We start from the raw sequence: 184,292 nt of genomic DNA, 5'->3' as shown, positions 1-184,292 counted from the left end.
AAAAAGATTAGTTGTTTTTGTAGCATAAAAACAAGAGGTTCTTGGTTCATCAAGTACCACTTTTCATGTCTAACAAAACAATTGAGATGTTTACAATACGCCAGATTCTACGGCTGTATACCTCCGGTAAAGGAACCAAATTCATCAGCCAGTCAACGGGTATAGCACCTGCACGTAAATAACATCAAAAAATTTTATCCCTTCATTGGTTCTTGCAATTATGCAAGTATGCCCGACAGGCGACAGGGCATAAAAGTGAATGGAAGAATGCAAGTATTAGAGCTAGTGATGATCTTCTTCAGGTGCCTTGCCGCTTATCATTTTCGAAGGTGAAATTAACATAGGATAATTTTCTGATCAGAAGACAGACTTATTTTCGGATTGAAATAGGCAGATGCAACTGTATGATCAGGTTGCTGAACATTTGGGTAAACTTTTTACATAACAACATTTTTAAAGTAAAAGAAAACGATATCTATGAAAAAAAAAGTAATGTCTCTTTTCTTTGTAGTGTCTTCTTTTTTATGTTTCTCACAATCAAATGATACCATACGGGTTGACGCATCAAAAGTTAATACCTCTGTTTTGATTACCGGCACGCATCGGTATCTGGTATATTTCAGAATGAGCAAGAATGCTGCCCGGACCATGACGCAATTCTGGACAAGAACGATCGAGAAGACCGTGGAGAACGGGAAGCAGGTGCTTGTCATTAAGCAAGAATGGGAAGACAAGGATACGATTGTTCATAACACTACATCAGTTTGTGATGCTCTTACCATGCAACCCCTGTCGCATAAAAGCTGGTGGAAAGGGAGGGGAACTACAGAAGTTAATTTTACAGCGAATGTATTCATGTTTAATGGTACAGCTGTGACTGCAGCTGATACTTTAAAAAACCTGAAAACGATGTATAAAGCTTTTCAGTCAGCGCAGGGCAGGTATTCCTTAAACTGGAATTTAGACCTTGAAGTTTTTCCAGCACTTCTTTACAGAAAAGGTGTAACCTTTTTAATCCCTTTTTATGATCCGGGAATCAGCACCCCGCTTATGGAAGTAGCCTATACTGTAACCGGATCCGCTGTGCTGTCGGGGTATGATAATCGAAAAGTTGATTGCTGGTTGCTGACCCATGAATCAAAAGGCAACAAAGAAGTTTTTTGGATCAGTAAAAAAACAAAAGAGGTATTGAAACTGGAACAGGAGTTTGGAAAGGAGAGTGCAAGGTATAAGATTAAGTTACCCTTTAGTAATTAGATTATTAAATTACATCTCACTAAAAATTATATGAAATCATTTTTCTATTTTATTTTATTGACACTCTGTTCGCTGTCGGTTGCCGGGCAGAAAAGAATAATACTCGCAGACCTTGGAAAACTAGGAGAACAGCCCGTACATAATCGGACTATTTCAATTAAAAAGACAGATGGTGATCCATACATCAGCCTGTCGCAGGGAAAAGGGGAAGGTATTTTTTGGCTGCCTTTGAAAAACTTTCGGAACGGCACGATTATAGTCGAAATGCGGGGTAAAAATGTACCGCAACAAAGTTTTATCGGGCTTGCATTTGGCGGAAAAAATGATTCCACTTTCGAAGCTGTGTATTGCCGGCCCTTTAATTTTCTTTCGACCGATTCAGTGAAACGGGTTCATTCCATTCAATACATCGCACATCCCCGTTATACCTGGATGCTGTTGCGGGAGCAATACAACGGTCAGTTTGAAAATGAAATCCTGAGTCCCCCCAACCCTGATGATTGGTTTCGGATGCGGATCAAAATCAATGATACCAGCGTAACTGCTTTTATTAATAATGAGAGCCGTCCTTCCTTACAGATAAAACGTTTAACATCAAGTCAGAATGGTAAAATCGGTCTTTTTGTTGGCAACAACAGTGGAGGCGATTTCAGGTTTATCGATATAGTCAATAACAGAACCCGTTGATGCATTCAATGAAAGACTGTATGAAAATTTAAGATTACAATTAACGGCTATGTATAAGAAAAAACAGTTTCCCTATTTGGTTGATACGTTCAAATATTGCTATTTACTAATTTTCCTGCTGCATAATGCAGTTGGGTTTGCACAGGTAAAAAATAATCTGTCTGTAAAGCCAGCAATAAAAACGACGCAACTGGTCACTGGCTTTGCACATGGTTTTGAAGATAGCACCTGGCTTTACCTGTATGAGTGGGTTACAGGAAATACCATTGATTCGTCTAGGATCCTGAACGGTCAGTTTCAGCTAAATGTTCCCAAATCATTCAAAGAGAAATCCCGACTATTTACCATCGCCACTGGTTCATATGATAACTACAAGAGTTTCTGGATGGACGATACAAATGTCATCTTTAGTGCAGTGAAAGGAAATTTTAAAAACGCTTTGCTCAGCGGATCAAAATCGCAACAGGTACATGAAGCATACTTGCGAAGTACAGATTCATTGGTTATTGAAATTGATAGTCTGCGTCGCCACTTTGGAGATACGGATTCTTTGATGTTGCTCAAAACCAATCGTCTGGTTGAGGAATTAAAACAAATAAACATCAGGTTTATCGAACAGAACCGCCGGTCCGCAATTAGTGCTTATATTTTACGGATGAATTGTATTGAGTGGGGGGTGCCTCTTTCCAGAACTTTGTATTCGAAACTGTCGCCTGAAAATCAAAAAACGAAGTATGGGGATTTTGTAAAAAAATACATTACCTATCATAAAGATATTGCTGTTGGAAAAAACTATGTTGATTTTGTACAGATGAATGTGGAAGGAAAGCCTGTAAAACTATCTTCGTTTCAAGGTAAATACATACTTCTTGAATTCTGGGCATCCTGGTGTGGCCCTTGCCGAAAAGAGAATCCGGCGCTGGTTCAACTATACGAGCAATACAAACAAAAAGGGTTTGAAATTGTAGCTGTTTCTCTGGATGTTAATAAACAGCAATGGATCAATGCCATCGCTAAAGATTCTCTGAAATGGCCAAACCTCAGTGATTTAAAAGGGTCTGATAACATCCCCGCTTTAATGTACGGGGTGTATGGTATACCCGATAATTTTCTGATTGATCCGGAAGGGAAAATTATTGCGAAAAACCTGCGGGGTAACTCGCTTGAACGAAAACTAAAAAAGTTATTTGATCAGAAATTAACAGAATGAAACGATTGAAAAATATACGAAGCCTTTTCATGATTCAGCTAATGGTCATTTATACCCGTTATTTACTCGGGGCAGCTTTCGTTTTTGCCAGTATTATTAAAATGAAAGGGCTAAGGTTTACAAGTAGTAGTGGAGAATTAGCTCCAATTAATACATCGTTACATTATTTCGAAACAATGTACCAGTCAGATCTGTATTGGAAGTTTCTTGGTTTGTGCCAATTCCTGGCTGGTGCATTGTTAATGACACAGGTGTTTTCGTTGTTAGGTGCAGTGGTTTACTTTGCGGTAATAGTAAATATTTTTATGATCACTTTGTCTTACGATTTTGGTTTTACGCCGGTTATTACCGGTGCGATGTTACTGGCTAACCTTCTATTGCTAGCATGGGATTGGAATAAACTAAAGCTGTTCTTTAATATACAACCAAACGTTGAAAATATTGATGCTTCAACTGTTCTGCAAAACCGCATTTGGGCATTTACAGGAACCGTCCTACTGTTGTTTACTGCTTTGTATCGTGTACTGAATAATTCATATGATTTTCTGTTCTGGTTCCTTGGTTCTGTATTCATTACAATAACTGGCTTCTTTGTTTACATCATTAACAGGTCTTTAGCGAAAAAGTAATTCAGAGGTTGTAAACTGCAGTTACTTCTTTCTTAATTTGATATGAATATTTGATGCCCAACGTTTGAATATTCTAAAAAACTCATGAGTAATTTGCGTTCTGACAATACAAGGGTGAGGTTTGGTACCTATGCTCATTCATTGTTATAACAGTAGATTTCTCGTTTGCTGGATTGAGAAGTGGATCAAATCGGTAATTTTAATTTATGTACTTTGAATATAGGATTGAAACAAATAAAGCTGATTCGTAAATGAAATTATTTCAGTTTTCAAAAAATAAATACGGGGCAGAACTGCTAATGGACATCGGTACAAACACAAGTATCCCTAACTACTTTTTTGAAAGCGAGTTGCATAATACAGATTTTTTTGAAATCGTTTTTTTTACAACTGGTAATGGAATACTGGAGCTTGATCAGCAAAAAATTGAGATTTCCGACAATACAGTAGTTTTTATTTCTCCATTTCAACGACGGAAATGGTTTGTCAATAAATCTGAGATAAACTGCCATTTTTTATTTTTTCAGGACGGCTTTCTTTCAAAGTTTTTTTCAGATAAACTTTTTTCCTACAGGCTACAATTCTTTTTTAACAAAACCAAACCTTTGTTTATTAAGGTAGATAATGTTTTTTGGTTACAACTACGTGTCATATTTGAAGAACTGATTGCTGAAATAAAAGAATTAAGATCTGACAGCGAGCATATCATCCGGTCATTATTGTATTTCATCCTTATAAAATTAAACCGGGAATATTCCGACAACTATCAGCTTTCTGCAGAAACCGAAACTAACTTTATTGCGTTTAAGTTCAAACAGCTTTTACAAAACGAAATAACCAAAAGTAGAAACGTTGACTATTATGCCCGACGTCTGCAAGTAAGCAGAGTAACACTGAATCGTTGTGTTAAAGCTCAATTTGGAATAGCAGTTTCTGAGATGATAAATGAGTTTTTGATTTTTGAGATAAAATCTCATTTGCTCTACAGTAATTTTTCGATAAAGGAAATAGCCGGATTACTTGATTTTTCGGAGGCACATCATTTAACCAGGTACTTCAAGAGAAGTGCTGGTCTTTCGCCAACGGATTTTAGAGTGGCTTATCAAAATGGTAGTTCTGTTTTCTGATTGGTATGTATTGTGTTTCTCACACTTATTAGTTTTGAATCAAATACTAATTAGGTAAAGAAACTATGATTTTTCTGTCCATTAAGCCGCAATCCTGTTGTTTTCTGTTTTCCATGTATATGTTTTTTTATCGATGTTTTTTTCGTTCTGCACCTGCATTGGTCCTGCTTTGCAACGGTTATTCAAATGCGCAATCAACACAGCCGAAAGTGGTAATGATTTCCATTGACGGGGCCCCTGATTATTTGATTGATAAATTTTTAAGCAATGGAGTATTGCCATCAAACGGTGCGTTTGCCAGAATGAAAAAAAATGGCGCATATGCGGAGACGCTTTTGCCGGTAAATGTTGCTTCAACCGGACCTTCTCATGTGTCCGTATTTACCGGTGCTTCACCTGGTACAACAGGAATGGTGGGCAATACATTCCGTAAGTCGGATCAAAGCTGGGGTAGTCCTGCTTTATCTTCTTTTCGTCATCCCATTGAAGCCGAAACGATCTTTGAGTCAGCAATGAAGCAAGGGAAAAAAGTTATGGCAATCGGAGGGGTTGGCCTTGATAATACAAGCGAAAATAGAAGGACAGATTATCTGCACATGTATCCTGTTGTATCCGGCCCTTCCCTGGTTTTGGATATGATTCGAACTGATACAGTAAAGACCGATATTAACGGCAAAGTATACACAAAACTTACAACGTCGGGTTCAATTACATTACCGGCAGTTTTTCAAATCAATCAAAGTTTTCAACTGCCACTATTTATCTATGTAACAGACTCAATGCATAATAATGCAAACATATTAGAGCCGCTTACTCAGATTATTATTGATACAGATAGCGATTTGCAAAACGGTTATGCAGCATCGGTTGTGCCCGAGACCTGGACAGGTATGGCAGTTGAAAAAAATGGAAAGCAATACAATACTTCGTTCCGGATTTTTAAAGCTGATGCAGTTTCAGGTAGCTATCTTCTTTTTATGACAGCTCCCGCTGAAGTATTTGGGTATCCATCTGGTTTTCTTCAAAAATTGCAGTCAGCTTGTGGCTTGTGGCCGGGTGAACCCGAAAACAGAAAGCAAACAACTGGGTTGATATCGGAAGAAATCTGGTTTGAACAGGTTGACAGGCTGGCAAAATATTCGAGAGATTTAATTATTACCGGCATGAAAGAAGGGAATTGGGATTTATTGTTTGGATACTTTTCTACGGTGGATGACGTACAGCATCGGTATACACTGATCAATCCACATCAGTTAGATTATAACGCAGAAAATGGCAACCGAATAGCCCGATATGCCGGATACATTGAGAAACGGTTTCAGATGATAGATGCGTATTTGCTTGACATAATGAATACAGCACCAGCAGTAACCAACTTTGTTATTTTTTCTGACCATGGTATGATACCTGTTCACAGTTGCTTACTCTTACAGAATTATTTTGAACAGATGGGATTTGCCGTATCTAAACAGGAATTGACAAGTGTTTCGAGCGGAACATCTGCCCATATCTACATTAACAGAGAAAAAATTAAGACAGATAGTTATCTTGAATACTTACAACGGCTCAAGCAAAACTTACTATCGTTTAAAGATTCACTTACAGGAGAACGAGTCTTTGAATTGGTTGCAGACCAAATGCAACAAAAAAACTATGGCTTGTATCATAAAGATCATTCAGGAGATTTGTTTGTGAGCTGCAGACCTGGTTATTCAATTTCTGACAGGTATCTTACAGGTGTCAACTTTCTTGTTCAGAATTCATTTGATACTGCAATGTTTGCCAATCAAAATCATGCAACAAAAAACTTCCTTTTAAACGGAACAATGAACGAAACAGGAAGAGGGGTTCATGGTTGTTTAGCAACCGTGCGTGAAGGGCAATCCATTTTTTATGCAATAGGACCGGATGTCCCCAGGAAAAAGATAAAAAAAATGTTTTCACTGCAAATTGCAGCCACTGTTTCTACTTTGTTGGGAATTAATCCTCCAAAGAATGCTGAAGCAAAAAGTGTTTTTTAAAAACATTTGAATTGTTTAAAACTAAATCATGTACCCTTTAAACAAGTCTAAATTTGTTCTGTAGTATTATTTTGGGCAAATAAATTAAGTTTCTGGGGCTTTTTTCTTTAGAATTTGCTGCTTTTTCTATCCTTTCATTGATGTAATACTGACTTTAGTAGATGTTTCCTTTTTAGATGACACAATAATCATTTGAAATATAAGATTTTAATAACTTTCAGGTTTAACTTCAAAATAATGAAGAAGTTTTTAAGAAATGATTTTGTGGAAAGCATTTGCATCGGTTTGTCACTGATAGTAATCTGGGCACCTGCAGTTTTTGCTTTTTTTGATTTGAATGCTGAAAAGTTTTTAACATCCTATATTAACAGGACCTGGATGAACTTATTCGGGGTGTTTGTTAGTATGTTTACTTTTCATATTTTTTTTGATTTTATTCCTAAAAGAAAACAAAAATATATTTGGATTTTCTGTACGATTGTATTTATTATCTTATTGCTTTCTATTGGTTATATTAATTGGCTTAAGCTTGGGATGCGTCTTAATACATATCCTAAAGAGGATGGGGCAAGAATTGATATTAGCTATCGGATGAGGGCTGCCGTTTATCAGTTTTATAATATATTTTATTTTGTTGCAATTAAGCTGCTGCTCCGATACCTGAAATTAAAAAATAAAAATCAGCAATTGCTGTTGGAGAAAAAAATATCTGAGCTTAATTTCCTCAAGTCACAAACTAATCCTCATTTTTTATTTAATACACTTAACAGTATCTATGCTTTGGCTAGGGAAAAGTCTAATATAACTGCAGATACAGTTTTAAGGCTATCAGATATTCTCAGGTATATGCTGTATGAAACGCAAGTTGAAATTATTTCAATTGATAAAGAAATTGAAATAATTGAAGACTATATTGAACTTGAAAAAATGCGATACGATGAAACATTAAAAGTTAGTTTTGAAAAATCGATTGATAATCAACAGCAGAAAATTCCGCCGTTACTATTAATACATTTAATTGAAAACGCATTTAAACATGGCGCTTCAGAGTCAATTTCTAACCCATTTATTCTGATAGTTCTTAAAGTTAAAAATGAACTCCTTACATTTACTGTCAACAACTCCATAGCTAATAATTATGGCTCAGAACGAGTGAAAGAAAATATTGGTTTAACAAACCTTCGGCGACAGTTATCTCTTTTATTTACAGACTATCATATTAATGTAAACAGAAATACTGATTCCTTTGTTGTATCCATTGCTATTAATCTTGCTAGCTATGCAAAAAATTAAGTGTATAATAGTTGAAGATGAACCGCTCGCGGTTAGAATTTTAAAAGATTATATTTCGCAAGAACCAATTCTTGAATTAGTGGAAGTATTTAAAGATGCGATTTCTGCAAAATCTTTTTTACAAGCAGAGAATGTCAGTTTAATGTTTCTTGATATTCATTTGCCGAAAGTAAAGGGAGTTGACTTTTTAAAATCACTTTTAAATCCTCCGGTTGTAATTATTACTACCGCTTATCATCAATATGCTCTTGAGAGTTTTGAGCTGAATGTTGCTGACTATTTAATGAAGCCAATTTCAAATAAACGTTTTTCTTCGGCAGTTAATAAAGCGATTAAGCTTATTAGCGCAAACGATAGTTTTAAAAAAAATCAGGATCAGGCCATTTACCTTAATGTTAACAGGCGAAAAGTAAAAATATTACTGAATGATATTTTGTATGTGGAAAGTAAAAGAGAATATGTAATGATAGTTACACATAAAGATGAATACTTATCGAAAATAGGCACAGCCGAACTTGAAGAACTGTTGCCGCCTGAAAGATTCAGACGCATACACCGCTCATTTATTATTGCTGTAGATAAAGTAAATTCTTTTTCAAAAGAAAATGTTGAAATCAATGGAATAAAAATACCGATTGGGAAAAATTACAAAAAGGAATTTATAATGTAATTTTTGTAAACTTCTAGTTCAGGTACATTTTTGATTCGAAAATCATAATCTACTGATAATTTATCTTCCAAACTAATGCGTTTGGAAGCATCTGTCTGTACAGTTTCGGTATTATATTATTAATCGATACACTACAAGGTTAATTTGTGATCTTAAAAATTGTGGCTACCAAATAACGATTATGGTCAATAAAAGAATGAACCTTGCCAACAAAATGTACACACAAACTCTTATATACATAGTTAATCCAGAACTTTGTTTTGAGATAAGGGCAGAGCAAAAGTGAAGTTTGACTGAAAGAATTTAGAGTTCTTAAAAAATTAGTAAATAAGAAAAGTAGTCATACCTTTTTTCAGGTACTAATTACTTTATATGCCTGCAAATATTCTTAAATTTTCTATCTTTTAAAGTGATTAGCGGATTTCAAATATACTTCTCAATCTTCTAATTAATTATTGAAAAAAGCTTGAATAAGTTTATATAAAAATAAATAAGTATGATAAAAATTTTCACAATAGTGGCTTTGGCCATTTCTGTTATTGGTTGCAATGGTACAAGTAGAAATACGGAGGTGTTGAGAACCAGAGTTGAAAATATAGTATCCAGTAAGAAGGCAATTGTTGGTGTTTCAATTATTGATAGTAAAGGCAAGGATACAATTTCTATAAACGGGAACCGACGCTTTCCCATGCAAAGTGTTTTTAAATTCCATATAGCGTTAGCAGTGCTGTCGGAAATTGATAAAGGTAAGCTTTCAATAGACCAAAAAATTGAGATTAGTAAAGATCAACTTTTGCCCGAGGATTTTTGGAGTCCACTTCGGGACGACAATCCTGATGGCGGAAGCTTTACTATTGGGCAATTAATTCAATATTCTGTTTCCCACAGCGATAATACAGCCTGCGATATTTTGATTCGGCTAATCGGAACACCAAAAACCGTTGAAGAGTATATCAAAAAGTCTGGCATCAATGAGATACAAATTACGTTCGATGAAAAGGAAATGCAGGCCAAGTGGGAGAACATGTTTCAAAATTGGACTACTCCAATAGCTGCAACTGAAACCCTTAAGTTATTCTATGAGAATAAAAATAATTTACTCTCAAAAAGCAGTTATGATTTTTTCTGGAAGGTCAACAAAGAAACATCCACCGGAAAAAATAGAATTAAAGGGCAGTTGCCAGCGGAAACCATTGTTGCTCACAAGACTGGATGGTCAGGGACAAACAAGGAGACAGGAATTACTGCTGCTGTTAATAATATAGGAATTGTTTTTCTGCCAAATGGCGAATACTTTATTATCAGTGTATTTGTGACAGACTCAAAAGAGGATTTTGATACAAACGAAAAAATTATTGCGGACATCGCCAAGGCCACATATGATTTTTATACATCAACCGGTAATTAGAATGGCTTTTAATAAGGAGTTGTAATCTAATTTATCTAGAAAAAATAATTGATCCCTGCTATTAACATGGGTGATATTCAATTGTTTTCTTATGATTTGTCAGTATAAGATTGGCTAAATGTTTGAATATGCAAATCGAAGAAATAGTAAAACGAGCTTTTGATCCATACGTAAATGTTCCCATCGAAGAGTGGAAATTATTTACCAATCTCGGTGATATTGTCTTCACAAAAAAAGACGAAACTGTTAAAACAACCAATACTACAGAAAAGTATTTATATCTGATTTTAAAGGGAAGTGGTGCTGTTTTGCTTTGGGATAACAACAAGTTTGTGTGTACTGACCTTTGTTACGAAGGAGAGTTGTTTGGTGATTTTATGTCTTTCTTCTTGCAAAAACCAACATTACTTGAGGTGCTGACTTTTGAATCAACTGAACTATTCAGGATTTCAAAATCTAATTTCAACAATCTGATCCTCCATTCTAGTTATGGAGATAAAATCTGCCGTTTTACACTGGAAACACTTTTTGTTCAAAAACAAATTCAGCAAATTGAAATGATTACAAAAACAGCTACAGAAAGATACATTGAGCTGTTAGCAAAAAAACCCGATATTATCAGTCGTACTCCGCAAAAATACATTGCCTCTTATCTTGGTATTCAGACGCAAAGCCTGAGTAGAATAAGAAAACAAATACTTACAAATCATTAATTAGTGATATAAAATCATAATTAAGAATTTTTTATTCAATTGAATCTAATCTCAAAAAATGGATAACATTTCAACTCTGGATAAAGCTCAATCAGATATGTACAATGGCTATGCTTTTGGCTCTTTAGGTGTAGTAACCTCTGGAAGTATTTGGTTAATATCAACTATAATTTCGTATAGTTATTCATCCTCACAAGCTATTTGGACGCTTTTAATTGGCGGAGTACTAATAAATCCTGTTTCGAAACTTCTGGGAATAGCAATAGGGTTAAAAGGGCCTGCCGTTAACAATCCTTTGAAGAATTTAGCATTAGAAGGTACAATCTGGATGATCATGTGTATCCCAATGGCATATGGACTGTCCTTTCAAAATACTGAGTGGTTTTTCCAGGCTATGCTTTTAATAATTGGTGGTAGGTATTTGACATTTGCAACCGTTTTTGGCAATAAATTATTTTGGATTTTAGGAGCTACATTAGGCTTTTCAGCTTATCTGTTGTTTCGGTTTAAAGTACAATCATCCGGTTCATTATTAACGGGTGCACTTATCGAAATTGTTTTTGGTGTTATTATGTATTTTATCTATCGAAAATCGCAATTAAAAGCTGAAATCAATGAATACTAAAATTAGCCGTACGCATATTTTCTGCCAAACCAGTAAAGCTCGCTATTTGCAAGTTACAGTTTAAATATTTGCAACTTTAAAAAGAAAAAATGTTGGTATGAAATATTGCCGAAACTCCAGAAATAATTAAACCAATAAGTAATTAAACAAATGAAAAAAACTTTCTTAATTGTATCCCTTTTATTTTTCAACTATATAGTTTTCGCTCAGTCTTATAGCTCAAAAATTGATAGCTTAATAAAGGCATATATTAGTTTGAATAAATTTAATGGAACTGTTTTAGTTACAAAAAATGGAAAGGTTGTTTTTAATAAAAGTTATGGATACGGCGACGTAACCAATAAAAGATTAATTACTTCGAAAAGTATATTTCAGATTGGATCTCTTACCAAGCCATTTACGGCATTATTGATTCTTAAAATATTTGATGAAAAGAAAATTTCCATCAATGAGCCTCTGAGCAAATTTATTATCAATTATCCGAAAGGAAGTGAAATAACAATTAAACATTTGCTGACACACACGTCAGGAATTTATGAAGCATTACAAGATCCTAATTATTTTGAACTATTAACTGCAAGTAAACAGCTTACAAATGAAGAAAGAATTAGTTTTTTTTGCAATAAGCCATTGAGCTTCACACCCGGAAGTAAGTTTAGTTATTCGAATTCAGGTTATGATTTATTGGGTGCTGTTATTGAAAAACTTTCAGGATTAACATATCAAGAGTGTCTTAAAAAATACATTTTTGAGCCTCTAAAAATGCAAAATTCTGGGTTTGATTATAGAGCATTAAATGATAAAAAGAGAAAAGTAACTGGTTATTCATATTTATCTAAGACAAGGCAAATAGAGTCTAAATTATGGAATCCATATGCCATATTCTCTTCTGGTGCGTTATACAGTACAACAGGAGATCTATTGAAATTCTATAGTGGTTTGAAATCTTATAGAATTGTGTCAAGAGAAGTTTATGAGAGCGCTGTTACTCCGTTTTTGAATGGATATGGTTTGGGCTGGTATATTGATTCAATTGGCAAAGACTTAGTTATCAATCATGGGGGTAATATTGATGGATTCACAAGCTACTATTTGATGAATCATCAAAATGACATTTGTATAATCCTGCTAAATAATATTACTTCAACTTCTTTAGAACGTATTGGTAATTCTATTTATAAGATTTTAACAAACATGCCATATATTCTGCCCAAACCAAAGCTGGAAGTGCCAGTAAAGCAAGAAATACTATCATCATATGTTGGCAGGTATGAAATATCGGAAAATTATATAGCAACTATTAGTCTTGAAAATAGTCTTTTGTTTCTGCAAATTAATAACGAAACAAAAATGAAGCTTTCCGCAGAAAAGGAAACAGTCTTTTTTATTAAAGATGAAGATATGGAAATTGAATTCGTTCCTCAAAAAAATACTTCATTTCAACTTAAAATCAGACAGGGTTTATCAACAAAAATTGGCGACAAAATTAAATAAAACTCTCTGCTAACAAAGTATTACCAAAGGCGGAGATTAAAAGCGGGGTTTAGAAATTTGTCAAGCTTTAAGTAAGCTTTTTTATCAAACTTCTGTTAACGGTAAATGTTTTGGTGAAATTAAAAGGTTAATACGCAAAATGAAAAATAGATTATACGGACTTGATCAAAACTGTTCTAGGAAAAACTCTTCCAAGATGGATGGTTCGGTGGAAGCGTTCACATAGACCATTGCTTTGCGGATGTTTTGCTTTAATCTTACTCTGATCAATGGGTCAATGGGTAGATTAAGTCTTGACTAATTCATTTTTTAAATTCCTCCCAAAGTTTTCTTACATGATAGTCAAGCAAACTCATTGTTAGTTTTTCCAGGGTGATTTCTTTTGCTTATTATTTCAATTCAAGGCGTCATTTTTTCTTTTTAATAGCTCCAGCTAGAATAAGTGTTAAGAAAGTAATTCCAACCCCTAATAGAATCCACCAAGTCATATTTTATTTTTATAGTTTATTGTTTGTTTTTATCTGCTCCGTGACATTTGCCAATAAAGGTATATTTATTACGGATGATGGAGAATTTTATATTAGTTCGCCCGGAACCGGATCATAGCTGAGTTACAGCCGTTGATTGCACCAATGTCAAGCCCCGCTATTGGTAGTGCCAAAGTTGCGGACTGTTATTCATGTCATGCTGTCTGGCTGTTGAAATAACTGATTATCTTTTTTTTATATTCTGCTCTGTGTTCTGACTTCATCATTGTGGCATGCTTTGCATTTTTAACTGTCCATAATTCAGTCGGAACCGGACTATTTTCTTTAAATGTTTTCCCCATACTTATAGGTGTCCAATCGTCATTGTCTGAATAAATTAGAAGTAAAGATTTTAAACGTCGAGCTTCTTTTATTCGTTCTTTCATTTTGATTTTCTTTTTATATTTCGGTAGAAAGAAATTTAATATTTTCAATGTTTTATACGCTAATGGAAAATTAATCCAAAATTCATCTAAACTTGTCGCAGCACTTTCAATAATTGTAAAGTCGTATTTATGTTCTTTGTCTGCAAAAGCAATTGTAGCCCATTGTCCGCCGAGTGAAATGCCAAAATAACCAATGGGAATTTTCGGTGTCAATTTTGAAGCCTCAATACCAATAGCAACAATATCTTCAAAGTATGAAAAGTTTCCGTGTGTACTTTCTCCAAAACCGTTGATGTCAAAAACCAAAGTATTGTAGCCGTTTTCTCGCAACAGGTCGGTATAACCATTTTTAAGAAAATAACCTTTTGCTTCTTTTCCCATTGGATGTCCTAGTACAATAGTGGCTTTTGCCTTATCCGTCAATGCCTTTGCAAAAAGGGCATGGATAATAGCACCTGATTTACTTTTCGTTTGTACAGGACTCCATTCCTTTTGTTGTTCAGGTGTCAAAGGGTTCACCCATTTGACCATAAAGCGTCCAAAAAATGGTTTTTTAATAAGTTTATACATCGAACCTTTTGATTAGGAATATTTATTAATCATGTAACTATTTATTAAAATTGCAATTGGAATAAATAGTTGAGGTATTGAAAATGTTTTGTTCTATTTCAATACTATTTCAACTTCTTCTTTTTCATTTTTTATTTCTACAAATTTTTCCAGCCGATGCGTTTTTGATTCATACTGCCTTTGCTTTTCGTAAAAACGTGTGCCGTAGGAATTTGATCCCACTTCAACATCCTGTGTGTAGTAATTGGTAGTGGTCATTATCGCCTGAAGAAAATATTTGCCAGGCTTTATTTTATCAAATGTAAACCGGCCGTATTCATCCGTCTTTACTTCTATCCGATACCTGTAAGCTTCATCAGATATATAAACTTTTGTCCTTTTGCTCTCTTTTTCCTGTCGTAAGTTATAGTATTCCATAAAGTATGGCGTAGCAGGATACAATGTTACCGTTACTTTATATCCATATCTTTTTGCATTTACAATGGCAAGTTTATTTGTCTTTTTATAAACAACACCTTTAATTGTTGCTTTTCCGTACGCCAGCATCTTTTTGGCTGCGAGCGAATCGAAAGACTGTGTAGGGAAAATTGATTTGATTTCATTTCTCGAAGCTTTTCTGTCTGCATTTTTTACAGGGTTACAGGCATATATAAACAGCATCAGGGTTACAACGTAAAATATAAATTGGTTTGGATGGGGAACTTTATTAAATACCTCGTGAATTCGATTTGCTGCCTGTTGGTTAATTCGGAAAACATTGATTTTTTCTTTCATAGTGTTATTTGTGAAACGTGTGATAAAAAAGTTTCAGCAATATTAGTCTCACTGCTGCATGATTAATTTAACATAGGGTAATTTATTTTATATGCCTTTGCTCTATTCTTGCATTCTTCAATTAGTCAATTGCGAATTATGAAAAATGTAACTTTATCATCACGTTTTGAGAAGCTTATTTTATTGCCGGTAGTTGTATGTCTGATTTGTTTCAATAGTATATATTCCCAAACCATTCGATATGTAGATGCATCCCGGACAGATAATTCAGGTGCCGGGACAAGTTGGGCTACTGCCAAAAAGGATTTACAAGCGGCCATCATTGAAGCGTCTACCGGTGATCAGGTTTGGGTAAAAGCAGGTACCTATTTACCTACACATGATCCGTTCAATAATACAAGTCCTGCAGATAATCGTGATAAATCATTCACATTAAAAGAAGGGGTAAAGTTATACGGTGGTTTTGCAGGTACTGAAACGCAGTTAAGTCAACGAAACTGGAAATTGAATATCACTACACTCAGCGGTGATTTGGGTGTCCTCAATACACTTACCGATAATGCATATCATGTTGTCTTAAGTGTAAATCTTACAAGTGCTTCCTTGTTGGACGGCTTTATCATTACAAAGGGATATGCAACCGCACCGTCATTGTCAAGAATTACAGTAGGTACAAGAGTGATTGAGCGGTTTAAGGGTGGGGGTATTTATAATTCAAATGCATCAACGGGGTTTAACAATCTTACAATAAAACAAAATAGTTCAGATTGTACAAACCAGGATGATGACACATGGGGTGCAGGTATGGTAAATGAAATTTGTAATTCCTCCTTTACTGATTGTTTAATTGATGGTAATTCTTTTCTGGTAGGTGGTAACAGCTTTGGTGGCTTTGGCGCAGGAATGATTCTAGTTGGAGGTAATTGTACATTTACAAGATGCATTTTTGCGAACAATACCAGCGGCTTCGGTTTCATAGATGGTTCACGTGGAGGCGCTTTAAATGTGACCAGTGGTACGCACACATTAACCAATTGTATTTTTTATAATAACAGCGCCATGAATGGAGCTGCAGTTGCATTTGGAGGGGCTGAGTTCAATACATCGTCATTTATTAATTGCACGTTTGCCAATAATACTTCCAGTTTTGCCGGCACTGCTTTTTCAGGTTTTGCAGATGCATTATACAGAAACTGTATTTTCTGGAATAATAATCCCACTAACAGTAGTGTTGCAGGACGTAATGAAATTTTCAGCCAGGATAACAGATCGCAGTATTGGCCAACTTTTACTAATTGTATCATACGGGATGCGTCCGGTTCGCCCTTAAGTGTTACAAATACAGTTACAAGTAATGTTTTAAACGGAAATCCTTTGTTTGTAAATTATAATGATGGTGATGGTGCCGATAATATCTGGGGCACGGCTGATGATGGACTACGTTTGCAATGCAGTTCACCGGCTACAGGAACTGGAACTGGGGCCACTCCACTTACTGACTTCCTTGGATTGTCAAGAACTTCTGTACTTGACATAGGGGCTTATGAAGGTGGTCATGAAAACGGAATTGGTATAACGAATGTACTTTCAGTTTCACAAACGACTGTACAATTAGCTATTACCAATACTGGTCTTAATAATTTCTCTAATTGTATCAACCTGATCGCTTCTTTACGGGCAGGAGCTCCGTACACTGTTGCAGGTACAGTAACAACGAAGGTGTGGATCGAAAGCACACAGCCTTCTACATATGTCAAACGTCATTACGAAATGACGCCGGCAAATAATGCTTCAACAGCCACCGGAAAAGTTACCCTTTATTTTACGCAACAAGATTTTAATGATTTTAATGCTGTGAGTGCAATCGATTTACCTACAGGACCATCTGATGCTGCCGGTAAAGCCAATCTGATCATTGAAAAAAGATCGGGTAGCAGCAATGATGGAACAGGTCTTCCTGCCAGTTATTCAGGATCAGTAACAACAATTAATCCGATTGATACAGAAATCATATGGAATGGGCCGGCACAACGATGGGAAGTTAGTTTTGATGTAAATGGCTTCAGTGGTTTCTTTATAACCTCTACATCATCAACGCTCCCGCTAACGCTGGTGGATCTGAACGTAAAAAAGACAGGGGATTGCAATAGACTGGAGTGGATAACCAAAGATGAAATCAATACTGACTATTTTGAAGTGGAGAGTTCTGTTGATGGCAACAGGTTTACTGCTAGGGCAGTGATTTCAGCTGCGGGCTCAGGCAGTAGTAACTATAATTATTCAGACTGCAATATGCTGCCAGGCACAAAGTATTACAGGCTTAAAATGGTAGATAAAGACGGAACATGGCGTTACAGTAAGATTGTGACATCACCCACTTCAACTGTTTCCCGGGTAAGTTCAATTTATCCTACCGTAGCAAAACGTCAGCTCACGATACAGATTTATGAACCGTCATTAATCAATACATGGGTCAGTCTAATTGATCTGTCAGGCAAAATTCATCAAAAAATACTGCTTAAAGACCGTAATACAGTTGTTGCTATTGATGTTTTGAGGCCGGGTATCTATTTCATTCGTTTCCAAAACGGTGAATCAAAAAGATTTATTAAGCAATAATGTATTACCACGTTGGCCCAAAGTATTTTATCGTAAACAAAAATGATAAGATAGCATAACAAAGGCGGTGTGTGTTAGATGAGGCGAAATATTATTTTTGGCAATTTGGCTAAACTGCATACCTAGTTGTTTGGCGATTGTAATTGGGAGATATTTAAGCTTTATACATATACCGGGATACATAACTTCCTTCACTAGACATGTATACTTTGTCGTGCAGAATTGTAATTCAAGTGTAGAGCTAATAAATATCAGTTTAAGGGTAACAATGCATCCATAAAATCAGAGTATTATATGAAAGTATTAACTGCTTCATTTTTCAGTTTTTTTACGATTTGTAGTTTTGGACAAAATTTTACTCAATTAGAAAATCCAAAAGTAGATGAACGAATAGAGCTTTTAAGTATTGTATTTCGACTTGCAGAAAGCACGGAATATAGTTCCGAAAAGTTCAAATTTTATACAGATAAAATTCAGGCTTATTATAAGCCATACAAAAACCACGAGTTAATTGCTTTTGTCAAAAAGTTACGTAAAGATAATGGTGTTGGTTATGATGCTGTAATGAGTATGGCAATTCATCTTGATTACAAGTTTAATCCCTTAATTGAATTTACTGACAAAATACCTGATGCAAGATGGGGAAAAGAAAATGCATATCAATTTGTGAAACTCCTTAATAAATTCTATAAAGAAAGTAAGAGTGAAATATTTTTCAAGCAAAACCAAAGCCTATACAAAGAGGTCGGGGATAATTTTCAGACTGTATACAAGCACTTAGATATAAGCTGGTATACATCTTTTTATGGTAAAGAGCCAACAGAAAAATTTATTATAATAAACGCACTTGGAAACGGTGATGGGAATTTTGGACCGTCAATTAATTTACCAAATGGTAAAAGAGAAGTTTATGCTATTATGGGAACTTGGGAAACCGATAGTTTGGGGATGGCTAAATATACACTTGGCAATTATTTCCCTTTTCTGCTTCACGAGTTTAATCACTCTTTCATTAATTATTTATTGGAAAAAAATCCAGATCCTTTCACTAAGAGTGGTAGAAGAATCTATCAATCCGTAGAAAATGAAATGCGTAATCAAGCCTACGGAAATTGGGAAACAATGCTAAACGAAGCATTAGTGAGAGCTGCGGTTATTAAATACATGAAAGATCATCAGTTTACTGCCGAAGAAATTAAAAATGAAACGGATATACAGTTAAATCGAGCCTTTTTTTGGATTGAAGAATTGGTGGCAGAACTCGAAAAATACGACAAGCAGAGAAACCTTTATTCAACGTTAGAAAGTTATATGCCTAATATCATAAAAGCTTATGATAGTTATGCAAAAAATCTAGATTTTTATTTAATTGAATTTGAAAAAAGACGGCCAAAAATAATTTCTATATCGGAATTTACTAATGGTAGCCAGGAAGTAAGCTCTGAAATAAGTACCATTACAATTCATTTTGACAGAGAAATGAGGGACGGATATTCTTTTGACAAAGGACCGAAAGGTGAAAATTTCTTGCCAGAAGTCATAAATGTTGAATTTTCCGAAGATAAGAGATGTATTAAACTTAAAGTGAAGCTCCAGCCAAATAAAGTGTATCAATTTGTGGCAACAAACTACGGATTTAAATCTGCAAATGGTGTGCCTATAAAAACTTATGAAATCAATTTTAAAACAAAATAGAAAAACCGAACATAAAAATAGGATTTGAACACGCAAGGTTGATAGAATAGCTATAATTTATCGAGTAGTATGAAGTTTTTTTATCGGCTTATGTAAAGCAATCAAAATTGTAATTAACTGCTAATTACTCTTTTTTCAATTGTATTATACAATCCATAGGTACACATGATAAAGATAAATGCTACAGCCGCTTTTATACAATCTGCATAACTCTGTATCACATACCCTGAAATAAACGCAAAAATCACGTCAATTGTAAATGCGGCAAATATCCATTCTCTTAACCTGCGTAATGCCGGAATTACAAACAAGATTGCTCCTGTTATTTTGGCTATCCCGAGCGTTGTAATAAAATAGGGAGGATAACCCATGCTTAGTGTTTTAGGGTAAGTTGCCGGATGTTTGGTAATTTCAAGATAGCCACTCAAGATGAAAAAAGCACTGATTAAAACAGTAAGTGTCCTGAAAAGACTTTGTTTGTTTTTCAGACTGATCTTTGGAAGAAGCATAGTTGATAAACGATTAATTAATAAGTTGTAAAAGTCATTTTAATGTCTCACAAAAAGATTATCCTATGGTAACTAATTCTACTAGTCTCCTTTCATTTTGTTAAATTATATTTCGGTAATTCTGGTTTTGTCACCAATTTATTTTAGCCATGCTTCAGATGAGGGCCATCTCAAAAAGCAGCTTATGTGAAGTAAGTTCCGAACTACAATTGGCTAATTTTTTTGGACAGTAATTTGTTCACGGAGAGAATTTAATGATTAAAATCGGATACAATCCGTACTGGCTTGTAATAGGAAGGCATGTGTTAATTTTTTGCAATTTTTGTAATTCAAAAGTTTCGTAAATCTCTCAATAACTTTTTGTTTACAATTGCTGATTATTGGTAATATTGTTTCTGATTCTGCTCAGGCTTTGCTTTAAACTCCGATTTTTTGCCTCATGAAAAATAGAAGTGCAAGAATAATTATAGAAAATATAGAGCCGAAGGGTAAATACCAAAGTGTTAAAATACTTATGGTTATGCCATAAACGTAAGCCCATTCCTTATTAGTGCCCAATCCAAAGAGCCAGGTAAACCAAAGCAAACCAAAAAGAAGAAATAGCCAACCGAGTTTAAAAACATCAATATTCAGTTTGTAGAATATTTCTGCCCATGGTCCAGGCTTTTGGGGGCCAATATATTTGCCTTTCAGATATACATGAATGCCATCGATGAACATGTAAATGCCATTAAGAAGTCCAAGTATTGTAATGAGTATCTTCATAATCTTGTTGATTTCAGATGATTATTAGTAACCAAGACAATAGAAATTAAATAATTAGAATAAAAAGGCATTCTCATATGGAAAAGATCCAACTGAATTCAAAATGTAAATGCCCATTATGTTCTTCGGTCAATACGAATTATCCGTAGTCAGTTTCTATTTTTTGTCAACTCTTCTAATTTCTTCTTCGCATTGCTGTTGGTAGGCGAGAGTTGAAGAATTATTTTATAGCACCCTTTTGCTTTTTCAATATCACCTTTCGCAATATAGGCATCTGCCAGGCTGTCCCACACATTCAGAGATTCCGGATAGTTTTTTGTATTGACTTGAAATATTGAAATGGCAACATCTGGTAATTGTCTCTCATGCAGTGCCACATAGCCGATCGTATTTATAAACCGTTCGTCTGGCTTTTCATCCAGAAACAATTCTTTTTTGAGTTTTTCACTGTATCCTGACAATATAGCCGGATCCATCGTTGCATCATTGATGTTTATTTCATAGGGCTGAAAGATAGAGCGTAAGCCAAAGTAGGTAGCTGGAATTGTTACTGTCAAATGTTTTTCATCTTCAAAGTATCTGAAATCTGTTTTCAGATCAGGTGATTTATTTTCCTTTAGCAGGTTGTAAAACTCAAGTCCCCATTGATAATGCCTTTTGTCATCCTGTAGATTGTTGGCTAATCCAATGAAAATACGGGCTTTCAGGTCTGTTTTTTTACTTAAAATTTCTTTACCTCGTTTCCCGATATAATTATGATCCCAAAACCAGGAAGGATCTATCAGTAAATAATAGGTAAACAGATTCGGATTTTCCAAAAAGCAATGTAAAGCAAATAAACCGCCCAGAGAATGTCCGATAATCATATTTTGCGGTACTGTTCTGAAAGTAAGATTGATTTGCGGCATCAATTCTTTTTCAATGAAATGCATGAAATTATTTGCTTTTCCACTGTTTTTAAAGACTGCCATGTCTTCACGATCCAGATAGTTTAAGGAGTTAGTTGGTGAAAAATCTCTTGTTCGGTCTGTGTTTTCGATCGTAACGATAATCAATTCCGGAATTTGTAATTTGAGATGAAAAGCTGAATGCATGGACTGTGCAATACCAGATACTTCAAAAAGCTTTGTTCTGTCACCATCCAGCACATAAGCTACGATATATTTCTTTGAAGGATTACTCTTGTATGATGTTGGCAGATAGACAGAATACTTCCTGTTTTCATTCAGAATCTTTGAGTGTATTTGGTATTGATGACCAATCATTAGTAAGCTGTCACTACCACCCGCAATGGAAGCCTCAATTTTACAACAGAAGAACATCAGGAGAAAAAAGGTGAATACGTTGTGCATTGTTTTACTCAATTTCATTTGTTTAATAGTTGGATTATTTAATTTCACTTTTTAGTTCTTAAATTTTTCAATTACAGCGGTGCTAAGTAGCTTTTCTGCAATCTTTTCTTGTAGCTTTGGAATACTCATGTTTATTTAAAGTCATTGTGATTCAAATTCCATATAGAAGTAAATCCGGCTTTTTTTTCAAATGAGAAATCATATTCCTTGTCCTGGCATGATCTGATATTGATATCTGAAAAACAAGGGATATAGCCCTGGAATAGTTTGCCCTTTAAATTGTGAATCATAACAGGTCTGTCATTATTTCCTTTCACAATGCTCATGTCAACTTTTATATTCGGTGCCGAGAAATGGATTCTGTCGTTTTTATCTTCAAAGTCTATTTTGGTATGTTTGCTTGCAAGGATGGTGTCAAATCCTCCCGGATTAACAATTGCTAGAATTTGTTCCATGGAGCGCTTTTGTTCATTGGTTGTTTCTTCAGCGAAATAGTATGCACCCCATTTCCCGGCTGATCCGCTCATGATCAGTTTTGTCCCCTTCAAATCTGTATTATTAAATGATCCTTTATGAATCACAATATAGGCATTCAGTTTACAGTAGGAATTTGTCATTGGCAACCCAAAAGGGCAGGGGCATGGTGCATTACAGCTGCAGCTTTCATAATAGGAGGCCTTGATTGTCCATTTTGGTTTTGCTGTATTAAGCTGAAATGCACTAACAATAAAAAAAAGCGTTAAGCAGCTTATTGCAGATACGATTGCGAAGAATAATCTAGATGTTTTCATTTGTTACTATGCTGTGATGTTATTTTAATTTTATGTTTAGAGCTTTGACTGATCTGTTTATGGACGATCTCTGTGTGCTGATAGTTTCAATGTGTTTTTAGAATTCTTTGTAATTGTCTTGCCGATTTAAAACCGCATTCAGAGGCGATACGGTCAACAGTATATTCCGGGTTGTTTTTTAGTGTATTCGCTTTCTCTAAGCGGATTTTGGTTTGATATTCTTTGATCGTTAATTCTGTAGCGTCTTTAAAAATTCTGCTTAGGTTTCGGGGGCTTGTATTTACTAATTCAGCTAGTTTTTTAATCGATAGATCGCTGGCAATATTTTCGATAATGAAATCCTGCACCTGATGAATCTTCGGATTTACATGGTTGCGGTAATCGAGGTAAATGTGTTGTTGAGCATGTTTATGACTCCTTCGGTGATACACTACAAGGCCACGGGCTATTTTATTTACAAAATAGGGGCTTGTCCATTCTTCCAGTATGGCCAGTGCTAGATCGATGCCTGCACTGATGCCTGCACTGGTGTAAATGTTATCACTTTTTACAAAAAGTACATCTTCTAAAACCTTTGCATCCGGGAAGCGTTTTTGTAAAGCTTCTGCCCTCCGCCAGTGGGTGGTGCATTCTTTGTTTTTCAATAACCCAGCTTCCCCCAACATAAATGCTGCATTACATACGGAACAAATGGTTACTTCCTTTTCAGCATAATCTGCCAGCCATTTGAAAAAATGTTTCTCCTTTTCCAGTTGTTTATTTAAGCTTTCGAAATTTGCACCGGGGATCAGGATCAAATCCCCTGATTGTAATTTTACTTTTTTGTAATGATAAATTTCTCCAAAAGGCAATCCTGCAGAGCTTTTGATCTTTTGTCCGAAAGAGTAGAACTCAAGATGAACATTGAACCCGTAAAATTTAGCTTCGGTAAAAACCTGCATGGGGCCCGCAAGGTCTAATAGCTCAACTGAAGGAGGGATGATAAAGGCTATTTTTTTCATATTGCTGTAGCAAAAATAACGATACTTTTTTTCAACTTGAAAGGACAATAAGGCGTCACAAACGGACAAGGTTAAAAAGGGACATACTACGTTTTATTTGGTAGGCGGTTCTGAACGAAATAGTTCCAATATCATTCAGTAAAACAGTTTTAAAGTAATGCTAAAATCTTATCTTTTATTTTACGGATTAAAACTATTGTAAAAAAGAATAGATTAAACGAGCAGTAAGTATTTCTTAACATATGTTAATTTTTGAGCTAGTCTTTGCTGGTATTTTTAATATTGTTGTCAATTTGGATTCAGGCCTCTGTGAATACATCTATTTATTAGAGGTTCAGGCAGAGAATGGGCAGATAATTAGTACAATTGATAAAAATATTGATACTGCATTCTTCCGTTTTTTGATGCCATTGTTGATGGAGATGTTATCCGATACGAAATAGCTGGATCACTCGGTAAGGGCGAAAAGTTTTTTTCAAAAGTACAAAAGGATGGCATCCTTAACCAATGGTCGAGGGTTAGTTCAACAGATACCGAAATACAGCAATTTGATTCAACTTGGAATTGTTCCTAATAAAAAAGTATTACAGAATATTCAGAAAGTAGAATTGGATGAATTAAGTTCCTGTTTTAAAAACATCTGTCAGGATGTATATGCATATAATATGAGTAACCCTTCGCAACAACTGGAATTAACAAAAGGAACAGCGTTTTTTGCTTACAATGCAATCACAGGTTGTTTTCAAAATGTTCGTACTTACAAAGATGGGAAGCAAAACTCAAGACCTTTTTGCATGGCGGTACAGCATATTTACGAGCGAAGAAAACATTTTAGTTGTATACAGATTTTGCAAAAGGAGAGAGGATCAGTTTGTTGAACTGATGGGTCGAATAGGGGGATAGAGACATGCCCCTATCCTTTTTAGAAACTGTCCCTTAATATATCGGATGATGTTGTTAACTGTAATACCTTTTTTGATAACTCTAAATTTCTGTAATTTGGGATAATGAAGCCGGATATTAAAATTCTATTTAACAGGGGTAAGTTGTTAATATATACATTTGGCGCACTTGCATTTGTGTGTGCTGGAGTTTTTTTTATTTACATTGGTTTAATGGCAAAGAATCAGTTTTTTTTACGACTATTTTTATTGTTTCTAGGTGTTGTAAGTACCTCGTTTTTTGGACTTCTCCTCCTAATCCTTTTACCAAAAGCAATAAAAAATAAAGCTGGACTTGTCATTACTGACAAAGGATTATACGATTACTCATCTGCTATTTCTGCAGGGTTTATAACCTGGACTGAAATAAAGAAGATAAGTCGTTCCTATTCAGGTGCAAATTTTTTTTCCTTATTATGGTAAAAAAGCCTGACCAGTTTATTGACAGGCAAAAATTGCTCATCAAAAGAATAGCCATGCGGTTGAATTATAAAAGATCAGGTACTCCGGTTCACATACTGGTAAGTTTACTAGATACCGATATTAATACTTTGTACAGCATAATAATGGAAAAGCGTTATCAAAAAATAGAGAACAAAGAACAAGAGTATTAATGCGATGCAAATAATTTATAAATAGTACAGCATTTAACATGAAATCTGTATGGAAAGCAAAGGCGAAAGATTAAAGCTGCTAAAATCGTTAACCAAAATCATTTTGAATCATCGCATGTACTTTTTCATTAGCTTCCTGGTTTGTGAATTGTATTATTTTTTATAATACAAGTTGCAAAAAATCGGTTATGCTCTATAATTTATCAAATGGTCTTTTGTGAAACCTTGCAGCACGCCCGTTTTATTTCTTGCTGCTTCCTGCAACTAGACTGGGCGAGCTCCTATGGACAATGATACTTGTGATTGCCGATGACTGGGTTCCTTGTCAACAGCAATCAAAGATTTTTATATACTGAATTTTAAATAGCGCTCTTCATTCAATCAACCCTTCCGCAAATTTATTGGCCTGCTCTGTGCGGAACAAGGTCTGTTTCCACTATCATTTATTTAACTCAATCGCCTGCGGTTTTCAAAAAAATCTCCACCTGTTTTCTTTCATGACGCTCCTTTAATGTGGTCGTATTTTATTTGAAAAACCTTGTTCCTCCTACGCAGTCCTAATGCCTGGTCGCTATGGGTACATGAATGAGGCGAAGCCGAATTCATTTAACAATCATTTTTTAACTCCCGATAACTAACGGGATAAAATTTCATGTTATGGAAATTATCGGAAGGATGACCGCAGACGCAACAGTTAATGAAACAAAGGCAGGGAAAAAAGTGGTGAACTTTTCCATTGCAATTAATGACACTTACAAAGCAAAAGGAACGGATGAAGTGAAACGGTTTGTGACCTACATCAACTGCTCTTACTGGATCAATCCGGGAGTAGCTGCCTATCTCACCAAAGGAACATTGGTGGAATGCTACGGACGCATCGGCGCAGACGCATACGCTGGCAAAGATGGCGAAGCAAAAGCCAGATTAAACTTTCATGTCAATGTCCTGAAACTTCACGGAAGTTCATCTCGTACAGAAACCTCAGCAGCAGATGCAGCTGTGAAAGAAACAACAGATGATTTACCATTTTAGAAATAGGGCAGCATGATGCTTTGTGTTGTGCTGCCTTTCTTTTTTACATCTTAAACAATTATAACAATGGCACACAATATTCATCTTAACGAACAGACGGGAAAGCACAGTTTTTTCAGCGTAAAAGAAAAAGCATGGCATGGATTGGGGCAAATTGTGCAGGACTATCCCAACAGCACAGAAGCATTGCAGTTTGCAGGACTTGATTTTGAAGTTTGTAAACGACCAAATACACACAGGTTAGATGATGGTTCTGAGGTAGTTTCTAAAACATCCTTTTACACCTATCGCCCCGATACAGCTGCAATACTTGGTGATCGTTTAGGTAAGGATTATGAAGTAGTACAGAATACAGATGCGTTTCGTTTTTTTGATGCAATTGTAGAGGGGGATGGTATTCAATACGAAACAGCAGGCGCACTTGGTAAAGGTGAAAAGATTTTTATAACAGCGAAGCTGCCCGGCTATATCAAAGTAGGTAGCGATGACTTAATTGAAAAGTATTTATTTCTCACTACTTCGCATGACGGGTTCGGCAGTATCATGGCAGCATTTACACCCATTCGTATCGTTTGCAATAATACGTTGAACGCAGCACTCAGAAACTGTAGTAATTCCATTAAAATCCGCCATACAGCCAATGCAAAAGAAAGGTTGGAAGAAGCACATAAAGTGATGGGTATTTCGAACCAGCTTTCTGTACAACTGGAAGGAATATTCAACCAGTGGGCAAAGGTTCGTATCACGGATAAAGAAGTGCAACAATTGATACAACTCGCAATGGTTCCCAACAAGGAAGTCTTGCAGAACATTCAGAAGGGCGAACTCGATGAATTAAGTACAAGTTTCAAAAATATCTGTGATGATGTGTACCAATAAAATATGTGCAGCCCGTCGCAACAACTCGATACTGCAAAAGGTACCGTATTTGGTGCGTACAATGCTATCACAGGTTATTTTCAAAACGTCAGGAATTACAAAGACAATGAAGCAAAAATGAAATCCTTGTTGTATGGTGGCACAGCACAACTAAGAGCACAGAAAACTTTTCAGTTGTGTACTGATTTTGCAAAAGGAGCATCTGTTAATCTGCTGAATTAATCAAATCAGGGGCACGCAAAGTGCCCCTTTTTCTTTTAAAAAAGCTGTCCCGCATTATTCCATACGAGTTTGCAAAATGGCGGTGCAGCTTGGCGTTTATTGTCGTATAAAGTTAAAATCAGTACAGTTGTTTTTCTTCATTCATGCCTGCACAAAGTTCGCCTTTTAGCTCCGTGGCGACCATGAAATTCCGGCATAAACAAAGCTGCGCTGTTATTCTTTGAGAATTGATTTATTCCGTTGCTTCATGGTCTTTGTCGCTAAAAGACGGAGCTGGTTCCATCATTAATTTTTTCAATTCTAAAATGAATGTCATGGAACAAACATTGCAATTACCGGACTGGACAAAAGTGGCCGAAGTGGAGCTTGTGTACAAAACAAAAATAAAGGCTTCCGAACGACCCAAAATAAATTCTTCAAAGGATATTTATGAGATCATGCGTCAGTTATGGGATGCAAATAAAATGGATATGCTCGAAGAATTTAAAGTGCTTTTATTAAACAGGGGAAACAGAATTATTGGTGTGTATGAAGTATCATCAGGAGGTATTACCGGTACAGTTGCCGACCCGAGATTGATATTGGCAGCAGCGCTTAAATCCTTGTCCGTTGCAATCGTTTTATGTCATAACCATCCAAGCGGAAACCTTACTCCAAGCCGTGCGGATGAGCAACTGACACGCAAAATAAAAGAAGCGGCTGCTTATCATGATATCTCCGTGCTGGATCATATTATTCTAACCAGCGAAGCATATTACAGCTTTGCAGATGAGGGGCTTTTATAGTCCCTTTTTTTATTCAGAAACCTCGTTGACCTGGGCGTCAATCGCTCTTTTTAACCGCTGCAAAATAATTTGCTCAGGAGGGTTATTTTGCACATCAAGATCGTACCAGTTTCCCTCTTTTGTTTTGTATGATTTATAAGAACTACCATCCTCACTGGTAATTAAATATTCTTTCAAAACTGCTGCTACTGCACCCAATGCATTCATAACTTCAACCATGTAGATTACATACTGGAATTTCCTTCCGTCATCCAGTACGACTTGTTTGCCAAGAGCAGTCTTCAATTGATCCCTCATTGGACAATAATAATTCTTTTATGCAGATGACCAAATATCAGTCCGGCAAAACTTATAAACAGCATCGGATTTGCGGTCATGAAGCTGTTGATGGTGAGTGTGCAGATGCCTTTTTTAATTGAAGGATCAGCATTCAAAAATCTAAGATTACCGAAGGAAGTAATGTGCCCGGTCTTGCACATGGCAAGATGTACAAACGTTATACGTTTGGGTCATCTTGCCCTTCGCTCCGGAGTCGCTTCGGGGAATTGAAACAGAAAACTTAAAACCATGAAGAAACGTGAAGAAGAGGTGAGAAGAAAAATGGTGGTGGTCAGAATGAATGAGCAGGAGTACAAACTGCTGGAAAAATGCAGAAAGCAAACCACAGAAAAAAACACCGGCAGTTACCTGCGGAAAGTTGCATTGCAAAAACCTGTTACTGTCAAGTACCGTAATGAAAGTGCGGATGATTTTCTGATGGATATGCTGAACCTGAAAAAAGAACTCAACGCAATCGGCAACAATTTTAACCAGGCAGTGCACAAACTACATATCCTTGACAGGATACCTGAGTTCAGGGATTGGATACAGCAGTATGATGGTCTGCAAAAACGATTAATCTACAAAGTAGATGAAATCAAAAATCGGATGAATCAACTCTACGAACAATGGTTGCAAAAATAACCATACCACGAAGTATAGAAGCTGCACTGAACTACAATGAAAAAAAAGTGCAGAAGGGTAGTGCTGTTTGTTTGCAGGCTGTGAATTATTTACAGGAATCCGGTGAAATAAATTTCTATCAGAAGCTCGCAGGTTTTGAACAACGGAACAGTTTGAATGAAAGGGCAATGACTAAGACACTGCATGTTTCACTCAACTTCGATCCATCGGAAAATCACCATGAAAATAAACTATTGCAGATCGCTGCAGATTATATGCACAAGATCGGTTTTGGCGGGCAACCTTATCTGGTATACAAACACGAAGATGCAGGCCATCCGCATATTCATATTGTGAGTACAACGATCAAAGCAGATGGCAGTAGAATTAACACGCACAATATCGGCAGGAATCAATCCGAAAAGGCAAGAAAGGAAATTGAAGCAACTTATGGACTGGTGCGGGCAGAACGTCAGCAACATTTAAGAAGTCTTCCAATCAAACCTCTTGATGCAGTTAAAGTGATCTACGGAAAATCAGAAATCCATCGTGGTATCGCAAACGTTGTCGCAGCAGTATTCAACAATTATAAATTTTGTTCTCTTCCGGAATTTAATGCAGCACTCAAACAATTTAATGTTGTTGCTGACCGTGGAAAAGAGGAGGGAAGGATCTACAAAAACCGGGGGCTTATTTACCGTGTATTGGATGCAAGCGGAAATAAAACAGGTGTGCCCATCAAAGCAAGTTCAATTGGGTGTAAACCAACACTGGATAACCTGGGAAAAAAAATCAAGGCAAATGAAGCAGCAAAGGAATCCTTAAAACCATTTGTAAAAGCAAAGCTGGTGGAATGTCTTGCACAGTCTCCGTCAACAGTCCATCAATTAACGGAATTATTAAGACAAAAAAACATCTACACCTTACTTCGTCAGAATGCGGAAGGCAGGTTGTATGGAATTACGTTCGTCGATAACCAGAATAAATGTGTGTTTAATGGTAGTGAATTGGGAAAAGGATATAGTGTTGCAGCTATTCAATCGAAACTTGCAACCCCATCAGTTAAAAATGCAGAAAAAACGATTGATGTTGATAACAGTAAAACATCAGGCGAAGAAATACGAATGGGCAAAAGCCAGGAAAAGTCAGTCACAATATTTCCATCAAAGGACAATTTGCTTAACATCCTAATTACGCCTGACCAACAATCTGGGAACACGCCATACTCACTGCTGAAAAAGAAGCGAAAGAAAAAACGGAAGAACCCGGATGCATAACCTATAAAAAATAATCTATGTCAGTTACGGGAGAAAACGAACAGGGATTGCGCAAAATAATCGACCTCACAAGGTTTGCAGGCATCTTTATTTTGCTGCTGCATTTTTATTATTTCTGTTACCAGGCATTTGTGCAATGGGAAATCACCAGTACCATCACAGATAGGCTACTGAAAAACATCAGCGGGACGGGTTTGTTTGATGGCTTGTTGAAATCAAAATTGATTGCACTTGGATTGCTGCTGATTTCTTTGTTGGGATCACAAGGCAAAAAAGAGGAGAAGATTAACAAACGAACCATCGCTGCTTATTTGCTGATCGGGTTGATGTTGTTTTTCGGAAGCAGTTGGTTATTAAAACTAAATGATGAAATTGAAACAATTGCAGTCGTGTATATGCTGGTTACCGGTATTGGATTTTTATTGATCCTTGCGGGTGGTAATTTACTCAGCCGTTTGATCAAACTGAACCTAACCGATGATGTGTTCAACTCCCTCAATGAAACCTTCCCGCAGGAAGAACGCTTACTGACCAACGAGTTTTCCATTAACCTGCCTGCTGTTTATAATCTCAAAGGAAAGCTGCGGAAGAGCTGGGTCAATATTATTAATCCATTTCGGGGGCTGCTTGTGATCGGCAGCCCCGGTGCAGGTAAGAGCTGGTTTGTGATCCAGCATGTGATCAAACAGCATATTGAAAAGGGCTTTGCCATGTTTGTCTATGATTTTAAGTACGATGACCTGAGTAGAATTGTTTACAACTGGCTGCTTCAAAACAAACATCGTTATGCGATAGAGCCTTGGTTCTATGTGATCAATTTTGATAATCTCTCCGTATCACATCGTTGTAATCCGCTTGATCCTTCCACCATGAATGATATTACCGATGCCACCGAAAGTGCACGTACAATTTTGTTGGGACTCAATCGTGAATGGATCAATAAGCAAGGAGACTTCTTTGTAGAGTCACCAATCAATTTTGTCACAGCCATCATCTGGTTCCTTCGAAAATATGCCAATGGAAAATACTGTACACTGCCACACGTGATTGAACTGATGCAGTCGGAATACGATGAATTATTCCCTGTGCTGAACACACAACCGGAGATTGAAGTATTAGTTAACCCCTTCATTACTGCTTATCAGAACGATGCAATGGAACAACTCGAAGGGCAGGTGGCTTCTGCTAAAATTGGTATGGCAAGACTCGCATCACCACAGTTATATTGGGTATTAAGTGGGAATGATTTTACACTCGACATCAACAATCCCATGAATCCGAAAATTGTTTGTGTTGGTAATAATCCTGAGAAACAACAGATCTATGGTGCAGTTTTATCGTTGTATGTTTCAAGACTTGTGCGACAGGTTAACAAAAAAGGAATGCATAAATGCAGTCTGGTGTTTGATGAGTTTCCGACGATCTATTTTAATAACATTGACAGTCTCATTGCAACAGCACGAAGTAACAAAGTGGCAACCACACTGGCCATGCAGGATTTCAGTCAGCTCAAAAAAGATTATGGACGTGAACAGGCAGATGTGATTGTCAACATTACAGGTAATATCATCAGCGGACAGGTGATGGGAGAGACCTCAAAACTGTTAAGTGAACGCTTTGGAAAAATTATGCAGGACAGGCAAAGTGTTTCAATCAATCGTACAGATACATCCATCAGTCATTCAAAACAGTTGGAAGCAGCAATACCCGCATCCAAGATCGCTGCATTGTCTTCTGGAGAGTTTGTAGGGTTAGTTGCTGATAACCCTGATGAGAAAATTAAGCTGAAAATGTTTCATGCAGAGATTATCAACGATGCAGGAAAGTTAAATGCGGAGGCAACTGCTTACAAAAACATACCTGTTATTTATAACGTGACACAGCAGCAGGTAATGGATAATTTTTATCAAGTGAAGATGGAAGTCAAAAAGATGATTGGAGAGGAGGTGGAAAAACTGAAAAATGTGCATGTGAAAACTTAAACTGATCTGATGCAAAGTGGGTTGGCCGTTTGCAATTGAGCAGGTTGTGCCATATTTAGCAATTTTGAATTGAAAATGGAGGCAATTAGAATTTTAATATAAATGTAAAGATTAGTTATTTATACAGATCGAATGACATCAAATTAAATAGTGAGGATAAACCATTGTCAACGTATTTTCTGGCAAGCTTCCAAAAGACGTTCTATTCGGTGTTTCAGACGAAAGATTTCCAATGGAGTTTCTAAATATTCTTTGGTAAGCAGCTCCTGCTAAAGCTTTTTTATCGAAATCTTCTTTTTTCAATAATTGATCAAAATAAAATTTATTGAATTCCTCTTTTGATAAATTACTTGCGGGCTGAAGTATTGATTTTATTAATGCCCCGATATAAACATAATGAGTCTGAATTTCATTTTCAACCTTGCTATCAAACTTGGGTATGGTAATGACCCAGCTATTTATACTGGGATTCTCTTTTTGAAAATGGCCTTCCTTTACTGAAATCTTAATGGTTTGATCCGCAACCAAAAGTTTATTGTTGATTCGGGCAATTTCGCAGAGTGCAACCTGAAGGAAACTTACAAATTCTTCCCCGATTGCAGTCATTGTTTCATCGTTATTAAACTCAATATTCCAATCAAGGTTCAACGAATTAAAATTAATTATTCGTTTTGCGCCAACGTCATTCAATGGGACATCTCGAATATCTCTTGCCAATATCTTTTTGAAACTATCAGTTCCCTTAATTTGCTCATTCATATGTTGAACTGCTGGTTCAATCTGTTCTTCCCAAATGACGCCCCATTTCTTTTTTAATAAATCCAGGTACGGCAGCAATTCAGGATGAATAATGGGTATTGCGTGAAATATTTTTACAATATTAAATATTGATCGTTGATACATTTCATCGTTTCCCATATCGAAACCTTTCTCGTCAAACTCTCTTTTGGTCATCAGGTATTGGTTGAAGTCCTCTAGTGCGTTCATCCACGCTCCATGCGAATAATCACAGTCACAAATTAGCACTAAAGACTGCGGTAACCGTTTGTATAATGCAGGATCCGAAAAATGCCAGGTACTCCACAACGCCACTAGTGCATAGTACTTTGAAGCGTAGCTCATGCCAAGTGAATTGTAAACCTGCGCGATATTAAGAAGTGAAAGTATATAACCCTCTTTGGTATATTCCAGCCGCCATAACTCTTTTGCCCGGTGAAAGAGTTCAAGCGCCCTCAAATAATTGGACACATCCAGATGTTCCAGATGAATCGCACCTCTTTCAACCAGGTCATGGGCGGCCCTATGTCTTTGACCAGTCCTTTCAGCATAATCCTGAATTTCTTTCATAAACTGATCCACCATCTCAATCAAGCCATCATCTATGCCGTATAAAGTAAGCATTTTGATCATCGCTTTCATTTGACCGTATAATTTTCCAAGGGAATAGAACCTTGCTTCTCCTAATAGAGGAATAATTTTTCTGTAGAAATCAAAAGAAGCTTTGAAACTCTCGACTGGATTGTGAATGTTACTTTGATGTGCTAAATGTCCACGAAGCTCCAGTAACTCACACTTTATGTCAACATTTGTTTCTTTTTGAATTTGTTCATCCAAAAACTTTTCTATCGTATTTTGCCATTCGGCTACATCAATGTCAGGCAGCGCAAGTGAAAACCCTAAAACCTGGGCTTGCAATAATTGAAGTAATGTAATGTCATCTTCGATATCGTGCAAATTGTTTCGATGTTCCCATTGGTCGATATAAAATTTGACCAAATCAATATCACCGGCAATGGCACTTTCTTCTCTTTCCTCCAAAGGGTTATGACCTATTTTTAAAAAGAGAAATTCATAAATGGCTTTTCTCTTGTATGGGAGTGGTATATCAGGTAGCCCGATATAATGTTTTAACAAATCCAGCCAAAAGGTTTCATGTCCGTCATCTTCCATGTTCCAACGGCAGTACCTGGCACCATTAATCGCAGCTTGAAATTCACCCAGGAAAAAGAATTCGACAATATTCCCTGATTTAAATTGCTGGAGGGTTTCTGCATACCATTGTTCTTCCGTTCCTCCTGCATTTAACAGAACTGAATCCAACAAATCGCTGCTCAGCTTCCGATCTTCGGGATTATCTTGTATAGATCTTTCATAAACTTCTTTTACAAGAAGGGCAATATGTATTTGGTTACGGCTTTCATCAAGCGGAAGTGGGATATTAGAGATCAGGCCTTCGATCCTTGAGACAATTTGCTGCACCGCAATATTAGTTTCTAAGCCATCGAATTGCCACTTGATGCAATGGATGAAGGCATCAAAATCACCATCTTTAAGTTCATTATATACAATCCTTGCCTGTTGAATATCACTCTTTGCCTCCTGTTTGTCTTTGAGTTCCTCAAACATTTCATCAATATACTCATCAAGAATCTTTTTTACTCTTGTACGTATGTTCCCTAACAACTCCTCGCTAATTTTCCCTTGGTTGTCACTCCATTCCTGAAGGAGATCAGCATCATTATCTTTAACGACTCTTTTAACAATTGATGCATTGGTCTCAAAATTAAATTCCATTTTATCAAACGCATAGTCACCTTTTACATACAGCATGAAAAAATGACCGATGGCTTTTTTGATACTATCGGAAAGAAATGAAAAATCGGTGCTATAAAGCTTAACCTGTGTAAATTTAGATGTGCCCTGCTTTAAATCTCTTGCGAAAATATCATCTTCGTAGTCACAGTAGATGACATCGTCACTATTTGCAATTCTGTTTTGAATCCAGTCTTCTATTGTTTTTAATTGCTGGAAAGCGTAGCCTTTTTGAGTTGCGATAGCATCTCTGTTCTTGGCAAATATGTGTAGTTTATGAATGCTCATCATTTCGAATTGAAATCAAATCTTCTATTATAAGTAATATTGTATCTAATTCCAGCAAAAATAAACATAAGTAGCCAGTAGATTTGTGCCGGGGCAACTATTGATATAACAATGATTTAAAAAGGAATCCCCAAATTTTATAATCGGATAAAAAATATGAAGAAGCAAGTAGCCATAGAAGACCTGAATGCAGTACAGTGTTATGACATATCCATTCAAACTTTACCCACAGGACAAGACTTTTTGATATTGATCTGTAAGGAGAAAGAAGGAAGTAATAACTTATTAGAAATACTTCAGAAAAATGCTTTTGATATAAAAATTTATGTCGATGAAACAACGCAACAGTATTATCTCCAACTTGAATTTATTGATACTGATATAGCAATGAAACTGGAGACCGGTAGAACTGAAACTGATTACCCTCCACTAAAGAAAATAAAAGATAATCAAATCAAGTTCATAACAACAGGAGTTTGGACAGGACAATCGGCAGCGGGAAGAAATTACGAATATAATGTGCAATTGATGCGTCTTGGTGAATTTGATTTAAGTAAATCATTTGAACAGGCAAAAGGAGTTCAGTTTGCTGCTGGTAGAAATGAAAAGGAACCATCTGTCGTGGTTCTGATCTTCGAGAACTATGATCATATTTTCCGGAGCGAAGCAGATGAGGCTTATAATAAGTTGGCTATAATGGCGATCAGTAAGCCCTTATTAGAAATTACTCCGGTCGATTCGAAGACAGTTAATTTACGAATCTGGGATATACTGGTGGATTTAGATGTAAAATTTGAAGGGCTAAAGTATTCAGATGATGAATTAGCGGAATTTATCGGAAAGACCGGAGAAAATCAGTCATTTGCTTTTGCAATAGGGTTTCTTCCCTCAGGGAAGCAAATGGCTGCTATCGCTTCAACAAAAAATGAAGGATTCGAAATCATCACTCTTTGTGGTTATACTTATATAGAAAACAAATAAAAGTTAGTTGTGATGAAGGAGGTGATCTGATAGAAAGAAGTATGAGGATTGCAGACCAAACATCATGGATGGGAAATGCCCTACACAATTAACGGAGCGTATTCTAAGCCCCAAAAATAGTTAAACAGAAAAAAGTGAGGTGGTGTAAAAGGAAAAGATGTAGGAATAAAAAACCTGAAGACTTCGAAGATCTTCAGGCTCGATGAAGCAAATTATGTAGTAGCGGTGTTAGTTAGTCAATTTCCAAATCCCTATGCATTTGTTCCCACTGCTTCCCAAATTCGATACTTTCTAATGCGGCTTTTCGTTTTTCTTCAGGTAAACATTGAATGCAGGTTGGATACTGAATTCCTTTGTAATATTCATTACAATTAGGACATAAATCCATTTTTTTTATATCAAATTTATAGGCACATCTTCTGCAAGCTGTTATCGTATCTTCAAAGGAAAGATATTTGATGTCATCGTTTAGATAAAGTAAAAATGCTTCTTTCTCAATGGCCGAAGTGTCCTTTGTGGTTGCCCGCTCTCTTTGCAACCAATACCTAACACTTGACAGGTTATGGGCATTTCTCCACTGCTTTGATATAAAGCATTTATCCCGGACTTCCAATGCATCTTCATTCTCATAAAAGATTGAAATTAGCGCATCCAATGGTATGTAAATAGGGACGTCAAATTCCTGCTTACAACCTGGGCAACGATATTTTGGAACTTTTCTCACTCTCTCGTTAGGATTGCTCCATTTACAATTTGGACAGAAAGGAACAGGCACGTACTCATATTTTTCCTGTATGTGGCTGGTAAATTCGGTTTTATCAATTTGGGGATTAGCGTCTATATAATTTTTAGCATTTTTCCTTCTTATTTCTGTCAGATATTCTGAGTACTTCCTGGGGTGAGAAAGATGCTGTAGCGTTAAGGTCTCTTTGCTAGTGCATATTTGACATTTGTCTTTAATGAACTTAGCCCTTCTTTCTTTCCAGTCCTTTGTATGCCAAGATTTTTGTCCTTCTTTGAAATCATTCCAATATTGTGTTTGTGCGAGTTCTATTCCAATTTCGCCATTTGCCAGCTTGTCCCTTAATTCTATGCGTTCGTTATATGTCAACATTTTGATTCCTGGCTTATTCTCTTTTAGACGTAATACCATTTATACTTGCAGCTAAATTAGCTTTATTTTAGAAACTCTTTGTTTAACATCATCACTGATTGCAAAATAGGTTGCTGCTCCGTGAGATGGACGATGAACGGATTGGGACGCAACGAAGATGCCCAAGTACCCTGAAGCTGGTAGAACAATTATATATTTTTAAGAAACGATCATTTCCGAAAAACTAGAATCAAAAAGCTCAGAATTTAGTTTTGCAGCAAGAGCACTATAGGGATAATGTTCTTTATCAATGTTGATAGCAATTAATAATGCTCCTTTTGTTCCGTCAGGCATGTCATGCGTAAGGATATCTTGCATGATAGCGTTTCGCTCTGCTGTATCGATCTTAGCGTAAGGATATGCATAAAGCATAAATCTATGATTAGGGTTTACAGAAGAAAAAATTACCCAATTGTGCTTATGAGTAGTCTTACCGGCTTTTATCTGTGCTACCAGTTCTTTAAACATACTTTCAAATTTCTTCTGTTCTTCATGATGAAAGTTTAGTAGCACATAAGATGAGTTTAGCCAGGTTTGAGGTTTACGAAGATCAATAAAAGATAAAATATCTTTCCACCATTTAGTCATCAACAATTCAGGTTTTTTACTCTCAATACCTACTTCTTTATTCAATACATACGGGTCAATTTCCTTTGATTTCATTACCAAATTATAAAACCATTTTTCTTCATATTCCCGTTTGCCAAGATTAAATCCTGTGTCCAAATAGAAAGCAAGTAAATCCATTTCATCCCCGCTAAATTGATTATTTACCTCAAACTCTCTTCGCTTCTGCAAATAATGTATTTTTTGGGCTTGCGAATCAAGAACGTCAAAAATAATCTGAAGATCAGGAAGATTAATGGAGGTTATAAGTTCTGTTACTTTTTTATCGGTAACGCCTGCCTCCACCAATAATTTCAAATTAGTTCCGATTATCCCAAGCTGAGAAAACGTCACGCCAAGAGGAATAAAATATCTGATTCCAGATTTATCCAACGAAAATTTTCGTCCGTTTTTATCGGTCAAACTAACGTCTTGATCATTTCTTTTCAAAAACTGAATAAACCGAAGGGCCTGTTCAGAAGGTTCCTCAATCAGACCCCTCAATGTCTTAAATAATCTATCCGGCGCACCACGTTTTGCAGCTTGTGTCACTATTCCTGATTTACATTCAACGATAATAGCAAAGCCATCCTGCACAATCAAGAGATCATTTTCGTACTGTTTATTACTTATAGGATCAGTCCATAAACTTCCGGAATAGATTTGGGCTCCGGGAAAATTTGCTTGGAAAAGTTTTTCTGTTTCTTTCTCCAGATAGTCCGCTTTCGCCTCGTTGTATTTTGAATTGAGATTTTTATCCTCATTTACCAGTGCCTCCAATATTCGAATGCTAACATGGGGAAGATGACTCCATAGAGAACTAAAATAACTATCTCCATCCACTTTAATAAAGGGTTTCTTATGTACCGGATTATCTAAAACAAAATGCTCGGTATTGAAATCTTTCAGTTCACCAAACTGATAAGACAGTTTATCAAAAATGAGAATGACTTGCTCTATGGACAACTCGTTTTCGGAGTAAGCTGCTATTTCATCAGCAGTAAAGGTGAAAATCTTATCCAGACATAAATCAGCATGTGTTACCATGGCCACCTGCATATACTCTAAATTTTCACCAAAATGCTTCCACATTTTGTCCCGCCCTTTTGGGTCTATTTTATCAACATGAGAAAATTCTTTTTCGTAAGCATCAAATATCTCATTATATGTTTTAGGCGTAAGTGCTTTGTGAAGTTTGTCCTCGTGTGCATTTAGTTTGTCAGTGACTTTATCTATTAATGTATAAAACAATTTAAACACAGGAATGGGTGGCATGCCAAATACTCTATTGAAATCTTCATTAATTAAAGAACATAAATCCTGAACTACTCTTTTTATTTGATGATCGTAGGCCCATCCTCTAACCGCCAGCGTATGGGTCATCATTTCGGTTCTTAAATGAAAAGCGCTGGCATCCTTCTGCGTGGTAATATCTTCTGGTATGTCGAACATTTTCCAGAGCATAGCATCACCTACTTCTCTCATATCCTTTTTAAATTTTGTAGCCTGATCCAGTAGGGGTCTTGCTGTAATAGACTGATCAGACGAAAGGGCAAATGCCTGGAGAATTTCCTGAAAATGCGGCGGAAATTCGAGATGGCCTTTTTCTACCTCTTCGTCACGGCCATCTTCATAGGCCATAAAGTATTTTAAACAAAAGGAAAGCAAATAAAGTGCATTGTATTCCTTGAACCAAGTAGCTAATCGAGCATATTTTTCCTGAAAATCACTTTTTGCCTTTTTTCCGATTTGACGAAGTACATTTATTCTTTCTTCCAGCGATGTCGGAATTTCCTTTTGATCGAACTCAAAGGCAAAGTGCTTCATTTTCACTTCCTGGCGGGGTTGCTTCATTTTCTAAACTTTTTGCAATCTGGGCCTGAATTTACTAACTATCTTAGTATATTTCCGTTGCTTTAAGAGTTATTTTTGAAAATAAAGACGAAAAATTATCTATGGCACTTGCAAAGGCACATGAAGGATACGAATACCAAGACTTACTAACGGCCTACTTTATACTGAATGAGATTCTGGCGGAAAATGAGAGTGAATTTCATATTGACAAAAAGGAGTTTGGCGGTGACCGAATTGATGATCTGAAAATAAAGAATAAGGCAGGGCAAAAGAAAATCCAGATCAAGTATAGTGGTGAATCCGATCATACTTTTCAAAAAGGTGATATAGCCAGTGATGCAGCTTATGGGATCGCTCTCGATAAGCTGTATGAAAACTGGAATGCTACTCCGGGGAAAAATTTAACTGAATTCAGACTTTGTCTTGCGTGGAATGCACCAAAAGATAAGCTTGTAGATTTTATCGAGCCTGTTGCTGGCGCAGGGTCTTTTGCAAACGCTACTACCAAAGTATTTAGAATAAATGGAGAAGCCATCTGGCCTGCGGGACAGCCGCTGCCGATTGGTTCATGGAAACGGTTCAGAAAAGAGGCGGCTAAAATAGACAGAAATCAATTCCTTGAATTTTCCCAACAATTGAAAATCGAAACCGAATTACCCAAATTTAATTTGAGCCTGAATAATCCTGGGCAACTGGAAAGACTTGTGATCGAACAGACAAAAAAATTAGGTATAGGTATTTTCCCCAACGACCATATAAGACCAGATCATTTAATATTATCACTGACTGCATTGATTAAAAGTGCAAGAAGCAAAGGAACTGTTCTTGATATGCAAAGTATTTTACATGAATTAAATATCAGAACGGATTACGGGACTATTGAACAAAATTTTCCAATCATCAGAAGTGAAAACCTGGAAAGAAAAGGGATGTTGGAAAGGCTTGTAAACGATATTGAAAATTTCGGAAAAATAGTTCTGGTAGGTGAGCCTGGAAGCGGAAAGTCATGGTTGATAGAAAACTTACAGGCGTATCTTAAGAAAAAAGGAATTCGTTCAGTGAAGCATTATTGCTATACTGGATTGGATGATCTATTGCAAAAAGAGCGTATTAAACTGAATGTGTTTTACGGAAACCTGATCCATGACATTCTTACTGCCTTCCCCGAGCTCAAACAATTTAAGGAAAACAACTATGCCAGTTCACTCAGCGAGTTGAATAACCTTCTGAAAAACATCAACGAACCCACTTATGTGATTGTGGATGGCTTAGACCATATTGAACGGGTATTCAATTTCCGGTCTGCAAGGGATATCTCCTTACAGGATGTTGCTATTATAGAAAGCCTGGAAAAATTGATTGTATCTCCTCATGTTAAAGTGATCATTACGTCACAGAATATACCGCAGTTAGATAACGTTGCCTCCTTTCACAGAGTTTCTATGCCTTCCTGGGATGAAGAGGATGTTAAGGCGCTGTTGCGAAAGATAAAAATCAAAAATCGGGTAGTCCGCAATAGCAGTTTCCTGTCCGCTATGCTTTTTGCAAAATGTGAAGGCAATCCGTTATATCTGAAATACCTGGCGGATGAAGTTAGAAAGAGTGCTGAAAATGCTGGTGTATTACTTGAAAAACTACCACCATATTCCTTTAACCTTGCTGAATATTATGGATACTTGCTCAACCGATTGAATATGCGGGAGGATGTTCCACAAGTGCTTTCAGGTGTAAATTTCAGTCTTACGAAATTGGAGTTGGAAGAAATCACCGGGAGCGGAAATCATGTCGGGGAATCATTGGAGATATTGTCCCCTGTACTTAAAGGCAACTATTCTCAAAGTGGATATATCATCTACCATGAAAGTTTCAGAAGGTTTATCATTGAGCAGTTAAAATCGGCGGCGGTGTCAGTTGAAAGAAAAGTGTTTCGGCCTGTCATTACCTGGTTTGAATCAAAAGACTTCTTTGCGTATCGGAAAGCATATAGATATTACCTGTCATTTTTGTATGAAAGCGGTGAGTTCGCAAAGATTCTGCAAAAATTAACTTACACGTTTGTTACTGATAGCGTGATACATGGTCAACCATGGAGTTTTATAGAAATGAATTACAGGTATTTTGTTAAAGCGGCCAGTATTGAAAAAGATTTACCAAAACTTATTTTGCTCAATGAGATTGATAAAGTGATTGCAACTGCCGGTGATAATTTGTCGAACGATTTTGCATTATACTTTGAAGCACTTGGACATATATACGGCTTTAGTTACGTTAGTGATTATTTACTTTTTGAAGGCAAGCCATCGCTTGGTGTCAGCGATGGTCTAAAAGCCTGCTATATCTGCGATAAGAACGGTATTGTTGCGCCGTGGGAACAGTATATCACCGTTTACAAAAAAGGCGATACTATTGAAGATGAGGATTTGACCTATTATATGCGAGGCGCACTCATCCTTCAGCAAACCAAAAGAGTGGTCTCAATGGTGGAACAGGCAGAGAAATCCGGGCATCAGAAGCTCCTGGATGTTTTTTATAATGAAATGGTACACTATAGAAATAAAGAGTACCTGGAAAATCTAGCCCAAAAAAGCTCCTCCATCAAAAGACTTATACATACAGAGCACACTGAACCATCCTATTCAAAGAAAGAACTTTTGGAATTAACAGATAAGATTCTAGCTATCGATCACTCACCAAGTCGGGAAACAGAAATATTGGAGATTTTTTTTTCCGGCTTCAGAAAATATAGCGGAGATGGGAAATTTCTGACGGAGTTAATAAATAAGTTTAAGGCAAAAAACTGGTTTTATAACTGGATTATTTACTGGCTGAAGATTATCAATGTAAAATCATCCTCCAAGATCTCCTTCTATGCAGTCAAGGAAGCATTTGATTATCTGCAATATTCGACTGATCCTTTTTTAGGTAAACCACGGGTGTCAGATCTCTACTCAGTTAATTACCTGGTATATCAATCCTTACAGGAAGGTCTTGAATTGCTGAAAGCAGAAGATGAATGGAAAGAAATTATTGATATGCTGATAGAAGTAGGGAATGAAACTACGGTCTCTGTGCAACGAAGTTCATGGGGTCCTCTTGAGACGGCTACATTATTTAAGCTATTGGGAGAGTTTATTAACGATGTCAACCGTAACTATATAAACAAAGTGTTCGAAGAACTCACACAGGAAAAAGAGGGATACCGCCTGCATTCCGACATTGCTGAATATAACTTAAGACTTGCTGTTTTGTTCAGTCTTGCAGGTGACATAGAAAAGGCTGATCGTTTTTTCAAGAAGGGTATTGAATGTTTGCTTGCTTACACCATGCGAAAAGATCTTACATTGTATGATGCGATTGAAGGTGTAGAATGGATCGCTCAGATTGATCCGGATAATTCTTTAAACTATCTTAAAACGATAAAAATACTGGCTGATTCTGCTGTCAATCACACTGACGGAAAAGAAACACAATATTTCCCAGCATTATGGTTTGAGCGATTCCTCAGAATTGATTTTCATAAGTCGAGTCTTTATTTGCTTAACGATCTGGCAACATCAAGATACTACTGGATAGCGGAACGTTCACTGGTGGATCTATTAAGTCAAGCCGACGGGCAGGTTAATTCTATGATTGAGTTTTACCTTGCTTTTACTTTCCCGTTGAACGATTCACAAAAATTTATTTCATACTGCCTGTCACTGCATGATAAACTTGTCATTGATCATCCTGATCTTGCTGAAAAATTGATAGCTAGGATAAGTTCTTCAGTGCAACCCCGTCAACATCGTGAATTTTCTTCGAAACTTGCTGACCGAATTAATAATGTTATAAAGCAATATAACAAGAGCTATGTGATCCCGATAGAGGAAAAAAATCAGTCAGCTACCAAGGACAAGCAGCCCCTTGTTTCAAGAGATGAGTTTTCGAAAATGAGCATTGATGAGTTAAATGATTATGTTGAAACAAACGGGGTGAGTACTGATGAAATTACTCCACTACGTTATTATTTTGAACGGTTCAAGGAGCTTACCCATTCAATAAAAGAGGTCATACAAACTATTGTCAATAAGAATAACCGGCAGTATTCCGATGCATTGGACATAGACATTATATTTCAGACGGATAATGAAATTGAATGTTATTACTGGTCTTGCCGTTTTTTTTATGATGTAGGCGGATGGTTTGAACGTTTTGTTAATCAAAAAGCGTTTCGGGAGGCTATAAAAATTGACCGCAATAAGACAATGGATTTTTTATTTGAACTCATGCCGTCCGGATTGGACATCGGATTCAACCAGGTATTTTCTTCCAATCTTATAAAAGCACTTTCGGAGAATGATTTCGATAAAGAAGTAGTCATGGAAATGTGGAACCAGCTACTGACAATGTCAAGTTACAGGCTGCCGTTCAAAGAAACCATTGAGTGGGAAATAGTACTACGAGATGAATTGGAGATGGACCAGGAAGAAATCTTTATCTGCATGTTGATCTGCCGTTTCAATGCCGCAACGACAGAGCGTTACAGGCTTGTGACGATGGCCTTGAAACATATTCTGGATTACTCACCTGAAAAACTTGAAAAGCCGTTCAAATGGTTCTTTTCTCATCGAACCAATTTCCTCAAACCAGTGTTGGTTATTATTCTGCAGCTTCTTCTGGAACATAAGAATAAAGACAATTCCTATCATTTAAAATTTGAAAAGGAGATTCGCCCGATCTTTCCCGAACATTATTTCCTGATTGATTTTATTATATCGCAGTTATTCAATCTTCCGTTATCCGAAGTCCACCTGCCTCCTGGGATTGTGTATCCTCCGCTTAGTTCGGAACAATATGATTCTCTTATAGGCATAAATAAAAGGTTTCAACCTATAGCAGAAACAGGTATTGAACTTGAGCCGGTATTTAGTAAACACATGGCGGGTTTCCGTAGGAAGTACGGCCACCTTTTTGAATCGTATTGGAGCCGGGTACACCGAATGAGCGTACCCAATATATTCATAGCAGAATATTTCCTTGAGCTAATGAATACCGATCTGTATAATCATTTCAAAAGCTGGCAGCGAATTGAACATAAAGCAGTGTTTAAGTATGCTACGTTCATTGATATAGAAGCTATGGTTGCCTTTGGAAGCAGTTTTACTTTTCGTCCTGTGGATCTTCCCAAACCTTTTGAATTTAAAGATGACTATACAATAGTTGAAGCGATGAGAGAATATGGCTGGGTCAGGCTTGCACATTTTGAAAAATCGCTAAAAGAGGAAAGCGTGTTTCGATACCAGCCTGTAAACAGTTACGGCGCAATAATTTTTTCTGAAACAGCCGAAGAAGTAATGCCATACAGCACTTACAGGACCTTTCCCTTTTATATCTGGGATGATATGGTTCCTGATTTTGATTATGAAGATGCCATCGTATTTTCTTTTTCGCAGGAAGACCAACTTGAATATTATAAACTGCTTTGGCTTAATCCTACCATCGTCAAATCACTTGGATTGACGGTCAAAAACAACGAGGCGGGTCTGTTTGCCATCAACGATTCCAATGAAGTGATCTTGAGAATGCGAACCTGGATGATGTCTTATCTTGGCAGCAGTTATGGAAGCCGTTTATCTGAGGAGATACCGAAATTAGCCGGGACAGATTTAATCATAAGAGAAGATTATTTTAATAAGATCGCTGATAAATTTCAGCAGAAACCCTCTTACCGCATCGTGAAAATTAAAGGCATTTCCAGTGAAGAAAGTGACAGAGATTAACACATATATTATTAACCCACCTATTATTCAAGAACGCTCACCGATTTTTGAAGAACATGCACCCAATTTCCACTGTTTGGATAAAAGAAAGAAGTTGTCTTTGTGTATCCTTTAGCCAAAAATAGCCTTAAGCTTGATTCATTATTTGATCTAATCGTGCATTGGAGAATTTTCGCACCTCCCTCAATAGCTTTTTTTTCAGCCAGCTTTAATATTTTACTGCCCAATCCCTTGCCTTCGTAAGTTTTATCCACTGAAACATGGCAAATTTCCCATTGATACCATTGCACTTTTTTGGACTCGGCACAGGCGACAATAATTGACCTCTCATCCGAATAAACATAGTTCTGCTCTTTTGCCAATACATCTTCAGGCGCATACTCCTTAACCAATTTGTTTCTTTCATTCAGGAGTGCTGCGATTTGTTTTGCTTGTTCTTTGGTCATACAAAATCAGTTTGAGGGTGAAGTAATTCAACCAGGCGAATAGGTGTGTCGTAAGGTTCAGTGTCCTTATAAGTCTCCGCAGTTTTTATAAACGAAATACTTTCCGTGAATTTTGCTACTAATTCCTTTCGTGTTGATGTATCAATCCATGCAAGAAACAAATCAATCGGATTCATCCGGTCATTTATTCGATACCAATTCTGATCAATACGAATGAATGGAACGATGGTTTTACCTGTCAGCAGGAAGCCCGTGCCAGTAGTGCTTGAAAATTGCTTGGGAAATCGGTTTAGATTATCAAGTAAAAGATTTCGCATTTTAGCAGTTAAAAACATTGATTTCAGTACAGTTTCGGTCGGAGAATTGATCTTTAGTCTCGTCCTTCGTTTAACAGCAGAGATTTTTTTAAATTCATTAGTTATTTTGACTTCTATATCTACTTTTCTACTATCCTGTTCTAAATCAGCAAAAGACAAATAATATAAGCGCCTGCCGTATTTACTACGCAAAAATTTAATATCCAGCGGAAGAAGCAATTTACCAAGAATTGTTTCGGCTATGGGTATCTGAAGTTTATTAAGCAACTCTTTATTGATACAGGCAATAGCAATCTTTGGTTTGTTTTCATTAGTAGGCACATTTCTTGTCAGGTGAAAATTAATATCCTCACTCCGGCTGTCATAAGAAATCGTAAAATGCACATCGGGTGGAAGGCCATGGTGTCCGAATGAAATCAGTTGCGTTTTGAAATGAACCCAACCTAAATCTTCTACAGAGAGATAATCAATTGACTGATCCATAAAGACTACTTATTAAGTGGTGTCGAGTTAAATTCGAGGTTAAACAGATTTTGTTTATATAGATTAAAGTAGGCAGGCTCACCGGTATTATATCGAAGATGATAGTCGCAGGTATAACATTTTACCCAATCAATATTCAGTTGCTCTCCATTGTTGAAAATATCATTGATTTGCTGACGATAAATAACCAGCGAATGATTGCCGCAACACGGACATGATGTAACCTCCATAGCGAGATCATTTTTTTCTTTTTCTATGTTGGCAAATCTTTTCCCCCTGCCAAGCGGGTCTTGATAGTTATATTCAAAAGTAGCCCTCAAATTACGCTGCATTAGCCAGTTCATATTAAGATTCGCACGGCCCAGTTCTTTCAGATGGCCGATATAAAGTAGGTTCATTACCGAAGAATCTATTTGTTTTTTGGACTTTGTGTTCCTGTGTAAAATAGTAGCGGATAACAGAGATTGAAGTATGTCAATCTTTGTCATTGTCTCTAAGAAATACCACCAATCGCCATATTCGGTTTTCGTCTGTGCCCTGATGGCGTCCACGATGGGAACAATTCGTTTGGCAATAATATAATCTAAGAGCCGCATAGAAGGCAAGCTGTTTCCATTATGCAATATCCTGTCCCGGTACCAATTGATAAATTCCAGCGTCGATTTATGTTCCTGCTCTTCGAGAAATTGATAGTCAATTAAAATCTTACTGAATTTTCTGATTATCGGATGGGATTTCTTGTCCTGGAGCTTTGTATAACGGATCAGTTCATAAAACCTTTTTAATGTTTCACGAAAAGGGATTGTGTATGATTTTCTCCCGGCTTTGCGTGTAGTAAAAGTATGTGATTGAATTTTGTTAATGACCTGCCAGGTATTCTTCGACCTTGTTTTTCGATCTTCTTCATAAACAAGTTTGGAATTTGTTTGCCTCAGAATATTCTTTATATAAAGTTCAAAAAAACGTTCACAGCTAATTATTGACAACACCGTATTCTCAGCATCTAAGAATTGGCTTTCGAGTATTCTTCTGTTCATCTTGTTAACTGTGGAACTGGCAACAGCATACTGTTCGTAAGAACTGTTGCTTGATCGAAATGTGTGGAAATAGAAAACGAATGTATCCCGCAATGAATCAAAATAGTATGGCGGTGTACGGTTTCGGTCCTTTCCATTATCTATTCGAACTTCATTTCCTTCTGCGATATTTTTCAAGTCAGTGAATGTCATTACCTAATTTATTTGTCTTTCGGCGAATATTGTTACAGTATGAGAAATTTAAGTAAAAAAATCATGTCATGTTAATATATCATACCTGCCTGAAATCAATAGCAATAAAAAAAGGATTATTTATCTTTACATAGCTATTCATAATAAACCAGTGAGCAATTCGGTGAGCACTTTTTGAAACGCTTTATAGGGAATTGATTATCATCATATTTTGGGAGCAGTTCGAATCTAGTCGTCCCGACTAACTAAAAAGCTTCACTGAAAAGTGAAGCTTTTTCTTTTACAACGAATCCCTCAACGTCAACGAAAACGGCACCTCCACGTGTTTACGTTCATTACTCAACACCGCCTGCGCTGCCATTTCACCCATCTTTTTAAAATCAGTTGAAATAGTGGTGATGCCATTGAGAATAAAACGTTTCCAGGGAGTTTCGTTGTAAGAAATAATGCCAATATCTTTTCCCACTTTCAGTTTGGTGTCCTGTATTTTCTCCAACAATACCACGAGATCATCTTCCATCAAATTGATATATGCTTCACCTTTGCGGATAGGCTCCGCAGCAATTTCATGTACAACACGATAAGCAAATGCATACTCCGTACAAAAACGTTCAAAGCCTTCCAATATCTCGTTCGGGAAATAAGTGTAGGAGGGAAATACTATTTTCAACGTTTGGTAATTACTCAACTGAGGCAGCGCTGCTTTTAGTGCATCGAAAATATCTTTTTCAAAATTTTCATACACAGCACCGTATTCACCTTTAATGCCGGGGATAATTTTATCAAGCAGAATTAATGAGCCTTCATCAATTTCATTGATCACTTCATGGGCTGTTTCACCACCTTCCAGGAAATGGGGGATGATGACATAATGCGTATAACCTTTCTTACGGCTTTGCATCAGCTTTTTAAATAAACCGTAATCATTGTTATAAATATAGAAGTCAATAGCTGCATGATCGCCCAGAGTTGCCACAAACGAATCGTAAATAATCTTTTTGTGTGCACTCAGTTTATTAAAAAGTAGAAACACCCTGATGTCTTGCCTGATGTCGGTCTTTGAAATAAAATAACCTTTGCCCGGTACTGAACCAACTACACCTAACTGCTTCAACTGGCGGTAAGCCTTCTCAGCCGTATCACGTGCAATACTCAATTCAAAACTCAGATCATTGATAGAAGGCAGAAGGTAATCTTTGCCGATATTACCCATTTCAACAGCCTTGAGAATAGAGTTCACGATCTGTACGTATTTGGGTGTTATCGACTGTTCATCAATAAGAATATGGCGGTAAATATTATCAGACATAATTAGTTTTTACAGGTGGGTTGAAAGCATGATCGTGCTCTAAAATTAATGGTTCTGCTGCTATTAAACGGTAGTTAAACCTATTCATTGATGCTCAGGATAGTACATGACGGGATTTCTCGCAAGCCGCTTTACTTTTATCTTCAGATGTTTGCTATATAAACTATTACAATGCAGGTATTACTCGGCGTTATTTTTCATTTCATAGGCGGTTTCGCATCAGGCAGTTTTTATATTCCTTATAAAAAGGTAAAAGGTTGGCATTGGGAGAGCTACTGGATTGTTGGTGGTTTATTCTCATGGCTCATTGTTCCACCTGTGGCTGCGTATTTAACCATTCCCGGTTTTGCAGAAATTATTCAAGGTGCGGCACTGCCAGCCTTATTCGCCACATTCATTTTTGGCGTGTTGTGGGGTATTGGTGGTTTAACCTATGGACTAGGTGTTCGTTATCTTGGCGTGTCGCTGGGTAGCAGCATTATTCTTGGGTTGTGTATGGTTTTTGGTGCCATCATCCCCGCTATTTATTACGATTTCAGCCCGTTTCCGGGAAAAGATACATTCAGTGCCATGGTAGGATCAACATGGGGACTCACCATCCTTGCCGGTTTGATCGTTTGCGTAATTGGTATCATCATCAGCGGCAAGGCCGGTATGATGAAGGAAAAAGAATTGAAAACTGCCGCCACCGATCCACATGGTGCAGAGACTTCTGTTGAATACAAGTTTGGCCTGGGTATGTTTGTAGCCATCGTTTCAGGTGTGTTAAGTGCCTGTTTCAATTTTGGTTTAGAAGCAGGGCAGGAAATGGCAACTGTTGCCAACGAAACATGGAAAGCAGCAAATCCCGGTGAAGGTGAATTCCTCTATCGCAACAATGTGATCTATGTTGTATTACTTTGGGGTGGTTTAACAACCAACTTCATCTGGTGTATGATCTTAAATGCACGCAATAAAACATTTGGTGATTATACAAACAAGAAAGCTCCGTTATTGAAGAACTATCTGTTCTCTGCTCTTGCAGGCACAACATGGTTCCTGCAATTCTTCTTTTATGGCATGGGTGAAAGTAAATTAGGAAATGGCCCAAGCTCATGGATCTTACACATGGCCTTTATTATTCTGGTTGCCAATATGTGGGGGCTTATTTTAAAAGAGTGGAAAGGCGTAAGCAAAAAAACAATTTCGACAATTATTATAGGCATCATTATCATTATCCTCTCCGTATTACTGGTAGGGTATGGTAACAGCCTTCATGTTTAATATTAACTGAAAAGAAAGCATATGTCAGTAGCAACAAAAGATTTCAAACACGTAAGTTATTTGTGGGATGATGCAAAAGCAGCAGAGCTGGCCGGTGATGAAGTGGCATTACTCGTGTATCGTTCTAATTTATTGGGAGCCGATCTGCGATTAACCAATTATGGTGGTGGTAACACTTCGTGCAAGGCAATGGCCAAAGATCCTCTTACAGGAAAAGAAGTGGAAGTGATGTGGGTGAAGGGTAGTGGTGGCGATCTTGGCACCATGAAGAGTAGTGGACTTGCTGCGTTATATGTTGATCGTTTACGTAGTTTAAAAAATATCTATCGTGGTATTGAGCATGAAGATGAAATGGTTGAACTCTTCAATCATTGTATTTATGATCTTGCTTCAAAAGCTCCATCAATCGATACGCCATTGCATGGTTTTCTTCCATTCAAACATATTGATCACTTACATCCTGATGCAGCCATTGCAATTGCAGCTGCAAAAGATGGAGAAAAGATCACGAAAGAATTATTCAACGGAACAATTGGTTGGGTAAAATGGCAGAAGCCTGGTTTTGAATTGGGGTTGATGTTAAAGCAATGTCTGGATGAAAATCCCGGCATTCGTGGTATCATGCTCGGCTCACATGGTTTATTTACCTGGGGCGATACTGCTTACGAATCATACATCAACACACTTGAAGTAATTGAACGTTGTGCAGAATATTTACAGGATAACATCAGCAAACAAAAAGCAGTTTTTGGAAGTGCAAAGATCAACTCGCTGCCCGATGCTGATCGTAAAACTCAAGCCGCTGCATTAGCACCGGTGTTGAGAGGTTTCTGTTCATCACAACAAAAAATGATCGGTCATTTTACGGATGATGCACGTGTATTGGAATTTATCAACTCAAATGATCTTGACCGGTTGGCTCCATTGGGAACAAGTTGCCCCGATCACTTTTTGCGCACAAAAATATCTCCGCTTGTATTAAATCTTGAACCGGGTGAAGATCTGAGTGATGTAAAAAAGATCAAAGAAAAAATAAAGCCGTTGTTTGAAGCATACCGTGCAATGTATGCTGAATATTATAACACTTGCAAGCATCCAAACAGTCCTGCCATGCGTGATCCCAATCCTGTGGTGATCCTCTATCCGGGTGTTGGTATGTTTACGTTTGCAAAAGACAAACAAACTGCAAGGGTAGCAGCAGAATTTTATATCAATGCGATCAATGTAATGAAAGGTGCTGAAGCTATTTCTTCTTACACTTCATTACCACGCCAGGAAGCTTTCAATATTGAATACTGGTTATTGGAAGAAGCAAAGCTTCAACGTATGCCTAAGCCCAAAGCATTGAGTGGAAAAATTGCACTCATTACCGGAAGCGGTGGTGGTATTGGTAAAGCAATTGCAAAACGTTTTGCTGAAGAAGGTGCATGCGTTATTCTCAATGATATGAATCCTGAACGCTTAAGCGAAGCAAAAGAAGAATTCGTTAAGCAGTTTGGTAAAGATGTGGTGGCTGCGGATATTCTTGATGTAACTGATACCGCAACTATTGCATCTACACTTGCAACATCAGCACTTGCGTTTGGCGGTGTTGATATTATTGTAAACAATGCCGGCCTTTCAATATCAAAATCAATTGAAGATCATACCGACAAAGACTGGGATCTTTTATATGATGTATTAGTAAAAGGTCAGTTCCAGGTAACGCAAAAAGCAGTTGAAGTAATGCGTAAACAGGAGCTTGGCGGCGATGTGTTGAATATTGTAAGTAAGAATGCACTGGTAAGTGGCCCCAATAACGCTGGTTATGGTTCAGCCAAAGCAGCGCAATTGCATTTATCAAGATTGAACGCAGCAGAATTAGGAAAAGATAAGATCAGAGTGAATGTGGTGAATCCTGATGCTGTTATTGCCGGTAGTAATATCTGGAGTGGTGGCTGGGCCGAAGGTCGTGCCAAAGCCTATGGTATTACAGTTGAAGAATTACCTGCTTACTATGCCGGACGTACATTATTAAACGAAATAATTTTACCGGAAGATATTGCAAATGCCTGCTTTGCATTTGCAGGAGGCTTATTGAACAAATCAACCGGTAATGTATTGAATGTGGATGGCGGTGTTGCCAATGCATTTGTACGTTAAAAATTTTCTCATAATCAATAGTAGTTAAAGGGTTGATAGTTCTCTATCGACCCAATTTTTAAATTTGAGTAACTTGTTATATAAACTTGCTTTATGTTGTTAGAAAAAAACAGGATCGCTGAGTTTAACGGATTACACGCAGCAGATCACAAACGCAAATTCGATTTCGTTTCTTCAGAGATAAATAATGTGGAAGAAGTGCTGCAAAAGCTCATCGATTTCCAGGTGGCAATTCCCAGTTGGGCATTAGGCACAGGCGGTACACGCTTTGGCCGTTTTGCAGGTGCCGGCGAACCCGGTAATCTTGAACAAAAATTAGAAGATGTTGGTTTACTGCATGCACTCAACCAATCGAGTGGTGCAATTTCATTGCACATTCCCTGGGATATTCCTGAGAACTATGCGTCCATTAAAGCCACAGCTGCACAGTTGGGTTTAAAGTTCGATGCGGTGAACTCTAACACCTTCCAGGATCAGAAAGACCAGGAACTGAGTTATAAATTCGGTTCATTACAACATGTAAACAAGGCTGTACGCAAACAAGCAGTTGATCATAACATCGAAGTAATTAAACACGGTGTTGAACTTGGTTCAACTGCATTAACAGTATGGTTGAGCGATGGCAGTTGCTTCCCCGGTCAATTGAATTTCAGAAAAGCATTTCAGAATACTTTGGAAAGTCTGCAGGAAATCTATGCGGCTTTACCTGCCGATTGGAAAGTGTTTGTTGAATACAAAGCATTTGAACCAAACTTCTACTCAATGACTGTAGGCGATTGGGGACAATCATTATTGTATGCAAACAAACTTGGTCCAAAAGCATATACATTGGTTGATCTTGGCCATCATTTACCAAATGCAAACATTGAACAGATTGTTGCACTGTTGTTGATGGAAGGCAAGCTGGCCGGTTTCCATTTCAACGATAGTAAATATGGTGATGATGATCTGACTGTAGGCAGCATCAAACCTTATCAACTGTTTTTAATTTTTAATGAACTGGTTGAAGGCATGGATGCACGAGGTATGGACCACACAACTGATCTCGGCTGGATGATCGATGCAAGCCACAATGTAAAAGATCCGTTAGAAGATCTGTTACAATCTGTAGAAGCCATCATGATCGCTTATGCACAGGCATTGACTGTTGATCGCAAAAAATTAAATGCAGCACAGGAAGCAAATGATGTGGTAGCTGCACAGGAAGTTTTGCAGCATACATTCAGAACAGATTTACGTGCATTGGTTGCAGAAGCAAGATTGAGAAGTGGAGCAGCATTGTATCCGTTGCAATTCTTCCGTGAACAGAAGCTGAGGGAGCAATTGATTAAAGAAAGAGGCAGTAAGACTGTTGCAACAGGATTGTAATGAGTAAGATTCCCGTTATAGCAATTTTCGACATTGGCAAAACCAACAAAAAACTGTTGTTGTTTGATGAACATTACAAAGTTGTTCATGAAGAAAGCAGGCAGTTGAATGAAGCTAAAGATGAAGATGGTTTTGCATGTGAAGATGTGGAACTGCTTACACAATGGGTAACTGATTCATTTGAAACTTTGCTGAAAGATGATCGCTTTCAAATTAAAGCGGTTAACTTTTCTGCCTATGGCGCAAGCTTTGTATATCTCAATAAAGACTTAAAGGTTATTCCGCCTCTATACAATTACCTGAAGCCTTACGATCCTGCATTACAAAAAAAGTTTTATAAAGACTATGGTGGTGAAAGTCGTGTTTCGAAAGAAACCGCATCACCTGTTTTAGGTAATCTTAATTCAGGCATGCAGTTATACCGGTTGAAATATGAAAAGCCGGAAGTGTTTGCAGAAATCAAATACGCACTGCATTTGCCACAGTATTTATGTTTTATTCTTTCCGGGAAGTTGCATACTGATATTACAAGTATCGGCTGTCATACAAATCTCTGGGACTTCCAAGAAAAGCAGTATCATGATTGGGTTATGAAGGAAGGAGTTGCTGAAAAATTTGCACCTGTTTTAAAAAGCAATGCTATAGCAGGTTATACAAACAAAAAGATCCCGGTGGGAGGAGGTTTGCACGATAGCTCTTCTGCTTTGATCCCTTACCTCGCATCGTTTCATGAGCCGTTCATTCTGTTATCAACAGGAACATGGTGCATCACATTAAATCCATTCAATCATTCACAGTTAAGTGATCTTGAATTACACCAGGATTGTCTCTGTTATCTATCCTACGAAGGTAATCCGGTGAAAGCATCCCGTTTGTTTGCAGGTTACGAACATGAGCAACAAACAAAACGGTTGGCCGCATTTTTTAAACTACCGGAAGATCATTATAAAACAGTTGAGTGTGATCAGGCAATCATTGATCAACTGGAGTTGGGTAAAGCATTCACAAAAAAAGGTGCTGATGAGGTGATGATACAGCAATCAGTTTTTGCAAAACGTGATCTGAAGAAGTTCAAAAATTACGAGCGGGCTTATCATCAATTGATCGCCGATATTATTACACAACAATTATACAGTACCAATCTTGTGTTGAAAGGAACTCAGGTGAAACGCATTTTTGTTGATGGTGGTTTTGGAAAAAATCCCATCTTTATGCATATGATGGCGGATGTGTTTACCGGAATTGAAGTATATGCAGCATCAGTAGCACAGGCTTCGGCATTGGGAGCAGCATTGGTGATGCACGAACATTGGAATAAAAAAGTATTACCAACCGATATCATTAAATTAAAATATTACTCCGAACAACAGACACGATGAAGTGGAAAAGCGTATGAAATAACCATTAAAAATTATCGAGCAATTTTCCATTAACCGGCGATGATAATTTTTAATGCGTTATAATATGTGGCCAATTGGCAATAAAAATGTACACATGAAAGTTGGATTATTTATTCCCTGTTATATTGATCAGTTTTATCCGCAGGTAGGCATTGCCACATTACAACTCTTAGAGAAACTGGGATGTAACGTTTCTTTTCCTCTCAATCAAACATGCTGCGGACAGCCAATGGCCAACAGCGGGTTTGCAGCCCTCAGCAAAAATTGTGATAAAAACTTTGTTGCCAATTTCCGAGGCTTCGATTATATCGTTGGGCCATCGGGCAGTTGTGTGTTGCATTTAAAAGAACACTTACATGATGAGCAACATCCCGGCGAAGCAGAACATATCCGCAAACATGTATACGAACTCACCGAGTTTTTAGTTGACATTTTGAAAATTGAAAAACTAAACGCATCATTTTCACATAAAGTTGGGTTACACAATAGCTGCCATGGTCAGCGTGGTTTACATCTTTCATCCATGAGTGAACGAATGTTACCGGCGTTTTCCAAGCCACAGCAATTGTTAAGCATGGTAAAAGGTTTGGAACTTTCACTACCTGTTCGCAGCGATGAGTGTTGTGGCTTTGGCGGAACGTTTTGTGTATTTGAAGAAGCGGTGAGTGTGAAAATGGGAAAAGACAGAATAACTGAACATTCTGCCAACAAAGTTGAATACATTACTGGTGGTGACGTAAGTTGCCTGATGCATTTAGAAGGTATCTTGAAGCGAAATGGCAGCAGCGTGAAAACGATCCATATTGCAGAAATTTTAAACAGCAACGCATGAGTACGAGTAAACTTTCCCATGCTGAAGCTGCCGAGCAGTTTATTAAAGATGAGCCAAGAACTGATTGGCACGATGAAACACTTTGGTTTGTTCGTCAGAAAAGAGATAAGGCAGCTCATGGTTTGCCCGAATGGGAAAAGCTGAGAGAATGGGCATCACAAATAAAAGATCATACACTTTCCAATCTCGATAATTATTTAAAAGAGTTTGAAAGCAAGGCGCAGGACAATGGAGTTATTGTACACTGGGCTGCTGATGGAGAAGAACACAACCGCATAATCTACGACATCATTACTCATCACAGGATCAAAAAGATCGTGAAGAGCAAGAGTATGTTAACCGAAGAATGTGGTTTAAACGAGTTCTTACATGCTAAAGGAATTGAAACAGTTGATACCGACTTAGGTGAACGTATTGTACAGTTCCGTAACGAACCGCCGAGCCATATTGTATTACCTGCCATCCATTTAAAGAAGCAGGATGTAAGTGATACGTTTCATGAACATCTACATACAGAAAAAGGAAATAACGATCCGCAATATTTAACGGAAGCTGCAAGGCAGCATTTGCGTGAAAAGTTTATTGAATCGGAATTGGCGATCACCGGTGTAAACTTTGCAGTTGCAGAAACAGGTGGCATTGTGGTTTGTACCAATGAAGGCAATGCCGATATGGGTGCCCATGCAGCCAACATTCATATTGCCTGTATGGGTTTTGAAAAGATGATTCCGAAAGCAGAACATCTCTCTGTTTTTCTGCGTTTGCTTGCACGCAGTGCAACAGGTCAACCCATCACCACATATTCCAGTCATTTTCATAAACCAAGAGAAGGGCAGGATATGCATATTGTAATTGTTGATAATGGAAGAAGCCGTCAATTAGGTCGTGCTGATTTCAGAAACTCGTTGAAGTGTATTCGATGTGCGGCGTGTTTTAATACTTGTCCGGTGTACAGAAGAAGCGGCGGACATAGTTATCACACTGCTGTTGCGGGGCCCATCGGTTCTATTCTCAACCCTAATATTGATATGCGTGCAAACGCTGACTTGCCATTTGCATCTACACTATGCGGCAGTTGCAGCAATGTATGCCCAGTGAAAATTGATATTCATGACCAACTTTGGAAATGGAGACAGGTATTGGTGGAAGAAGGTTATGTTGATACAACAAAGAAAGTTGGTTTGAAAGGAATGGCTTTTGTTCTAGCAAGACCGGGACTTTATCGTTTTGCAGGTAAGGCCGGCAGAGCGATGATGCGTATGTTCCCATGGTTGCTGAATAACAAACTCAATCCCTGGTACAAACAACGGGAAATGCCTGCGCCACCAAAAGAAAGCTTCCGTGATTGGTACATCAAGAACAAACAACAATGAGCGCAAGAGAAACAATATTAAAAGCTATTAGTGCAAATAAACCAACCTTGGTTGATCTGCCTGCAATTGATTTGGCAACAGTGATTCAATACGGCGATCTTGTAGAACAATACAAAACCGTTTTGCAAAGCATCGGTGGTGGTACAATTGAATTACAAGACATCAACTCATTAAAAGCAGAACTGCAGACTAAGAAAGCCAACGGTGATTTTGTGGTAAACAGAATTGCAGCGTTGGGTGATGTAGAAAATTCGCTTGATCACTTAACTGCAACTGATCTTGCTGCTGTTGATACAGCTTACCTCGAAGGAAGCATTGCTGTGGCGGAGAACGGTGCTATCTGGTTATACGAAAGCCAGATGGGTAATCGTTTGTTGCCATTCATTTGTCAACACCTGGTCATTGTAATTGAAAGAAAAAATATTGTTCCAACCATGCACCATGCCTATCAGCAAATTGAAACTGCCAAAGAAGGCTTTGGTGTTTTTCTGGCCGGCCCCTCCAAAACTGCAGATATTGAACAATCCTTGGTGATTGGTGCACATGGTGCAAGAAGTCTGATCGTGTATATCATTTGATAGAGTCACGGATGAGACTGATTAATGCGGATAAGATCAGAGAACATCTGTACAAATCCGTTTCATCAGTGTTTCTATTGTATTACACACATTCGTTAGGGTATTAATTTTTTTCTGCTACTATTCTTTCTGTTTCTTTGTACTCACTTGTCTTTTCGGCAATATTTGCTTTAACCTTTTAATCCTTCGTTCATGCGTGTTTTGATTGCTTTTCTTTTGCTTGTTTCATTGCATACAGGTCTTTCTGCACAGGTTGGTATTACAAGTCCCGATAAAAAAATAACCGTACAGGTTTCTGTAAACGGTGAAGGTGCCATTAAATACAGTGTTCGTTATCTCGATGCAGAAGTATTGCGTACATCATCACTCGGTATACAAACAGCAACTGTTGATTTTTCAAAAGGCAATAATCTTTTAGGGGCAACACCGGTGCAAGTTGTGAATGATACGTACAATTTAAGCTATGGTAAGAAAAAACAAAGCAGTTACAAAGCCAATAAACGCACCGTTCAATTTAAAAACAACAATGGCAAAGCTCTCGATATTATTTTCCAGGTGTCGGATGATGCAGTGGCTTTTCGCTATCAATACAAAGAAGGCAACAACTTTATCGATAACATCACAAATGAGTTAACAACCTTTCATTTTCCAACAACAGCCAAAGCATGGTTACAACCGATGCAGGTTTCAAAAACAGGATGGGAGCAAACCAACCCTGCCTATGAAGAGCATTATGTGCAGGATGTACCTGTTGGCACGAAATCACCATCGGTAGCAGGTTGGGTTTATCCGGCTTTGTTCCATGCAAACAATGTGTGGGCATTGATTACCGAAGCATCTTTAGAAGCAAATGATTGTGCCACACGTTTGAAAGCTGAATCTCCCGATGGAGAATACAGCATTGGTTATCCTGATCCACGTGAGATCATCACCGGCAAAGGATTGTTGCCAACGTTTCAATCAACCTATGTTTCGCCGTGGCGCATTATCACCATCGGAAGTTTAGCAACCATCATCGAATCAACGGCAGGAACTGATCTGGCAAAACCATCAACTATCAAGAACACAACATTTGTTATACCCGGCAAGTCATCGTGGAGCTGGATCAATTCAAAAGACGATTTTATTGTGTATGATGAACAGATCAAGTATATCGACTTTGCTTCAAAGATGAACTGGCAATACTGTCTTGTTGATGCTGCGTGGGATACAAAAATTGGTTACGAAAAAATGAAAGAGCTGGCCGATTATGCAAAAACCAAAAATGTGGGTTTGTTGCTTTGGTATAATTCTGCCGGCGATTGGAATACGGTAAAATACACACCGAAGAATTTACTACTCACAACAGAAAGTCGTGCAAAAGAATTCCAACGGTTGAAAGATATGGGCATCAAAGGGGTGAAGATCGATTTCTTTGCTGGCGATGGTCAATCGGTGATTGCTTACTATCTCGATATCTTAAAAGATGCAGCGAAGTATGAACTGCTGGTGAATTTTCATGGTGCCACTTTGCCCAGAGGCTGGTCGAGAACCTATCCGCACCTGATGACAACAGAAGCGGTACGTGGTTTTGAAATGATCACGTTTGGCCAGGGTGATGCCGATAAAGAAGCTACACATTGTGCCATGTTACCGTTTACACGCAATGCATTTGACCCAATGGATTTTACACCGATGAATCTTTATAAGATTCAAACAAACGTAAAACGCAAAACAAGTTCAGCTTTTGAGTTAGCGACTTCGGTTTTATTTCTTTCAGGCATTCAACACTTCGCTGAATCGCCTGAAGGCATGGAACATATTCCTGCAAATATTCAGCAGTTTTTAAAAGACTTACCAACAACCTGGGATGAGGTAAAATTCATTGATGGCTTTCCCGGCAAGTATGTAGTTGTTGCACGCAAGTATAAAAACAAATGGTATATCGCAGGCATTAATGGTGAGCAAACTGAAAAAAAACTCACACTTAACCTCGCAGCATTTGGTAAAAAAGGAACCCTGATCACAGATGGTGAAACGCCTTTATCCTTCAGTGAAAAAAACATTCCAGCAAAGAAAAAACTCGACATCAGTATGCAGGCTGCCGGCGGCTTTGTGATTGTGCTTGAGTAAATCAGGCTGCTTCATTTGTCATATACAGCTTCTGGTATTCCAATGGTGTTTGGCCGGTGAAACGTTTAAACGTTTTGTAGAAGTTAGTAATGTTGTTGAACCCGCTTTCAAAACATATCTGCGAAATACTCAGCTTGTTTTCGATCAATAGTTTACTTGCATGCCCAACACGAAGTTCGTGCAGAAAGTTGCTGTATGTTTTGCGTGTATGCACTTTAAAATAACGGCAAAACGAATTGGAACTGATGTTCGAAACTTCAGCAATCTTCTTCAGACTGATCTTTTCTTTAAAATGTGCTAACGTGTATGCATAAATAGCATTGATACGTTCGGTCGATTTTTCTTCAACCTGTGTAGTAAACCCGGCCGATGAAATCTGTTTCAGCTGTTTACTCTGTGAGATCTTCGTTAATATCTGCAACAGCAACACGATACGTTCAGTATCTTTTACATGCAGCATTTTTTCAAGGTGCGCTATGACAAACTGTTTTGTTGCGCCTGTGATACTGATGCCACGCTTTGCTTTTCCCAGCAACTGTTTCAGCTTTTTATTTTCCGGCAATTCAAGAAAACGTTCACCCCAGAAATCTTCCCTGAAATGCACAACAGTTGATTGTGCCAGTAAGGTTTTACTTTTTTGAAAATACGCATCATCACATCGCCAGAGGTGGGGGAGATTAGCACCCACCAATATCACATCATCTTTTTTGAAGCGTTGTATTGAATCGCCGATGAACTGAATGCCTGTTCCTTTCTGGATATGCAGCAACTCCACTTCCGGATGAAAATGCCAGCGATTATAGAAATACGGAACCACATCATGCCGTATGTTAAAACTTTGATGCGGTGCTGTACTTACTTTCAGGAGATGCGGGTTCATTACAGTATTTTAACACAAAATAACGAAATATGCCAGCAGGTTGCCAAAATAGTACAAGACAAAGCCAATAAAAGTAAAAGTAAACGACAGCTATTTACCTACTTTTACTTCTCTTAAAACAACCTTTACAGCGGTTGTTTTCATTTTTTTTGATCAAGCAATTTGCTATATGAAACAAAACGTGTTAAAAGTCCATCCGTTGGATAATGTACTGGTGGCTCTGAAAGATTTGAAGCAAGGAGAAACCATCAATTTTCAAAGCGAATCCATCATACTTACAGAAGATATTGCAGGCAAGCATAAAATTTTTATGCAGGATATGCAACCCGGCGAAAAGATCATCATGTATGGAGTAACGGTTGGCACCATTGCACAACCTGTTGCAAAAGGCGCCCGGATGAGTACGGAGAATACCAAACATGCAACCGATAAATTCGATTACCGTGGTTCGAACTTTACATGGACAGCACCGGATGTTTCAAAATTTGCCAGCAGAACATTTATGGGGTATCATCGTAAAGATGGTCGTGTGGGTACTGCTAATTACTGGATCTTTATTCCGATGGTGTTTTGCGAAAACAGAAACCTTGATGTGATTAAAGAAGCGATGCATAACGAACTCGGTTATGCTGTTACAGGTAAATACAAAACCTTTACACGTGAATTAGTGGAAGCCTACAAGAATGGCGAAGACATTACTAAGATCAATATTTCTACGGCTCTATCAGGTAATGGCAACAGTCGAGTATTTAAAAATATTGATGGCATTAAATTCCTCAATCATCCCGGTGGTTGTGGTGGAACAAGACAGGATGCAGAATTACTCGGCAAATTATTAGCTGCTTATGCTGATCATCCGAATGTTGCAGGTGTAACAGTTATCAGTCTTGGTTGTCAAAATCTGCAGGTACGTGATTTTGAAAAATCATTGGCCGAACGTAATCCGAATTTTGATAAACCTGTGCTCATCTTCGAACAACAGTTGAGCAAGAGTGAACCGCAGATGATTGCAGAAGCAATACAGCAAACATTTACAAATCTTATTCAGGTAAACAATATTGAACGTAAACCAGCACCGCTTTCTGAATTGGTAGTGGGTGTGAAATGTGGCGGCAGCGATGGCTTCAGTGGCATTTCTGCAAACCCTGCTGTTGGTTATTGTGCAGATCTTGTCGTTGGTTTAGGTGGTAAAGTATTGTTAGCAGAGTTTCCTGAGTTATGTGGTGCAGAGCAGGATTTGATTGATCGTTCAGTAAACGAACCAACTGCACGCAAGTTTATAAAACTGATGACCGACTATAATAACCAGGCGCTTGCTGTAGGTTCAGGATTTCATATGAATCCTTCGCCCGGTAATATCAAAGATGGCTTGATCACCGATGCAATTAAAAGCAATGGCGCATGTAAGAAAGGTGGTACATCACCTGTAACCGATGTACTCGATTATACAGAGCCTGCAGTAAAACCAGGTTTGAATTTGGTGTGTACACCCGGTAATGATGTGGAAGCAACAACAGGTAAAGCGGCAAGTGGTGCAACGTTGATCTTGTTTACAACCGGTTTGGGTACACCAACAGGTAATCCTGTTTGTCCGGTGATTAAAGTTTCAACCAATTCAAATCTTACCAAACGCATGGGCGATATTATTGATATCGACACTGGCAGCATCATTGAAGGAGAAAAAACAATTCCTGAAGTGGGTGAAGAAATACTGGAGTATGTTATCCGTGCGGCAAGTGGCGAAGTAATTCCGAAAGCAGTATTACTGAACCAGGATGATTTCATTCCATGGAAACGTGGTGTATCACTCTAACGATTTATTTGTTTCAAGTATATGTTTCAATTAACAGGAAAGACAGCGATTATTACAGGTGGTGGCAGCGGTATTGGCCGGGCCATCTCCACCATGTTTGCTAAACAGGGCGCATTTGTTTTTGTTTTTGATATTGACGAAAAAGGAGCAGCTGCAACCGTTGCAGAAATTAAACAGGCAGGAGGTAAGGCAGAAGCGGTGATACTGAACATTACCGATCAACAGGCCATCAAAACTGCAGCACAGAAAATTGTTGATCAAAATCAACGCATCGATATTTTGGTGAACAATGCCGGTGTTGCTCATGTTGGCACAGCAGATTCAACCAATGAAGAAGATTTTACCCGTTTGTTCAACATCAATGTAAAAGGTGTTTATAATTGTCTGCACGAGATCATTCCGTTTATGAAAGCACAACAGAAAGGTGTGGTGCTGAATATGTGTTCGATTGCTGCATCGGTAGGTATTACTGATCGTTTTGCGTATAGCATGACCAAAGGCGCTGTGCTGGGTATGACGCTTTCGGCAGCACGTGACTATCTCGCATTCAATATTCGTGTAAACAGTATTTCACCTGCACGAGTGTTTACACCATTTGTGGAAGGCTTTATTGCAAAGAACTACCCGGGTAAAGAAGAAGAGATATTCGACAAATTATCAAAGAGTCAGCCGATTGGTCGCATGGGTACAACCGATGAAGTTGCAAGCCTGGCCTTGTATCTCTGTAGTGATGAAGCAGGTTTTGTTACAGGTTGCGATTATCCGTTGGATGGTGGATTTATTAAACTGAATAACTGATCAAAATATCTACACTTAAACATATAAACTGAAGAAATGAAACTGATACGTTTTGGAGAAGCCGGTAAAGAAAAACCAGGTGTAATGTTAAGCACTATTTGCTATGATGTGTCTGCATACGTAAATGATTACGATGAAGACTTCTTTGCAAATGATGGTTTGAAAAAATTAGAGCAATTTGTTGCAACTGCTAAATTACCGGTTGTAAATGTTGATCGTTACGGATGTCCGGTAAAACGTCCATCAAAAATTGTTTGTATTGGTTTAAACTATAGTGATCATGCAAAAGAAACCGGTGCAACTCCACCTCCTGAACCAGTGATCTTCTTTAAAGCAACTACAGCTATTGTTGGTCCGAATGATGAAGTGATGATTCCACGTGATTCTGTAAAAACAGATTGGGAAGTGGAATTAGCTGTTGTGATCGGCAGGAAAGCTTCGTATGTAGAAGAAGCAGAAGCGATGGATTATGTAGCAGGTTATTGTTTGCATAACGATATCAGCGAACGTGAGTTTCAGTTGGAGCGAAGCGGCACATGGGATAAAGGTAAAGGTTGCGATACGTTTGCACCCATCGGCCCATGGCTGGTTACAAAAGATGAAGTGAAAGATGTACATGCACTTCGTTTATGGTTAACATTGAATGGAGAAAAAATGCAGGACGGTTCAACATCAAACCTCATCTTCAATGTTCCATTCCTTGTTTCTTATGTAAGCAAATTCATGACCTTGTTGCCGGGTGATATTATTTCTACCGGCACACCCGCAGGTGTTGGCTTGGGAATGAATCCGCCAGTGTATCTGAAACCCGGTGATGTAATGGAACTCGGCATTGACGGTTTGGGTACATCGAAACAAACTGTGATTGCATTTAAGAAATAAATCATTCGCCCCGTCAGACGTTCTCGTCGGACGGGGTTGCTTTTTTTAATAACAACTCTTACCAACCTTAACGATTGCCCAATGACAGATCAAAAAAATAAGCCGTATCTCTTTGCGTTTGCACTAGTAACAAGTTTGTTTTTCTTATGGGGATTTGTACATAATCTCGACCCAATATTAATCCCTCATCTGAAAAGATCGTTCACGTTAACAACAACCCAATCAACGCTCATTGATTCAGCTGTATTTATTGCGTACTTCGTAATGGCATTACCGGCAGGTTTTATCATGAAGAAATTCGGATACAAGATCGGCATCATTGCAGGTTTGCTTTTATTTGCACTTGGATCGTTCATGTTTTTACCTGCGGCAGATTACCAGTCGTACAATTATTTTCTTGTTGCCTTATTCATCATTGCATGTGGGTTAACAATTCTTGAAACAGCGGCTAATCCCTACGCTGCTGTATTAGGCGATCCTAAAACATCTACACAACGACTCAACTTTGCACAATCATTTAATGGCTTAGCTGCTGCTCTGGCCCCGGTGATCGGCGCAAGAATAATCTTAACGAAAGGTCATACAGATGCGGAATTGAGTGTAATGAGTGACGCTGCCAGAAAGCTGGCATTGGCATCAGAAGCGGCGTCAGTAAAGATGCCATATATGATCCTTGGAATTGTTCTGGTAGTTGTTGCCATTTTATTTGCCATTACGCATTTACCAAAACTGAATACTGATCCTGCACATACTGCAAGCAAGAGTATTTTCCATGCCTTTAAACACAAACATTTAACATGGGCAGTAATTGCACAATTCTTTTATGTAGGGGCACAAGTATCAGTTTTCAGTTTGTTTATTTTATATGCTGAGAAGTCTGCTTCATTATCACAGGTTACAGCTGCCGATTATTTAGGTGCATGCGGAATTGCTTTCCTGATCGGTCGCTTCCTTGGAACCTTTTTCATGCGATATGTTTTGCCGGAAAAATTATTGGCGCTTTATGCCGCTATCAGCACATTGCTTTGTTTGGTTGCAATTTTTGCATCAGGAATGATTACTGTATATGCTGTAATCGGCATTTGCTTTTTCATGTCGATCATGTTCCCGACAATTTTCTCACTCGGTATTAAGGATTTGAAAGGTGACACCGAATATGGCAGCAGCTTAATCATCATGTCAATAGTTGGAGGCGCCATTCTTCCGAGGTTCTTTGGAAACATCAGCGACTGGACAGGAAATATTCAGCATGGTTATATTATACCTTTAATCTGCTTCGTTGTTATTCTGTTATTTGGATGGACAGGACATAAAGTTGTTTCAACTGATAAATAATTAACCATGCCCCGTTATTGCTTAACAGTTGATTTAATAAATGATCCGCAGCTTATTGCCGAATACGAAGCTCACCATGAACGAATCTGGCCGGAGATACAAGCATCGATCAAAGATTCAGGCATTAACAGCATGGAAATATACCGATATGAAAACCGTTTGTTCATGATCATGGAAACAACGGCTTCGTTTTCGTTTGAAGCGAAAGCAGCCGCTGATGCATCAAATGAAAAGGTACAGGAATGGGAAGCATTGATGTGGAATTACCAGCAGGCATTACCCACAGCGAAGAAAGGAGAGAAGTGGATGCTGATGAAAAAAATATTTGACCTAAAACATTTGTAATGACGATCATTGATACACATCAGCATTTCTGGAAATACGATCCGGTGAATTACAGTTGGATCAGTGATGAGATGCAGGTGATAAGAAAAGATTTTTTAACAGGCGATCTTGCCGTTGTTGTGAATGAACATAAACTGCATGGCACAATTGCTGTGCAGGCCGACCAGACAGAAGCCGAAACAGATTGGTTATTAAAACTGGCCGCAAACAATGATTTTATTAAAGGCGTTGTTGGCTGGGTTAATCTGCGAGACAGTAATATTGAAGAACGTTTGCAGCATTATCAGCAGTTCAACAAACTGAAAGGCTTCAGGCATGTGTTACAAGGCGAAGAACCTTCGTTCATGTTGCAGAAAGATTTTATCAATGGCATCAGCAAACTTAATCAGTTTGGTTTTGCCTATGACATCCTCATCTTTCCACAACATCTACCTGCTGCACAGCAGTTGGTTGAACAATTTCCGCAACAGCGATTTGTTGTGGATCATGTAGCAAAGCCATATATCAATGATGGAAAGATTGATGAATGGAAAGCAGGTATGCAACAGCTCGCACAACACAGCAATGTGTATTGCAAGATCAGCGGCATGGTTACAGAAGCAGACTGGAAAAACTGGACGGCGGATGATCTGAAACCTTACATTGATGTAGTGGTAGAAAGTTTCGGCATCAACCGCATCATGTACGGCAGCGACTGGCCTGTTTGCCTGGTTGCATCATCCTACAAAAAATGGTTGCAAACGGTAAAAGATTATTTCAGTTCGTACTCAACAGAAGATCAGGAAAAAATTTTCAGCAGCAATGCAATCAAATTTTACAACCTCTAATTCAGAAATCATAAATCTTACATCAGACATCATTCATTATTCATCACTTACAACTCATCAATATGAATCTTCAGTTAACAGATAAAGTAGTCATCGTAACAGGCGGTGCAAAAGGTATCGGCAAAGGCATTGTAGATGTATTGGCAAAAGAAGGAGCCATTCCTGTTATTGTGGGCAGAAGTGAAGCAGACAACCTGCTTGCAGTAAAAGAAGTGGAAGCTGCAGGTGGTAAAGCATGGCAGGTGGTAGCTGAATTATCGCAACCCGAAGAATGTGAGAAAGCAGTAAAAGCAGTGATCGAAAAATTCAACCGCATTGACGGGCTCATCAACAATGCCGGTGTAAACGATGGTGTTGGTTTGGAGAATGGCGATTATAAACGCTTTATGGAAAGTCTGCACAAGAATGTTGTGCATTATTATTTGATGGCACATTTCGCCTTACCGGAATTGAAAAAATCAAAAGGCAGTATTGTAAACATTACATCCAAAACTGCGGAAACAGGTCAGGGAAATACATCTGCGTATGCTGCAGCAAACGGCGGTCGCAATGCGTTGACAAGAGAGTGGGCTGTTGAGTTGGCGAAATATTCTATTCGTGTAAATGCATTGGTGGTAGCCGAATGTTATACACCGCTGTACGATAAATGGATCAAAACATTACCGAACCCCGAAGAGAAATTAAAAGAGATCACATCGAAAATACCGTTCGAACAACGCTTTACTACTGCTGAGGAAATAGCGAACATGACGGTGTTTTTGTTATCGTCTGTGTCGAGCCATACAACCGGCCAGTTGATCTATGTAGACGGAGGCTATGTGCATCTCGACAGAGCGATGGCGAATGCTTAATGTCCCGTCTGACGCCCTCGTCTGACGGAATATAATTTCGCATGATTATTCAATTGCTGTTTGTAATCAATCCTTAAAATATAAAACATGAAACTGTTTCGATTGCTGTTTAACTGCTGTGCAATGCTGAGCATAGCAAGTACTTCTCTTGCACAGACGTACACCCCTTCTGCCACAAACCTCGCTGCAAGGGAAGAATTTCAAAACGATAAGTTTGGTATGTTCATCCATTGGGGTGCATCAAGTGTGCTTGGCAGTGGTGAATGGGTGATGAATCAACGTAATATTCGTGTACAGGAATACCAACGCCTCATCAATATTTTCAATCCGCAGAATTTTGATGCAGCCAAATGGGTTGCTACTGCAAAAGCAGCGGGCATGAAATACATCACCTTCATCACACGTCATCATGATGGTTTCAGTAACTGGGATACCAATCAGAGTGATTGGAAGATTACTAAAACTCCCTACGGCAAAGATGCGTTGAAACAACTCGCCGATGAATGTCATAAACAAGGCATCAAACTCTATTGCTATTATTCATTGCTCGATTGGTACCGCAGCGACTATCAATACGAAACAGGTAAAACAGGAAAAGGCACAGGTCGCAAACAAAAAAGTGATTGGGAAAGTTATATCCGTTTCATGAAAGCACAGCTTACAGAACTACTTACCAACTACGGTGAAATTTCCGGTATCTGGTTCGATGGACATTGGGATCAGTTGGATAATGATGTTGACAAAACACTCAAATCAAAAGTGAACTGGCATTACGATGAAATTTATGAACTCATTCACCGTCTGCAACCGCAGTGTTTGATCAGCAACAATCATCACCTGTTACCGATTCCCGGTGAAGATTTCCAGGCATTTGAAAAAGATCTGCCCGGTCATAATACAACAGGTTTCGGCGGACAATCTGTTTCTCAACTTCCATTGGAAACATGTGAAACCATGAACGACAGTTGGGGTTTCAACATCACCGATCGTAACTATAAAACTTCAAAGAATCTCATTCAATATATGGTAAAGGCAGCCTGCTACAATGCCAACTTTTTATTGAATGTTGGACCAATGCCCGATGGAACGATTCAACAGGAGTTTACAGATACACTGGCGTTGATGGGTAAATGGTTGCAGCAATATGGCGCAACTGTTTATGGTACAAGAGGAGCGATCACCACGCCGAAAAGCTGGGGTGGCTTTACACAAAAAGACAAAACCGTGTATATGCACATTTTGCAAAAGCAGGAAAGCCATTACATTTTCATTCCTGAGTTAAAACAAAAGATCAAAAAAGCAACTTCGTTTGATGGAAAGACAAACATCAAATTCAAACAACAACCCGAAGGAACGTTTATCTATTTAAACGGCATCAGCTGGGATGCCGTTGATACCATATTAGAATTGCAGATGCAATAACATTTTTAATCTGACTGCAATTGAACGGCATTTGTAAAGCTTTTGTGAAAAAGAGTTTTGCAGATGCTGTTCCTTTTTTATACTTCGTTTAAGCGTATGGATTTGCAGTACCGCTGCATCTCTTCCTCTTAAACTTTGCCAATGAAAGTAACTGCTGCACTTTTTGTATGTGTTATTTTACTCGCATTATTTCTGTTTTTTGAGAACAATCGCTCTGATGCCAGATCACCCGTGGTGAAGATCAATAAACTATTACACGAAGAAGATAACAGCATTGCTGATGCACTTCGTTTCAAAACAATTTCAGCAAAACAATTCGTAAAGAACAATGGTTATAACCAACAGGTATGTTTCCTGATCGATATGAAAATACGTTCAGGATCAAACCGCTTTTTTGTATATGATCTGAAAAATGATTCTGTTGTTCAATCAGGCGTTGTTACACATGGCCGTTGTAATGAACGCTGGCTCAGCGGTCGAAAATATGGTAATGAACCGGGTTGTGGCTGCACATCATTGGGAAGGTATAAGATCGGTAATTCATACATGGGTCGGTTTGGACTTGCTTATAAACTCCATGGCCTCGATTCAACAAATAACAATGCCTTTAAACGTTTTGTGGTATTGCATGCACATGATTGTGTTCCTGAAAATGAAGTATGGTCGGATATTTGCCAGAGTGATGGATGCCCAACCGTTTCACCGGGTTTCCTTCAGCAACTAAAAGCAATTATTAATGAATCAAGAAAGCCGATACTATTGTGGATCTATGAATCGAAATGACGGCGAAGGATTACCTGTCTTTAAAAGGTTGGTAACCCTTCGAAAAAATCTCTTCTTATTTTTGTATCCTATGCACAAACCAACCTTGTACCTTATAGCAACTATTGCACTGATTCTGCTATTCAGCAGTTGTGCAGTTAACAAACAACCAGAGGCTATTCGCTTCCGTGCATTGCAAAAAGGACGGATTGCAGATGACAGCAGCTACGTGTATTCTTTGCCTTATGAAACAGGCAAAAAACATATGATCGTACAAGGCTATTTCAGCAGGTTCACACACCGCAACAGGGCAGCAATTGATTTTAAAATGAAACGGGGGACACCCATTTATGCCGCAAGAGGTGGAGTAGTGGCAAGAGTGAAAGAAGATGGCGATAAAGGAGGGCTCGACAGGAATCTACGTCAATACGGAAACTCTATTGTCATCAATCACAATGATAATACACGTGCAGGTTACTGGCATTTGCAATACAATGGTGCTGTAGTAAACGTGGGCGATACGGTAAAGCAGGGACAATTGATTGGTTATAGCGGCAAAACAGGCTACAGTGCCTTTCCTCATCTGCATTTTATTGTTTGGCGATCAGAAGCCGGTGGTTGGCGACAGATCGGTACCCGTTTTCAAACAAAAAATGGTGCAAAATACCTTCGCCCATACAGAAGCTACCGTCGGCCAAACGAACAGCACTGATTTCCCTTAATTTCGCTGCATGACTCCCGAACGAAGAGAACGCTTACTATCGGTGTTAAATAAACGACAGCCCGATCTTACAGTTGTACTGGAAAATGTATTTGATCCCCATAACATTTCTGCAGTGATGCGTACCTGCGATGCTGTGGGCATCCAGGAAATTTATGTGTTAACGAATAAAATTCCCCGTCATAAAAAATGGGGGGCAAGAAGTTCTTCCAGTGCAGCCAAGTGGTTAACGGTTCACCAATATGAAAGTGCGGAAGAATGTTTTACTGCACTGCGAAAAAAATACAAAAAGATCTACACCACACATCTCAGCAGCGATGCTGTGAGTTTGCATGATATTGATTTTACCGAAAGTGTTGCATTGGTATTTGGTAACGAACATGCAGGTGTAAGTGAAGAAATCATCGCCATGGCTGATGGGAATTTTATTATTCCGCAGATGGGCATTATTCAATCGCTCAATATTTCTGTTGCATGTGCAGTGAGTATTTACGAAGCCATGCGGCAGAAGAAAAATGCAGGTCATTACGATAAGCAACGATTGGATGACAATACATTTAACACATTATTGGATGAATGGGGATTTAGGGCCGATGATCTGGATGCTATTAAACAGGAAGAGCAGTAACTTTAAACAATGAAACGTTTTACGCTTATTGTTGTGTTGTTGGTTTGTGCTGTTGCTATGCAGGCACAACCCATCAAACGATGGAAGATCGATGATCTCTTGCAATATGCTGATACAAACGATTCTGTATTGGTCATTAATTTCTGGGCAACTTTCTGCGTCCCGTGCATTGCTGAGCTTCCTTACTTCCACAGCATCACCAACAAATACAAAAAGCAAAATGTAAAATTATTATTGGTGAGTCTTGATTTTGAAGAATATTATCCGAAACGAATCCGTGACTTTGCCAATAAACGAAAATACACTGCCGAGATCGTTTGGCTGGACGAAGAAAAACCCGATGAATTTTGTCCACGTATTGATCCAAAGTGGACAGGTTCGATGCCGGCTACTTTATTCGTCAATAAGAAAACAGGTTACCGAAAATTTATTGAAGCAGAAATGAAACCTGAGGATCTGGAACGAGAAGTAAAATTATTAGTAGGGCAAATTAATCCATAAAATAAACCCCGCCATAAGCGGGGTTTATTTTTATTTACACTGAATCGTTGTTTATGATTTACGTTTAATACCACAGCCCATTGCTTTTGATGTTTTCATACTCACATCTTTACCGCTAACCATTTCATCAATCGCTACTTTCAAATGATCACGTGTACTTGCTGATGGTGTTTTTGGATTATCGGTAATTGCACCATGATAAACCAGTTTCATATCCTTATCAAACAAATAACACTCAGGTGTAACACGTGCACCAAATGCATCGGCCATTGCACTGTTATCATCCATGACATAAGGATATTTATAACCTTGTGCTGCTGCATATTCTTTCATACGTGCAGGTGAGTCATCGCCACCACGTGATGTTTCATTTGAATTTAAAACAATCACGCCAACTTCTTTGCCGAGCGCATAACCATATCCCTCTGCTGCAACCTGTTGATTTTTTACCACCCACGGACAGGTATTGCAGCTGAACACGACCAGTAATCCATTCTTCTTCTTTACATCAGCAAAAGAATATTCCTTACCGGAAATATCTTTCATCTTTTTTGTTGCGTTGGGAATAGCGGCGCCAATGGTCAACTCATCGGGCAGTGCCGTAAAGGCAACAAGTGCAATAAGCACTGTAATTGGTAAGAGGAACTTTTTCATGTGTTTATTTTTAATTGTTTTTTTGTCACATAGAATATCCATAAAAATTATTTTCGCTATTGATATAAATTAGCCCGATAATTTTTCTGGATATTTCATAATAAAGTGTTTGCTTAAAGTTACGACGGTTCTTTTTTGGTTTCAGCACCGCTCATCTCTTCAATGAGCCTTTTATCGCTCTGGCGCTTGAGCAGCTTGATGCTGAGATTCAACTCGAAACCAATTAACAATACAAGTGAAATAAAATTTACAAAGATCATCAGGATCAGGATGGTACCTATAGATCCATAAATAGTGTAGGCTGCAAAATTGTTGATCCAGTAAGAAAACATGAAGGTGAAGAGGATGATGAGTGCGCTGGCCACAATAGAACCGGGTGAGATGAGTTTCCATTTCTTCTCAACCGATGGTGCGTGTTTGTAAATGAATGCAATGGAATAAAAAAACAACCCAACGATCACTACCCAACGTACAATAATGATGAGCCACTTGATAAATACACTGTCGATCTTTAACAACAGCAGTAACCAGTTAAACAATGCACCTTGTGTAATGAGTAATAAAATACTGGCGATGAAAATAAGAATGATCACAAAGGTTAAACGGATAGCTTTCCAACGATAAGCGAAGAATGCTTTACTTTCTTTTTCATGGATCGATTGATTAAAGCTATGAATGATCCCCAACACTGCATTAGACGAAAAGTATAGCGAGGTAATAAAACCAATAGAGAGCAAACTGTTCTTGGGTCGTTTAAAAAAATCGGCAAGAAAATTTTCCACTGCATCACGTGTAGCTTCATTAGGTGTTATTTCCCGAACAAATGAATTCACTTCATTGTAAAACTGATCGGCAATAGGGAACAAGGGAACCAATGAAAATAAAAAGATACAGGCCGGTGGCAAGGCCATGATAAAGTTGAATGAGATAGCTGCTGCCCGCTGATTTAAACTGCCCTTCTTGATCTGCTGAACAAAGAAACGACTGACCTCGTACAGCGAAATACCTTCGAACCCAAAGGGGCGAAAGCGTTTACTGAAACGGATCAATGTCCGTATAACAGGTAAGCGGTAAATGAATTGTTCAATCGTCATGCGACCCTAAAATACTTTATTTCGTGTGTTCATATTTATTGTTTTTTTATCACACAGGATAATCCTTAAAAACAGTCATTTCTTTCGGTTAAATTTTGGATACTCGTTTTTAAGGATTATCTCCTGATTACCTGATATTTAAACTATCGAGCCATTGCTGATAGGCCTTTGCATTTTTGAAATGATCCGTCTCGTTTGATGCAAAAGCGTGGTAGCCGTTGCCGTTAGGCTTTGCACAGAAGAACAGGTAATCGGTTTGTGCAGCATTGAGTACAGCATCAATGGTTGTTTCAGACGGGGTGCAGATAGGACCAGGGGGCAATCCTTTGTTACGATAGGTATTGTAGGGCGACGAAGCGGTTGAATTGATATGACCGAACAAAAGCCGTTTGATGGTGAAATCGCCGATTGCAAACTTCACCGTAGGATCTGCACCCAGGTTCATATTTTTTTTCAAGCGGTTGAGATAAACGCTGGCAATGGTTGGCTTCTCATCGTTACGAAGTGTTTCTTCTTCAACAATCGACGCCATCGTGTGCACCTGCTCGGGAGTTAAGCCAAGCGCTGCGGCTTTTTGTTTTCGTTCAGCTGTCCAGAATTTTGTACGCTGCTCATGCAACTTGCGGAAGATGCGCTGCGGACCGGAGTTCCAAAGCAGGGAATAGGTATTGGGGAAGACTGACGTCATCACCGTATTTGTATCAAGACCAAATTTCTGTAACGAATCATTGTTGATGAGATAGGCAAGCATAGCTGCAGAATCTGTTTCAAACTTGCGGCCTATGAGTGCAGCCAGATCTTTTCTTGTTCTCAGTTTAGTAATCACAAGATTCACCGGTGTCTGCGAACCATTCCGCAACTTACGTGCAAGGGTAAACAGACTGCTTCCTTTTTCAATTTCGTATTTACCGGGGCGAAGACGTTCCCACACATCTAAACGACCAGCAACCATTTCAAACAACCCGGGATTCTTTAAAAAGCCTGAATCATTTAACGATTGCATCACCGCTTTTTGATTAGCATTGCCTGTATAGACGTAGAGATATTTTTTTGATTCGCTGAACGCAGTAGCACTGCCGAAAAACTTCCAGGCAAAAAACAAAGCAACCAGAGATAAAAGAAGAAAACTATAGCCGATAACTTTTTTCATGTGAGAGGGATGGTTTATTCAAAGAATTGGTTTTATTGAAATTATTGTGCCAATAACATGCATAGTAAAATTTCTATCGCCAAAGCGTTCCGACGATAAATATCGGGATGCCGACCAAATGCGTCGGCATGTGACACCAATGCAGCTGATCATTGCACAATTGCCGGATTCAAAATAAAACAAAAACCCCGACGCAATGGTCGGGGTTTCAGAAAATATTTTAAACGATTACTTAGCAGGAGCCGGAGCTGGTACCTGCTGTGGAGTATTCTGTGCAGGAGCAGTTTGCACTGGCTGGTTGGTTGCTTTTTCCAGGTTACCTGAACCGGTAGAACCGGCAGTATCTGAAATAAACAAAGAAGACACAAGGCAAAGAACACCGATAATAGCTGCAAATAACCAGGTACCTTTTTCAAGCACATCTGTGGTTTGTTTAACACCCATGAACTGGTTGCTGAAACCGGCAACTGAGCCACTTAAACCACCACCTTTTGGGTTTTGAACCAACACTACAAATCCTAATAATGCACTGGCCAAAACTACCAGTATGATAAATAACCAAATCATTGTTTATTGTTTTAATTCGTCAATTCGGGAGGCAAAATAAACGCTTTTTTCGGGATGCAGCAAACTTAATTTGCGGTACAAATCAATGGCTTGCGCCTTTTTACCCTGTTTCGCCAGCACTTCGGCCATGGTTTCGGTAACCACTTCGGTTTGCTGGTTGCTTTCAGTAGCTATAGAAACCACTTCTTTCTCATCTGTTATGTCCAGGTCTTTTTTCTCCTCCACGTAGATTTTTTTCATGGAACGGAGCCATTGCGTAAAGCTTTTTACCTGTTTACCCAGCTGATCGTTCTCCAGTTTTTCTTCCCGCAGTTTAATGCCTTGCGAAGCGAAATAATCAACTGTGTGAAAAGGCTCAAACGTAAATACAGGCTTTTCTTCAACCGGTTCAGTTTTTTTTGCATTCATTAGTTCTTCTTTTGCAAAATCTGAACCAATCGTTGCTTCAGCGGCCAATTCAGCATCAGCATTTGTCATGAAATCAGCAACTTCACGTTGAGCATCTGCTTCTATCATTGCTTCGGCCTGTTCTTCTATATCGAGTTCTTTTATAAATTGATCTGCTTCTTTATCTGCTTCTGCCTGCAACAGATACTCCGCATCAAGCAAAGCATCAGTAACTACGTTTACTTCTTTCACATCACGGATGTCTTCTGCTTCCACAATTGCTTCTGCATCCAATGACGCATCTGTTTCATCAATTTCAATCAAAGCTTCTTTTTCTTCAACTTCAATTATTGTTTCAGTTTCCTGTTTTGCTTTGATAGTAGCTGTTTCTGCTGCAATAAACCTGTTGAGTTGAGCACCCGACCATAAAGGTTGATTGAAATAGATCATTGCTTTCTGCACCTGCTTATCAGCATTGAGCGAACCTGTTTGTTTTTGCCTGGCAGCAAGCAGGAGTTGTGCAGTTCCAAACCATGGGTATTGATAAGCCATCATTTCCAGATCGGCTACAGTTGTTTCTTTCAGCAACGAAGGTTGCTGCAGCAATCGATTCAAAACATCTGCATTCATCATTGGGGCAAGGTAATAGAAAATATTACCAGTTGGAGAAAATGCGGTTAAAAATTTCGTCGGTCATATTCTGCACAATAAGATCAGTGAGTGAAGCTTCAGCCTGGCTCAACGGAACATTTGCAGAGAAATCGAAGTTGCGGGTAAGATCAGCTTCGAAGTTTTTCTTGTCATCCAACCGGTTTTTAAAAACAAGATGAACAGTTACATTCAAACGGTTTGATGCCGCCTGCTGATTAGAGATACCCGAAGTTGTAACATAATAATCGGTGATCTGTCCGCTGATATCATAATGTGCATCATCACTGTTTGTTTGAGACAAGCGTGTTTGATTCACAATTTTCTGACGAAGCTTATCTGTTAACCGTTGACTTAATTGCGGATTTACAATTCTTGCCCTGTTCTCGATGTAATTCACCTTTACGGTTTTTACTTCGGCAGGAATAGAAACATCTTTAAAGGAATAGCAGGAGGAGAAAGCCAAAAGCAAATAGCCAATAGTCAATAGCCAAAAGCTTTTCACCAGCGACTTACTACTAACCACTACCGGCTTATATTTAAAGTTCTTCAATATCATACTCCTTCAGTTTTCTGTATAATGTACGTTCGCTGATGCCGAGATCAAGTGCTGCATCACGACGTTTACTTTTATGTTTCTTCAGCGCTTTAATGATCAACTCTTTTTCTTTGTCCATAATGTTGAGACTTTCTTCCACTTCAACATGATCATGGATATCGCCATTGCCACCAATGATCACCGGTTGAGCGGGAGCGTTGTTGCTGATTACGGGTTGCGACATATCCAGCGACTTATGCTCATTCATCATGGCATCATTAAAAAAGTTGCCCGGCATTTGCACCGAACCACCGCCATGCTGCAATACATCAAGGAACATTTTCTTCAACTCTGTTACATCACGCTTCATATCAAAAAAGAGCTTATACAGAATTTCACGTTCATTGGCGAACTCAGTACCACTGCCTGCTGCTGAAGGTTGATGAGCCAATACCGGTAATCGGTTAAAACTTCTTTCAGGCAGAAAAGGGGTAAGATCTTTTGCCGTTACAATTTTATTGGTAGAAAGAACGGATATCTGTTCTGCAATATTCTTCAATTCCCGCACATTACCGGGAAACGGATAACTGATTAACAGATTTTTCGCATCATCTTCCAGCTGCACCGGTGTTGTTTTATAACGTTCAGCAAAATCAACGGAGAATTTGCGGAAGAGGAGAGGAATGTCTTCTTTTCTGTCACGCAACGAAGGCACTCGGATAGGAACCGTATTTAAACGGTAATACAGATCTTCTCTGAATTTGTTGTTTTGTGTAAACTCAAATAATTCTTTGTTAGTTGCTGCAATCACACGCACATCTGTCTTCTGTACTTTGGAAGAACCCACACGAATAAATTCACCCGCTTCCAACACACGCAGCAAACGAGCCTGTGTGCCCAATGGCATTTCACCAATTTCATCTAAGAAAATAGTGCCGCCATTTACTGTTTCAAAATATCCTTTGCGTGCATCTACTGCACCCGTGAACGATCCTTTTTCATGACCGAACAATTCTGAGTCGATCGTTCCTTCGGGAATTGCACCACAGTTAACGGCAATAAACGGATTGTGTTTACGGGTTGATAAAGAATGAATGATCTGCGAAAAAACTTCTTTACCAACACCACTTTCTCCGTTAATCAATACCGTTAAATCAGTACCGGACACCTGCACCGCCACATTCAATGCATGATTGAGCGATGGTGAGTTACCTATAATTCCAAACCTGTTTTTTATACTTTGTAAATCCATTGTGTTATTGATTTGTAATTGTACCAAGCAATGTGCCTTTGGTGCAATCGTGCACTTTTACCATTACGTAGTCGCCCTTCTTTAACTCATAGTTTTCTTTCGGGAATACGATCACTTTGTTTTGCGAACTGCGTCCCATCCAACTATGCTCATCCTTCTTACTATCGCCTTCGATCAATACTTTAAACGATTGACCAATATCTCTTTTATTACTGTCAAGTGATAAGTAATATTGTTTATCTACAATTTCCTGCAAACGTCTTCTCTTCACATCTTCCGGCACATCATCTTTGTAACGTCGGGCAGCCAATGTACCCGGACGCTCACTGTAGAAGAACATATAGCCATAATCGTATTTACTATACTCCATGATGCTTAACGTATCCTGGTGTTCTTCTTCCGTTTCCGAACAAAAACCGGTTATGATATCGGAACTGATGCCGCAATCAGGAATAATTTCCCTGATGCGATCCACTTTCTTCATATACCATTCACGTGTGTATGTTCTGTTCATCAACTGTAAGATGCGTGTGTTACCACTTTGCACAGGAAGATGAATATAGTTGCAGATGTTTTCATACTTCGCCATGGTATGCAACACTTCATCAGTAATATCTTTTGGATGTGATGTGGAGAAACGCACACGTAATAAAGGCGACACCAACGCCACTCTTTCCATTAGCATGGCGAACGAAACAGTCTCATTACTTTTTTCATCAACAAAATAATAGCTGTCCACATTCTGGCCGAGTAAAGTCACTTCCCGGAAACCACGATCAAACAAGTCTTGTGCTTCTGCTACAATTGATTTAGCATCACGGCTGCGTTCACGACCACGGGTAAAAGGTACCACGCAAAAGCTGCACATGTTGTTGCAACCACGCATGATCGATATAAACGCACTCACACCATTACTTTCCAAACGTACTGGAGAAATATCAGCGTAGGTTTCATCACGGCTCAACAACACATTCACTGCTTTTTGCCCGCCTTCTGCTTCTTCAATTAAACCGGGGAGTGTGCGGTAAGCATCGGGACCAACCACCATATCAACCAGTTTTTCTTCTTCGAGCAAATTTGCTTTTAAACGCTCTGCCATACAACCCAACACACCAACCAATAAACCGGGCCGGCGCATTTTGGCTTTACGGAATTCAGTTAAACGTTTGCGGATGGTTTGCTCAGCCTTTTCACGGATGGAACAGGTGTTGAGCAGCACCAGGTCAGCTTCTTCAGTGTCACGTGTAGCACCATAACCGGCACTGTTGAGGATGCTGGCTACAATTTCACTATCGCTGAAATTCATCTGGCAGCCATAACTTTCGATATAAAATTTCTTTTTGTATTGATTGGGATCGTTCGCAAACGGGGCATAGGCTTCACCCTGCCTGTTTTCGTCGTGAACTTTGGTATCGGTCATCAAATCCATCATAGTCATTCGCAAATTGAGCAGGCAAAGTTAATGAAACAATTCTATTTCGTGACAGATTGACAGCGATTGAGACCGCTGGTGGAAATAGTGCGTTGCCGTCTAACTTATGAAATTAACTTTAACCCTAAAATTGAATTATTTGCATCCCAGATCTATTCTTCCGTTCCTGATAATCAGTGTTTTTAGTTTCTTCAATCTTTCTGCACAGCAAGCTAAAAAAGACGGGGTAATCATCGGAACTGTGATCGATACCAGCAACCAAAAAGCGGTGATGGGTGCAACAGTGGCGGCTATCCCGTATACAGATAGCAGCAAACAATCGGTTTTTCTTACAGATAAAAACGGCGGATTTAACTTAACCAACCTGCAGTTGGGTTATTACCGTGTGCGGATCAGTGCAGTTGGTTACAGAACACTTACCATTGACAGCATTCATTTACGTACCGACCGGGCCGATTTCAATTTGAATGATATACCGCTCAGCAATCAATCAGTTGAGCTGGCAGAAGTGATCATATTTGTAGAAAAGCCGTTGATCGAATCGAAAGATGGCAATATCACCTTCAATGTTGGCGAAAGTGCGTTGAGCAACGGCAGCACTGCAACTGAACTGCTGAAACAAACACCTTTGGTTACCACTGATGCCGATGGAAAAATTGCTGTGCGTGGTAAGGAACCGAAAATATTGATCGATGATAAACCAGTTGAATTAAATGCTCAACAGCTGCAAGACTTACTTGAAAGTATGCCGGGCAGTATGATCGAAAAAATTGAAGTGCTCACCAATCCGCCGCCACAATACGCAAACGAGCAGGGGGGTGTAATCAATATCGTTACAAAGAAGGGAAGAGTTGGATTTGGAGCAAGAGTGAATTTGTATGCAGGTTCAAGAGGTCAGACAGGTATAAGTACCAATTTCAATTACCGTAAACAGGGTTTTGCTGTTAATTTAAATGCAGGAGTTGGGTACAACGAATTTCAATCGGAGGGTTACAGCAACCGCACCAATATTTATAAAGATTCAAGCAACCAGTTAAAGATCATCAACAACTCATTCAATAAAAGTATTCGCCCAAGTTTCCGATTGAATGTTGATTATGAATTGAACAAACGCAACAGTTTCAATTTTGTGGCGCAGTATAATCAGGGGAACACAAACAACCGTGGTTTTAACCGTTACACGAATGTCAATCGTTTCGAAGAAATTTCAAGGTTGAGTGAACGGACCGTTGCATCAGAAGGCAGAAACTATAATCCATCCATCAACCTCAGTTATCAGCATAAAACAAAGCGCCCGGGTGAATCGATAAGAATGGTTTATGCGTTGAACTTCGGACAGAGCGAAAGCATACGTAACTTTTTCCAGGAGTTTTTAAATGCTGATGATACACCCACAGGAGTGGACAGTACACAGCGCCAAACCAACAATACAAGATCAAACGGGTACAGTGTAAATATTATTTACGACCGGCCTTTAGGCAATAAGAAAACAAGTTTATCAACCGGTGTTGCTTACTACCGCAATAACAGTCATGTTGTGCTTACAACCGATTTCATGAAAAAGCCGGAGAACATTTTTCAGAAAGCGGAACTGCTGAGTAACAATTTCAAGTTTCACCAGGATGTGATCAGCACACGAGTTTCCATGAAACATATTTTTAAGCCGGGATTTTCTGTCACCGCAGGTTCTGCATTTGAACAAACGAATTTTCTGTTTGAATTATTCAGAGATAATAAAACAGAATACAACCGCTATTTCAATGTGCTTCCATTTGCCAATCTTAACCGCAGCTGGAAGAACGGGATGAATCTAACGTTTGCTTACCGTCGTACCATGCGCAGACCGGGCATTGGTGAATTAAACCCAGCCATAGACTATGGAGATCCCTATAATCTCCGTTATGGTAATCCTGATCTGTTGCCTTCGCAGTCGCATACATTCGATGTGGTGGCTGGTAAAACAAAAAGTAAATACTTCGCCAATGTAAGTGTTGGTTATAACCTGGTGGAAGATGTGTTCAGCCAGATCCGAACATTAGCACCCGATGGTAAAACAACAGTAACATGGGATAATGTAAGCAACCGCCAGGAGTATGAAGCTAGTACATGGGCCGGGCTTACCATCAGCCGTAAATTAAGAAGCAATATCAGTGCAAGCTATACCTACAACAAGTATGGCAGCTTCGATAAACAGGTGCGCAAGTTTCGTGATGGAGGCTCGTTTACGTCGAACTTCAGCACCAATTATAACCCAACAGATCTGTGGACGTTCACCGGAGCATTTTCGTTTAATCGTTTTGCAAATCCGCAGGGAACAGTACGCAGCAATATCTCCATGAACATTGGTGCGCAATACAAACTGTTTAAAAAGAAAGTGATCATCAACATTAACACAACCGATCCGTTTATTCAACAACAGAACAGGGTGTTTACTTACGGGCCCAACTTTAATTTAGAAAGTTACAACCGCACACAAACACGAAACTATCGTGTTACACTCAGCTATAACTTTAATAAAACATCCACTGTTAAACGTAAAACAGTGGATGTACTGAAGAGTATCAAGAAATAATTAATTTAATTTTTCTGCGAGATAGATGTATTGCGGATGCAAATGATGTGGAAACATATTATCTGCCGATTGGCTTTCAGGATATAGTTTAAAATAATCATCATCCGGTAATAACACGATCATGTTTCCTGTGCGTACATAATGATTACTTGAATAATAGGCAGGAGGAACAAAGCCCGGCAATGTTTTTTGCACCGATTTAGAAGTCATTGACCCAAGATATTTCTGATATCTTTTTTGTGCTTTACTAGGCGGCTTACTCAACTGGTTATACATATACTTCAACGCAAGACTCGTTGGGAACTTTTGTTTTTTAATAATTCCCTTTGCATGTAGAAATGGATTGGATAGATTAAAGTCGGATAATGTTTGAATAGAGATGGGCACTTCAGGGACCCAATCAGCAGCGTTCACCACATTGTAAGACCAACCGTTGTGCGTCATGGCTTCGTATTCATGAGCAAAATAAAGATTGCCGGGTTTGGGCCCTGCACTGCAATAAGTTTTAAAACGGATATCAGCAGGCAGCTTTCCTGTTTTTTGCAGGTTATACAAATAGGCTGTAACAAGGTAAGCAATACCACCGCCCTGGCTATGCCCAACAATGATCATGTTCTTTGTTCCGCTTTTGTATGTTGAATCAATTTTAGGCATCATATCTCTTGTAATAAAAGCAGTGCTCACCAACCAACCAACATGTACTGCAGCTTTTGGATTTGCCGCCAACTCATATTCAAACACATCATTGGATGACAATTGCAGTTGCCCTTTTGCAGGCACCATTGCTGCATAAAAATTCGCCAGCCAACTCGTTGCATTGGTAGTGGTACCACGTATGCTGAGTACAGCTGTTCCTTTACCATCATTCCACAGATCCCATAAATTATCCAAGCCAATTACGGGTGATTGGTACAACATTTTAAACCGTTGCGGTTCGGCAATTTTTTTATAATAATTCTCTTCAGCAGATGTGCGTGCCGATACTTTCATAAGTTCAATGTATTCGGCTTTATCAAAACCGGGAGTTAATTGAGCACAAAGTATTGCCGGAACGCCCAGCCAAATGAATAATATAAATTTCTTCATAATCAGTTCTTATGTTTTGGTGATTGATTATTTGCGGACAAAACGCATTACTGCCACATCATCGATCATAAAGTTGAGTGTATTATCATCGCTCAATGCGTACTTGTTTACTTTCTGCAGCATTTCTGTAAATGTTTTTTCACCATTGCCGGGACAAGCCATCATGGTAGAAATACCCGGTGCAAACCTGATACTGTTTCCATTCATTGTATAATTACTGCTAAAACCGTTGCAGCTTGTATTTCCACTGATCATTGATTGACCTAATTCAAAACGAATGAATGGCTTTTTCTCAGGATACAAACCTTCAAACGCAATACGAATACCGGAGATATAATTCAGCTCCCAGTTGCCATCGAGTTTACTGGTCGCTGCTTCAACAGCGGTAAATGTTGCTACTACTGTTTGACCATTGAAAAATTTCAACACATTATTTTCGATCTGCCATCTGTTGGTTTCTGAAATAGCAGGCAGAAAAAGACTTTCAGTTTTATCATCATTCAGGCAAGCCATTTTAGTTACTGCTAATGGCGAAAATTTGATCTCGTGGTTTCCATTGAGCGTAAAGGTTCCTGATAAACGGTTGCAACCGGTGAAACCCGCAACAGTGTTTACCTGACCGGGAGAAAAGAGCAGGTGAGCAGATCTTCCTCCTTCCGAACGAACAGGCTTGCCATTCACCTCAGAAAGATACCAGCGATACATGTATAACAGTTCGCTGCCGCCGGTTACATTTGGTGCATTATTCACAATGGGATTGGTTTCAGTTGATGGTGCGGTGGTTGAAGTTGGTTTACTGCTTTTGCAAGAGAAAGCCTGCAGCAGCAACATAGAAATAGAAAGAACAAAAAAAGTCTGTTTCATAACATAAGTTTTTGTGCAGATGATAAATTAGAAAGCATTACATAAAGTGAAAAGGATGAGAGTTTAGTTTTTGCATTTCGTTAGCATTAGCTTCATGCCTTTGTACTGAGGAATTACTCCAGACTTGAATTGCATTTTGCCATCTTCGTCTTCCATTGCTGCATAACCTTCAGTAAGCGAACTGTCTTTTTTCAGAAAAGTTATTTCACGAACAGATTGTTTTCCTTCAGACATGAATGTATAATCAGCAAAAACAGTATCGTTATGCAGCACACCTTTTAAGGTTCCTTTGTTGCGGTCTTTGCCTGAAAGTTGGTAAAGCAGATCACCACTAACCATATCATCAGGGCCAACAACCAATTCTAACATAACAGTATCCCGGTTGCTGATAAACTCATAACAAAGATGTGCAGGTTCGTCAGCAGAAGTAGGAGGAACAGCAATTGTATCAGTTTCGGAAAGAGATTTTTCAGTTTCATTGTTACAGGAAACAATAAAAAGACAGAGCGTAATTGATAGTGCTTTTATAAGCTGCTGCTGTGCTTTTCTCATTAGTAGTGTTTTTTATTAACCTAGTAAATATTACAAATATTCCTGATAATTGTTTATCATTTTATTGAAACATGAACCAAAAATTACCACAAACAACAATCCCGCTTCATGGAAGCGGGATTGTATTACTCAGGAAAACCAACAGGAATGTTTACATTCTTTTTTCTTTTCAGTTTTTTGTTCTGTTTGTTTTTCTGATTTTGTTCCAGTTCTGCGGTTGATGTTGGCAATGGCAACCAATGCTGCAAATGCCAGCAGCAACGTAATGATGAATACTCTTTTCATAACCGGAGATTTAATTACTATAAGTTACAAAACATCTCTAAAGAGTGAAACTGATTTTTGGCGAACGGAAACGAAGGGATGTGGAGCGGGGATTGTAATTTAGACGAATCAATTAAAACACATGGCTGAAACAGATATGAACTTTCACACCCGTAAATGGGTGAAACCTGAAGACCTGAATCCGAACAGCACCTTATTTGGCGGGCGCTTACTGCAATGGATTGATGAAGAAGCTGCGCTTTATGCCGTTATTCAACTGGAGAACCCTCATGTGGTTACCAAGTTTATTTCCGAGATCAACTTTATTTCTGCCCCACGGCAAGGCGATATTATTGAGATCGGCATATTGGCCACGCATTTTGGCAACACATCACTCACTATGCGTTGCGAAGTGCGGAACAAACTTACCCGTGAACCAATTTTACGAATTGAAAAAATCGTGTTTGTAAATGTCAGCCCCGAAGGGATTCCAACACCACACGGAAAAACAGAGATCACTTACGTGAAAGACAGGTTTTAAAACAATAGGCAATAGGCAATACAAACTCTTTGAAAATTGCCTATTGCCAATTGCATATTGATGATTTATTCCTCATCATCTTCTTCATAATAAGCATCCTGGCTGTAATATAATTTTTCCCAGGCGGCAACGGCTTTATCATCGAGACATTCAACAATGTCATGAATAGGAGCATCCTTTTTCTTCCACACAATTTCTTCGCCTTCGCTGTAGGTGGAAATGCAAAGTGCATGATCGCTTTTAAAATGCACCTTGATCAACTGCAGGGCATTTTCTTCTTTTTCCTGAATGAGGTAATTGCAACCGGCTTCCAACAAGTCATACGTGTACATACTTCACAAATTTTAAATCTTCAACAATACTGTTCTGGCGAATTTTAATGGGGCAGTTGGAGTTGGGAATCGGGGGTTGTAGTACCAGGTTAGTGTTGAAACAAATGTAGCATCATTTCTGTGAATTGAGATAGCCCAACATCACCCGAGAAGGCTCTTTTTACAAAAAATTAATACGTCGATTGAAAATCAATGGGTTGACTTAGTCCAGCTCAATAACCGAGACTTTCTTCCCCTCAAAGTTTACCTGGAGAATCTTAATGGAGCGCACTGGCTGACCATTTTGGATGGCGGGCTCCCAGTCGTATTGATTCATCCAGGCTTTCAGCTGCTGAAAGTCGGGACGAACATTGCTGTTGGGGCGTGCCTCGTAAGTGCAGGGTTTCCCGGTTTTATCAATGAGTATGCTGATGGTGATCTTGCCACCTGCTTTCTTTTGGGTGTATTGATCAAAGAATTTTTCGATATGCGATTCGAGACTCGGCTTTTTTGTTTTCCACTTGGCCGTTTGTTGCACACGAACATACATATCATCAAATGGATTGGCGCCGAATTGCAAGCAACTGTCGAGTTTATAAACCTCTTGTTGTTGCTGGGCACTGGTACTAATGGCAACGAGGATCAGGATAAAGGATAAGTATGTTTTCATGTGGTAAATATAAAAAATAGCTTTCAGCTGTGAGCGATCAGCTTAAAGTAAAAACTCCTAGCGCTATGGAATTGTGGTTGAATCTTAGATTACAATTTAAAACCTTGTGGTCCCGGTTTCTTATTCGCTTCGCTCATGAGCAGCGTTTGTGCAATACGTTTGGCTCTTGTTTCAGGTGTTTTGGCACTATCGACCCAAAACATAAATTGTTTACGAATGGATGGAGAGAAAGCTTTATAATTCGTAAGAGCTGCTTTCTTCCCTTTAAACGCCAGCAAGAAATCTTTGGGAAGTTCATTTGTATGTGCGGCATGGTTCGACGCATTTAGTGTTTCCCAGCTTCCATCAAGTTGAGCTGCTTCAATTTTCACAAGACCGACATTGGTCATCAGCCCATTTTTTATCAAACGTTCTACCCGTTCTTTATTTACATCGCTCCAAATACTTTTGGGCTTGCGGGGAGTGATTAGCAACATGGAACGTTCATCATCAAGCTTGCGGGGCAAACTGTCGATCTAGCCAAAACACAACGCTTCTTCCACTATTTCACTGTAGGGAAGACGTGGTTTGCTTTTGCCCACTTTGTAAAAAATGAGCCAGATCCCTTTTGACTTGTCGTGATTTTTTTGCAGCCAGTCACGCCAGGCCTTACGGTCTTTGGGATAAAATGATTGCAGGCTGTCAATAGCCCTTGCCATCGGAGAAATTATTCTTCGTGCTTGCGGTTAAGCACCCAAATAAGATAAGCGCCTAAAAAGAGGAATATACCAAGACCACCAAAGATGAGCGCAGTAAGCACTTTCTGTGCGCCGGATGATAATACCATTGACAATGCAATTACCAGGTAAACGATATAGATGGTAAGGAGGGTATAAATCTTTTTGTCCATGCTTGTGATTTTAGTGATGCGAAATTGAGAAATAATCAGTTACAGGCCAAAAATTATTCACAGGGTTGTGAACAAATAAGGGAATGGCAGGGGAGGTGTGTTTTGTTATATTTGCCCGTTCCGGTGAAGAAGTACGAGGTAAGAGGTACGAAGTACAAGAGTCGAGACGCTAAAGGTCTCGATGCCGACCAAAGCGTCGGCATGCGACGCCAATGCAGCTGATTAAAACCCCGCTGCCGGTAACAAAAAACTGAGAACTACAAACGACAAACGAAGCAATGGCTGAAGAAAAAAAGAACCTGTTCGATTACGACGAGAGCTCGATTAAAACCCTCGACTGGCAGGAGCATATCCGTCTCCGTCCCGGTATGTACATTGGTAAACTGGGCGATGGCAGCAGTGCCGATGATGGCATTTATGTTTTGCTGAAAGAAGTGTTAGATAACTGTATTGATGAACACACCATGGGCTACGGTAAAGCGGTGGATGTAACCATTGAAAAAGGTGTGGTCACCATTCGTGACTATGGCCGTGGTATTCCATTGGGTAAAGTGGTGGATGTGGTGAGCAAGATCAACACCGGTGCCAAGTACGATAGCAAAGTGTTTCAGAAATCTGTTGGTTTGAATGGTGTGGGTACAAAAGCTGTAAACGCATTGAGCCAGTATTTTAAAGTAACTGCGTTTCGTGAAGGCAAACAAAAAACGGCTGAATTTGAAAAAGGTATTTTAACCAAAGAACATAAAGAAGAGAAAACAACGGAAGGTAACGGTACCGAAGTAACGTTTATTCCCGACAACAGTGTTTTCAAAAACTATCACTACATACACGAGTACCTCGATAACCAATTCTGGAATTATTGTTATCTGAATGCAGGGTTGGTGATCAACTTTAATGGCAAGAAATACATATCCAAGAATGGATTGCTTGATTTGTTGCAACGTAAAACGAATGAAGATGAACTGCGTTATCCCATCATTCATCTGAAAGGTGAGGATATTGAGGTTGCTATTACACACGAGAATCAATATGGCGAAGAATATTACTCATTTGTAAACGGACAGTTTACAACACAAGGCGGTACACACCTTGCTGCCTTCCGTGAAGGATATGTAAAAACCATCCGTGATTTTTATAAGAAGGATTATGATGCGGCTGATATACGTGGAAGTATTTGTGCTGCTGTGAGTGTGCGTGTGCAGGAACCGGTATTTGAAAGTCAGACAAAAACAAAACTCGGTTCCAGCGTGGTGTATGAAGGCGGCCCAACGATGAAAAATTTCGTGGGCGATTTTCTTGCACGTGATCTTGATCTGTACCTGCATAAAAATCCTTCAGTTGCTGAAGCGTTGAAAAAACGTATTGAGCAAAATGAGAAAGAACGGAAAGAACTGGCCGGAATTAAAAAGCTGGCGAATGAGCGTGCCAAGAAAGCCAATCTTCACAATAAGAAATTAAGAGATTGTCGCTTTCATTACAATGATGAAGCTACAGGCAAAGACAAGGATAAAATTATTGAGAAGCAAAAGGAAACAACCATTTTCATAACCGAAGGTGATAGTGCGAGTGGAAGTATCACCAAAAGCCGCAACGTGGAAACGCAGGCGGTGTTCAGTTTGCGTGGTAAGCCGCTTAACTGTTATGGATTAACGAAGAAGGTGGTGTATGAGAACGAGGAATTCAACTTGTTGCAACACGCATTGAATATTGAAGATAATTATGAAGACCTGCGCTACAACAATATCGTCATTGCAACCGATGCCGATGTGGATGGTATGCATATCCGGTTATTGTTGATGACCTTCTTCCTGCAGTTTTTTCCTGATCTGGTGAAGAACGGGCATGTGTTTATTCTGGAAACACCTTTGTTCCGTGTACGCAATAAACAGGAAACGATTTATTGTTATGATGAAGGAGAGAAACAGGCCGCTGTAGAAAAACTGGGAAATAAACCGGAGATCACACGCTTTAAGGGTTTGGGTGAGATCAGTCCGGAAGAGTTTGGTCGTTTCATTGGAGCAGAAATGCGCAAGCAACCGGTGATGCTGTTGCCTGAAACACATATACAACAGGTGTTGGAATATTATATGGGTAAGAATACACCGGACAGACAGGAGTTCATCATCGATAACCTGAAAGTAGAATTAGATAAAGTAGAAGAAACTGTATAATTCCCTTTAACTAATGTTTGAATTTCACGCCGACAGGAAACGTTACTTCGACATACAGATACAAAACACTGAACGGTATGTGTTGCCCTTTATTGAGAAAGCATTCACTGTAAAGCCGGGCATGCGTGTGTTGGAAATTGGTTGTGGCGAAGGCGGCGTATTGAAAGCGTTTATCGACAAAGGTTGTACAGGCGTTGGTATTGAACTTGATGAAAGTCGCTTGGTGAATGCAAGAGAATGGATGAAAGATGAACTTGAGCAAGGCAAAGTAACTTTTCATTCGAAAGATATTTACAAAGCAACCGAAGCTGATTTTGGTGGTGCCTTTGATGTAATTGTGCTGAAGGATGTAATTGAACATATTCATGATCAACCAAAGTTGATCGAATGGATGAAAAGTTTTTTGACAACGAATGGCGTTATCTTCTTTGGCTTTCCACCTTGGTATATGCCGTTTGGTGGTCATCAGCAAATCAATAAAGGCAAATGGTTGAGTAAGTTGCCTTATTATCATTTGCTGCCAACACCCATTTATAAATGGTTATTGAAATCGAATGGTGAGAACTGGGAGGAAATGCTGGAGATAAAAGAAACAGGAATTTCTATTGAGCGGTTTGAGCGTATCTGTAATGAGAAAGGATACAATGTGATCAACCATACTCATTTTTTAATTAACCCGATCTATGAATACAAGTTCGGCTGGAAACCGAAAGAACAGTTTGGATTGATCAAAGCCATTCCGTTTGTTCGCAATTTTTTCACCACTTGTGTTTATTATTTGATACAGGCAAAACAGAATTAGATTTTATGATACATATTGTTTTTAATGAAGCTGATATTGATGTATTGCAAAAGGCAATAGAACTTGATGAAACATTGCAGGGCGAAGTGCTGCAGGTGGAAGATGATTATGCAGTTGGTCCACTGAAGGATATTTATACCGAAGAAGGTATTGCTGCCCGTCGTGCCTGGTGGAAAGAAGTATTGAGCGGCACCGAGCTTGAAAAGAAAATAGATGAAGGTGATGTAGATGACAATAAACTTGTTGCCTTTATCATTGAGCGTTTGCAAATTAACGAAGAAGAGAAAGTGTGGATCTGGGCAGCACAAAACAAACATGATGTGAGTGGATACTATTGGCTCATCAGTCAGTTAAAAGATTTCCAGGGTCGCATTTATATTTTGTACCTGAATAACCTGCCGTTCATTAACGAGAAAGGACAGTTGTTTTATCCTGAATGGATCAGCACTATTCAGCCCAAAGAGATGACAAAAGCAAAGAAGCTTGCACGATTGGTTACACCCAGTGAATTTGAAGTTGATCCGGATGAGTGGACAAAACTCTGCAATGAAGAGAAAGGTGTGCGTTTATTGGAAGGAGGAAAGAAACTCGGACAGAAGGATTATGATTTTTATGATGCTGATCTGAAGAATTTTATTTCAGGTGATTGGCAAAAGGCAAGTAAGATCATTCACCAGTTCTTGAGCAAAAATAAACAGACAACAGGCGATATGTATTTGCTGTGGCGTTTAAAACAATTGGTTGCAACTGATTTGTATGATGTGCAGGGTGAACTGAAGAACATGAAAGATTTTGAGCTGAAGAAAAAATCGGGGAAGTTGTTTGAAGCAACACAACCGTCTGAACAGTGATTTAAGGAGAACGAAAGGAATCAGAAGATGTGATGGAATATGTTGATAGAAACTAACATCTAATAAGATGAAAGCAATACTGAAACTGGAAGAATTAGCAATGTTTCTTGCATGTGTATACACGTTATACCTGTTTGATGCAGCGTGGTGGATGTACCCGGTTTTGTTGCTTGGCCCGGATATCAGTATGCTTGGCTATTTAGCGGGTAATAAAGTTGGTGCCTGGAGTTATAACATCTTTCATCATAAAGGAATTGCAGTGTTGTTATTAATCACTGGTGTGTTTGCTAATGTTGATGAATTGTTTTTTACAGGTGTTATTTTGTTAGGACATGCATCAATGGATCGTGTTGCAGGTTATGGCCTGAAATATGAAAATGGTTTTAAGTTTACTCATTTAGGAGAAATTGGAAAGAAATAAATTATGAGTGCTGCTAAAAAGAAAGAAAGTGTTTTCGACAATGAAAGCGGTGTACAGGGACAGTATAAAAACTGGTTCCTCGATTATGCATCGTATGTAATTCTTGAACGTGCCGTGCCGGCAATGGAAGATGGTTTGAAACCTGTGCAACGCCGTATTCTTCATGCAATGAAGGAAATGGATGATGGCCGCTTCAACAAAGTGGCGAACATCATTGGCCAGGCAATGCAATATCATCCGCATGGTGATGCAAGTATTGGTGATGCATTGGTAAATCTTGGACAGAAAGATTTGTTGATCGATACACAGGGTAACTGGGGAGATGTGCGCACAGGTGACGATGCAGCTGCTGCACGTTACATTGAAGCACGTTTATCGAAGTTTGCATTGGATGTTGCCTTCAACAATAAAACAACAGAATGGCAACTGAGCTATGATGGTCGTAAGAACGAACCTGTTGTGTTGCCGATGAAGTTCCCGTTGTTGCTGGCGCAAGGTGCAGATGGTATTGCCGTTGGCCTTTCAACAAAAATTCTTCCCCACAACTTTTGCGAATTGATTGAAGCATCCATCAAAGCATTGCGTGGTAAACGTTTTGAATTGCTACCCGATTTTCAAACGGGTGGCATGATCGATGCAGCGAATTACAACGATGGTAAACGTGGTGGCAAAGTGCGTGTGCGTGCACTGATTGAAGAACTTGACAAGAAGACGTTGCTTATCAAAGATGTGCCTTATGGTGTTACCACAACAAGTTTGATGGAAAGCATTGTAAAAGCAAATGATCAGGGCAAAATAAAAATCAAGAAAGTAACGGACAACACCGCTGCTGAAGTTGAGATACAGGTTGATCTTGCACCAGGCATTTCACCTGATATTACCATTGATGCGTTGTATGCATTTACTGATTGCGAAGTTTCCATTTCGCCAAATGCCTGTGTGATTGTTGATAATAAACCACAGTTCCTTACAGTTACGGATTTGCTGAAATACTCTGCTGAGCAAACAAAAGAATTACTGAAGAAAGAACTGGAGATAAAGCTGGGTGAGTTACAGGAGAAATGGCATTATACTTCGCTGGAAAAAATATTCTTCGAAGAGCAGATCTATAAAGAGCTGGAAAAGAAACACGAAACATGGGATAAAGTAATTGTCGCAATAGATAAAGCATTTGTTCCGTTCAAAAAACAACTCCGCCGGGATATTACCAGAGAAGATATTCTCAAGCTTACAGAAAAGCCTGTGCGTCGTATCTATCGTTTGGATATTGATGAACTGAATCAACAGATCAAAGGTCTGGAAGCAGATATTAAACAGGTGAAGCATGATCTGGAAAACCTTGTTGATTATGCAGTAGCTTATTACGAAAACCTGTTGAAGAAATATGGCAAGGGTCGTGAACGTAAAACAGAGATCAAACCATTCGAAGTCATTCAAATAAAACAAGTAGCGATTGCCAATACCAAACTTTATATGAACCGTGAAGATGGTTTTGTAGGTACATCTTTAAAGAAAGATGAATTCATTTGCGATTGTTCCGATTTTGATGACATCATTGTATTTACCAAGCGTGGTTTAATGAAGGTGGTTAAGGTGAGTGATAAAGCCTACATCGGTAAAGACATTATTCATGCAGCGGTGTTCCAGAAAAATGATGAACGTACAACCTACAACATGATCTATGCTGATGGTAAAGGTGGTGTGAGTTATGCGAAGCGTTTCAATGTAACCGGTATTACAAGGGATAAAGAATACGATCTTACACGTGGCGATGATAAAAGTAAAGTGCATTACTTTACCGTGAATCCCAATGGCGAAGCGGAAGTAGTGAAAGTATTACTGAGCCCGAATTGTACTGCACGTATTAAAGAGTTTGATTTCTACTTTGAAGAACTCGATATCAAAGGTCGCAGCAGCATGGGTAACCAGGTAACGAAGTACCCGATCAAGAGTGTGAAGTTTAAAGAGAAAGGAAGAGCCACGTTGAGTGGAAAGAAAATGTGGTTCGATGATAAGTTTGGTCGTTTAAATACTGAAGAGAAAGGACAATACCTTGGCAAGTTTGAACCTGAAGATCGTGTGCTTGTGATTTATAAAGATGGGAACTACGAGATCACCGACCAGGAGATGACGCAGAAATTTGATCCGGAGAATATATTGTTGATCGAATTGTTCCGACCTGATCGTATCATTACTGCTGTTTATTTAGATAATGATAAACTGCAGTACAATGTGAAGCGTTTCAAAATTGAAACGACTACGTTAAAGAACAAATTCTTCTTTATTAAAGAAGGTGCGAAGAATTATGTGGAAGCAGTAACAACTGATGAAGAGCCGGTGCTTTCTGTAAAGAGTGGCAAGGGCACGCAGGTTCGCAGCGCTAAAATAAAACTGGCGAAGGTTGCTGAAGTAATGGGATGGAAAGCAGTAGGCGCAAAGCTCACCGATTTCAACAAGAGCATTGAAATGGAGTGGGTGAAAGAAGATCCGAGTGCTCAACCGGAATTGTTTGGATGATGAGTGATGAGTAGTCAGTAATGAGTAAATAGTTTAACGGCGATTGCAAAGCAATCGCCGTTCTTATTTTGAAAGGATTTGTTAAGAGCAGTTCCGTTAACAAAAGATTAGATTCTGCCATACATCTCTCCAAAACATTCCATCATCTGAATGAATAGCAGTTACTAAAATCCTGCAAACATTTTTATGAGGACTACATACCTAAGCTTACTCGTAGCATTTACTACAGCAGCCATTACAACCAACGCACAAGTTAAACCTGTTATTAAAGCAGGTGTTATTCAATCAACCTGGAAAGGAGAAGCAAGAGAATCATTCACACAATTGGTCGATCAGACAGATGGTTACATCAGCAGTCGTAACAGAACGGCCTTTTATGTGGGTGCCGGCGCTGAACTTCCCCTTGGTGATTTTGTTTCAATTGAACCATCACTGGTTTACACGCAACGTGGTTATGGTATTAAAGGCAACCTCACCATTAACCAATTAAAGATTGATGCACTTGATGCGAGAGCAACGGCCCAGATGCATTACATTGACTTACCTGTATTGTTGAAAGTAAAGCCAGTTGCAGGTTTACAGCTGTTTGCCGGCCCTCAGGTTTCCTATTTGGTAAAGAATAATTTACGGGCTGATGTATCGGTATTCGGCTTCTCATTGCTTAACCGTGATATTGATATCACTGAGCAATTCAACCGTTGGGATGTGGGCGTAACGGGTGGTGTAGGTTATGAGTTTGGGAACGGGATTGGTATTACCGCCGCATACGAAACAGGATTTCAACGCCTCGACAAAAACCAGAATTTCAAAGCATTTAACGAAGGATATAAAGCAGGATTGACTTACAGATTTTAATTAATCGCCAGAAGCATATCACTATGAAAACCTTGACCGATGATGCAGTACCCGGCATCATCGGTTTTATTCATCGCTATCAACGATCTCACCGTAGTTGATCAGTAATTCTTCACCGGCTTTTATTTCACGGAGTGTTTCAAAGTCTTCTCCATCATTGATCGAAATGATGTTTGGCGATTCATCGTGATTAAGAAAATTCACAATATCCATCACCTTGAATCCATAATCGGGAACATAGTAATGATCTTCATCAAACAAACAATACGTTTCAACCAATTCTTTGCTGTGAGCAGGCAATGCATCAATCTCACTCCGTTCGATCTTGATCCACTCACCAATATTTTTTGAGAACAATCCACGCTGACCTTTGGGAATATCCCTTAACGCAAACACACCATTACCATGAATGGGAGAGGGTTTCATCATTACCCATGTATCATGTTTCAGTTCGTGGAGAAGTTGTTCTTTGGTCATAGTGGAGAAACCTTGGGAGGTCAAATTATTTGAGGTATTGCTTCATGTCACGCTCTGCATCACGGTTCTTAATTGTTTCCCGTTTATCATGCAGTTTCTTTCCTTTACCCAGACCAACCTCAAGTTTTGCTAAATTATTTTCAGTGAAGAAGATACGGAGAGGAATTACGGTGTAGCCTTTTTCCTTTATTTTATTTTCCCACTTCTTGATTTCTTTTTTGTTGAGCAGGAGCTTACGGTCATGTACAGCCAGGTGATTGTTGGTAGTGCCGAATTTATATTCTGCGATATGCAGACCTTTGATCCACAGTTCGTGCTTATCAAAAAAACAATAAGAATCGGAGAAACTTACTTTGCCTTCACGAATCGATTTTACTTCCGTTCCAACCAATACCATCCCTGCTACTAATTTGTCTTCAAAATAGTATTCATGAAAAGCAGAGCGGTTTTTTAATTCAATCATTTCGCAAATAAAAAAGCAATCAATAAAAGTTGAATCAACTCATATTGATTGCAAATATAAAATTGATCTCTTTAGTTCTTAAATAACGTAAACAGCACGCCGAATTTCTGTTTCATTTCTTTCCGGTCGATGATGAGATCGAGGAAGCCGTGTTCCAGTAAAAACTCACTGCGTTGGAAACCTTCAGGTAAATCCTTCTTAATAGTTTCTTTAATTACACGTGGACCTGCAAAGCCGATCAATGCACCCGGTTCACCAATATTCAGATCGCCCAACATACCGAAGGAAGCAGTTACACCACCAAAGGTTGGATCGGTAAGCAACGTAATGTAGGGGAGCTTCGCATCACTGAGTTGTGAAAGCTTACCTGAAATCTTTGCCAACTGCATCAATGAAAACGCACTTTCCATCATCCTTGCCCCGCCACTTTTACAAATGAGGATCATCGGAAGTTTATGTTCAATGCAATAATCGGCTGCACGTGCAATTTTTTCACCCATTACACTTCCCAACGAACCGCCAATGAAATCAAAATCCATACAGCAGATCACTGTTCCATGCCCTTCAACCTTACCTGAGGCTACACGAATTGAATCGTGCAGATCCGTCTTTTTCCAAATGTCTTCTAAACGTTTCTGGTAAGGTTTCAGATCGGTAAAGCCGAGATAATCTTTTGAACGGATGTTATCGAACAGCTCTGTGTATTCATCTCCGTCAAACAGGATATCGTAATACTCAGCACTGCCGATGCGGTGGTGATAATTACAATTGGGGCATACATATTTATTCTCAGCTAACTCTGTCGAAGTTCCGGTATGCTTACACTCAGGGCATTTGGTCCAGAGACCTTCCTGAATTTCTTTCTTTTCTGACGTTGATGTAAGAATGCCTTTCTGTACCCGTTTAAACCACGACGAACGTAATGCATCTGCCTGTGGCAGATCATCACCTGTTAGATTTTTCTCAATATCCTCTTCTTTTTTTGCCATCGTCCTTTGATTTGAAAAGTGGGTAAAAGTAAGCAATTAAGCGTTTCTATTCACACAGTTCAAATCTTCGAAAGCAACCTCAAGGCGTTTGATAAAGCTTTCTTCGCCTTTACGTAACCAAACACGGGGATCGTAGTATTTTTTGTTAGGGCTATCAGGACCTTCGGGGTTACCGAGCTGTCCTTGCAGATAGCCTTCATTCTTTTTGTAATTATTGAGGATACCTTCCCAGAATGCCCATTGAAGATCGGTATCGATATTCATTTTAATGGCACCGTAGCTGATGGCTTCACGGATCTGGTGTTGAGGTGAACCGCTGCCACCATGGAATACGAAGTAAACAGGTTTTGGTCCTGTTCCTAATTTTTTCTCAATGTGCACCTGGCTGTTATGTAAAATGATTGGTGTTAACTGCACATTGCCTGATTTATAAACACCGTGTACATTACCAAAAGCTGCTGCAACGGTAAAGAGTTTGCCAACTTTGCTCAATTCAGTATAAGCATATTCAACATGCGCAGGTTGTGTGTAAAGTTTTTCATTGTCAACATCGCTGTTATCTACACCATCTTCTTCACCACCGGTAACACCCAGTTCAATTTCAATTCCCATGCCTAATGGAGCCATGCGTTTGAAATATTCTACTGAAGTATGAATGTTCTCTTCTAATGGTTCTTCGCTGAGATCGAGCATATGTGAAGAGAAAAGGGGTTGACCTTTTTCTTTTTTGTATTCTACACCGGCATCAATCAATCCGCTGATCCATGGCAACCATTTTTTTGCAGCATGATCAGTGTGTAATACTACAGGCACACCATAATATTTTGCTACGTTATGAATATGCAATGCACCTGAAATAGCGCCACTGATATTTCCCTGCAATTTATCGTTTGGCATTCCCTTGCCGGCAATGAATTGTGCACCGCCATTTGAGAATTGAATGATCACAGGAGAATTTACTTTCGCTGCTGTTTCAAGCGTTGCGTTTATTGTATTTGTACCAATTGTATTTACCGCTGGGAGTGCAAACTGATTATCTTTTGCATCTTTTAACAATGCTTCGAGTTCTTCACCAAAAAGGACGCCGGCTCTGTACTTGCTCATAATTAAAATATTAATAGTAGTTGAAAAAGACGGATCAAGATCCGTATTAAAGCGCCGCTAAGATAGTTAAATACTGGTTAGCAGCTTTTAGGAATGGCAACTTTTTACAGCTTTACAAACGTGTATTAGTAAAAGCTGAAAACAAGCAATCCCTTTTCCAACTCAACCTGTTTTATTGCAGCTGTTGCAATTTCACCACTGAGGAATGCTTCTTTCTCCTGTTGAGTGGAGTAATAGAAAAAATAATACCTGATCTTATGTTGACTGATCTCAGTCAGTAATTCTTTTGTATAATATGAAGGTTTGGTGATGGTGTAAAATTGATTCTTCGTAAGATAGGCAAACACCATGCACTCGTCTACTTTGGCATTTGACGTAAAAGATCCGTTGATCTGTTGTTTTTTAATCTGCCCAGCAGTATCAAAAATGCTCTTGTGACCATACACCTGATCTTTCAGTTGATTAACAGGTTCAAGCAAAAAGCTTCCAAAGAAAAATAACCAAACAAATAAACGTTGCCACTTTTTCATCTGCACCTGCAGAAATAATTGTTGCATCAACAATGCGCCTGCAATAAAAAAGATAAAAGATGTTGCCCAGATAAATCTTGTTTCAAGATGAAGTAATAGATAACCCGATGGTAATGCAAGCATGCCGATAAGCAGATACAACCATTCTTTTGTTTTGTGTTTAAAGTACATAAAACCACTCACAAACAATATTGCTGGTGCTAAAAACGAAAGATCATGAATACATTTCAGCCATGCCTGGAAATTGAACAGCACAACCCTTATCTGGTGCAATGCAATTCTTATAAAAGGAACCGATTGCAGGTTATCAACTTTTACATGCCAGGGATCTTCCCACACTGATGATGAACCTTCATGCGGCGGTGTTTGAAAAACAGGGCCGGGCAGAGGTTCACCTGTAAAATTCCAATGAGCGTTGAACTTTCCGAAAGCGATCATCCACTCACCATACTTCCAATGCAAGGCTATCAGCCACGGGAATGTGAACAGGAAAAATGTGAAAAAGCCGGCTGCAAGCTGTTTAACTGCATTGCTTCTGCTGGGATTCAGAAAAATATGAATCACGAGGAAATGAAAAATAAAAAATGGAAACCCGTACGATTTTGCGAGATAGAATAACGCACCAATAAACCCCGCCAGTAAATTCTTAGGAATGCTTTCAAAAAAATCCTGTTGCTTAATGAGATTGAAATAGATCAGCAACAGAAACACGAGTAACGCATCGGCTGCCAATTCAAAATAACAATAGTGAAGCAATATGATGACACTTGCAAACTGGATGGCTGTTTTCAACCAATCCTCTACTAAAAATTTATTGACCAATGAATAAACAGCCCACAATGAACCTAAAGAAAAAATAAGATTACTGATCTTAAATGCAGCCCAATCGTTTAAACCCATTTTAAGCAAAGGCACCACCAACCATGAATGCAACGGGTTCCAAAAACCATTCACTGCAAGTTTCCATTCGCCTTTCACGTAATGATGCGCAACTTCCATATAACCAACCGCGTCAAGATCTGATACATATTGATAAAGCGGCCAAGTAACGGCAAACAGGATACAGAACAGGGCAAGTGAAAACGGTAGTCGTTGTTTATGCAGTAAGTTCATCGCTTAAAAATAAGCTTTCTCTTAGTTTAATGAAATAGTCGGATGCATATAAAGTTCTGCTGCCATACCAACTGAACAGTTCGCCATCAACAATTTTACAAACAGGTAATTGTTCAAGGCTGTTTTGCTGCAGCCAATCTTGTCTGAATGCATCAAGATGTTTTTGTTTGAAAGGGAATGGTTCTGATGAAAACAATACCGCTTCAACATTTCGTTTCATCAACTCCTCTACAGTAACAACAGGATATCGTTCTTCAGCTGCAAACACATTTTCGAACCCGGCCAATTGCATCATGTGATCAATAAATGTATCCCCGCCAACTGTCATGTATGGTTCTTGCCAGATGAGATACGCAACTCTGATGGGCTTGGAGTTCGCTGGTAAGCACTTAAAAGTTTCTTTGATCTTGTTGATGAGTTGTGTTGCGTTGTCAGTCCGGTTTGTAAGAAAGCCCAGGTGCTTAATTACTTCATAACTCTCTTGCAGGTTGCTGATATCACTGCAATAAACCGGACAAAACTGTTGAACAGCTTCCACTTGGTCTTTTACATTTTCCTCTTTACTGGCAATGATGAGATCAGGTTTTAATGATTCAATCAGTGAAAGGTTCAGTTGTTTTGTACCACCAATCCTTGTTTTGCTTCTAAACCATTCTTCAGGATGCACACAAAATTTCGTGATGCCGATGACTTCTTCTTCTAATCCGAGATCAAATAATAATTCGGTAAGTGATGGAACCAGGGAAATGATCCGTTGAGGTGGGAGAGGGATAGATACAAAATTGCCTGTTTGGTCCTGAACTTGTTTCATTTCATTTTCAAACAGGCAATTTAATTAATTCAGCGGTTCCTTTGGTGTTTGATGGTTTTCCTTGGTACGAAATTTAATTTTACTAATTCAAAGGATTTTGGAACCCTGTACTGTCTTTCTTTCAGAATATCTCCTTTTTACGGGCAGATAAAAAGAAAAAAAGATCTGGATTTCAGAGGACATTAGTTTGGATTTTACTTGGTTTTCTTAGGATCCAGATCTTTTTAATAAAGCCTTTTTTGGTCTCTTGGTTTCCGCAACAGATTGCTCTGCCTTGGTGGCTTTGTTGGTTCTTCTTCGGACGATTGGATAGGTCGGTTCTTCGGTTAGGATGTTTGGATTTTTCTTTGGTTTTTCTTCGGACGTTTGGACTTCTTTGGTTCTTCTTTAGGATTCTTGGTGGTTTCTTCAGTTAGGATTTCATTGGATTCTTCAACGGTTTTTGGTTTTCTTACAGGTTGTTGGATTAAAACTAGTTCTTAAAAACGGAAGTCGACTGATATTGGATTTTTAATTCTGGTTTTTTAATGGATTTGGATATCAAGTCTAAGTGTTTTTCTTAAATCAGCAGATTGATTGTGTTTCAATCAACTTCCGATACAAAAGTAAATGGACTGTTAAGACTGTACAAGAGCAGTATTTCTCTATTTCACAACATCGGTATTTACCTCTTGATACGTAGAACTACGCGTCTCAATTCCGTGTACTTACGTCTTGAATCCTGTTAATCTACTTGTTTCTGGGTAAATCAGCCTCAAAAAGCTTCATAACACAATAAAGCCGCTGTTGTCAGCGGCTTTATTTATTGCTTAACGTTATTGTAAATCTTATTTCGCCAGCGATTGAATGATGTCGTATTTGGTAACAATATGAAAATTGCCTGCCTCATCTTTACTTAATACAGCACCATTCTCTTTGCTGATGAGTGTACTCAGCCGCTCAATAGGTGTATCAAAGGCCACGATGGGCAAAGGAGCTTCCATCACTGCTTCAACACTTGCATGCTTAATCTCGGGATTGGAGAACACCTTATTGAACAATCCGTTTTCAGAAATAGAGCCCACCTGGCCATTGCCATTAATTACAGGTATCTGTTCGATGTCATATTTCTTCATGAGTTCTACTGCTTCAGCAACTGTATGGGTAGGTTCAATACTGATCAAACGGTTATGTGCACGTGAAGAAACAATGTCTTTAAACGTTTTCACATCAAGGAAACCTCGTTCCATCATCCATTGATCATTATATACCTTGCCAACATATCGACTGCCATGATCATGAAAAACACAAACAACAAGATCATCTTTCTTCAAACGGTCTTTCAATTGCATCAATCCCTGTAAACAACTTCCGGCACTGTAACCGCAGAACAAACCTTCTTCTTTCGCCAACCTGCGGGCCATGATTGCACCATCTTTATCTGTTACCTGTTCAAAATGATCGATCACACTCATATCATAATTCTTCGGTACAAAGTCTTCACCAAAACCTTCGCTGATATAAGGATGAACTTCACCCATATCAATTTCACCTGTGCGGAAATATTTAGTCAATAATGATCCGTACACATCAATGGCCCATACTTGTATGTTTGGATTTTTTTCTTTCAGGTATTTTGCAGCACCGGTAATAGTACCACCTGTTCCTGCAGTGCAAACAAAATGGGTGATCTTACCATCCGTTTGTTCCCATATTTCAGGCCCTGTCGATTCGTAGTGTGCCAGCCTGTTTGCAAGATTATCATATTGATTCATGTGTAAGGAATTAGGAACTTCCTTTGCCAGCCTTGCTGCTACACTGTAATAACTACGTGGATCTTCGGGTAAAACATTTGTTGGGCAAACAATTACTTCTGCACCAACAGCCTTTAAAATATCAGCTTTTTCTTTCGATTGTTTATCGGTAGTAACGAAAATACACTTGTAACCTTTAACCACGGCCGCCAAGGCAAGCCCCATACCTGTGTTACCGCTGGTACCTTCAATGATAGTACCTCCTGGTTTTAGTCTTCCTTCCTGTTCAGCAACTTCCACCATCTTTAACGCCATGCGGTCTTTAATGGAGTTACCCGGATTGAAATAATCAACCTTGGCAGTAACAGTGCAGGGAAGTTGACGGGTAATTTTATTTAACCTGATGATAGGTGTGTTCCCGATTGTTTCGAGAATGTTGTTCTTAATATTCATATCGCAACCATGCTTTTTAGGTGGCGAAGTTACGATGAATACCCGAGTGTAGTTACACGGCCTTCTTATTGCGACGCAGGTAATTATCTAAATACAGTAATCCCATCACCACATTTAACATTAACAATACATTGAGCCATGTACTGTTCAGAAGTAATTTATAATCGAAAGATATAGATGGTAATTGATAACCTTCGCCGGTTGCTGTTGATGAAGACCAATCGATCAATGTAAAACTATAGATCAGAAACCCAACAATCGTTACAATAAAAAACACTGCTATAGAACGGATGATGGTTTTATTGATGTATTTTTTTGTTGCAGGTGCCGGTTTCAATCCTTGTAACTGATCCATTACATTCATACTGAAACGCATGGGGGGTTGCTCCAGTTCCATATCGGCCTTCAACAGTTGATTGATCTCTTTTAACTCACTGTACTTTGCACGCCATATTGCATCAGCAGCAATCATTTGCTCCACAAAAGCAATTTCTTCTTTTGAAGAGGTGCCATCAATATAACCCCAGATCTTTTCTTCCATTTGTTGAGTATGCATACAAACGATTTTTAAGAATTCATATAATCTTCTACTTCAACAGCAAAATGCTGTTCCATTTTTTCCCGCAGCTTTTGCCTGGCCCTGTGCAATTTTACTTTTGCATTGTTGGGTTGTATTCCCAATATCAAACCAATTTCTTCCAGGCTTTGTTCACCTTTATAAAATAACAATAACAGTTTTGCATCATCGGGTGGGAGAAGCGCAATGGCATCATTCACCATTTTAATTTTCGATTTTTCTTCCACCATGTTTGCTTTCATACCTGCATCATGCTGATCGGCCAATTCAAATACATGTTCCTGATCAATAGAATGTATCTCCAGTTTCCTTTTGCGCAAAAAAGTTAAGCACAACGATGTTACAATTGTATAAAGCCATGTGCTGAATTTCGCATCACCCCTGTAATCATTCAAACAACGATACGCTTTTATAAAAGCATTTTGTGCCAGTTCCTCAGCATCTTCCCGGTTCTTTGTATAACGCAGGGCAATGGTAAACACAAAAGACTGGTAACGGGTAACAATAACCTCGTATGCCCGTTGGTCGCCTTTCAGCACCCGGGTGATGATCTCCTTATCCGTTGAGCCATTCTCCATATCAATAGGTATGACGCCGCCTGTAACAGGCCGGTTACACTCTTTTTATAAAGTTGAAAAGATTTTTCGAACCGGGACTTGAAAAAAATAATTGAAAATCCTGTAACCCGATGAAATCTCCTGTTGTCATAGATGCTGTACACATTTTAAAAACGAAAAATCAATTACTATGGGTCCTGCTGAAGTTTTAATTCCGATACTGGTTCCGCTGGGAGCAATGGCATTGGCATTTGGTCTGTTTTATTTAAGGAATAAAGAGAACATGTCGATGATCGAAAAGGGGATGAATCCGAAAGAATTCGCTAACCGCCCAGCACCATATCGCAATCTGAAGTGGGGATTGTTGCTGGTGGGTGCAGGCATTGGACTATTCCTTGCTTATGTTCTGCACACCTATGTATTAAAGATCGATGAAGAGAATCCGGTGATGTACTTTTCAATGATCGGTATTTTTGGAGGGCTTGGGCTCATCCTTTCTTACCGCATCGAGAAAAAGGAAATACTGGATAAGGAATAATATACCTCAACAACCTTATCAGAAAAATAAAGCCCCGCAATTGCGAGGCTTTATTTGTTTATTTCTTTAGCTCCAGCAAAGCTCTGTTCACAAGCGGATCGTAATAGTTACGCATTTTTACATAACCTTCCGTGTGCCAGAGATAGCGGCTGAGTGAGCTGATAAAGTTCTTTTTTACAGTAGCCTGTTGCCGTTCTGTAAGCGATGAAAAATTTACACTGTCTTTCGTTACTGAATTGCTGATGTAATTATTGATCGATGCATCCGTATTAATATATTGTTGTAAAGCAGCCGGATCTTTTAAGCCTTTCAATGCTGTTTTGTTTTTCAGGAAATAGAGATAGGCAGCATCGCTTACCTGTTCCCTGATGATCAGGCGGTTGGCTTTCGGTAATTGATCAGCAGAATCAACCGGCACATACACATCAGGTGAAATTCCACCACCTCCGTAAACAAGACGTCCCTTTATCTTGGTTTTGTATGTCTTTCCGTTGTGCGCTGCTGAATCACCATGAAAAAGTTCACCGTTTGTTAAACGCTCAGTCACTTCTGATCGGTACGTTGCTTTATCTCCTCTGTTGTAAGGTTTCTGAATACTGCGACCAATAGGAGTGAAGTAGCGTGAAACTGTCAATCGAACAGCACTGCCGTCACTCAACGTGAATTGTTCCTGCACTAATCCTTTCCCGAAAGAACGGCGGCCGAGAATAGTGGCTCTGTCCCAATCCTGTAATGCACCTGCCAGGACCTCACTTGCGGATGCAGAACCTTCATCGATCAAAAGCATCAGCTTTCCTTCTTCAAACAAACCCGGTCGGCGGGCCGCATAACTTTGCCTGGGGTACGATTTACCTTCAGTATAAACGATCTCTTTGTCGTCTGATAAAAATTCATCAGCCATTTGCACCGCATCATCTAACATACCTCCGCCATTTCCACGCAAATCAAGAATGAGTTGTTTCATGCCTTCCTTTTGTAAACGTTCAAGGCTTTGCATGAACTCTTCATAGGTAGTCGCTGAAAATTTAACCACTCGTACATAAGCAATCCCCGGTTCGATCATGTAAGCCGCATCCACACTTTTAATTGGGATGATACCACGCTGTATCGTTAATTCCAAAGGTTTGTTACTGCGGATCAGCTTCACTTTTACTTCTGTTCCCTTGGGACCACGAAAGAACTTGCGGATATCTTCCGACTTTCTTTTCTTACCCGATATAATCGAATCATTGGCCGAAATGATGCGATCGCCAACCTGTAAACCGGCTTTTTCTGATGGGCCTTTTGGCATAACAAACAATACATTCAACGTATCATTCAACATACCAAATTCTAACCCAACACCCTGGTAATTGCCCTGCATGTCTTCATTGACCGTTTGCACTTCAACAGGTGGAATATAGGTAGAATGGGGATCGAGCTGGCTTAATACATCCTGTATTGCAAATTGCCCAAGTGAGTCGGTACTCACGGTATCAACATATTTCTGCTTCACCAATTCAAGGATTTCCTGCACAGGATTTGGCTTTGAGCGGCCAAAAAAAGAAGGTGCATAGGTGCCCATATTGTCACGCAGTTTATAACCAAAAAACATCCCAATGATAAGTGATACGGATAAGAGAACGGGCAACCAAACTTGTACTTTCTTTTTATTCATGAACTTGCTTTCTTGTAAAAAGTGCTGCGAATTTCATGAAAATAAAGCATATTGCCCTCTCGCTTTTGTTTCATTTTTTATATTTTACAGAAAAGGCCCGAAAAACGTAATAGCGGTATGAGTGCGATTAAACTAATAGCAGATAGCGGAGCGACCAAGGCAGAATGGTGTTTACTGAAGGGTAAAAAGAAGAAAATACTCCTTACACAGGGCATTAGTCCGTTTTTAATGACCAGTGAACAAATTGCCACTTTACTCAAAAAAGAACTGAAACCAAAGCTGGTAAAGGAATCGATCAAAGAAATCTACTTTTATGGAACGGGCTGCAGCAGCGAACACAATATCAAAAGTGTAAAGACGGCCTTGAAAGAAGCGTTTCCATCAGCCATAAAAATTAAAGTTGATCATGACATGATGGGTGCCGCCAAAGCTCTGTGTGGTCATGAGAAAGGAGTGGCCTGTATTCTGGGCACCGGTTCTAATTCCTGTTATTTTAATGGCACCCGTATCGTCAAAAACAGTCCCGGGCTTGGCTATGTGTTAGGCGATGAAGGCAGCGGCGCTTTCCTTGGCCGTAAAGTGATCCAGCATTTTTTATACAACACATTTGATGAAGAGCTGCAGGCAAGATTTATTTCAAAATACCAGACCGATCGTGTGGAGATTCTCGACAATGTGTACCGCAAACCATTACCCAACAGGTATATGGCTTCATTTGCTTTATTTCTTGCTGAGAACAGGGGACATTACATGGTTGAGAATATTATTGAAGATTCGTTCAACGAATTTTTCTTTAATCATTTATATAAATTCCGTGAAAGCTGGCTGTATCCCATCCACTTCACCGGAGGTGTTGCGTATGCTTTCCGTGATGTATTGAAATCGATGTGCCATGCTTACGAACTGCAATGTGGCCGCATCCTTAAAAACCCAATGCAGGGATTAATCGAATATCATAGCTAATTTTGCACCATGGCGGAACAATTTTTAAGAATTACAGAACAGGAGTCGCATTATCATCATTTGGAGAATATGACTGTAGCTGAACTGCTGCAGAACATCAATAAAGAAGACAGTACCGTACCTGCCGCTGTTGAAAAAGCAATTCCCCAAATTGAACCTTTGGTTACCGCTATTACTGACAAGATGCTTATGGGAGGCCGGCTTTTTTACATTGGCGCCGGCACAAGTGGCCGATTAGGTATTGTGGATGCCAGTGAATGTCCCCCAACATACGGTGTGCCATATGGATTGGTAATCGGCATTATTGCCGGGGGCGAAAAAGCCATTACCAACGCAGTTGAATTTGCAGAAGACAATAAAGAACAAGGCTGGGCCGATCTTGAGGCCTACAACGTTTCAGATAAAGATGTGGTAATTGGTATTGCTGCAAGTGGTACGACGCCCTATGTGATCGGCGCCTTGGAAGAGTGCCGCAAACGGAACATCATTACCGGCAGTATTAGCTGTAACCCCGGTTCACCTGTGTCAGCCGCCGCAGATTATCCTATCGAAGTGGTGGTAGGTCCTGAATTTGTGACGGGCAGTACCCGCATGAAAAGCGGAACGGCACAAAAACTGGTGCTCAACATGATCTCTACTTCCATCATGATTCAGCTGGGCAGAGTAGAAGATAACCGCATGGTGAATATGCAGCTGAGCAACGAAAAACTGGTGGATCGTGGTGTAAAAATGCTCATGCTCCGCAGCGGCCTCACCAATTACGAAGAGGCAAGAGATTTACTACTCACTCATGGCACCGTAAGAAAAGCGTTGACCTCCATTGGACAATAGCAAACGCAATAGACAATTGGCAATTTGCAACATGCAATAATTTCAATTCGTCATTCCCATTTGTCTATTGCCTATTGATTATTGCCTTTTCCTCCATCTTTCCGTTCATAAAAATGTAGCAGTGAAAGGTTGCAATTGCTGACAAATGGTTGTAACTTTTAAGTCAGTTCAACAAACACCAAAAACTGCACATTATGAAAGAGAAATTTCTACTCTCAGCTTTCCTGTTTATCTGTTCAACAAATTTTGCGCAAAAGTCTTCGTTTGTTTACGCTATCAGTTCACCGGAAAATCAAAGTAACTGGACAAGCATTCAAATGATGAATAGTAAACGAGGTGATATTGTGCAAACAGTATTCGATCCTGCAAAAAAATATGTAGCCGTATTTGATGCTGTTACAGAAAGAAATATAAATACCTGGCCTACGGCTACAACTGTTGCTGCTGCAGCATTTGATGCATCAAACCAACGGATGTTCTTTATTCCAATGCGTGTTCCTGAATTACGTTGGGCCGATGTAAGAGAGCCATCATCACCTAAATTTTACACACTCACTTCGCCTTTGTTGAGTCAGTTGAATATGACTGACCCTGCCAATCATATTACACGTATGACCATTGCTGCTGACGGTTATGGATATGCTGCAACAAATGATGGTAACCATCTCTATCGTTTCAGTACCGGAAAAAAACCGCTATTGGTTGATCTTGGAAATATTGTTGATGCTGCAACAAACGGTGCGTTATCAGTACATAGCCAATGCAGCAGTTGGGGTGGCGATATGGTGGCTGGTACTGATGGACTGTTATATCTCATCACACAAATGAGAAATGTTTACAGTATTGATCCTTCAACACGTTTTGCTACTCATCTTGGCACGATCAAAGGATTACCTGAAAACTTTACAGTAAATGGTGCCGCTGCAGATAACGATGGCCGTGTACTCATCAGTTGCAGTTATGGCAATCAACCTTATTACTATCTCGATCTCACAACATTTAAAGCCGACTTAGCATTTGGAAATGAAAAACGCATCAATGCATCTGATCTTGCAAGTGGTAATCTCGCATCACGTGCAGCGATCAATAAAGGACAATACATAGAAGGTCGTTCTCCATTTGAAATGGCCAATCAAAAAATCGCCATGTATCCAAATCCTGTCACTGAACGTCGGTTCCAGTTAAGTTTTGAAGAAACAGGTAAAGGCATTCATACGATCCAGGTATTGGATCTATCCGGAAAAATTCTGCTCAACAAGATCGTGAACATCAGCGGACCCGGTCAATACGAAGGAGTGGAACTGAAACAACAATTAAGCAAAGGAATGTACATGGTAAAAGTGCTGAACAGTGAATCAAAAACAATTTATTCATCAAAATTTGTGATGCAATAGCTGGCGGGTTTTTAAGGTAACAAGAGCGGTTTAATAGCCGCTCTTGTTGTTTACATGAAAAATTATTTTAAGACTAACGCTTGTTTCATCGGCAGCAGCATTTAACTTCACAGCCATAATGAAAAAGACAGTTGTACATATTCACTCCTCATCCATAGCTTCATCGGCTACTGGTACAACTACATTTACAACTACGATCCGCTAAGCGGATTGTATATTACCATATTACCCCAAGGGCATTTTTGCTGCAGAACAAGAAACATCTTCTGATCATTTAACGTAAACTTTTATGCTGGTTTTAAAATTTGGTGGCACTTCAATGGGAAGCGCAGAGGCAATCAAACAGGTTGTTGAAATAGTAAAAGAAAAATCAAAGGAATCGTCCATACTATTGGTGGTGAGTGCAATGAGTGGTACAACCGATCTGTTGTTGAACTGCGGCACAAAAGCTGCTAACGACGATGAATCGTACAAGGAAATTCTCAAGCAGATCGAAACAAGACATCTTGAAACCGTAAAGGCTTTGATACCTGTTCAACAGCAAAGCAGCGTGTTGAGTATGGTGAAAAAACTTTGCAATGAAATTGAAGATATCTGCAATGGTATTTACCTGTTAAATGAATCTTCTTTGCGCACCAAAGATAAACTGGTGAGTTATGGTGAATTACTTTCATCAACCATTATCAATGCTGCGTTTAATTCAAACGGCACAGGTTCTGTTTGGAAAGATGCACGTGAACTCATCCGCACCAATTCAAACTACAGCAATGCAGTTGTTGATTTTGCCATCACCAATCAGCAGATAAAAGAGTTCGTAAACAGTACATCCCAAAAGATCATTGTATTGCCTGGCTTTATAGCCAGTGATGCAGATAATATTACGACAACATTAGGTCGTGGTGGTTCTGATTATACTGCAGCAATTCTTGCAGCGGCAGCTGATGCAAGCGCCTTGGAAATATGGACAGATGTGAGCGGTATGATGACTGCAGATCCACGTTGGGTTCCCAATGCAAAAATCATCCCTTCCATTTCTTACCAGGAAGCAATGGAACTTTCACACTTTGGTGCGAAGGTGATCTATCCGCCAACTATTCAACCGGTGTTATCGAAGAATATTCCGGTGTGGGTGAAGAATACATTTGCAGCAAAAGATCATGGAACTGTTATTGAAAACAAATCTGATTCAACAAATATTATCACCGGCATCTCCAGTATCAATTCATTGGCTTTGTTAAGTCTTGAAGGTAGTGGCATGATCGGGATACCCGGTTTCAGCAGCCGTTTGTTTGCGGCATTGGCGAATGCACAGATCAACGTTATTCTCATTACACAAGGTTCAAGTGAACATTCTATTTGTGTGGGTGTGGATGTTGCTTCTGCTGCACGGGCAAAAGAAGTAGTTGACAAAACATTTGAATACGAAATTGCAACTGATAAAGTTGATCCGTTGCAGATCGAAGAAAAACTTTCTATTGTTGCACTGGTAGGTGACCAGATGCGTCATCACACCGGCATCAGCGGACGAATGTTTTCTGCATTAGGTCGCAATGGTATCAACATCCGTGCAATTGCACAAGGCTCAACAGAACGTAATATTTCTGCAGTGGTTGCTACCGACGATGTGCGTAAAGCAGTAAACGTTTTACATGAAGAGTTTTTTGAAACAATTCAGAAACAGGTAAACCTTTTTATTGTTGGTACAGGTAATGTGGGTAAAAGATTATTGGCGCAGTTAAAACAACAACAAGGGTTTCTCGAACAGCATTTACGTTTACATGTGAACATTGTTGGCTTAAGTAACAGTCGTAAAATGCTTATCAACGAAAATGGAATTGATCTGAATAAATGGGATGAGTTGCTGCAAAGCGGTGAAGCATCAAATCTTGATCAGTTTGTACAATCAATCATCAAACGAAACCTCCGTAATTCTGTTTTTGTAGATGTTACTGCCAATGCGATCATTGCAGATGTCTATGCATCATTACTTGAGAAAAGCATTGCTGTGGTAGCATGTAACAAAGTAGCAGCCTCATCAAAACTCAGCAATTACAAAAAGCTGAAACATCTTTCAACTGAATTTAATGCACCGTTTTTATTTGAAACAAATGTGGGTGCCGGCTTGCCGATCATTGGTTCATTAAATGATCTGATGCGCAGCGGTGACAGAGTGCATCGTATGGAAGCTGTATTAAGCGGCACTCTAAATTTTGTGTTCAATCATTATGACGGTTCACGACCTTTTGCGGAAGTTGTAAAACAAGCACAGGATGAAGGGTACACTGAACCTGATCCACGATTGGATCTCAGTGGTACTGATGTAATGCGCAAAATATTAATTCTTGCACGTGAAGCGGGTGTGCAAATGGAGATGGAAGAAATCACTTGTAATGGTTTCTTACCCGAAAGCTGTGTAAAAGGAAGCGTTGCTGATTTTTACGAAGCCATGAAAAAAGAAGAAGCACATTTTAAAGCCATCTACGATAAAGCAAATGCAGAGAATTGTAAATTGAAATTTGTTGCAAGTTTTAACGATGGTAAAGCAAGTGTCGGCTTACAGCATATACCGCCTCAGCATGATCTCTATCATTTGTATGGGAAAGATAATGTTGTTCTTTTCTACACTGATCGCTATAAAGAACAGCCAATGGTTGTGAAAGGCGCAGGTGCAGGTGCGGAAGTGACAGCAAGTGGTGTGTTTGCAGATATTTTAAGAGCAGCTCAAAAATAATTACAATGAAAGAAGTAGAAGTGAAATGCCCGGCAACTGTCGCCAACCTTGTTTGTGGTTTCGATATTCTTGGCATGGCATTAAGCGAACCATACGATCACATGAAGTTGAGGTTGATTGATGAGCCAAAAGTTTACATCACAAATAAAGACGATTACGATCTGCCAACAGAAGCAGAGAAGAATGTGGCAGGTGTGGTGTTATTAGCCATCATGGAAAAGATGGGCAATAATTTTGGTTTTGAAGTGGAGATCGAAAAACATATTAAGCCGGGTAGTGGTCTTGGATCGAGTGCAGCAAGTGCTGCCGGTGCTGCTGTTGCTGCCAATCAATTACTAGGAAATATTTTTTCAAATGATGAGCTTGTGCAGTTTGCAATGTTTGGTGAAAAACTGGCGAGTGGTGTAAAGCATGCAGATAATATTACACCATGCATTACAGGAGGTGTTACATTGATCCGTTCAATTCATCCATTAGATATTGTGCCGCTCAATTCGCCTCCGTTGTTTGTTACCGTTGTGCATCCACAAATTGAAGTAAAGACAAGTGATGCAAGACAAATTCTTCGCAAAGAAGTGTTGTTGAAAGATGCCATTAAACAATGGGGCAATATAGCCGGACTTGTTGCAGGTTTTGAAAAAGGCGATACCGATCTCATCGGCAGAAGTCTGGAAGATGTAATCATTGAACCTGTGCGTAGTATTTTAATTCCCGGCTTCGATGAAATTAAAACAAGAAGCAAAGAAGCAGGTGCATTAGGTGGTGGGATATCCGGAAGCGGGCCTTCCATTTTCATGTTGAGTACCGAAGAAACTACAGCAAAGAATGTGGAAGCCATTATGCAGGAAGTGTTTCAGCGTTTGGGCATAGAATACAAAACATATGTTACTTCTATCGCTAAAAGTGGAGTTGAAGTAATTGCGGGTCAATAGACAATTGACAAAAGGCAAACCAATTTTCAAATTTTCAAATTTTCAAATTGAAGTATTATAGTCTTAATAAACAATCACCCATCGCTTCGTTCAAAGAAGCTACTATTCTCGGGCAAGCGCCTGACAAAGGATTGTATTTTCCTGAGTTTATTCCGCTGGTTGATAAAGACCTCATCAGTAATATCGAAAACATCAGCAATGAAGAAATTGCTTTTCGAGTGATCAAACCATACGTTGCAAACGAAATTGCTGAAGATGAGTTGTACCGCATCGTATCAGAAACAGTAAACTTTCCGATACCACTTGTACAAGTAAGTGAGAACATTTCTTCACTTGAATTATTTCACGGACCTACGTTGGCATTTAAAGATGTTGGTGCAAGGTTTATGAGTCGTTGCCTTGGCCAATTTGTAAAAGGCGCAGACAAAAAAGTAACCGTACTTGTTGCAACCAGTGGTGATACAGGCGGTGCTGTTGCCAATGGTTTTTACAATGTAGAAGGAGTGGAGGTAGTGATTCTTTATCCGAGTGGTAAAGTAAGCAGTGTGCAGGAAAAACAACTCACCACACTTGGCAACAATATTCATGCATTGGAAGTAAATGGAACCTTTGATGATTGTCAGCAATTGGTGAAGCAGGCATTTTCAGATGCGGAATTGAATAAAGAATTATTCCTTACGTCGGCCAATTCCATTAACGTAGCAAGATGGTTGCCGCAACAATTCTATTATTTCTTTGCGTATAAACAATGGAAGCAAAAAGATCAACCACCCGTAATATCCGTACCAAGTGGCAACTTCGGTAATATCTGTGCAGGTATCCTGGCGCATATGAGTGGCTTGCCGGTGAATCATTTTATTGCAGCATGCAATGCAAATGATATTGTGCCCAGCTTTATGCAATCGCAGAAATATCAACCAAAGCCAGCAGTAGCAACCATCAGCAACGCAATGGATGTGGGTAACCCAAGCAACTTTGTCCGAATACTTGAATTGTTTCATCAACAGTTTCCGCAACTGAAAGAAAAGTTCAGCAGTGTGAGCATTACTGATGAAGAAACAAAACAAACCATGAAACGTGTATATGATGAATTGCATTACACACTCGATCCGCATGGTGCTGTTGGTTATTTAGCATTGGATCGATACCTGCAACAACATGTAACGGATAAAGGCATTTTTCTTGAAACAGCACACCCTGTTAAGTTTTATGATGTAGTAGAACCTGTGTTGAATCAAACCATCCCTCTACCTGATGCAGTAAAAGAGATTATTGATCTTCCAAAGAAATCAACACGAATGAATGTTTCGTTTCAAGAGTTGAAAGATTTTTTATTGAAAGCCTGATATTTATTTCATCAACTAAGCTGTTTTCCCTAAATTGAGCAAAGAGTTGCCTGCCGTACATTAAACCCGTACGTATGCAACTCTTTTTGCTTTATTAACACTCAAAATCAATATGGACAGCGAACTACTGATACAAAACTATCAGACCGGCTCTGCATTATTTGACGAAATGCAGAACAGTGGCCAAATAAGGCTGCCCTATCAAAAGCTGGTCGAAGAACTTAGTCAGCACAGCATTGCTGATCTTCATCTTAAACACAAGCTGGCAGGTGATCTCTTTATGAGCCAGGGTATCACCTTTACGGTGTATAGCGATGATGCAGGTATTGAACGCATCTTTCCATTCGACATTCTTCCACGCATCATTACTGCAGCAGAATGGGCGCATGTAGAAAAAGGGATTCAACAAAGGTTGAGGGCATTGAATCTTTTTCTCAAAGACATCTATCATCAGCAACAGATCATTAAAGACAAAATTATTCCTGCAGAACTCATTGCATCATGTCCGCATTTCCTGCATGAAGTGGCAGGTATTAAAGTGCCGCATGATATTTATGTACACATCTCAGGTATAGATCTTATTCGTGGTGAAGATGGAACGTTTTATATTCTGGAAGATAACCTGCGTACGCCATCAGGTGTGTCGTATATGTTAGAGAACAGGGAAGTAACAAAACGTTTGTTTCCTGATCTGTTATCAAATGCTAACGTGCGGATGGTGAATAATTATCCGTTGATGTTGCATAATAACTTAATGGCATTATCACCACGGCCCGTTTCGAATCCCACCGTTGTGTTGTTAACGCCTGGCATTTATAATTCGGCTTATTATGAGCATACTTTCCTTGCACGACAAATGGGTATACAGTTGGTGGAAGGAAGAGATCTTGTGATCGACAATCACAAAGTGTATATGAAAACTACCAGCGGCTTGCAACAGGTAGATGTGATCTACCGACGCATTGACGATGAGTTTATGGATCCGTTATTGTTCCGTCCTGATAGTATGTTGGGCGTACCAGGCATCATGGGCGCCTATCGAAAAGGCACTGTTGCGTTGGCCAATGCAGTTGGTAATGGTGTTGCAGATGACAAAGCCGTGTATGCTTATGTACCGGCCATGATCAAATATTATTTGAACGAAGAACCAATCCTTCCTAACGTTCCTACTTACCAGATGAGTAATGATGATGAGCGCAACTATGTATTTGACAACATGCATAAGATGGTGGTAAAACGCACCAACCAAAGTGGCGGTTACGGAATGCTCATGGGCAATAAAGCAACGGAAGAAGAAATGCGTTTGTTCAAAGAAGCAATTGAAAAAAGCCCGAGAGAGTTTATTGCACAACCGATCATTCAATTATCAACTGTTCCTTGTTTTATTGATGGTGAATTGAAAGCACGGCATGTTGATCTTCGTCCATATGCATTGTGCGGACCGGATGGTATCAAGATCGTTCCGGGTGGTTTAACAAGGGTTGCGTTGAAAGAAGGTTCGCTAGTTGTAAACTCATCGCAGGGTGGAGGAAGTAAAGACACTTGGGTGATCGATTAGGTACAAAGTGAAAAGAACGAGATAGAAAATCTGAAATCATAAATCTAAAATCATAACTCATACATGTTATCCCGTGTTGCCGATTCAATGTTCTGGATGAACCGTTATATGGAACGGGCCGAAGGTTTGTTGCGTGTATTACTCACCAACTATGTTTTGTCGCTCGATAAAGGACCATATGGAGTTCATTCATGGAGACCAGTGCTGGAAACGTTTGGCAATCTTTCCGATGAAGAAATGAAGCAAATCGAATATTCATCTGCCAACACCTTACAATATCTTATCCTTAGCAGGGCAAACAGTAATTCACTCCGCAGCATCATTAACAAAGCAAGGGAAAATGCAAGAGGCATGCAGGATCACATTACCAAAGAAGTGTGGGAAGAAGTGAACCTCATGTATCATACAGTGAACCAGCCGGGACTCGAAAAAAAATTATCAGGTGCAGAAGCATTACCATGTATCGATAAATTATTAAAGCTCTCCTTAACCTACGTTGGTGTTATTGATACCACCATGCCTCGTGGCATGGGTTGGAACTTTATGAATATTGGCCGGTTGATCGAGCGTGCAGTTCTTACTGCCGATGTTACCTACAAACAATTTGAACAGATTGATTTTAACCTGGACGATCATAAGGATATTCTCTACTGGCGAAATCTTTTGCTTTCGCTTTCGGGGTATGAGTTACATATGAAAAATTACCAGGGCAGTGCAACAAACATGAATGTGCTGCACCAGGCCATTTTCAATCATCATTTTCCACGTTCAGCGGTTTATTCGCTTTCCCGTACAGAAAAATATCTCACTGAGGTGTTGGAAGAAAATGAACCACCACAAAAACAAATGATCTATCGTGAATTTGGTCGTATTTACAGCCGTGTAAAATTTGCAGATGAAAGCTCCATCAAACAGATTACATTGCAACGCTTTCTGCAGGATACCAAACAGGACTTGCTGAAATTTTCACATGTATTAGGTCAACAATTTTTCTCGTACGCATAGTAACAATAAAGGATGCCCGTTTTTCAGATCCATCACGTAACAAAATATACTTACAACAGGCCTGTAAAGGAAAGTGTGAACCAGTTACGTATTTACCCTGTTGCATCAGATCAGCAGGAAATTTTACAACACGAAGTAAACATCACCACCGATCCTGAATTGTTTTTCTTTCTTGATTATTGGGGTAACCGTTGTGCTGATTTCAGTTTGCTGGCAGCACACACTTCTTTGATCATCGACAGCAGAGTAGTGGTGCGTACTATCGGTAAAGAGACCATTCCTGTTGTTGAAAGTACTAGGGAAGAATTACAGCAAATAGTTGCTTCGGATTTCCATTTGCTTGAACTTTCAAGACCTGAAGAAATACTTGCCACAAAAGCATTGCAACAGATCCTGACCTCGCTCGATTGTGAACACAAAACGGTGATGCAGATCGTTGAAGCTTGCTCCGGTTATATTTTTTCTGAATTCAAATACATAAAAGGCATCACCAATATTGAAACAACAGTTGATGAGATACTGGAGCATCGCAGTGGTGTGTGCCAGGATTTTGCGCATGTATTGTTGCAGTTGTTGCGAAGTATGGGTATCCCAAGCCGTTACGTAAGTGGGTATATCTGCCCGAACAAAAACGGTATGCGTGGCGAAGGTGCCACACATGCATGGGTGGAAGCTTTTATTCCTAAATTGGGCTGGGTGGGTATTGATCCTACCAATAATGTATGGGTTACCACGCACCATATTAAACTGGCGGTTGGCAGGGATTTCAATGCCTGTTCACCGATTAAAGGAACCTTTAAGGGACTGGCCAAACAAACACTTTCGGTGTATGTATCGGTAGGTTATGAAGACGGACAGGTGTTTGAAGAACTGAATGATGTGCAGATGCAGATCACGGAATCGGTGAAAGAAGCAGAGCGTATAATAGCTGAAGAAGCAGCCCAGCAACAGCAATAAACCGTAATTCTGTCTCTACAAAAGTGTCGTGGTTTTACTACATGTAAAGGCAACTTTTCAGCTTATCTTCACGTTACAATAAACCAATATCTTAAAACCCAAACCTGTATCTACATGAAAAAGCCATTATTCTTCGACGATCAGGCGCATATTGCCGAACAATTTACCATTGTTGAAGACCACACCAGCCAGTTAGCCGCTTTAGCTTTTCACAAAGTAAATGCTTACAAACTTTCTTTGCAGAACCAGGCTTACTGTATGAGCCGGGCCGAGCTTCACGATCTCCTTCAATCAACGCTGTTCAACTATGTTCACCCCTGCACGGTGTTGCAGATGGTCAGTTATTTCGACGACAGCAGCGATAATTGATTTTTATTTTTATTTGTCGGTTCATTGCTGAAATTTGCAGGAACTATCAGTTGAAAGATAGCGATGTGAAGTATGCATGATATTGAACCATTTTACAACTGGCGGCATATTTATGTGAGCGAAGAAGATGAGCACTCACCGTTCTATGGCCGTCAATACTCCGAGTTTGAGTACTCTCAAACTGTTTACAATTACTATATCCATCCGCAATGGGATGAGTTTGGCAGCCGTACGTTGTACCTGAAAATATTGATGGCCGATTACGCCGAGCAATATGCCATCATCGAAATGCTGGGCGAGTGGAACGATGCCATTGAAAATGATATCATGGAACTGAAGCGGGAGGTGATCGATAAATTGATGGCGGAAGGCATTTATAAATTTATCATGGTAGCTGAAAATGTACTCAACTTCCACAGCAGCGAAAAAGATTACTACGAAGAATGGTATGAAAACTGTGCTGATGAAAATGGCTGGACTATCATCCTGAACATGCCTGAACAGACACAGTACGATTTCAAAAAACTAAAACTCAACCGTTATCTTGAACTGATGGAACTCGATAACTGGCGTATTTATAAACCTTATCACCTGTTTAAAAAAATTGATGGAGAACTTAACCAGCGGTTATTGGTTTAAGAAACGGGGAAAATACCCTTTAGTAGGTACAGCATATGTCATTTTTAAAAGTAAAATTTGCATCGTGTAATTCGCTTTTCATTCCCAAACCAAATTGTATGTATCAAAAAAAACTTTTTACAGCATTGTTTATTTCTGCATTGAGCATTACGTCTTTAGTTGCGCAGTCAACACTCGATGAGCAATCGGGAGGCAGCGCACCCGTGAACGTGAAACCACCGGCTGAAAAAGCGGATAAAAACAAAATGAATATTGTAAAAGTGAACCTCATGGCACTCGCTTTTAAAAACTATTCATTTCAGTACGAGCGTGTATTAACAAAGAAGATCTCAGTAGCCGTTGGTGTTCGAAGCATGCCATCAGGGAACTTACCATTTGTGGACAATTATGCTGACGATATTGCTAATGGAGATGCAGATCTTGAAGCAAATATCCGTTCATTAAAAGTTGGCAACTTTGCCATTACTCCGGAGGTGCGTTTCTACCTTAACCAGAAAGGGTATGGCCGTGGATTCTACATTGCACCTTACTACCGTTATGCAAAATTCAATTCAGACGAATTGCCGATAACATTTGATGGTGATGCAAACACAACAAAAACCATCAAGTTAAAAGGAGACATTACAACTCATAGTGGTGGAGTTATGATTGGTGCGCAATGGCATTTAGGTAAAGTTGTTACGTTGGATTGGTGGATACTTGGGGCACATTATGGAACAAGTAATGGAACGTTAAACGGTGTACCATCATCCAGTCTTTCGGCAAACGAACAAACTGAAATTAAAAATACAATTGAGTCGTTGGATCTTCCACTAACAAAAATTACTGCCGAGGTAAGTGCGAATAATATCAAAGCCATTATTGATGGCCCCTGGGCCGGAGTAAGAGCAGGCCTTACAATCGGTATTAAGTTTTAATCATTAGCATAAATAATGATATTTAAAAATGCCCCGGAAAAGGGGCATTTTTTATTACATTAATCATATAACCTGTATTTTGAACCTGTTCCTACCCTAAATTTGCAACGGCTTTCCAAAACAACTTTTATGACATTCAAGCAGATGTTCACTTCTTCCATCGGGAAAAAATTGGTAATGGGTCTTACAGGCTTGTTCCTTATTACATTTTTAATCGTACACGTTAGCATCAATGCCTGCGTTTTCGCAGACTTGGTTAACCCGGATGATAACGGCCAGATGTTTAATAAAGCAGCTCACTTCATGGGTTCAACGGTGCTCATCCGTATTATGGAGGTTGGCTTAATGGCCGGCATTTTACTGCACATCATTCAAGGTTACATGCTGGAATTGCAGAACAGACAAACAAGATCTGTTGGTTATGATGTTTCCATGGGAAGCAAAGGCAGCAAATGGTATAGCCGCAGCATGGGCCTGTTAGGAACATTGCTTTTGTTATTTTTTGTTTTGCATTTCAGTCATTTTTGGGTGCCTGCACGTTTTACACATGCGGGTCTTGATATACCTGTAAACTACAATGGTGTTGATATGCACGATATGTTTGGTTTAATGAAAGTAACCTTCAGTGAATTGTGGGTGGTAATTGCTTACCTAATAGGCTGCTTCTCGTTGTTCTGGCATCTGATGCATGGTTTCCAAAGTGCTTTCCGCACGGTGGGCGTTAGCAACAATCGTTATCTCCTGATGTTAAACACGGTTGGTATTGGTTTTTCCATTCTTGTATCGGTATTATTTGCTTTGATGCCAATTGCTTTTTACCTGAAATGGATTGATTAAGTTTTTTGTTGATGCCTGCAACAATGTTCAAGTGTGCGACGCAACAAAAGCCGAACAGATAACACAAAAGCTGACTACACAAAAAATACCTTATAACTTGTACGATAAACGAATTTGATACGATATGCTCAATTCAAAAATTCCTGCCGGTCCGTTAGATACTAAATGGGTAAACTATAAAAACACCTGTAAACTGGTGAACCCTGCCAACAAACGCAGTCTTGAAGTGATTGTGATTGGTACAGGTTTGGCCGGTGCATCTGCAGCAGCTGCATTAGGTGAACTTGGTTATAAGGTGAAAACATTTTGTTTCCAGGACAGCCCACGCCGTGCACACTCTATTGCTGCGCAAGGTGGTATTAATGCTGCCAAAAACTATCAGAACGATGGTGACTCGGTTTACCGTTTGTTTTATGATACCATTAAGGGTGGCGATTACCGAGCACGTGAAGGAAATGTACATCGTTTGGCGGAAGTAAGTGCCAACATCATTGACCAGTGTGTTGCACAAGGTGTTCCTTTTGCACGTGAATATGGTGGTTTGTTGAGTAACCGTTCTTTTGGTGGTACACAGGTACAACGTACATTCTATGCTGCAGGCCAAACAGGTCAGCAGTTATTAATAGGCGCTTACCAGGCTTTGGAGCGCCAGATCGCATTGGGTAATGTAACGCAGTATTCACGTCATGAAATGCTGGACATTGTAATGATCGATGGCAAGGCACGTGGTATTATTGCACGTAACCTTGTAACAGGTGAACTGGAACGTCACTTCGGTCATGCAGTACTGTTATGCAGCGGTGGTTATGGTAACGTATTCTATCTTTCTACAAACGCCATGGGTAGTAACGTTACTGCTGCATGGAAAGCGCACAAGAAAGGAGCGATGTTTGCCAACCCTTGCTTTACACAAATTCACCCGACCTGTATTCCTGTAAGTGGTGATCATCAGAGTAAGTTAACCCTGATGAGTGAATCGCTTCGTAACGATGGCCGTATTTGGGTGCCAAAGAAACAAGGTGATACACGTAAGGCCAATGAAATTCCTGAAGAAGAAAGAGATTATTATTTAGAGAGAAGATATCCTGCATTCGGTAACCTCGTTCCCCGTGACGTAGCAAGCCGTGCAGCAAAAGAACGTTGCGATGCCGGTTACGGTGTTGGTACAAGTAAGCAAGCTGTTTATCTTGATTACGCAGCTGCCATTCAGCGTTACGGAAAAATTGAAGCAGGTAAGCGTGGCATTAATGCCGATGCCGAAACCATTACACAAATGGGGAAAGATGTAGTGAAAGAGAAGTATGGTAACCTGTTCGACATGTATGCAAAGATTACCGGCGAAAACCCATACGAAGTGCCGATGCGCATTTACCCTGCGGTACACTATACCATGGGTGGTTTGTGGGTAGACTATGAACTGATGACAAATATCCCCGGCTTATATGCATTAGGTGAAGCAAACTTCAGCGATCATGGTGCAAACCGTTTGGGTGCAAGTGCGTTGATGCAGGGTTTGGCTGATGGATATTTCGTTATCCCTTATACAATTGGTAATTATCTCGCCGATGAGATCCGCACCAAAGCAATACCAACGGATCATCCTGCATTTGCTGAAGCAGAGAGTAAAGTTCGTGACCGCATTCACATGCTCATGAATATTAAAGGAACAAAAACTGTTGAAAGTTTTCATAAGCGTTTGGGTAAGATCATTTGGGACAAATGTGGGATGGCCCGCAATGCCGAAGGTTTAAAACAGGCGATTAAAGAAGTGCAGCAGTTGAAGAATGAGTTCTGGAGCGATGTACGCATACCAGGCGAGATTAACGAAATGAATCCTGAACTGGATAAGGCCAACCGTGTAGCCGACTTTATTGAGTTAGGCGAGTTAATGTGTATTGATGCGTTGAATCGTGAAGAAAGCTGTGGCGGTCACTTCCGTGAAGAGCACCAGACAGAAGATGGTGAAGCATTACGTCATGATGACAAGTACATGTATGTAGCTGCATGGGAAATGAAAGGTGATCATGAATGGCAACTGCACAAAGAAGAGTTGAATTATGAAGTGGTGAAACCGAGTCAGAGAAGCTACAAGTAATTTGAAAATTTGATGATTTGAAAACTATAAAGACAATAGCACTATTTCTTAGTCTTTATTTCTCATCATCAGCACAAACAGTTCTTTCAAATATTCCTGATTCAGGGAAGACAATTGCTGCATTCATCCCTAAAGGATATGATACGATTGGTATTGCAAAAGGAGACTTAAATAAAGATAATATAGACGATATCGTTTTGGCCTTAAAGTACAAAGATGAAGATACTTTTGAAATGGATGAAGAACCGAAACGAATTCTGTTGGTGCTATTGATGTCAAATAAAGGGTTAAAGGTAATAGGCAAATCTGAAAATGTACTGATGTGCAGGCATTGTGGAGGAATGTATGGCGATCCATTTTCAGCAATGGATATAACTAAAGGGGTTTTATCTATTCATCATTATGGCGGAAGTTCTTGGCGTTGGTCAGAAGTGAGAAAGTTCAGGATGAATCAAAATGGAATGTCTTTAATTGGTGCAACATCAGATCTTTTTTGGAGTATGCAGGCATGTAATGGAAGTGAGATTGGTGATGCAGGAAGACAGTTCAGGGATGTAAATTTTGTTACATGTGACGAAGAAATTATTGAGCGGACAGTAGAATGTAAACTTATCAAACAAGTTAAACAGAAAATAAAACGAAGGCCTTTAGTGAAACTGGAGGATTTCAATTTTGAAGAAGAATACTAACATATAACCATCAAACTATTTTTGAATGGAACATAAAAATATCAATGTAAAACTGAAAGTTTGGCGCCAGAAGAACAGCAACGATAAAGGTTCATTTGAAACCTACGATGCAAAAAACATTTCACAGGAGATGAGTTTCCTTGAAATGTTTGATGTGTTGAACGAAGAGCTGATCGGCGAAGGGAAAGACCCAATTGCTTTCGACCATGATTGCCGTGAAGGTATTTGTGGTATGTGCAGTATGTACATCAATGGCCGTCCGCACGGTCCCTGGGAAGCAAACACAACTTGTCAGTTACACATGCGTGCCTTCAACGAAGGTGATACCATTGTGGTTGAACCCTGGAGAGCCAACGCATTTCCTGTGATCAAAGATCTGATGGTAGACCGTTCAGCGTTCGACCGTATCATTCAGGCGGGAGGCTATATCAGTGTAAACACCGGTAATGCCGTTGATGCAAATGCGCTGCCCATTGATAAAGCAAAAGCAGATGCTGCCTTTGCTGCTGCAGCTTGTATTGGTTGCGGTGCTTGTGTAGCGGCTTGTAAGAATTCATCGGCTATGTTGTTTGTGAGTGCAAAAGTGGCTCACCTCAACCAATTGCCACAGGGTGAACCGGAAAAGAAAACACGTGTGCTCAACATGGTGGCGCAGATGGATAAAGAAGGTTTTGGTGCCTGTACCAACACCGGTGCCTGCGAAGCTGTTTGTCCGAAAGAAATTTCGCTCACCAACATTGCACGCTTAAATGCTGATTATGCAGCTGCAAGTTTAACTGCAACAAAATAAAATTGCCGTTGTCTGTTCACCCAAAGTATGACCGCACAACACTTAAACGAAAAGACTTCCTTATGGAGGTCTTTTCGTTTTTTGGGAAGACCACCGGGGTTTTAAAAAAACCGGAGGTCTTATTAGCACAATAAATTCTATTTTTATGCATTCTTATCCTGAAAACCACTGACTTATCAGAAAACTCGCTTTTTTCATCGCCTTATTGCTTTCCTCCCTGCTGTCGTTTGCACAGCAGCCCAACTCCTTATCGAATTTGCGTAGTAAGAAAATCAGCACAAAAACAAGTTCGGTTAAGCTCGATAGTCTGAGTATTGTTCCAAAATCTGTCATTATTCCGGGTATTGGATTAGAGCGTTTTACTGTGGATGAAGTGAATGGCCGATTGTTTTGGATAAATCCGCCAGCAATGGATTCTATCATGATCACCTATCGTGTGTTCCCATACAAACTCAATGCGCAGGTGCAGCGCATGAATTTTGAAGATGTAAAAAATAATTTTCTCACAGCGCCTATCACCATCGATCAAAATACAGGTTTTGGAAAAAGCATGTTCGATTTTGGCAATGTGAATTACAACGGAAGTTTTGGTCGTGGTATATCATTTGGCAACAACCAGGATGCTGTTGTAAATGGTGTTTTGAATATGCAGATCAATGGCGTGATAGGTGACAGCATGTTGTTATCAGCTGCATTGACTGATAATAATATTCCTGTACAGGCAGAAGGAAATACGCAACAGTTGAATGAGTTTGACAGGGTGTGGATTCAATTGAAAAAGAAAGGCTGGCAACTTAACCTTGGTGATATTGATATCAGACGAAACGATGCTTACTTCCTCAGCTTCTTTAAACGACTGCAGGGTCTTTCTTTTCAGAACGAATCAAATGTATTCAAACAAGGGAAGAATACAACTATGCTGTCGGGCGCTATTGCAAAGGGAAAGTTTAACCGTTATGTTTTTCAAGGGCAGGAAGGTAACCAGGGACCGTATCGTTTACAAGGTCCAAATGGTGAATTATTTTTTATTGTACTTGCAGGGACGGAGCGGGTGTTTATTGATGGCGAATTAATGCAGCGTGGTGAAGACCAAGATTATGTGATCAATTACAACACGGCTGAAATAACATTTACTCCACGACGCATGATCAACAAAGACCGGCGTATACAAGTGGAGTTTGAATATGCAGATCGCAATTTTCTCAACTCACAATTCTTTGTCGGGAATGAATTGAAAGTAAATCAGAAACTCACGTTCAGAGTTAACGCCTTTTCAAATGCGGATTCAAAGAACACATCCGTTAACCAGTTTTTGACAACAGAGCAAAAGCAGTTTTTGTTTGATATTGGTGACCGGGTAGAAACAGCATTATATCCATCCATTGCCAAAGACACCTTTGCAGCCAACAAGATCGTGTATCGGTTGGTCGATTCAACAGTTAACAGCATTTCATATGATTCTGTGTTGGTGTACACAACCGTTGATCAACCCGACGTATACACTGCATCGTTTACCGATGTTGGTTTTGGCAATGCTGATTATGTGCTGGAAGAAGCAGGAGCAAACGGAAGAACATTCAAATGGATCGCCCCGGTAAATGGCATACGGCAAGGAAGGTATGCACCGGCTGTGCGTTTGGTGGCACCACGTACGCAACAAATGATGACTGTTGGAACAGATTATCAAATCACGAAAGAACTATTGGTAAAATCAGAACTTGCGATCAGCAGGTTCGATATAAATACACTTTCAAGAAAAGATAAAACGAATGACGATGGGGTGGCTGGTCGAGTGGCATTACAGTACAATAACAAGTTCAAAGGCAATCCGCAAAAACCATTGACGTATAAACTCAACAGCAGTTATGAATTTGTGCAGGAAAGTTTCCGTGCATTGGAACGCTTGCGCCCGGTTGAATTTACAAGGGAGTGGGGGCTTCCCATTTTTCTGCAACAGGAAAAAGAACAGATCATCAGTGCAGGTTTGGAGCTGATGCGTACAACCAATCACCGCTTCAGTTATAACATACAGAATTATCAACGTGGCTTCCTGTTCAAAGGTATTCGTCATGCAGTACAGCATAGCTTTCAACAAAAAGGATGGACGTGGACAGGCAATATCAATTATTCATCTACCGATAGTGGCCGCAACAAAGGTTTTTTCCTGCGACCAACTGTTGATCTGAAAAGAAGATTTGATAAGCTTGATAAAATTGAACTCGGGGGACAATATTATTTAGAACACAGTGAGACCCGTAACCGTATTACTGATTCTTTATCATCACTCACATTCATGTGGGATACATGGACGCTTTACCTGCGTTCAAAAGAAGCATCTAATAAATGGGGATTGAATTTCTTTACACGTCGTGATAAACTTCCGCTTGGAAAAGCTTTGGAACAAACCGATCGAAGCTTCAACTACAACGCTTACGTTGAATTGATGAGTAGTGAAAAACATCAGTTCCGTTTAAATGCAACAATAAGAGAATTGAAAGTATACAATAGCCAGCTGACCGGACAAAAACCTGAACGTTCTGTATTAGGCAGGGCTGAATATTTTGTGAACGAATGGAAAGGAATGCTTACCGGTAATATTTTGTACGAAGCCGGTAGCGGACAGGAACAACGCCGTGATTATTCTTTCCTGGAAGTACCTGCGGGTCAAGGTGAATTTACCTGGAATGATTATAATACTGACGGCATTCCACAGCTAAACGAATTTGAAGTAGCGCTATACCAGGACCAAGCCCGTTACATTCGTGTATTTACACCCACACTTGATTTTATACGTGCCAACTACAACCAGTTTAACTACAGTGTAAATCTTAATCCAAGAGCTTTGATCGATCTGAACAAATCAAAAGGAATGAAAAAGTTCTTAACACGTATCACACTGCAATCAGGTCTCCAGATATTCAAAAAAGAGATCTCGGATAAAAACATCAACCTCGATCCATTCTCAAAACCAAAAGCAGATACCAGTCTTATTTCATTAAGTTCTGTTTTAACCAACACATTGTTCTTTAACCGCACAAGTAATGTGTGGGGTGTAGATCTTACACATGTGCAGAATGTTGGTCGCTCCATTCTCACCTATGGTTTAGAAACACGAACATTGCGTGATCTTTCGGGTCGCATCCGTTGGAACCTCAGTAAAAATTTTTCAACAAATGTATTGGTAAAGTCTATCAAAAATCAATTGGAAACGCCCAAGTTCGGCAACAGGAACTATGATCTTGCACAATGGGTAACCGAACCATCCATCAGTTTCCAGAGCGGCACCAAATATCGTTTCTCATTAAATTATAAATACGAGGATAAACAAAACGAGGAAGGACAAAAGGAACGTGCTGTCATCAATTCCATTATTACAGAGATGCGTTACAATGTACTTTCAAGCAGCACCATCAATGGTAAATTTCAATTCAGTAATATCAAGTTCAATGGTGCTACTAATTCTACCGTTGCATTTATTATGCTCGATGCGTTATTACCCGGCAAAAACTATTTATGGAATATCGATTTTACCAGGAGACTTGCCAATAACATGGAAATCAATTTCACCTACGAGGGAAGAAAACCCGGTGAAGCAAAAGCTATTCATACAGGCAGGGCAAGTGTAAGAGCGTTGTTTTAAAACCTTCGTTCCTGCCTTTTACGGCTAGGCATTTCAACATCTTTTCTTTTTATCATTAAAATTAATTTGTCAATCATAACGCTATGGTCTGACGGTTTTCAACCGTGCCGACCAATATAAAAAAGAGCGGTGGAAGAATCCACCGCTCTTAATAAACCATCAACGTGTATGTATGCTTAGCTAAATAAACCGCCTTTACGTAATGTCTTTGAACCTTCACCAATTTTGAAACCATTGTTATAGATCTCAACTTTGTAAGCACCTTCTACAAATTTCGCACCTGGTTTCCACTCAATTGAAACAGGAGTTGTTTTACCTGCAGCGAAAGTAAGAGTTGACATTTTTGTAAACACTCTTTCACCTTCTTCTCTAGTTGTGAAACGACCGCTACCCAATGCTTCATTGCTTACCACTTGTCCTGTAGGATCAGTGATCACTACATAAACATCTTTTGTACCTTCTTCACCAACACGGTTGAATACGTTGAATGACAAACGGATTTTATCAACACGCTTTGCAACATCTTTTTCTTTTTCTTTACCGTTACGACGCTCGTCGATTGTTACGATGTTGATGTTTGAAGCATTCAATGTAGAAGCTACATCCAGTTTTTCCTCAACCACTTTCTTTTCAGCAGAAGTTTGATCGTACTGCACCTGTAAAGCTTCTTTCTGAACTGTCAATTCCTGCTTGTCTGTTTTCAATTGCAGGTTTTCACCACGCAATGTTTCAACTTCTACTACAAAACCACTGATCTTTTCATTCAATTCGTTGATCAAACGTTTTGCTTCAGCAAGATCAGCTGCTGTTTTATTTTGCTTATTCAGTAAAGTCTGAATACGCTTTTTCATGTTACCGATTTCGCTGTCTTTCGTTTTAACCAAGCTGTCCATGCTGGCATTCATGCTTGTTAATTCGTCAAGACGTTGCAAGGCAGAATTGTATTCACCCTGGATTGCACTTTTGCTGCTGTCGCTTGTGCTCAATTGTGCCTGTAACTGAGTTGTTACTTCTTTGGTTTTTGACTTGTCCCAGATAATATAACCCCATGTGCCAAGTAAAGCGGCAATTAATAATCCGTAGATCAAACCACGGTTACTGTTCTTAGGCGCTGCAGGTGGATTATCCTGGGGAGCTGCGGAAGGATAGTTTGAATAAGACATACTGTTTGATTTTTAATTTTTAAAATTTATTTTTATTTCATGGCTAACCAACAACACATACAACCCGACCACATCCTGGTACTCGATATCGAAACAGTACCACAATTTGAATCGTTTGAAGAGCTGCCGGAACTATGGAAAGTTCTCTGGGCAGACAAAATTTCCAAAACCATGCCAGAAAATTTTTCGCCAGCTGAAATGTATGAACAAAGAGCGGGAATTCAGGCTGAATTTGGCAAAATAATCTGCATCAGCACAGGCTATTTTTATACCGATAAGGGTGGAAGACTGTGTTTTCGATTAAAATCTTATGCAGGAAATAATGAACAACAGCTGTTAGCTGAATTTATTAATGCTGTTGATAAGTTCTACAAAACAAATCCTGCCATGCATTTTGCCGGGCATAATATTAAAGAATTCGATATTCCTTACATCAGCCGTCGTATTCTCATCAACGGACTAAACCTGCCTTCTTTTCTTCAATTCAGTGGTAAAAAACCCTGGGAAACAAACCTGGTAGATACCATGCAGCTATGGAAGTTTGGCGATTATAAAAATTATACTTCACTTAACCTCCTGGCACATTGCTTAGGTATTCCAACGCCTAAAGAAAATACTGACGGCAGTCAGGTTAAAGAAATTTATTATGTACAAAAAGATCTGCCCCGTATTGTCGAGTATTGCCAGAAAGATGTGATTGCAACGGCCCAGATTTTTCTACGGCTGCAACAATTACCTTTGCTGCCGGCTGAAAATATTTTTATTGCCGACCAGGTAAAATGAGTGTAACCAAAATTCTTAACGACTGGAAAAAGAAAAGCTTTAAACCTGTTTACTGGTTTGAAGGGGAAGAAGATTTTTACATTGACCAGTTGGTTGATGCAGCAGAGCATCACATTTTAAGTGAAGCTGAAGCTGGATTTAACCTTTCTGTTTTTTATGGAAAAGATGCAGCGTGGAGTGATGTGGTGAATGCATGTATGCGCTATCCGATGTTTTCTGATAAGCAGGTGGTGATCCTGAAAGAAGCACAACAGATGAAGGATATTGATAAGCTGGAAAGCTATATCAACAATCCTTTATCATCAACCATTTTTGTTGTTGGCCATAAGGAAAAGAAAGTAGATGGCCGCAGTAAGCTTGCCAAACTGTTGAAAGAAAAAGGTGAGGTACTCAGTACAAAAAAAATGTACGATAATGAATTACCTGCCTGGACGCAAGACTTCATTGAAAGCAAAGGTTACCAGCCCACACAAAAGGCCGTTCATTTATTGGTTGATCATATTGGTAACGATCTCAGCCGTATAGCCAACGAAGTTGATAAAGTGATTCTTAACCTCGGAAACCGAAAAACAATTACGGATGATGATATTGAAAACTTTGTCGGCATCAGCAAAGAATACAATGTGTTTGAACTGCAGAATGCAGTTGGCAAAAAGAATTTAGCGAAGGCTTTGCAGATCGTGCAGTATTTTGAAAGTAATCCCAAAGCTGCACCTATTCAACTGATTCTGCCATCACTCTACAGTTATTTCTCCAAAGTGTTTATGCTGTTTGGTGCGCAGGGCGATGATAAAGCGGTCGCTGCTCAAACAGGCATCAATGCCTGGTTCATGAAAGATTATAAAGCCACGGCATCGGTGTACGGATTTGAAGGTGTGCAATCAGCTCTATTATTAATGCATCATTACAACTTAAGAAGCGTTGGGGTGGGAGATGTGGGTACAGAAGATGCATCGCTGTTAAAAGAAATGATCTATAAGATGATGATGTAAGATAATGTGTAATGAATGATGAGTGATGAATCCTGACGCATACGGTTGCACCAACACATCCCGAACAAAGAACATCCATTACCTTCGCAGCAAATCAGCAATCGCAAATTTAAAATCATAAATCAGCCATGGCTTTAATGAAATCGATCTCCGGCATTCGTGGTACCATTGGTGGTGCACCCGGCGATAATCTTACTCCTGTTGATATTGTAAAATTCACGGCAGCATACGCAACTATCTTGGGCAAAGGCAAAAAAGTAATCGTTGGTCGTGATGGACGTATGAGTGGTGAAATGGTGCGCAGCCTTGTGGTGAATACTTTGCTGGGAATGGGTCTGCATGTAATTGATCTGGGATTAAGTACAACACCAACCGTTGAAATGGCCGTAAAGTTTGAAGGGGCAGATGGTGGTATAATTCTAACGGCATCGCACAACCCAAAACAATGGAATGCCTTAAAGCTCTTGAACGAAAAAGGTGAATTCATCAGTGCTGAACTTGGGCAGCAAATGCTGCAGATCGCCGACAAAGAAGCATTTGATTTTGCAGGCGTTGATGAACTCGGCACTTACTCAGCTGATGATACTTTATTGCAAACACATATTGATGCCATCCTTGTTCATCCGTTGGTTGATAAAAAGATCATTGCAGAAAAGAATTTTAATGTTGTAATCGATGCCATCAATAGTTCAGGTGCCGTTGCAGTTCCTGCATTGCTGGAAGCATTGGGTGTAAAGAACTATACTGTTCTTCATGCAGAGATGCACGGCAATTTTGCACACAACCCTGAACCGCTTGCAGAAAACCTCGTTGACCTTTGTACGGAAGTGGTAAAACAAAAAGCCGATCTTGGTATTGCAGTTGATCCTGATGTTGATCGTTTATGTTTTGTAAGCGATGATGGAAGTTTGTTTGGCGAAGAATATACATTGGTTGCTGTTGCTGATTACGTCTTATCAAAACAAAAAGGTAATACCGTTTCTAATCTTTCATCCACACGTGCATTGAAAGATGTAACAGAGAAACATGGTGGTGAATATTTTGCCAGTGCAGTTGGCGAAGTGAATGTGGTGAAGATGATGAAAGAAGTAAACGCCGTCATTGGCGGCGAAGGAAACGGTGGCATCATCGATCCGCAATTGCATTACGGAAGAGATGCGCTCATCGGAATTGCTTTATTCTTAACACATCTGGCACAATCAAACAAAACAACAGCAGCACTTCGTAAGTCGTACCCGGATTATTTCATGAGCAAGCAAAAAATCGATCTGCCAAAAGAAACGGATGTAAAGGCACTGCTGGTGAAAGTGAAAGATCAATATGCTGCACAACCTGTAAATACAGTTGATGGTGTAAAGATTGAGTTTGACAAAAGCTGGGTGCATTTACGGAGCAGCAATACTGAACCGATCATCCGGGTTTATTCTGAAGCATCAACAACAGAGAGAGCAGATGCTTTGGCAAATGATGTAATGAATACAATTAAAAGTTTGATGTAAGATACGGTGAGCCACCCTTGAACACAGCGGGTGACTCATCGGCTCAGTTTACAAGCTTTAACTTATTATCTTTGCAGCCTCATTTCCCTTAACATGACCCGTATTTATTTCGACAACGCCGCCACTACAGCCATCGATCCACAGGTATTAGATGCAATGTTGCCTTTTCTGCAGAACGGATTTGGTAATCCTTCTTCTATTTATTCTTTTGGACGGGAAACAAGACTGGCCATTGAAAATTCACGCAAATCGGTTGCAAAGATCCTGAATGCACACCCAGCTGAAATTTTCTTTACAAGTGGTGGTACCGAAAGTTCCAATACGGCTATCACAGCTTCAGTTCGTGATCTTGGTTGTAAACATATCATTACATCTCCTATCGAACATCATGCAACATTGCATACTGTTGAATACCTTGATAACCGTGACGAAGCAAAAGTGAGTTTTGTAAATGTGTTGCCCAATGGTCATATTGATCTTGAACACCTCGAGCAGTTGCTTGCATCAACCGAAGAAAAAACATTGGTTACCCTCATGCATGCCAATAACGAGATCGGCAACATTACCGATCTGCACGCTGTGGGTAATTTATGTAAAATGTATAACGCTATTTTTCATTCCGATACTGTACAAACCATTGGTCATTTCCCGTTCGATCTGCGCAGCACACCTGTGCATTTCATCAGCGGATCGGCTCATAAATTCCACGGACCAAAAGGTGCCGGACTTTTATACATCAATGAAAACGTTCACATCAAACCATATATCCATGGTGGCGGACAGGAACGTAACATGCGTGCCGGTACAGAAAACGTGTATGGCATTGTAGGTTTTGCAAAAGCATTGCAGATCGCAACAGATAAACTCGAAGAGGAGAGTGCTCATATTCAAAGCATCAAGTATTACATGATCGAGCAACTCAAGAAAAATATCAAGGGCGTAAGTTTTAACGGCGACCCAATGGGAAGAAGCAATTACACAGTGCTGAATGTAAGCTTTCCGAAATCAGAAAAATCTGAAATGCTGTTGATGAATCTTGATATGGATGGTATTTGTGCATCAGGTGGAAGCGCCTGCACAAGTGGTGCACAACAAGGCTCGCATGTGATCCGTGCAATCAACAGTAACCCTAATCAGATACCAGTTCGCTTCTCATTCAGCAAATTCAATACAAAAGAAGAAGTGGATGTAGTGGTGGAAAAATTAAAAACATTGATCTAAGGTTTACCGGTAAGGAAGAGTTTTTTTATCGTAATCAAAAATGTTTAAATTTCCTTTTTAAAACATTGATTATGATCCTGCGTAAATTACTGCTTGCTGCTCCCGCAGTCATGCTTTTTGCAAACTCATGTAGAACTGAAGTTGAAAAGAAAACAGAACCTGTTGCTTCCCCGGGCATACCTGAATATGTTTTACAATCGAATATTTATGAGGTGAATGTTCGCCAATACACACCTGAGGGAACATTCAAAGCCTTCGAAGCAAACCTTCCACGCCTCAAAGAAATGGGAGCCGAGATACTTTGGTTTATGCCCATCACACCCATCAGCAAGGTGGATCGTAAAGGCGTGTTGGGAAGTTATTATGCAGTTGCCGATTATACGGGGGTGAATCCTGAGTTTGGCACAATTGACGATTGGAAAAGCCTGGTGAATAAAGCCCATGAACTCGGCTTTAAAGTAATTACTGATTGGGTGGCCAATCATACCGGAGCTGATAACAGATGGATACAAAGCAACCCTGATTTTTTTGTAAAGAAAGATGATGGCACATTGGCTTTTGCGTTCGATTGGAGCGATACACGTGATCTCAACTTCTGGAATCCTGTTTTGCACGACAGCATGATCAACGCCATGAAATTCTGGTTAACTGAAACGAAGATCGATGGATTCCGTTGTGATGTGGCAGGTGAAGTGCCACGTAGTTTCTGGCAACATTGCATTGCTGAACTGAAAACAGTAAAACCTGATATTTTTATGCTGGCTGAAGGTGATGTTGCCTGGTTGCATGATGCAGGCTTTCATGCAAGCTATGGCTGGGACGGTTTTGCCAAGATGAAAAAAGTAGCAAAAGGTGAAGCCAGTGCTAAAGTGTTAGACACAGTGATTCGTCATTTAGATGAATCGTATTCGCCGAACTATATCAAAATGTATTTCACCAGCAACCACGATGAGAACAGCTGGAACAAAGCCGACTATGAAACAATGCCCGGCGAAGTGCATGCACCGTTTGCTGTATTATCACAAACATGGAAAAACACATTGCCGTTGATTTACAGCGGACAGGAAGAACCTTTCCTTGATTCCATTTCATTTTTCTATAAAGACACCATCACATTTGGCAAATACAAGCGTGCTGCTTTTTATAAAACCTTACTTGCATTGCGTAAGAGCACACCTGCATTGGCCGTTGATGCTGTTTATACAAAACTCATTTCTTCAAATGATGATGCAGTTTTTGCTTACACAAGAGAAAAAGGTGGAAAAAAAGTATTGGTGATATTGAATCTTTCCAACAAGCCACAAACAACAACTTTTCAGGAAGCTATAAATGGCCAACCTGAAAATGTATTTCTTGGGAAGACAGAAATTTTGAAAGATGGACAATCTTTTGCTCTGGCACCTTGGGGTTATTTAGTTTACAGCTATTAAGATGTCAGATAAACCAATTGCATACCTGATCCCGATGATTGTTGGAGGATTTGTTTATTGGATATTCTCCGGCTTTCAAGGAAACTATAAGGAACAATTAAACCAGAAAAACAGTAACAGAAGTTTTTGGATTGGTTATTTATCGCACATGATAATAATCACATTGATTGTGATTGCATTATTCAAATAAAAAGAGATGGAGTGACCGGATGTGCTCCATCTCTTTTTCTCATTTCCCTCTTTCAAACTCTTAGCTAATAAATCCCAACGCCTTGATCAATTCATCTGGCAGCTTCGGTAATTTCCTGCGTTCAATTAAATATGTAGATAATGCAGCAAGATCTTTAAAGATGTAATGCTGTTGCACAGCACCTTCTAAATATCCGGCACCGCTGGTATTACCTGTTCCCACACGCATACCAATCATACGGCGCACCATCACATAATGTTTATGTCGCCAGCCTGCCAGCCAATGATCAATTTCAATCAACGTATCAAGTATCTGAAATGAAGTTTGAAACACCGGAAAATCTCGATACAGCATAATGAACAATGCACTTCGCATTGCTGCATCGCTGAATGAACCATCTGCTTGTTTTTCCTGTATAAACTGTGTATCAAAATCAGCCAGCTTATGTTGTTCTCTTTCTGTTAAACTGTTTTGATAGATCGAACGGTAATCGCTCCAGAAAGGATGAAGTTGTGTTGACGGATATAATGCAGCATACCCTTTCCAGAATTTCTCATCAAAGAATGGCATACGCTCCAGCCATTGATTCACCAGTTGAAGAATCGTAGAAGATGTTTCCACCGAATTGATCTCATTAAAATCATTCTGTGCAAAGCCACCTTCGTTGGTGCGTTTATAATAATCATGCTGATGACGCCTTTCCATCTTCAAACCAAGCGTTGCTTCAATTAAACGAAACTGCTTGCTTTGAAAACCCGAAGCAGGAGTCAGGAGGTTCCGGAATTCAAGAAAATCCATCGGCGTCATTGTATCAAGAACTGTTACCTGTTGATTTAGTAATGCAAGAATACTTGTTACACGCTTTAACCGATGACGACAAAGATTCAGGTCTTCACTGTTATCATCAACCTTTTCTTTGCTGAATACTTTTTTTACAAAATCCAGCTCGAACAAAATTTGTTTAAACCATAATTCATAAGCCTGGTGAATGATGATGAACAACATTTCATCATGTGCAGGTTCCTGTCCTTCAGCAAAACTTAAAGGGTTTTGGCTGTCGAGAATTTTTTCAAGCTGTAAATAGGAAGGGTAGTATTGACCGTTATCAGGTTTCATATGCTTTCGTTAAGGCGGCAAGGTTAAAGAAATTTCATGAACTTATATCTGACTGCAGTTACTTTGCCATACGAATTCGTTTATTTAACCGTTTTAGCAAATAACGCACCCTGTGTAAGACTGGCTTTATTTTTGCAAAACAAATAATATCATGCAAAAGAAACTCATCTTAACCTTACTCTCTGTTATAGCCTTTACTGCACTTACTGCACAAGACCTTCGATTAAATCTCTTTGGTGGATTGGCCAATTATAACGGCGACCTTCAATCGAAACCGCTAACATTTCAGCAGGCCAGGTATAGTGTTGGGCTTTGGGCCAGTTATGATCTTAACCCATTTGTGATGTTACGTGGCGGGCTTCATTTTGCCGAAGTCAGAGCCGAGGATCGTTTTCAATCGAATCCGGCCAACCAATTACGCAACCTCAGCTTTGCCACAAATATTATTGAATTACATGCCGGTGCTGAATATCATTTTCTGGGTATGACCGACAGGGTTTTCTCGCCTTATGTGTTTGGCGCCCTTGCCGGCTTTCACTACAATCCTTACGCATACGACCAGGCCGGGAACAAAGTTTTCCTGAAACCACTTTCAACAGAAGGACAGGGGTTGGCTGGTTATCCCGATCGTCAGCCATATAGTTTAGTTCAGTTTACAGTTCCATTAGGTGTTGGTGTTCGTATGGTGTTAACCGATCGTATTGATATTGGAGCCGAGTTTGGCTATCGCAAAACATTTACCGATTATATGGATGATGTAAGCCGTTCTTATGTTGATCAGGCTGTATTATTGGCTTCACGTGGACCAAAAGCTGTTGAAATGGCTTTTCGTACACCGGAAGTGCCCGGTCATTCAATCGATCCGTATCCGGTTGATCTGGAAAAAAGAGGTGGCTCTGAATTTAAAGACAATTACTACTTTCTCGGTTTAACATTAACCTATCGCATCACCGGCGGCGACCGTACCGGAGGCCGTTCAAGTGGTGGACGTAGCGGGGGCAAACGCCGTTCAAGTTTGGGTTGTCCAACCAACGTTTTTTAAACGGTTTTTTCTGCTAAAAAATCACCCCGGTTTTCTTATCCACAAACTGCAATAAATTGTTGAAAAACAGTGAAAATAAAGGCTGTTTTTCTGTCGGGTTCCGTATGCTTTTCGGTATCTTTGGCCGCCTCAATTTAAGCGACATTTTAAGCTATGGATCAAACAGAAAATACAATGGAAAACGGGCAGGATAGAAATGGTCGTATCATTCCCGTAAATATCGAAGAGCAAATGAAAACTGCTTACATCGATTATTCGATGTCAGTGATCGTTGGCCGTGCGTTGCCCGATGTAAGAGATGGATTAAAACCCGTTCATCGCCGCATTTTATATGCCATGAACGAACTAGGTTTGCAATACAACAAAGCCTATAAGAAAAGTGCGAGAGTGGTGGGTGAGGTGCTTGGTAAGTATCACCCGCATGGCGATGGTTCTGTTTACGATGCAATGGTGCGTATGGCCCAGGAATGGAGCATGCGTTATACATTGGTTGATGGACAGGGTAACTTTGGTAACCAGGATGGTGATGGCCCTGCAGCAATGCGTTATACCGAGGTGAGAATGGAACGTCTTACTGAAAGTATGCTGGGCGATATCGACAAAGAAACAGTCGACTTCCAAAACAACTTCGATGATTCCGAAAGAGAACCTTCGGTTCTTCCTACACGTATTCCTCAATTATTAGTGAATGGCTCAAGTGGTATTGCCGTTGGTATGGCTACCAACATGATGCCGCATAACCTTGGTGAAGTTATTGATGGTTGTATTGCGTTTATTGATAACCGGGAGATCACCATTGATGAATTGATGACCCATGTAAAAGCTCCTGACTTTCCAACAGCAGGAACTATTTACGGAATGGAAGGCATTAAAGCCGGTGCACATTTTGGACGTGGCCGTGTGGTGTTGCGTGGTAAACTAACCATCGAAACAAAAACAAGTGGCAGAGAACAGATCATCATTACAGAAGTACCTTACCAGGTAAACCGTGATGCATTAACAGATAAGATCGGTCAGCTGGTGAATAATAAAGTGATTGAAGGTATTGTTCATGTGAACAATGAAAGTAACCAGAAAGAAGGTACACGTATTGTTGTTGACTTGAAGCGTGATGCTGTTGCAAACGTGATCGTTAATCAACTGTTTAAGTTTACCGAACTGCAAACATCGTATGGCATCAATAATGTTGCTATTGTAAAAGGCCGGCCAAAGACACTAAACCTCAAAGAACTTATTTCGGAGTTTGTTGACTTCCGTCATGAGGTTGTTGTACGTCGTACGAAATTTGAATTACGCAAGGCGCAGGAGAGAGCACATATCTTATTAGGTTATCTTATTGCATTAGATCATCTTGATGAAGTAATTGCACTCATCCGCAGTTCTGCAACACCAGATGTTGCTAAAGAAAATCTGATCAATGCAGGTTGGGGCCTGGATGAAATACAAGCCAAAGCAATTCTTGAACTCCGTCTCCAGCGTTTAACCGGCATGGAGCGTGATAAGATCAAGAATGAATATGATGAGTTAATGAAACTGATCAATCATTTGAACGAGCTTTTATCAAACGAAACCATGCGTTTCGACCTCATCAAAACAGAGCTGCTTGAAATTAAAGATAAGTTTGGTGACGAACGTAAAACTGAGATCACTTACTTAGATAATGAAGTGCGTATTGAAGATCTCATTAAAGAAGAAGATGTGGTGATCACCATTTCACATCACGGTTATATCAAACGTACTTCGGCTAACGAATACCGTCAGCAACGCAGAGGCGGCAGGGGAGCTATGGGTAGCAAAACAAGGGAAGAAGATTATGTAGAACATCTCTTTGTTGCATCTACACACCATACACTTTTATTCTTTACCGAAAAAGGAAGGGTGTACTGGCTGAAGAGTTATGAAATTCCTGAAGGCGATAAAACAAGCAAAGGCCGTGCAATTCAGAACCTGATGCAATTACCGCCTGATGATAAAGTGAGAGCAATTATTGATGTAGCCAATATCGAAGATGAAGAATTTGTGAAGAATCATTACATTGTATTGTGTACAAGAAAGGGGATCATCAAGAAGACACTTTTGGAAGACTTTAGCAGACGCCGTGCAACCGGTGTTAACGCCATCACCATCGTTGAAGGTGATGAATTACTTGAAGCGAAGATGACCGATGGCAGCAGTGAGATCATGATGGCGGTGAAGAGTGGTCGTGCAATTCGTTTCCCTGAAGAAAAAGTAAGACCAACAGGTCGTGGTGCCATTGGTGTAGCAGGTATTGAAGTGGATGATGAGAATGATGAAGTGGTTGGTATGATTTGTGTAAACAGGGATGACACAAGCCGCACTGTATTGGTAGTAAGTGAAAAAGGATACGGAAAGCGTACACCGGTTGATGAATACCGGATGACCAACAGAGGCGGTAAAGGTGTAAAAACAATTAACGTTACCGATAAAACAGGTCCGTTGGTTGGTATGCTTGAAGTAACCGAGAAAGAAGATCTGATGATCAGTTGTAAGAGCGGCATTACCATTCGTATGAAAGTGAATCAGATCAGCGAACAGGGACGTGCGACACAAGGTGTAAAACTGATTCGGGTTGATGAGGGCGACGAAATTGCAGCAATTACCCGACTGGATGAAGAGGAAGAAGTAGCAGATGCAACTGATGTACTACCTGAAGCATCTGATAATTCAGATAACAACATTTCTGACAACTCAGATAATAACACAACAACAACGACCGACGAAACGCCTGAATCATCTGACAATCAGTAAAAAACAATAAACACAAAAAATAAAGAGATGAAAAAATTTCTTTTCTCAGCGGTTGCTGTACTGTTTTGCCTGGGTCTTTCTGCACAGGATGTAAAGAAGATCCGCAATGCCTACGATAAAAAGGATTGGCCGAAAGCAAAAGAGGCAGTTGACCTTGCTTTAGCGAATGAAAAAGAACAAAAGAACTGGGAAGCCTGGTATTACAAAGGATTGATCTATGGCCAGATCGCCAAAGATGCCAATCTGAAAGCTACGGTTCCTGATGCGTGGATGCAGTCGTTTGATGCCTATCAGAAAGCAATGGAGCTTGATCAAAAGCAGGCAGAGATCTTTATGATGACCCGCCAGTACCCGGTATTTGAAAATTACCTGGAGCTCCAGAAAGAAGCTAATCAACTATACAATAGCGGCAACTATCAAGGAGCTTTAGATGGTTATAAGAAAGCCGACAAAGTTGGTCGCTTCATCTACAAAAACAAATGGGCGCTGAGCGAAGTTGATACGATACTTTATTATTATGCAGGGGCTGCTGCCATGCAATTAGAAAATAAGGAAGAAGTGGTATCGTTCTTTCAGAAATTAGCTGACGCAAATATTGGTGGCGAAGGTTATGATGTAGTTTACCGTTACCTCGCTTATTATTACGAACAAAAGAAAGATACGGAAGCTGCAAAAAAATATGCAGAATCAGGACGTAAGCTCTATCCAAAAGATACCTATTACGATCGTATTGAACTTGATAAGATGCGAAAGAGCGGTGCCGATGCATTAGATATCTTTAAAAAGTATGAAGGTATTGTTGCAACAGACCCCAAGGATTATGAATTACGTTACGATTATGCAGCCGAGATATTTAACTGGCTCTACATGGATTCTAAAGCAACGGCTGAACAAAAACCGGAATACTTCGGTAAAATTATTTCAACATTAAAAAATTGTATTGAAATTGATCCTAAACAACCGGATGCACATTTGCTCCTCGGCAAAACATATTTCAATGAAGCTGCAGCTATGCAGGATGAAATGAAAAAGATCAAAGGAACAACTCCGGCCGACACTCAGAAGAAGACCGAGATGAAAAAACAAATGGAAGAACGCATGAAAGAATCGCTTCCACATCTTGATAATTCACTGAATATTTATACTGCAATGTCTGCAGATCAGTTAAAAGACAAGCGTACAAAGAACGAATACAAATCAACGTTGTACCTGTTAACTGAAGCTCATCGCTTCCTTGGCAACAAGGATAAAGAAAAAGAATTTGATGCGAAATACCAGGCGTTGAATCAATAAACCCGGTGTTCTGTCAACTTAAAAGCTGTCGTTATACGACAGCTTTTTTTATTACATTTAATAAACAGAAACAATAAGCTATGTCATTGAAATTGAACCGAACAAGCTTTGGCGATCCGAAAAATAAGGACAATGTTTTAAATCGGGAAGAGGTATTTATGTTGTTGTCAGATTGGGTTAAAAATGAGCGTTTGCAACTTCACATGAAACAGGTTGGCCATTTGATGAAATGCTGGGCGCTGGAAAAAGAAGGGTTATCCGAAGCTGATCAATGGCGATGGGAAATGGCTGGTTTATTACACGATGCAGATTGGGATCTATGGCCCGGTGAGCATTGCAAAAAGATCATTGAAGAACTGGAAGCCAGGAATATCGATCCGGAGATTATCCGGGCAATTGCAAGTCACGGACCCAATCATTTTGGAGTTGAGCCGGAAACAAAAATGGACAAGATGCTGTATGCGTTTGACGAACTCAGTGGATTGATTCACGCATACAGTTTAATGAGACCCGAAGGTTATGTAGGCATGGAATTGAAAGGCGTTAAGAAGCGACTGAAAGAGAAAAGCTTTGCTGCTAATGTAAACCGGGATGAGATCATGGATGCATTAAACAGGGCAGGTGTTGAACTTGACAGTCTGGTTCCGTTCATCATACAGAAGCAACAAATGTCAGATTAAAATTGCCTGCCTTTATACCTGTTTAACATAAAAGTTAGTTATAAGGTTTCGTTGCAACTTGGGTGTTGCATTTGCTTTTTATGCCAGCTTATGACTTTGCATTGAGGGGTGGCAAAAATGAATGAGCTGCCATGTGTGTTTGCTCATTTTTGCCAACCCTCAATGCATTGGAATTTGCGGGTATTGCAACGAAAGCTGATGAACTTAATATTATGTTACACAGGTAGCCCTTGTGTAGCAAGGTTCGTAAGTTTTGCAATAACGAACCTTGCGGAGTTAGCTTTCAACAACCATAACGAAGCAGGGGAAATAGGCCGCAAGGCCTCCTGTATTATTTCTTTGTAGTGTCGGTTTTCTTTAAAGGAGCTTCTGTTGTATCTAATGGTAAGGAAGAAGCTTTCAACTTGGAAGTATCTGACTTTTTGGGAGAAAGTAGCTGATTTAAACTATCGATCCTTTGGTCTAATTTCTGCACTTTTTGCGATAATTCTTGTTGGGTCAATAACCATAGGGTTAATGATACTGCTAGTCCCATTATTGATGAAATAGCAGCTGAACGCACGTCTTTAAACCATGCCTTTTCAGTCCAATGTTTTTTCATAATTGTATACGGCCTAAGCTCAGACTCTGACATTAGTTTATACTTATCAGTCCGTAACAAAGTGGCAAGAATAGTGTCCATATCCTCAACATCTGCATACAACTCTTTTGTTTCTTGTCTTTTTTTTGCAAGAAGTATTCTAATGTCACATTGATTTTTGAGTTTCACTATTTCCTTTATTTCCAAAAGAATTGCTTTTAATCTGTCATCAGTTAATTCTGCCATAGCGTGGTGTTATCGATTAAATATTTGTAATTATGGCCTTAGTTCCCACGAGTGGGTGGGCTGTTATGGTTGTTGAAAAAGGGCTGTTTAACATAATATTAATTATACGAATAATTAATTACTAAAGTATTCAAGCTCAGTGGCTAAATCAAGATGCGGATGCTGTTCCTGTAGTCGTTTTGCGAGTTCGTAGTGCTTCTGCAGGAACTGTTTATGAAGTTGTGATGTGGGATGAAATGCTTTATGATTTCTTGCAGTTACAAGCTGGCGAATTTCTTTGATTAATTGTTTTGTGGGTTCAGTAAACGCATACTCAGAAAACTTTTCCATCACAAATTGTGTGGCGGCATAATTCGGATGCGCCAGATCAATATCGTAAAAACGGTAATCACGCAACACATCGATCACCAGTTCATAAGCCGGAAAATAAAACAGCCGGTCGAACTTGTTTACCAGGTGATGCACCGTTTCCAGTAAACGGGCTTTGCTGCGGTTATTCTCAACTACGCCGTCCCTTAAATGTCTTACCGGACTGATGGTGAAAATGATCTTCAGCTTAGGATTGAAGTGAAATAACTGGTGGATGGTATTATCCAGCTGGGCTACCTGTTCATCGATTGGAATAAGATATTTCTCAAACCACTGCCCGGGTGCTTTGTGACAGTTGGCCACAAAACGGCCATTATCAACCAGTTTGTAAACAAACGAAGATCCCAGGGTAACAATAAGCCAGTCAGCTTTTTTGAGGAATTCATGAGCGGTGTGTTGAGATTGGTTTATTCTCTCCAAAGCCTGTTTCTGATCAGGTTCTGAGAATTGACCATGATGGCTCCAGCTTTGCCAAAGCTCATTATAATAAAACAGATCGTCGCCGGAATATTGCTTATCCTGTATATAAGAAACAAGACTACGGCAGACACTTATTGGCTCAAACAGAATACCATTTGGATTTTGTAACACGTTAAATTTCAAATCACTCAGATTATTTCCGATATGCTCGGTAAAGCAACTTCCAATCAGTAAAACCGAGTGTTGATGGGTGATGGGTGCCGGTAATGGTTTTATATCAATATTCGCAATCAGGTTCATTAGTTAAATATTTCGCCAGCAATCAGCAGGCTTTTTTGTAAGGCCTGTTTGTTCAGTTGCAGACTGTTTGTTTCTTCAAAATATCCAATCATTTTTTCTGTATCCATATTACCCACTAACTCGTCATCGGCCATGGGGCAACCGCCAATTCCTTTTAATGCTCCATCAAAACGCATGCAACCGGCTTCGTAAGCAGCTGCCAGTTTCTCACGCCAATTATTACTTGTTGAATGAAGATGCACACCAATTTCAGTTCCGGGTAATTGTTTTACAAGGTAACCGGTCATCCGTTTTACTTGTTCTGCTGTGGCTAAGCCAACAGTATCAGCCAGTGAAATGGTTTCAATACCTAATTCAACTAACTGTTCCGCATAGCTGAAAACGATATCTTCCGTCCAGGGGTCGCCATACGGATTACCAAAACCCATTGAAAGGTAGACCACCAATTGCTTTTTGTTCTTGATACAAAGCTCCTGAATAGCCTCTACCCTTTTGAATGATTCATTGATTGAGCTATTGGTATTCCGCTGTTGAAATGTTTCAGAAACAGAAAAAGGAAAGCCCAGGTAACTGATCTCATCAAACAAAACTGCATCTTCCGCTCCCCTTTCATTTGCTATGATTGCCAATAGCTTCGAGGTTGAATCTGCTAATTTAAGTTTAGGTATTACCAGGCTGGTGTCGGCCATTTGTGGAATGGCTTTTGGTGAAACAAAACTGCCAAAGTCGATGGTATCGAAACCAACTTCCAATAATGCATTGAGATACCTGATCTTTTGCCCGGTAGGAATAAAGGTCTTCCAACCCTGCATGGCATCACGTGGACATTCAATAAGTTTAATGGATTGTTGCGCCATAACCGGCACAAAATTAAGCGAAGAGAATGGTATTAAACTTTTAAAGCATTTACCTTTTCCCGCATGGCATTAAAGAACCGGTTACGGTCTTTCTCACCGGTTGCACTGATTTGCGATGAGCGACTGACCAGCGTAAAGAAGTTGGCGAATGCCTTTTCATTAAAGCGGGCATCCTTTGTAATGAGATAACTCAACACATTGTAGGTTACAAAAGAAAGCTTCTCCTCGTTTAATTCAAGCAGAATGGTGTTACTGCCAATGATCACTTCGTTTACATAAAACTGAAGTGGCGCCCTGTAAACAATTTCTGAATCTCCTGGCATAAACTTGATTCCCTTCTCTACTTCCAGCTCAATATGATCAAGACATTTCTGGAAAGAATCAATAACGATATTCAAATCCTCTGGATGTTTAAAATATCCACCTTCCTTATAATACTTTAACTGACTTAATGTACTGTTGATACTTTCTGCATTCCATAATTCCAGAGAAGGGATTTTGTTATACTCACGGATAATTTCCTGACCAAGATGATAGCAATCCAGTAAAGGAAACTCTTCAAGCGAAAATAATTTGCCTTTGTACTCAGGCATATCCTTGATGGTCTTACTCCAGAAAAAAGTTTTAAAGGCCGCAATTTCAGGATATAAATAAAAATGATAAAACGTAATGTCTTTACAGAAATACAACATCCGCTTGTTTGCAAATGAATTAAAATACTTCATGTACTCCAACATTGCTTTCAGGTATTGATCAAATGAAATACGTTCATCATTTATCTCCGGGGCCCGAAAAACAACCAGCTCATTTTGTAATTGCAAAACCTGGTCAATAGATATTTTAAAATGATGACTGAGTGTTTTGAGTTCAGAAAGCGAAACTTCTTTCTCACCCCGAATACGTCGGTAAGCACTGTCGTTACTGATATTGAGTAAATCAGCAACCTGATCAACCAATGAAATATGGGAAGGCAACGAAGTCTTAATGTACTGGAATAACAGTACCTGGGGGTGGTTCGTATCCATAATGCTGGTTTTTGGGTTTTCTGCAAATGAGTACCTGGTGATTTGCAGAAATTAATAATTACTGTTAAGGTAGTTAGATTTTTCGCAAATCGCAATACCGTGTTGAAGGTACAACTGGACGGTTTGTGGTATTAACCGCCAAATTGAAAAATGCACATGTGCAAAGCAATTAGGAAAGGCATATCGGCGGAAGTAGGTTTGATATGTCAATTGACAAACTATCACTAACAATTAAAACTTAAAAAAATGAAAAAGACAGCACTCGTCGCCTTAACAGTTTTGTTTATTACAATAACCAGTGTGGCGCAAAGTCCTAAGGTAAAGTTTGGGATTCATGCCGGTACATCTATTGCTAATATGAAATATGAAGAGGATGAATATTCATATTCACCTAAATCAATATTTGGTATCCAGGGTGGTTTTGTGGCCGACTTACAATTAAGCAAGCACTTATCACTCCAACCGGGAGTAAATTTTGTTCAGAAAGGAATGAAAATTAAAAGTGATGAAGGCGGATCAAACGACAAATACAGTGAGCGTATTAACTCAATTGAAGTTCCTCTAAATATTCTTTTCAATTCTAATATCGGCTCAGGCAATTTTTTTGTCGGCGCAGGCCCAACAGTTTCGTTTGCTTTAGGAGGAAAATATACCGAGGAGTATGGCGGAGAAACTGATAAAGGAAATCTGGAGTTTGGAAATGATGAAATGGACGATGATTATCGGGCACTGGACTTCGGTTTAAATGGCATGATCGGTTATGAATTTAAAGGAGGCTTCTTCATGGCTGCTAATTATAATATTGGGTTACGTAACCTTATGCCCGGAGAAGATGAAGATTATGGGAAAGTGAAGACAAACTACGTTGGTTTAAGGCTTGGATATTTTTTCAATCGTAAATAAATAAAAATATTGTGAGTAAACTTTACACTCATTAAAAGTATTCAACCAAAACCCCAAAGAACGAACAGGAAAGAAGCCGGGTGAATTGCTATCTCCCGGCTTCTTTAAGGGAAACACTACAATTCATCTTCGCACTAACAATCAAAAAATAAGAAAATGAAAAAGATTATAGCAGGTATTATTCTACTACTTATAACAAGCGATACAAATGCCCAGACACCACAGCTATATGCTGAATTAGGAGGGCCCAGTGTTGCAGGAATAAACTTTGATACAAGATTCGCTAAAAAAGAAAACGGGATTGGCGGCCGAGTGGGTATTGGTGGATTCGCAATTGATGGAGATGGACTTCTTTTTATTCCGGTTGGTATTAACTACCTCGTTGGAAAGCCAGATTCAAAAAACTTCCTTGAACTTGGACTTAACGTAACCTATGTAAGTGCAACAAGCGATGGAGAAGAAGCTGATACCAACAATAATTTAGCAGATACCTGGGGCTCTTTTACATTTGGCTATCGGTATCAACCAAAAGAGCCCGGTGTTACATTTCGTGTAAGTGTAAACCCGTTTTTTGCTTTTAAGAATGCGGTTTTCTGGCCTTTTTATGGTGGCATTTCTGTTGGCTATAAATTCAAATAACAGCATCGCTCACCATTAAAAATCCACAAATGGAACACAACTTAAACCCAAACAAAGGCGATTACAAATACATACTTGAAGAAGAACAACGCAAAGAAACCGGGGAAGTTCCAACTCACCCGCTCTCTTCAAAGCAAAGTTTAAGCGATCGCTTCCGGAACTGGATTCTTGTTCTCTTCATGAAACTTTCGAAACGAACGGACCAGATCAAAATCTCTGCACCTGTACTCTTCGAATTCTTTTGCTGACCAAAGCACTACTACTATCACCAACTAAAGCAGTTTATTATGCGATTCTCACATTTACTTATTATAATAACCGTATGGATGAAATCAGAAGTAAAAGCCCAGGTTACTACTCCAACACAAACCATACGTGGCCGTATGGTTGATGCTGAAAGCCAATCGCCGGTTAAAGGCGCAACAGTAAGTATTGCGGACAGTCAATTCTCAACTTTCACTGATTCATCAGGCAATTTCAGCTTAACCAATATTCCGGTTGGCCGCCAACGTGTACAAGTAAGTTTTGTTGGCTTCCAGATCTATCTGTCTGATTATTTTATTCTCAACTCTGCAAAAGAAACTGACTTGCAGATCACATTGATTGAAGAAAAGAAAAACCTGGGACAGATAACGATTACGGGCACCCGAAACCCAAAATTACCTGTCAATAAATATGCACTGGTGAGTGGCCGTTCTTTTTCTGCGGAAGAAACACAACGCTTTGCTGCAAGTGCCAACGATCCCGGTCGTATGGCCATGGGCTTCCCTGGTGTGCAACCAAGCAGAGACAGCAGGAATGACATCATCATTCGTGGTAACAATCCTGTTGGCATGAACTGGCGACTCGAAGGATTGGATATTCCAAACCCCAACCACTTTGCCAGGAGAGGAAGCAGTGGCGGTGGTATCACAATCTTTAGCTTAAGTGTTTTAGATCATTCAGATTTCTATACAGGCGCACTTGCTGCTGAATATGGTGACGTGCTTAGTGGTGCTTTTGATGTGCACTTTCGCAAAGGCAATCAGCAAAAAGCAGAACATACATTCAAAGCAGGAATGATCGGTCTTGAATTTTCAACCGAAGGTCCAATTCAAAAAGGCAGAAGTTCTTACCTGGTCAACTATCGTTATTCATTTCTTGATATCCTGAATGCATTCGGATTAAACCTTGTTGATGAGCGTGAGCGAAATAAATTCCAGGATGTTTCCTTCAATCTTGCTTTCAATAATAAGAAGAACACAGTGCAAACAAATATCTGGGGTATGGGTGGATATAGTAAAGAAACTTTTCTCGCTGTAGAAGACACAGCGCAATGGAAACAGTATGATGATTATGCTGTTTACGAAAACAGTACGTTAATGGGCGCATTTGGTTTCGGACAAACCATTAAACTCAACACAAAATCATTTATCAAAACATCGATTGCAGTGATGGGGCAACAGATCAAGTGGGTTGATGATACACTTACCAAACAACAGGTAGCGACAAAAGTGAATGACGAGCTGTATAACAATAACCGTGTTTCAGCAACTGTTTCATTTAACCACAAAGTAAATACGGTTATTAATTTTAAAGCAGGTATGTATGCAAGTTTACTGGATTACAAGTTTAATAAAGGCAAATGGAATTATTCAAACAACTCGTTTAAACCGAACGTGATCATGGGTGAAGGTAACAGCTGGTTATTACAACCCTATCTTCAATTCGGACTAAAACCAAACAACCGGATCCTGATAAACCCGGGTGTACATACCATGTACTTTGGGCTGAATAAACAGTTTGTTGTTGATCCACGGTTGTCAATACAATATCGTTTCTCTGCAAAAACTAATCTTACTGCTGCGTATGGATTACACAGCAAACTTCTTCCATTAGGATCATATTTCTATCAATCAGGTTCTTCTTTTCCAAACAAGGATCTGAAGATGATGCGATCGCGTCATTACATCCTTGCATTTGATCAAATGCTTGGAAAAAAGTGGCGCTTTCATATAGAGGCTTACCACCAGCAGTTGTTTCAGATACCGGTTGCAGACAACATCAACAGAACATACTGGATATTGAACGAGATGGAAGGATACGCCAACGAACCATTGGTAAGTAAAGGAAAGGGAACAAACACAGGTGTTGATCTTTCATTGGAAAAATTCTTCTCTAAAGGTTTATTCATGATCGCATCAGTCTCTGTGTTTGATTCAAAGTTTATACCGTTGGATGGGAAATCATATAACACACGATTTAACTCACGCACAAGTGCATCTTGGGTTGGTGCAAAAGAATGGAAATTGAAAAAGAACAAAGTGTTACAGGCCGGTTGGAAAGTATTATATAATGGCGGCGTTCCGCTCTCCCCTCTCGCTGCTGTACAAAACGGAAGTACAAGGCAACCTGTGCTGGATGAAACAAGACCTTATTCTGAATACACTGATGCCTATTTCCGCACCGATGGGCGTATCTCACTTCGAAAAGATAAGAAGAAGATCAGCTGGCAATTAGCACTTGATATTCAAAACCTGTTTGCGCAAAAAAACATTGACCCGTTGGGAAGAAGATATGATCCAACAACCAATCAATGGACATTTAAACAGCAATCGGGCATTGTTCCAGTGTTGAGTTACCAGATAGATTTCTAAACTTTTTAAAACAGAAGCGATGAAATATAAATTAACATCAACAGTAGTTTTGCTAATGTTGATACAATCACTTACAGCTCAGATCGATTCAAGCAATGTGCCTAATACAGGAATTGCCCAAAATTCTGATTACTGGATGAAAAAGGCAAAACAAAGCAGAGCGATTGGTTGGGTTTTGTTAGGTGCAGGGACGGTAGTTACAATGATTGTTTCGAATAAAAATTACACAGATTCCGGCTCACCATTAGATGGTGTTGCCGCAGCAGGAGATAATGCAATAGGTATGCTTATAACAATTGCATGCGGCACTCCATTCTTTATAAACTCCATTGTTAAAAAGAAAAAAGCCCGACTCTTACTAAAACAGGAGCAAGTAATGTTCAATCCTTATAATAAAAAGAGCCTGAATTTATACCAGGCCGGAATTACGATCGATTTCTGATTTTTTTTCATCTTTAAATAAAATATCCAGATCATGAAAATTCTGATTACAGGTGCTACCGGACTACTTGGGAGTAATCTTGTTCGGTTATTAGTTGATCGTGGCTATCCTGTTGGAATCTTCGTTCATACGAGGTCTTATAAGACAACTCTACAGAACTTGCCAGTAAAAAAGCACTTTGGTGACATTCTTGATATGGAGTCAGTTGAGGCGGCGGTTCAGGAATATGACATACTGGTGCATGCTGCTGCTATCACCGATTACTGGCCATCACGTTCAAAAAAAATCAGAGAAGTTAACATTGAAGGCACGAGAAATATTATCAATGCTGTAAAAAAATTTAACCTCAGGCGTCTGATCTATATTGGCTCGGGCATCGCCAGTAATACACCTTACAGCAAACAGCCTTCACAAACAATACTTCCCTTTGCCGGTGCGAAATATAGATTGGATTATGTCGATTCAAAATATATCGCATTGCAACTTGTACTAAATGCTGCCAGGCAAGATGCTGTGCCTGCATTGGCAATACTCCCCACTTTTATGATTGGCCCATATGATTCGTTACCAACATCGGGCAAGTTGATTCTTGCGTTGGCCAGACAGAAATTAAAATTCTACACAAGGGGTGGCAGAAATTTTGTGGATGTACGGGATGTTGCAACAGCGATTGCCAACAGCATAGAGAAAGGGCAAATTGGAAAGTATTACATAACAGGTAACGAAAATCTGACTTACAAAGAGTTTTTTGAAAAAGTTACAAACGTACTTGGTGTACCTGCGCCACCATACTTATTATCGGACAGTATTACAAAATTTGCCGGCATTGTAGGCAGCCTTAAGGGAGGGTTGCTCGGAAGCAAACCTTTCATGAGCTATCCGGCAGCAAAAGTTGCCTGCGATAAAATATATTTCAACTGTAACGATGCTGTTGATGAATTGGAGATGCCGCAAACTCCTATTGAAACAGCCATAAAAGAATGTTACGATTGGCTTAATGCAAATCAACATTTAATTTAATATCCAGAAATTTGAGCATGCTTATTTAAATGGTTTTAAAAAAACCAATTGAAAAGCTATCGCTTTCCTGTGGAATGGTTGTTAATGGTTAAATGAAGAGAGTAATCAGCAGCACATATTCTATGGGCAAATGATTAACCCCGTTGCTTCATTGCTTCGTATAATATCATGGCCGTTGCTACACCAACATTCAAACTTTCAAAATCTCCTTTCATGGGGATTTTGAAAGTTTCATCACATATCTTCATCAAACCGGGAAAAACACCTTTCTCTTCCCCTCCCATTACAATGGCACAGGGTTCTTTAAAATCGCAGTCATAAATACTTTTTTTCGCCGTCATTTCACTTGCAAATACACGCATGCCATTGAGATGAAGATCGTCAACGGCTTTCATTAAACTGTTCACTCTGCAAACAGAAATCAATTCTAAAGCACCCGCACTTGTAAGAATTGCATCTTCATTCAATGCCCCTACTCCTTTGTCAGGTATGATGATAGCTTGAGCACCACAACATAATGCAGTGCGTGCAATACCGCCGATATTCCGGATATCAGTAACACCATCAAGAATCACAAACATCGGTACTTCGCCTTTTGCTACTACCCAATCAATTACCTGTTGCAGATCCTGATAGCGGATCTTTGAAAGTTGAGCAATGCATCCCTGGTGATCGCTTACATTAAAACTGTTTAGTTTTTCAACCGGCACTTTGTTTACCGGAACCTGTTGTTTAAAAGCGAGCTTTTGAATTTCTTCTGCAACATCGCCGTGCAACGTATTCTGCATGTAAATACGATCGAGTTGCTTGCCTTCCTGTAATGCTTCAAGCACAGGAATACGACCGATCACTAATGACGATTTCTTGGGACGTTGCTGTTTTTGACGGAACTGTTTCACGTTGCAAAGAAACATAAAAAAGAAACCCACAAACCTTTCGGTTTATGGGTTGAACCACATTGATGGTTTTGTTTGGGTTATTTTAAACCGAAAGCTTTTTTCACTTTCGATACGTAATCTAATTTTTCCCAGGTAAACAGTTCCACTTTTACTTTTTTCACTTTACCATCGGGGCTCTTGAATGTTTTTTCAACCACTTCAGGAACACGCCCCATGTGACCATAAGCTGCAGTTTCGCTGTAGATAGGGTTACGTAATTTTAAACGTTGTTCGATAAAGTAAGGACGCATATCAAAGATACCTTCAACGATCTTTGCAATAGCACCATCACTCAAGTCAACCTTTGCAGTACCGTAAGTATTTACGTTAATGGAAGTAGGTTTTGCAACACCAATTGCATAAGAAACCTGTACCAGTACTTCACTACATAAACCCGCAGCAACTAAATTCTTTGCAATATGACGTGTAGCATAAGCAGCAGAACGATCTACTTTAGAAGGATCTTTACCGCTGAATGCACCACCACCATGAGCACCTTTACCGCCATAAGTATCAACAATGATCTTACGACCGGTTAAGCCAGTATCACCGTGAGGTCCGCCAATTACGAACTTACCTGTTGGGTTGATATGATATTTAATATCGTTGTTAAACAACTTAGCGTATTTCTTATACTTTGATTTGATACGTGGGATCAGGATATTGATCACATCAGCTTTGATCTTAGCAAGCATTTTTGCTTCAGCATCAAAATCATCATGCTGTGTAGAGATAACGATCGCATCAATGCGAACCGGCTGGTTGTTATCATCATATTCCAATGTTACCTGGCTCTTTGCATCGGGACGCAAGTAAGGCATTTTTGAATTCTTCTCACGACGGATAGCTGCCAATTCGATCAACAGGTTGTGTGCAAGATCCAATGCCAAAGGCATGTAGTGTTCTGTTTCGTTGGTTGCATAACCAAACATCATACCTTGGTCGCCGGCACCCTGTTCTTCTTTCTTTTTGCGGTCAACACCTTGGTTAATATCAGCACTTTGCTCATGAATGGCGCTTAACACACCACATGAGTTTGCTTCGAACATATATTCACTCTTGGTATAGCCGATCTTCTTAATTACACCACGGGCAATTTCCTGAACATCGAGGTAAGCTTTTGAACGTACTTCACCAGCCAAAACAACCTGGCCGGTAGTAACCAATGTTTCGCAGGCCACTTTTGATTGTGGATCAAATGCAAGAAAATTATCAATGAGTGCATCACTGATTTGGTCAGCTACTTTATCAGGATGACCTTCAGAAACTGATTCAGATGTAAATAAGTAAGGCATAATAATGAGTTTAGATGTTCCGTTATTTTTAGTTCGGAAAGGCGCAAAGATAAGCTGTGAAACAATTCAAAACTTACGGCTTTGAGTAATAGATACGCACATACATTTTTTGCGTTGGGTGTGAGCCCCCGCCAAGTTGCACACGACCGTAAGCTAACGGGTTAAGGTATGTGGAACTGGCTTCTTTTGCAGTAAAATGAACGATGTATGGAGCCGAAAGTTTAAAGTCCCTTCGGGTTGTTTTATTGTTTACAAGGTTTTGAATATAGCTCGTCATATTCAAACGATATTCAGAAATAAGATTGTTCGATGCGTCCCTTATAAAATTGGTTCCCCCACCGGTATATTCATAATCGAAGGTGTACATCGTATCCAGTTGCTGATTTAAGGTAGAAGCCGGTGTCATATAATATTGCTCATCGAAAGGAATTGGCTCTACAGCTCCTGAAGCTGAAAAACTGGACATATGCAGGAAAGGCGGCATAAACATATTTTCAAGAGTCAATGGACCTTGATAAACCTGCTGGGCAACCAGCTCTGCACGATGAATGATATAAGAACCTCTTGTTAAAGTATCAAGGCCCGGAATTGAAACACGAACTGCAGTACCCGGTGCGGTTTGAACATACACAAGACTCGATGGCACACCGGCAGTTAATACAGGCTGAGCGGTGCTACCTGCATAATTGCGATGTACTTTGTTTGCATTAGCACTACGGATGGTATCATTTACGAAAGTGAAACGAGCTACAGTTGTATCATCTTTTCCTTCCCTGTTCTTTTGTCTGTAATAAAGGTTAAGCCTGGTTGTTTGCCCGGTAAGCTGAAAATAATTGATCACATTTCCGCTGGTAACAGAATCGGCAATAACAGCAAAACCATTAAGAAAATTCTTAAAAGTTGTATCGTTCTGAAAAGCACCATTTACATTGTTCTGATCTAATAACAAACGACCAAACGCATCACTCAAACGAATACGTAATTGATTGAATACGCTGTCCTCTTTGTAAGCTGCACGGTAAGGTCTCCTCATATCACCTACTGTAACAGAAGCCGATCCAAGAAAATCTCCCGTGGAAAAATTTGGAGCGTCTGTTAAACGGTATAATCTGTTTGCTTTAAACGTTGGGTCGCTGATCTTGTAAACATTCACTTTTGAAACAGCTGAGGTATCTCCATATGCACCTGTGAAAGATAAGGATAGCACACATGAATCCAGAAAAAGACTGTCTTTTGATACAGCATACGAGAACGGATAAAGACTAGGCAGCAACTGCAGATACATAGAAGCAGTTGTGGTACCAAACATAGGGTCATTAATATAGCCTAATAAATGTTGATCGGCTTTACCTATGTATGTTGAATCAATCTCAAGATAGTTGGTTGTTGTAACCGGAAGTATAATTGTATCGGTTATCAAACGATCAGTGCCGGGCAACAGATCACCTCCTAAAGTTGTACGCTCTAACTTTGTACAACTGCTGATAAGGATCACAATAAATAAAGGAACAAAGAAAAAGGAACTTTTACTGCGCATTTCCGGTGTGAGAAAACTCATAGAATGATGACAATATTATTTCGCCGAAAGGTCGGTATATAGTTGTAAATAGTCTGTTAAATCACCGTCTGGTTTAAAAGGCAACACTTTCTTTCCACGCACTTTGTTGAACTCTTCCAACAATTTCTTGTCAACCTTTTCAGCACCAAATGTAATTGCATCGGCATACGTTGCACCACCACGGAACATGGCTGTGTTATTCGCATCCTTGTAAGGTTCAAGATCTTTGTCTTTAATACTTGCATGAATATTTGCAAGCTTTAAAAACTTAGCACCAAGTTTTTCCTTGAATGTATTTTGACCTACAGTGTAAATAAGTTTGCTGTTTCCAAAAACCGGTTCTTTCTTGTACGCTGTTTGCAGATACATAGGAATCAAACCAGTCATCCAGCCACTGCAATGAATAATGTCAGGAGGCCATCCGAATTTCTTTACAGTTTCCAGAGCTCCTTTACAAAAGAAGATGGTACGGAGATCATTATCATCAAACCATTTTTCATTTTCATCATGATAAATGAACTTGCGTTTGAAAAAATCTTCATTCTCGAGGAAATAAACCTGCAAACGTGCATTGGGTAAAGAAGCAACTTTGATCTGGAGTGGATAATCATCATTATCAACCGACACATTGATACCGCTGAGCCTTACTACTTCGTGTAAACGGTGACGACGTTCATTGATGACACCGAAACGGGGCATAATACAACGAATTTCGAAACCACTATCATTTGCTTTGATCGCCAGCTGATTGACAATTGAAGAAAAATCTGTTTCTTCAAGATACGGCGACATTTCACTGGCAATAAATAAAATTCTTTTCTTTGCTGCTACCATTACTGATTGTTAAAGAATCGTTACCTGTTTAATAAGGTGTGCAAAGGTAGTGGATTTTAGGCAAAAGCCTTGTATTTGGCAAGTTTTGCCCTTAAAAAACAACATTCATGCTCATTTTTCATACCGTTCAGCAATTACAGAAATACCTCGGCCCGCAAAGGCAGAAAGGCTTGATAACGGGGTTTGTTCCCACAATGGGCGCCTTACATCAGGGCCATTTGTCATTGATGGAAGAAAGCAAAAAAGCTACTGACTTGACCGTTTGCAGCATTTTTGTAAACCCTACCCAATTCAACGATCCGAAGGATTTTGAAAAATACCCGGTTACGATCAGTACAGATGTTGAGTTGCTTTTGAAGATCGGTGTTGATGTACTATTTCTACCATCGGTTAAAGAAATCTACCCCAACGGAACAAATGATCAGCCGCATTACGATCTGGGATTTTTAGAAACAGTGCTTGAAGGCAAATATCGTCCAGGCCATTTTCAGGGAGTTTGCCAGGTAATGCATCGTTTGCTAGAAATTGCCAAGGCGGATCATTTGTTTATGGGTCAGAAAGATTACCAGCAATGCATGGTCATAGATCATCTTATCAATACAAAACACATACCTGCCAAACTTCATATTGTTCCTACCCTTCGTGAAACCGATGGGCTGGCCATGAGCAGCCGTAATATGCGTTTAACAAAAGAAGAAAGGCAAACAGCCCTAGCAATCTTTCAAACACTAATACAAATGAAAACGGAGTTGCAACCCGGTGCTTTGCAAAAGATAAAAGAAAATGCAACAGCTTTTCTTACAGCAAAAGGATTCAGGGTTGATTACGCAGAAATTGCCCATGCTGATTCGCTTGCATTGCTAGACAACTGGAATGGCAACGATCCTGCTGTAGCATTAATTGCTGCTTATATTGGTGAAGTTCGCCTTATCGATAACATGCAGTTAACTGCTTAACAAAAGCTTTCAAAACTTTCCTCATAAATTTGCCTTATGGAAATTGAAGTATTAAAGTCGAAAATTCATCGGCTTACGATTACGGAAGCTAATCTTCATTATGTCGGCAGTCTTACATTAGATGAAGACCTGATGGATGCCGCCAATATGATTGAGTATGAAAAAATTCAGGTGGTGAACGTAAACAATGGTAACCGCTTAGAAACCTATCTCATAAAAGGTAAACGTGGAAGCGGTGTTTGTTGTCTTAACGGACCTGCTGCCCGCCAGGGGTCTGTTGGAGATGTGGTAATTATCATATCTTACGCCACCATGGATTTCGAAAAAGCAAAAAGCTTTAGTCCTTGGGTTGTGTTTCCGAAAGAATCAAATAAACTTTAGACAGGCCAATACACATTATGCTCAAGAAAAGAATCATCCTTGTTATACAGTTTTTATTTTTCCTTGGGCTTGGATTGTTTCTTGTGTGGTGGATGGCCCGAGGTATTGATGATAAAGGTTGGGCGCAAATAAAAGTTTCGCTGAAGCAGGCAAATTACTGGCTTTTTGTTCCTGTATTTGCGATGCTGCTGCTCAGTCATTACGTGCGTGCCCTGCGTTGGAAAATACTAATGGAGCCATTGGGTTATAAGCCCGGCACCTTTAATGTATTTAATGCCGTAATGATCGGCTACCTGGCCAATCTTGCATTCCCCCGTTTAGGTGAAGTATTGAAATGTACGTTGCTTGCACGTTACGAAAAAGTAGCACCCGATAAACTCGTTGGTACTATTGTAGCTGAACGTGCCATTGATCTTGTTTGTTTGATTACTGCATTTGTGATCACGATCCTTTTGCAGATCGATACTGTTGGCAGTTATGCATTAGATATGCTGCAAAGTATTTTCAAAGGAAAAGGCGAAGGATTTTCATGGCTTCGACTGGGGATGGTACTTGGTATTGCTGCCTCTTTTATCCTGGTCTCTTATTGGATACTTAGCCGTTTTGCACATATCCGCATCATCGAGCGTATCAAAAATGTGATCAAAGGAATCTGGCATGGTTTAAACAGTGTCCGCTTTATCAAACAGCGTCGTTTATTTCTTGTTCATACAGTTCTTATCTGGACGCTATACTTCCTGAGCAGCCGTGTTGGTTTTTATGCAATGGAAGAAGTATCGCACTTAGGTACACGTGAAGCTTTTTCTATTCTTTCATTCGGTAGTATTGGTATGATCGCTACACAAGGCGGCATTGGCGCTTACCAGTTTATTGTACAGGAAATATTGATGTTATACGGCCTTTCACAAATTACCGGCTTTACTTTCGGCTGGATCTTGTGGATCGCTCAAACCCTTGTGATCTTATTAGGCGGATTGATCTGCTTTATTCTTTTACCCGTTCTTAATCGTAAACGCAATGAAAGCAACCAAGCACATTCAACAGAAAATACTTAATGCCCATCAGCTTCAACAGGAATTGATGCGCTGGCGTAAATTCAGCAAAAAGATTGCGTTTACCAATGGCTGTTTCGATATACTGCATGCCGGTCATATTCATTCATTAAAGCAGGCTGCATCTTTTGCCGATGTATTGGTTGTGGGATTAAACAGTGATGCCTCTACCAAACGATTGAAAGGCGACAATCGTCCGGTCAATAACGAACAGAACCGTGCATTACTCCTGGCTTCTTTGGTAATGGTAGATGCCGTTGTTTTGTTTGATGAAGACACACCATTTGAATTGATCACTTCAGTTATGCCCGATGTATTGGTGAAAGGCGGCGATTATACCGTTGATACCATTGTGGGAGCAAAAGAAGTAATGGCAAATGGCGGTACGGTTGAAATTATTCCTTTGGTAGAAGGGTTATCAACTACTTCTTTACTCCAGAAAATCGAACGACTGTAATTTTTCGCAAAAACTTAATGTTACACCTGTCGATGCCTTCGTAATTTTAGGTTAAGTATTCCCGATAGTTATGGCATCAGAAAAACGCAAGACGATTGTTCGTGATATCAGCTGGTTATCTTTTAATGCAAGGGTATTGCAGGAAGCGAACGACCCTTCTGTTCCTCTTCGTGAACGGGTGCGTTTCCTCGGCATTTTTTCCAACAACTTAGATGAATTTTTTCGTGTGCGTGTAGCCACGCTCAAACGCATGGCTGAGTTTGGCGACAAGGCCAAAAGCAAAATGCACATGGAAAAAAATCCGCAGAAGATCCTTGAGGAAATACAGGATGTGGTATTACAACAGCAGAATGAATTCAACCGCATCTGGAACCACGTGCAACAGGAATTAAAAAAGGAAAAGATCTTTCTTGTTACCGAAAAACAGTTGAGCCGTGATCAGAAAAAATTTGTGGAGACTTTTTTTGATGAAGAAGTAAGACAGGAAGTTATTCCGCTCATGATCGAAAGTAATCCACAGATTCCCTATCTGCGTGAACGCTCCCTGTACCTTGCCGTTGCCATGAGTAATAAATCGAATGCGTATAAAAAGAAATACGCTTTGATTGAGATACCGGCCAAGTTCAAACGCAGGTTTGTAAAACTCCCCTCGCCTGCCGGTCATCACCATATTATTTTAATGGAAGATGTGATCCGTCATTGTTTGCCTAAAATATTTTCGTTCATGGGCTTTGATGAATACAGTGCACACATCATTAAAGTAACAAAGGATGCCGAGATCGATCTTGATGCAGACGTAAGCACATCACTCATTCAAAAAATACAGAAAGGTTTAAAGAACCGTCGTAAGGCAAAGCCGGTTCGTTTTATTTATGACAAAGAAATTGATGCAGGTTTGTTAGAGTACCTCATCCGTCGTTTGAATCTGACTAGAAGAGATAACATCATCCCCGGTGGACGTATTCACAACTTCCGCCACTTCATGGATTTTCCCAATGAAGTTTTCACGGTGAAACATGAACGTAAAAAGCCATTCCCTCACCCCATATTACGTAGAACCATTCGTGTAACCGATGAGATTATTCGCCAGGATTTGCTGATGCATTTCCCTTATCATTCGTTTGATGTGGTGATCGAGCTCTTGCGTGAAGCAGCGATGGATCCTCATGTAAAAGAGATCAAGATCACTGCATATCGTTTGGCCGAAAATTCAAAAGTGATCAATGCACTGGTGAATGCAGCACGGAACGGCAAAATTGTAACCGTTATGCTGGAGCTGCGTGCCCGTTTTGATGAAGAAGCCAATCTTGAATGGAAAGAAAAACTGGAAGAGGAAGGGGTGCGTGTATTAATTGGTGTGCCGAATATGAAAGTGCATGCAAAACTCTGCGTCATTAAAAAACGTGTGCAGAACAAAACGATTCAATACGGTTTTGTAAGTACAGGAAATTTGAATGAAGGAACATCAAGAGTGTACGGAGATCATTGCCTGCTTACATCTAACCGTAAGATTATGGCAGACATCAACCGTATCTTCACTTACCTTGAACACCCGGTAATGAGTCGGTTGAAATACCTGCGCCAATGCAAAACACTGGTTGTTTGTCCCACAGGTATGCGCAGGCAGTTTATGCATCTCATCGAAAACGAGATCAGGAATGCGCATAAAGGATTGCCTGCTTCCATCATTCTAAAAATGAACAGCTTCAGCGATGAGCAACTGATCGAAAAATTATATGAAGCAGCAAGAGCAGGTGTTGAGATCAAATTAATTGTTCGTGGTATTTTTTGCATGCTTACCCAAAGTAATAAATTCAAAAGCCAACCTTATGCTATCAGTATTGTTGATCAATACCTGGAGCATAGCCGTGTGTTGATATTTCACAATAATGGTAAAGAGAAAGTTTATCTATCTTCGGCAGACTGGATGATACGCAATCTTGATCACCGTATTGAAGCGGCTGTTGAAATTACCAACAAAGCCATTCAGGAGGAATTGAAAGAATGCATCAATATCCAGTTAAAAGATAATGTAAAAGCGAGGATACTGGATAACAACCTGCAGAATGCATATGTAAAACGTAAAGGAAAAACAGTGCGTTCACAGGTGGAGATCTATAATTTCCTGCATCAAAAAATTCCGAAGCAACTTGAAACTGGCCGCCATTGATATAGGAAGTAACGCAGCAAGATTACTCATTACCGAAGTAGAGGAAAATGAGAAAGGGATACCTCAGTTCAACAAGCTCAACCTTGTGCGTGTGCCATTACGTTTAGGTTTTGATGTGTTTGAAACAGGTGATATTCCCAAAATAAAGATCAACAAGGTTATAGAAACCATCAAAGCATACAAACATCTTCTGAGTATTTACGAAGTGAAATACCTGAAAGCATGCGCTACTTCTGCCATGCGTGATGCAAGAAATGCAGAAGACATTATCCGCAAAGTAAAAATGGAAACCGGTATTGAGATACGTGTGATCAGTGGTGATGAAGAAGCATCTTTTATTTACGAAAATCATATTGCCGAAAATTTAGCAAAGGATCACTCCTATCTGTATATTGACGTGGGTGGTGGCAGTACCGAACTTACTTTTTTTAATGCAGGTAAGCTGGTGTTTAAAGAATCATTCAATATTGGTACCATCCGATTATTAAAAAACCAGGTGAATGATAAGCTGTGGGATGAAATGAAAGAATTCATCAAGCTGGGCACAAAGGGTATCAATGGTATTATTGCCATTGGTTCGGGTGGCAACATCAACAAAGTATTTTCTTTGTCAAAAAAGAAAGAGGGCAAGCCACTTTCACTTGAACTGTTACGTGATTATCATAAAGAGTTCAGCAGTTTTTCATTGGAAGACCGTATGAAACAATACAAATTGCGTGAAGACAGGGCCGACGTAATTCTTCCAGCCATCCAGATTTACATTAACGTTATGCGTTGGGCTAATATTGAAGAGATCTATGTACCGAAGATCGGTTTAGCTGATGGATTAGTGCACATGTTATACGATGAAGTGAAGAGTAAAAAATTTACAGCTTCAACTTTAGTATTGTAATTTCAACTTCTCAATTACCAAAAGTCAAATTCTCCATGTCAGTTAATAAAGAAGTAAAGCGCATTACTACGAATACACTTCAAAAAATGAAGTCGAACAGTGAAAAGATATCCATGATCACTGCTTATGATTTCTCTTTTGCCAAACTGTTTGATGAAGCGGGTATTGATGTGATCCTTGTTGGCGATAGTGCCAGCAATGTAATGGCAGGGCATGAAACAACCTTGCCGATTACTTTGGATCAAATGATCTATCATGCACAATCAGTATTACGAGGTATTCACCGATGTTTGGTAGTGGTGGATCTTCCATTTGGCACCTACCAATCAAACTCAGATATTGCGTTGGCTTCTGCCATCCGTATTATGAAGGAAACAGGTGCACATGCCATTAAACTGGAAGGTGGCGAAGAAGCACTGGAATCAATCAAACGAATCGTAAATGCAGGCATTCCTGTAATGGGGCATTTAGGATTAACGCCTCAATCCATTTACAAATTCGGCACTTATACTGTGCGGGCGAAGGAAGAAGAAGAAGCAAATAAGTTGCGGAAAGATGCATTGCTTCTGCAGGAAGCAGGTTGCTTTGCTATGGTGCTGGAAAAAATACCTGCTCAACTGGCGAAGGAAGTTTCAGAAAGTCTGCACATCCCAACCATTGGAATCGGGGCAGGCAATGATTGCGATGGACAAGTGTTGGTGATGCATGATATGATGGGGATTAATACAGAGTTTAAGCCAAGGTTTCTTCGTCAGTATTTAAACCTTCATGAACAGATTACCGGTGCTGTTCAACAGTATATTACCGATGTTAAAAGCGGCGATTTCCCGAATGAACATGAATCTTACTAAAAAACACTCCTTGCCGTAACAATATTGCAGCATCTGCAATTTCTGATAATAAGAACAGCTGAAAATACTATAAATAAGATCGGTTTTACTTCTTCTGTTGCAAACAGTAGAGTAACTTTAAGTATCGTTAACCAAAAAACGAAATACCATGTTACGATCTACATTAAAACTCCTCCCCTTGTTATTCCTCGTTTTAGTTTCAACAAATTCCTGTAAAAAGAAAAATGATCAAAAGTCAAAAACGCAGCTTGTAACAGAAAGGGACTGGAAAATGACCAAGTTCGAGGTAAAGGAAAATAACAACCCTTGGGACGACCTTCTTGCAGGACAACCTGCTTGTGATGCAGATGATCGTCATGTTTTTCGTACGAACAATACATATGAAATAAATGAGGGGCCTTCTAAATGTGTTTCAACTGACCCACAAATTATTGATAACGGCACCTGGTCATTTGGAGATAATGAAACCAAATTTATTTATGACGGTATTCCGTTTACAATTGATCAACTGGACGGCAACACACTCATCATTTCATATACCGACAACACAAGCCCTCCCGATGTATACTATTTCAAATTAACATTCACGCATTAATTATTCAGCAAGATAAATATCAAAGAAGAAGGCCTGCAATTGCAGGCCTTCTTCTTTATTTATATGATGTTCATTTATTTCAACTTTGCCAATGCTTCTTTAATTCGCTTATACGCTTCTTCGATTTTTTCCAGACTGTTGGCAAATGACAAACGGATACAATCCGGTGTACCAAATGCACGGCCTGTAACAGTTGATACATGCGCCACATTCAACAGGTACATACAAAGATCATCAGCATCATTAATTACGTTTGTTCCATCCGATTTGCCAAAGTAAAAGCTCACCTGAGGAAATACATAAAATGCACCATCGGGCTCAGCTAATTTCCATCCGGGAACTTCGCTTACCAGTTCCATTACACGCTTCTTACGACGTTCAAATTCCTTTGTCATTTCATGCGTAGGAGTTTGATCACCCACCAAAGCATCAATTGTTGCACGTTGTGTAACAGCATTGGTACCACTGGTAAACTGGCCCTGCAATTTTTCACAACCTTTTGCCACGTCAACATTTGCAGCAATATAACCAAGGCGGTAACCCGTCATGGCATAACCTTTACTCAAACCGTTTACAATGATCACCTGGTCTTTGATGGCATCAAATTGTGCAATGCTTTCGTGTTTACCAACAAAATTGATATACTCATAGATTTCATCTGAGATGATGAAAATTTCAGGATGCTTTGCAAACACATCTGCAAGGCTCTTTAATTCATCATAACTATAGACTGAACCGGAAGGATTACATGGTGATGAAAACAAAAATACTTTTGTTTTTGGAGTGATCGCTGCTTCTAACTCAGCTCCTGTGATCTTGTATTTATTTTCCATTGTGGTAGTAAGAATAACAGGTACACCGCCTGCGATCTTTACCAGCTCAGAATAAGTAACCCAGAAAGGAGCAGGAATAATTACTTCATCACCCTGATCAACTGTTGCAAGGATCACATTTGCCAAACTTTGCTTGGCACCTGTTGATAATACAATGTTCTCAGGCTTATATTCGAGATTGTTGTCACGCTTTAATTTTACACAAACAGCCTCACGTACATCGAGGTAACCGGGTACCGGAGTGTAGTGACTGTAGTTATCGTCTACTGCTTTCTTTGCTGCTTCTTTAATATGTTTTGGTGTATCGAAATCGGGTTCTCCTAAACTCAAGTCAATTACATCAACACCTTTTGCTCTTAACTCACGGCCGAGCTTTGCCATCTTTAACGTCTCAGGTTCGCTGAACCTGCTTAACAGGGAAGAAAGTTTCATGTGTATTACTGAATTAAATTGTTGTTCGCCGCAAGTTACCGCATCCGCAGCTATTACTTGTTAGTTATGTTTGATAATTGAAAGAGAAAGTGAATCAGCATTGGTTTTGCCCAGATAGCCTTTCATCACTAGAGAATAAACGGCCCCCTTGTTGAACTGTAGTTGATATTGCTTTACAATCCTGCCGCTTGCGCTCGACCTGATCTTGATGTTTACCGTTGTATCAGCATAAAAAGATTGAAATGCACCGGAGTTTAACAGGTTTGCCTGTGTGAATTTCCCGGCATAAGGTTTTGCAGCGATCACCACAGAATCTGCTGATATATTCAACGGGTGGTTGGTAAGCACTTCAAGCGAATCAGCATCGGGACTTAACTGCAGCAAACGGATTTTTGATTGCTTTCCCAAGCCTGTTGTATCAAGTTCATCTTCCACAAAAAAGTATTTCAACTTATCGGTTGTGGCGGTATCAAACAAAAAGAAAGAATAGCGGCCTCCTGTATTACTGAAAAACAAGTTTGCCAATTGCACTGCACCAATCTGTAAACGGTAATTACTAAATCCGCTATCAACAGAAGTATAGTTAGCCGTTACATTTAAACCGGTAAGGTAATTGTAAGTGCCAACTGTTTTGAGATTCTGTAACAGATCAATGCTACCCGTTCCTGCCGAGGCGTGAACAACATTCAATTGTATTTGCCTAGCGTGTACAGCATCCTTTTTACAGGATTGAATGATGCAGGTTGTACAAAAAAGGCTAACTAAAACAACACAAAAAGTCTTCAAATCTTTATTCATAATACTCACGGGCTGCAAATTTATTTATCGTAGCTCACTTTAAATTTTGAAAGATCGGGTTGATGCTTTCGTTTACGCTTTACTTCCTCTTCATAAATAACCTTGCCAAGATTTTCTAAGAAAGGCAACCCCACTGAATCGTAATCATATTTATCATCGTTGAGGATACCATCTTCATTGCAATAAACCGTAGCACTCAACATAAACTCAATGTTCTTTTCAAAATCAACAATGTAAGCTACATCAGTTAAGAATCCGTACGACCACCCTACTTTGTTAAAAATGCGGATGTGTTTGGGAAGCGCCTTTCCTTTTTGCGTACCAAACATCAGGAACTTGCAATACGCATCAAAAAAATGAGCCGTGTCGTATTCAGGAAACCTTGTTTCGCCTGGGAGCTGACTCATGTATTGGTAGAGAAACTTGTAATCTGCTTCGTTGATATGGAAACGTCGTTCCGCAGGAACTGATTCGGGAAACAGCACACTGCGTAAAATATCATGAAGGTCTTTCAGATAGATCCTGTTCTTTCGGCTGAAATCCATGGCAGCATTTACCAATTGATCTTTTTCGTCGAGATATCCCTTACCTAAAAAATCATTTCGTTTAATGTAGTTGTAATTACTCTTTACCAACGGCTGCTCAATCAAAACATTTCCTGAGCTATCTCGAAAGCTTACGGGGTTTGTTGTGCGGTGAAGTTCTTCTGGCAAGGTAATAGCGAGGCGGCGAATGATCTGCACATCAGGATAACCTTTTGCTTTCAACTGATCGTGCAGGTATTGCTGACCCAAAAACTCGTAAAGCCGGTTATTGGCATCGTTATCACTCACCACAAAAATCTTTTTGATGTAATGTTCAACCGTTGGGCGTCCATCGGGTGATGTTGGGTCGTTATATACAGCGGTTAATCCCTCCTGCCCTTTTTCGGTTATCATGCTGGCGTTTCGGCTGATTCCAAGTTGGTTCAGTTTCTCCAAAGCCAGAAAAGCCACCGGCATTTTCACAGTTGAAGCCGGGTAAAAGTAGTCGTCGGGTTTCAGGTTAAAGTTATAATCGGTAAAATGGGGCCGATTCTTTTTGTCCCTGTCTATCCGGGTGTAAATGATCTTCACCCGCATGGAATCACGGTTGGCAAGCACTTTTGAAAAATAAGCCGGATGCTGCTGCATCAGGTTTTCGAGAAAATTTTCGTTGGCAACCACTGTTTTAGCAGGTTTACAGGCGTTCAATATGAGCAACAGTACCAGGCTGAAACTGATAGAAACGACAGATTTGAACATGGCCAAAAATAACACATAAACCCTTACTGCAAACAGCCTTAGAATAGTGGATAACAGTGATTTGGGGCCTGTTCGCTTTCGATATGAAACCCCTATCTTTGCCCTCCTTAAAAAATAAGAACCCAAATTATTATTCTACTATGGCACTGAAAGGTTTGGTTAGGTTTTTTGCGATCATGCTCATCTTAATTTCTGTTTGGCAATTAAGTTTTACGTGGATTGTCAACAATTTTGAGCGCAAGCAAAAAGCCAGAGCTGAGAAATTTGTCAAGAACAATTTCGGAACTGCATCAAAAGAAACAAAAGACTCTGCAACGAACGCTGTTTACCGCAGGTATATCGACAGCCTAAAAGAAAAGGAAATCCTTGATATTCCTGTTCTTTTTCCAAAGCTTACTTATCAAAAAGCAACTGAGCAGGAACTGAACCTTGGTTTGGATCTGCAAGGTGGTATGAACGTAACGTTGGAAGTTGGATTAGATGGCCTGATCCGTTCAATGAGTAACAATCCGAAAGATGTAACACTCAATAAAGCATTAGCAAGTGCCATAGAGTTGAAAAGAAACAGCGATGCTGATTTTGTAACACTTTTTGGACAGGCTTATAACACAGCTTCTTTGAATGGAAGACTTGCACCGCTTTTTGCAGGTGGTAAGAATAAAACGATCAAGATCGATGCAAGTAACAGCACGGTTCTTGAAGCCATTCGTTTTGAAGCAAGAGACGCCATTAAAAGAACATACGATCGCTTAACAGCACGTATCGATCAGTTTGGTGTTGCTCAACCGAACATCAGCTACGATGAAAATAAAGGAATCATCACTGTTGAATTAGCAGGTATTGATGATCCTGAACGTGTTCGTAAATTCTTACAGGCTACAGCGAATCTTGAATTCTGGGATACTTATTCAAATGCTGATCCTGTTGTTGCGCAAAGCATCGCACAAATTGACCAGAAAGTAAAAGCTTACCTGAGTGGTACCAGTGATACTACTTCAACAGATACAAGTGGTACTCCTAAAGTTGATACTACTGCAACTGCTGGAGCAAACAATAATCCGGTAACTTCTCTTTTTGCACCTAACCAGCCCGATGGTTCGGCTATGATCGGTATGATCCGTATTTCAGATACAGCATTGTTCTCGAAATATGTGAACCTTGATGTTGTAAAGAATTCTATTCCCGCAACCATGCGTTTTATGTATGGTGCGAAGGCAGAAGCTAAGAATAAGAGCGGCGAAAGTATGTTGCCGATCTATGTTATTAAAACTGTACCCGGTACTGATCAACCAAAACTTACCGGTGAATATATTACAGATGCACGCCAGGACTTTGACCAACGTAACAACGAGGTTGAAGTACAAATGGAAATGAACACACGTGGTGCAGCCATTTGGGAAAAAATGACCGGCGATGCATTTAATGGTAAATATGCCATTGCCATTGCTCTTGACAACTACGTTTACTCTGCTCCTGGTGTAAACAACGGCGCTATCAGCGGTGGTGTTTCACAAATCAGTGGAAGCTTTACTATCCAGGAAGCACAGGATCTTTCAAGCGTATTGCGTACAGGTAAACTTCCTGCTCCTGCAAGGATCGTTCAGGAACAAGTAGTTGGTCCAACACTTGGTGAAGAAGCTGTAAGAGGTGGTTCTTTATCTTTCATGATTTCTTTTGTGATCATCTTCATCCTGATGCTTGTTTACTACAACACAGGTGGCTGGATCGCTAATATTGCCCTTATCTTAAACCTTCTGTTTACAGTTGGTGTGTTGAGTGCCTTTGGCGCTACATTAACAGCTGCAGGTATTGCAGGTTTGGTATTGACCATTGGTATGGCGGTTGATACAAACGTGATCATCTTTGAACGTATCAAGGAAGAATTAACGAAAGGCAAGAGTTACCAAATGGCTATTGAAGATGGTTACAGACGCTCTTTGGCTCCTGTACTCGATGGTCACATCACAACCCTCTTAACATCTTTTATTCTTTTATACTTCGGTTTAGGTCCGGTAAAAGGTTTCGCAACTACACAGATCATCGGTATTCTGTTGAGCTTGTTCTGCGGTATCCTTGTTTCAAGACTTATCACTGATATGTGGACGAACAAAAAACGCCACTTTGAATATTTCACTGCCGTTTCACGCCGCATCTTTGCACACGCTGCTTATAAGTTCATTGAGTTCCGTAAGTATACTTACATGATCTCCGGTCTTGTGTTGCTGTTAGGTATTGGTACGTTGTTCAATGGCTTTGATTATGGTGTTGAGTTCCGTGGTGGTCGCAGTTACACTGTGAAGTTCGATCGTGAATTGAAGAATGAAGAAGTAGCAAACGAACTCAACAAAGTGTTTGGCAAGTATCCTATCATTAAAACAGTAGGAACTCCAAAGCAACTCAACATTACAACTGATTACATGATCGATCAGCCAGGCGAAACGATAGATGCGCAGGTTGAAACAAAATTGTACGAAGGTTTAAAAACGTTCTTACCAGCAGGTACAAGTTACGAGCAGTTTAAAACAGCTTTCAAACAAAGCTCACAAACTGTTCAGCCTACCATTTCGGATGACTTGAAGAAAGGTGCATTATGGGCAACCATACTTGGTTTGTTGGTAATCACACTTTACATCTTTATCCGTTTCCGTGACTGGCGTTATTCAGTTGGAACAATTGTAGCCTTGCTGCATGATGTATTGGTAACATTGATCGTGTTCTCCTTCCTCCGTAATATTGTTCCGTTCCCGTTAGAGATCGATCAGCACTTTATTGCGGCGATCCTTACTGTAATTGGTTTCTCAATGAACGATACGGTGGTTGTATTTGACCGTGTGCGTGAATACAGTGCAAAAATGTTTGGCCAGCCTAAAGGTGTAATTCTTAACAAAGCCATCAACGATACATTGGCACGTACAGTAATGACGTCATTGACTGTATTCTTAACCTTGTTAACGCTTTTCATCTTTGGTGGTGAAGTAACAAGAGGCTTTGCCTTTGCCATGTTGATTGGTGTTATTACCGGTGTTTATTCATCTGTGTTTGTTGCTGCACCAATCCTGATGGATTTTGCAAAAGACAAACCATTGGGTGAGCCTGAAAAAGATAAAACTCTTGCTAAAGCAAGACATTCTATCAGCTAATAATTTCAGACCACACTACATAAAAGAACCCCGATCAAATGATCGGGGTTCTTTATTTTAATGAATGGCTGAATCGTATTATCAACTCAGAACTTACAACTCTGTATTTACCTGTAACCATTCCATTTACGACTCTGCTTATCAAACACCCAATAAATACCATTTGAATAAGAGAAATTAAAATAGGTTTCCACTTCAAACTGAACAGGCAATTTTACTATCTGGCTCATATAACCCGATTTAATATCGTACAGCTCCACTTGTTTCTTTGCTACATTCAACAAGCCAATTTCAGCGCCCTTAGTTCCGGTATAAATGACAGAACGGATATTGTAGGTCTGTTCAAAATCAGCAAGCGATAAAGTAGTAGCATCATTTGCATTCATTGCACCAAAATGGATCTGAATAGATTTACGTTTATCCGTTCCATCAGTTGAATAGCAAACAATATTCAACCCATCTAGAAACAACACTTCATTGTCTTCTGTATTTAAAACACCTGCACTGTTTTGATCAGGTTGATACAATCCTTCTTTTTTCATATTCAGCTTTTCGGGTAATCCATCTCTATTAAGTTCGTACGAAAACCAGCCAAAATCTTTATACGCATTTCCTTCCAGTTGTTTTGTTTTGGGATTATACCAAAGTCCACGTACATCAATTAATGTTTTCTGATCGTCTCCGGAAACTATTTTTCCATTTGCATTAAAGATCACGAGTGGAAATTCTGCATTACCTGCCTGTGCAGCGTAGTACAATTTTTCTTTTGGGTTATAGGCAACCGATGCTCCGTTGGCACCGCCTTCAGGTATTACCATGTCCATTACTTTTTCGGCTGAAATAATTTTCAGCTCTTTATTGCCAGTGTTTTTTTCATCTTTTGTGGCTTCGTTGCCAATTAACCCTGATACTGCCGCCGGCTTTTTTTTCTGCGCTAAACTTTCACTACCTGTTAAAAGTACAAGAACAAATAAGGGAAGGAATATTTTTTTCATCAATACTTTTTTTATGCTAGTTACAGCAATTTATTTCTTTTTTCAATACCGTGTAATGGGTACAAAAAAACTCCCCGCAGGGAGTTTACAAGTTAACGAAATAATGAGGTGTGATTATACTGCAAAGCTGGTACCACAGCCACAGGTCTTACTGGCGTTGGGATTGCTGAATGTAAAGCCACGGTTGTTCAACCCATTATCCCAATCGATCTGCATACCGTAGAGATACATGCCATGACTTTTATCCATGATGCAGGTAATACCATCTATTTCAAATAATTCATCATTCTCTTTTTTCTCATCAAATTCAAGCACATAACTTAAACCTGAACAACCACCGCCTTTTGCGCCCACACGCAAGAATTTACCTTCCGGCTGTTCTGTTGACAATCTTTTCAACTCGTCAATTGCAGTTGTGGTGAATGTAACCGGTGCCATGCTTATCGTTTCCATACAAGTTTATTTATTGCAAATTTACGCAGTATTTGCCTTTCGTGTACAAACTGTCTGTAGCCCTTGTTTTCAACCGCAAAAACCTATTTTTGCTTCAACTCAGTCTTTATGGATACAATTTATTATTACTTATTTGGTGGCGCTATCGTCGTTTTTATTGCCTTAGGTTATTATTTGCGGGTAAAAGGCAGAAAAGAATTACTGGAAGAGCAACGCCAGGCGGCTTTACAGGAACAAGCTTTGAGACAACAACAGGCCGCTGCTCCCCAGCCGCAACGAAAAGCTCCTTCAACTAATCCTGAAATGCTCCGCTTGCAACTGCAGGCATATGAACGAATGACCATTTTATGCGAACGTATTGGCCTCAATAATTTGCTTGGACGTTTACCAATCAACCAACTCTCTGCTGTTGAACTGCAGAACCTGATGGTGCAATCGATCAAAACAGAATTTGAATACAATGTGAGTCAACAATTATATGTTTCTAATGCTGCTTGGGATGGCGTAAAAAACCTGAAAGAACAGAATATTTTTATCATCAATGAGCTTGCTTCAACACTACCACAAGGAGCAACTGGAACTGATCTCAGTAAAAAGATTATTGAGTTATTGTCGCATGATGAACATGTATCCTTACAAAACATTGTGGCAACACTCATCAACAACGAAGCCAAACAACTGATGGGGTAACTCATCTGAAACGATTGCCTGCTTATGGAAGAAAAAAAGATCTATACTGATTCGGGGATTGAAGTAAAACCTCTTTACAATGGAACTGGTGAACTGGAACTACCCGGGCAGTTTCCCTTTACACGTGGTGTGCAGCCCGATATGTATCGTGGTAAACTGTGGACCATGCGCCAGTATGCAGGTTTCTCAACTGCAGAAGAAAGCAACAAACGCTATCATTATTTATTGTCGCAAGGTGTGAATGGGTTAAGTGTGGCATTTGATCTGCCCACACAAATTGGTTACGACAGTGATCATGCATTGGCGGAAGGTGAAGTAGGAAAAGTTGGCGTGGCCGTTGATAGTATTGAAGATATTCAAACATTGTTTAATGGCATTAAGCTGGAAGATGTATCCACTTCGATGACCATTAACGCCACCGGTTTTATTCTCCTCTCCTTTTATGTTGCATTGGCCAAACAGCAAGGTGCTGATCTGAAAAAAATTACTGGCACAATCCAGAATGATATTTTAAAAGAATACGCTGCAAGAGGAACATACATCTATCCTCCCAAACCAAGCATGCGCATCATTACCGATATTTTTGAATGGTGCAGTCATGAATTACCAAAGTGGAATACGATCTCCATCAGCGGTTATCATATCCGTGAAGCTGGTAGTACAGCGGTGCAGGAAATTGCGTTTACATTGGCAAATGGTAAGGCGTATGTAAAAGCAGCATTGGAAAAAGGATTAGACATTAATGTATTTGGTAAACGTCTCTCCTTCTTCTTTAATGCGCATAACAATTTGTTTGAAGAAGCAGCAAAATTTCGTGCTGCCCGTCGCATGTGGGCGCATATGATGAAAGAACTTGGTGCAACAGATCCTAAAGCCATGATGTTGCGTTTTCATACACAAACTGGTGGCAGCACGTTAACAGCACAGCAGCCTCTCAATAATATTTCACGGGTTACGATTCAAACATTAGCTGCAGTGTTGGGCGGTACGCAATCATTACATACAAATGGGTATGATGAAGCATTGAGTTTGCCAACGGAAGAAGCTGCACGCATTGCATTGCGTACGCAACAGATCGTTGCATTTGAAAGCGGCGCACCTGATACCGTTGATCCTTTGGCAGGCAGTTATTATGTAGAAGCACTCACAGATGAAATTGAAAAAATGGCATGGGAACTCATTGCAAAAATTGATGTGATGGGTGGCAGTGTAAGTGCAATTGAGCAGGGCTTTATACAAGATGAAATTGCAAGAAGTGCATACGAGTATCAACGCAATATTGAAAACGGTTCAAAGATCATTGTGGGTGTAAATAAATTCGAAGTAAATGAACCCAATACAACGCCTGTTTTCAGAATTGATGACAGTATCCGGGCCATTCAAACGGAAAAATTGAGACAATTAAAGAATAACCGTGACCCCGGTAAGGTGGATCAATGTCTGCAGGAGATCAACGACAGGGCCGGCAGCGGTGAAAACCTGATGCCTGCTGTTATTACAGCTGTTGAAAACAAATGTACTCTGGGTGAAATAGCTGATGAATTGAGAGCTGTGTACGGAGAGTATAAATAACCAACTTATCACAATCAGTCCATCAACTAATACAGGTTAGCCCTGCAATTTGTATATTCATTCATCTTTATTAAAAATTCAACTATGGCATCGAACGATACATCAGCTTCTCCGGTAATGAACGAGCATATTGCGGCTTTCCTGAAAGAGCAATCGGTTATTTCCATTGCAACTTCAGTGAATGATGAGCCTTATTGTGCATCCTGCTATTATGCATTTGAGCCAACAGAAAATCTCCTTGTGTTTAAATCGGATTCAGATACAAAGCATATCGAGAATGCATTAAAAAATAATCTTGTTGCCGGAACCATTTTGCCCGATAAAATTGTGAAAGCAAAAGTAAAGGGTGTACAGTTCAATGGAAAATTCATGAAGGCCGAAGGCAGTATCGGCAGCAAAGCCAAGGAAACCTATCTCAAAAAATTTCCTGTAGCAGGTCTGTTTCGTGGAGATATCTGGGTAATTGAAATAACCCGTGTTAAGTTCACCGATAATACGTTGGTATTTGGGAAGAAGTTGTTGTGGGAACGATAAAAAATGCTTTTCTAAATGAAAGCGGATGTAATTGATACATCCGCTTTTTTTATTCAACAAAACCCAATTACTGCCAATCATTCGTCAGGCATTTTTCTGTATCTTCCTTCAAACAAACCGTTCGATGAAATACTTATTTTCACTTCTGCTTTTAATTGCTTCTTTCGCACATGCTCAGGAACCGCCCGCCTTCATTAAAGACAGCCTTGAACGTTATATTGAACGTGGTATGAAAGACTGGAATATTCCCGGCCTTGCAATCACCATTGTAAAAGACGGGAAGATCGTTTTTATTAAAGGTTATGGTGTAAAGGAAGTGGGCAAACCGGAAAAAGTAGATGCGAATACATTGTTCATCATCGCATCAAATTCTAAATTATTTACGGGCACAAGTCTTGCTTTAGCTGAACATGAAAAGAAATTATCGCTTGATGATAAAGTAACTCAATACATTCCGTGGTTTAGGTTATACGATTCAACATCAACCAAACTGGCAACAGTGAGAGATATGTTGTGCCACCGCTTAGGAACCAAAACATTTCAGGGAGATTTTACTTTCTGGAACAGCAACCTGTCCAAAGATTCCATCATCTGGAAAATGCGTTTACTGAAACCCGAAGGAGAATTCCGTCAGAACTATGGCTACTGTAATGCAGGTTTTTTGGTGGCAGGTGAAATACTCCAAAAGACAACCGGAATTAAATGGGAACAATATGTAAGCGACCGTATGTTGAATCCTATTGGCATGACGAATACGTATATGAATACGGCGGGTATGGCTAACCGTAAGAACGTAGCTGTTCCCTACTCCAATTCATTCGGACCGTTGAGCAAATTGCCTTATGATGAAATTGATAATTTGGGTCCGGCAACAAGTATGGTGAGTTGTGTGAATGATCTCAGCAAATGGATGATGTTTCAATTGGACAGCGGAAAGATCAACGGCCAAACGGTTATACCATGGCAGGTATTGCAAAAAACAAGAGATGGAAATATCTTAACGGGCACACGCAAATCGCCTTACTACCCTACCCATTTCCGTGCGTATGGTTTAGGTGAATACATGACGGATTACAATGGCAGGCAAGTGTACTGGCATACAGGCGGTGCGTTTGGTTTTGTTACCAATGTATGTTTTATACCGGAAGAAAAACTCGGCATCAGTATTTTAACCAACAACGATAACCAGAATTTCTTTGAAGCATTACGTTATCAGATCATGGATGCCTACTTAGGTGTCCCATATGTTGACAGAAGCAAATTCTTATTACAGTTTCAACAACAGGATCAGGCGCTGAACGATTCAAAAATGAAAGGCTGGGAAGAACGTGCAAAGAAAAAACCAAGCTTACCCGTAAGTGCCGATGCATTTGTTGGAACCTATTACAATCATGTATATGGTAACATGCAGATCGTGAAAGAGAATAATGAACTAACGGTATTGCTGAGTCATCATCCAAAGCTGAAAGGCAAACTTGAATACATCGACAATAAAAATTTCTTACTTACATGGAACCATCCTTCGTATGGAAAGTTCGCAGTGCCATTCGAGATCAAGAATAACAAAGTAAGTGCTATCGAAATAAAAGCATCTGACTTTGTGGAATACGATGGTTATGTATTTCTTAAAAACTAGTGTTCAACTCCAACTAAATTATAAAGCATGATGAGAAAACTATTTTCCTTTATCGTATTGTGTGTGGCTGTTTCGTCAGCATCAGCACAAACTATTCAGCAACTGATCGATCAGAAAGCAAAAGCATTATTACCCAAAGTAATCGAATGGCGCAGGCATATTCATCAAAATCCTGAACTGGGTAACCGTGAGTTCAAAACGATGGAATACATCGCTGCACATTTACGAAGCCTTGGACTGGAAGTAAAAACAGGCGTTGCTAAAACAGGTGTGGTTGCTATACTGAAAGGTGGAAAACCTGGTCCTGTGGTTGCGTTGCGTGCAGATATTGATGGACTGCCAATCAAAGAACGTGTTGATGTTCCTTACAAATCAACTGTGATGGCTGATTACCTCGGTCAGCAAGTTCCCGTAATGCATGCCTGTGGACATGATACGCATGTTGCCATTTTAATGGGTACTGCTGAAGTGTTGGCATCTATGAAAAAAGATGTAACAGGTACAGTAAAATTTATTTTCCAACCGGCAGAAGAAGGTCCTCCGGGCGATGAAGAAGGCGGCGCTGCCTTGATGGTAAAAGAAGGTGTAATGGACAACCCGAAAGTAGATGCAATTTTTGGTTTGCACATTTCAGCTGACACAGAAATTGGAAAGATCACATATAAGAGCGGTGCATTTATGGCCAGCAGCGATTGGTTTACCATTAAAGTAAAAGGGAAAGGAGCACATGGTTCTGCTCCATGGACGGGCATTGATCCAATCATGATCTCGGCACAAATTATTAATGGTTTGCAAACTATTGTAAGCCGTAGTTCCGACTTAACAAAAGCGCCCGTTGTAATTACAGTAGGTAAATTCAATGGCGGTGTGCGTGAAAATATTATTCCGGAAGAAGTGAGCTTCAGTGGCACGATCCGCACACTCGACAGTAAAATGCAAAAAGAAGTTCATGAAAAGATAAAGCAAGTAGCACAAACGATTGCCAATGCTTATGGTGCAACGGCAGAAGTGGTAATTGACACGAAAACATTGGTGACCTACAATACACCTGCACTTGTTACAAATACATTGCCTTCTTTGCAACGGGCAGCAGGCAATGAAAATACGGTAGAAGAAACCTGGACAACGGGAGCAGAAGACTTTTCCTATTTCGGTGAAAAAGCACCCGCATTTTTCTTTAATCTTGGTGGTATGCCAAAAGGTGCACAACCAACCGGACATCACACACCTGATTTTGTAATTGATGACAGTATGCTTGATGTAGGGGTAAAAGCTTTTTGCAATATTGTATTTGATTATGGAAAGATGAAGAAGTAAACGCTGGTCGGTACGGCTCTTATGCCGTCAGACCATGTTATCTATATAAATAAGCCACATCGCTTTGATGTGGCTTATTTATGTAGAACGGTTCAGGCAACTCCAGCGTCCCGACCCAGATTAGCGTTTCAAAAATTTATTCTTCAGTAATTGCTCCAGCACATCTTCTTTTTCATTCCTGCTGATAGGAATTCGATGTTCACCAATACGTATCTCGTTTCCATCAATGGCTTCGATCTTGGCAGCATTTACAATAAACGATTTGTGCGTTTTGATGAATTGCGATGCGGGTAAATATTCTTCCACCGATTTCATCGTGAGATAACTGATGTATTTCTTTTCGTTTGTATAAATGCACACATAATTTTGCAAGGCTTCCACATATTGGATTTCATTGAAAGAAATGCGTACAAAACGGTTATCAGCTTTGATATAGAAATCTGTGTGTTGTTCTGCAGTTTCAGCGGCTTTGTTTTGTTGACGCAGTTCGTAGTAATCTTTTGCTTTCATGGCCGCTTTCAAAAACCGATCAAAGGAAATAGGCTTCACCAGATAATCCAGTGCATTCAATTCAAAACCATCTAATGCATATTGCGGATAAGCAGTGGTAAAAATAACCGGCGGCGCCTGTTGCAGTGATTTAAAAAAATCAATACCGGTGATCTTTGGCATTTGTATATCGAGCAACAACAACTGCACTTCGCCTTTACTGATAAGATCAGCTGCTTTCAACGGATGATCAAACTCTCCCACCAGTTGCAGAAAATCTACATCAGCTACATACTCCTTTAATCCCTTACGGGCAAGCGGCTCATCATCGATGATCACAACTTTAATCAACATTACACATGTAGTTTAAGATGAACAGAATAAACCTCCGCCCCATTTTGTATGTTGAGATCATACTTGCCGGGATATAATAATTCCAATCTGCGTTTTACATTCTGCAAACCAATACCGCCATTTTTTTCCATGGGAATCGCATCTTCTTTTGAATTCTCTACCCTAAAATCCAAGGTGCCGTTTGCTTTGGAGAGTTTCACTTTTACATAATTCGTTTCATTACTCCTGTGTGAAATATGTTTAAAAGCATTCTCAACAAACGACACCAATAGTAATGGTTCTATTGAAAATCCTTTCACCTCAGTATCTGCTGAAAAATCTACTTTGTATTGATCATCCTTCCTTAATTTTTGTAACGCTACATAATCATTTAAAAAATCGATCTCTTTTTCAATCGGTATTTTATCACCACCGGCTTCGTATAACTGGTAACGCAGCATGTCCGAAAATTTATGCAATGCTTCCCTTGCTTCTTTGTTTTCTTTATCGATCAAAAAATAAACAGCATTAATGGAGTTGAACAGGAAATGCGGATTGATCTGTGATTTCAAAAAACTCAACTCCGCCTCTGCCTTTTCCTTTGCCATATCGGCCATCTTTTTTTGCATAGCGGTGTAATCAAACATCAACTTAAATGCAGCGCCAGCCAGCACGAGGAAGATATGCGGCAATACATTATCGTACACTCTGCCCTTCCAATTGCCTGATATATTCAGCAACGCAGGGTTGTTGGTCATGCGGCCAATGATATTCATTTTTAATAAACTGCTGAGAACAATTAAGCTGATGAGTATAACCGCAAACAAAATATACTTCTTCTTATAAAGCAGTTTGGGAATAAGAACATAATTGGTGAAATACACCAATGCTGCGAGATCGATCACTTTAATAAGTGTAACTTTAAATGCAGTGGCAGGAAGACTATACCCTTCGTATCGGAACAGAAACCATGTGCCGAACACCAGCATCCAGATGAGTACATGATGCAGTTTGTATTTCAGAAAAAATGGAGCGTTGTGCATACCTCAAAATAAATGTACAAAATCCGCCTGTTAAAACCGATTACAGTTCCTGTTGCTTTTTGCTGACGAAATGCAAACCTGCCGTTGGTCAAGAAACAAGTGCTGCTGGTGTAAATGAATTGGACGATCAATTTATTTGTTCAAGATTTGTACAACAAACCAAATTTGCCATGAACCATATCATCACTCTTGCAATTCTTCTGTTTACCAATCTCCCAATCATTTCCTGTGCGCAACAGCAATCAACAAACGACATTAAAGTTGATGTGGGAGGTTGCGAAGGATGTGAAGCCATTTATGAAAGTCCGATTCCATTTGATAAATTAGAACCGATGGTGTGGCTACCCGATTGGACATTACCCGGACAAAAGCTGGCGGTGAATGGAACCGTTTATAAAGCCGATGGCAAAACACCTGCTGAGGGTGTGATCATTTATATTTATCATACTGATCATACGGGTGTTTATCCGCAAAAAGGAGATGAAAAAGGTTGGGCCAAACGACATGGTTATTTACGTGGCTGGATGAAGACAGATAAAAATGGATTTTATAAATTCTTCACGCTTCGGCCGGGATCTTATCCCGACAGTAAGAATCCGGCACACATTCATATCACTATTAAAGAGCCGGGCAAAAAGGAATACTGGATCGATGAATTTGTATTTGACAACGATCCGTTTCTTACAACAACAGAACGAAGCCGTTTGCAAAACCGTGGAGGTAGTGGTATTCTTACAATGAAACCGGGAGGCAGTATGGTGAAAGCAGAGCGGAATATTTATTTGGGAAAAAATATACCGGGTTATCCGAAATAACAAACATTGATCATTAAACCTTATCAGTTGTTCGGCACAGATGTAAACCGTCAGACGATAAAAATTATTTCTTGTCTTTCTTTTTTTGGGAAGGAAAAAACAAAAAGACTAGCAGCAATGTAGAAAAAAGTGAAACGACAAGTGTAGAGAAAACATTTGCAGTACCCATACTAACACTACCATACTTGCTCACCTGTAACATTGAACTGCTTTCGCCTGTAATCAGAAAGTAAACGAATACACCCCAAGATATTAAGGTCAATAACATCCACAATTGCCGGAATGCACCTAAATAATCAGTCGGCGGTTTTCTCATATTCATCTAAATTCTTGCACCAAACAACAAACTACCTATCCGCACCATATTACTTCCTTCTTCAATTGCAATCTTATAATCACCACTCATACCCATCGAAAGAATGGAAAATTGACTATTGGCAATTGGCACATCAGCATACCAGTCAAACAATGATTTTAACGAACGAAGCTCCCCTCTTACTTTTTCCAGATCGTCGCTGAACGAAGCCATCCCCATAAAACCACAGATCCGAACATTTTTCAACTCATGCAATCCGTCTGAATTTTTATTATAAATTGTTTTCAGCTCTTCTTCATCTAACCCAAACTTCGTTTCTTCCTGTGCAATATGCACCTGTAGCAACACGTCAATTACACGGTTGTTCTTTGCTGCTTCCTTGTTGATCTCTTTCAACAATTTGAAACTGTCCACTCCATGGATCAAATGCACAAACGGTGCAATGTATTTCACCTTGTTGCTTTGCAGGTGACCGATAAAATGCCAGCGGATATCTTTCGGCAGTTGCGCCTGCTTATCAACCAACTCCTGCACATAATTTTCGCCAAAGTCACGTTGACCTAATTCGTATAATTTCAGAATATCTTCAACAGGCTTTATTTTACTAACGGCTACCAATGTAACCTGCTTTGCATCTAATTCCTGTTTGATCGACTGATATGCTTCTGTATTAACTGCCATTGTAGTAGTAAGTGAGTTGCAAAAATAAAAGCTAATGAGTTAACTCATTAGCTTAATTAAATATGGACTGTGCGCCGCAAGTCTCCCGTTAGGGAGATTTAGAGGGTTTTATTTCAAAATACTTCTGCTGATAACGATCCGCTGCACTTCACTCGTTCCTTCATAGATCTGTGTGATTTTGGCATCACGCATCATTCGCTCTACGTGGAATTCTTTTACAAATCCATAACCACCGTGTATCTGCACTGCTTCAGTTGCTGTCCACATGGCCGCTTCGCTCGCAAATACTTTTGCCATGGATGAACTGAGCGTGTAATCGATGCCATTATCTTTTTCCCATGCCGCTTTTAAACAAAGTAAACGTGCTGCCTCGATCTTTGTGGCCATATCGGCCAGCTTAAACTGGATAGCTTGATGGTGCATAATTTCTTTTCCAAATGCCTTGCGTTGTTTCGAATAAGCCAATGCCAATTCATAAGCACCGCTGGCAATACCCAGCGCCTGCGCGGCGATACCTATACGTCCGCCTGCAAGTGTCTTCATCGCAAACTTGAAACCGAATCCATCTTCACCAATCCGGTTTTCCTTCGGCACTTTTACATCCTGAAACGAAATGCTGTGTGTATCACTGCCACGTATGCCGAGTTTATTCTCCTTCGCACCGACCGTTACACCGGGCCAGCTTTTTTCAACAATAAACGCATTAATGCCTTTACTGCCTTTTGATTTATCAGTTTGGGCAATAACCAGGTAAACCGATGCCGAGTTACCATTGGTGATCCAGTTCTTTATCCCGTTAATTACATAATGATCGCCTTTGTCTTCCGCAGTTGTTTGTTGAGAAGTGGCATCACTGCCTGCTTCAGGTTCACTCAACAAAAAAGCACCAATGTATAATTCGCCATCTTTCTTACCCTGGGCCAGCGGCGTTAAATATTTTACCTTCTGCTCTTCGCTTCCATACTCCTGCAAGCCATAACAAACGAGGCTGTTGTTTACACTCATGCACACACTCACACTTGCATCGATCTTACTGATCTCTTCCATTGCCAGCACATAACTCACCGTGTCCATACCTGAACCGCCGTATTCCGGTTTTACCATCATCCCCATAAAACCAAGATCGGCCAGTTTGCTGATTTGTTCTTTCGGGAATTTCTGTAATTCATCCCGTTCAATAACGCCGGGTAAGCATTCTGTTTTGGCAAAGTCACGGGCAGCTTTTTGAATCATTAACTGCTCCTCTGTTAATTCAAAGTGCATATAGAGTTTAAAAGTTTGCGGCAAAGATAAGGGATACTAACAGTTGAAAGTTTTTACCCCCGTTCTGCAACTAAATAAATACCAACTTCAGGGTATTTGTATCTTTAGTTTGCTTTGTAACTTTCAACCAAAATAACCCAACACATGAAAGCCTTAGTTTTCATTTTCTCACTTAGCCTTATCCTTTCCGTACAAACCTCCGCACAAACCTGTCTTAGCGGCAACTGCAGTTCCGGCTTTGGCAAATTCAAATACGAAAACGGCGATATATACGAAGGTGAGTTTTACGACGATAAACGTGAAGGCTTTGGCGTATACACCTGGAAAACCGGTGAAAAATTTATTGGTGAGAGTCTTGCCAACACCTTCAGTGGATTTGGCGTGATGGAGTTTAAAGATGGCACTAAATACATCGGCGATTTTAAGAATGGCGAATTTGATGGTGAGGGTGAGAAAACATTAACCAGCGGTACAAAACAAACGGGCATCTTCGAAAAAGGAAAATACCTAGGTAAGATATCATACTACGGAAAAGCAGTTGGCACCACAGGCTGCCTGAATGGCGATTGTGAAGCTGGTTATGGAATGAAATATTACAGTGGCAACGACCGCTATTTTGGTTACTTTAAAAACGGTAAGCGTGATGGTTATGGTGCTTATTATTGGGATGATGGCACCCGTTGGGTTGGCCAGTTTGAACAAAACCTGTTAACAGGTTATGGCACTTACTTCTTTATTACCGGTGAAAAGTATGTAGGTTATTTTATTGACAGCAAACGTAACGGTTGGGGTATTAACTACGACCCAAATACAGGTGTAAAGAAAATTGGTTTCTGGAGTGATAATAATCTGATCACACCCAAATCATCGCTGGTAAAAACAGGAGGCGCTACAGGCTGCATCAGCGGCGATTGCAAAAATGGTTATGGTAAATACGTTTACAACAATGGCTATTATGAGGGCTATTTTAAAAATGGTTACCGCAATGGTCAGGGTAAATATTACTTTGATATAGGTGACTTCTATTCAGGAAATTTTGATGATAATAAATTTAACGGCAAAGGCACTTACTACTATACCAATGGTGAACGATATACAGGCGAATGGAAAGACCAGCGTACGCATGGAAAGGGAGAACTCGTTCAGTTTGATGGCACATTGAAGATAGGTTATTGGAAAGAAGGTACATACCAGGATAAAACCACACCGCCTCCGGGATATGATGCATGGGTGCGCAACAATTACCAGATTGGCTCGGGAACAATTGCTTCAAACAACAATACGCCAACAACTACGAACAACAACAAACCACCTGTTACAAACCCAACCAATACAAAGCCAAACACTACAGGGAACAGTACTACCGGAACAAATAAACCTGGTGGCAACAATACAAATCCAACCAATAACAATAAGCCAAATAATAATACGCCAAACAATGTTGTTACTACAGGTTCAAATACCAGTGGCTTAGTTACAACCAACTTCAAAAAGAAAATGGCGCTTATCATCGGTAACCAATCATATCAATTCACCACCGCACTCAAAAACCCGAAAAACGATGCCCGTTCAATGGCGCAGGTATTACGTTCATGCGGCTTTGAAGTGATCGAGGTAATTGACGGCAGCGCATCGCAAATGAAAA

Annotated in this window: 163 protein-coding genes and 1 pseudogene; 101 read left to right on the top strand and 63 right to left on the bottom strand. The window is 39.5% G+C overall.

What is annotated here, in order from left to right; genetic code table 11:
• Nucleotides 1–477 precede the first annotated feature (477 nt).
• From VK159_RS19115 to VK159_RS19095, 5 genes are all read left to right on the top strand, one after another.
• On the top strand, nucleotides 478–1,257 hold the full coding sequence (locus VK159_RS19115) for a hypothetical protein (RefSeq protein ID WP_324231773.1): 780 nt from the start codon (nucleotides 478–480) through the stop codon (nucleotides 1,255–1,257).
• Between the two features lie 30 nt (nucleotides 1,258–1,287).
• Nucleotides 1,288–1,944, top strand: coding sequence for a hypothetical protein (locus tag VK159_RS19110; RefSeq protein WP_324231772.1), 657 nt, complete (start codon nucleotides 1,288–1,290; stop codon nucleotides 1,942–1,944).
• Nucleotides 1,945–1,993: 49 nt separating this feature from the next.
• Nucleotides 1,994–3,154 carry a TlpA disulfide reductase family protein gene (locus VK159_RS19105; RefSeq protein WP_324231771.1) on the top strand — a complete coding sequence of 387 codons (1,161 nt, stop codon included), beginning with the start codon at nucleotides 1,994–1,996 and terminating at the stop codon, nucleotides 3,152–3,154.
• Entirely contained in the window at nucleotides 3,151–3,783 is a 633-nt protein-coding gene (locus tag VK159_RS19100) for a hypothetical protein (RefSeq protein ID WP_324231770.1), read from the top strand. The genes VK159_RS19105 and VK159_RS19100 overlap by 4 nt, the downstream gene beginning before the upstream one ends.
• A 251-nt stretch (nucleotides 3,784–4,034) precedes the next feature.
• Nucleotides 4,035–4,910, top strand: coding sequence for a helix-turn-helix transcriptional regulator (locus VK159_RS19095; RefSeq protein ID WP_324231769.1), 876 nt, complete (start codon nucleotides 4,035–4,037; stop codon nucleotides 4,908–4,910).
• Between the two features lie 81 nt (nucleotides 4,911–4,991).
• On the opposite strand, the gene VK159_RS19090 is transcribed toward VK159_RS19095, so the two are convergent.
• Nucleotides 4,992–5,192, bottom strand: coding sequence for a hypothetical protein (locus VK159_RS19090; RefSeq protein WP_324231774.1), 201 nt, complete (start codon nucleotides 5,190–5,192; stop codon nucleotides 4,992–4,994).
• On the opposite strand from VK159_RS19090, the gene VK159_RS19085 reads away from it, so the two are divergent.
• From VK159_RS19085 to VK159_RS19055, 7 genes are all read left to right on the top strand, one after another.
• Entirely contained in the window at nucleotides 5,126–6,931 is a 1,806-nt protein-coding gene (locus tag VK159_RS19085; RefSeq protein ID WP_324231768.1) for an alkaline phosphatase family protein, read from the top strand. The two genes, VK159_RS19090 and VK159_RS19085, sit on opposite strands and share 67 nt — an antisense overlap.
• Nucleotides 6,932–7,168: 237 nt before the next feature.
• Nucleotides 7,169–8,224, top strand: coding sequence for a sensor histidine kinase (locus VK159_RS19080; RefSeq protein ID WP_324231767.1), 1,056 nt, complete (start codon nucleotides 7,169–7,171; stop codon nucleotides 8,222–8,224).
• Entirely contained in the window at nucleotides 8,211–8,894 is a 684-nt protein-coding gene (locus VK159_RS19075; protein ID WP_324231766.1) for a LytTR family DNA-binding domain-containing protein, read from the top strand. The genes VK159_RS19080 and VK159_RS19075 overlap by 14 nt, the downstream gene beginning before the upstream one ends.
• 496 nt (nucleotides 8,895–9,390) lie before the next feature.
• Complete coding sequence (bla, locus tag VK159_RS19070; protein ID WP_324231765.1) at nucleotides 9,391–10,302, top strand: class A beta-lactamase, subclass A2; 912 nt, start codon at nucleotides 9,391–9,393, stop codon at nucleotides 10,300–10,302.
• Nucleotides 10,303–10,430: 128 nt separating this feature from the next.
• Nucleotides 10,431–11,015 (top strand): Crp/Fnr family transcriptional regulator, encoded by a 585-nt coding sequence (locus tag VK159_RS19065; protein WP_324231764.1) that lies wholly within the window; start codon nucleotides 10,431–10,433, stop codon nucleotides 11,013–11,015.
• Between the two features lie 58 nt (nucleotides 11,016–11,073).
• Entirely contained in the window at nucleotides 11,074–11,640 is a 567-nt protein-coding gene (locus tag VK159_RS19060) for a DUF7010 family protein (protein ID WP_324231763.1), read from the top strand.
• Nucleotides 11,641–11,790: 150 nt separating this feature from the next.
• Entirely contained in the window at nucleotides 11,791–13,134 is a 1,344-nt protein-coding gene (locus VK159_RS19055; RefSeq protein ID WP_324231762.1) for a serine hydrolase, read from the top strand.
• Nucleotides 13,135–13,816: 682 nt separating this feature from the next.
• Here VK159_RS19055 and VK159_RS19050 read toward each other — a convergent pair.
• Both VK159_RS19050 and VK159_RS19045 read right to left on the bottom strand, forming a co-directional pair.
• On the bottom strand, nucleotides 13,817–14,617 hold the full coding sequence (locus VK159_RS19050) for an alpha/beta hydrolase (RefSeq protein WP_324231761.1): 801 nt from the start codon (nucleotides 14,615–14,617) through the stop codon (nucleotides 13,817–13,819).
• A gap of 93 nt (nucleotides 14,618–14,710) precedes the next feature.
• Nucleotides 14,711–15,391, bottom strand: a complete 681-nt coding sequence (locus VK159_RS19045) for a beta-sandwich domain-containing protein (RefSeq protein WP_324231760.1) — start codon at nucleotides 15,389–15,391, stop codon at nucleotides 14,711–14,713.
• A 138-nt stretch (nucleotides 15,392–15,529) separates the two neighbouring features.
• Between VK159_RS19045 and VK159_RS19040 the strand changes: the two genes are divergently transcribed.
• Nucleotides 15,530–18,010 carry a T9SS type A sorting domain-containing protein gene (locus VK159_RS19040; RefSeq protein WP_324231759.1) on the top strand — a complete coding sequence of 827 codons (2,481 nt, stop codon included), beginning with the start codon at nucleotides 15,530–15,532 and terminating at the stop codon, nucleotides 18,008–18,010.
• A 294-nt stretch (nucleotides 18,011–18,304) separates the two neighbouring features.
• The gene (locus VK159_RS19035; RefSeq protein ID WP_324231758.1) at nucleotides 18,305–19,705 is read left to right on the top strand and encodes a DUF4932 domain-containing protein; all 1,401 of its coding nucleotides are present in this window, start codon (nucleotides 18,305–18,307) and stop codon (nucleotides 19,703–19,705) included.
• A gap of 113 nt (nucleotides 19,706–19,818) precedes the next feature.
• On the opposite strand, the gene VK159_RS19030 is transcribed toward VK159_RS19035, so the two are convergent.
• From VK159_RS19030 to VK159_RS19010, 5 genes are all read right to left on the bottom strand, one after another.
• Nucleotides 19,819–20,214: a DoxX family protein gene (locus VK159_RS19030; protein ID WP_324231757.1), complete on the bottom strand. Its 396-nt coding sequence runs from the start codon at nucleotides 20,212–20,214 to the stop codon at nucleotides 19,819–19,821.
• Nucleotides 20,215–20,631: 417 nt separating this feature from the next.
• Nucleotides 20,632–20,979 (bottom strand): hypothetical protein, encoded by a 348-nt coding sequence (locus VK159_RS19025; RefSeq protein WP_324231756.1) that lies wholly within the window; start codon nucleotides 20,977–20,979, stop codon nucleotides 20,632–20,634.
• A gap of 149 nt (nucleotides 20,980–21,128) precedes the next feature.
• Complete coding sequence (locus VK159_RS19020) at nucleotides 21,129–22,349, bottom strand: alpha/beta hydrolase-fold protein (RefSeq protein ID WP_324231755.1); 1,221 nt, start codon at nucleotides 22,347–22,349, stop codon at nucleotides 21,129–21,131.
• A 113-nt stretch (nucleotides 22,350–22,462) separates the two neighbouring features.
• Nucleotides 22,463–23,122 (bottom strand): DUF1326 domain-containing protein, encoded by a 660-nt coding sequence (locus tag VK159_RS19015; protein ID WP_324231754.1) that lies wholly within the window; start codon nucleotides 23,120–23,122, stop codon nucleotides 22,463–22,465.
• Nucleotides 23,123–23,208: 86 nt separating this feature from the next.
• Entirely contained in the window at nucleotides 23,209–24,123 is a 915-nt protein-coding gene (locus tag VK159_RS19010) for a GlxA family transcriptional regulator (protein WP_324231753.1), read from the bottom strand.
• A 491-nt stretch (nucleotides 24,124–24,614) separates the two neighbouring features.
• On the opposite strand from VK159_RS19010, the gene VK159_RS19005 reads away from it, so the two are divergent.
• From VK159_RS19005 to VK159_RS18985, 5 genes and pseudogenes are all read left to right on the top strand, one after another.
• Nucleotides 24,615–25,001, top strand: coding sequence for a DUF932 domain-containing protein (locus VK159_RS19005; RefSeq protein WP_324231752.1), 387 nt, complete (start codon nucleotides 24,615–24,617; stop codon nucleotides 24,999–25,001).
• A gap of 129 nt (nucleotides 25,002–25,130) precedes the next feature.
• A complete protein-coding gene (locus VK159_RS19000; protein WP_324231751.1) occupies nucleotides 25,131–25,487 on the top strand; it encodes an STM3941 family protein in 357 nt (118 codons plus the stop codon).
• 848 nt (nucleotides 25,488–26,335) lie between these two features.
• A complete protein-coding gene (locus tag VK159_RS18995; RefSeq protein ID WP_324231750.1) occupies nucleotides 26,336–26,710 on the top strand; it encodes a single-stranded DNA-binding protein in 375 nt (124 codons plus the stop codon).
• Nucleotides 26,711–26,776: 66 nt separating this feature from the next.
• Nucleotides 26,777–27,811, top strand: a pseudogene (locus tag VK159_RS18990) (DUF932 domain-containing protein).
• A gap of 314 nt (nucleotides 27,812–28,125) precedes the next feature.
• Entirely contained in the window at nucleotides 28,126–28,596 is a 471-nt protein-coding gene (locus VK159_RS18985; RefSeq protein ID WP_324231749.1) for a JAB domain-containing protein, read from the top strand.
• A gap of 9 nt (nucleotides 28,597–28,605) precedes the next feature.
• Here the strand turns inward: VK159_RS18985 and VK159_RS18980 are convergent, their stop codons facing one another.
• Entirely contained in the window at nucleotides 28,606–28,893 is a 288-nt protein-coding gene (locus tag VK159_RS18980) for a hypothetical protein (protein ID WP_324231748.1), read from the bottom strand.
• Nucleotides 28,894–29,163: 270 nt separating this feature from the next.
• On the opposite strand from VK159_RS18980, the gene VK159_RS18975 reads away from it, so the two are divergent.
• Genes VK159_RS18975 through mobC form a run of 3 tightly spaced genes read left to right on the top strand, consistent with a single transcriptional unit; the run spans nucleotide 29,164 to nucleotide 32,797 of the window.
• Nucleotides 29,164–29,559, top strand: coding sequence for a plasmid mobilization protein (locus VK159_RS18975; protein ID WP_324231747.1), 396 nt, complete (start codon nucleotides 29,164–29,166; stop codon nucleotides 29,557–29,559).
• Complete coding sequence (locus VK159_RS18970) at nucleotides 29,544–30,815, top strand: relaxase/mobilization nuclease domain-containing protein (protein ID WP_324231746.1); 1,272 nt, start codon at nucleotides 29,544–29,546, stop codon at nucleotides 30,813–30,815. Before VK159_RS18975 ends, VK159_RS18970 begins: the two co-directional genes overlap by 16 nt.
• A gap of 17 nt (nucleotides 30,816–30,832) precedes the next feature.
• Nucleotides 30,833–32,797 carry a conjugal transfer protein MobC gene (gene mobC / locus VK159_RS18965; protein ID WP_324231745.1) on the top strand — a complete coding sequence of 655 codons (1,965 nt, stop codon included), beginning with the start codon at nucleotides 30,833–30,835 and terminating at the stop codon, nucleotides 32,795–32,797.
• Nucleotides 32,798–32,935: 138 nt separating this feature from the next.
• On the opposite strand, the gene VK159_RS18960 is transcribed toward mobC, so the two are convergent.
• Entirely contained in the window at nucleotides 32,936–35,677 is a 2,742-nt protein-coding gene (locus tag VK159_RS18960) for a hypothetical protein (RefSeq protein ID WP_324231744.1), read from the bottom strand.
• 156 nt (nucleotides 35,678–35,833) lie between these two features.
• On the opposite strand from VK159_RS18960, the gene VK159_RS18955 reads away from it, so the two are divergent.
• Nucleotides 35,834–36,658, top strand: a complete 825-nt coding sequence (locus tag VK159_RS18955) for a hypothetical protein (protein ID WP_324231743.1) — start codon at nucleotides 35,834–35,836, stop codon at nucleotides 36,656–36,658.
• Nucleotides 36,659–36,890: 232 nt separating this feature from the next.
• Here VK159_RS18955 and VK159_RS18950 read toward each other — a convergent pair whose 3' ends face one another.
• On the bottom strand, nucleotides 36,891–37,811 hold the full coding sequence (locus tag VK159_RS18950; RefSeq protein WP_324231742.1) for a hypothetical protein: 921 nt from the start codon (nucleotides 37,809–37,811) through the stop codon (nucleotides 36,891–36,893).
• Nucleotides 37,812–37,970: 159 nt separating this feature from the next.
• Nucleotides 37,971–40,271: a hypothetical protein gene (locus tag VK159_RS18945; RefSeq protein ID WP_324231741.1), complete on the bottom strand. Its 2,301-nt coding sequence runs from the start codon at nucleotides 40,269–40,271 to the stop codon at nucleotides 37,971–37,973.
• Between the two features lie 101 nt (nucleotides 40,272–40,372).
• Between VK159_RS18945 and VK159_RS18940 the strand changes: the two genes are divergently transcribed.
• Nucleotides 40,373–46,030: an ATP-binding protein gene (locus tag VK159_RS18940; protein ID WP_324231740.1), complete on the top strand. Its 5,658-nt coding sequence runs from the start codon at nucleotides 40,373–40,375 to the stop codon at nucleotides 46,028–46,030.
• A 23-nt stretch (nucleotides 46,031–46,053) separates the two neighbouring features.
• On the opposite strand, the gene VK159_RS18935 is transcribed toward VK159_RS18940, so the two are convergent.
• The 4 genes from VK159_RS18935 to VK159_RS18920 form a co-directional block, all read right to left on the bottom strand.
• The gene (locus VK159_RS18935; protein WP_324231739.1) at nucleotides 46,054–46,476 is read right to left on the bottom strand and encodes a GNAT family N-acetyltransferase; all 423 of its coding nucleotides are present in this window, start codon (nucleotides 46,474–46,476) and stop codon (nucleotides 46,054–46,056) included.
• The gene (locus VK159_RS18930; protein WP_324231738.1) at nucleotides 46,473–47,276 is read right to left on the bottom strand and encodes a hypothetical protein; all 804 of its coding nucleotides are present in this window, start codon (nucleotides 47,274–47,276) and stop codon (nucleotides 46,473–46,475) included. Before VK159_RS18930 ends, VK159_RS18935 begins: the two co-directional genes overlap by 4 nt.
• 5 nt (nucleotides 47,277–47,281) lie before the next feature.
• Entirely contained in the window at nucleotides 47,282–48,313 is a 1,032-nt protein-coding gene (locus tag VK159_RS18925; protein ID WP_324231737.1) for a hypothetical protein, read from the bottom strand.
• Nucleotides 48,314–48,785: 472 nt separating this feature from the next.
• A complete protein-coding gene (locus tag VK159_RS18920; protein ID WP_324231736.1) occupies nucleotides 48,786–49,814 on the bottom strand; it encodes a substrate-binding domain-containing protein in 1,029 nt (342 codons plus the stop codon).
• Nucleotides 49,815–49,985: 171 nt separating this feature from the next.
• On the opposite strand from VK159_RS18920, the gene rhaT reads away from it, so the two are divergent.
• The 8 genes from rhaT to VK159_RS18880 all read left to right on the top strand — a co-directional run bounded on the left by rhaT (nucleotide 49,986) and on the right by VK159_RS18880 (nucleotide 60,882).
• On the top strand, nucleotides 49,986–51,077 hold the full coding sequence (gene rhaT, locus VK159_RS18915; protein WP_324231735.1) for an L-rhamnose/proton symporter RhaT: 1,092 nt from the start codon (nucleotides 49,986–49,988) through the stop codon (nucleotides 51,075–51,077).
• 21 nt (nucleotides 51,078–51,098) lie between these two features.
• Complete coding sequence (locus tag VK159_RS18910; RefSeq protein WP_324231734.1) at nucleotides 51,099–53,219, top strand: bifunctional aldolase/short-chain dehydrogenase; 2,121 nt, start codon at nucleotides 51,099–51,101, stop codon at nucleotides 53,217–53,219.
• 93 nt (nucleotides 53,220–53,312) lie between these two features.
• Complete coding sequence (locus VK159_RS18905) at nucleotides 53,313–54,587, top strand: sugar isomerase (protein ID WP_324231733.1); 1,275 nt, start codon at nucleotides 53,313–53,315, stop codon at nucleotides 54,585–54,587.
• On the top strand, nucleotides 54,587–55,966 hold the full coding sequence (locus tag VK159_RS18900) for an FGGY-family carbohydrate kinase (RefSeq protein ID WP_324231732.1): 1,380 nt from the start codon (nucleotides 54,587–54,589) through the stop codon (nucleotides 55,964–55,966). Before VK159_RS18905 ends, VK159_RS18900 begins: the two co-directional genes overlap by 1 nt.
• A gap of 115 nt (nucleotides 55,967–56,081) precedes the next feature.
• The gene (locus VK159_RS18895; protein WP_324231731.1) at nucleotides 56,082–56,819 is read left to right on the top strand and encodes a (Fe-S)-binding protein; all 738 of its coding nucleotides are present in this window, start codon (nucleotides 56,082–56,084) and stop codon (nucleotides 56,817–56,819) included.
• Nucleotides 56,816–58,192, top strand: coding sequence for a lactate utilization protein B (locus VK159_RS18890; protein WP_324231730.1), 1,377 nt, complete (start codon nucleotides 56,816–56,818; stop codon nucleotides 58,190–58,192). Before VK159_RS18895 ends, VK159_RS18890 begins: the two co-directional genes overlap by 4 nt.
• Entirely contained in the window at nucleotides 58,189–58,770 is a 582-nt protein-coding gene (locus tag VK159_RS18885; protein ID WP_324231729.1) for a LutC/YkgG family protein, read from the top strand. Before VK159_RS18890 ends, VK159_RS18885 begins: the two co-directional genes overlap by 4 nt.
• A 192-nt stretch (nucleotides 58,771–58,962) precedes the next feature.
• Nucleotides 58,963–60,882 (top strand): glycoside hydrolase family 97 protein, encoded by a 1,920-nt coding sequence (locus tag VK159_RS18880; RefSeq protein ID WP_324231728.1) that lies wholly within the window; start codon nucleotides 58,963–58,965, stop codon nucleotides 60,880–60,882.
• Nucleotide 60,883: 1 nt separating this feature from the next.
• On the opposite strand, the gene VK159_RS18875 is transcribed toward VK159_RS18880, so the two are convergent.
• Entirely contained in the window at nucleotides 60,884–61,762 is an 879-nt protein-coding gene (locus VK159_RS18875) for an AraC family transcriptional regulator (protein ID WP_324231727.1), read from the bottom strand.
• Nucleotides 61,763–61,931: 169 nt separating this feature from the next.
• On the opposite strand from VK159_RS18875, the gene VK159_RS18870 reads away from it, so the two are divergent.
• The 12 genes from VK159_RS18870 (at nucleotide 61,932) to VK159_RS18815 (ending at nucleotide 72,647) form a co-directional block, all read left to right on the top strand.
• Nucleotides 61,932–63,575, top strand: a complete 1,644-nt coding sequence (locus tag VK159_RS18870; protein WP_324231726.1) for an altronate dehydratase family protein — start codon at nucleotides 61,932–61,934, stop codon at nucleotides 63,573–63,575.
• Nucleotides 63,576–63,596: 21 nt separating this feature from the next.
• Nucleotides 63,597–64,373, top strand: coding sequence for an SDR family oxidoreductase (locus VK159_RS18865; RefSeq protein WP_324231725.1), 777 nt, complete (start codon nucleotides 63,597–63,599; stop codon nucleotides 64,371–64,373).
• Between the two features lie 36 nt (nucleotides 64,374–64,409).
• Nucleotides 64,410–65,255 (top strand): fumarylacetoacetate hydrolase family protein, encoded by an 846-nt coding sequence (locus tag VK159_RS18860; RefSeq protein ID WP_324231724.1) that lies wholly within the window; start codon nucleotides 64,410–64,412, stop codon nucleotides 65,253–65,255.
• 81 nt (nucleotides 65,256–65,336) lie between these two features.
• Entirely contained in the window at nucleotides 65,337–66,590 is a 1,254-nt protein-coding gene (gene fucP, locus VK159_RS18855; protein ID WP_324231723.1) for an L-fucose:H+ symporter permease, read from the top strand.
• Nucleotides 66,591–66,596: 6 nt separating this feature from the next.
• On the top strand, nucleotides 66,597–66,935 hold the full coding sequence (locus VK159_RS18850) for an L-rhamnose mutarotase (RefSeq protein WP_324231722.1): 339 nt from the start codon (nucleotides 66,597–66,599) through the stop codon (nucleotides 66,933–66,935).
• Nucleotides 66,935–67,762 (top strand): amidohydrolase family protein, encoded by an 828-nt coding sequence (locus VK159_RS18845; protein ID WP_324231721.1) that lies wholly within the window; start codon nucleotides 66,935–66,937, stop codon nucleotides 67,760–67,762. The genes VK159_RS18850 and VK159_RS18845 overlap by 1 nt, the downstream gene beginning before the upstream one ends.
• Before the next feature lie 62 nt (nucleotides 67,763–67,824).
• The gene (locus VK159_RS18840) at nucleotides 67,825–68,613 is read left to right on the top strand and encodes an SDR family oxidoreductase (protein ID WP_324231720.1); all 789 of its coding nucleotides are present in this window, start codon (nucleotides 67,825–67,827) and stop codon (nucleotides 68,611–68,613) included.
• A gap of 87 nt (nucleotides 68,614–68,700) precedes the next feature.
• Nucleotides 68,701–70,035: an alpha-L-fucosidase gene (locus VK159_RS18835; protein WP_324231719.1), complete on the top strand. Its 1,335-nt coding sequence runs from the start codon at nucleotides 68,701–68,703 to the stop codon at nucleotides 70,033–70,035.
• Between the two features lie 141 nt (nucleotides 70,036–70,176).
• Nucleotides 70,177–70,818, top strand: coding sequence for a murein L,D-transpeptidase catalytic domain-containing protein (locus tag VK159_RS18830; RefSeq protein ID WP_324231718.1), 642 nt, complete (start codon nucleotides 70,177–70,179; stop codon nucleotides 70,816–70,818).
• Nucleotides 70,805–71,509 carry a M23 family metallopeptidase gene (locus VK159_RS18825; protein WP_324231717.1) on the top strand — a complete coding sequence of 235 codons (705 nt, stop codon included), beginning with the start codon at nucleotides 70,805–70,807 and terminating at the stop codon, nucleotides 71,507–71,509. The genes VK159_RS18830 and VK159_RS18825 overlap by 14 nt, the downstream gene beginning before the upstream one ends.
• 19 nt (nucleotides 71,510–71,528) lie before the next feature.
• Nucleotides 71,529–72,146, top strand: coding sequence for an RNA methyltransferase (locus VK159_RS18820; protein ID WP_324231716.1), 618 nt, complete (start codon nucleotides 71,529–71,531; stop codon nucleotides 72,144–72,146).
• 9 nt (nucleotides 72,147–72,155) lie between these two features.
• Entirely contained in the window at nucleotides 72,156–72,647 is a 492-nt protein-coding gene (locus VK159_RS18815) for a TlpA disulfide reductase family protein (protein ID WP_324231715.1), read from the top strand.
• A gap of 51 nt (nucleotides 72,648–72,698) precedes the next feature.
• Here VK159_RS18815 and VK159_RS18810 read toward each other — a convergent pair whose 3' ends face one another.
• The 8 genes from VK159_RS18810 to miaB form a co-directional block, all read right to left on the bottom strand.
• Nucleotides 72,699–73,301 carry a redoxin family protein gene (locus VK159_RS18810; protein WP_324231714.1) on the bottom strand — a complete coding sequence of 201 codons (603 nt, stop codon included), beginning with the start codon at nucleotides 73,299–73,301 and terminating at the stop codon, nucleotides 72,699–72,701.
• A 119-nt stretch (nucleotides 73,302–73,420) separates the two neighbouring features.
• A complete protein-coding gene (locus VK159_RS18805; protein ID WP_324231713.1) occupies nucleotides 73,421–74,395 on the bottom strand; it encodes a YihY/virulence factor BrkB family protein in 975 nt (324 codons plus the stop codon).
• Nucleotides 74,396–74,522: 127 nt separating this feature from the next.
• Nucleotides 74,523–75,545: an endolytic transglycosylase MltG gene (gene mltG / locus VK159_RS18800; protein WP_324231712.1), complete on the bottom strand. Its 1,023-nt coding sequence runs from the start codon at nucleotides 75,543–75,545 to the stop codon at nucleotides 74,523–74,525.
• A gap of 228 nt (nucleotides 75,546–75,773) precedes the next feature.
• Nucleotides 75,774–76,112, bottom strand: a complete 339-nt coding sequence (gene secG, locus VK159_RS18795) for a preprotein translocase subunit SecG (protein ID WP_324231711.1) — start codon at nucleotides 76,110–76,112, stop codon at nucleotides 75,774–75,776.
• A gap of 3 nt (nucleotides 76,113–76,115) precedes the next feature.
• A complete protein-coding gene (locus tag VK159_RS18790) occupies nucleotides 76,116–77,132 on the bottom strand; it encodes a hypothetical protein (protein ID WP_324231710.1) in 1,017 nt (338 codons plus the stop codon).
• Nucleotides 77,133–77,154: 22 nt separating this feature from the next.
• On the bottom strand, nucleotides 77,155–77,706 hold the full coding sequence (locus tag VK159_RS18785; protein WP_324231709.1) for an LptE family protein: 552 nt from the start codon (nucleotides 77,704–77,706) through the stop codon (nucleotides 77,155–77,157).
• A complete protein-coding gene (locus VK159_RS18780; RefSeq protein ID WP_324231708.1) occupies nucleotides 77,687–78,937 on the bottom strand; it encodes a sigma-54 dependent transcriptional regulator in 1,251 nt (416 codons plus the stop codon). The genes VK159_RS18785 and VK159_RS18780 overlap by 20 nt, the downstream gene beginning before the upstream one ends.
• A 4-nt stretch (nucleotides 78,938–78,941) precedes the next feature.
• Nucleotides 78,942–80,369, bottom strand: coding sequence for a tRNA (N6-isopentenyl adenosine(37)-C2)-methylthiotransferase MiaB (gene miaB, locus VK159_RS18775; protein ID WP_324231707.1), 1,428 nt, complete (start codon nucleotides 80,367–80,369; stop codon nucleotides 78,942–78,944).
• A 139-nt stretch (nucleotides 80,370–80,508) separates the two neighbouring features.
• Between miaB and VK159_RS18770 the strand changes: the two genes are divergently transcribed.
• Nucleotides 80,509–82,941 (top strand): outer membrane beta-barrel protein, encoded by a 2,433-nt coding sequence (locus VK159_RS18770; protein ID WP_324231706.1) that lies wholly within the window; start codon nucleotides 80,509–80,511, stop codon nucleotides 82,939–82,941.
• Here the strand turns inward: VK159_RS18770 and VK159_RS18765 are convergent, their stop codons facing one another.
• From VK159_RS18765 to VK159_RS18750, 4 genes are all read right to left on the bottom strand, one after another.
• Nucleotides 82,942–84,027: a lipase family protein gene (locus tag VK159_RS18765; RefSeq protein ID WP_324231705.1), complete on the bottom strand. Its 1,086-nt coding sequence runs from the start codon at nucleotides 84,025–84,027 to the stop codon at nucleotides 82,942–82,944. It abuts the gene before it with no gap.
• A 27-nt stretch (nucleotides 84,028–84,054) separates the two neighbouring features.
• Nucleotides 84,055–84,891 carry an META domain-containing protein gene (locus tag VK159_RS18760; RefSeq protein WP_324231704.1) on the bottom strand — a complete coding sequence of 279 codons (837 nt, stop codon included), beginning with the start codon at nucleotides 84,889–84,891 and terminating at the stop codon, nucleotides 84,055–84,057.
• A 63-nt stretch (nucleotides 84,892–84,954) separates the two neighbouring features.
• Nucleotides 84,955–85,443 carry a hypothetical protein gene (locus tag VK159_RS18755; RefSeq protein WP_324231703.1) on the bottom strand — a complete coding sequence of 163 codons (489 nt, stop codon included), beginning with the start codon at nucleotides 85,441–85,443 and terminating at the stop codon, nucleotides 84,955–84,957.
• 129 nt (nucleotides 85,444–85,572) lie between these two features.
• Nucleotides 85,573–85,728, bottom strand: a complete 156-nt coding sequence (locus tag VK159_RS18750; RefSeq protein WP_324231702.1) for a hypothetical protein — start codon at nucleotides 85,726–85,728, stop codon at nucleotides 85,573–85,575.
• 121 nt (nucleotides 85,729–85,849) lie between these two features.
• Between VK159_RS18750 and VK159_RS18745 the strand changes: the two genes are divergently transcribed.
• On the top strand, nucleotides 85,850–86,248 hold the full coding sequence (locus VK159_RS18745; protein WP_324231701.1) for an acyl-CoA thioesterase: 399 nt from the start codon (nucleotides 85,850–85,852) through the stop codon (nucleotides 86,246–86,248).
• Between the two features lie 65 nt (nucleotides 86,249–86,313).
• Here the strand turns inward: VK159_RS18745 and VK159_RS18740 are convergent, their stop codons facing one another.
• From VK159_RS18740 to VK159_RS18720, 5 genes are all read right to left on the bottom strand, one after another.
• Nucleotides 86,314–86,580, bottom strand: coding sequence for a hypothetical protein (locus VK159_RS18740; RefSeq protein ID WP_324231700.1), 267 nt, complete (start codon nucleotides 86,578–86,580; stop codon nucleotides 86,314–86,316).
• A 202-nt stretch (nucleotides 86,581–86,782) separates the two neighbouring features.
• Nucleotides 86,783–87,229, bottom strand: a complete 447-nt coding sequence (locus tag VK159_RS18735) for a hypothetical protein (RefSeq protein ID WP_324231699.1) — start codon at nucleotides 87,227–87,229, stop codon at nucleotides 86,783–86,785.
• Nucleotides 87,230–87,318: 89 nt separating this feature from the next.
• The gene (locus VK159_RS18730) at nucleotides 87,319–87,735 is read right to left on the bottom strand and encodes a YdeI/OmpD-associated family protein (RefSeq protein WP_324231698.1); all 417 of its coding nucleotides are present in this window, start codon (nucleotides 87,733–87,735) and stop codon (nucleotides 87,319–87,321) included.
• 9 nt (nucleotides 87,736–87,744) lie between these two features.
• Nucleotides 87,745–87,927 carry a hypothetical protein gene (locus VK159_RS18725; protein WP_324231697.1) on the bottom strand — a complete coding sequence of 61 codons (183 nt, stop codon included), beginning with the start codon at nucleotides 87,925–87,927 and terminating at the stop codon, nucleotides 87,745–87,747.
• 8 nt (nucleotides 87,928–87,935) lie between these two features.
• The gene (locus VK159_RS18720; RefSeq protein ID WP_182801048.1) at nucleotides 87,936–88,118 is read right to left on the bottom strand and encodes a hypothetical protein; all 183 of its coding nucleotides are present in this window, start codon (nucleotides 88,116–88,118) and stop codon (nucleotides 87,936–87,938) included.
• A gap of 278 nt (nucleotides 88,119–88,396) precedes the next feature.
• Between VK159_RS18720 and VK159_RS18715 the strand changes: the two genes are divergently transcribed.
• The 6 genes from VK159_RS18715 (at nucleotide 88,397) to VK159_RS18690 (ending at nucleotide 95,735) form a co-directional block, all read left to right on the top strand.
• The gene (locus tag VK159_RS18715; protein WP_324231696.1) at nucleotides 88,397–90,289 is read left to right on the top strand and encodes a DNA topoisomerase IV subunit B; all 1,893 of its coding nucleotides are present in this window, start codon (nucleotides 88,397–88,399) and stop codon (nucleotides 90,287–90,289) included.
• A gap of 13 nt (nucleotides 90,290–90,302) precedes the next feature.
• On the top strand, nucleotides 90,303–91,091 hold the full coding sequence (locus VK159_RS18710) for a class I SAM-dependent methyltransferase (RefSeq protein ID WP_324231695.1): 789 nt from the start codon (nucleotides 90,303–90,305) through the stop codon (nucleotides 91,089–91,091).
• A gap of 5 nt (nucleotides 91,092–91,096) precedes the next feature.
• Nucleotides 91,097–91,942: a DUF1835 domain-containing protein gene (locus tag VK159_RS18705; protein WP_324231694.1), complete on the top strand. Its 846-nt coding sequence runs from the start codon at nucleotides 91,097–91,099 to the stop codon at nucleotides 91,940–91,942.
• Between the two features lie 67 nt (nucleotides 91,943–92,009).
• The gene (locus tag VK159_RS18700; protein WP_324231693.1) at nucleotides 92,010–92,363 is read left to right on the top strand and encodes a DUF4260 domain-containing protein; all 354 of its coding nucleotides are present in this window, start codon (nucleotides 92,010–92,012) and stop codon (nucleotides 92,361–92,363) included.
• Nucleotides 92,364–92,366: 3 nt separating this feature from the next.
• Nucleotides 92,367–94,880, top strand: coding sequence for a DNA gyrase/topoisomerase IV subunit A (locus tag VK159_RS18695; RefSeq protein ID WP_324231692.1), 2,514 nt, complete (start codon nucleotides 92,367–92,369; stop codon nucleotides 94,878–94,880).
• 186 nt (nucleotides 94,881–95,066) lie between these two features.
• Complete coding sequence (locus VK159_RS18690) at nucleotides 95,067–95,735, top strand: porin family protein (protein ID WP_324231691.1); 669 nt, start codon at nucleotides 95,067–95,069, stop codon at nucleotides 95,733–95,735.
• A 66-nt stretch (nucleotides 95,736–95,801) separates the two neighbouring features.
• Here the strand turns inward: VK159_RS18690 and VK159_RS18685 are convergent, their stop codons facing one another.
• From VK159_RS18685 to VK159_RS18645, 9 genes are all read right to left on the bottom strand, one after another.
• The gene (locus tag VK159_RS18685; RefSeq protein ID WP_324231690.1) at nucleotides 95,802–96,212 is read right to left on the bottom strand and encodes an SET domain-containing protein; all 411 of its coding nucleotides are present in this window, start codon (nucleotides 96,210–96,212) and stop codon (nucleotides 95,802–95,804) included.
• Nucleotides 96,213–96,237: 25 nt separating this feature from the next.
• Nucleotides 96,238–96,675, bottom strand: coding sequence for an SsrA-binding protein SmpB (gene smpB / locus VK159_RS18680; RefSeq protein WP_324231689.1), 438 nt, complete (start codon nucleotides 96,673–96,675; stop codon nucleotides 96,238–96,240).
• Nucleotides 96,676–96,746: 71 nt separating this feature from the next.
• Entirely contained in the window at nucleotides 96,747–97,664 is a 918-nt protein-coding gene (gene accD, locus VK159_RS18675; protein WP_324231688.1) for an acetyl-CoA carboxylase, carboxyltransferase subunit beta, read from the bottom strand.
• Between the two features lie 36 nt (nucleotides 97,665–97,700).
• Nucleotides 97,701–98,768: a class II fructose-bisphosphate aldolase gene (fbaA, locus tag VK159_RS18670; RefSeq protein WP_324231687.1), complete on the bottom strand. Its 1,068-nt coding sequence runs from the start codon at nucleotides 98,766–98,768 to the stop codon at nucleotides 97,701–97,703.
• A 125-nt stretch (nucleotides 98,769–98,893) separates the two neighbouring features.
• On the bottom strand, nucleotides 98,894–100,411 hold the full coding sequence (locus VK159_RS18665) for a hypothetical protein (protein ID WP_324231686.1): 1,518 nt from the start codon (nucleotides 100,409–100,411) through the stop codon (nucleotides 98,894–98,896).
• The gene (locus tag VK159_RS18660) at nucleotides 100,395–101,222 is read right to left on the bottom strand and encodes a helical backbone metal receptor (RefSeq protein ID WP_324231685.1); all 828 of its coding nucleotides are present in this window, start codon (nucleotides 101,220–101,222) and stop codon (nucleotides 100,395–100,397) included. The genes VK159_RS18665 and VK159_RS18660 overlap by 17 nt, the downstream gene beginning before the upstream one ends.
• A gap of 827 nt (nucleotides 101,223–102,049) precedes the next feature.
• Nucleotides 102,050–103,408, bottom strand: coding sequence for a pyridoxal-phosphate dependent enzyme (locus VK159_RS18655; protein ID WP_324231684.1), 1,359 nt, complete (start codon nucleotides 103,406–103,408; stop codon nucleotides 102,050–102,052).
• A gap of 52 nt (nucleotides 103,409–103,460) precedes the next feature.
• Entirely contained in the window at nucleotides 103,461–103,964 is a 504-nt protein-coding gene (locus VK159_RS18650; RefSeq protein WP_324231683.1) for a hypothetical protein, read from the bottom strand.
• A gap of 11 nt (nucleotides 103,965–103,975) precedes the next feature.
• Nucleotides 103,976–104,563, bottom strand: coding sequence for an RNA polymerase sigma factor (locus tag VK159_RS18645; protein WP_324231682.1), 588 nt, complete (start codon nucleotides 104,561–104,563; stop codon nucleotides 103,976–103,978).
• Between the two features lie 169 nt (nucleotides 104,564–104,732).
• Here VK159_RS18645 and VK159_RS18640 point away from each other — a divergent pair, with 169 nt between their 5' ends.
• Complete coding sequence (locus tag VK159_RS18640) at nucleotides 104,733–105,080, top strand: DUF6249 domain-containing protein (RefSeq protein WP_324231681.1); 348 nt, start codon at nucleotides 104,733–104,735, stop codon at nucleotides 105,078–105,080.
• A gap of 58 nt (nucleotides 105,081–105,138) precedes the next feature.
• Here VK159_RS18640 and VK159_RS18635 read toward each other — a convergent pair whose 3' ends face one another.
• A complete protein-coding gene (locus VK159_RS18635; protein WP_324231680.1) occupies nucleotides 105,139–106,737 on the bottom strand; it encodes a S41 family peptidase in 1,599 nt (532 codons plus the stop codon).
• A gap of 117 nt (nucleotides 106,738–106,854) precedes the next feature.
• Between VK159_RS18635 and VK159_RS18630 the strand changes: the two genes are divergently transcribed.
• The 17 genes from VK159_RS18630 to VK159_RS18550 all read left to right on the top strand — a co-directional run bounded on the left by VK159_RS18630 (nucleotide 106,855) and on the right by VK159_RS18550 (nucleotide 128,430).
• The gene (locus tag VK159_RS18630) at nucleotides 106,855–107,700 is read left to right on the top strand and encodes an N-acetylglucosamine kinase (protein ID WP_324231679.1); all 846 of its coding nucleotides are present in this window, start codon (nucleotides 106,855–106,857) and stop codon (nucleotides 107,698–107,700) included.
• Nucleotides 107,701–107,709: 9 nt separating this feature from the next.
• On the top strand, nucleotides 107,710–108,531 hold the full coding sequence (gene murQ / locus VK159_RS18625; RefSeq protein WP_324231678.1) for an N-acetylmuramic acid 6-phosphate etherase: 822 nt from the start codon (nucleotides 107,710–107,712) through the stop codon (nucleotides 108,529–108,531).
• Nucleotides 108,532–108,725: 194 nt separating this feature from the next.
• Nucleotides 108,726–109,925, top strand: a complete 1,200-nt coding sequence (locus VK159_RS18620) for a T9SS type A sorting domain-containing protein (protein WP_324231677.1) — start codon at nucleotides 108,726–108,728, stop codon at nucleotides 109,923–109,925.
• A gap of 289 nt (nucleotides 109,926–110,214) precedes the next feature.
• Nucleotides 110,215–112,656, top strand: a complete 2,442-nt coding sequence (gene thrA, locus VK159_RS18615) for a bifunctional aspartate kinase/homoserine dehydrogenase I (protein WP_324231676.1) — start codon at nucleotides 110,215–110,217, stop codon at nucleotides 112,654–112,656.
• Nucleotides 112,657–112,661: 5 nt separating this feature from the next.
• Nucleotides 112,662–113,588, top strand: coding sequence for a homoserine kinase (locus tag VK159_RS18610; protein WP_324231675.1), 927 nt, complete (start codon nucleotides 112,662–112,664; stop codon nucleotides 113,586–113,588).
• Nucleotides 113,589–113,635: 47 nt separating this feature from the next.
• Nucleotides 113,636–114,934, top strand: coding sequence for a threonine synthase (thrC, locus tag VK159_RS18605; RefSeq protein WP_324231674.1), 1,299 nt, complete (start codon nucleotides 113,636–113,638; stop codon nucleotides 114,932–114,934).
• Nucleotides 114,935–115,046: 112 nt separating this feature from the next.
• Nucleotides 115,047–116,492 carry a circularly permuted type 2 ATP-grasp protein gene (locus tag VK159_RS18600; protein WP_324231673.1) on the top strand — a complete coding sequence of 482 codons (1,446 nt, stop codon included), beginning with the start codon at nucleotides 115,047–115,049 and terminating at the stop codon, nucleotides 116,490–116,492.
• A gap of 63 nt (nucleotides 116,493–116,555) precedes the next feature.
• On the top strand, nucleotides 116,556–117,497 hold the full coding sequence (locus VK159_RS18595) for an alpha-E domain-containing protein (RefSeq protein WP_324231672.1): 942 nt from the start codon (nucleotides 116,556–116,558) through the stop codon (nucleotides 117,495–117,497).
• A 12-nt stretch (nucleotides 117,498–117,509) separates the two neighbouring features.
• The gene (locus VK159_RS18590; RefSeq protein ID WP_324231671.1) at nucleotides 117,510–118,454 is read left to right on the top strand and encodes a transglutaminase family protein; all 945 of its coding nucleotides are present in this window, start codon (nucleotides 117,510–117,512) and stop codon (nucleotides 118,452–118,454) included.
• Between the two features lie 114 nt (nucleotides 118,455–118,568).
• On the top strand, nucleotides 118,569–118,823 hold the full coding sequence (locus tag VK159_RS18585; protein WP_324231670.1) for a hypothetical protein: 255 nt from the start codon (nucleotides 118,569–118,571) through the stop codon (nucleotides 118,821–118,823).
• Between the two features lie 72 nt (nucleotides 118,824–118,895).
• On the top strand, nucleotides 118,896–119,462 hold the full coding sequence (locus VK159_RS18580) for a hypothetical protein (protein WP_324231669.1): 567 nt from the start codon (nucleotides 118,896–118,898) through the stop codon (nucleotides 119,460–119,462).
• Between the two features lie 98 nt (nucleotides 119,463–119,560).
• Nucleotides 119,561–120,379: a DUF3575 domain-containing protein gene (locus VK159_RS18575; protein ID WP_324231668.1), complete on the top strand. Its 819-nt coding sequence runs from the start codon at nucleotides 119,561–119,563 to the stop codon at nucleotides 120,377–120,379.
• A gap of 129 nt (nucleotides 120,380–120,508) precedes the next feature.
• Nucleotides 120,509–121,216: a succinate dehydrogenase cytochrome b subunit gene (locus VK159_RS18570; RefSeq protein ID WP_324231667.1), complete on the top strand. Its 708-nt coding sequence runs from the start codon at nucleotides 120,509–120,511 to the stop codon at nucleotides 121,214–121,216.
• A 124-nt stretch (nucleotides 121,217–121,340) separates the two neighbouring features.
• Nucleotides 121,341–123,311 carry a fumarate reductase/succinate dehydrogenase flavoprotein subunit gene (locus VK159_RS18565; protein WP_324231666.1) on the top strand — a complete coding sequence of 657 codons (1,971 nt, stop codon included), beginning with the start codon at nucleotides 121,341–121,343 and terminating at the stop codon, nucleotides 123,309–123,311.
• A gap of 17 nt (nucleotides 123,312–123,328) precedes the next feature.
• Nucleotides 123,329–124,000, top strand: a complete 672-nt coding sequence (locus VK159_RS18560) for a hypothetical protein (RefSeq protein WP_324231665.1) — start codon at nucleotides 123,329–123,331, stop codon at nucleotides 123,998–124,000.
• A 25-nt stretch (nucleotides 124,001–124,025) separates the two neighbouring features.
• Nucleotides 124,026–124,790 carry a succinate dehydrogenase/fumarate reductase iron-sulfur subunit gene (locus VK159_RS18555; protein ID WP_324231664.1) on the top strand — a complete coding sequence of 255 codons (765 nt, stop codon included), beginning with the start codon at nucleotides 124,026–124,028 and terminating at the stop codon, nucleotides 124,788–124,790.
• Nucleotides 124,791–125,046: 256 nt separating this feature from the next.
• Nucleotides 125,047–128,430, top strand: coding sequence for a hypothetical protein (locus tag VK159_RS18550; RefSeq protein WP_324231663.1), 3,384 nt, complete (start codon nucleotides 125,047–125,049; stop codon nucleotides 128,428–128,430).
• A gap of 176 nt (nucleotides 128,431–128,606) precedes the next feature.
• On the opposite strand, the gene VK159_RS18545 is transcribed toward VK159_RS18550, so the two are convergent.
• Nucleotides 128,607–129,593 carry a hypothetical protein gene (locus VK159_RS18545; RefSeq protein WP_324231662.1) on the bottom strand — a complete coding sequence of 329 codons (987 nt, stop codon included), beginning with the start codon at nucleotides 129,591–129,593 and terminating at the stop codon, nucleotides 128,607–128,609.
• Between the two features lie 39 nt (nucleotides 129,594–129,632).
• Between VK159_RS18545 and VK159_RS18540 the strand changes: the two genes are divergently transcribed.
• From VK159_RS18540 to VK159_RS18520, 5 genes are all read left to right on the top strand, one after another.
• Nucleotides 129,633–130,376 carry a 3'-5' exonuclease gene (locus VK159_RS18540; protein WP_324231661.1) on the top strand — a complete coding sequence of 248 codons (744 nt, stop codon included), beginning with the start codon at nucleotides 129,633–129,635 and terminating at the stop codon, nucleotides 130,374–130,376.
• Entirely contained in the window at nucleotides 130,373–131,368 is a 996-nt protein-coding gene (holA, locus tag VK159_RS18535) for a DNA polymerase III subunit delta (RefSeq protein ID WP_324231660.1), read from the top strand. The genes VK159_RS18540 and holA overlap by 4 nt, the downstream gene beginning before the upstream one ends.
• A 128-nt stretch (nucleotides 131,369–131,496) precedes the next feature.
• On the top strand, nucleotides 131,497–132,867 hold the full coding sequence (glmM, locus tag VK159_RS18530) for a phosphoglucosamine mutase (protein ID WP_324231659.1): 1,371 nt from the start codon (nucleotides 131,497–131,499) through the stop codon (nucleotides 132,865–132,867).
• 93 nt (nucleotides 132,868–132,960) lie between these two features.
• A complete protein-coding gene (locus tag VK159_RS18525) occupies nucleotides 132,961–134,088 on the top strand; it encodes a cysteine desulfurase family protein (RefSeq protein WP_324231658.1) in 1,128 nt (375 codons plus the stop codon).
• A 71-nt stretch (nucleotides 134,089–134,159) separates the two neighbouring features.
• Nucleotides 134,160–135,518, top strand: coding sequence for an alpha-amylase family glycosyl hydrolase (locus tag VK159_RS18520; protein ID WP_324231657.1), 1,359 nt, complete (start codon nucleotides 134,160–134,162; stop codon nucleotides 135,516–135,518).
• A 250-nt stretch (nucleotides 135,519–135,768) separates the two neighbouring features.
• Here the strand turns inward: VK159_RS18520 and VK159_RS18515 are convergent, their stop codons facing one another.
• Nucleotides 135,769–136,824 carry a tryptophan 2,3-dioxygenase family protein gene (locus VK159_RS18515; RefSeq protein WP_324231656.1) on the bottom strand — a complete coding sequence of 352 codons (1,056 nt, stop codon included), beginning with the start codon at nucleotides 136,822–136,824 and terminating at the stop codon, nucleotides 135,769–135,771.
• 151 nt (nucleotides 136,825–136,975) lie between these two features.
• On the opposite strand from VK159_RS18515, the gene VK159_RS18510 reads away from it, so the two are divergent.
• From VK159_RS18510 to VK159_RS18495, 4 genes are all read left to right on the top strand, one after another.
• Nucleotides 136,976–137,866 (top strand): DUF6089 family protein, encoded by an 891-nt coding sequence (locus tag VK159_RS18510; RefSeq protein ID WP_324231655.1) that lies wholly within the window; start codon nucleotides 136,976–136,978, stop codon nucleotides 137,864–137,866.
• A gap of 153 nt (nucleotides 137,867–138,019) precedes the next feature.
• On the top strand, nucleotides 138,020–140,635 hold the full coding sequence (gene gyrA / locus VK159_RS18505; RefSeq protein ID WP_324231654.1) for a DNA gyrase subunit A: 2,616 nt from the start codon (nucleotides 138,020–138,022) through the stop codon (nucleotides 140,633–140,635).
• Nucleotides 140,636–140,662: 27 nt separating this feature from the next.
• Entirely contained in the window at nucleotides 140,663–141,928 is a 1,266-nt protein-coding gene (locus VK159_RS18500; protein WP_324231653.1) for a hypothetical protein, read from the top strand.
• An 80-nt stretch (nucleotides 141,929–142,008) separates the two neighbouring features.
• Entirely contained in the window at nucleotides 142,009–142,608 is a 600-nt protein-coding gene (locus VK159_RS18495; RefSeq protein ID WP_324231652.1) for an HD domain-containing protein, read from the top strand.
• A 331-nt stretch (nucleotides 142,609–142,939) separates the two neighbouring features.
• On the opposite strand, the gene VK159_RS18490 is transcribed toward VK159_RS18495, so the two are convergent.
• The 4 genes from VK159_RS18490 to VK159_RS18475 form a co-directional block, all read right to left on the bottom strand.
• Nucleotides 142,940–143,434 (bottom strand): hypothetical protein, encoded by a 495-nt coding sequence (locus VK159_RS18490; protein WP_324231651.1) that lies wholly within the window; start codon nucleotides 143,432–143,434, stop codon nucleotides 142,940–142,942.
• A 114-nt stretch (nucleotides 143,435–143,548) separates the two neighbouring features.
• Nucleotides 143,549–144,523 carry a GSCFA domain-containing protein gene (locus VK159_RS18485; protein ID WP_324231650.1) on the bottom strand — a complete coding sequence of 325 codons (975 nt, stop codon included), beginning with the start codon at nucleotides 144,521–144,523 and terminating at the stop codon, nucleotides 143,549–143,551.
• Complete coding sequence (locus tag VK159_RS18480) at nucleotides 144,523–145,380, bottom strand: hydroxymethylglutaryl-CoA lyase (RefSeq protein WP_324231649.1); 858 nt, start codon at nucleotides 145,378–145,380, stop codon at nucleotides 144,523–144,525. Before VK159_RS18480 ends, VK159_RS18485 begins: the two co-directional genes overlap by 1 nt.
• A gap of 32 nt (nucleotides 145,381–145,412) precedes the next feature.
• The gene (locus tag VK159_RS18475; protein WP_324231648.1) at nucleotides 145,413–146,405 is read right to left on the bottom strand and encodes a hypothetical protein; all 993 of its coding nucleotides are present in this window, start codon (nucleotides 146,403–146,405) and stop codon (nucleotides 145,413–145,415) included.
• 246 nt (nucleotides 146,406–146,651) lie between these two features.
• Between VK159_RS18475 and VK159_RS18470 the strand changes: the two genes are divergently transcribed.
• From VK159_RS18470 to VK159_RS18445, 6 genes are all read left to right on the top strand, one after another.
• Complete coding sequence (locus VK159_RS18470) at nucleotides 146,652–147,308, top strand: porin family protein (RefSeq protein ID WP_324231647.1); 657 nt, start codon at nucleotides 146,652–146,654, stop codon at nucleotides 147,306–147,308.
• Between the two features lie 156 nt (nucleotides 147,309–147,464).
• Complete coding sequence (locus VK159_RS18465) at nucleotides 147,465–147,947, top strand: hypothetical protein (RefSeq protein WP_324231646.1); 483 nt, start codon at nucleotides 147,465–147,467, stop codon at nucleotides 147,945–147,947.
• A gap of 29 nt (nucleotides 147,948–147,976) precedes the next feature.
• The gene (locus VK159_RS18460) at nucleotides 147,977–148,195 is read left to right on the top strand and encodes a hypothetical protein (protein WP_324231645.1); all 219 of its coding nucleotides are present in this window, start codon (nucleotides 147,977–147,979) and stop codon (nucleotides 148,193–148,195) included.
• 78 nt (nucleotides 148,196–148,273) lie between these two features.
• Entirely contained in the window at nucleotides 148,274–150,583 is a 2,310-nt protein-coding gene (locus tag VK159_RS18455) for a TonB-dependent receptor (RefSeq protein ID WP_324231644.1), read from the top strand.
• A 19-nt stretch (nucleotides 150,584–150,602) separates the two neighbouring features.
• The gene (locus VK159_RS18450) at nucleotides 150,603–151,025 is read left to right on the top strand and encodes a hypothetical protein (RefSeq protein ID WP_324231643.1); all 423 of its coding nucleotides are present in this window, start codon (nucleotides 150,603–150,605) and stop codon (nucleotides 151,023–151,025) included.
• 33 nt (nucleotides 151,026–151,058) lie between these two features.
• Nucleotides 151,059–152,045 (top strand): NAD-dependent epimerase/dehydratase family protein, encoded by a 987-nt coding sequence (locus tag VK159_RS18445; protein WP_324231642.1) that lies wholly within the window; start codon nucleotides 151,059–151,061, stop codon nucleotides 152,043–152,045.
• Nucleotides 152,046–152,179: 134 nt separating this feature from the next.
• Here the strand turns inward: VK159_RS18445 and rlmB are convergent, their stop codons facing one another.
• The 4 genes from rlmB to VK159_RS18425 all read right to left on the bottom strand — a co-directional run bounded on the left by rlmB (nucleotide 152,180) and on the right by VK159_RS18425 (nucleotide 156,670).
• Complete coding sequence (gene rlmB / locus VK159_RS18440) at nucleotides 152,180–152,974, bottom strand: 23S rRNA (guanosine(2251)-2'-O)-methyltransferase RlmB (protein WP_324231641.1); 795 nt, start codon at nucleotides 152,972–152,974, stop codon at nucleotides 152,180–152,182.
• Between the two features lie 47 nt (nucleotides 152,975–153,021).
• The gene (gene metK / locus VK159_RS18435) at nucleotides 153,022–154,278 is read right to left on the bottom strand and encodes a methionine adenosyltransferase (protein WP_324231640.1); all 1,257 of its coding nucleotides are present in this window, start codon (nucleotides 154,276–154,278) and stop codon (nucleotides 153,022–153,024) included.
• Nucleotides 154,279–154,351: 73 nt separating this feature from the next.
• Nucleotides 154,352–155,836: a DUF4270 family protein gene (locus VK159_RS18430; RefSeq protein ID WP_324231639.1), complete on the bottom strand. Its 1,485-nt coding sequence runs from the start codon at nucleotides 155,834–155,836 to the stop codon at nucleotides 154,352–154,354.
• Nucleotides 155,837–155,851: 15 nt separating this feature from the next.
• Nucleotides 155,852–156,670 (bottom strand): glycogen/starch synthase, encoded by an 819-nt coding sequence (locus VK159_RS18425; protein ID WP_324231638.1) that lies wholly within the window; start codon nucleotides 156,668–156,670, stop codon nucleotides 155,852–155,854.
• 107 nt (nucleotides 156,671–156,777) lie between these two features.
• Here VK159_RS18425 and panC point away from each other — a divergent pair, with 107 nt between their 5' ends.
• The 8 genes from panC (at nucleotide 156,778) to VK159_RS18385 (ending at nucleotide 164,024) form a co-directional block, all read left to right on the top strand.
• Nucleotides 156,778–157,626 carry a pantoate--beta-alanine ligase gene (gene panC, locus VK159_RS18420; RefSeq protein ID WP_324231637.1) on the top strand — a complete coding sequence of 283 codons (849 nt, stop codon included), beginning with the start codon at nucleotides 156,778–156,780 and terminating at the stop codon, nucleotides 157,624–157,626.
• Nucleotides 157,627–157,662: 36 nt separating this feature from the next.
• Complete coding sequence (panD, locus tag VK159_RS18415) at nucleotides 157,663–158,007, top strand: aspartate 1-decarboxylase (RefSeq protein WP_182801104.1); 345 nt, start codon at nucleotides 157,663–157,665, stop codon at nucleotides 158,005–158,007.
• A gap of 17 nt (nucleotides 158,008–158,024) precedes the next feature.
• Nucleotides 158,025–159,062 carry a lysylphosphatidylglycerol synthase transmembrane domain-containing protein gene (locus tag VK159_RS18410; RefSeq protein ID WP_324231636.1) on the top strand — a complete coding sequence of 346 codons (1,038 nt, stop codon included), beginning with the start codon at nucleotides 158,025–158,027 and terminating at the stop codon, nucleotides 159,060–159,062.
• On the top strand, nucleotides 159,025–159,516 hold the full coding sequence (rfaE2, locus tag VK159_RS18405) for a D-glycero-beta-D-manno-heptose 1-phosphate adenylyltransferase (protein ID WP_324231635.1): 492 nt from the start codon (nucleotides 159,025–159,027) through the stop codon (nucleotides 159,514–159,516). The genes VK159_RS18410 and rfaE2 overlap by 38 nt, the downstream gene beginning before the upstream one ends.
• 70 nt (nucleotides 159,517–159,586) lie before the next feature.
• Nucleotides 159,587–161,686 (top strand): polyphosphate kinase 1, encoded by a 2,100-nt coding sequence (gene ppk1, locus VK159_RS18400; protein ID WP_324231634.1) that lies wholly within the window; start codon nucleotides 159,587–159,589, stop codon nucleotides 161,684–161,686.
• Nucleotides 161,667–162,578, top strand: coding sequence for an exopolyphosphatase (locus tag VK159_RS18395; RefSeq protein ID WP_324231633.1), 912 nt, complete (start codon nucleotides 161,667–161,669; stop codon nucleotides 162,576–162,578). The genes ppk1 and VK159_RS18395 overlap by 20 nt, the downstream gene beginning before the upstream one ends.
• Before the next feature lie 35 nt (nucleotides 162,579–162,613).
• Nucleotides 162,614–163,429: a 3-methyl-2-oxobutanoate hydroxymethyltransferase gene (gene panB, locus VK159_RS18390; protein ID WP_324231632.1), complete on the top strand. Its 816-nt coding sequence runs from the start codon at nucleotides 162,614–162,616 to the stop codon at nucleotides 163,427–163,429.
• 148 nt (nucleotides 163,430–163,577) lie between these two features.
• The gene (locus VK159_RS18385; RefSeq protein WP_324231631.1) at nucleotides 163,578–164,024 is read left to right on the top strand and encodes a hypothetical protein; all 447 of its coding nucleotides are present in this window, start codon (nucleotides 163,578–163,580) and stop codon (nucleotides 164,022–164,024) included.
• A 74-nt stretch (nucleotides 164,025–164,098) separates the two neighbouring features.
• Here the strand turns inward: VK159_RS18385 and VK159_RS18380 are convergent, their stop codons facing one another.
• The 3 genes from VK159_RS18380 to VK159_RS18370 all read right to left on the bottom strand — a co-directional run bounded on the left by VK159_RS18380 (nucleotide 164,099) and on the right by VK159_RS18370 (nucleotide 167,370).
• Nucleotides 164,099–165,289 (bottom strand): pyridoxal phosphate-dependent aminotransferase, encoded by a 1,191-nt coding sequence (locus tag VK159_RS18380; protein WP_324231630.1) that lies wholly within the window; start codon nucleotides 165,287–165,289, stop codon nucleotides 164,099–164,101.
• A 60-nt stretch (nucleotides 165,290–165,349) separates the two neighbouring features.
• Nucleotides 165,350–165,979, bottom strand: coding sequence for a DUF4397 domain-containing protein (locus VK159_RS18375; protein ID WP_324231629.1), 630 nt, complete (start codon nucleotides 165,977–165,979; stop codon nucleotides 165,350–165,352).
• A 128-nt stretch (nucleotides 165,980–166,107) separates the two neighbouring features.
• Nucleotides 166,108–167,370 (bottom strand): serine hydrolase, encoded by a 1,263-nt coding sequence (locus VK159_RS18370; RefSeq protein WP_324231628.1) that lies wholly within the window; start codon nucleotides 167,368–167,370, stop codon nucleotides 166,108–166,110.
• A gap of 140 nt (nucleotides 167,371–167,510) precedes the next feature.
• Here VK159_RS18370 and secDF point away from each other — a divergent pair, with 140 nt between their 5' ends.
• Entirely contained in the window at nucleotides 167,511–170,510 is a 3,000-nt protein-coding gene (gene secDF / locus VK159_RS18365; RefSeq protein WP_324231627.1) for a protein translocase subunit SecDF, read from the top strand.
• A 107-nt stretch (nucleotides 170,511–170,617) separates the two neighbouring features.
• On the opposite strand, the gene VK159_RS18360 is transcribed toward secDF, so the two are convergent.
• Both VK159_RS18360 and VK159_RS18355 read right to left on the bottom strand, forming a co-directional pair.
• Entirely contained in the window at nucleotides 170,618–171,505 is an 888-nt protein-coding gene (locus VK159_RS18360) for a hypothetical protein (protein WP_324231626.1), read from the bottom strand.
• 114 nt (nucleotides 171,506–171,619) lie between these two features.
• The gene (locus VK159_RS18355) at nucleotides 171,620–171,958 is read right to left on the bottom strand and encodes an iron-sulfur cluster assembly accessory protein (protein ID WP_324231625.1); all 339 of its coding nucleotides are present in this window, start codon (nucleotides 171,956–171,958) and stop codon (nucleotides 171,620–171,622) included.
• Nucleotides 171,959–172,066: 108 nt separating this feature from the next.
• On the opposite strand from VK159_RS18355, the gene VK159_RS18350 reads away from it, so the two are divergent.
• The 5 genes from VK159_RS18350 to VK159_RS18330 all read left to right on the top strand — a co-directional run bounded on the left by VK159_RS18350 (nucleotide 172,067) and on the right by VK159_RS18330 (nucleotide 177,707).
• Nucleotides 172,067–172,648: a hypothetical protein gene (locus VK159_RS18350; RefSeq protein ID WP_324231624.1), complete on the top strand. Its 582-nt coding sequence runs from the start codon at nucleotides 172,067–172,069 to the stop codon at nucleotides 172,646–172,648.
• Nucleotides 172,649–172,672: 24 nt separating this feature from the next.
• Nucleotides 172,673–174,220 carry an acyl-CoA mutase large subunit family protein gene (locus VK159_RS18345; protein ID WP_324231623.1) on the top strand — a complete coding sequence of 516 codons (1,548 nt, stop codon included), beginning with the start codon at nucleotides 172,673–172,675 and terminating at the stop codon, nucleotides 174,218–174,220.
• Nucleotides 174,221–174,304: 84 nt separating this feature from the next.
• Nucleotides 174,305–174,754, top strand: a complete 450-nt coding sequence (locus tag VK159_RS18340) for a pyridoxamine 5'-phosphate oxidase family protein (RefSeq protein ID WP_324231622.1) — start codon at nucleotides 174,305–174,307, stop codon at nucleotides 174,752–174,754.
• 124 nt (nucleotides 174,755–174,878) lie between these two features.
• Nucleotides 174,879–176,390, top strand: a complete 1,512-nt coding sequence (locus VK159_RS18335) for a serine hydrolase (protein ID WP_324231621.1) — start codon at nucleotides 174,879–174,881, stop codon at nucleotides 176,388–176,390.
• A gap of 27 nt (nucleotides 176,391–176,417) precedes the next feature.
• Nucleotides 176,418–177,707, top strand: coding sequence for an amidohydrolase (locus VK159_RS18330; protein WP_324231620.1), 1,290 nt, complete (start codon nucleotides 176,418–176,420; stop codon nucleotides 177,705–177,707).
• 120 nt (nucleotides 177,708–177,827) lie between these two features.
• Here VK159_RS18330 and VK159_RS18325 read toward each other — a convergent pair whose 3' ends face one another.
• On the bottom strand, nucleotides 177,828–178,550 hold the full coding sequence (locus tag VK159_RS18325; protein ID WP_324231619.1) for a LytTR family DNA-binding domain-containing protein: 723 nt from the start codon (nucleotides 178,548–178,550) through the stop codon (nucleotides 177,828–177,830).
• On the bottom strand, nucleotides 178,550–179,572 hold the full coding sequence (locus tag VK159_RS18320; RefSeq protein WP_324231618.1) for a sensor histidine kinase: 1,023 nt from the start codon (nucleotides 179,570–179,572) through the stop codon (nucleotides 178,550–178,552). Before VK159_RS18320 ends, VK159_RS18325 begins: the two co-directional genes overlap by 1 nt.
• Before the next feature lie 170 nt (nucleotides 179,573–179,742).
• Here VK159_RS18320 and VK159_RS18315 point away from each other — a divergent pair, with 170 nt between their 5' ends.
• Nucleotides 179,743–180,387: a hypothetical protein gene (locus VK159_RS18315; RefSeq protein WP_324231617.1), complete on the top strand. Its 645-nt coding sequence runs from the start codon at nucleotides 179,743–179,745 to the stop codon at nucleotides 180,385–180,387.
• A gap of 322 nt (nucleotides 180,388–180,709) precedes the next feature.
• On the opposite strand, the gene VK159_RS18310 is transcribed toward VK159_RS18315, so the two are convergent.
• Both VK159_RS18310 and VK159_RS18305 read right to left on the bottom strand, forming a co-directional pair.
• Entirely contained in the window at nucleotides 180,710–181,384 is a 675-nt protein-coding gene (locus tag VK159_RS18310) for a YggS family pyridoxal phosphate-dependent enzyme (protein WP_324231616.1), read from the bottom strand.
• 108 nt (nucleotides 181,385–181,492) lie between these two features.
• On the bottom strand, nucleotides 181,493–182,647 hold the full coding sequence (locus VK159_RS18305; protein WP_324231615.1) for an acyl-CoA dehydrogenase: 1,155 nt from the start codon (nucleotides 182,645–182,647) through the stop codon (nucleotides 181,493–181,495).
• A gap of 144 nt (nucleotides 182,648–182,791) precedes the next feature.
• On the opposite strand from VK159_RS18305, the gene VK159_RS18300 reads away from it, so the two are divergent.
• On the top strand, nucleotides 182,792–184,292 hold a 1,501-nt coding region (locus tag VK159_RS18300), incomplete at its 3' end, for a caspase family protein (RefSeq protein WP_324231614.1).

It is taken from the genome of Lacibacter sp. (genome assembly GCF_035299325.1).
GTDB lineage: Bacteria > Bacteroidota > Bacteroidia > Chitinophagales > Chitinophagaceae > Lacibacter.
Note: the sequence above shows the minus strand (reverse complement) of the source record. Positions and strands in the feature narration are given on the sequence as shown.

Bases quoted from the DNA above. Each gene is read 5' to 3' on its own strand.
- VK159_RS19045 (WP_324231760.1), bottom strand. From the start codon at position 15,391: ATGAAAGAAAAAATCAATGTTTTCCGAATTAACCAACAGGCAGCAAAT.
- VK159_RS18685 (WP_324231690.1), bottom strand. From the start codon at position 96,212: ATGACCAAAGAACAACTTCTCCACGAACTGAAACATGATACATGGGTA.
- VK159_RS19100 (WP_324231770.1), top strand. From the start codon at position 3,151: ATGAAACGATTGAAAAATATACGAAGCCTTTTCATGATTCAGCTAATG.
- VK159_RS18820 (WP_324231716.1), top strand. From the start codon at position 71,529: ATGACTCCCGAACGAAGAGAACGCTTACTATCGGTGTTAAATAAACGA.
- VK159_RS18710 (WP_324231695.1), top strand. From the start codon at position 90,303: ATGTTTGAATTTCACGCCGACAGGAAACGTTACTTCGACATACAGATA.
- VK159_RS18490 (WP_324231651.1), bottom strand. From the start codon at position 143,434: ATGGCAGAATTAACTGATGACAGATTAAAAGCAATTCTTTTGGAAATA.
- VK159_RS18335 (WP_324231621.1), top strand. From the start codon at position 174,879: ATGAAATACTTATTTTCACTTCTGCTTTTAATTGCTTCTTTCGCACAT.
- VK159_RS18695 (WP_324231692.1), top strand. From the start codon at position 92,367: ATGAGTGCTGCTAAAAAGAAAGAAAGTGTTTTCGACAATGAAAGCGGT.
- VK159_RS18570 (WP_324231667.1), top strand. From the start codon at position 120,509: ATGACATTCAAGCAGATGTTCACTTCTTCCATCGGGAAAAAATTGGTA.
- VK159_RS18540 (WP_324231661.1), top strand. From the start codon at position 129,633: ATGGCTAACCAACAACACATACAACCCGACCACATCCTGGTACTCGAT.
- VK159_RS19115 (WP_324231773.1), top strand. From the start codon at position 478: ATGAAAAAAAAAGTAATGTCTCTTTTCTTTGTAGTGTCTTCTTTTTTA.
- VK159_RS18485 (WP_324231650.1), bottom strand. From the start codon at position 144,523: ATGAACCTGATTGCGAATATTGATATAAAACCATTACCGGCACCCATC.
- VK159_RS18890 (WP_324231730.1), top strand. From the start codon at position 56,816: ATGAGTACGAGTAAACTTTCCCATGCTGAAGCTGCCGAGCAGTTTATT.
- VK159_RS18665 (WP_324231686.1), bottom strand. From the start codon at position 100,411: ATGAACTTACTGCATAAACAACGACTACCGTTTTCACTTGCCCTGTTC.
- VK159_RS19020 (WP_324231755.1), bottom strand. From the start codon at position 22,349: ATGAAATTGAGTAAAACAATGCACAACGTATTCACCTTTTTTCTCCTG.
- VK159_RS18330 (WP_324231620.1), top strand. From the start codon at position 176,418: ATGATGAGAAAACTATTTTCCTTTATCGTATTGTGTGTGGCTGTTTCG.
- VK159_RS18935 (WP_324231739.1), bottom strand. From the start codon at position 46,476: ATGACCAAAGAACAAGCAAAACAAATCGCAGCACTCCTGAATGAAAGA.
- fbaA (WP_324231687.1), bottom strand. From the start codon at position 98,768: ATGAGCAAGTACAGAGCCGGCGTCCTTTTTGGTGAAGAACTCGAAGCA.
- VK159_RS18515 (WP_324231656.1), bottom strand. From the start codon at position 136,824: ATGAAACCTGATAACGGTCAATACTACCCTTCCTATTTACAGCTTGAA.
- panC (WP_324231637.1), top strand. From the start codon at position 156,778: ATGCTCATTTTTCATACCGTTCAGCAATTACAGAAATACCTCGGCCCG.
- VK159_RS18380 (WP_324231630.1), bottom strand. From the start codon at position 165,289: ATGAAACTTTCTTCCCTGTTAAGCAGGTTCAGCGAACCTGAGACGTTA.
- VK159_RS18745 (WP_324231701.1), top strand. From the start codon at position 85,850: ATGGCTGAAACAGATATGAACTTTCACACCCGTAAATGGGTGAAACCT.
- VK159_RS18580 (WP_324231669.1), top strand. From the start codon at position 118,896: ATGCATGATATTGAACCATTTTACAACTGGCGGCATATTTATGTGAGC.
- VK159_RS18305 (WP_324231615.1), bottom strand. From the start codon at position 182,647: ATGCACTTTGAATTAACAGAGGAGCAGTTAATGATTCAAAAAGCTGCC.
- VK159_RS18495 (WP_324231652.1), top strand. From the start codon at position 142,009: ATGTCATTGAAATTGAACCGAACAAGCTTTGGCGATCCGAAAAATAAG.
- VK159_RS18640 (WP_324231681.1), top strand. From the start codon at position 104,733: ATGGGTCCTGCTGAAGTTTTAATTCCGATACTGGTTCCGCTGGGAGCA.
- VK159_RS19000 (WP_324231751.1), top strand. From the start codon at position 25,131: ATGAAGCCGGATATTAAAATTCTATTTAACAGGGGTAAGTTGTTAATA.
- VK159_RS18810 (WP_324231714.1), bottom strand. From the start codon at position 73,301: ATGAAAAAGTTCCTCTTACCAATTACAGTGCTTATTGCACTTGTTGCC.
- VK159_RS18750 (WP_324231702.1), bottom strand. From the start codon at position 85,728: ATGAAAAGAGTATTCATCATTACGTTGCTGCTGGCATTTGCAGCATTG.
- VK159_RS18760 (WP_324231704.1), bottom strand. From the start codon at position 84,891: ATGAAACAGACTTTTTTTGTTCTTTCTATTTCTATGTTGCTGCTGCAG.
- VK159_RS19075 (WP_324231766.1), top strand. From the start codon at position 8,211: ATGCAAAAAATTAAGTGTATAATAGTTGAAGATGAACCGCTCGCGGTT.
- VK159_RS18830 (WP_324231718.1), top strand. From the start codon at position 70,177: ATGAAAGTAACTGCTGCACTTTTTGTATGTGTTATTTTACTCGCATTA.
- VK159_RS18985 (WP_324231749.1), top strand. From the start codon at position 28,126: ATGGAACAAACATTGCAATTACCGGACTGGACAAAAGTGGCCGAAGTG.
- VK159_RS18315 (WP_324231617.1), top strand. From the start codon at position 179,743: ATGAACCATATCATCACTCTTGCAATTCTTCTGTTTACCAATCTCCCA.
- mltG (WP_324231712.1), bottom strand. From the start codon at position 75,545: ATGAAAAAAGTTATCGGCTATAGTTTTCTTCTTTTATCTCTGGTTGCT.
- VK159_RS18425 (WP_324231638.1), bottom strand. From the start codon at position 156,670: ATGGTAGCAGCAAAGAAAAGAATTTTATTTATTGCCAGTGAAATGTCG.
- VK159_RS19110 (WP_324231772.1), top strand. From the start codon at position 1,288: ATGAAATCATTTTTCTATTTTATTTTATTGACACTCTGTTCGCTGTCG.
- VK159_RS18445 (WP_324231642.1), top strand. From the start codon at position 151,059: ATGAAAATTCTGATTACAGGTGCTACCGGACTACTTGGGAGTAATCTT.
- metK (WP_324231640.1), bottom strand. From the start codon at position 154,278: ATGCCTTACTTATTTACATCTGAATCAGTTTCTGAAGGTCATCCTGAT.
- VK159_RS18635 (WP_324231680.1), bottom strand. From the start codon at position 106,737: ATGAATAAAAAGAAAGTACAAGTTTGGTTGCCCGTTCTCTTATCCGTA.
- fucP (WP_324231723.1), top strand. From the start codon at position 65,337: ATGACAGATCAAAAAAATAAGCCGTATCTCTTTGCGTTTGCACTAGTA.
- VK159_RS19005 (WP_324231752.1), top strand. From the start codon at position 24,615: ATGGCATCCTTAACCAATGGTCGAGGGTTAGTTCAACAGATACCGAAA.
- VK159_RS18740 (WP_324231700.1), bottom strand. From the start codon at position 86,580: ATGTACACGTATGACTTGTTGGAAGCCGGTTGCAATTACCTCATTCAG.
- ppk1 (WP_324231634.1), top strand. From the start codon at position 159,587: ATGGCATCAGAAAAACGCAAGACGATTGTTCGTGATATCAGCTGGTTA.
- VK159_RS18780 (WP_324231708.1), bottom strand. From the start codon at position 78,937: ATGGATTTACAAAGTATAAAAAACAGGTTTGGAATTATAGGTAACTCA.
- VK159_RS18475 (WP_324231648.1), bottom strand. From the start codon at position 146,405: ATGGATACGAACCACCCCCAGGTACTGTTATTCCAGTACATTAAGACT.
- VK159_RS18575 (WP_324231668.1), top strand. From the start codon at position 119,561: ATGTATCAAAAAAAACTTTTTACAGCATTGTTTATTTCTGCATTGAGC.
- VK159_RS18880 (WP_324231728.1), top strand. From the start codon at position 58,963: ATGCGTGTTTTGATTGCTTTTCTTTTGCTTGTTTCATTGCATACAGGT.
- VK159_RS18345 (WP_324231623.1), top strand. From the start codon at position 172,673: ATGGAAGAAAAAAAGATCTATACTGATTCGGGGATTGAAGTAAAACCT.
- mobC (WP_324231745.1), top strand. From the start codon at position 30,833: ATGTCAGTTACGGGAGAAAACGAACAGGGATTGCGCAAAATAATCGAC.
- miaB (WP_324231707.1), bottom strand. From the start codon at position 80,369: ATGATGGATTTGATGACCGATACCAAAGTTCACGACGAAAACAGGCAG.
- VK159_RS18920 (WP_324231736.1), bottom strand. From the start codon at position 49,814: ATGTCTGATAATATTTACCGCCATATTCTTATTGATGAACAGTCGATA.
- VK159_RS18465 (WP_324231646.1), top strand. From the start codon at position 147,465: ATGAAAAAGATTATAGCAGGTATTATTCTACTACTTATAACAAGCGAT.
- VK159_RS18655 (WP_324231684.1), bottom strand. From the start codon at position 103,408: ATGAATATTAAGAACAACATTCTCGAAACAATCGGGAACACACCTATC.
- VK159_RS18755 (WP_324231703.1), bottom strand. From the start codon at position 85,443: ATGAGAAAAGCACAGCAGCAGCTTATAAAAGCACTATCAATTACGCTC.
- VK159_RS18900 (WP_324231732.1), top strand. From the start codon at position 54,587: ATGAGTAAGATTCCCGTTATAGCAATTTTCGACATTGGCAAAACCAAC.
- VK159_RS18790 (WP_324231710.1), bottom strand. From the start codon at position 77,132: ATGATGAATGCAGATGTTTTGAATCGATTGCTGCAGCAACCTTCGTTG.
- VK159_RS18910 (WP_324231734.1), top strand. From the start codon at position 51,099: ATGTCAGTAGCAACAAAAGATTTCAAACACGTAAGTTATTTGTGGGAT.
- rfaE2 (WP_324231635.1), top strand. From the start codon at position 159,025: ATGAAAGCAACCAAGCACATTCAACAGAAAATACTTAATGCCCATCAG.
- VK159_RS18645 (WP_324231682.1), bottom strand. From the start codon at position 104,563: ATGGAGAATGGCTCAACGGATAAGGAGATCATCACCCGGGTGCTGAAA.
- VK159_RS18960 (WP_324231744.1), bottom strand. From the start codon at position 35,677: ATGAGCATTCATAAACTACACATATTTGCCAAGAACAGAGATGCTATC.
- VK159_RS18600 (WP_324231673.1), top strand. From the start codon at position 115,047: ATGGACAGCGAACTACTGATACAAAACTATCAGACCGGCTCTGCATTA.
- VK159_RS18650 (WP_324231683.1), bottom strand. From the start codon at position 103,964: ATGCATACTCAACAAATGGAAGAAAAGATCTGGGGTTATATTGATGGC.
- VK159_RS18715 (WP_324231696.1), top strand. From the start codon at position 88,397: ATGGCTGAAGAAAAAAAGAACCTGTTCGATTACGACGAGAGCTCGATT.
- VK159_RS18470 (WP_324231647.1), top strand. From the start codon at position 146,652: ATGAAAAAGACAGCACTCGTCGCCTTAACAGTTTTGTTTATTACAATA.
- VK159_RS18595 (WP_324231672.1), top strand. From the start codon at position 116,556: ATGTTATCCCGTGTTGCCGATTCAATGTTCTGGATGAACCGTTATATG.
- VK159_RS18840 (WP_324231720.1), top strand. From the start codon at position 67,825: ATGAATCTTCAGTTAACAGATAAAGTAGTCATCGTAACAGGCGGTGCA.
- gyrA (WP_324231654.1), top strand. From the start codon at position 138,020: ATGGATCAAACAGAAAATACAATGGAAAACGGGCAGGATAGAAATGGT.
- panD (WP_182801104.1), top strand. From the start codon at position 157,663: ATGGAAATTGAAGTATTAAAGTCGAAAATTCATCGGCTTACGATTACG.
- VK159_RS18765 (WP_324231705.1), bottom strand. From the start codon at position 84,027: ATGAAGAAATTTATATTATTCATTTGGCTGGGCGTTCCGGCAATACTT.
- VK159_RS18825 (WP_324231717.1), top strand. From the start codon at position 70,805: ATGAATCGAAATGACGGCGAAGGATTACCTGTCTTTAAAAGGTTGGTA.
- VK159_RS19080 (WP_324231767.1), top strand. From the start codon at position 7,169: ATGAAGAAGTTTTTAAGAAATGATTTTGTGGAAAGCATTTGCATCGGT.
- secDF (WP_324231627.1), top strand. From the start codon at position 167,511: ATGGCACTGAAAGGTTTGGTTAGGTTTTTTGCGATCATGCTCATCTTA.
- VK159_RS18555 (WP_324231664.1), top strand. From the start codon at position 124,026: ATGGAACATAAAAATATCAATGTAAAACTGAAAGTTTGGCGCCAGAAG.
- VK159_RS18860 (WP_324231724.1), top strand. From the start codon at position 64,410: ATGAAACTGATACGTTTTGGAGAAGCCGGTAAAGAAAAACCAGGTGTA.
- rhaT (WP_324231735.1), top strand. From the start codon at position 49,986: ATGCAGGTATTACTCGGCGTTATTTTTCATTTCATAGGCGGTTTCGCA.
- VK159_RS18480 (WP_324231649.1), bottom strand. From the start codon at position 145,380: ATGGCGCAACAATCCATTAAACTTATTGAATGTCCACGTGATGCCATG.
- VK159_RS18945 (WP_324231741.1), bottom strand. From the start codon at position 40,271: ATGAAGCAACCCCGCCAGGAAGTGAAAATGAAGCACTTTGCCTTTGAG.
- thrA (WP_324231676.1), top strand. From the start codon at position 110,215: ATGCTGGTTTTAAAATTTGGTGGCACTTCAATGGGAAGCGCAGAGGCA.
- panB (WP_324231632.1), top strand. From the start codon at position 162,614: ATGTCAGTTAATAAAGAAGTAAAGCGCATTACTACGAATACACTTCAA.
- VK159_RS19060 (WP_324231763.1), top strand. From the start codon at position 11,074: ATGGATAACATTTCAACTCTGGATAAAGCTCAATCAGATATGTACAAT.
- VK159_RS18525 (WP_324231658.1), top strand. From the start codon at position 132,961: ATGACCCGTATTTATTTCGACAACGCCGCCACTACAGCCATCGATCCA.
- VK159_RS18970 (WP_324231746.1), top strand. From the start codon at position 29,544: ATGGTTGCAAAAATAACCATACCACGAAGTATAGAAGCTGCACTGAAC.
- VK159_RS18835 (WP_324231719.1), top strand. From the start codon at position 68,701: ATGAAACTGTTTCGATTGCTGTTTAACTGCTGTGCAATGCTGAGCATA.
- VK159_RS18925 (WP_324231737.1), bottom strand. From the start codon at position 48,313: ATGAACAGAAGAATACTCGAAAGCCAATTCTTAGATGCTGAGAATACG.
- VK159_RS18320 (WP_324231618.1), bottom strand. From the start codon at position 179,572: ATGCACAACGCTCCATTTTTTCTGAAATACAAACTGCATCATGTACTC.
- holA (WP_324231660.1), top strand. From the start codon at position 130,373: ATGAGTGTAACCAAAATTCTTAACGACTGGAAAAAGAAAAGCTTTAAA.
- VK159_RS18930 (WP_324231738.1), bottom strand. From the start codon at position 47,276: ATGGATCAGTCAATTGATTATCTCTCTGTAGAAGATTTAGGTTGGGTT.
- accD (WP_324231688.1), bottom strand. From the start codon at position 97,664: ATGGCAAAAAAAGAAGAGGATATTGAGAAAAATCTAACAGGTGATGAT.
- VK159_RS18590 (WP_324231671.1), top strand. From the start codon at position 117,510: ATGCCCGTTTTTCAGATCCATCACGTAACAAAATATACTTACAACAGG.
- VK159_RS19040 (WP_324231759.1), top strand. From the start codon at position 15,530: ATGAAAAATGTAACTTTATCATCACGTTTTGAGAAGCTTATTTTATTG.
- VK159_RS18325 (WP_324231619.1), bottom strand. From the start codon at position 178,550: ATGTTGATTAAAGTTGTGATCATCGATGATGAGCCGCTTGCCCGTAAG.
- VK159_RS18870 (WP_324231726.1), top strand. From the start codon at position 61,932: ATGAAACAAAACGTGTTAAAAGTCCATCCGTTGGATAATGTACTGGTG.
- VK159_RS18690 (WP_324231691.1), top strand. From the start codon at position 95,067: ATGAGGACTACATACCTAAGCTTACTCGTAGCATTTACTACAGCAGCC.
- VK159_RS19025 (WP_324231756.1), bottom strand. From the start codon at position 20,979: ATGAAGATACTCATTACAATACTTGGACTTCTTAATGGCATTTACATG.
- VK159_RS18355 (WP_324231625.1), bottom strand. From the start codon at position 171,958: ATGGAAACGATAAGCATGGCACCGGTTACATTCACCACAACTGCAATT.
- VK159_RS18995 (WP_324231750.1), top strand. From the start codon at position 26,336: ATGGAAATTATCGGAAGGATGACCGCAGACGCAACAGTTAATGAAACA.
- VK159_RS18610 (WP_324231675.1), top strand. From the start codon at position 112,662: ATGAAAGAAGTAGAAGTGAAATGCCCGGCAACTGTCGCCAACCTTGTT.
- VK159_RS19035 (WP_324231758.1), top strand. From the start codon at position 18,305: ATGAAAGTATTAACTGCTTCATTTTTCAGTTTTTTTACGATTTGTAGT.
- VK159_RS18725 (WP_324231697.1), bottom strand. From the start codon at position 87,927: ATGGCAAGGGCTATTGACAGCCTGCAATCATTTTATCCCAAAGACCGT.
- VK159_RS18545 (WP_324231662.1), bottom strand. From the start codon at position 129,593: ATGTCTTATTCAAACTATCCTTCCGCAGCTCCCCAGGATAATCCACCT.
- VK159_RS19030 (WP_324231757.1), bottom strand. From the start codon at position 20,214: ATGCTTCTTCCAAAGATCAGTCTGAAAAACAAACAAAGTCTTTTCAGG.
- VK159_RS18370 (WP_324231628.1), bottom strand. From the start codon at position 167,370: ATGTTCAAATCTGTCGTTTCTATCAGTTTCAGCCTGGTACTGTTGCTC.
- VK159_RS18700 (WP_324231693.1), top strand. From the start codon at position 92,010: ATGAAAGCAATACTGAAACTGGAAGAATTAGCAATGTTTCTTGCATGT.
- VK159_RS18520 (WP_324231657.1), top strand. From the start codon at position 134,160: ATGATCCTGCGTAAATTACTGCTTGCTGCTCCCGCAGTCATGCTTTTT.
- VK159_RS18705 (WP_324231694.1), top strand. From the start codon at position 91,097: ATGATACATATTGTTTTTAATGAAGCTGATATTGATGTATTGCAAAAG.
- VK159_RS18660 (WP_324231685.1), bottom strand. From the start codon at position 101,222: ATGAAACAAGTTCAGGACCAAACAGGCAATTTTGTATCTATCCCTCTC.
- VK159_RS19095 (WP_324231769.1), top strand. From the start codon at position 4,035: ATGAAATTATTTCAGTTTTCAAAAAATAAATACGGGGCAGAACTGCTA.
- VK159_RS18980 (WP_324231748.1), bottom strand. From the start codon at position 28,893: ATGAGGGATCAATTGAAGACTGCTCTTGGCAAACAAGTCGTACTGGAT.
- VK159_RS18585 (WP_324231670.1), top strand. From the start codon at position 118,569: ATGAAAAAGCCATTATTCTTCGACGATCAGGCGCATATTGCCGAACAA.
- VK159_RS18885 (WP_324231729.1), top strand. From the start codon at position 58,189: ATGAGCGCAAGAGAAACAATATTAAAAGCTATTAGTGCAAATAAACCA.
- VK159_RS18940 (WP_324231740.1), top strand. From the start codon at position 40,373: ATGGCACTTGCAAAGGCACATGAAGGATACGAATACCAAGACTTACTA.
- VK159_RS18500 (WP_324231653.1), top strand. From the start codon at position 140,663: ATGAAAAAATTTCTTTTCTCAGCGGTTGCTGTACTGTTTTGCCTGGGT.
- VK159_RS18430 (WP_324231639.1), bottom strand. From the start codon at position 155,836: ATGAGTTTTCTCACACCGGAAATGCGCAGTAAAAGTTCCTTTTTCTTT.
- VK159_RS18565 (WP_324231666.1), top strand. From the start codon at position 121,341: ATGCTCAATTCAAAAATTCCTGCCGGTCCGTTAGATACTAAATGGGTA.
- VK159_RS18950 (WP_324231742.1), bottom strand. From the start codon at position 37,811: ATGGTATTACGTCTAAAAGAGAATAAGCCAGGAATCAAAATGTTGACA.
- VK159_RS18975 (WP_324231747.1), top strand. From the start codon at position 29,164: ATGAAGAAACGTGAAGAAGAGGTGAGAAGAAAAATGGTGGTGGTCAGA.
- murQ (WP_324231678.1), top strand. From the start codon at position 107,710: ATGGCGGAACAATTTTTAAGAATTACAGAACAGGAGTCGCATTATCAT.
- VK159_RS18360 (WP_324231626.1), bottom strand. From the start codon at position 171,505: ATGAAAAAAATATTCCTTCCCTTATTTGTTCTTGTACTTTTAACAGGT.
- VK159_RS19105 (WP_324231771.1), top strand. From the start codon at position 1,994: ATGTATAAGAAAAAACAGTTTCCCTATTTGGTTGATACGTTCAAATAT.
- VK159_RS18385 (WP_324231631.1), top strand. From the start codon at position 163,578: ATGTTACGATCTACATTAAAACTCCTCCCCTTGTTATTCCTCGTTTTA.
- VK159_RS18845 (WP_324231721.1), top strand. From the start codon at position 66,935: ATGACGATCATTGATACACATCAGCATTTCTGGAAATACGATCCGGTG.
- VK159_RS18905 (WP_324231733.1), top strand. From the start codon at position 53,313: ATGTTGTTAGAAAAAAACAGGATCGCTGAGTTTAACGGATTACACGCA.
- VK159_RS18850 (WP_324231722.1), top strand. From the start codon at position 66,597: ATGCCCCGTTATTGCTTAACAGTTGATTTAATAAATGATCCGCAGCTT.
- VK159_RS18805 (WP_324231713.1), bottom strand. From the start codon at position 74,395: ATGACGATTGAACAATTCATTTACCGCTTACCTGTTATACGGACATTG.
- VK159_RS19090 (WP_324231774.1), bottom strand. From the start codon at position 5,192: ATGGCAATACTCCATTGCTTAAAAATTTATCAATCAAATAATCAGGGG.
- VK159_RS18455 (WP_324231644.1), top strand. From the start codon at position 148,274: ATGAAATCAGAAGTAAAAGCCCAGGTTACTACTCCAACACAAACCATA.
- VK159_RS18630 (WP_324231679.1), top strand. From the start codon at position 106,855: ATGAGTGCGATTAAACTAATAGCAGATAGCGGAGCGACCAAGGCAGAA.
- VK159_RS19085 (WP_324231768.1), top strand. From the start codon at position 5,126: ATGATTTCCATTGACGGGGCCCCTGATTATTTGATTGATAAATTTTTA.
- VK159_RS18350 (WP_324231624.1), top strand. From the start codon at position 172,067: ATGGATACAATTTATTATTACTTATTTGGTGGCGCTATCGTCGTTTTT.
- VK159_RS18620 (WP_324231677.1), top strand. From the start codon at position 108,726: ATGAAAGAGAAATTTCTACTCTCAGCTTTCCTGTTTATCTGTTCAACA.
- VK159_RS18410 (WP_324231636.1), top strand. From the start codon at position 158,025: ATGCTCAAGAAAAGAATCATCCTTGTTATACAGTTTTTATTTTTCCTT.
- glmM (WP_324231659.1), top strand. From the start codon at position 131,497: ATGGCTTTAATGAAATCGATCTCCGGCATTCGTGGTACCATTGGTGGT.
- VK159_RS18460 (WP_324231645.1), top strand. From the start codon at position 147,977: ATGGAACACAACTTAAACCCAAACAAAGGCGATTACAAATACATACTT.
- bla (WP_324231765.1), top strand. From the start codon at position 9,391: ATGATAAAAATTTTCACAATAGTGGCTTTGGCCATTTCTGTTATTGGT.
- VK159_RS18865 (WP_324231725.1), top strand. From the start codon at position 63,597: ATGTTTCAATTAACAGGAAAGACAGCGATTATTACAGGTGGTGGCAGC.
- VK159_RS19010 (WP_324231753.1), bottom strand. From the start codon at position 24,123: ATGAAAAAAATAGCCTTTATCATCCCTCCTTCAGTTGAGCTATTAGAC.
- VK159_RS18310 (WP_324231616.1), bottom strand. From the start codon at position 181,384: ATGGCAGTTAATACAGAAGCATATCAGTCGATCAAACAGGAATTAGAT.
- VK159_RS18955 (WP_324231743.1), top strand. From the start codon at position 35,834: ATGAAGAAGCAAGTAGCCATAGAAGACCTGAATGCAGTACAGTGTTAT.
- smpB (WP_324231689.1), bottom strand. From the start codon at position 96,675: ATGATTGAATTAAAAAACCGCTCTGCTTTTCATGAATACTATTTTGAA.
- VK159_RS18450 (WP_324231643.1), top strand. From the start codon at position 150,603: ATGAAATATAAATTAACATCAACAGTAGTTTTGCTAATGTTGATACAA.
- secG (WP_324231711.1), bottom strand. From the start codon at position 76,112: ATGATTTGGTTATTTATCATACTGGTAGTTTTGGCCAGTGCATTATTA.
- VK159_RS19055 (WP_324231762.1), top strand. From the start codon at position 11,791: ATGAAAAAAACTTTCTTAATTGTATCCCTTTTATTTTTCAACTATATA.
- VK159_RS18785 (WP_324231709.1), bottom strand. From the start codon at position 77,706: ATGATATTGAAGAACTTTAAATATAAGCCGGTAGTGGTTAGTAGTAAG.
- VK159_RS18340 (WP_324231622.1), top strand. From the start codon at position 174,305: ATGGCATCGAACGATACATCAGCTTCTCCGGTAATGAACGAGCATATT.
- VK159_RS19050 (WP_324231761.1), bottom strand. From the start codon at position 14,617: ATGTATAAACTTATTAAAAAACCATTTTTTGGACGCTTTATGGTCAAA.
- VK159_RS18895 (WP_324231731.1), top strand. From the start codon at position 56,082: ATGAAAGTTGGATTATTTATTCCCTGTTATATTGATCAGTTTTATCCG.
- VK159_RS18815 (WP_324231715.1), top strand. From the start codon at position 72,156: ATGAAACGTTTTACGCTTATTGTTGTGTTGTTGGTTTGTGCTGTTGCT.
- VK159_RS18720 (WP_182801048.1), bottom strand. From the start codon at position 88,118: ATGGACAAAAAGATTTATACCCTCCTTACCATCTATATCGTTTACCTG.
- VK159_RS19015 (WP_324231754.1), bottom strand. From the start codon at position 23,122: ATGAAAACATCTAGATTATTCTTCGCAATCGTATCTGCAATAAGCTGC.
- VK159_RS18875 (WP_324231727.1), bottom strand. From the start codon at position 61,762: ATGAACCCGCATCTCCTGAAAGTAAGTACAGCACCGCATCAAAGTTTT.
- VK159_RS18510 (WP_324231655.1), top strand. From the start codon at position 136,976: ATGCAAAAGAAACTCATCTTAACCTTACTCTCTGTTATAGCCTTTACT.
- VK159_RS18735 (WP_324231699.1), bottom strand. From the start codon at position 87,229: ATGAAAACATACTTATCCTTTATCCTGATCCTCGTTGCCATTAGTACC.
- VK159_RS19065 (WP_324231764.1), top strand. From the start codon at position 10,431: ATGCAAATCGAAGAAATAGTAAAACGAGCTTTTGATCCATACGTAAAT.